The sequence below is a fragment of the Dactylosporangium vinaceum genome (assembly GCF_019904175.1).
In the GTDB taxonomy this organism is placed as follows: Bacteria; Actinomycetota; Actinomycetes; order Mycobacteriales; family Micromonosporaceae; genus Dactylosporangium; species Dactylosporangium vinaceum.
The window spans coordinates 1,032,228-1,262,913 of record NZ_CP061913.1; the positions used below are offsets into that span (position 1 = coordinate 1,032,228).

195 protein-coding genes, 2 tRNA genes and 1 pseudogene (2 of these 198 only partly in view) are annotated in these 230,686 nt (G+C 71.7%); 106 read left to right on the forward strand and 92 right to left on the reverse strand.

From position 1 onward, the window contains the following. A protein-coding gene (deoC, locus tag Dvina_RS04765) for a deoxyribose-phosphate aldolase (protein ID WP_223101140.1) crosses the window boundary here: on the reverse strand, positions 1 to 907 show its 5' portion. It extends 29 nt beyond the left edge of the window; the window shows 907 of its 936 coding nt (coding positions 1-907); the start codon lies at positions 905 to 907; its stop codon lies beyond the left edge, outside the window. 25 nt (positions 908 to 932) lie between these two features. Here deoC and upp point away from each other — a divergent pair, with 25 nt between their 5' ends. Both upp and Dvina_RS04775 read left to right on the forward strand, forming a co-directional pair. Continuing rightward, positions 933 to 1,574: a uracil phosphoribosyltransferase gene (gene upp / locus Dvina_RS04770; protein WP_223101141.1), complete on the forward strand. Its 642-nt coding sequence runs from the start codon at positions 933 to 935 to the stop codon at positions 1,572 to 1,574. Positions 1,575 to 1,706: 132 nt separating this feature from the next. Beyond that, complete coding sequence (locus tag Dvina_RS04775) at positions 1,707 to 2,807, forward strand: glycosyl hydrolase (protein WP_223101142.1); 1,101 nt, start codon at positions 1,707 to 1,709, stop codon at positions 2,805 to 2,807. A 2-nt stretch (positions 2,808 to 2,809) separates the two neighbouring features. Here Dvina_RS04775 and Dvina_RS04780 read toward each other — a convergent pair whose 3' ends face one another. Both Dvina_RS04780 and Dvina_RS04785 read right to left on the reverse strand, forming a co-directional pair. Further along, the gene (locus Dvina_RS04780) at positions 2,810 to 4,435 is read right to left on the reverse strand and encodes a phospho-sugar mutase (RefSeq protein WP_223101143.1); all 1,626 of its coding nucleotides are present in this window, start codon (positions 4,433 to 4,435) and stop codon (positions 2,810 to 2,812) included. A 19-nt stretch (positions 4,436 to 4,454) separates the two neighbouring features. Then, positions 4,455 to 6,176 (reverse strand): serine/threonine-protein kinase, encoded by a 1,722-nt coding sequence (locus Dvina_RS04785; RefSeq protein WP_246656492.1) that lies wholly within the window; start codon positions 6,174 to 6,176, stop codon positions 4,455 to 4,457. Between the two features lie 921 nt (positions 6,177 to 7,097). Here Dvina_RS04785 and Dvina_RS04790 point away from each other — a divergent pair. After that, positions 7,098 to 8,348 carry an amidohydrolase gene (locus Dvina_RS04790; protein WP_246656029.1) on the forward strand — a complete coding sequence of 417 codons (1,251 nt, stop codon included), beginning with the start codon at positions 7,098 to 7,100 and terminating at the stop codon, positions 8,346 to 8,348. Positions 8,349 to 10,545: 2,197 nt separating this feature from the next. On the opposite strand, the gene Dvina_RS55095 is transcribed toward Dvina_RS04790, so the two are convergent. Further along, positions 10,546 to 11,628 carry a DUF4349 domain-containing protein gene (locus tag Dvina_RS55095; RefSeq protein WP_223101144.1) on the reverse strand — a complete coding sequence of 361 codons (1,083 nt, stop codon included), beginning with the start codon at positions 11,626 to 11,628 and terminating at the stop codon, positions 10,546 to 10,548. A gap of 109 nt (positions 11,629 to 11,737) precedes the next feature. Here Dvina_RS55095 and Dvina_RS04800 point away from each other — a divergent pair, with 109 nt between their 5' ends. The 4 genes from Dvina_RS04800 (at position 11,738) to Dvina_RS04815 (ending at position 15,027) form a co-directional block, all read left to right on the forward strand. Beyond that, positions 11,738 to 12,370: an MBL fold metallo-hydrolase gene (locus Dvina_RS04800; protein WP_223101145.1), complete on the forward strand. Its 633-nt coding sequence runs from the start codon at positions 11,738 to 11,740 to the stop codon at positions 12,368 to 12,370. A 10-nt stretch (positions 12,371 to 12,380) separates the two neighbouring features. Beyond that, positions 12,381 to 13,232 (forward strand): hypothetical protein, encoded by an 852-nt coding sequence (locus tag Dvina_RS04805; RefSeq protein WP_223101146.1) that lies wholly within the window; start codon positions 12,381 to 12,383, stop codon positions 13,230 to 13,232. Positions 13,233 to 13,336: 104 nt separating this feature from the next. Then, positions 13,337 to 14,086 carry an SCO6745 family protein gene (locus tag Dvina_RS04810; protein ID WP_223101147.1) on the forward strand — a complete coding sequence of 250 codons (750 nt, stop codon included), beginning with the start codon at positions 13,337 to 13,339 and terminating at the stop codon, positions 14,084 to 14,086. Continuing rightward, positions 14,086 to 15,027, forward strand: coding sequence for a GNAT family N-acetyltransferase (locus Dvina_RS04815; RefSeq protein WP_223101148.1), 942 nt, complete (start codon positions 14,086 to 14,088; stop codon positions 15,025 to 15,027). The genes Dvina_RS04810 and Dvina_RS04815 overlap by 1 nt, the downstream gene beginning before the upstream one ends. On the opposite strand, the gene Dvina_RS04820 is transcribed toward Dvina_RS04815, so the two are convergent. After that, positions 15,024 to 15,479 (reverse strand): gamma-glutamylcyclotransferase family protein, encoded by a 456-nt coding sequence (locus Dvina_RS04820; RefSeq protein ID WP_223101149.1) that lies wholly within the window; start codon positions 15,477 to 15,479, stop codon positions 15,024 to 15,026. The two genes, Dvina_RS04815 and Dvina_RS04820, sit on opposite strands and share 4 nt — an antisense overlap. A 163-nt stretch (positions 15,480 to 15,642) precedes the next feature. Here Dvina_RS04820 and Dvina_RS04825 point away from each other — a divergent pair, with 163 nt between their 5' ends. Then, positions 15,643 to 17,046, forward strand: a complete 1,404-nt coding sequence (locus Dvina_RS04825) for an NAD(P)H-quinone dehydrogenase (RefSeq protein WP_223101150.1) — start codon at positions 15,643 to 15,645, stop codon at positions 17,044 to 17,046. A 77-nt stretch (positions 17,047 to 17,123) separates the two neighbouring features. On the opposite strand, the gene Dvina_RS04830 is transcribed toward Dvina_RS04825, so the two are convergent. Then, a complete protein-coding gene (locus Dvina_RS04830) occupies positions 17,124 to 17,639 on the reverse strand; it encodes a 2'-5' RNA ligase family protein (RefSeq protein ID WP_223101151.1) in 516 nt (171 codons plus the stop codon). After that, a complete protein-coding gene (locus Dvina_RS04835) occupies positions 17,639 to 18,451 on the reverse strand; it encodes an Fpg/Nei family DNA glycosylase (protein ID WP_223101152.1) in 813 nt (270 codons plus the stop codon). Before Dvina_RS04835 ends, Dvina_RS04830 begins: the two co-directional genes overlap by 1 nt. 199 nt (positions 18,452 to 18,650) lie before the next feature. Between Dvina_RS04835 and thrS the strand changes: the two genes are divergently transcribed. The 5 genes from thrS (at position 18,651) to Dvina_RS04860 (ending at position 22,689) form a co-directional block, all read left to right on the forward strand. Then, entirely contained in the window at positions 18,651 to 19,886 is a 1,236-nt protein-coding gene (gene thrS, locus Dvina_RS04840; RefSeq protein ID WP_223101153.1) for a threonine--tRNA ligase, read from the forward strand. After that, entirely contained in the window at positions 19,883 to 20,638 is a 756-nt protein-coding gene (locus Dvina_RS04845; RefSeq protein WP_246656031.1) for a DUF3152 domain-containing protein, read from the forward strand. Before thrS ends, Dvina_RS04845 begins: the two co-directional genes overlap by 4 nt. Before the next feature lie 37 nt (positions 20,639 to 20,675). Next, complete coding sequence (locus Dvina_RS04850) at positions 20,676 to 21,203, forward strand: SigE family RNA polymerase sigma factor (RefSeq protein ID WP_343217145.1); 528 nt, start codon at positions 20,676 to 20,678, stop codon at positions 21,201 to 21,203. Beyond that, on the forward strand, positions 21,200 to 22,288 hold the full coding sequence (locus Dvina_RS04855; RefSeq protein ID WP_223101154.1) for a serine/threonine-protein kinase: 1,089 nt from the start codon (positions 21,200 to 21,202) through the stop codon (positions 22,286 to 22,288). The genes Dvina_RS04850 and Dvina_RS04855 overlap by 4 nt, the downstream gene beginning before the upstream one ends. Positions 22,289 to 22,350: 62 nt before the next feature. After that, entirely contained in the window at positions 22,351 to 22,689 is a 339-nt protein-coding gene (locus Dvina_RS04860) for a YbjQ family protein (RefSeq protein ID WP_223101155.1), read from the forward strand. Positions 22,690 to 23,624: 935 nt separating this feature from the next. On the opposite strand, the gene Dvina_RS04865 is transcribed toward Dvina_RS04860, so the two are convergent. The 3 genes from Dvina_RS04865 to Dvina_RS04875 form a co-directional block, all read right to left on the reverse strand. Beyond that, positions 23,625 to 24,422 carry an ABC transporter permease gene (locus Dvina_RS04865; RefSeq protein WP_246656032.1) on the reverse strand — a complete coding sequence of 266 codons (798 nt, stop codon included), beginning with the start codon at positions 24,420 to 24,422 and terminating at the stop codon, positions 23,625 to 23,627. 3 nt (positions 24,423 to 24,425) lie between these two features. Beyond that, positions 24,426 to 25,379, reverse strand: a complete 954-nt coding sequence (locus Dvina_RS04870; protein ID WP_223101156.1) for an ATP-binding cassette domain-containing protein — start codon at positions 25,377 to 25,379, stop codon at positions 24,426 to 24,428. 78 nt (positions 25,380 to 25,457) lie between these two features. Continuing rightward, complete coding sequence (locus Dvina_RS04875) at positions 25,458 to 26,093, reverse strand: PadR family transcriptional regulator (protein ID WP_246656033.1); 636 nt, start codon at positions 26,091 to 26,093, stop codon at positions 25,458 to 25,460. A gap of 110 nt (positions 26,094 to 26,203) precedes the next feature. On the opposite strand from Dvina_RS04875, the gene Dvina_RS04880 reads away from it, so the two are divergent. Both Dvina_RS04880 and Dvina_RS04885 read left to right on the forward strand, forming a co-directional pair. Beyond that, the gene (locus Dvina_RS04880) at positions 26,204 to 27,952 is read left to right on the forward strand and encodes an acetyl/propionyl/methylcrotonyl-CoA carboxylase subunit alpha (protein ID WP_223101157.1); all 1,749 of its coding nucleotides are present in this window, start codon (positions 26,204 to 26,206) and stop codon (positions 27,950 to 27,952) included. Then, entirely contained in the window at positions 27,953 to 29,128 is a 1,176-nt protein-coding gene (locus Dvina_RS04885) for an MFS transporter (protein ID WP_246656034.1), read from the forward strand. A 103-nt stretch (positions 29,129 to 29,231) separates the two neighbouring features. On the opposite strand, the gene Dvina_RS04890 is transcribed toward Dvina_RS04885, so the two are convergent. Both Dvina_RS04890 and Dvina_RS04895 read right to left on the reverse strand, forming a co-directional pair. Further along, positions 29,232 to 29,891, reverse strand: a complete 660-nt coding sequence (locus Dvina_RS04890; protein WP_223101158.1) for an O-methyltransferase — start codon at positions 29,889 to 29,891, stop codon at positions 29,232 to 29,234. Then, entirely contained in the window at positions 29,888 to 30,514 is a 627-nt protein-coding gene (locus tag Dvina_RS04895) for a Maf family protein (RefSeq protein WP_246656035.1), read from the reverse strand. Before Dvina_RS04895 ends, Dvina_RS04890 begins: the two co-directional genes overlap by 4 nt. Before the next feature lie 28 nt (positions 30,515 to 30,542). Between Dvina_RS04895 and Dvina_RS55645 the strand changes: the two are divergent. Further along, positions 30,543 to 30,782 (forward strand): annotated as a pseudogene (locus Dvina_RS55645) (MscL family protein); the annotation flags it as partial. Positions 30,783 to 31,029: 247 nt separating this feature from the next. On the opposite strand, the gene Dvina_RS04905 reads toward Dvina_RS55645, so the two are convergent. Beyond that, positions 31,030 to 31,221 (reverse strand): acyl-CoA carboxylase subunit epsilon, encoded by a 192-nt coding sequence (locus Dvina_RS04905; RefSeq protein ID WP_380030450.1) that lies wholly within the window; start codon positions 31,219 to 31,221, stop codon positions 31,030 to 31,032. A gap of 230 nt (positions 31,222 to 31,451) precedes the next feature. Here Dvina_RS04905 and Dvina_RS04910 point away from each other — a divergent pair, with 230 nt between their 5' ends. Further along, on the forward strand, positions 31,452 to 33,518 hold the full coding sequence (locus tag Dvina_RS04910) for a prealbumin-like fold domain-containing protein (RefSeq protein WP_223101161.1): 2,067 nt from the start codon (positions 31,452 to 31,454) through the stop codon (positions 33,516 to 33,518). Positions 33,519 to 33,580: 62 nt separating this feature from the next. Continuing rightward, a complete protein-coding gene (locus tag Dvina_RS04915; RefSeq protein WP_223101162.1) occupies positions 33,581 to 35,317 on the forward strand; it encodes a serine/threonine-protein kinase in 1,737 nt (578 codons plus the stop codon). Here Dvina_RS04915 and Dvina_RS04920 read toward each other — a convergent pair whose 3' ends face one another. After that, positions 35,318 to 36,895 (reverse strand): acyl-CoA carboxylase subunit beta, encoded by a 1,578-nt coding sequence (locus tag Dvina_RS04920; protein WP_246656493.1) that lies wholly within the window; start codon positions 36,893 to 36,895, stop codon positions 35,318 to 35,320. A gap of 61 nt (positions 36,896 to 36,956) precedes the next feature. Here Dvina_RS04920 and Dvina_RS04925 point away from each other — a divergent pair, with 61 nt between their 5' ends. Together Dvina_RS04925 and Dvina_RS04930 are read left to right on the forward strand one after the other, a co-directional pair. After that, on the forward strand, positions 36,957 to 37,793 hold the full coding sequence (locus Dvina_RS04925; RefSeq protein ID WP_223105332.1) for a biotin--[acetyl-CoA-carboxylase] ligase: 837 nt from the start codon (positions 36,957 to 36,959) through the stop codon (positions 37,791 to 37,793). Between the two features lie 70 nt (positions 37,794 to 37,863). Next, a complete protein-coding gene (locus tag Dvina_RS04930) occupies positions 37,864 to 38,418 on the forward strand; it encodes a PH domain-containing protein (RefSeq protein WP_223101163.1) in 555 nt (184 codons plus the stop codon). A gap of 29 nt (positions 38,419 to 38,447) precedes the next feature. Here Dvina_RS04930 and Dvina_RS04935 read toward each other — a convergent pair whose 3' ends face one another. Continuing rightward, complete coding sequence (locus Dvina_RS04935; protein ID WP_223101164.1) at positions 38,448 to 39,086, reverse strand: GtrA family protein; 639 nt, start codon at positions 39,084 to 39,086, stop codon at positions 38,448 to 38,450. 61 nt (positions 39,087 to 39,147) lie between these two features. Next, a complete protein-coding gene (locus tag Dvina_RS04940; protein ID WP_246656036.1) occupies positions 39,148 to 39,651 on the reverse strand; it encodes a GtrA family protein in 504 nt (167 codons plus the stop codon). A 250-nt stretch (positions 39,652 to 39,901) separates the two neighbouring features. Here Dvina_RS04940 and Dvina_RS04945 point away from each other — a divergent pair, with 250 nt between their 5' ends. The 8 genes from Dvina_RS04945 (at position 39,902) to Dvina_RS04980 (ending at position 51,349) form a co-directional block, all read left to right on the forward strand. After that, positions 39,902 to 41,743 (forward strand): phosphoenolpyruvate carboxykinase (GTP), encoded by a 1,842-nt coding sequence (locus Dvina_RS04945; RefSeq protein WP_223101165.1) that lies wholly within the window; start codon positions 39,902 to 39,904, stop codon positions 41,741 to 41,743. 129 nt (positions 41,744 to 41,872) lie between these two features. Beyond that, positions 41,873 to 42,643, forward strand: a complete 771-nt coding sequence (locus Dvina_RS04950) for an isoprenyl transferase (protein WP_223101166.1) — start codon at positions 41,873 to 41,875, stop codon at positions 42,641 to 42,643. Positions 42,644 to 42,921: 278 nt separating this feature from the next. Next, complete coding sequence (gene phoH2, locus Dvina_RS04955) at positions 42,922 to 44,364, forward strand: RNA 5'-3' helicase PhoH2 (protein WP_223101167.1); 1,443 nt, start codon at positions 42,922 to 42,924, stop codon at positions 44,362 to 44,364. Between the two features lie 254 nt (positions 44,365 to 44,618). Continuing rightward, a complete protein-coding gene (locus Dvina_RS04960) occupies positions 44,619 to 45,332 on the forward strand; it encodes an aggregation-promoting factor C-terminal-like domain-containing protein (RefSeq protein ID WP_246656038.1) in 714 nt (237 codons plus the stop codon). A gap of 75 nt (positions 45,333 to 45,407) precedes the next feature. Further along, complete coding sequence (locus Dvina_RS04965) at positions 45,408 to 46,067, forward strand: rhomboid family intramembrane serine protease (protein ID WP_246656039.1); 660 nt, start codon at positions 45,408 to 45,410, stop codon at positions 46,065 to 46,067. A 9-nt stretch (positions 46,068 to 46,076) separates the two neighbouring features. Next, positions 46,077 to 47,048 (forward strand): NAD(P)/FAD-dependent oxidoreductase, encoded by a 972-nt coding sequence (locus tag Dvina_RS04970; protein ID WP_223101169.1) that lies wholly within the window; start codon positions 46,077 to 46,079, stop codon positions 47,046 to 47,048. Positions 47,049 to 47,330: 282 nt separating this feature from the next. Then, entirely contained in the window at positions 47,331 to 49,868 is a 2,538-nt protein-coding gene (locus Dvina_RS04975; protein ID WP_223101170.1) for a PAS domain S-box protein, read from the forward strand. Then, positions 49,865 to 51,349, forward strand: a complete 1,485-nt coding sequence (locus Dvina_RS04980) for an ATP-binding response regulator (protein WP_223101171.1) — start codon at positions 49,865 to 49,867, stop codon at positions 51,347 to 51,349. The genes Dvina_RS04975 and Dvina_RS04980 overlap by 4 nt, the downstream gene beginning before the upstream one ends. Here the strand turns inward: Dvina_RS04980 and Dvina_RS04985 are convergent. Then, the gene (locus Dvina_RS04985; RefSeq protein WP_223101172.1) at positions 51,339 to 51,872 is read right to left on the reverse strand and encodes a DUF4245 domain-containing protein; all 534 of its coding nucleotides are present in this window, start codon (positions 51,870 to 51,872) and stop codon (positions 51,339 to 51,341) included. The genes Dvina_RS04980 and Dvina_RS04985 overlap by 11 nt on opposite strands. 143 nt (positions 51,873 to 52,015) lie before the next feature. Between Dvina_RS04985 and glpX the strand changes: the two genes are divergently transcribed. Then, positions 52,016 to 53,002, forward strand: coding sequence for a class II fructose-bisphosphatase (gene glpX, locus Dvina_RS04990; protein ID WP_223101173.1), 987 nt, complete (start codon positions 52,016 to 52,018; stop codon positions 53,000 to 53,002). 76 nt (positions 53,003 to 53,078) lie between these two features. Here the strand turns inward: glpX and Dvina_RS04995 are convergent, their stop codons facing one another. After that, positions 53,079 to 53,969, reverse strand: coding sequence for an NAD-dependent epimerase/dehydratase family protein (locus Dvina_RS04995; protein WP_223101174.1), 891 nt, complete (start codon positions 53,967 to 53,969; stop codon positions 53,079 to 53,081). Positions 53,970 to 54,093: 124 nt separating this feature from the next. Between Dvina_RS04995 and Dvina_RS05000 the strand changes: the two genes are divergently transcribed. Further along, entirely contained in the window at positions 54,094 to 54,783 is a 690-nt protein-coding gene (locus Dvina_RS05000) for a TetR/AcrR family transcriptional regulator (RefSeq protein ID WP_223101175.1), read from the forward strand. A gap of 79 nt (positions 54,784 to 54,862) precedes the next feature. On the opposite strand, the gene Dvina_RS05005 is transcribed toward Dvina_RS05000, so the two are convergent. The 5 genes from Dvina_RS05005 to Dvina_RS05025 form a co-directional block, all read right to left on the reverse strand. Continuing rightward, a complete protein-coding gene (locus Dvina_RS05005) occupies positions 54,863 to 55,072 on the reverse strand; it encodes an exodeoxyribonuclease VII small subunit (protein WP_223101176.1) in 210 nt (69 codons plus the stop codon). A gap of 56 nt (positions 55,073 to 55,128) precedes the next feature. Continuing rightward, the gene (locus Dvina_RS05010; RefSeq protein WP_223101177.1) at positions 55,129 to 55,884 is read right to left on the reverse strand and encodes a GNAT family N-acetyltransferase; all 756 of its coding nucleotides are present in this window, start codon (positions 55,882 to 55,884) and stop codon (positions 55,129 to 55,131) included. 121 nt (positions 55,885 to 56,005) lie between these two features. Continuing rightward, complete coding sequence (xseA, locus tag Dvina_RS05015) at positions 56,006 to 57,232, reverse strand: exodeoxyribonuclease VII large subunit (protein WP_223101178.1); 1,227 nt, start codon at positions 57,230 to 57,232, stop codon at positions 56,006 to 56,008. 76 nt (positions 57,233 to 57,308) lie between these two features. Continuing rightward, positions 57,309 to 57,950, reverse strand: coding sequence for a response regulator (locus Dvina_RS05020; RefSeq protein WP_246656040.1), 642 nt, complete (start codon positions 57,948 to 57,950; stop codon positions 57,309 to 57,311). Beyond that, entirely contained in the window at positions 57,941 to 59,176 is a 1,236-nt protein-coding gene (locus Dvina_RS05025) for a sensor histidine kinase (RefSeq protein ID WP_223101179.1), read from the reverse strand. Before Dvina_RS05025 ends, Dvina_RS05020 begins: the two co-directional genes overlap by 10 nt. Positions 59,177 to 59,289: 113 nt before the next feature. Between Dvina_RS05025 and Dvina_RS05030 the strand changes: the two genes are divergently transcribed. Genes Dvina_RS05030 through Dvina_RS05040 form a run of 3 tightly spaced genes read left to right on the forward strand, consistent with a single transcriptional unit; the run spans position 59,290 to position 63,361 of the window. Then, on the forward strand, positions 59,290 to 60,045 hold the full coding sequence (locus Dvina_RS05030; RefSeq protein WP_223101180.1) for an ABC transporter ATP-binding protein: 756 nt from the start codon (positions 59,290 to 59,292) through the stop codon (positions 60,043 to 60,045). Positions 60,046 to 60,053: 8 nt separating this feature from the next. Then, entirely contained in the window at positions 60,054 to 62,372 is a 2,319-nt protein-coding gene (locus Dvina_RS05035; protein ID WP_223101181.1) for an ABC transporter permease, read from the forward strand. Then, a complete protein-coding gene (locus Dvina_RS05040; protein WP_223101182.1) occupies positions 62,369 to 63,361 on the forward strand; it encodes a 4-hydroxy-3-methylbut-2-enyl diphosphate reductase in 993 nt (330 codons plus the stop codon). The genes Dvina_RS05035 and Dvina_RS05040 overlap by 4 nt, the downstream gene beginning before the upstream one ends. A gap of 69 nt (positions 63,362 to 63,430) precedes the next feature. Here Dvina_RS05040 and Dvina_RS05045 read toward each other — a convergent pair whose 3' ends face one another. Further along, on the reverse strand, positions 63,431 to 64,180 hold the full coding sequence (locus Dvina_RS05045; RefSeq protein ID WP_380030415.1) for a hypothetical protein: 750 nt from the start codon (positions 64,178 to 64,180) through the stop codon (positions 63,431 to 63,433). 61 nt (positions 64,181 to 64,241) lie between these two features. On the opposite strand from Dvina_RS05045, the gene Dvina_RS05050 reads away from it, so the two are divergent. Beyond that, positions 64,242 to 65,429 carry a DNA recombination protein RmuC gene (locus tag Dvina_RS05050; protein WP_223101183.1) on the forward strand — a complete coding sequence of 396 codons (1,188 nt, stop codon included), beginning with the start codon at positions 64,242 to 64,244 and terminating at the stop codon, positions 65,427 to 65,429. Positions 65,430 to 65,585: 156 nt separating this feature from the next. After that, a complete protein-coding gene (locus Dvina_RS05055) occupies positions 65,586 to 65,945 on the forward strand; it encodes a hypothetical protein (RefSeq protein WP_223101184.1) in 360 nt (119 codons plus the stop codon). Between the two features lie 2 nt (positions 65,946 to 65,947). Here the strand turns inward: Dvina_RS05055 and Dvina_RS05060 are convergent, their stop codons facing one another. The 6 genes from Dvina_RS05060 to Dvina_RS05085 all read right to left on the reverse strand — a co-directional run bounded on the left by Dvina_RS05060 (position 65,948) and on the right by Dvina_RS05085 (position 74,319). Further along, positions 65,948 to 66,667: a maleylpyruvate isomerase family mycothiol-dependent enzyme gene (locus Dvina_RS05060; RefSeq protein ID WP_223101185.1), complete on the reverse strand. Its 720-nt coding sequence runs from the start codon at positions 66,665 to 66,667 to the stop codon at positions 65,948 to 65,950. Between the two features lie 42 nt (positions 66,668 to 66,709). Further along, positions 66,710 to 68,638, reverse strand: coding sequence for a tetratricopeptide repeat protein (locus Dvina_RS55100; protein WP_223101186.1), 1,929 nt, complete (start codon positions 68,636 to 68,638; stop codon positions 66,710 to 66,712). Positions 68,639 to 68,852: 214 nt separating this feature from the next. After that, on the reverse strand, positions 68,853 to 70,652 hold the full coding sequence (locus tag Dvina_RS05070) for an ABC transporter ATP-binding protein (RefSeq protein ID WP_223105337.1): 1,800 nt from the start codon (positions 70,650 to 70,652) through the stop codon (positions 68,853 to 68,855). Next, positions 70,627 to 72,387, reverse strand: a complete 1,761-nt coding sequence (locus Dvina_RS05075) for an ABC transporter ATP-binding protein (RefSeq protein ID WP_223101187.1) — start codon at positions 72,385 to 72,387, stop codon at positions 70,627 to 70,629. The genes Dvina_RS05070 and Dvina_RS05075 overlap by 26 nt, the downstream gene beginning before the upstream one ends. 43 nt (positions 72,388 to 72,430) lie before the next feature. Continuing rightward, complete coding sequence (locus Dvina_RS05080) at positions 72,431 to 72,871, reverse strand: methylated-DNA--[protein]-cysteine S-methyltransferase (protein WP_223105338.1); 441 nt, start codon at positions 72,869 to 72,871, stop codon at positions 72,431 to 72,433. A 44-nt stretch (positions 72,872 to 72,915) separates the two neighbouring features. Next, positions 72,916 to 74,319, reverse strand: a complete 1,404-nt coding sequence (locus Dvina_RS05085) for an AlkA N-terminal domain-containing protein (RefSeq protein WP_223101188.1) — start codon at positions 74,317 to 74,319, stop codon at positions 72,916 to 72,918. Between the two features lie 94 nt (positions 74,320 to 74,413). On the opposite strand from Dvina_RS05085, the gene Dvina_RS05090 reads away from it, so the two are divergent. Together Dvina_RS05090 and Dvina_RS05095 are read left to right on the forward strand one after the other, a co-directional pair. Continuing rightward, on the forward strand, positions 74,414 to 74,968 hold the full coding sequence (locus Dvina_RS05090; protein WP_223101189.1) for a hypothetical protein: 555 nt from the start codon (positions 74,414 to 74,416) through the stop codon (positions 74,966 to 74,968). Between the two features lie 104 nt (positions 74,969 to 75,072). Then, positions 75,073 to 76,032: a TrmB family transcriptional regulator gene (locus Dvina_RS05095; RefSeq protein ID WP_223101190.1), complete on the forward strand. Its 960-nt coding sequence runs from the start codon at positions 75,073 to 75,075 to the stop codon at positions 76,030 to 76,032. A 200-nt stretch (positions 76,033 to 76,232) separates the two neighbouring features. On the opposite strand, the gene Dvina_RS05100 is transcribed toward Dvina_RS05095, so the two are convergent. Further along, a complete protein-coding gene (locus Dvina_RS05100; protein ID WP_223101191.1) occupies positions 76,233 to 77,051 on the reverse strand; it encodes an AAC(3) family N-acetyltransferase in 819 nt (272 codons plus the stop codon). 34 nt (positions 77,052 to 77,085) lie between these two features. On the opposite strand from Dvina_RS05100, the gene Dvina_RS05105 reads away from it, so the two are divergent. Genes Dvina_RS05105 through Dvina_RS05115 form a run of 3 tightly spaced genes read left to right on the forward strand, consistent with a single transcriptional unit; the run spans position 77,086 to position 79,472 of the window. Beyond that, entirely contained in the window at positions 77,086 to 77,904 is an 819-nt protein-coding gene (locus Dvina_RS05105; protein WP_246656042.1) for a sugar phosphate isomerase/epimerase family protein, read from the forward strand. Positions 77,905 to 77,915: 11 nt separating this feature from the next. Then, positions 77,916 to 78,989, forward strand: coding sequence for a redox-regulated ATPase YchF (gene ychF, locus Dvina_RS05110; RefSeq protein WP_223101192.1), 1,074 nt, complete (start codon positions 77,916 to 77,918; stop codon positions 78,987 to 78,989). A gap of 9 nt (positions 78,990 to 78,998) precedes the next feature. After that, positions 78,999 to 79,472: a phage tail protein gene (locus tag Dvina_RS05115; protein WP_223101193.1), complete on the forward strand. Its 474-nt coding sequence runs from the start codon at positions 78,999 to 79,001 to the stop codon at positions 79,470 to 79,472. A 9-nt stretch (positions 79,473 to 79,481) separates the two neighbouring features. Here the strand turns inward: Dvina_RS05115 and Dvina_RS05120 are convergent, their stop codons facing one another. Together Dvina_RS05120 and Dvina_RS05125 are read right to left on the reverse strand one after the other, a co-directional pair. Next, entirely contained in the window at positions 79,482 to 80,057 is a 576-nt protein-coding gene (locus tag Dvina_RS05120) for a Uma2 family endonuclease (RefSeq protein ID WP_223101194.1), read from the reverse strand. A 21-nt stretch (positions 80,058 to 80,078) separates the two neighbouring features. Beyond that, a complete protein-coding gene (locus Dvina_RS05125; RefSeq protein WP_223101195.1) occupies positions 80,079 to 80,396 on the reverse strand; it encodes a pterin dehydratase in 318 nt (105 codons plus the stop codon). Between the two features lie 206 nt (positions 80,397 to 80,602). Here Dvina_RS05125 and Dvina_RS05130 point away from each other — a divergent pair, with 206 nt between their 5' ends. Together Dvina_RS05130 and Dvina_RS05135 are read left to right on the forward strand one after the other, a co-directional pair. After that, entirely contained in the window at positions 80,603 to 80,992 is a 390-nt protein-coding gene (locus Dvina_RS05130; protein ID WP_223105340.1) for a (deoxy)nucleoside triphosphate pyrophosphohydrolase, read from the forward strand. Beyond that, a complete protein-coding gene (locus Dvina_RS05135; RefSeq protein ID WP_223101196.1) occupies positions 80,989 to 81,474 on the forward strand; it encodes a DUF1990 domain-containing protein in 486 nt (161 codons plus the stop codon). The genes Dvina_RS05130 and Dvina_RS05135 overlap by 4 nt, the downstream gene beginning before the upstream one ends. Positions 81,475 to 81,497: 23 nt before the next feature. On the opposite strand, the gene Dvina_RS05140 is transcribed toward Dvina_RS05135, so the two are convergent. The 6 genes from Dvina_RS05140 to Dvina_RS05165 all read right to left on the reverse strand — a co-directional run bounded on the left by Dvina_RS05140 (position 81,498) and on the right by Dvina_RS05165 (position 88,802). After that, complete coding sequence (locus Dvina_RS05140; protein ID WP_223101197.1) at positions 81,498 to 82,481, reverse strand: succinate dehydrogenase/fumarate reductase iron-sulfur subunit; 984 nt, start codon at positions 82,479 to 82,481, stop codon at positions 81,498 to 81,500. Next, positions 82,481 to 84,346: a fumarate reductase/succinate dehydrogenase flavoprotein subunit gene (locus Dvina_RS05145; protein WP_223101198.1), complete on the reverse strand. Its 1,866-nt coding sequence runs from the start codon at positions 84,344 to 84,346 to the stop codon at positions 82,481 to 82,483. Before Dvina_RS05145 ends, Dvina_RS05140 begins: the two co-directional genes overlap by 1 nt. A gap of 10 nt (positions 84,347 to 84,356) precedes the next feature. After that, positions 84,357 to 85,178: a hypothetical protein gene (locus tag Dvina_RS05150; protein ID WP_223101199.1), complete on the reverse strand. Its 822-nt coding sequence runs from the start codon at positions 85,176 to 85,178 to the stop codon at positions 84,357 to 84,359. A 287-nt stretch (positions 85,179 to 85,465) separates the two neighbouring features. After that, positions 85,466 to 86,839: a TldD/PmbA family protein gene (locus tag Dvina_RS05155; RefSeq protein WP_223101200.1), complete on the reverse strand. Its 1,374-nt coding sequence runs from the start codon at positions 86,837 to 86,839 to the stop codon at positions 85,466 to 85,468. Between the two features lie 149 nt (positions 86,840 to 86,988). Continuing rightward, positions 86,989 to 88,425, reverse strand: a complete 1,437-nt coding sequence (locus Dvina_RS05160) for a TldD/PmbA family protein (protein ID WP_223101201.1) — start codon at positions 88,423 to 88,425, stop codon at positions 86,989 to 86,991. Positions 88,426 to 88,517: 92 nt separating this feature from the next. Then, a complete protein-coding gene (locus tag Dvina_RS05165) occupies positions 88,518 to 88,802 on the reverse strand; it encodes a 4a-hydroxytetrahydrobiopterin dehydratase (RefSeq protein WP_223101202.1) in 285 nt (94 codons plus the stop codon). 145 nt (positions 88,803 to 88,947) lie between these two features. Here Dvina_RS05165 and Dvina_RS05170 point away from each other — a divergent pair, with 145 nt between their 5' ends. Further along, entirely contained in the window at positions 88,948 to 89,808 is an 861-nt protein-coding gene (locus Dvina_RS05170; protein ID WP_223101203.1) for a hypothetical protein, read from the forward strand. A gap of 591 nt (positions 89,809 to 90,399) precedes the next feature. Here the strand turns inward: Dvina_RS05170 and Dvina_RS05175 are convergent. Further along, on the reverse strand, positions 90,400 to 92,511 hold the full coding sequence (locus Dvina_RS05175) for a S9 family peptidase (protein ID WP_223101204.1): 2,112 nt from the start codon (positions 92,509 to 92,511) through the stop codon (positions 90,400 to 90,402). A 192-nt stretch (positions 92,512 to 92,703) separates the two neighbouring features. Here Dvina_RS05175 and mshB point away from each other — a divergent pair, with 192 nt between their 5' ends. The 3 genes from mshB (at position 92,704) to Dvina_RS05190 (ending at position 95,232) form a co-directional block, all read left to right on the forward strand. Beyond that, positions 92,704 to 93,564, forward strand: coding sequence for an N-acetyl-1-D-myo-inositol-2-amino-2-deoxy-alpha-D-glucopyranoside deacetylase (gene mshB / locus Dvina_RS05180; RefSeq protein ID WP_246656495.1), 861 nt, complete (start codon positions 92,704 to 92,706; stop codon positions 93,562 to 93,564). Positions 93,565 to 93,733: 169 nt separating this feature from the next. Next, positions 93,734 to 94,402: a hypothetical protein gene (locus Dvina_RS05185; protein WP_223101206.1), complete on the forward strand. Its 669-nt coding sequence runs from the start codon at positions 93,734 to 93,736 to the stop codon at positions 94,400 to 94,402. A gap of 365 nt (positions 94,403 to 94,767) precedes the next feature. Further along, positions 94,768 to 95,232, forward strand: coding sequence for a hypothetical protein (locus tag Dvina_RS05190; protein ID WP_223101207.1), 465 nt, complete (start codon positions 94,768 to 94,770; stop codon positions 95,230 to 95,232). 165 nt (positions 95,233 to 95,397) lie between these two features. Here the strand turns inward: Dvina_RS05190 and Dvina_RS05195 are convergent, their stop codons facing one another. After that, positions 95,398 to 96,321: a GNAT family N-acetyltransferase gene (locus tag Dvina_RS05195; protein WP_425516523.1), complete on the reverse strand. Its 924-nt coding sequence runs from the start codon at positions 96,319 to 96,321 to the stop codon at positions 95,398 to 95,400. A 234-nt stretch (positions 96,322 to 96,555) separates the two neighbouring features. On the opposite strand from Dvina_RS05195, the gene fdxA reads away from it, so the two are divergent. Continuing rightward, a complete protein-coding gene (fdxA, locus tag Dvina_RS05200; protein WP_223101209.1) occupies positions 96,556 to 96,882 on the forward strand; it encodes a ferredoxin in 327 nt (108 codons plus the stop codon). Further along, entirely contained in the window at positions 96,879 to 97,985 is a 1,107-nt protein-coding gene (gene dapC / locus Dvina_RS05205; RefSeq protein WP_223105341.1) for a succinyldiaminopimelate transaminase, read from the forward strand. Before fdxA ends, dapC begins: the two co-directional genes overlap by 4 nt. A 69-nt stretch (positions 97,986 to 98,054) precedes the next feature. Here dapC and Dvina_RS05210 read toward each other — a convergent pair whose 3' ends face one another. Beyond that, positions 98,055 to 99,188, reverse strand: coding sequence for a DapH/DapD/GlmU-related protein (locus Dvina_RS05210; RefSeq protein ID WP_246656043.1), 1,134 nt, complete (start codon positions 99,186 to 99,188; stop codon positions 98,055 to 98,057). Between the two features lie 53 nt (positions 99,189 to 99,241). On the opposite strand from Dvina_RS05210, the gene dapE reads away from it, so the two are divergent. Continuing rightward, positions 99,242 to 100,309, forward strand: coding sequence for a succinyl-diaminopimelate desuccinylase (dapE, locus tag Dvina_RS05220; RefSeq protein ID WP_223101210.1), 1,068 nt, complete (start codon positions 99,242 to 99,244; stop codon positions 100,307 to 100,309). 256 nt (positions 100,310 to 100,565) lie between these two features. On the opposite strand, the gene Dvina_RS05225 is transcribed toward dapE, so the two are convergent. Next, on the reverse strand, positions 100,566 to 101,375 hold the full coding sequence (locus tag Dvina_RS05225) for a DUF3152 domain-containing protein (RefSeq protein ID WP_223101211.1): 810 nt from the start codon (positions 101,373 to 101,375) through the stop codon (positions 100,566 to 100,568). Between the two features lie 71 nt (positions 101,376 to 101,446). Between Dvina_RS05225 and Dvina_RS05230 the strand changes: the two genes are divergently transcribed. The 10 genes from Dvina_RS05230 (at position 101,447) to nudC (ending at position 115,208) form a co-directional block, all read left to right on the forward strand. Continuing rightward, on the forward strand, positions 101,447 to 102,223 hold the full coding sequence (locus tag Dvina_RS05230; protein WP_223101212.1) for an LOG family protein: 777 nt from the start codon (positions 101,447 to 101,449) through the stop codon (positions 102,221 to 102,223). Next, the gene (locus Dvina_RS05235) at positions 102,223 to 102,774 is read left to right on the forward strand and encodes an LOG family protein (RefSeq protein WP_223101213.1); all 552 of its coding nucleotides are present in this window, start codon (positions 102,223 to 102,225) and stop codon (positions 102,772 to 102,774) included. Before Dvina_RS05230 ends, Dvina_RS05235 begins: the two co-directional genes overlap by 1 nt. Before the next feature lie 13 nt (positions 102,775 to 102,787). Continuing rightward, complete coding sequence (locus tag Dvina_RS05240) at positions 102,788 to 105,928, forward strand: ATP-dependent helicase (RefSeq protein ID WP_223101214.1); 3,141 nt, start codon at positions 102,788 to 102,790, stop codon at positions 105,926 to 105,928. Then, positions 105,874 to 109,173, forward strand: coding sequence for an ATP-dependent helicase (locus Dvina_RS05245; protein ID WP_223105343.1), 3,300 nt, complete (start codon positions 105,874 to 105,876; stop codon positions 109,171 to 109,173). The genes Dvina_RS05240 and Dvina_RS05245 overlap by 55 nt, the downstream gene beginning before the upstream one ends. A gap of 87 nt (positions 109,174 to 109,260) precedes the next feature. Continuing rightward, positions 109,261 to 109,422, forward strand: a complete 162-nt coding sequence (locus tag Dvina_RS05250; RefSeq protein WP_223101215.1) for a hypothetical protein — start codon at positions 109,261 to 109,263, stop codon at positions 109,420 to 109,422. Positions 109,423 to 109,653: 231 nt separating this feature from the next. Further along, a complete protein-coding gene (locus Dvina_RS05255) occupies positions 109,654 to 110,472 on the forward strand; it encodes a hypothetical protein (protein ID WP_223101216.1) in 819 nt (272 codons plus the stop codon). 45 nt (positions 110,473 to 110,517) lie between these two features. After that, positions 110,518 to 111,651: a S8 family serine peptidase gene (locus Dvina_RS05260; RefSeq protein WP_223101217.1), complete on the forward strand. Its 1,134-nt coding sequence runs from the start codon at positions 110,518 to 110,520 to the stop codon at positions 111,649 to 111,651. Continuing rightward, the gene (locus Dvina_RS05265; RefSeq protein WP_223101218.1) at positions 111,638 to 112,954 is read left to right on the forward strand and encodes a M16 family metallopeptidase; all 1,317 of its coding nucleotides are present in this window, start codon (positions 111,638 to 111,640) and stop codon (positions 112,952 to 112,954) included. The genes Dvina_RS05260 and Dvina_RS05265 overlap by 14 nt, the downstream gene beginning before the upstream one ends. Before the next feature lie 2 nt (positions 112,955 to 112,956). Beyond that, positions 112,957 to 114,288 carry a M16 family metallopeptidase gene (locus tag Dvina_RS05270; RefSeq protein WP_380030454.1) on the forward strand — a complete coding sequence of 444 codons (1,332 nt, stop codon included), beginning with the start codon at positions 112,957 to 112,959 and terminating at the stop codon, positions 114,286 to 114,288. After that, positions 114,285 to 115,208, forward strand: coding sequence for an NAD(+) diphosphatase (gene nudC / locus Dvina_RS05275; RefSeq protein ID WP_223101220.1), 924 nt, complete (start codon positions 114,285 to 114,287; stop codon positions 115,206 to 115,208). Before Dvina_RS05270 ends, nudC begins: the two co-directional genes overlap by 4 nt. 135 nt (positions 115,209 to 115,343) lie before the next feature. Here nudC and Dvina_RS05280 read toward each other — a convergent pair whose 3' ends face one another. After that, on the reverse strand, positions 115,344 to 115,943 hold the full coding sequence (locus tag Dvina_RS05280; protein ID WP_223101221.1) for a hypothetical protein: 600 nt from the start codon (positions 115,941 to 115,943) through the stop codon (positions 115,344 to 115,346). Between the two features lie 64 nt (positions 115,944 to 116,007). Beyond that, entirely contained in the window at positions 116,008 to 116,250 is a 243-nt protein-coding gene (locus Dvina_RS05285) for a mycoredoxin (protein WP_223105344.1), read from the reverse strand. 82 nt (positions 116,251 to 116,332) lie between these two features. Between Dvina_RS05285 and Dvina_RS05290 the strand changes: the two genes are divergently transcribed. From Dvina_RS05290 to Dvina_RS05305, 4 genes are all read left to right on the forward strand, one after another. After that, entirely contained in the window at positions 116,333 to 118,456 is a 2,124-nt protein-coding gene (locus Dvina_RS05290) for an ATP-dependent DNA helicase UvrD2 (RefSeq protein ID WP_246656045.1), read from the forward strand. A 295-nt stretch (positions 118,457 to 118,751) separates the two neighbouring features. Beyond that, the gene (locus Dvina_RS05295; RefSeq protein ID WP_223101222.1) at positions 118,752 to 119,234 is read left to right on the forward strand and encodes a hypothetical protein; all 483 of its coding nucleotides are present in this window, start codon (positions 118,752 to 118,754) and stop codon (positions 119,232 to 119,234) included. A gap of 121 nt (positions 119,235 to 119,355) precedes the next feature. Beyond that, positions 119,356 to 119,739 carry a WhiB family transcriptional regulator gene (locus tag Dvina_RS05300; protein WP_223101223.1) on the forward strand — a complete coding sequence of 128 codons (384 nt, stop codon included), beginning with the start codon at positions 119,356 to 119,358 and terminating at the stop codon, positions 119,737 to 119,739. A gap of 538 nt (positions 119,740 to 120,277) precedes the next feature. After that, complete coding sequence (locus Dvina_RS05305) at positions 120,278 to 121,267, forward strand: radical SAM protein (RefSeq protein ID WP_223101224.1); 990 nt, start codon at positions 120,278 to 120,280, stop codon at positions 121,265 to 121,267. Positions 121,268 to 121,408: 141 nt separating this feature from the next. Here the strand turns inward: Dvina_RS05305 and Dvina_RS05310 are convergent, their stop codons facing one another. The 3 genes from Dvina_RS05310 to Dvina_RS05320 form a co-directional block, all read right to left on the reverse strand. Next, the gene (locus Dvina_RS05310; protein WP_223101225.1) at positions 121,409 to 122,752 is read right to left on the reverse strand and encodes an ABC1 kinase family protein; all 1,344 of its coding nucleotides are present in this window, start codon (positions 122,750 to 122,752) and stop codon (positions 121,409 to 121,411) included. A gap of 9 nt (positions 122,753 to 122,761) precedes the next feature. Then, a complete protein-coding gene (locus Dvina_RS05315; protein WP_223101226.1) occupies positions 122,762 to 123,832 on the reverse strand; it encodes a hypothetical protein in 1,071 nt (356 codons plus the stop codon). 302 nt (positions 123,833 to 124,134) lie between these two features. Next, positions 124,135 to 124,290: a DUF5679 domain-containing protein gene (locus tag Dvina_RS05320; RefSeq protein WP_425516560.1), complete on the reverse strand. Its 156-nt coding sequence runs from the start codon at positions 124,288 to 124,290 to the stop codon at positions 124,135 to 124,137. Between the two features lie 373 nt (positions 124,291 to 124,663). On the opposite strand from Dvina_RS05320, the gene Dvina_RS05325 reads away from it, so the two are divergent. Then, positions 124,664 to 125,188, forward strand: a complete 525-nt coding sequence (locus tag Dvina_RS05325) for a M48 metallopeptidase family protein (protein ID WP_246656046.1) — start codon at positions 124,664 to 124,666, stop codon at positions 125,186 to 125,188. Continuing rightward, the gene (locus tag Dvina_RS05330) at positions 125,185 to 125,775 is read left to right on the forward strand and encodes a hypothetical protein (RefSeq protein WP_223101228.1); all 591 of its coding nucleotides are present in this window, start codon (positions 125,185 to 125,187) and stop codon (positions 125,773 to 125,775) included. Before Dvina_RS05325 ends, Dvina_RS05330 begins: the two co-directional genes overlap by 4 nt. A 137-nt stretch (positions 125,776 to 125,912) precedes the next feature. On the opposite strand, the gene Dvina_RS05335 is transcribed toward Dvina_RS05330, so the two are convergent. Then, the gene (locus tag Dvina_RS05335) at positions 125,913 to 127,295 is read right to left on the reverse strand and encodes a zinc-dependent metalloprotease (RefSeq protein WP_223101229.1); all 1,383 of its coding nucleotides are present in this window, start codon (positions 127,293 to 127,295) and stop codon (positions 125,913 to 125,915) included. A 56-nt stretch (positions 127,296 to 127,351) separates the two neighbouring features. On the opposite strand from Dvina_RS05335, the gene Dvina_RS05340 reads away from it, so the two are divergent. From Dvina_RS05340 to Dvina_RS05350, 3 genes are all read left to right on the forward strand, one after another. Next, entirely contained in the window at positions 127,352 to 128,386 is a 1,035-nt protein-coding gene (locus tag Dvina_RS05340; RefSeq protein ID WP_223101230.1) for a YlbL family protein, read from the forward strand. A gap of 61 nt (positions 128,387 to 128,447) precedes the next feature. Further along, positions 128,448 to 131,447, forward strand: a complete 3,000-nt coding sequence (locus Dvina_RS05345) for a UPF0182 family membrane protein (RefSeq protein ID WP_380030428.1) — start codon at positions 128,448 to 128,450, stop codon at positions 131,445 to 131,447. Positions 131,448 to 131,542: 95 nt separating this feature from the next. Further along, positions 131,543 to 131,616: transfer RNA gene (locus Dvina_RS05350), tRNA-Met, on the forward strand. A gap of 477 nt (positions 131,617 to 132,093) precedes the next feature. Here Dvina_RS05350 and Dvina_RS05355 read toward each other — a convergent pair. The 3 genes from Dvina_RS05355 to Dvina_RS05365 form a co-directional block, all read right to left on the reverse strand. Further along, entirely contained in the window at positions 132,094 to 132,294 is a 201-nt protein-coding gene (locus Dvina_RS05355) for a hypothetical protein (RefSeq protein WP_223101232.1), read from the reverse strand. A gap of 160 nt (positions 132,295 to 132,454) precedes the next feature. Next, positions 132,455 to 132,646 carry a hypothetical protein gene (locus Dvina_RS05360; RefSeq protein WP_223101233.1) on the reverse strand — a complete coding sequence of 64 codons (192 nt, stop codon included), beginning with the start codon at positions 132,644 to 132,646 and terminating at the stop codon, positions 132,455 to 132,457. Between the two features lie 146 nt (positions 132,647 to 132,792). Further along, the gene (locus Dvina_RS05365) at positions 132,793 to 133,509 is read right to left on the reverse strand and encodes a PIG-L deacetylase family protein (protein WP_223101234.1); all 717 of its coding nucleotides are present in this window, start codon (positions 133,507 to 133,509) and stop codon (positions 132,793 to 132,795) included. 67 nt (positions 133,510 to 133,576) lie between these two features. Between Dvina_RS05365 and queF the strand changes: the two genes are divergently transcribed. From queF to Dvina_RS05400, 7 genes are all read left to right on the forward strand, one after another. Continuing rightward, complete coding sequence (queF, locus tag Dvina_RS05370) at positions 133,577 to 133,957, forward strand: preQ(1) synthase (protein WP_223101235.1); 381 nt, start codon at positions 133,577 to 133,579, stop codon at positions 133,955 to 133,957. 2 nt (positions 133,958 to 133,959) lie between these two features. Next, positions 133,960 to 135,099 carry a tRNA-ribosyltransferase family protein gene (locus tag Dvina_RS05375; RefSeq protein WP_223101236.1) on the forward strand — a complete coding sequence of 380 codons (1,140 nt, stop codon included), beginning with the start codon at positions 133,960 to 133,962 and terminating at the stop codon, positions 135,097 to 135,099. After that, positions 135,099 to 135,917, forward strand: a complete 819-nt coding sequence (locus Dvina_RS05380; RefSeq protein ID WP_223101237.1) for a class I SAM-dependent methyltransferase — start codon at positions 135,099 to 135,101, stop codon at positions 135,915 to 135,917. The genes Dvina_RS05375 and Dvina_RS05380 overlap by 1 nt, the downstream gene beginning before the upstream one ends. A 226-nt stretch (positions 135,918 to 136,143) precedes the next feature. After that, positions 136,144 to 137,430, forward strand: coding sequence for a cation:proton antiporter (locus Dvina_RS05385; RefSeq protein WP_223101238.1), 1,287 nt, complete (start codon positions 136,144 to 136,146; stop codon positions 137,428 to 137,430). 348 nt (positions 137,431 to 137,778) lie between these two features. Further along, positions 137,779 to 139,830: a hypothetical protein gene (locus Dvina_RS05390; RefSeq protein ID WP_223101239.1), complete on the forward strand. Its 2,052-nt coding sequence runs from the start codon at positions 137,779 to 137,781 to the stop codon at positions 139,828 to 139,830. Beyond that, positions 139,827 to 143,210, forward strand: a complete 3,384-nt coding sequence (locus Dvina_RS05395; protein ID WP_223101240.1) for an MFS transporter — start codon at positions 139,827 to 139,829, stop codon at positions 143,208 to 143,210. Before Dvina_RS05390 ends, Dvina_RS05395 begins: the two co-directional genes overlap by 4 nt. Before the next feature lie 69 nt (positions 143,211 to 143,279). Beyond that, positions 143,280 to 144,956, forward strand: a complete 1,677-nt coding sequence (locus Dvina_RS05400) for an FAD-dependent oxidoreductase (RefSeq protein WP_223101241.1) — start codon at positions 143,280 to 143,282, stop codon at positions 144,954 to 144,956. On the opposite strand, the gene Dvina_RS05405 is transcribed toward Dvina_RS05400, so the two are convergent. From Dvina_RS05405 to Dvina_RS05460, 12 genes are all read right to left on the reverse strand, one after another. Beyond that, positions 144,886 to 145,833: a hypothetical protein gene (locus Dvina_RS05405; RefSeq protein ID WP_223101242.1), complete on the reverse strand. Its 948-nt coding sequence runs from the start codon at positions 145,831 to 145,833 to the stop codon at positions 144,886 to 144,888. The genes Dvina_RS05400 and Dvina_RS05405 overlap by 71 nt on opposite strands. Continuing rightward, the gene (locus Dvina_RS05410; RefSeq protein ID WP_223101243.1) at positions 145,830 to 147,194 is read right to left on the reverse strand and encodes a hypothetical protein; all 1,365 of its coding nucleotides are present in this window, start codon (positions 147,192 to 147,194) and stop codon (positions 145,830 to 145,832) included. Before Dvina_RS05410 ends, Dvina_RS05405 begins: the two co-directional genes overlap by 4 nt. 35 nt (positions 147,195 to 147,229) lie before the next feature. Then, on the reverse strand, positions 147,230 to 148,540 hold the full coding sequence (locus Dvina_RS05415; protein WP_223101244.1) for a glycosyltransferase family 4 protein: 1,311 nt from the start codon (positions 148,538 to 148,540) through the stop codon (positions 147,230 to 147,232). Then, a complete protein-coding gene (locus Dvina_RS05420; protein WP_223101245.1) occupies positions 148,527 to 149,798 on the reverse strand; it encodes a DegT/DnrJ/EryC1/StrS family aminotransferase in 1,272 nt (423 codons plus the stop codon). The genes Dvina_RS05415 and Dvina_RS05420 overlap by 14 nt, the downstream gene beginning before the upstream one ends. After that, positions 149,795 to 150,850, reverse strand: coding sequence for a zinc-dependent alcohol dehydrogenase (locus Dvina_RS05425; RefSeq protein ID WP_223101246.1), 1,056 nt, complete (start codon positions 150,848 to 150,850; stop codon positions 149,795 to 149,797). Before Dvina_RS05425 ends, Dvina_RS05420 begins: the two co-directional genes overlap by 4 nt. Continuing rightward, positions 150,847 to 151,530, reverse strand: a complete 684-nt coding sequence (locus tag Dvina_RS05430) for a TylF/MycF/NovP-related O-methyltransferase (protein WP_223101247.1) — start codon at positions 151,528 to 151,530, stop codon at positions 150,847 to 150,849. The genes Dvina_RS05425 and Dvina_RS05430 overlap by 4 nt, the downstream gene beginning before the upstream one ends. Before the next feature lie 91 nt (positions 151,531 to 151,621). Further along, positions 151,622 to 152,758, reverse strand: coding sequence for a radical SAM protein (locus Dvina_RS05435; protein ID WP_223101248.1), 1,137 nt, complete (start codon positions 152,756 to 152,758; stop codon positions 151,622 to 151,624). Then, the gene (locus Dvina_RS05440) at positions 152,752 to 153,507 is read right to left on the reverse strand and encodes a PIG-L deacetylase family protein (protein ID WP_223101249.1); all 756 of its coding nucleotides are present in this window, start codon (positions 153,505 to 153,507) and stop codon (positions 152,752 to 152,754) included. Before Dvina_RS05440 ends, Dvina_RS05435 begins: the two co-directional genes overlap by 7 nt. Beyond that, positions 153,507 to 154,322 (reverse strand): APH(3') family aminoglycoside O-phosphotransferase, encoded by an 816-nt coding sequence (locus Dvina_RS05445; RefSeq protein WP_223101250.1) that lies wholly within the window; start codon positions 154,320 to 154,322, stop codon positions 153,507 to 153,509. Before Dvina_RS05445 ends, Dvina_RS05440 begins: the two co-directional genes overlap by 1 nt. Position 154,323: 1 nt before the next feature. Then, a complete protein-coding gene (locus Dvina_RS05450) occupies positions 154,324 to 155,679 on the reverse strand; it encodes an aminotransferase class III-fold pyridoxal phosphate-dependent enzyme (RefSeq protein ID WP_223101251.1) in 1,356 nt (451 codons plus the stop codon). Beyond that, positions 155,676 to 157,508 carry a B12-binding domain-containing radical SAM protein gene (locus tag Dvina_RS05455; RefSeq protein WP_223101252.1) on the reverse strand — a complete coding sequence of 611 codons (1,833 nt, stop codon included), beginning with the start codon at positions 157,506 to 157,508 and terminating at the stop codon, positions 155,676 to 155,678. The genes Dvina_RS05450 and Dvina_RS05455 overlap by 4 nt, the downstream gene beginning before the upstream one ends. A gap of 49 nt (positions 157,509 to 157,557) precedes the next feature. Then, a complete protein-coding gene (locus Dvina_RS05460) occupies positions 157,558 to 158,949 on the reverse strand; it encodes an NAD(P)/FAD-dependent oxidoreductase (protein ID WP_223101253.1) in 1,392 nt (463 codons plus the stop codon). Positions 158,950 to 159,802: 853 nt separating this feature from the next. Between Dvina_RS05460 and Dvina_RS05465 the strand changes: the two genes are divergently transcribed. The 4 genes from Dvina_RS05465 (at position 159,803) to Dvina_RS05480 (ending at position 163,223) form a co-directional block, all read left to right on the forward strand. Further along, positions 159,803 to 160,270, forward strand: a complete 468-nt coding sequence (locus Dvina_RS05465) for a carboxymuconolactone decarboxylase family protein (RefSeq protein ID WP_246656047.1) — start codon at positions 159,803 to 159,805, stop codon at positions 160,268 to 160,270. 160 nt (positions 160,271 to 160,430) lie between these two features. Next, positions 160,431 to 161,480: a Gfo/Idh/MocA family oxidoreductase gene (locus Dvina_RS05470; protein WP_223101254.1), complete on the forward strand. Its 1,050-nt coding sequence runs from the start codon at positions 160,431 to 160,433 to the stop codon at positions 161,478 to 161,480. Beyond that, positions 161,477 to 162,307, forward strand: a complete 831-nt coding sequence (locus tag Dvina_RS05475; protein WP_223101255.1) for a class I SAM-dependent methyltransferase — start codon at positions 161,477 to 161,479, stop codon at positions 162,305 to 162,307. Before Dvina_RS05470 ends, Dvina_RS05475 begins: the two co-directional genes overlap by 4 nt. A gap of 70 nt (positions 162,308 to 162,377) precedes the next feature. Next, on the forward strand, positions 162,378 to 163,223 hold the full coding sequence (locus Dvina_RS05480; RefSeq protein ID WP_223101256.1) for an inositol monophosphatase family protein: 846 nt from the start codon (positions 162,378 to 162,380) through the stop codon (positions 163,221 to 163,223). 96 nt (positions 163,224 to 163,319) lie between these two features. Here the strand turns inward: Dvina_RS05480 and Dvina_RS05485 are convergent, their stop codons facing one another. Further along, entirely contained in the window at positions 163,320 to 164,297 is a 978-nt protein-coding gene (locus Dvina_RS05485; protein ID WP_223101257.1) for a radical SAM protein, read from the reverse strand. 386 nt (positions 164,298 to 164,683) lie between these two features. On the opposite strand from Dvina_RS05485, the gene rsmI reads away from it, so the two are divergent. Continuing rightward, positions 164,684 to 166,231, forward strand: a complete 1,548-nt coding sequence (gene rsmI / locus Dvina_RS05490) for a 16S rRNA (cytidine(1402)-2'-O)-methyltransferase (RefSeq protein WP_223101258.1) — start codon at positions 164,684 to 164,686, stop codon at positions 166,229 to 166,231. Here rsmI and queD read toward each other — a convergent pair. Genes queD through queC form a run of 3 tightly spaced genes read right to left on the reverse strand, consistent with a single transcriptional unit; the run spans position 166,216 to position 167,936 of the window. Continuing rightward, positions 166,216 to 166,569 carry a 6-carboxytetrahydropterin synthase QueD gene (queD, locus tag Dvina_RS05495; RefSeq protein ID WP_223101259.1) on the reverse strand — a complete coding sequence of 118 codons (354 nt, stop codon included), beginning with the start codon at positions 166,567 to 166,569 and terminating at the stop codon, positions 166,216 to 166,218. The genes rsmI and queD overlap by 16 nt on opposite strands. Beyond that, positions 166,569 to 167,207 (reverse strand): 7-carboxy-7-deazaguanine synthase, encoded by a 639-nt coding sequence (gene queE, locus Dvina_RS05500; protein WP_246656048.1) that lies wholly within the window; start codon positions 167,205 to 167,207, stop codon positions 166,569 to 166,571. The genes queD and queE overlap by 1 nt, the downstream gene beginning before the upstream one ends. A 6-nt stretch (positions 167,208 to 167,213) precedes the next feature. Continuing rightward, the gene (queC, locus tag Dvina_RS05505; protein ID WP_246656049.1) at positions 167,214 to 167,936 is read right to left on the reverse strand and encodes a 7-cyano-7-deazaguanine synthase QueC; all 723 of its coding nucleotides are present in this window, start codon (positions 167,934 to 167,936) and stop codon (positions 167,214 to 167,216) included. Positions 167,937 to 168,044: 108 nt separating this feature from the next. Here queC and Dvina_RS05510 point away from each other — a divergent pair. Then, positions 168,045 to 168,118 (forward strand) — tRNA-Met (locus Dvina_RS05510). Positions 168,119 to 168,263: 145 nt separating this feature from the next. On the opposite strand, the gene Dvina_RS05515 is transcribed toward Dvina_RS05510, so the two are convergent. Further along, positions 168,264 to 169,763 (reverse strand): ArnT family glycosyltransferase, encoded by a 1,500-nt coding sequence (locus Dvina_RS05515; RefSeq protein ID WP_223101260.1) that lies wholly within the window; start codon positions 169,761 to 169,763, stop codon positions 168,264 to 168,266. A 106-nt stretch (positions 169,764 to 169,869) separates the two neighbouring features. Continuing rightward, on the reverse strand, positions 169,870 to 171,003 hold the full coding sequence (locus tag Dvina_RS05520) for a hypothetical protein (RefSeq protein WP_223101261.1): 1,134 nt from the start codon (positions 171,001 to 171,003) through the stop codon (positions 169,870 to 169,872). A gap of 211 nt (positions 171,004 to 171,214) precedes the next feature. Here Dvina_RS05520 and Dvina_RS05525 point away from each other — a divergent pair, with 211 nt between their 5' ends. From Dvina_RS05525 to Dvina_RS05555, 7 genes are all read left to right on the forward strand, one after another. Next, a complete protein-coding gene (locus Dvina_RS05525; RefSeq protein WP_223101262.1) occupies positions 171,215 to 172,414 on the forward strand; it encodes an acyltransferase family protein in 1,200 nt (399 codons plus the stop codon). A gap of 354 nt (positions 172,415 to 172,768) precedes the next feature. Beyond that, positions 172,769 to 173,773 (forward strand): YveK family protein, encoded by a 1,005-nt coding sequence (locus Dvina_RS05530; RefSeq protein ID WP_223101263.1) that lies wholly within the window; start codon positions 172,769 to 172,771, stop codon positions 173,771 to 173,773. Further along, positions 173,770 to 175,230 (forward strand): O-antigen ligase family protein, encoded by a 1,461-nt coding sequence (locus Dvina_RS05535; protein ID WP_223101264.1) that lies wholly within the window; start codon positions 173,770 to 173,772, stop codon positions 175,228 to 175,230. The genes Dvina_RS05530 and Dvina_RS05535 overlap by 4 nt, the downstream gene beginning before the upstream one ends. Then, positions 175,227 to 176,666: an oligosaccharide flippase family protein gene (locus Dvina_RS05540; protein ID WP_223101265.1), complete on the forward strand. Its 1,440-nt coding sequence runs from the start codon at positions 175,227 to 175,229 to the stop codon at positions 176,664 to 176,666. Before Dvina_RS05535 ends, Dvina_RS05540 begins: the two co-directional genes overlap by 4 nt. 14 nt (positions 176,667 to 176,680) lie before the next feature. Next, a complete protein-coding gene (locus Dvina_RS05545; protein ID WP_223101266.1) occupies positions 176,681 to 177,781 on the forward strand; it encodes a glycosyltransferase family 4 protein in 1,101 nt (366 codons plus the stop codon). Positions 177,782 to 177,791: 10 nt separating this feature from the next. Beyond that, entirely contained in the window at positions 177,792 to 178,859 is a 1,068-nt protein-coding gene (locus Dvina_RS05550; RefSeq protein WP_223101267.1) for a glycosyltransferase family 4 protein, read from the forward strand. Positions 178,860 to 178,951: 92 nt separating this feature from the next. Beyond that, positions 178,952 to 180,073: a hypothetical protein gene (locus Dvina_RS05555; RefSeq protein WP_223101268.1), complete on the forward strand. Its 1,122-nt coding sequence runs from the start codon at positions 178,952 to 178,954 to the stop codon at positions 180,071 to 180,073. A gap of 33 nt (positions 180,074 to 180,106) precedes the next feature. Here Dvina_RS05555 and Dvina_RS05560 read toward each other — a convergent pair whose 3' ends face one another. The 6 genes from Dvina_RS05560 to Dvina_RS05585 form a co-directional block, all read right to left on the reverse strand. Beyond that, on the reverse strand, positions 180,107 to 181,255 hold the full coding sequence (locus Dvina_RS05560) for an ulvan lysase-like protein (RefSeq protein ID WP_223101269.1): 1,149 nt from the start codon (positions 181,253 to 181,255) through the stop codon (positions 180,107 to 180,109). 387 nt (positions 181,256 to 181,642) lie between these two features. Further along, entirely contained in the window at positions 181,643 to 182,782 is a 1,140-nt protein-coding gene (locus tag Dvina_RS05565; RefSeq protein ID WP_223101270.1) for a glycosyltransferase, read from the reverse strand. After that, positions 182,779 to 183,900 (reverse strand): glycosyltransferase family 4 protein, encoded by a 1,122-nt coding sequence (locus Dvina_RS05570; RefSeq protein ID WP_223101271.1) that lies wholly within the window; start codon positions 183,898 to 183,900, stop codon positions 182,779 to 182,781. The genes Dvina_RS05565 and Dvina_RS05570 overlap by 4 nt, the downstream gene beginning before the upstream one ends. After that, on the reverse strand, positions 183,885 to 185,072 hold the full coding sequence (locus Dvina_RS05575) for a glycosyltransferase family 4 protein (protein WP_223101272.1): 1,188 nt from the start codon (positions 185,070 to 185,072) through the stop codon (positions 183,885 to 183,887). Before Dvina_RS05575 ends, Dvina_RS05570 begins: the two co-directional genes overlap by 16 nt. A gap of 41 nt (positions 185,073 to 185,113) precedes the next feature. Then, positions 185,114 to 186,247: a glycosyltransferase gene (locus Dvina_RS05580; RefSeq protein ID WP_223101273.1), complete on the reverse strand. Its 1,134-nt coding sequence runs from the start codon at positions 186,245 to 186,247 to the stop codon at positions 185,114 to 185,116. Beyond that, complete coding sequence (locus Dvina_RS05585) at positions 186,235 to 187,389, reverse strand: glycosyltransferase (RefSeq protein ID WP_223101274.1); 1,155 nt, start codon at positions 187,387 to 187,389, stop codon at positions 186,235 to 186,237. The genes Dvina_RS05580 and Dvina_RS05585 overlap by 13 nt, the downstream gene beginning before the upstream one ends. 597 nt (positions 187,390 to 187,986) lie before the next feature. Between Dvina_RS05585 and Dvina_RS05590 the strand changes: the two genes are divergently transcribed. Next, positions 187,987 to 189,450: a sugar transferase gene (locus Dvina_RS05590; protein ID WP_246656050.1), complete on the forward strand. Its 1,464-nt coding sequence runs from the start codon at positions 187,987 to 187,989 to the stop codon at positions 189,448 to 189,450. Positions 189,451 to 189,929: 479 nt separating this feature from the next. On the opposite strand, the gene Dvina_RS05595 is transcribed toward Dvina_RS05590, so the two are convergent. Next, on the reverse strand, positions 189,930 to 190,670 hold the full coding sequence (locus Dvina_RS05595) for a polyprenol monophosphomannose synthase (protein ID WP_223101275.1): 741 nt from the start codon (positions 190,668 to 190,670) through the stop codon (positions 189,930 to 189,932). Positions 190,671 to 190,921: 251 nt separating this feature from the next. On the opposite strand from Dvina_RS05595, the gene Dvina_RS05600 reads away from it, so the two are divergent. The 9 genes from Dvina_RS05600 (at position 190,922) to Dvina_RS05640 (ending at position 203,321) form a co-directional block, all read left to right on the forward strand. Beyond that, positions 190,922 to 192,070, forward strand: a complete 1,149-nt coding sequence (locus tag Dvina_RS05600; RefSeq protein ID WP_223101276.1) for a toll/interleukin-1 receptor domain-containing protein — start codon at positions 190,922 to 190,924, stop codon at positions 192,068 to 192,070. Next, positions 192,067 to 194,322 carry a hypothetical protein gene (locus Dvina_RS05605; protein WP_223101277.1) on the forward strand — a complete coding sequence of 752 codons (2,256 nt, stop codon included), beginning with the start codon at positions 192,067 to 192,069 and terminating at the stop codon, positions 194,320 to 194,322. Before Dvina_RS05600 ends, Dvina_RS05605 begins: the two co-directional genes overlap by 4 nt. 1 nt (position 194,323) lies before the next feature. Continuing rightward, the gene (locus Dvina_RS05610; RefSeq protein ID WP_223101278.1) at positions 194,324 to 196,078 is read left to right on the forward strand and encodes a hypothetical protein; all 1,755 of its coding nucleotides are present in this window, start codon (positions 194,324 to 194,326) and stop codon (positions 196,076 to 196,078) included. Between the two features lie 133 nt (positions 196,079 to 196,211). Continuing rightward, complete coding sequence (locus Dvina_RS05615) at positions 196,212 to 196,979, forward strand: hypothetical protein (RefSeq protein WP_223101279.1); 768 nt, start codon at positions 196,212 to 196,214, stop codon at positions 196,977 to 196,979. After that, complete coding sequence (locus Dvina_RS05620; protein ID WP_223101280.1) at positions 196,969 to 198,456, forward strand: DUF4407 domain-containing protein; 1,488 nt, start codon at positions 196,969 to 196,971, stop codon at positions 198,454 to 198,456. The genes Dvina_RS05615 and Dvina_RS05620 overlap by 11 nt, the downstream gene beginning before the upstream one ends. Further along, positions 198,456 to 199,217, forward strand: a complete 762-nt coding sequence (locus tag Dvina_RS05625; protein WP_223101281.1) for a vWA domain-containing protein — start codon at positions 198,456 to 198,458, stop codon at positions 199,215 to 199,217. The genes Dvina_RS05620 and Dvina_RS05625 overlap by 1 nt, the downstream gene beginning before the upstream one ends. Continuing rightward, positions 199,214 to 200,251 (forward strand): protein phosphatase 2C domain-containing protein, encoded by a 1,038-nt coding sequence (locus tag Dvina_RS05630; protein ID WP_223101282.1) that lies wholly within the window; start codon positions 199,214 to 199,216, stop codon positions 200,249 to 200,251. The genes Dvina_RS05625 and Dvina_RS05630 overlap by 4 nt, the downstream gene beginning before the upstream one ends. Beyond that, positions 200,239 to 201,366, forward strand: a complete 1,128-nt coding sequence (locus Dvina_RS05635) for a hypothetical protein (protein ID WP_223101283.1) — start codon at positions 200,239 to 200,241, stop codon at positions 201,364 to 201,366. The genes Dvina_RS05630 and Dvina_RS05635 overlap by 13 nt, the downstream gene beginning before the upstream one ends. Next, on the forward strand, positions 201,366 to 203,321 hold the full coding sequence (locus Dvina_RS05640) for an FHA domain-containing protein (protein WP_223101284.1): 1,956 nt from the start codon (positions 201,366 to 201,368) through the stop codon (positions 203,319 to 203,321). Before Dvina_RS05635 ends, Dvina_RS05640 begins: the two co-directional genes overlap by 1 nt. A 38-nt stretch (positions 203,322 to 203,359) precedes the next feature. Here Dvina_RS05640 and Dvina_RS05645 read toward each other — a convergent pair whose 3' ends face one another. Beyond that, positions 203,360 to 207,634, reverse strand: coding sequence for a HEAT repeat domain-containing protein (locus tag Dvina_RS05645; RefSeq protein ID WP_223101285.1), 4,275 nt, complete (start codon positions 207,632 to 207,634; stop codon positions 203,360 to 203,362). Positions 207,635 to 207,837: 203 nt separating this feature from the next. On the opposite strand from Dvina_RS05645, the gene Dvina_RS05650 reads away from it, so the two are divergent. Next, positions 207,838 to 208,806 (forward strand): SCO2521 family protein, encoded by a 969-nt coding sequence (locus Dvina_RS05650; protein WP_223101286.1) that lies wholly within the window; start codon positions 207,838 to 207,840, stop codon positions 208,804 to 208,806. Here Dvina_RS05650 and Dvina_RS05655 read toward each other — a convergent pair. The 4 genes from Dvina_RS05655 to Dvina_RS05670 form a co-directional block, all read right to left on the reverse strand. Next, complete coding sequence (locus Dvina_RS05655; RefSeq protein ID WP_223101287.1) at positions 208,785 to 209,756, reverse strand: SCO2522 family protein; 972 nt, start codon at positions 209,754 to 209,756, stop codon at positions 208,785 to 208,787. The genes Dvina_RS05650 and Dvina_RS05655 overlap by 22 nt on opposite strands. Further along, positions 209,753 to 210,676, reverse strand: a complete 924-nt coding sequence (locus Dvina_RS05660) for an SCO2523 family variant P-loop protein (RefSeq protein ID WP_223101288.1) — start codon at positions 210,674 to 210,676, stop codon at positions 209,753 to 209,755. Before Dvina_RS05660 ends, Dvina_RS05655 begins: the two co-directional genes overlap by 4 nt. A 2-nt stretch (positions 210,677 to 210,678) precedes the next feature. Then, positions 210,679 to 212,535, reverse strand: coding sequence for an SCO2524 family protein (locus Dvina_RS05665; RefSeq protein WP_223101289.1), 1,857 nt, complete (start codon positions 212,533 to 212,535; stop codon positions 210,679 to 210,681). Between the two features lie 103 nt (positions 212,536 to 212,638). Continuing rightward, the gene (locus Dvina_RS05670) at positions 212,639 to 213,592 is read right to left on the reverse strand and encodes an FAD-dependent oxidoreductase (RefSeq protein WP_223101290.1); all 954 of its coding nucleotides are present in this window, start codon (positions 213,590 to 213,592) and stop codon (positions 212,639 to 212,641) included. 129 nt (positions 213,593 to 213,721) lie between these two features. Between Dvina_RS05670 and Dvina_RS05675 the strand changes: the two genes are divergently transcribed. Beyond that, complete coding sequence (locus Dvina_RS05675; protein WP_223101291.1) at positions 213,722 to 214,465, forward strand: SCO2525 family SAM-dependent methyltransferase; 744 nt, start codon at positions 213,722 to 213,724, stop codon at positions 214,463 to 214,465. 48 nt (positions 214,466 to 214,513) lie between these two features. On the opposite strand, the gene Dvina_RS05680 is transcribed toward Dvina_RS05675, so the two are convergent. The 6 genes from Dvina_RS05680 to Dvina_RS05705 form a co-directional block, all read right to left on the reverse strand. Then, positions 214,514 to 215,698 carry a cellulose binding domain-containing protein gene (locus Dvina_RS05680; protein WP_246656051.1) on the reverse strand — a complete coding sequence of 395 codons (1,185 nt, stop codon included), beginning with the start codon at positions 215,696 to 215,698 and terminating at the stop codon, positions 214,514 to 214,516. Positions 215,699 to 215,825: 127 nt separating this feature from the next. Beyond that, positions 215,826 to 217,166: a crotonyl-CoA carboxylase/reductase gene (gene ccrA / locus Dvina_RS05685; protein ID WP_223105351.1), complete on the reverse strand. Its 1,341-nt coding sequence runs from the start codon at positions 217,164 to 217,166 to the stop codon at positions 215,826 to 215,828. Positions 217,167 to 217,179: 13 nt separating this feature from the next. Next, the gene (locus Dvina_RS05690; RefSeq protein WP_246656053.1) at positions 217,180 to 217,392 is read right to left on the reverse strand and encodes a DUF5988 family protein; all 213 of its coding nucleotides are present in this window, start codon (positions 217,390 to 217,392) and stop codon (positions 217,180 to 217,182) included. Between the two features lie 18 nt (positions 217,393 to 217,410). Beyond that, on the reverse strand, positions 217,411 to 217,710 hold the full coding sequence (locus Dvina_RS05695; RefSeq protein ID WP_223101293.1) for a hypothetical protein: 300 nt from the start codon (positions 217,708 to 217,710) through the stop codon (positions 217,411 to 217,413). Then, positions 217,707 to 217,997, reverse strand: coding sequence for a hypothetical protein (locus Dvina_RS05700; protein ID WP_223101294.1), 291 nt, complete (start codon positions 217,995 to 217,997; stop codon positions 217,707 to 217,709). Before Dvina_RS05700 ends, Dvina_RS05695 begins: the two co-directional genes overlap by 4 nt. Then, complete coding sequence (locus Dvina_RS05705) at positions 217,991 to 218,563, reverse strand: allene oxide cyclase barrel-like domain-containing protein (protein ID WP_223101295.1); 573 nt, start codon at positions 218,561 to 218,563, stop codon at positions 217,991 to 217,993. Before Dvina_RS05705 ends, Dvina_RS05700 begins: the two co-directional genes overlap by 7 nt. 224 nt (positions 218,564 to 218,787) lie before the next feature. On the opposite strand from Dvina_RS05705, the gene Dvina_RS05710 reads away from it, so the two are divergent. Further along, complete coding sequence (locus tag Dvina_RS05710) at positions 218,788 to 219,990, forward strand: IS110 family RNA-guided transposase (RefSeq protein WP_223092370.1); 1,203 nt, start codon at positions 218,788 to 218,790, stop codon at positions 219,988 to 219,990. A 1-nt stretch (position 219,991) separates the two neighbouring features. On the opposite strand, the gene Dvina_RS05715 is transcribed toward Dvina_RS05710, so the two are convergent. After that, on the reverse strand, positions 219,992 to 221,149 hold the full coding sequence (locus Dvina_RS05715; RefSeq protein ID WP_223101296.1) for a glycosyltransferase: 1,158 nt from the start codon (positions 221,147 to 221,149) through the stop codon (positions 219,992 to 219,994). A 170-nt stretch (positions 221,150 to 221,319) separates the two neighbouring features. Here Dvina_RS05715 and Dvina_RS05720 point away from each other — a divergent pair, with 170 nt between their 5' ends. The 5 genes from Dvina_RS05720 (at position 221,320) to Dvina_RS05740 (ending at position 226,229) form a co-directional block, all read left to right on the forward strand. Then, positions 221,320 to 222,354, forward strand: coding sequence for a 3-oxoacyl-ACP synthase III family protein (locus tag Dvina_RS05720; RefSeq protein ID WP_223101297.1), 1,035 nt, complete (start codon positions 221,320 to 221,322; stop codon positions 222,352 to 222,354). Then, a complete protein-coding gene (locus tag Dvina_RS05725) occupies positions 222,351 to 224,219 on the forward strand; it encodes an HAD-IIIC family phosphatase (RefSeq protein WP_223101298.1) in 1,869 nt (622 codons plus the stop codon). The genes Dvina_RS05720 and Dvina_RS05725 overlap by 4 nt, the downstream gene beginning before the upstream one ends. Continuing rightward, positions 224,216 to 224,443 carry a phosphopantetheine-binding protein gene (locus tag Dvina_RS05730; protein WP_223101299.1) on the forward strand — a complete coding sequence of 76 codons (228 nt, stop codon included), beginning with the start codon at positions 224,216 to 224,218 and terminating at the stop codon, positions 224,441 to 224,443. The genes Dvina_RS05725 and Dvina_RS05730 overlap by 4 nt, the downstream gene beginning before the upstream one ends. After that, positions 224,440 to 225,174, forward strand: coding sequence for a 2-oxo acid dehydrogenase subunit E2 (locus Dvina_RS05735; protein ID WP_246656054.1), 735 nt, complete (start codon positions 224,440 to 224,442; stop codon positions 225,172 to 225,174). The genes Dvina_RS05730 and Dvina_RS05735 overlap by 4 nt, the downstream gene beginning before the upstream one ends. 74 nt (positions 225,175 to 225,248) lie before the next feature. After that, on the forward strand, positions 225,249 to 226,229 hold the full coding sequence (locus Dvina_RS05740) for an alpha/beta hydrolase (RefSeq protein WP_223101300.1): 981 nt from the start codon (positions 225,249 to 225,251) through the stop codon (positions 226,227 to 226,229). Between the two features lie 67 nt (positions 226,230 to 226,296). Here the strand turns inward: Dvina_RS05740 and Dvina_RS05745 are convergent, their stop codons facing one another. The 3 genes in view from Dvina_RS05745 to Dvina_RS05755 are tightly spaced (each overlapping or abutting the next) and all read right to left on the reverse strand, a layout consistent with a single transcriptional unit that may run on beyond the window. Beyond that, positions 226,297 to 227,046 carry a thioesterase II family protein gene (locus tag Dvina_RS05745; RefSeq protein WP_223101301.1) on the reverse strand — a complete coding sequence of 250 codons (750 nt, stop codon included), beginning with the start codon at positions 227,044 to 227,046 and terminating at the stop codon, positions 226,297 to 226,299. Then, a complete protein-coding gene (locus Dvina_RS05750; RefSeq protein ID WP_223101302.1) occupies positions 227,043 to 228,533 on the reverse strand; it encodes an FAD-dependent monooxygenase in 1,491 nt (496 codons plus the stop codon). The genes Dvina_RS05745 and Dvina_RS05750 overlap by 4 nt, the downstream gene beginning before the upstream one ends. Then, positions 228,530 to 230,686: the 3' portion of a type I polyketide synthase gene (locus Dvina_RS05755; RefSeq protein WP_223101303.1), read on the reverse strand. 846 nt of this gene lie beyond the right edge of the window; only the last 2,157 of its 3,003 coding nucleotides appear in the window; the start codon falls outside the window, past its right edge; its stop codon occupies positions 228,530 to 228,532. Before Dvina_RS05755 ends, Dvina_RS05750 begins: the two co-directional genes overlap by 4 nt.

Genomic DNA, 230,686 nt, shown 5'->3' on the forward strand with positions numbered 1-230,686 from the left:
TGTAGCGGCCGGTGGCCATCTTGGTCCGCTGCATGAGCAGGTCGTTGAGCAGCGTCGACGCGCCGAAGCGGAACCGGTCGGGGTCGAGCCAGTCGGCTCCGGCGGTCTCGTTGACGAGCACGAGGTACTTGATCGCGTCCTTGGCCGTCCGAATGCCGCCGGCCGGCTTCACGCCGATGATCCGCCCGGTCTCGGCCCGGAAGTCGCGCACCGCCTCCAGCATCACCAGCGTGACGGGGAGCGTGGCGGCCGGCTGCACCTTGCCCGTGGAGGTCTTGATGAAGTCGGCCCCGGCCAGCATCGCCAGCCAGGAGGCGCGGCGCACGTTGTCGAGGGTGGCCAGTTCGCCGGTCTCCAGGATGACCTTGAGGTGGGCCGGGCCGCACGCCTCCTTCACCGCCGCGATCTCGTCGTGCACCTCGGCGTAGCGGCCGGCCAGGAACGCGCCCCGGGAGATCACCATGTCGATCTCGTCGGCGCCGTCGGCGACCGCGGCCCGGGTGTCGGCCAGCTTGACCGCGAGCGGGGCCTGGCCCGACGGGAACGCGGTGGCCACGCTGGCCAGGTGGACCTTCGACCCCCGCAGGGCCTCCGCGGCCACGGCGATCATCGCCGGATACACGCAGATGGCGGCGGCGCTCGGGCAGCTCGGGTCGCCCGGGTCGGGCCGCACCGCCTTGGCGCAGAGCGCACGCACCTTGCCCGGGGTGTCGGAGCCCTCCAGGGTGGTCAGGTCGACCATGCGGATCGCGAGGTCCAGCGCCTGCGCCTTGGCCGTCGTCTTGATCGACCGGGTGCCCAGCATCGCGGCGCGCTGCTCGGCGCCGACCTGGTCGACGCCCGGCAGGCCGTGCAGGAAGGTCCGCAGCGCGCCTTGTGAGCGTGCGACCTCGGCGGTGAGGGTCATGTCCCAAATACTAGGCTGTCCCCTCGTGGACGTTCTCGTGGTGGATCACCCCCTGGCCAAGTCGCGGCTGACCGCGATGCGTGACGAACGCACCGACAACGGGGCGTTTCGCGCCGCGTTGCACGAGCTCACGACGATGCTCGTGTACGAGGCGGCCCGGTCGTTCGCCGTCGAGCAGTTCCCGGTCAAGACGCCTGTCGCCACGGCTGAGGGCACCCGGCTGGCCCACCCGCCGCTGCTGGTGCCGGTCCTGCGGGCCGGCCTGGGCATGTCCGACGCCGCGCTGGCCCTGCTGCCGGAGTCGTCGATGGGGTTCGTGGGGCTCGCCCGCGACGAGGTGACGTTCGAGCCGCGGGCCTACATGGAGTCGCTGCCGCGCGACCTGTCCGGCATCCCGGTGCTCGTCCTCGACCCGATGCTGGCCACCGGCGGCTCGCTGGAGCACTGCGTGCGGCTGCTCGTCGACCGCGGCGCGACCGACATCACCGTGCTGTGCGTGCTCGCCGCCCCGGCCGGCATCGAGCGGCTGGCCGGCTCCGGGCTCCCGATGCGCCTGGTCACGGCCGCGATCGACGAGCGGCTCAACGAGCACATGTTCATCATCCCGGGCCTCGGCGACGCCGGCGACCGGCAGTTCGGCGGCATGCCCCGCTTCGGCGACTCCTGAACCGCCGCCGCTGACCCACCCGTCACCGGCCGTGCTTCTTAAAACTTGTCTTAAGCACGGTCGTCACAACGAGGGACAACCGGCCCTGTGACCTTGAAAGGGTGAACGGGGTCGGCCTTACGTTGGCCAGCGATGAGACGCCGAAAGATGACGCTTGTGGCAGCGCTGGTCCTGGCCCTGGCCGGGTCGGGCGCTATCGCGTCCGCGACGCTGCGTGAGCCTGTCGCCGGGCTCAGCGAGGCCGACGCCCGCCAGGGGCTGCAGCGCAGAACCGAGCCGACGGCGGTGGCGAAGACCGAGGCGAGGCCGAAGCGCTGCGCCGTCGATCCGAAGCTGGTGCCGACCTGCGGGCTGCTGTGGGGCGTGGCTCCGGGCGCGTTCACCGACCTTTCCTCCGGGCAGGCGCTTGCCAACTTCGAGCGCACGACCGGCCGGCCGGCCGACATCCTGCACTCCTATCACCGCGGCGACGAGGTCTTCCCGACCCGGGACGAGATCGCCGCGGTACAGCAGCAGCGCAAACGCATCCTCTTCGCCAACTGGAAGGTCGCCTGGGGCACCACCTGGGCCGATGTCGCGGCCGGCGGTGCTGACGCGCGCATCGACAGGGCCGCGGCCCGGTTCAAGGCGTTCCCGGGCACGATGTTCCTGGCGCTGCACCACGAGCCCGAGAACGACGTGCGCTCCGGCGGCGGCATGACCGCCCGCGACTACGCGGCGATGTACCGCCACACCGTGCAGCGGCTGCGCGCCGACGGGGTGCGCAACGTCGTCTTCGTGCTGGTGTACATGGCGTATCAGCCCTGGTGCGAGCAGAGCTGGTTCGAGGACCTGTATCCGGGCGACGACGTCGTCGACTGGATCGGCATGGACCCGTACCTGTTCGCCAAGCCCGGCGGATACGGCTTCGGCGACTTCGCCTACCTGGTGAACCACACGTCGAACCCGGCGAAGTGGCCCGGCTTCTATTCGTGGGCGACGAAGGAGCACGGCAGCAAACCGCTGATGGTCGCCGAATGGGGCGTGTACGAGCACGCCGCCGACCCGGCCCGGAAGGCGTGGATCTATTCGACTGTCGCCCAGCAGATCGGCCGCTTCCCGGCGATCCGTGCGCTCGTGTACTTCGACTCCCCGAACGCGCCGAAGGGCGACACCCGGCCCGACTCCTCGCAGCCGGCCCTCGGCGAGTTCAAGAAGCTGGCGGAGTCCCAGCTGTTCAACGTGACGCTGTAGGGCTACCGGCCGAGCGCGGCCGCCGTCTCCGTGCGCAGGGCGGCGAGGGAGGCGGCGGCCCGCTCCCGGGCCTGCGGGATGTCGGCGCCGTCCGCGACCGGCTCGACGACCTCGAGGTACGCCTTCAGCTTCGGCTCCGTGCCCGACGGCCGGACCACCACCCGGGTGGTGCCGGCCCGCAGGATGAGCACGTCGGCGTCCGGCTGCAGGTCCTCGACCGAGCCGACCGCGACGCCGAGCAGCTCGGCCGGCGGCCGGGCCCGGATCGTGGCCATCATCGCCGCGATGTCGCCCAGGTCGGCGACGCGGACCGAGAGCTGGTCGGTGGCGTGCAACCCGTAGCGCAGGGCGAGCTCGTCGAGCCGGTCGCCGAGCGTGCGCCCCTCGGCCTTGAGCCCGGCGGCCAGCTCGCAGACCAGCAGCGCGGCGGTGATGCCGTCCTTGTCGCGGACGGTCTGCGGCGCGACGCAGTACCCGAGGGCCTCCTCGTAGCCGTACACCAGGTCGTCGCCGGCCCGCACGATCCACTTGAAGCCGGTGAGCGTCTCGCCGTAGGGCTGGTCGCGGTCGGCGCACAGCCGCGACAGCAGGGTCGAGGAGACGATCGTGGTGGCGTAGCGGCCCTGCACGCCGCGGCGCATGAGGTGGTCGGCCAGCAGCACGCCGACCTCGTCGCCGCGCAGCTGCCGCCACCCGGCGCCCGGCTCCCCGCCGGTGCGGTAGGCGACGGCGCACCGGTCGGCGTCGGGGTCGTTGGCGATCGCGATGTCGGCGCCCTCCCGCGCGGCCAGGGCCAGCAGCAGGTCGGTGGCGCCGGGCTCCTCCGGGTTGGGGAAGGCCACTGTCGGGAAGTCGGGGTCGGGCTCGGCCTGCTCGGCGACGACGAACGGGGCCGGGTAGCCGGCCGCGAGCAGCGTCGTCACGAAGACCCGGCGGCCGACACCGTGCATCGGCGTGTAGGCCACGGCCAGGTCGCGGGGGCCGTCCCGGTCGACCACGCCGAGCGCGGCGGTGACGTAGTCGGCGGCGATCTGCTCGTCGAGGACCTCACCGGGCGGGCCGAGCGGCACGTCGGCGAGCGGCCCGACGGCGCGGATCGCGGCCTCGATCTCGGCGTCGGCCGGGGGGACGAGCTGGGCACCGTCGGCCAGGTACACCTTGTAGCCGTTGTCCTGCGGCGGGTTGTGGCTGGCGGTGACCATCACCCCGGCCGCGGCGCCGTGGCGGCGGACGGCGAAGGCGAGCACCGGTGTCGGCAGCGGGTGGGGCATGAGCAGCGCCCGGCGCCCGGCGCCGGTGGCGACCCGGGCCGTCTCCACCGCGAACGCGTGCGAGCCGTGGCGGGCGTCGTAGCCGATGACCAGCGGCCGGTCATCGGGCGCCGCGCTCTGGGCGGCGAGCCAGTGGACCAGGCCGGCCGCGGCCCCGCGGACCACCGCGAGATTCATCCCGTTCGGCCCCGCGCGCAGGGGGCCGCGCAGCCCGGCGGTACCGAAGCGGAGGGGTCCGGAAAAACGGTCCTCGAGCTCGGCTTCGTCTTCGATCACGGACCGGAGCTCGGCCTGGCTGGCGGGGTCGGGGTCGTCCGCGAGCCAGGCCTCGGCCGCAGTGCGAAGGGGCGAGGTCATCTGCCCTTCATAACATGGATCATCCGCCGGTTGGCGGCGTGAGCTTGAAGCTGCGGACCATCTCATCGAAGATCGCCTTGCTCTCGGCGAACTTCGCGTCGGGGACCGTCACGAAGAAGTGGTACGCCTTGCCGTTGACCACTACCGCGTCCCACAGCGCGTGCCGCAGGTGCTCGCCGGAGCCGCAGGTGTACTCCAGGATGGCCGAGGTCTGCCCGTCGAGCTTGCCCTCCTGCAGGTCGACCCGTGCATACGGCGGCTCGCAGCTGGCTGCCGTCGTCTTCAGCCGGTTTTCGGCCGACTCCAGGAACGCCTTGGGAGCCGCCGACGCCTTCTCGATGTTGACCCGGATGCGGCGGTTGGCGTCGGCTGGGTCGGTGAGGTCGAAGTAGGGCGCGGCCGCCGCCCCCTGCTGCTTCTTCGTCCAGCCCTTGGGCACGTTGACAGTGATGCCGCCCGGGTGCGTGAACGACTCGACCTCGAACTTCGGGGCCGCCGGTGCGCTGGAGCCCTTCGCGCTGGGCGTCTGGCCCTTGCCTTCGTCGCCGCCCGAGAACAGGCCGGCGGCGGCGCCGATGCCGAGGAACAGCACGAGCACCACGGCCGCCGCGACCGCCGCCTTGACCCAGCTCGGAGCCGCCTTGGCCCGGTCGACGAGGCTGCCGCCGGCGGCACCGTGGCTGCGGTAGGCGCCCGGCGGGGTGGCGGTCGTCGGGCCCTGCGCCCAGTCGTCCTGGGCGTATTCGGGCCCGTAGGCGTTGTAGGTGTCGGCGCCCGTGCGCTCCAGCTCGACCTCGTGCGGGCCGGGCTGGGCGGGGGCGCCGGTCTGCATGCGCCGCATCGCGCCGCTGACGGTCTCGCCGGGGGCGATCATGGCCCGGCCGCCGATCTGGCCGGTCGGCTGCGGCGGGTGGACCACCGGCGGCTGGTGGGCCGGGCGGACCACCGCGTAGGGGTCGGTCATGTGCGCCGGCGCGTTGCTGGCCAGCGGCCCCGCGAGCAGGTCGCGCAGCACGGCCCGGCCGGTCTCGACGTTCCACCGGCGGGCCGGGTCCTTCTCCAGCAGCCCGTAGAGCACCCCGGCCAGCGGCCCGGCGCGCATGGACTGCGCGGGCGGCTCCTCGACGACGGCCCGCATGGTCTCGAACGGGTCGCGCTTGTCGAACGGCGGGCGCCCCTCGACGGCCGTGTACAGCGTCACGCCGAGCGAGAACAGGTCGCTGGGCGGGCCGAACTTGGCCCCGATGGCCCGCTCCGGGGAGATGAAGTGCGGGGAGCCCAGCACCATGCCGGGCGTGGTGAGCTCGCTGTCGGTGGGCATCCGGGCCACGCCGAAGTCGGTGAGCACGCACCGCCCGTCGCCGCAGATGAGCACGTTTGCCGGCTTGACGTCGCGGTGCAGCACCCCGGCGGCGTGGGCCACCTCGAGCGCGCCGAGCAGCGCGATGCCGATCTTGGCGACGGCCCGGGCGGCGAGCGGACCGTCCTCGACGATCATCTCGGCCAGGCTGCGGGCCTGGAGCAGCTCCATGACGATCCACGGGCGGCCGGCCTCGGTCACGACGTCGTACACCTGCACGACCGACGGATGCGACAGCGCGGCGGCGGCCCGGGCCTCGCGCAGGGTCCGCTGATACATCGAGTCGCGGTCGCTGGGGGCCAGGCCGGGCGGGAGGATCACCTCCTTGACCGCCACGTCACGGCGCAGCAGCGTGTCGCTGGCGCGCCAGACCGTCCCCATGCCGCCGTGGCCGATGGCGGTCCGCAGCGCGTACCGCCCGCCGATCACGACGCCGGGGGCAGCGCGCTGCCCGGGGACCGGGGGAGCGGTCGACCCGGGTTCACGAGGTTCGCGAACTGATCCGTTGGAGGGGGAGTCGGAGCCGCGCGCAGGTTCGCGCCCGGCTCCGGCCGAGGCCAGAGCACCGGTGGGTGGCAGGGGCTCGCCATGCCACGTCGGAAGCTGAGTCACAGGCAGTTAACCGTCATGGGAGGGGGAAGGTTGACTTCTCGCCCCACTATCTTGCGTGCTCTTGGCGTTCGAAGAAAGGTGGGGTCCGGTCCTTCACCGTACCGTGACCCGGGGACAACCGACCGTGTTGATCATGTCGCACTGCGGACCCGCCCGGACGAACCGAGGATTGAATTCGTTCATCCAGGGAACCTGAACGTACGGATGAGGCGTCTAGCAGGTGACGGAAACCATTCGGGAACATCGGCGACTCGAATTTCCTGGATTCTTCGACACGCGGGCCGATAGTCGGACGGTAGCCGGACCGTAGTCGGACGCATGGTGCGTCGCCCAGCTCCTGGTTCATGCCACCCTGCGACGTCTTCCATCACTGTGCGTTGAACTTCGGCGACGCTGCTCGCACCGCCGGTGTGAAAAGTTATCGCGACACCACGTGACCGTGGCGCCGGTCACGCGTTGTAGGGAGTGAGGGAGGCGCCTGCGGTTTTGCGCCTTTATCAGGGGTTAAGTGACGCTCAGCTATATCAACATCACGAGAATGATGTTGCGCTCCGTCACCTTGACCCGGTTAGTCTGTCCATGGCACGCATGGGGCGGGCCGCTCCATTAGACCGAAATAGAGAACTCACCGTGACGAGAGCGCTGACGTTGACCGAAACCGCCGCCGCGCCGGCGCGTCCGGTCGGCAAGTTGACTTCGTCGAGGGCCGAGCGTCTGTCCGAAGGCTGGCCCGAGACACCGCCGGGAGCTGACCCGCTGCCCGGACAGCTCGACCGCTGGCTCGCGTCCCGCGGGGCCGAGCTGGTAGCGATCCGTCGTCACATCCACGCCCACCCGGAGCTGTCCGGCCACGAGTTCGAGACGGCCGCGCTCATCGCCCGGGAGCTCACCCGGGCCGGGCTCGCGCCCCGCATGCTGCCCAAGGGCAACGGCCTGATGTGCGACATCGGCCGGGGCGACCGCGTGATCGCGCTGCGGGCCGACCTCGACGCGCTGCCGCTGCCCGACACCAAGGACGTGCCCTACCGCTCGACCGTCGACAACGTGTGCCACGCGTGTGGCCACGACGTGCACACGACGATCCTGCTCGGTGTCGGCCTCGCGCTGGCCCAGCTGGCCGAGCGCGGCGAGCTGCCCGGGCGGGTGCGGCTGCTGTTCCAGCCGGCCGAGGAGACCATGCCGGGCGGCGCGCCCGAGGTCATCGCGGCCGGCGCCATGGAGGACGTCGCGGCGATCTTCGCCCTGCACTGCGCGCCCCAGCTGCCCGTCGGCCTGGTCGGCGTGCGCTCCGGGCCGTTCACCGCGGCGGCCGACAAGATCGAGGTCCGGCTCACCGGCCGCGGCGGGCACACCGCCCGCCCGCACCTGACCGCCGACCTGGTCCACGCGCTCGGCCGGATCCTGGTCGACGTGCCGTCGCTGCTCGACCGCAAGCTCGACGCGCGGGCCGGGGTCTCGATGGTGTGGGGCGCGGTGCGGGCCGGCGAGGCGGCAAACGCCATCCCGATCGAGGGCATGGCCCGCGGCACGATCCGCGTGCTCAGCCGCGAGGCGTGGCAGGAGGTGCCGGAGCTGGTGACGAAGCTCGTCCACGACGTCATCGCGCCGACCGGGGCCGACGTCGAGGTCACCTACACCCGCGGCGTCCCGCCGGTGGTCAACGACCGCATCGCCACCGCGATCATCGCCGGGGCCGCCGCGGCCGCCCTGGGCCCGGACAGCGTGACCGAGGCCGAGATCAGCATGGGCGGCGAGGACTTCGCCTTCTACCTGGAGAACACGCCCGGCTCGATGATCCGGCTCGGCACCGGCGTCCCGGGTGCGGACACGAAGTTCGACATCCACCAGTCGGCGTTCGACATCGACGAGCGGGCGATCGGCTACGGCGTGCGGATCATGGTCCACACCGCGCTGGCCGCGCTGGGCGCCGGAGCGTTCTAGACACTTTCAGACAGCGAAGATCGTCCACGTCTGGTAAACCGAATCGTGGTCACCGAGCTTCGCGTGCACGGCGTCACCGGCTCTCCCGCCGAGGACGTGCTGGACCGGCCGCTGCTGCGCCGCGTCGCCGGAGACGGCGACGCGGGCTTCTTCCGCCCGCGGGCCGAATACGGAGCCGTCACCGGGCCCGGCGGGGCGACGCTCGAGGCGTACCGCTGGGGCAACCTCACGGCCGGCGCCGCGGCCCGCGCGCTGTGGCTGCTGTTGCTGCCGTTCATGTTCGCCAACGTGGCGCTGTGGCTGCGCCCGGCCACCCGGCCGGGGCCGCGGGCGGTGATCCGGGCCCTGGTGCGCATCTATGCGCTGAGCATGACCGCGTCGTTCGTGCTGTCGTTCACGGAGGTCGCCGTCGACCTCGTCGGCTGGCAGTGTGCGGCCCTGCCCCGCTGCCTCGAAGGGCGCGGCTACCTGTCGCTGCTCGCGACCGGGTTCTTCGCCACCACCAGCCGGCGGATGGCGCTCGGCGCGCTCGGCCCGATCGCCGCGATCGCGGTCCTGTGGTTCCTGGGGCGGCGGACGTGGACGCGCTACGAGGCGTTCCCGGCCCAGACCGAGGGCGACGGCGACGGGCTGGCCCACCCCTGCTTCTGGAACGGCAAGCCGCTCGTCGGGCGGCTGCGCTCGCTGCACATCGCGTTCGCGTTCGCGACGCTTGATGCGGTACTCGTGGCGAATCTGGCTCTGCACGACCGGCACTGGCCCGGCTATGCGCTCGCCGGGTTCACCGCGCTCGTGCTGGTGCTGTGCGTCGTGGCAGTGTCGCTGCCGTCCGTCATGGACCGGGACCGGCCCGCGCCGTGGGCGCTGCCGTTCACCCGGGCGCTCAGCCGGAGCACGGTGGGCCTCACCGTGCTCGTCCTCGGCTACGCGCTGCTGCCGCGCGGCGAATACGTCGCCCGGGACCGGCTGCCGCAGCTCGGCGGCGCCATCACCGTGCTGTTCGCGGTCCAGGTCCTGCTCATGCTGATCCTCGGGGCCGTCGTGCTGGCCAGCCGCCCGCGCGGCACGTTCCTGCAGGGCCTGACCGGTCCGCTCGTCGCCAGCGCCGGCCTGGGCGTGGCTGTGGCGTTCGCGGCGGGCCTGGCCTACCGCGTGGCCGACTTCCTCGACCGCCGCTCCACCCCGTCGACGGCCGACTACGCCGTCCGGCACACGCTGCAGCCCCCGGCCGCCTACGAGTGGGCGGCCGCCGGGTTCGTGCTGCTGCTGGTGCTCACCGTCGCCGTCGCGCTGCTCGGCGGCCTGCCGCTGGTGCGCCGGCTGCGGCGATACTCCCGGGTCGTCACCGACGCCGACTTCCGCGGCGGCCGGCGGCGCGACCCGCAGCGGGCCCGGCACATCGACCACGCCGTCGCCGACGCGCTCGTCACCGACCACATCGGACGGATGCTGGTCTGGGTGTTCATCCCCGCCGCGCTGGCCGCCGTGGTCGCGACCGGGTTCGCGCTCGCCGGCCGCCGCCCGATCGCCCTGGCGCCGTCGGGGTCGACGACGGCCGAGGCGCTCTCGTTCGCGGTCAACCTGGGCACCTACCTGATCGGGTTCGCCGCGTTCGCGCTCGTCCTGATCGGCGTGCTGGCGTACCGGTACCAGCGCTTCCGCCGGATCGTCGGCGTCCTGTGGGACCTGGGCACCTTCTGGCCCCGGGCCGCGCACCCGCTCGCGCCGCCCTGCTACGCCGAGCGGGTCGTGCCCGAGCTGGCCCGGCGGGCGTCCTGGCTCGCCGCCGAGCAGGGCGGCGTCATCCTCTCCGGGCACAGCCAGGGCACCGTGCTCGCGGCGGCCACGGTGCTGCAGATGCCGCCGGAGGCGCAGGCCCGCACCGCGCTGCTGACCTACGGCTCGCCGCTGCGCCGGCTGTACGCCCGGTTCTTCCCGGCCTACATGAGCGACGCGGTGCTGGAGCAGGTGGGTGCGGTGCTGACCCGGCCCGCAGCGGAGCCGGGCCGGCACACCCCCCGTTGGGTCAACCTCTGGCGGGACACCGACCCCATCGGCGGCCCCGTGCAGTCGGCGACGGCCGTCGACAGGCGCCTCGTCGACCCGCCCGGGTTCGCCATCCCGCCCGGGGACACGGTGTACCCCAAGGTCGACGGCCACTCCGGCTACCAGCTGCGGCCGGAGTTCGGTGCGGTGGTCAGCTCGCTGATGAACGCCCTTCGCCGTCCTCAGCCTTCGTCGCCGCCGGCTGAGCCGCTGCCGGTCGCGCCGGCGCCGGACCGGCCTGTGGCGCCGGCCGGGCCTGCGGGGCCGGACCGGCCTGTGGCGACGGCTGGGCCGGTACCAGCGCCGGCGCCGGAACGGGTGCCACCGCCTGAGTAGGTGCCTGCAGCCGGGCCCGGCGCCGCCGGTTCAGCCAGATCAGCAGCGCGATCGGCAGGCCCAGGAAGACCAGCCACGGCAGCAGCCAGCCGAGGATCGTCAGCGCGACCCGCAGCGAGGCGACGAACGCGTCCCAGCCGTTGCGCAGCCCGACCAGGATTCCGGTGTCCTCTTTGGACACCGCCGGCGCGTCCGGGCCGTGCAGCATCAGCGTGATCGTGGACAGCGCGGTCAGCCCGTCCAGCTTGCGCTTGCGGGCCTGCAGCGACTCGAGGTCGGACTCCCGCCGCGACAGCTCCGACTCCAGCGACGTGATCTCGCCGATGGTCTGGGCCTTCGCCAGCAGCGCCCGGATCCGGTCGACGCTGGCCTGGGCCGTGGTGATCCGTGACTCCACGTCGACGACCTGGTCGGTGACGTCCTGCGCGGACAGCTGCCGGCTTTCCTCGTCGCCGATGCCCTTGAGCTGGTCAAGGGTCGCCTGGAACTTCGCCGCCGGCACCCGCAGGATGAGCGTGGCCGTCGAGCGCTCGCCGTTGATCTGCCGGTTGTCGCCGCCGACGAACCCGCCGGCCCCGGTGGCGAACGCGACGGCCTGGGCCGCGGCCGCGTTGACGTCCTTCACGGTGATGGTCATCGTGCCGGAGTAGATGATGGCCCGGTTCGCGGCGTCGAGGTTGTCGGGGATCTTCTGCTCGGTGCCGCTCTGGTCCTTGGCGCCGTCGCCCGGCGCGAGGGCCGGCCCGGCACCGCCGTTCGCCGGGGCCGCCGCCTCGGGTGCGGCTCTGTTGCTGCTCGCGCTCGGCGAGTCGCTGCTGTCCGCGCCGCACCCGCTCAGCACGAGCAGCACGGCGGTGGCGGCGGCCGCGAGGTACGCGGTGGTGCGCCGGACTGACATGACGCCTCCTGGGTAGGGTCCGTTTGGGGGAACGCACAGTCGGACGTGCGCTGCCGCCGGGCCGTTCCACCGGGCTGTGTCACGTTTCCGCCACGAGGAGGTCTGCTGAATGCGCATCACGAAGTACACCCACGCCTGCCTTCGCCTGGAGCACGACGGCGGGGTCCTGGTGATCGACCCCGGGGTCTTCAGCGAGGCGGAGGCCCTGGAGGGCGCGGACGCCGTGCTCATCACCCACGAGCACCCCGACCACGTCGACCTCGACAAGCTGCGGGCCGCCGCGGCCCACCAGCCGACGCTGACGATCCACACCCACCCGGACGTCGAGGCCCAGCTGACCGACCTGGACGCCGACGTGTTCGCGGTCAACCCCGGCGACACGTTCGTGGCGGCCGGCATGACGGTCCGGGCTCACGGCGGGCAGCACGCGGTGATCCACCCCGACATCCCGCGGATCGTGAACATCGCGTTCGCGATCGACGGGCCCGGCGGCCCGATCTACCACCCGGGCGACTCGTTCCACGTGCCGGACGAGGCGATCGCCACGCTGTTCGCCCCGGTCTCGGCCCCCTGGCTGAAACTTTCCGAGGCCGTCGACTTCGTGCGCGCGGTCCGCCCGGAGCGCGCCTTCGCCCTGCACGACAGCCTGTGGGTGGAGGCGGGCCAGCAGATCGTCACCGGCCACATGACGCGCCTGTCGGGGACGCGGTACGCCCGCCTGGAGCCGGGTACCGCAATCTAGGATTCACCCTATGCCCGATGCCCTGGGAGCGGCGGCGGCCCGGCTGTACTCGGCCCCGCCGGAGGACTTCATCGCCCTGCGGGCCGAGGAGGTCGCCAAGGCCCGGGCGGCCCGGGACACGGCCCTGGCCGCCGCGATCGGCAAGCTGCGCAAGCCGACGGTCGCGGCCTGGCTGGTCAACCGCCTGGCCCACGAGCGGCCCGAGCTGATCGGCGAGCTCATGACGCTCGCCGACGAGCTGCGCACCGCCCAGCGCGAGCTGCGCGGCGCCGACCTGCGCGAGCTGTCGGTCCGGCGCCGGGCCACGGTCAGCGCCCTGGCCCGCGAGGCGATCCGGCTGGCCGGGGCCGGGCGGGCGGCGACGACGAACCTGCCGGCCGCCGAGGTCGAGGCCACGCTCGCGGCCGCGCTGGCCGACGAGGAGGTCGCCGCGCTGGTGCGCACGGGGCGGCTGACGAAGGCCCTGGAGTACACCGGCTTCGGCGAGACCCCGCGCCCCAATCTCCGCCTGGTCCAGGGCACCGGCCCGGCCACCGCCGACGAGGCCGACGACGAGGACGAGCACAGCGCGCCCGCCCGGGTTTCGAAAGTGACACCCATCCGCTCGGCCCCGGACGAGACCGAGCGGGAGCGGCGGGCGGCGGCGCGACGGGCCGAGGAGGAGCGCAAGCGGGCCGAGGAGGAGCACTCCCGGCTGGTCCGCCAGGCGCGCAAGGAGCTCATGACCGCGCTGCAGCAGGTCGCCGACGCCGAGAGCGCCAAGGTCGAGGCCGAGCGGGCCGTCGCCGCGGCCGACAAGGCGATCAGGCTGGCCGAGAAGCGGGTCAAGATCGCCCAGGACGCGCTGGCCGACCTGGGCTGACGCGCCGGCCGGCCCGCGCTGAACGGCTCGTCCCGTCGCGCGCATGGTTAGTCCTCGAACGAGTGCCTTCACCGTGATCCATCCGGGAGGGCAGAATGACCCGGGTGACTCCCGAGCAGGCGGCCGCCGCGGCGAAGCAGGCGGTGCTGGTCCTGGGCGGCGCATTCAGCGACGACCCGAAGACCATGCGCCGGGCCCGTCAGATCGGCCTGACCGGCTGGGCCTTCTACGTCGCCGGGCGCGGCGGCGCGCTCGGCGACGTCCGGGCCGACACCGTGGCCGCGGCGCTGGGGTTCATCGCCCCCGAGGCCGTGCAGGACGGCTGGGACGCGGCCCGCAAGGTCGCCCCGCCCGAGCAGATCGCCGCCGACAACCTCGACGAGTGCTGCCGCTGGGGCCGCGAGCACCTGGAGAGCTTCTACGCCCTGCCCAAGCTCGTCGAGCTGGCCGAGCGCGTGGTCGTCGCGGCCGAGACGGCCGGCATGCCGCTCTTCGCCGCCTGGCGGGCCATGCCGCTGCCCGACGACTCACCCGGCGCCCGCGCCGCCGTGCTGGCCCACCTGCTGCGCGAGCACCGCGGCGCGGCCCACCTCCTCGCCATCCGGGCCAGCGGCCTGACACCGCTCGAGGCGATCATCTCCGGCCCCGACGGCGAGGCCGAGGCGACCGCGTTCGGCTGGCAGCCCCCGTTCCCGCCGTTCGAGCCGCTGGTCCGCCGCCGCAGCTGGGCCGAGGCCCTCACCGACCGCATCGCCGGCGAGGCGTTCAAGTCCCTCTCCCCGGCCGAGCGCACCGAGCTCGTCAACCTCCTGGACGCGGCGGTGCAGTCGGTGAAGGAGGTGCTTCCCGGCTGATGGACGTGCGCGAGTGCACACTGCGCGACGTGGCCACCGTCCTGGCCGTCGTCACCGCGGCCGACATCGCGGCGATCGGCGAGCCGGAGTGGACCGAGGAGGAGATCGTCGCGACCCTCACGGCCCCGAACAACGAGGCCTGGCTCGCATTCGATGCGGGGGGTACCGCGCTCGCCTGGGCCTACCTCGACAACCCGGAGCGCGCGGCCCGCGACAACGTCGAGGTCTACGCCGTGCCCGAGGCCGGCCGGACGGCGTTCGGACCACTGCTCGACCTGGCGCTGGAGCGGGTGGCCGAACGGGCCCGGGCGGCCGGGCACGCCGAGGTCACCCTGCGGGCCGGGGCCGTGGCGACGGAGACGGAGTACATCGCGGCCCTGACCGAGCGTGGCTTCGCCTTCCGCCGCCGCCACGCCCGCATGACCCGCCCGCTGAGCCCGGACCCGGCGATGCCCCCGGTCCCGGTGACGCCCTCGGACCCGCCGCAGCCCGTGATCCGGGTCGTTCGCCCGGAGGAGCTGGAGACGTTCCACCGGGTGCTGCAGACGGCGTTCGCCGACACCACCGACTTCGTGCCGATCGGGTATGCGGACTGGCTGGAGTCGGTGCGGGCGCTGCCGTCGATCGCCTGGGACGAGTGGCTGGTCGCCGAGGTCGGCGGGGAGGTGGCCGGGGTGCTCGAGTCCTCGCAGCGGGGCGTCGAGCGGGGCGAGGGCTGGGTGCGCAACCTGGCCGTGCTGCGCGAGCACCGTGGCCGGGGGATCGGGGGCGCCCTGCTGCGGGCGGCGTTCGCGATCTATGCGGCGAAGGGGCGTACGACGGCCGGGCTGGGTGTCGACCTCACCAACCCGACCGGGGCGTATCACCTCTACACATCGGTCGGCATGACCGTGGCCTTCGCGGCCGATGTGTACGAAAGGGCGGTACCGGCGAGGGGTTAGGGCGCCGCGGTCTTCGTCGGGCGGCTCTTGAGGTCTTCGAGGTAGTCGCCCGGCGCGCCGGCCTTGGTGGCGGCGTTGACGATCTCGGCCAGGTACCACGCGGTGGGCAGGCCGCCCTCGTAGCCGCTGAAGACGTAGACCCAGGCGGTCTCCTCGCCGTCGAGGGTGGCCACGCGCAGATGGAGCTTGCGGTAGGTGCCGGCCAGCGCGCCCTCGACCTCGTCGAGCTGCTTCTCGTCGTTCGGGTGCACGTCGTACAGCGCGACGAAGACCCGGTCGCCGGGGGACTCGACGATCGTGGTGACGGAGCCCTCCCAGCCGAGGACGTCCTCACCGGCGAAGGTGAGCCGCCAGCCCTCGAGCCAGCCGGTCCCGATCATCGGCGAATACGGACAGTAGGCCCGCATGCGGGCAGGGTCCAGGTTCGAGCCATACGCGGCGTAATGACGCACGGCGATGACGATAAACCCGACCGGGTACGCGAGAGAATACTGCCGAGCGTGTCGGATTCGGATCCACTCGTCGGCGCGGCATGGGCCGAGTGGGTGGGGCGCCGCGCCGCGGTTGCCCCGACGAGGGAGAATGGGGCCATCAGAGCCGAGGAAGGTGGCTGGCGTGGGCCGGATCGTGATCATCGGAGGTGGCCCGGCGGGCTACGAGGCGGCCCTGGTCGCGGCGCAGCTCGATGCCCAGGTGACAGTGGTCGAGGCCGAAGGCGCCGGTGGCGCCTGCGTGCTGCACGACTGCGTGCCCAGTAAGACGTTCATCGCGAGCTCGTCGGTGGTCACCGCGCACCTCGACACCGAGGAGTTCGGGGTGATCGGGCCCGCCGGTCCCGACGTGCGGGTGGACGGGCCCGCGGTGCACCGAAGGGTCAAAAGGCTCGCGCATGCCCAATCCGGCGACATCCACGCCAAACTGGTCAAGGCCGGTGTGGAGTTCGTCACGGGTACTGCGCGCCTCGGCGACGACACGCTCGGTCACACTCACGCCATCCAGGTGACGCCGGCCGACGGTGACGCTCCGTATGTGATTGCCGCCTCCACGGTACTGCTCGCCACCGGTGCCACTCCGCGGATCTTGAACACCGCCGTGCCCGATGGTGAGCGCATCCTGGACTGGCGTCAGGTCTATGACCTGCCCGAACTCCCCGAGAAGCTGATCGTGGTGGGCTCCGGCGTGACGGGCGCGGAATTCGCGTCGGCCTACCTCGCGATGGGCGTCGATGTGACGCTCGTCTCCAGCCGTGACCGCGTCATGCCGCACGAGGACCCCGACGCCGCGATGGCGATCGAGCGCGTCTTCCGCACCCGCGGCATGACGATCCTCAACAACTCCCGGGCCGCCGCCGCCCGCCGCACGGCCGACGGGGTCGAGGTGGAGCTGGCCGACGGCCGGGTCGTCACCGGCTCACACGTGCTGATGTGCGTCGGCTCGGTGCCGCAGACGGGGACGCTGGGCCTGCCGGAGTACGGGGTCGAGGTCGCGAAGGGCGGCTACGTCACCGTGGACCGGGTCTCGCGCACGAACGTCCCCGGCATCTACGCGGCCGGCGACTGCACCGGCCTGCTGCCCCTGGCCAGCGTCGCCGCCATGCAGGGCCGGATCGCGATGTGGCACGCCCTGGGCGAGGCGGTCGCCCCGCTCAAGCTGCGTACCGTCGCCGCGAACGTCTTCACCGACCCGGAGCTGGCATCGGTCGGCATCACCCAGTCCGACATCGACAGCGGCCGGGTCCCGGCCCGCGCGGTGATGCTGCCCCTGGCCGGCAACGCCCGCGCCAAGATGGACGGCCTGGACGACGGCTTCGTGAAGATCTTCTGCCGCCCCGCCTCCGGCCTGGTGGTCGGCGGCGTCGTGGTGGCTCCGAAGGCGAGCGAGCTCATCATGCCCATCGCGATGGCGGTGGAGAACCATCTGAGCGTCGACCAGCTGGCCCACACCATCACGATCTACCCGTCGATCTCCGGCTCGATCGCCGAGGCCGCCCGCCAGCTCATGCAGCACGACGAGGACTAGCGCCGGCCCGGTGGCCCCGATCCCCGCCGGCCCGGCGGGGTGAAAGTTCCACGCGTTGGGCGCAGCGCGTCGGCCCGTCAGGGCATCTCGCGGAAGATGTCGCGGGCGTAGTCGGCGACGGCCGCCCGGGTGACGGTGGCCTCGATGGGCAGCGACTCCAGGCAGCGCCGCAGGGCCTCGGTGAGCAGGGGCCGCGGCACCCGCATCGAGACCGTCGAGTGCGGGACCCACTCGCCCGGCGAGTACAGCGGCAGCGACGCCATCCCCGCCGCGGCCAGCAGCCCGTGGATGCGCGCCTGGTGCTCGATCAGCGCCGGCGTGGGAGCCGGGCCGAGGAACACCACGCGCCCGACGAAGACCCCCGCGAACTGGAAGTTGAGCCGCAGCGGCTCCGCGACCCGGGTGCCGGCCAGCGCCGCCGCCACCGCCTCCGGGTCGAGCCGGCGGGCGACGGCCAGCGCCACGTGCGGGCGGTGGCGGCCGTCGTGCGGGGTGCGCAGCGACTGCACGCCGAGCTCCTCCAGCTGGTCCCACAGCACGCGGATGCGGCGGGACGCGCGCTCGTCGAGGTACATCTCGACCGACGCGACCATCAGCGGGCCCGTTGGCAGCGCGGGCACCAGTAGGCGTTGCGGGCGTTGAGGACAGCGGTGCGCACCTCGGTGCCGCAGACGAGGCACGGCTGGCCGGTGCGCCGGTACACGTACACCTCGCCCCCGTGCCGGTCGACCCTCGGCGCGCGGGCCATCGCCTCCGGCGTGTGTGCACTGTGGACGGTGTCGATCCGGCCCTCGGCGACGCCGGCCCGCATCAGCACCTGCAGGTCGGTCCAGATGGTCTGCCACTTGCGGCGGGTCAGCTTCGTGCCCGGCGTGGTCGGGGCGAGCCCGGCCCGGAACAGCGACTCGGTCACGTAGATGAGCCCGGCCCCGGCCACGATCGACTGGTCCATCAGCAGCGCCATGAGCGGCCGGGTGGAGCCGTGGATGCGGGCGTAGGCGGGCGAGCCGTCGCCGGCGTCGCCGAGCGGGTCCACGCCGAGCCGGTCGTGCAGCGCCGAGACCTGCGCCGGGTCGAGCAGCTCGCAGGCGGTCGGGCCGCGCAGGTCCAGCCAGTGCTCGCCGTTGGACAGGCGCATCCGCACCTCGCCGACCGGGGGTGGTGGGGCGCCGTCGCCGTCGGTGAACTTGCCGTACAGGCCGAGGTGGACGTGCACCGTCCCCCCACCCTCATAGTGGTGAAACAGGTGCTTCCCGTGCGCCGACGTGTCCACCATCACACGACCGTCGACCGCACCGGCGTCTGCGGCGAACCGGCCCTGCGGGCTGGCGACGGCGACCGGGCGGCCCGCGAACAGCTTGCGGTGCCGCTCGGCGAGGCGGTGGATCGTATGACCTTCAGGCACCGGCCATTTATACCCGGCCCGTTTCCGCGCCCGCGCGCTACGATTGCCGCTATGAGTCGCAGCGCCCAGTCCACGACGACGCCGGGGATCCCTCGGCGGCGCTGATCGACGTTCAGCAACCAAGCCCCGGGGCGATGCGCTCCGGGGCTTTCGCATGCTCCGGCTCGGCGTCGCTCCACAACGGACAGGGAGCAATGCCATGCAGGACCACCGCAAGCTCGGCCGCGAGCTCGAGCTCTTCCACTCCGACCCGATCATCGGCGCCGGGCTGCCGCTGTGGCTGCCCAAGGGCGCCGCGGCCCGCCGCGCCGTCGAGGACTATCTGCTCGGCCTGGAGCGGCGGCACGGCTATCAGCACGTGTACTCCCCGCCCCTGGCGAAGGAGGAGATGTACCGGCGCTCGGGCCACCTCCCGCACTACGCGGACGACATGTTCCCGCCGATGGCGCTGAGCGAGTCGGACCGCCTCGTGCTGCGGCCGAGCCTGTGCCCGCACCACGCCGCCGTGTTCGCCGCCCGCGGCCGCTCCTACCGCGAGCTGCCGCTGCGCATCGGCGAGATCGGCGGGCAGTACCGGGCCGAGCGCTCCGGTGTCCTCGGCGGCCTGTCCCGGGTCCGCGCGATATCCCTCAACGACGGGCACGTCTTCTGCGCCGAGGACCAGGTCGAGGCCGAGGTCGTCGCCGCGCTGGAGGTCATGCGGGAGGCGCACGCGGCGCTCGGCTTCGAGCCGTCGGCGTGGCGGCTGTCGCTGCGCGGCGACGGGCCGAAGTACGTCGACGACCCCGGCCTGTGGGAGCGCGGGACCGCGGTGCTGCGCCAGGCCCTGGAGGCGGTCGGCCTGAAGCGGGACGTCGACTACGTCGACGGGCCGGGCGAGGCCGCCTTCTACGGGCCGAAGATCGACATCCAGCTGCTCGACAGCGCCGGCCGGGAGAGCACCCTGGCCACCGTGCAGGTCGACTACTACATGCCGGCCCGGTTCGACCTGTCCTATGTGGACGCCGGTGGCGCGCGGAAGCGGCCGGTCATGGTGCACCGCAGCGCGGCCGGCAGCATGGAGCGGCTCTTCGCGCACCTGATCGAGGTGCACGACGGTGCCTTTCCGGCCTGGTACGCGCCGGTCCAGCTGGAGGTGCTGCCCATCGGCGACGCCGACGTGCGCGACTTCGTGCAGCGCGCCCGCGCGCTCGACCTGCGGGTGGAGGAGGCTCACGCCGGGAGCCTGTCCGCCCGCATCCGCGACGCCTCCGCGCGGCGGGTGCCGTTCGTGGCGGTCATCGGGGCCAGCGAGGCGGCGGCCGGCACCGTCTCGCTGCGCTCGCGCGGAGGCGTGGTGGACGTGCTCCCGGTCGCCGGCGCGCTGGCCCGGCTGGAATCGCAGTGCGCCGTGCCTAAACGGATCACCGGTGCAACTCCGTCAATCACCATGTGAACGTCCTTCGCATCGCCGGTGCGGGGCTCGCGGTCCTCGCGCTCGCCGCCTGCTCCGCACCGGCCACCGAGTCCGCGCCCCTGGAAGCCAGCCCCGCACCGCCTCCCGCGGTCGAGAAGACCAGCCGGGGACCGGTGAACGTGGCGATACCCGAGATCGGCTACCCCAAGGAGGGCGGCGGGCAGTACGAGATCGCGGCGGCCGGCGGCCCGGTCATCGGTACCGCGGGACAGCTGCTGACGTACCGCATCGCCCTCGAACGCGACATCACGGGACTCTCCGCGGCCGGGTTCGCCGAGGCGGTCGAGGCGGTGTTCGCCGATCCGCGCAGCTGGCCCGGCACCGGCAAGTGGCGGCTGCGCCGCGCCGGCAGCGGCGAGCGCTTCGACTTCACGATCTACCTCGCCACGCCGGCGACCCGGGACAAGCTGTGCGTGAGCTCCTACGACAGGTACACCAGCTGCCGCAATGGCAACAGCGTCGTCATCAACGTCGCGCGCTGGGTGCACGGCGTGCCGGACTACGGTGCCGACCTCGTCACCTACCGGCAGTACGTGGTCAACCACGAGACCGGGCACCGGCTCTTCCACGGCCACGAGCTGTGCCCCGGCCCCGGCCGGCCGGCGCCCGTCATGGAGCAGCAGACGCTCGGCCTGCACGGCTGCGTCGCCAACGCCTGGCCGATCGTGGACGGCCGGGAGTACTCGGGGCCTTCCGGGCAGTACAACGACCCCGCTCGCAGCGACCCGTAAACGCGGCGGGCCACAGCCCACGTCTACCCCGGTGGAGGTGTCTGTGCAGGTCGAGTTCACCGAGTTCGTGACCGGGCGGTCGCATGCCCTGCTGCGCTTCGCCTACCTGCTGACGGGGGACCGGCATCTGGCCGAGGACCTGGTGCAGGAGGCGCTCGTGCGCGCGCACCGCCGCTGGACCGGCATCGTGGGGGAGGAGGGCCCCGAGCCTTACGTGCGAAAAACCATGCTGCGGGTGTACCTCTCGTGGCGGCGCCGCCGCTCATTCGCCGAGCGGCCCGTCGCGGAGATGCCCGAGCACTCGACGGCCGACGCGGCGGGGCGCATCGCCGAGGCCGATGCGATGTGGGGCCTGCTGCGAACGCTCAACCGGGCCCCGCGGGCCGTCGTCGTCCTGCGCTACTACGAGGATCTGCCGGACGCGGAGATCGCCCGTCTGCTCGGGTGCGCCGAGTCCACCGTTCGAGTGCACGCGTTTCACGCCCTGAAGAAGCTTCGGGCCGTCATCCAGGAAGTCCACGGGACCGACAGGGCGGCCGTACCCGCGCCGGGAGGCCGACGATGAACGACGAAGAGGTCGAGGACCGCCTTCGCGACGCCCTGCGCCAGTTCGCGGGCGACGCCCCGCCGGGCGCGACGATGCTGACGAGCGTGACCACCGAGTCGGCCCGGCGCGGCCGCCGGTCCCGGCTCACCACGTTCGCCTCGGGCGCGGCGGCGCTCGTCGCGATCGGGGCGGCCCTGCCGTTCGCGCTGCGCGGCGGCCCCGGCCCGGCGCTCGAGGGCGGCCCCCAGCTCCCGGCGGCCGCGCCCACCGCGTCCTGGTCCAGCCCGGCGGTGCGGCGCTCGGCCACGCCCTGGGCGTCGGCGGCCGCACCCGCACTTGTGCCGTCCACGGTGCCGGGGGCGGTCCTCTTCCCGTTCAGCGCGCCGACCGGCGACGGTTTCGGCGAGCCGATGGTGACGCTGACCGGCGGCCGGCCGACGGTGGTGCAGACCCTGCCGGGCGGTGAGCCGGTGACGATGACCCTCTACGACCGGGACCCGGGCCGCCCGACCGCGACGGCCGAGGGCCGCCCGGCCCGGGTGAACGGCCAGGCGGCGACCGCCTACGTGTGGAGCGGCGCGGACCCGGCCGGCTCGGACGGCGAGAAGCACCAGTCCCTGGTCTGGCACCCGGCCGGGCAGTCCTGGCTGCGCATCGACGCCGACCAGGGCGTCGACCCGACGCTGCTGACGAAGTACGCCGACGCGATAGTTCCGGGCGGCCTCAAGGGCGAGGCGCCGTTCACGTTCAAGCTGATGCCGTCCGGCTGGACCGTCGACAACATCGGCCCGGCGGCGGTGACGTTCGCGCCGCCCGGGGTGCAGCCGGACGCGGGGTACGTCAACAAGATCACGGTGATGCTCGACGAGGCGCCCGGGCTGGAGCCGAAGCTGGCCGGCCCGCAGACCGTCGAGATCCGCGACGGCGAGGTCACGGCCTGGCTCACGACGGCCGACGACGGGCAGTTCCTCCAGGTCCCGGTGGCCGGTGGCCGCTCGCTGCTGGTGCAGATCGGCCCGAAGGCGGCGCTGCCCCAGGAACTGCTGCTGCGCTTCGCCGAGGGGATCGGGGTGACCGCCGCCGCCCGGGTGAGCCATGGCTGAGAAGACGGATGATTTGCCCGGTTCGCCCCGAAACAGGTAGGCAACTGCCTACCATCGATCTTGTGCTGGTAGTAACGACCGAAGGCTTACCGGGTTACGAGATCACGGCCGTGCTCGGCGAGGTGCTGGGCGTGGTCGCCACGTCCCGCAACCCGTTCGCGGCCGGACTACGCTCGACGGAGGGCGGCCCGGGCCAGGACATGTCGCAGTTCCTGGTCCAGACCCGCTCCCGGGCCGTCGGCCAGATGGTCGCCGCCGCCGAGACCCGCGGCGCCAACGCCATCGTCGGCATGCGCTTCGACCACCGCGACGTGACGAACACCTGGGTCGAGCTGTGCGCCTACGGAACAGCCGTGGTAGCCATCCCACTACACGCCCGCACCGGCGCCCACGCCGCCTGACCAACACCGCCCGCCCCCGCCGTCGCCCACGCCGCCTGACCAACGCCGCCCGCCCCCGCCGTCGCCCACGCCGCCTGACCAACGCCGCCCGCCCCCGCCGTCGCCCACGCCGCCTGACCCGCGCTGCTCCATCGCCCGCGCCACCCTGAGCCGCGCCGCCGCTCGCGCTGCCTGACCGGGTCCGTTCGCGCCGCCGTCCTCAGCCGCCGCCGTCCGCGCTGTGCGAGTCGCGTCACCCGGGCCGCCGCCCTGGGCCGCCGCCGCTCGCGCTGTGTGAGCCGCGCCGCCGATGCCGCTGATGCCCGCGCGGTGTGAGCCGCGTCGGCCGCGCTGCTGCCCGGGCCGCCGATGCCCGCGCTGCGTGAGTCGCACCGTCGCCCGCGGTGCCTGAGATGCGCCGCCGCCTGCGCTGCCTGGCTGGATCCGGCAGCGCCGCCGCCTTGAACCCGGCCGGCCGCGCGTCGCCGCCCGCGCTATGCGAGTCGCCTGGGGCGGCCGTCGCTTGCGCTCTGTTAGCCGCGACGCCGACGCCGCGTGGGCCGCCGCCGTCCGCGCTGTGTGAGTCGCGTCGGCCTCGCCGCTGCCCGGGCCGCGGTACCGGCCCGCGCTGTGTGTGCCGCGTTCCCGCCCGCACCGCCGCCTATGCCGCCGGAGCCGCTGACGCCCGCGCTGTGTGAGGGCGCGCTGACGCTGCTGCGTGAGCTGGGTCCCCGGCCGCTGCGTTTGCGTGTGAGCCGCTCGCGTCCCCGCCCGTGCTGCTTTTGTTGCGCGAACCGTGCCGGCGTCCGCGCAGGTTGGGGTCGCCCCGATAAGTCGGGCGCTGGCGCGCCGCGACTTATCGGACTTATCCCCCGACCAGGTATAAATGTGATATGTCCGGATCGCGAAGCGTCCGGACATATCGTGCCAACAAGCTCACGGCGTGGTGGTGAGGGCTACCGCACGCCCTTGGCGAAGGCCCGTGCCGCCCAGGTCACCGTGACCAGGGTGAGGGCGCCGATCACGACGGCGGCCTGCCAGACCGAGTCGGCGCCGGGGTTGCCGTCGAAGAGGGCGCGTACGCCGTCGACGGCCCAGGAGAACGGGTTCCAGTCGGCGACCGTCTTGAGCCACTTCGGGGCGAACGTCAGCGGCAGCAGGATGCCGGCTGTGAGCAGCAGTGGCTGGGTGATCGTGTTGAGCAGCGGGGCGAGGGCGTCCTCGCTGCGCAGCTTCAGTGAGATGGCGTAGGAGAACGCCGAGAGCATCAGCGAGATCACCGCCATCAGCCCGAACGCGGCCAGCACGTCGAGGGCGTTGGCGCGCAGGCCGAACGCGACGGCAATGAGCACGATCAGCAGGCCCTGGAACAGCAGCGACACCACGTCGCGCAGGGAGCGGCCGACGAGCAGCGCGAACCGGCTGACCGGCGTGACCCGGCTGCGCTCGATGACGCCGGCCCGCAGTTCGGCGATGAGCCCGAACCCGGTGAACAGTGAGCCGAACATCGCCAGCAGGACCAGAAGCCCCGGGACGAAGAGTTTGTACGCCTCGGCGTTCGTCTGCACCCCGAGGGCGGGCTTGAGCAGCGGGGCGAAGAGCAGCAGGTAGAACAGGGGCTGGATGATCCCGACGATCAACCAGACCGGGTTGCGCAGCATGAGCTGCATCTGGCGCTGGAAGACCAGCCAGGTGTCGCGCAGGAACTTCAATGGCAACGACCTGGTCTGCGCAGCGGTGCCGGTGGGCTCCATTCGTCAGCTCTCCCTCAGGGAACGGCCGGTCTTGGTGAGGAACACGTCGTCGAGGCTCGGGCGGTGCAGCTCCATCTCGCCGAGCGTGACCCCGGCGTGGTCGAGCAGGCGCAGGATGTGGGGGATGGCGGTGGCGCCGTCGGTGACGTACAGGCGCAGCCGGCCCTCGACCCGGTCGATGTTGCGCACGTAGTCCTGGTGCTGCAGCAGGGCGGCCGCGGCATCGATGCTGCCGTTGACGCCGACGGTGACCACGTCGCCGGCGACCTCGCGCTTGAGGGCGTCCACAGTGCCCTCGGCGACGATCTCGCCGTTGTCCATGATCGCGATGCGGTCGCAGAGCGCGTCGGCCTCGTCGAGGTAGTGCGTGGTGATGAAGACCGTCATGCCCTCGTCGCGCAGGCGGCGCACCTCGTCCCACATGTGGGCGCGGCTCTGCGGGTCGAGCCCGGTGGTCGGCTCGTCCAGGAAGACGATCTTCGGCTCGTGGATGATGCCGAGCGCGATGTCGACGCGACGGCGCTGGCCGCCGGAGTAGGTCTTGGTCTTGCGGTCGGCGTAATCGCTCAGCTGGAACGCGTCGAGCGCCTTGGCGACCCGCCGGTGGGCGTCGGCCTTGTGGATGCCGTAGAAGCGGGCCTGCAGGACCAGCTCCTCGCGGGCGGTGCTCTCGTCCCAGGTGCTGCCGCCCTGGGCGACGTAGCCGATCCGGCGGCGCACCTCGCCCGGGTGCTTGAGCAGGTCCACCCCGGCGATGCTGGCCTCGCCCCCGTCGGGCGTGATCAACGTGGCCAGCATCCGCAGCGTCGTGGTCTTGCCCGCGCCGTTCGGCCCGAGAAATCCGAAGATCTCCCCGTCCTTGACGGAGAGGTCGACGCCTCGGACGGCCTCGACGACCTTCTTCTCGCGACCGGCGCGGGAGCGGAACGACTTCCGCAGACCCCTCGTCTCGATCATGTGGTCCCCCTGTCTGGTGTTCGCAGGGCGACCGTAACGCGATATAGTTCGGCGGGTCAAGCTTGAGTATGTCGCGTACTACTCGTCCTCGTCGTCGACCGGCTCGCCGTGCTCGGCCCGGATCGCCGCGCGCCACTGCTCGGCGTCGTCCGCACCAAGGTCCTCGCCGGTGTGCACACCCTCTCCGGCCTCGATCCGGGCGGCGACGTCATGGCACCAGCGGGCCTCCGCCTCGCAGCGCACCATCGTCAGCTCGAACTGCCAGCCGACGTGGGCCGGCTTGTGCTCGGTCCACTCCTCGGTGTTGTCGCGATAGGTCTTGACCCAGCCCTCCAGCAGCCGCGCCCGGGCCCGCAGCGCGCCGACCGCCTCCGCCCGCGGCAGGTGCGGCAGGAACGCGAACGCGGCCAGGAACGGGTCCTGCGGCTCCGCGTAGTCCCACCAGTACTTGCGCAGCATCGCCTGGTACTCCGCGGTGCCGATCGGGGTCAGCCGGTAGCGGGTGCGGGCCGGGCGGTTGCCGGCCCGCTCCGTGCCCAGCTCCTCCAGCAGCCCCTCCTCGGTCATCTTCCGCAGGGCGTGGTAGATCGAGCCCGGCTGGACGCTGGCCCAGCGGTCGACCTGCCAGCTCATCAGCTCCTTGCGGATGTCGTAGCCGTGGACGGGCTGGAGGTATGAGATCAGCCCCAGGATCAGCAGACGCGTAGTGGACACGAGACAAGCGTAATAGCAAAGTTTGACTAAAACCCTTGATGATTTCCTTCCGCGGCTGAGTGATTTTTTGGGCACCTGAAGATCGCCTCAGGCGGGCATAGACTGCGCTGGTGCGCAAGGTACTGATCGCCAACCGGGGTGAAATCGCTGTCCGGGTCATCCGCGCCTGTCGAGATGCGGGCCTGGCCAGCGTGGCCGTCTACGCGGATTCGGACCGCGATGCGCTGCACGCCCGGCTGGCCGACGAGTCCTACGCGCTCGGGGGCGACTCGGCCACCGAGACCTACCTGCGCATCGACAAGCTCGTGGACGTCGCGGCGAAGTCGGGCGCGGATGCGGTACACCCGGGATATGGCTTTCTGTCGGAGAACGCGGATTTCGCGCAAGCGGTCATCGACGCCGGGCTGACGTGGATCGGGCCGAGCCCGCAGTCCATCCGCGACCTCGGTGACAAGGTCACGGCCCGGCACATCGCCCAGCGGGCGGGGGCGCCGCTGGTCCCCGGCACGGCCGAGCCGGCGGCCGACGCCGCCGAGATCGTCGCGTTCGCCGAGGAGCACGGGCTGCCGGTGGCCATCAAGGCCGCGTTCGGCGGCGGCGGGCGCGGGCTCAAGGTGGCCCGCACCATCGAGGAGATCCCGGCGCTGTTCGAGTCGGCCGTCCGGGAGGCGGTCGCCGCGTTCGGGCGGGGGGAGTGCTTCGTCGAGCGCTACCTCGACCGCCCGCGCCACGTCGAGGCCCAGGTGCTCGCCGACCAGCACGGCAACGTGATAGTCGTCGGCACCCGCGACTGCTCCCTGCAGCGGCGCCACCAGAAGCTGGTCGAGGAGGCCCCGGCGCCGTTCCTCACCGACGAGCAGCGCGCGCAGATCCACGAGTCGGCGAAGGCGATCTGCCGCGAGGCCGGGTATCACGGGGCGGGGACCGTCGAGTATCTCGTCGGCGGCGACGGCACGATCTCGTTCCTGGAGGTCAACACCCGGCTCCAGGTCGAGCACCCGGTCAGCGAGGAGACCGCCGGCATCGACCTGGTGCGCGAGCAGTTCCGGGTGGCCGACGGCGAGAAGCTCCGCTTCGACGCCGACCCGGTCCCGCGCGGCCACGCGATCGAGTTCCGGATCAACGGCGAGGACCCCGGCCGCGGCTTCCTGCCCGCGCCCGGCACCGTCACCCGGCTCGTCCTGCCGACCGGCCCGGGCGTGCGGGTCGACACCGGCATCGAGTCGGGCAGCGTGATCGGCGGCAACTTCGACTCCCTGCTGGCCAAGGTCATCATCGTCGGCGAGACGCGGGAGCAGGCCCTGGAGCGCGCCCGCCGCGCGCTCGACGAGATGGTCGTGGACGGCATGGCGACCGCGCTGACCTTCCACCGCAAGGTCATCCGCGACGAGGCGTTCGTCTCGTCGCCGTTCAGCGTGCACACGCGCTGGATCGAGACCGAGTGGGAGAACGACGTCCCGCCGTTCGACGCCGCGGCCGGTGTGGACACGGATGTGGCCGCGCGGGACGTGGTAGTGGTCGAGGTCGGTGGCAAGCGCCTGGAGGTCTCGCTCCCCGCCGGGTTCGGCGCGCTCAAGGTGGCGGCCCCGTCCGCTCCGGCGCCGAAGAAGCGCGCGGCGGGCCGCAAGGCGGGCGCCGCGGCCGGCGGCGACGCGCTGACGAGCCCGATGCAGGGCACCATCGTGAAGATCGCCGTGGCCGAGGGGGACACGGTGGCCGAGGGTGACCTCATCGTGGTGCTGGAGGCCATGAAGATGGAGCAGCCGCTCAACGCGCACAAGGCCGGGGTGGTGACCGGGCTGCAGGCCACGGTGGGCGAGGTCGTGTCGGCCGGAGCGGTAATCGCCGAGCTCAAGTAGGTGCCGCCACGGCTGGTGCGGGACCGGCTCACCTGGGTCATGTACGTCCAGCTGTCCCTGTGGGTCTACTTCCTCTACGGCTTCGGCCCGGTCGCCCCGATCCTGCGCGACGAGCTCCGCATCAGCCGGACCCTGGCCGGCCTGCACGGCACCGCGTTCGCCGCGGGCGGGATCATCGGTGGCCTGATCCTGCCCCGGCTCACCCGCCGCCTGGGCCGGGGCCGGCTCGTCTGGACCGGCCTGGCCTGCGTCAGCACCGCCGCGGTGGGCATGTACGCCGCCCACCACCTCGCCGTGACGCTGGCGTTCACCACCCTGGCCAGCATCGGCTCGGCCTTCACCGTCAACGCGATAAACACCGGCCTGACCGACCACCACGGCACCGCCGCCCCCGCCGCGATCAGCGAGGCCAACGCGGCCGCCGCCGCCCTGGGCCTGGTGGCGCCCCTGGTCGTCGGGGCCACGTTCGCGGCCGGCTGGGGTTGGCGCCTCGGCCTGGCCGTGGTCGTGCTGCCGGTGCTGGCCGTGGCCTGGTACGCCCACCGCCACCGCATCCGCCTGCCCGAACCGGCCGGCTACGGCGCCGCCACCGCCCTCGCCCACCGCCCGCTGCCAGGGCCGTTCTGGCTCGCGCTGACGAGCCTGTTCGCCACGGGCTCGGTCGAGATCTGCCTGACCCTGTGGGGCAGCGACGTCCTGCGCTCGCACGCCCACGTCTCACCCGGTGTGGCCACGGCGGGCGTGTCCGCCCTGATCGCCGGCATGGTCGCGGGCCGCCTGGCCGGCGGCCGCCTCCTGCTGCTCTTCCGCCCGGCCCGCATGCTCCTGGCCGCGCTGGGGGTGAGCCTCGTGGGCTTCGCCGGTTTCTGGGTGGCCACCGCCCCGTGGCCGGCGATGGCGGGTCTGTTCGTCTGCGGGGTGGGGACGGGCCTGCACTATCCGCTGGGCATCGGCCTGGCGCTGGCCCACTCGGACGGGCAGCCGGACCTTGCGGCGGCGCGGGCGTCGTTCGCGGTGGGCATATCCTTCGGCGCGGCCCCGTTCGCCCTTGGCGCACTGGCCGACCGGGTGGGCCCGCACCCGGCGTTCCTGCTCGTCCCGGCGTTCGTGGCGCTGTCGGCGGTGGCCGTCCTGCGCCTGGACCGCGTCACCCTCCCGCCGCCGGCCCGGCCGTAGGAAGCCCGCTCGGCCGGCGGCGACCGCTCACCGCCGGACGGCCCCGCCGCCCGAGGTGGCGGGCGGGGCGGGCCGCTGCGGGGCCGATCGGGCGCGGTGCGGTTCAGCGCTTGCGGGCGATGGTGAGGCCGTCGGCGATCGGGAGGAGGACTGACTCGACGCGGGGGTCGTCCAGGACGTGCCGGTTGAACTCGACCATGGCGATGGTGCCCTCGTCGCCTGGCTGGGGGTCGAGGATGTGGCCGTGGCGCAGGACGTTGTCGATCAGGAGCAGGCCGCCCGGGCGGACGCGGGGGACAAGCTGCTCCCAGTAGTTCAGGTAGCCCGTCTTGTCGGCGTCGACGAAGACCAGGTCGAGGTGGGGCTCCTCCGGCAGCTGCTTTAACGTGTCGGCGGCCGGGCCGATGACGAGCTCGATGCGGTCGGTCAGGCCGGCGCGGGACCAGTAGCGGCGGGCGATGCCGGTGAACTCGTCGGAGACGTCGAAGCACGTCAGCTTGCCGCCGTCGGCGAGGCCGCGGGCGATGGCGATCGAGGACAGGCCGGTGAAGGTGCCGATCTCGACGGCCCGGCGGGCGCCGATGATGCGGGTCAGGAGGGTCATGAAGCCGGCCTGCTCGGCGGCGATCTGCATGCCCTGGTCCTCGGGCAGCACGCGGGCCGTCTCCGCGATGAGGTCGCGGACGATCTCGTCGGGGGCGCTGCCGTTGGCGACCACGTACTCCTGCAGCTGCGCCGTCAGCGCGAGGGGAATCTTCGTCATGGAGTCGACCATAGCGACACGAGTGGGACATTCAGCCGGGCCAGCATCAGCCGCAGCGTCGGGATCGACAGGCCGATGACGTTCGTGTGGTCGCCTTCCAGGCGCGTGACGAAGGCACCGCCCAGCCCGTCGATGGTGAACGAGCCGGCCACCTCCAGCGGCTCGCCGGTGGCCACGTACGCGGCGATCTCCGCGTCCGACGGCTCGGCGAAGTGGATCGTGGTGGCGACCGTCTCCTCGACGGCCTCGCCGGTCGCGCCGTCGATCAGGCAGTGGCCGGTGTACAGCACCGCCGACCGGCCGCGCATGGCCTTCCAGCGGGCGGTGGCGTCGTCCGGCGACTCGGGCTTGCCCAGGATCTCGCCAGCGAAGCCGAGGACGGAGTCGCAGCCGAGCACCAGCGCGTCGACGCCGTTGGCGGCCCGGGTGTCACCGCCGGCGCTCAGCCCGGCCAGCACGGCGCGGGCCTTCAGCCCGGCCAGGATGCCGGCCAGCGAGCCCGCGTCACCGGCCTGGACGACCGACTCGTCGACGCCGCTGACGATGGTCTGGGCGGTGATGCCGGCCTGGGCGAGCAGCTTGCGGCGGGCCGGGCTCGCCGAGGCGAGGATGAAGGTACGCACAGCCGGAAACGGTAGCGAACTACGATCTATGACCGTGCGCAGGCTCTGGGCGGAGTTCAAAGCCATCGCCATCGGGGGCACGGTCCTCGACCTGGCGCTGGGCTTCATCATCGGCACCGCGTTCGCCACGCTGATCCAGTCGTTCGTGACGAACCTGTTCCTGCAGGCGGTCGCGGCGGTGGTCGGCGAGCCGGACTTCAAGAATCTCTCGATCACGATCCATCGCACGCCGCTGCGCTACGGCGTCTTCCTCAACGACCTGCTGCAGTTCATGCTGCTCGCGGTCGGGCTGTTCATGGTCATCAAGCTGATGACGCTCATCGGTGTCGAGCGCGGGCGCTCGCTGGAGCTGCGCAACTGCCCCTACTGCCTGGACCGCATCCCGTCGGCCGCGATGACCTGCCGCTCGTGCGGCCAGCCGCTCGTGGCCGACCTGCCCGGGCCGGAGGAGGCCGAGCGGCTGCAGCTGGAGCGGGTGGCCCGCAAGTGGCCCACCCTGCCGGCGCTGCCGCCGATCACGATCCCGCGACGGCGCGCCAATGGCGGGGCCGGCCCGGACGAGCGCTCTGCGCCCACCGGGAGCGCGGACGGGCCGGAGCCGGAGCCGACGCCGAAGGCGCAAGACTGAACAGTGCGCCCACGATCGCGGCCACCTCTTCGGCGGTCGGCGTGCCGCGCACCACCCTGAACAGCGGCTCCTCGGTCACTGGGCCTCCCGCATTTTCGCCGAAACGTTGCCGTCCTGCGAGCATACGCACACTTCAGCGGCGCATACTCGACTGGAACGGCAGTCGATGGCGAATTGGGGGGCGCATTGACACACGCCCGTTTTCGCCGAGTATGTGCGGCGATATCGATAGCCGTCGCTGTCGCGCTGATCGGTGCGGTGGCGCCGGCGGGTCCGGCGTCCGCGCGCGAGGGTGAGACGCCCGCGTCCGTGTCCGCATCGCTGCACTACCAGGTCACGTTCGTGGCCCGGGCCTGCGACTCCTATCAGCACGTGATGGGCAACCGGGTGCGCGACGACACCGCCGAGAACGCCGCGCCGCTCGGGCACGACAGCGTGTACAACGACGGCAACGAGGTCGATCCTCAGGTCGAGGCGGCCAACTCGTCGAACTGCTCGCCGCTGAACGGGTGGCAGTTCTCGCTCGGCGGCGGCCGCGAGAAGAAGGGCGCGCTGTCCACCGTCACCACGCCGGCCGCCGGCTCCGGCCCGACCGCGGCGGCCACGCCGGCGCTGGAGCGCACCGGGCAGAAGACGGGCCAGGTGCTCGACGGCGCCATCACCGTCACGCTCACCGACGAGCAGGCCAAGGCGGCGGCCCGGCGCCAGCTCTGGGCGCAGGGCGGCACCCCGGGGACGCCGCAGCCCGACGGATACGGCTTCGGGTCCTTCCGCTGTGCCGTCGACGGGCACAGCGGTACCAACGCGCAATGGATCGGGTTCCCTTCCGGAGCGCGGCACGTCTTCTGCTTCGCCTACTACGTCAAGGCGGCCCAGCCGACGGGCACGCTCATCGTGCGGGCCCGCACGAGCGCCAACCCCGGCTACCCGCAGCGCTTCACGTTCAACGTGAGCTCGAGCTACGCCGCCGACAAGCGGGTCGTGGCCGACGCCAAAACCGACGCGACGCTCGTGCGCAGCGCGGGTGGGGCGGCCGGCACCGTCGTGGCGGACACCCCGGCCGGCTGGACCCTCGCCGACGTCGGCTGCACGAAGACGGGCGCCGGGCGGAGCCTGGCCACGGCCGACGTCCCGACCGGCACGGTGGCGGTGACCCTGTCGCCCGGCGAGGTCGTCACGTGCACGTTCACCTTCACGCCGCCGCCGTCGCCGGTCGGCCTGACCTTGCGGGTGTACTCCGACAGGGCCGGCGGCCCCTTCCAGCTCGCGGTGGCCGACCCGGCGGGCGGCGCGCCCCGGCACCTGACCGCGACCGCCACCGGCGACGGCTCGGCCTCCGTCGCGACCGGCGACGACCTCGGCGCGCTGCTCCCGGCGGCGTACGCGGTCACGCTCACCCCGCCCGCCGGTGACGCGGCCGCCTGGAGCCTGACCGGCGTGGGCTGCGGCGACCAGGAGCTCAAGCCCGAGGGCCTGACCGTGACGGTCAACGTGACCGCATCGGTCCCGGTGGACTGCGCGCTGCGGGTGACGCGCAAGGGCGGCTCGCTGGAGCTGCGCGGGGTCACGATCGGCGGGATGGCGGCCGCGTCATTCGCGGTCACCCCGCGCACGCAGGGCGGGCCCGGCTGGTCCGGCGTGGCCACCACCACCGGGCTGGGTGTCGCCGCGATCGCCCAGGGGGACGTGCCCGCGTCGCTGGCGTTCGGGGAGTACCTGGTCACGCCGATCGCGCCCATCTCGACGGCGGAGGGCAGCTGGCGGCTCAGCTCGTTCGCCTGCGACCCGGGCGAGACCCAGGACCTGCCCGAGGTGGGCGCCGGTGTGGTACCGCTGGCCGCCGCCGCACCCGCCGCGAAGTGCACGGCGACCTACATCTTCGACGAGGCCAGCACGCTGCAGCTGACGGTGCGCTTCGCCGGGGACGTGGCCGGGCGGGCCGGCGCCCTGATCGTCGACGTCGACTGCGAGGACGGCTCCAGCGGCCGGGCCGTGCTCGGCGGCACCGACAACGGCGACGCCTCGCTGCCCGGCCCGATCGGCTTCCTGAGCCCGACGAAGTGCACGGTCCAGGAGCCGCAGGCGCCCACGGCGAAGGATGCGAAGGTCTCGATCACCGGCACCGTCGACCCCAACGCCGGCAGTGCCCAGCTGACCGTACCCGGCGTCATCGAGATCGGGGCCGACGCCGCCAACGAGGCGCAGCAGTACACGGTCGTCGTCACCGTCACCTACGACGCCGCGCCGGCCGCCCCGACCCAGCAGAAGGTCCTCGATACCTTCCGGGTCCTGCCGGTTGCCCTCATTGGTGCCGGTCTGGTGGGAATCGGCCTGCTCATCCTGCTGATCATGGTGCTGCGATCCCGGACCGACTGACCACGATCTTCACCAGAACCGGGGTTTTTCCCAGGTGCACTGGTTGGGTACGTTTCTTGGTAATGACGCAGCCCATAGTCCTGGTCGCCGAGCGCTACCGCCTGCTGGAGCAGCTCGGTGCCGGTGGCATGGGCCGGGTCTGGCTGGCCCGCGACGAGATGCTGCGCCGGGACGTGGCCATCAAGGAGGTCGTCCCGCCCGAGGGCCTGACCCGCGAGGAGCGCGACGAACTGCGGCTGCGCACCCTGCGGGAGGCCCGCGCGGCGGCCCGGCTCAACGACGCCAACGTGGTGCGGATCTACGACGTCGTGCACACCGAGCAGGCGCCGTGGATCGTCATGGAGTACGTCCCGTCGCGCTCCCTGCACCAGGTGATCACCGAGGACGGGCCGCTGCCGCCCGAGCGGGTGGCCCGCATCGGGCTCGCCGTCCTCAACGCGCTGCGGGCCGCCCACGCCGCCGGAGTCCTCCACCGCGACGTGAAGCCGGGCAACGTGCTGCTGGCCGACACCGGCCGGGTGGTGCTCACCGACTTCGGCCTGGCCGTGTTCGAGGGCGGCGACGGGGCCGTGACCAGGCCGGGGTTGATCCTGGGCTCGCCGCAGTACATCTCGCCCGAGCGGGCCCGCGAAGGCATCTCGGGGCCCGAGTCGGACATGTGGTCGCTGGGGGCCACGCTCTACGCCGCGGTCGAGGGGCGCTCGCCGTACGCGCGCTCGACGACGTACGCCACCCTGACCGCCCTGGCCACCGAGGAGCCCGACGCCCCCACCCGGGCCGGCGTGCTGAAGCCGGCGCTGACCGCCCTGCTGCGCAAGGACCCGCGGAACCGGGCCGGGATGGCCGAGACCGAGCGGCTGCTGCTGCGGGCCGCGGCGGGGGAGGGCCGGCCCTGGTGGAGCATGCCCGCGCTGCCCCGCCCGCGCCGCTCCCGCGAGGGCCACCCCGCCTCGCCGGTCGCGGCGGCCGTCGCCCCGGTCAGCCGTGAGCCGGGCGCCCCCGCCGTCGTCTCCCCGGTGGCGATCTCCGCCTTGCGCACGGTCGAGCGGTCGGGTGGCTCCAGCGACGGGCTGCTGCCGATGGGCTCGATCGACGACGACCTGGACCGCACCGTCCCGCCGAACCGGCGGTGGGGCTGGGTCGCGGTGGGTGCGGCCGCCCTGGCCCTGGCCGTGACCGCGGTGCTGCTGCTGTCCGACACCGGCGCGGACCCCGGCCCCGACCGGCCTGCGCCGGGCGGCGCGTCGGTGGGTGCCAACGCGATCCCCGTCCGGCCCTCCGTCACGCCGTCGCCGACGGTCGTGGCCAGCATCGGGGCCGACACCATCCAGCTGCCGGACGGGTTCCAGTACCTCACCGACCCGCAGTTCGGCTTCCGGATCGGCCTGCCGGTCGGCTGGAAGCGCGTGCCGGACCCGGTGTCACCGACGATGGTGTACTACGAGTCCAACACCGTCCCGGGCATGCGGGTCGGCATCGACACCACGGCGGCGCCCCCGGCCGGCGACCCGGTGGCGGCCGCGAAAGCCCTCGAGAGCGCCCGGCTCCAGCTCGGCCTCTACGCGAACTACCACCGGCTCGGGATGGACCCGGTCAAGGACTACTGGGGCGACTGCGCCGACTGGCAGTTCACCTACGACAGCTCGCAGGGGCCCATGCGGGCGTCCAACCTGAGCTGCCGGGTCCGGCCCGACCTGGGCCAGACCATCTACTGGGAGTGCACGGCCGACATGTGGGTCCAGGCGTCGGCCCACAACATCTACAACATCATCCGCGGCACGTTCAGGCCCCGGCCGTAGCTACAGCGGGATGTTGCCGTGCTTCTTCGGCGGCAGGGTCTCCCGCTTGGTGCGCAGCAGGCGCAGGGCGCGCACGATCTCGACCCGGGTCGCCGAGGGCGCGATGACGCCGTCGACGTAGCCGCGCTCGGCCGCGACGTACGGGTTGGCCAGGGTGTCCTCGTACTGCTGGACCAGCTCGGCCCGCAGCGCGGCCGGGTCCTCGGCGTCGCGCAGCTCCTGGCGGTACAGGATGTTGACCGCGCCCTGCGCCCCCATCACCGCGATCTGCGCCGTCGGCCAGGCGAAGTTCAGGTCGGCACCGAGGTGCTTGGAGCCCATGACGTCGTACGCGCCGCCGTACGCCTTGCGGGTGATGACTGTGACCTTCGGGACCGTCGCCTCCGCGTAGGCGTAGATCAGCTTCGCGCCGCGGCGGATGATGCCGTCCCACTCCTGACTGGCGCCGGGCAGGAAGCCGGGGACGTCGACGAACGTGAGGATCGGGATGTTGAAGGCGTCGCAGGTCCGCACGAACCGGGCCGCCTTCTCCGACGCGTCGATATCGAGGCAGCCCGCGAAGTGCATCGGCTGGTTGGCCACCACGCCCACCGGGTGGCCCTCGACCCGGCCGAAGCCGACGACGATGTTCTGCGCGAACAGCGGCTGTACTTCCAGGAAGTCCTCGACGACCGACTCGACGACGGTCTTGATGTCGTAGGGCTGGTTGGCCGAGTCCGGGATCAGCGCGTCGAGGGCCAGGTCCTCGTCGGTGACCTCGAGGCTCGCCGGCGCGTCGAGCACCGGGGCGTCGTCCATGTTGTTCGAGGGCAGGTACGACAGCAGCGCCCGCACGTAGTCGATCGCGTCGTCCTCGTCGGCCGCCAGGTAGTGCGCGTTGCCCGACTTGGTGTTGTGCGTGCGCGCCCCGCCGAGATCCTCCATGCCGATGTCCTCGCCGGTGACGGTCTTGATGACGTCCGGGCCGGTGATGAACATGTGCGAGGTCCCGTCGACCATGACCGTGAAGTCGGTGACCGCGGGGGAGTACACCGCACCGCCCGCGCACGGGCCCATGATCAGCGAGATCTGCGGGATGACGCCCGAGGCGCGCACGTTGCGGAAGAAGATCTCCCCGTAGAGGCCCAGGGAGACGACACCCTCCTGGATCCGCGCGCCGCCGGAGTCGTTCATGCCGACGACCGGGCAGCCGATCTTCATCGCCAGGTCCATGACCTTGACGATCTTCTCGCCGAAGACCTCGCCGAGGCTGCCGCCGAAGACCGTGAAGTCCTGGGCGAACACGCAGATCTGGCGGCCGTCGACGGTGCCGTAGCCGGTGACCACGCCGTCGCCGTAGGGCCGGGTCTTCTCCAGCCCGAACGCGGTGGACCGGTGCCGGGCCAGCTCGTCGAGCTCGACGAACGAGCCGGGGTCGAGCAGCAGCTCGATGCGCTCGCGGGCGGTCTTCTTGCCCCGCGAGTGCTGCTTCTCCACGGCGCGGGCCGAGCCGGCGTGGACGGCCTCGTCGGTGCGCCGCTGCAGATCGCCGAGCTTGCCCGCCGTGGAGTGGACGTCGGCCGGCTGCTTCGCTGTCACACCCTGCTTGCTGGTCACCCCGTGGAGCCTAATGGCGTCGGCATAGTGTCGAGCTGTGAACATTTCCACCGGTGGCGCGTTCTCCGATCTCGACCGGCCGCCGCTGCGGCCCCTGGCGCTGCGCAAGGCGCTGCTGGTGCCGGGCGGGCTCTGGACCGAGCTGCGGATCGTCCAGGAGACCGGCTCGACGAACGCCGATGTCGCCGCGGCCGCCCGCGAAGGCGCCCCGGAGGGTCTGATCATCGTCGCGGAGAGCCAGAACGCCGGCCGCGGGCGGCTGGACCGGCGGTGGCAGTCGCCGCCGCGGGCCGGGCTGGCGCTGAGCGTGCTGCTGCGCCCGGCGGTGGCGCCGGGCCGGCTGGGCTGGCTGCCGCTGCTGGCCGGGGTGGCGCTGGCCGAGTCGGTGCGGCGGGTGGCCCGCATCGACGCGTACCTGAAGTGGCCAAACGACCTGCTGCTACAGGGCGACCGCAAGACGGCCGGCATCCTGGCCGAGGCCGCTGACGGGGCCGTGGTGGTGGGGATCGGCCTCAACGTCACGCTGCACGAGAACGAGCTGCCCCGCCCCGATGCCACGTCACTGGTCCTGGGCGGCGCGGTGTCGACCGACCGGGATCCGCTGCTGCGAGCCCTGCTGCGCGCCCTCGCCGACTGGTACAGGCGTTTCGCGGAGCACGGGGGCGACCCCGAGGCTTCCGGGCTGCGCGAGGCATACATCTTCCACTGCGGCACGATCGGCCGTCGGGTGAGCGTGGACCTGCCAAGCGGCGAGGTGCTGGAGGGCCTGGCCAGCGGCGTCGACGGCGACGGGAGACTCCAAGTCACGGACCGGTTCCAGACCGTGCGGCCGGTGGCGGCCGGCGATGTCGTGCACGCGCGCCTGGATCCGACTGTGTAGGCAGTGCCGCCGGGTGGCGGTCAGGGTCTAGCCTCACCTGCGACATTTGATGTTCGAGGAGGGGTTTCGCGTGGGGTTCCCGGAAAGCGTCCTGACGAAGGACGAGCAGGTGGTGCTGCACCTGCACCCCCACTGGAAGGCGTTGTTCCTGCCGGTGGTCTGGTTCGTGCTGGCCGTCGCGGCAGTCGTCGCGCTCGCGATCTTCGTGGACTGGGGTGCGATCGCGAACTACATCGCGGCCGGCGTGGCCCTCGTGCTGGTGATCGTCGTCACCGTGTGGCCGTGGATCAAGTGGCGCACCACGCACTACGTGTTCACCAACGAGCGGGTGATCATGCGCAACGGTGTCTTCTCGCGCAGCGGCCGGGACATCCCGATGGGCCGGATCAACGATGTGTCGTTCTCGCACTCGCTGTTCGAGCGGATGCTGGGCTGCGGCACGCTGACGATCGAGTCGGCCGGTGAGCGCGGCCAGGTCCAGCTGACCGACCTGCCCCAGGTGGAGAAGACGCAGAGCGTGCTCTACGAGCTGGTCGACGCCGACCGGCAGAAGCACACGTTCGGCGACGACGACCGCGACGCGCTGGTCCGCGAGATCAAGAACGACGCGGAGCCGGCGAGCTGAGCTTTCCCTGTTCTTCTGCGTGACCCCCGTCAGCGCTTCGCGGCGGGGGTCTCCAGCTCTTCGGCGGGCTGGCGCGGCGCCGGCGGGGCCGCGGCCGGGTCGGAGAAGGCGGCCTCCAGGGCCTCGATCTGCCTGTCGTCCGGGGCGACGACGGCGGTGTCCGAGAACGCCACCTCGAGCGCCTCGATCTCGCGCTCCTCGGTGCTGCGCTCCGGCTCGCCGGGCGTGAAGACCCAGGTGCGGTACGCCCAGAAGCGGAAGATCATCGCCAGCCCGATGCCCGCGGCGTTGGCGATGTTGAACGCCAGCCGGTCGTCGGGGTTGGACTCGCTGAAGTGCAGCCCGTACTTGGCCACCGCCAGCACGGCCTCCTGGATCAGCAGGCCGACGCCGTTGAGCGCGAAGAACAGGATGTATTCGCGGCGCATGCCGCCGCTGTCGCGGTCCTTGTAGGTCCACTGGCGGTTCATGATGTAGGAGAGCGTGGTCGCCACGACGACCGCGACGATCTTGGCCTTCAGCGGCCCGATGAACAGCAGGGCATTGACCAGGATGAAGTCGACGACGGTGTTCACGCAGCCGACCGCGCCGAACTTGAACAGCTCGGTCGCGAGCGCGTGGAACCGCTCGGGGATGAAGCGGTCACGGAGTCTGCTGGCGAAGCGCACCGGCCAACCTTACGGTAAGCGACCAAACTCCGCGCCCGCCCGAGGCTGACTGCGGGACAGGTCACCCCGAGCGTTCACGCTCCGCGACGGCGGTGGTGCCGGCCGTGTCCTCCGGCTTCTCCCGGAAGACGATCTGGCGGTACGACCAGAAGCGGAACAGGGTGCCCAGGACGAGCCCGACACCGTTCTTGGCGATGTTGTCGGCCAGCTGGCTGGTGAACCCGAGGGCGTAGTGGCTGACGGCCAGGCAGGTCAGCGCGATGAGCAGGCCGACCAGGTTGAACACGAAGTACAGCCCGTATTCGCGGCGCAGGTCCGTGCGGGCCCGGTCGCGCCAGGTCCAGAACCGGTTGCCGATGAACGCGCAGGTGGCCGCCACGGTCATCGAGATCGCGCCGGCGACGAGGGTGTTGAGCGGCCCCCACAGCAGGTTGAACACGGCCGTGTCGATGAGGAACGTGATGAGCCCGATCGTGCCGAACTTGAGGCCCTCGCGGACCAGGCCCTCGAAGCGCGTGTACAGGCGCCGCAGCAGTGATGGCGTCGGCGGATCGGTCACGGTCACGCAGCACAGGGTAAGGCACTGTCACGTTTGCGCAGTAATGCGCGCTGCACGAAAAAATCGCGCGAATTTCTGCGTGTGGGGTGGAAAGTCTCCCGTTCTTGTGCAGGTTTTCACAAGGTCTCACGCTGCTGCCCCCGGCCCGCGGGCCTAGTCTGATGAAAACCCCGTGAAAGTCGACGACGCGCTCGCACCATCGCGCGCCGCGGTTCCGTACACCTCGAGGTCAGTGTTGACCGAAGGAGTCATGCCCATGGTTGCCCCGGTTACCGTTCAAGGTCTTGATCAGGCGCCGACCCCGCACACCCGGCTGCTCGCCTGGGTTCGCGAGGTCGCCGCGCTCACCCGGCCGGAGCGCGTGGTCTGGTGCGACGGCTCCGAGCGGGAGTGGCGGGCCATGACCGACGAGCTCGTCGCGAGCGGCGCGCTGGTGCGCCTGGCCGCCCGGCCGAACTCGTTCTGGGCCCGCACCGACCCGTCGGACGTGGCGCGGGTCGAGGAGCGGACGTTCATCTGCTCGGCCGACCCGGCTGACGCGGGGCCGACCAACAACTGGATGGCGCCGGAGGAGATGAAGCGGCGCATGACGGAGCTGTACGACGGGTGCATGCGCGGGCGGACGATGTACGTCATCCCGTTCTGCATGGGGCCGCTCACCGCCGACAGTCCGATGTTCGGGGTGGAGCTGACCGACTCGCCGTACGTCGTCGCGTCAATGCGCATCATGACCCGGATGGGCACGTCGGTGCTGGAGAAGATGGGCGCCGACGCGTCGTTCGTGCCCTGTCTGCACTCCGTCGGGGCGCCCTTGGAGCCCGGGGCCGAAACCGAGGACACGGCGTGGCCGTGCAGCGAGACGAAGTACATCTCGCATTTCCCGGAGACCCGCGAGATCTGGAGCTACGGCTCGGGGTACGGCGGCAACTCCCTCCTGGGCAAGAAGTGCTATTCGCTGCGCATCGCCAGCGTCATCGGGCGCGACGAGGGCTGGCTCGCCGAGCACATGCTGATCCTCAAGCTCACCGGGCCGGAGGGGGTCGTCAAGTACATCGCGGCGGCGTTCCCGAGCGCGTGCGGCAAGACGAACCTGGCGATGCTGGAGCCCACGATCCCCGGCTGGAAGGTCGAGACGCTCGGCGACGACATCGCGTGGATGCGCTTCGGTGAGGACGGCCGCCTCTACGCGGTCAACCCGGAGTTCGGCCTGTTCGGCGTCGCCCCCGGCACCGACTGGAAGACCAACCCCAACGCGATGCGCACCCTCGCCCGCGGCAACTCGATCTTCACCAACGTGGCGCTCACCGACGACGGCGACATCTGGTGGGAGGGCATGGGTGAGCCGCCCGCGCACCTCACCGACTGGCGCGGCGCGGACTGGACCCCGCAGTCCGGCGAGCTGTCCTCACACCCCAACTCCCGCTTCTGTACCCCGATCTCGCAATGCCCGATCCTGGCCCCCGAATACGAGGACCCGCGGGGCGTGCCGATCGACGCGATCCTCTTCGGCGGCCGCCGCAAGACCACCGTGCCGCTCGTCGCCGAGGCGCGGGACTGGGCGCACGGCGTGTACCTCGGCGCGACCCTGTCCAGCGAGACGACCGCCGCGGCGGTGGGCAAGGTCGGCGTGGTGCGGCGCGACCCCATGGCGATGCTGCCCTTCATCGGGTACCACGCGGGGGACTACTTCGCCCACTGGATCGACATGGGCAAGAAGGCCGACGTCACGAAGCTGCCGCGGATCTTCTACGTGAACTGGTTCCGCCGCGCCAGTGTCGAAGGGGAAGGCGACGGCCACTTCCTGTGGCCCGGCTTCGGCGAGAACTCCCGGGTCCTCAAGTGGGTCGTGGAGCGCATCGAGGGCACCGCGGCCGCGCTCGACACCCCGATCGGCTCCGTGCCCGCCCCCGGCGCCCTGGACGTCGCCGGCCTGGATCTGAGCGCCGAGGACCTGGCCGCGGCCCTGCGCGTCGACCCGGACGAGTGGCGGGCCGAACTGCCGCAGATCCAGGCGTGGTTCGAACAGTTCGGCGAGAAGTTGCCGGGAGTTCTCTGGGCCGAGCTGGACGCCCTGCGGGCCCGGCTGGGCGTCGCCTGATCGGGTGTTTTCGCTGGTGAGCGGCTGGCCTGTCAATCGGCCGGCCGCTCGCCCGATTACTGAACCGGTACTGTCCGGTGGCTGGCTGATGGTGTTGCTTCCCGGCTCGGGGCGCTAGCCTTTGCTGCCGTGGGTGTGCGTAACGTGGTTTATTCGCTGTACGAGAAGCGTCTCGCTCGGCGGATGCTCGGCAAGCCCAAGCCGCACCACGTCGGGGTGATCGTCGACGGCAATCGCCGCTGGGCCCGCGAGATGGGCTACGTCGACCCGAATGACGGCCACCGGGTCGGCGCCGAGCGGATCAAGGAGCTGCTCCGCTGGTGCGACGGCGCCGGCGTGAAGCACGTCACCCTGTGGCTGCTCTCCACTGACAACCTCTCCCGCCCGGCGCAGGAGCTCGACCCGCTCCTGCAGATCATCGAGAGCCTGGCCGCCGACCTGGCCGATGAGCGCAACCCGTGGCAGCTGCGGATCGTGGGCGCCCTCGACCTGCTGCCCGGCTCCTCGGCCCAGACCCTGAAGGCGGCCCAGGAGAAGACCGTCGAGCGCGCCGGCGGCGCCCAGGTCTCCCTGGCCGTGGGCTACGGCGGCCGCCGCGAGATCGCCGACGCCGTCCGCTCCCTGCTCCACGAGCACGCGAAGGCCGGCACCACGATCGAGGAGCTGGCCGAGATCCTCGACGTCGACCACATCTCCGACCACCTGTACACCCGCGGCCTGCCCGACCCGGACCTGGTGATCCGGACCTCGGGGGAGCAGCGGCTGTCGGGCTTCCTGCTGTGGCAGAGCGCCCACTCGGAGTTCTACTTCTGCGACGTGCACTGGCCGAGCTTCCGCCGCACCGACTTCCTGCGCGCGCTGCGCTCCTACGCCAACCGCCAGCGCCGCTACGGCACCTGAACCCTGTCGCCCGGCGCTGCCCTCCACCGGGGAGCCGCAGGCAGCGGCGCGACACACCGGTCCGTCGGGTGTTCGTCCACTTCAGCTGGGAATCACCTGTCTGATCTAGTGGATTTTGCCGGCACCAGTTAGCGTCATTGCTGTGGCGGGGGTTTTCCCCGGCATCCGAGGCCCGGACCGAGCGAACGCATGTGAAGCCACGGGGCCAAGCACCCGACCCCGTGCGGGCGTCGGAGGACGCGAGTGCGGGCGGCGAGGTGCCCGCCCCCGGAGATAACGTGGCCGTTCGCCGTAGTCCCTCAGCCTCCTCCTCTTCCACCTCCGCGGAGCCGGCGCCAGCTGCCGCACCTGAGCAGCCCGCGCAGCCCGCCAAGGCCGTCCGGCGAGCCCGGAAGAAGGCCGAGGAGACCCCGCTCCCCGTTCCCGCCCGGCGCACCTTCGTGCTCGACACGTCAGTGCTGATCTCCGACCCTGGCGCGTTTCTCAGGTTCGGCGAGCACGACGTCGTGCTGCCGCTCGTCGTCATCTCCGAGTTGGAGGGCAAGCGGCACCATCCCGAGCTGGGTTACTTCGCGCGGCGCTCGCTGCGCTTCCTGGACGAGCTGCGGGCCAAACACGGGCGGCTGGACGAGCCGATTCCGCTGACCGACGCCGGCGGCACGCTGCGGGTCGAGCTCAACCACGCCAACCAGCAGGTGCTGCCGGCCGGGTTCCGGGCCGACACCGACGACGCGCGGATTCTCGCCGTCGCGCTGGCGCTGCAGGCGGAGGGCAAGGACGTCCTGCTCGTCACCAAGGACATGCCGCTGCGGGTCAAGGCGGCCGCGGTGGGTCTGGCCGCGGACGAGTATCAGCCGGGGCCGGCCGGGGACCACACCTGGACCGGCATGGTCGAGCTGGGCGTCTCGGAGGCCGAGGTCAAGCGGCTGTACGCCGGGGAGTCCGTCGACCTCGACGGCGCCGGAGACCTGCCGGTGCACACCGGCCTGGTGCTCACGTCGCAGAACGGGTCCGCCCTGGGCCGGGTCGGCATCGACAAGTCGGTGCGGCTGGTGCGCGGCGACCGGGAGGCGTTCGGGCTGCGCGGCCGTTCGGCGGAGCAGCGGGTGGCCCTTGACCTGCTCATGGACGACTCGGTCGGGATCGTCTCGCTCGGCGGCCGGGCCGGCACCGGCAAGTCGGCGCTGGCGCTGTGCGCGGGGCTCGACGCGGTCATGGAGCGGCGCAAGCACAAGAAGGTCGTCGTGTTCCGGCCCCTGTACGCGGTGGGCGGCCAGGAGCTCGGCTACCTGCCCGGCAGCGAGTCGGAGAAGATGTCGCCCTGGGCGCAGGCCGTCTTCGACACGCTCGGCGCGCTCGTCCACGACAACGTCATGGAGGAGGTCGCGGCCCGGGGCATGCTCGAGGTGCTCCCGCTGACGCACATCCGGGGCCGCAGTCTTCACGACGCGTACGTGATCGTCGATGAGGCCCAGTCGCTCGAGCGTGGGGTACTGCTGACGGTCCTGTCGCGCATCGGCAGCAACTCGCGGGTGGTGCTCACGCATGACGTCGCGCAGCGTGACAACCTCCGCGTCGGCCGGCACGACGGTATCGCCGCGGTGATCGAGGCGCTCAAGGGCCATCCGCTCTTCGCACACGTGACCCTCACCCGTTCGGAGCGTTCGCCGATCGCCGAAGTGGTCACGGATCTGCTGGAGGACCTGCCGTTCGAGCGGTGATCATCGGCGGTTGCCGGCCGGACTTGAGGGCAACCGCCCGAATTATGGCGTGATTAACATCACAAGTGGTGGCGTTCGGGTTCTCACTCGCGAACGGACTAGGCGATGGTGGGGTTCGAGCGCATGACGCCACGCAAGTGGGCATCAGGCGCTCACGGTGCGTAAGGGCCCGGACGGTGGGTAACACCCCGTCCGGGCTCGTCTCCGCCTTTGACGGGCGGAACCGGGCACCGTTCCCTGTCCCCGACGAATGGATGACCCCCGTGATCCGGCTGTGGCACCGGGTCGGCACCATCCGAGCCGTATTCGCCCTCGTGATCCTCGCGGGTCTCGTCGGTGGCATCGCGATCGCCGTCCTGCAGACCCAGCACGACCCGTCGTCGCCCGACACGGTCAAGGCCGCCGACGCCGCCGCGTTCCCCGTCTCGTCCTCCTCGGCGACGCCGTCGGTGACGCGCTCGCCGAACAGCCTGGCGGAGGCCGACGCGCTGGCGAAGGCCCAGGCCGCGGCCGAGGAGGCGTCCTCGCAGGCCAAGGCCGCCGACGACGAGGCCCGCAAGAAGGCGGAGGAGGAGGCGAGCCGCAGCAAGACCCGGTCGCCCTCGCCCTCGACCACGGCGCCCACGAACTCTGCGCCGAAGTACCCGGTGCCCGCCTCCTGCGACGTCTACTCGGGCAACAAGAAGATCGGCTGCGCCGTCCTGCTCGGCACCGGCTTCGGCCTCGACCAGATGCCGTGCCTGGCGAACATGTGGGACAAGGAAAGCGGCTGGAACCCCAAGGCGGCCAACCCGAGCGGGGCCTACGGCATCCCGCAGGCCAATCCGGGCAGCAAGATGTCCTCGGCCGGCGCCGACTGGAGGACCAATCCGGAGACCCAGATCCGCTGGGGGCTCAGCTACATCAAGGGTAAGTACCAGAGCCCCTGTGGCGCCTGGAGCTACTGGCAGAGCCACCACTACTACTGAGCCTGATCGATACGCCGCCCCCGCCACGGAAATCTCGTGTGGCGGGGGCGGCGTGTCTCTGTTACCACTTTGGGCGTGGCTTTCGACGGCGACCGGCAGGCCGACCCGACGCGGTTCGGCACCGAGGCGTTCTACGCGTCAATCGGGCGGGCCTTCGTGGCGATGTGCGCCGTCGTGCCGGTGCTGTTCCTCATCGAACTGCTCGACCGGCTCAGCGGCAACCGCCTCGACCAGGAGGGCGGCATCCGGCCCCACCACCTCGACGGCCTCGACGGCATCGTCTTCGCGCCGTTCCTGCACGCGAGCTTCGACCACGTCCTGGCCAACAGCGTCCCGCTGATCCTGCTGGGCACGTTCGTGCTCGCCGACGGCGGCGCCCGGTTCTGGTTCACGACCGCGTTCATCGCGATCGTCGCCGGCGTCGGCGTCTGGTTCCTGGGCGACGCCAACACGATCGTGGTCGGGGCCAGCGCCGTCATCTTCGGATACCTCGGCGTCATCCTGATGCGCGGTGTCGTGGGCCGGCGGCTCTGGTACATCGGGGTCGGCCTCCTGGTGGGCCTGCTCTACGGCTGGCAGCTCTTCGGCGTCCTGCCCGGTGACCCGGACGTGTCCTGGCAGGGCCACCTGTGCGGGTTTCTGGCCGGCCTGGTCGCGGCGGTCATCTTCCGCCGCCGCCGCCCGCGCGCCGTCGAGGACCCCGAGCCACTATCCCTGGGCCCGGAGCTGTCGTAGCGTCTGCTCATGTCCAGAGCAGTGGACCTCGCCATCGTCGGCGCGGGCCCGGCCGGCCTGTTCGCCGCCTACTACGCGGGCTTCCGCGGCCTCTCGACGGCGGTCATCGACGCGCTGCCCGAACCCGGCGGCCAGGTCACCGCGCTGTACCCGGAAAAAATGATCTTCGACGTGGCCGGCTTTCCGGCCGTCCGCGGCCGCGATCTCGTCGCCAACCTGGTCGAGCAGGCCGCGCAGTTCAATCCTCAATACCTGCTGGGTGTACGCGCTGAAGCCCTGACCTACGCCGGCGAGCGCCCGGTGCTCACGCTCTCCGACGGCGAGACCCTGCACTGCGGAGCGGTCCTCATCACCGGCGGCCTGGGCAGCTTCACGGCGCGCCCCCTGCCCGCGGCCGCCGGCTTCACCGGCGAGGGCCTGGTCTTCTTCGTGCCCCACCTGGCCGACCTGGCCGGCCACGACGTCGTCATCGTGGGCGGCGGCGACTCCGCGTTCGACTGGGCCCTGGCCCTGCAGCCCATCGCCCGCTCCGTCACCCTGGTCCACCGCCGCGACAGGTTCCGGGCGCACGCCTCGACCGTCGCCCGGGTCCAGGCCCTGCCGATCGACCTCGTCGTCAACGCCGAGGTCACCAAGCTCCACGGCGAGCGGCGTGTCGCCGGTGTGGAGGTGGCCGTCCGGGGCTGCGAACCGCGCACGCTCCCGGCCGACACGGTGGTGGCCGCGCTGGGCTTCACCGCCGACCTGGGCCCGCTGGCGAACTGGGGCCTGGAGCTGGACAAGCGCCACATCCGCGTGGACAGCACCACGGCCACGAACCGGCCGCGGGTCTTCGCGGCCGGTGACATCAGCGAGTACAGCGGCAAGGTCCGCCTGATCGCGGTCGGCTTCGGCGAGGCCGCAACCGCCGTGAACAACGCCGCCATCGCCATCGACCCGGCCGCCCACCTCTTCCCGGGCCACTCGTCCGACAACGGCTGACCCACCCCGGCCCGGCGAGCGCGGCACCGCCACCACCCGCGGCCGGCGGGCGCGGGGCAGCGCGGTCCGGTGCGAAATCGCCCGAACCGGGTCGCCGGCCGCAGCGTGTATGGCGGGCGGCGGCCGGGCGTCCGGGCTAGAGTCATATTTCGGACTTGTCGGTCGTCAGGCGCTGGATCCGATATGTCGAGCGGAGCGTGGCGCGCCGCGTCCGGCAGAGCGGCAGTGGCCGTCCGGCAACTTCTCAACCACCGAAGCGCGCCGCCGATGGGACAGGGTGTGGTGGGCGTCCGTCTGCAGGTCATCGGCGTGGTGCTCCTCGGCCTGCTGATGTCCGGCGGTGCGGGGCTGCTCATGCACCGGGTCGAGCGGGACCGGGCCGATCAGGCGCTCGATCGCCGGACCGCGGCGGCGCAGGATGCGGTGGCGGCGGGGGCGCAGCGCTACGTCGATGCGCTCCAGCTCGCGGCCGGCGGGCTCGAGGCGCTGCCCTCGCTCGACGCCGGGTCCTTCACCACCGTGACGCAGCCGCTCGGGCAGCTCTGGCTGCCGGGGGCGGCCGGGGTCGAGTACGTCGTTCCGGTCCAGGATGCGGGTATCGCTGACACGCAGGCGTCGTGGCGCGCCCGGGGCGTGCCCGATCTGCGCCTCACGCCGGCGCCGGGGGCCACCGACCACTACTTCGCCGTGCTCGGGCGGGCGCTCGACGTGCGGCAGCCCGGCGGTGAACGGGCCGGCCGGGACCTGGCGGGCGTTGCCCAGGTCGACGACGCCGTGCTGCGGGCGGAGCGGACCGGGCTGCCGGCGGCCTCGGAGCCGTACGTGGCGCTGCGGGACGGGGCGAGCGTGGCCCAGCCGCAGCCGCAGACCGTCGCTCTGGTGCAGCGGGTCGTGGAGCAGAAGACCGGGGCGCTGCGGGGGTACCTCCAGCTGACCGTCCGCGTGCAGGACTTCTTCGGCGACACGATGCTCCAGCCGGCCCGTGAGCTGCCGAACGTCGCGCTGACCGCGTACGCCGGGACCGAGCTGCGGACCATCGCCGCCCTCGCCCGCCGGGCGCCGCGCGGCTCCGACCTGCGGCGCACGGCCGAGGTGCAGGTGGCCGACAAACAGTGGCAGCTGCGGGTGGCGATCGACAGCGGCCGGCTGGTGGGAGCCGACGGGCACCTCGACGACGGGATGTTCTTCGCCGGGGCGGCGCTCACGCTGGTGACGGCGCTGCTCGTGGCCACGCTCGCCACCTCGCGGCGGCGGGCCGAGGAGCGGGCCGAGGAGGCCACCGCCGAGCGGCGGGCGGCCGAGGCCACCGCGCGCTCGCAGACGACGCTGCTCAGCGCGGTCCTGGACACGATCACCGACGGCGTGGCGGTGATCGACGGGGACGGCAACGCGGCCTGGCTGAACCCGACCGCGCGGGCGATCCTCGGGCCGGAGGCGTCGCAGCGCCCGGCGTCGGAGTGGCCGGAGCTGCTGGACATGCGCGAGGCCGACGGCGTCACCAAGTATCGCAACCACAGCGGCGGACCCCCGGGCACCGAGTCGCTCGTCGAGTGCGTGATGGCCGGCCGCCGGATCGAGATCCGCCGCCGCACGCTCCTGCCCGACCGCGAGACCCCCGGCGCCGTCGCCGTCATGCGCGACATCACCGACCGGCACGCCGCCGAGGAGCAGCTGCGCGGGTCCGAGGAGCTGCTCCAGGTGCTGCTGGACGGGGCGCGGGACTACGCGATCTACATGCTCGACCCGGAGGGGACGATCGTCAGCTGGTCGGCGAACGCCGAGCGGCTCAACGGGTACCGCGGCGACGAGACGATCGGCACGAACTATGCGCGGCTGTTCACCGCCGACGACCAGGCCGAGGGCCGGCCCGAGCGGGTGCTCGCCCAGGCCGCCGAGCGGGGCCGGGCCGAGCTCGACGGTCCGCAGGTGCGCCGGGACGGCACCCGGTTCTGGGCGCACGGCCTGGTCTCCGCGGTGCGCCATCCGGACGGCTCGGTCCGCGGCTTCGTCACCGTCAGCCAGGACGCCACCGAGCGCAAGCAGGCCGAGCAGGTCATCGAGCGGCTCAACGCCGATCTGGAGCAGCGCATCGACGAGCGCACGGCCGATCTGCGCGAGGCCAACGCGGAGCTGGAGTCGTTCTCCTACAGCGTGTCGCACGACCTGCGGGCGCCGCTGCGCGCGGTCGACGGGTTCGCCAAGATGCTCGCCCTGGACTACGAGGCGGCGCTGGACGAGCCGGGCCGGCGGTACGTGGCGCGCATCCGGGCCGGGGCGCAGCAGATGGGGGAGCTCATCGACGGGCTGCTGGCCTTCTCCCGGCTCCAGCGCCAGGAGCTGGGGACGGGCCGGGTCGGCCTGGCCGAGCTGGTGGCCGAGGCATGGGACGAGCTCGCCGTCGAGCGCGGCGACCGGGCGATCGAGCTGGTCGTCGGCGAGCTGCCCGATGCGCTCGGCGACCCGCGGCTGGTCCGGCACGTGATCGCCAATCTTCTCGGCAACGCGGTGAAGTACACCCGGGACGTGCAGCCGGCCCGAATCGAGGTCGGGCACAACGTCACCGCCGCGGGGGAAGCGACGTACTTCGTGCGCGACAACGGTGCCGGGTTCGACATGCGGCACGCCGGAAAGCTGTTCAAGGTCTTCCAGCGGCTGCACCGGGACGAGGAGTACGAGGGCACCGGCATCGGCCTGGCTCTCGCGCACCGGATCGTGCACCGCCACGGCGGCGAGATCTGGGCCGAGGCGACACCGGGTGCGGGCGCGACGTTCTACTTCACGCTGCCGGTCTTCGCGCGCGAACTGGAGGCGGTGCGGTGAGCCGGGTGCTGCTCGTCGAGGACGACGTGGCCGACGCCGAGCTGCTCACCCTCGAGCTGAGCCGGGCCGGGCTCACGCTGGAGTGCAGCCGGGTCGACACCCGTGAGGGGTTCCGGGCCGCGCTCGCCGGCGGGCCGCCCGACGTCATCCTGGCCGACTGCTCGCTGCCGCAGTTCAGCGCGCTGGAGGCCCTCGAGGAGCTGACCGCGGCGGGCCTGGACATCCCGGTCATCGTCGTGAGCGGCGCGCCGAGCGAGGAGGCGTGCGTCGGCGCGCTGCGCCAAGGGGCCGTCGACTACCTGCTCAAGGACCGGCTGGGCCGGCTGGGCCCGGCGGTCGAGCACGCCCTGGCCCAGCGCCGCCTGCTCGCCGAGCGCCATCGGGCCGAGCAGACGCTCCGGGCCGCGTTCGACTATGCGCCGGTCGGCATGGCCGTCACCGACCTGGCCGGCCGGGTGCTCCAGGTCAACCAGGCGCTGGCCGGGATGACGGGGCTGGAGCCGGCCGCGTTCCTGCCCGACATGATCTACGCCGACGACCGGCCGCTTGTCGAGGAGCGGCTCAAGCGGCTCGTCGCCGGCGAGGCCGACACGGTGACGAAGGAGCTGCGGCTGCGCCGCAGCGACGGCACGATGCTGTGGGGGCAGTACTCGGCCGGGCTGATCGGCGGCGACCCGGCCGGCGTGGTCCACCAGTTCGCCGACGTCAGCGACAGGCGCCGGGCCGAGGCGGCCCTCCAGCGCCTGGCCGAGAAGCTGGCCCGCAGCAACAGCGACCTCCAGGAGCTCGACCGGCTCAAGAGCGAGTTCGTGGCGACCGTCTCGCACGAGCTGCGCACGCCGCTGACCTCCATCCGCGGATACACCGAGATCCTGGCCGACAGCGACGCGACGGCCCTCGGCCCGGCCGAGCGCAGGATCGTCGGCATCATCGACCGCAACGGCCGCCGCCTGCTGGACCTGATCGAGGACCTGCTCACGTTCTCCCGCATCGAGTCGGGCACCCTCACCCTGGAGCTGGGCCCGGTCCGCCTGCGCCGGTTGGTCGACGCGGCCTGCGAGGCGATCCGCCCCGCGATGCAGACCGCGGGGCTGCGCCTGGCCGTCGACGTGGACGAGTACATCCCGGCCGTGCAGGGCGACGCCGAGCAGCTGGAGCGGGTGATACTCAACCTGCTCGACAACGCCGTGAAGTTCACCGACCCGGCCGGCGCCGTGACGATCACGGGCCGCGAGCGCGACGGCGAGGTCGTCCTGTGGGTCCGCGACACCGGCACCGGCATCCCCGAGGCCGAGCAAGGGATGATCTTCCAGCGCTTCTTCCGCACCGCCGATGCGCAGCGCAGGGCCATCAAGGGCAGCGGACTCGGGCTGGCCATCGCGAAGGCGGTCGTCGAGGCGCACGGAGGCTGGATCGCCCTGGAGTCGATCGAGGGCTCCGGGACGACAGTCGGGTTCGGGCTGCCGCTGCCTACGCTCTGAGGCTGCCGGCCAGCTGGTCGAGCTGGTCCTGCTTCGCGTGGCCGACGATGATCACCGTGCGGTTGCCGTCGGTCCGCACGATCGCGCGCTCACCCGGGCGGCCCTCGGACCAGCGGTGCCACTGGGCCCCGGCGATTGTCGCCGGCCCGTCGTCGTGGGGCGTCTTGCCGACGATGGCGGGGACGAGTACAGCCGCCGGGTCGGCACTTTCGACGAGCTGCAGGGCGCCGCTGTCCGGTGCCGTGATCCCGATGCGCAGGATGCCGTCGGTGTAGGTGGCCGAGGCGATCCGCCACCCGTCGGCGAGCCCCTCGGGCCGCAGCAGCTCGAACCGGCCGGCGCGCTGGACCGAGCCGTACACCTCGGTGGTGTCGACGACCGGCGGATCCTCGTGGCCGAGATACCGGTAGAACGCCACGATCAGGAACACCGGGATGATCAGGACCAGCATGGACAGCGCCATGTCCCTGGGCCGGCGGGCCTTCGGGGCGCGCGGAGCTTCCTGCTGTGTCGGGCTTCCCACGTGACCATCTTGACAGGTCGCGACGAACAGATTGCTGCCAGGATGAATGGCGGTGGACACACTCACGCAACGAGGCGCGAAGCCGCAGTCGGCCGACTGTGTCATGACCGACACGGCCTGTGCCACCTGACAGGAGTGCATGAATGAGTCGTGAGATGGACCGGAACCTGGCCCTTGACCTCGTCCGCGTGACGGAGGCGGCGGCGATGGCCGCGGGCCGCTGGGTCGGCCGGGGAGACAAGAACGGCGGCGACGGTGCGGCCGTCGACGCGATGCGCCTGCTGATCAACTCGCTGCCCATGCGCGGCACGGTGGTGATCGGCGAGGGTGAGAAGGACAACGCGCCGATGCTCTACAACGGCGAGAGCGTGGGCGACGGCACCGGCCCCGAGGTGGACGTGGCGGTCGACCCGGTCGACGGCACCACCCTCATGAGCAAGGGCATGCCGAACGCCCTGGCCGTGCTGGCGGTCGCCGAGCGGGGCGCGATGTTCGACCCGTCGGCGGTGTTCTACATGGAGAAACTGGCCGTGGGCCCCGACTGCGCCGACGTCGTGGACATCGACGCGGGCGTCGCGGAGAACCTGCGCCGGATCGCCAAGGTGAAGCGCTCCAGCGTGTCGGAGCTGACGGTCTGCATCCTGGACCGTCCGCGGCACTCGGCGCTCGTCCAGGAGGTACGCCAGGCCGGCGCCCGCATCCGCTTCATCTCCGACGGCGACATCGCGGGCGCGATAAGCGCGGCCCGGGAGAACAGCGAGACCGACGTCCTCATGGGCATCGGCGGCACCCCCGAGGGCATCGTGGCGGCGGTGGCGCTGAAGTGCATGGGCGGCGCCATCCAGGCCAAGCTGTGGCCGCGCGACGCTGCGGAGCGCGAGAAGGCCCTGGCCGCGGGCCACGACCTGGGGCGCGTCCTGCACACCGACGACCTGGTGAGCGGCGACAACATGTTCTTCTGCGCCACGGGTGTGACGAGCGGCGACCTGCTCAAGGGCGTCCGTTACCGCTCTGGCGGCGCGTACACCCAGTCCATCGTCATGCGCTCCCGCTCCGGCACCATCCGCTGGATCGACTCCTTCCACCGCCTGGAGAAGCTGCGCGCGTACTCCCTTGTCGACTTCTCGTAGCGCACCGCGCCCCGCCGGCCGCTGAGCCGGTCGGCGGGGCGCTCGGGCGAGCCGGCCGGCCCAGGCGCCGGCGCGCCTACGCGTGCTTGAGCGTCTCGCGGATGGCGTCGTCGAGCGGGGTCGCGGTCAGGCCGAACTCGCTCGTCACCCGCGACGAGTCGACCACGAACGGGCGGTCGTGCTGGTAGCGGACCTCGACGAACTCCTTGGCGAACCTGTCCCACAGGCCGGCCGCGCGCAACACCGTCTTCGGGTACACCCGCAGGGTCGGCGCGGGCAGCCCGGCCAGCTCGGCGACCCGGGTGAGGAGCCGCCGCGCGGTGGTCGCCGGCGGCGAGGGGGTGTGCCAGGCCCGACCCCAGGCGCGCGGGTCGCGGGCCAGGGCGACGAGGGTGCGCGCGGCGTCGCCGGTGTACGTGTACGAGTGCGGCACATCCACCGGCGCCGGCACCCACACCGTCTTTCCCCGGCGCATGGCGGGCAGCGCGGCGGAGATCAGCGAGAACTTCGGCCCGATCCAGTCCGACGAGCGCACCTCGACCGTCCGCACGCCCGAGGCCAGCGCGTCGAGCCACATCTGTGCGCGCACCCGCCCCTTGACGGTCTTCGCGGCCAGCGGCATGTCCTCGGTCATCGGCCGGTCCACGTGCCCGTACCCGTACAGCGGCGCCGTGATCGCGAGCACCGCCCCGTGCTCCCGGGCCGCCCGCAGCATCGCGTTGTGCATCGGCGGCCAGGCCGTGGGCCACTCGAAGTACTGCGGGTTCGCGCAGTTGTAGATCACCGCGGCCCCCTGCGCGATCCGGGCCAGCGCGTCGGCGTCCCCGGCGTCGGCCGCCACCCGCCGGACCAGCGGGTGTGCGGGGCCGCCCCCGCTGCGGGTGACGAGCGTGACGTGCTCTCCGCTCCCGGCCAGCTCCAGCGCCACCGCACCGCCGACCGAGCCCGCTCCCACGATGACGTGCATGTCTCCGCCCTCCTGGCGTGTTCACCGCTCCATAGCGAGAGCGGTGCTCTCACATTGGAGCACGGTGCGGCGCTGGCTGGCAAGAGCACTGCTCTCGGTTCGGAGCGTGTGTGATGATTGGGCCATGAAGGCGAACTCCATCCGGGCCCGCGTCCGCGCCGAGATGACGGACGAGATCAAGGAGACCGCCCGCCGCCACCTGCAGACCGAGGGCGCCAACCTGTCCCTGCGCGCCGTGGCCCGGGACCTGGGCATGGTGAGCTCGGCGATCTACCGGTACTTCCCCAGCCGCGACGACCTGCTGACCGCCCTGATCCTGGACGCCTACAACGCGCTCGGCGAAACGGCCGAGCACGCCGTCTCCCTCGTGCCGCCACAGGCCCCGGCCGACCGCTGGCTCGCCCTGGCCCACGCCGTCCGCGACTGGGCCGTGGCGCACCCGCACGAGTACGCCCTCATCTACGGCAGCCCGGTCCCCGGCTACCACGCCCCGGAGGACACCGTGGCCGCCGGCATCCGCGCGGTGACGGTCCTGGGCCGGATTCTGCAGGACGCGGCCGAGTCCGACACCCTGGACCGCATCGACGACCCGCTCCCGCCACCCGACTCGGTCGAGAACCTCAAACGGGTCTGTGCGGTCATCGCCCCGTCCGTGCGCCTGGAGACCGTCGCCCGCGCCCTGTCGGCCTGGGTCACCCTCTTCGGCCAGGTGAGCTTCGAGATCTTCGGTCAGATGCGCAACACCATCAACCACCCGGCCGAGTTCTTCGACCACCAGATGCGCGCCCAGGCCCGCTACATCGGCCTGCGGTGAGCGCACCCGGTCCGCACCCGGGCGGCCGGCGCGGCACCGCAGCGCGCCGGCGAACGGGCCGGGCGGGCCGGTGGCCGGCTCAGGACTCCGGCGGGGTGAGGCGGGCCCGGGCGGCGTCGAGCCAGCGCTGGCAGACCGCGGCCAGCTCCTCACCGCGCTCCCACAGAGCCAGTGACTCCTCGAGCGTGGACCCGCCGGACTCCAGCCGCTCGACGACGGTGGCCAGCTCGGCGCGCGCCTGCTCGTACGTCAGCGTCTCCGCCGTGGTCTTCGCCTTCGCCTCGGTCACGGGCTCCACTCAACCACACGCCGCCCGCCGCGTCCGCGACGGGAACGGCACGGGCGTCAGGCTGAGTACGACAGGAACAGCACGGAGTCGCCCCGCCGGTAGCCGACGCGGGCGTACACGCGTTCCTGGGCATCGCCCGCCGGAGTGAGGAACGTCAGCGTCGCGCCCGCGTCGAAGGCGGACCGGGTCAGGTGGTGGGTGAGGCCGGCACCGAGACCGCGGCGCTCGTACTGCGGGCGGACGGCGATGCCGGCGACCTCGCTGATGCCGTCGCGGACGGCCACGGCCACGCCCCCGCCCGCGGCGGTGCCGGTGGCGGCCTCGCGGGCCAGCAGGTGGATGTGCCCGGCGGCGGCCTTGGCCCGGGTGGAGGCCACGTGCTGCGGCGTCGGGGGCGCCTCGCCGAACGCCTCGTGCTGGGCGGCCAGCATGGCCTCGGTGTCCTCGTCGGTGACGGGGGTGATGAGCTCGAAGCCGGGCGGGTCGGCCCTGTCGATCAAGGTCTCCGGGCGGCACTCCATGATGGGCAGCCGGTCGGCCACGGTGAAGCCCGCGTCGACAAGGGCCGGCTCGACCCGCGGCGCGAGGCTCGGCAGGTACTCGAGGCGGGGCGTGCGCCCGCGGCTGGTGAACGCGGCGATCAGTGCCTCGACATCGGCGGCGGTCGGGTCGGCGTCGGCGTCCGGAACGGCGTAGTTGACGTACACGTTCGGGTCATGCCCGGTGATGGTCACCGTGAACGGCCCGGCCCGGACGACGTCGCGGCCCTTCTTCGCGCTGGCCAGCATGTAGTTCTGGAGACGTCGCGACACACGTGTCCTTCCGGCCGAAAATGCCCGGAACCGGGCCGGAACGACATTCTCTCCCATAAATGCCCGGAAGTCACCCCACTTTCGAGCGGTCCACCGGCACCACCCCGGGCGCGCTGCGGCCCTACACCGCGCCGGGCGATCGGTCGGCGGTGGCGGTGAGCTCGCCCTCGGCCAGGCGGATGCGGAGCCGCTCGTCCGGGGCGACGTCCGCGGGGGCGCGGACCACGGCGCCGTCGGCGCGCTGGACGATCGCGTAGCCGCGCTGGAGGGTGGCCGACGGTGACAGCGTGCGCAGGCGGGCCAGGGTGTGCTCGAGCTCGGTGCCGGCGCGGTCCAGGCGGTGCCGGAGGTTGCGGGTGGCCCGGGCCCGCAGGGCGGTGACCTCGGTGGCGCGGCTGTCGACAATGGTGAGCGGGCGGGCGATCGACGGGCGGGAGCGCAGGGCGTCGAGGCGGTGCTGCTCGCGGTCCAGCAGGCCCCGCAGGGAGCGGTCGAGGCGCTGCTTGGCCTGGCCGATCAGGCGCACCTCGTCGCCCAGGTCGGGCACGATGCGCTTCGCGGCGTCCGTCGGCGTCGAGGCGCGCAGATCGGCCACGAAGTCCAGCAGCGGCACGTCCGTCTCGTGCCCGATCGCCGACACGACAGGCGTGCGGCAGGCGAAGACCGCCCGGCACAGGGCCTCGTCGGAGAACGGGAGCAGGTCCTCGATCGAGCCCCCTCCGCGCGCGATGACGATGACGTCGATCGTGTCGTCGCGGTCCAGCACCGCGAGGGCGTCGACGATCTGCGGTACCGCCGAGGGGCCCTGCACGGCGACGTTGATGACCCGGAAGTCGATCGTCGGCCACCGGCGCCGGGCGTTGGTGAGGACGTCCCGCTCCGCGGCGCTGGCCCGGCCGGTGACGAGCCCGATGCGGCGGGGCAGGAAGGGCAGGCGGCGCTTGCGCTCCCGGGCGAACAGCCCCTCGGCGGCCAGCAGCTTCTTCAGCTGCTCCAGACGGGCCAGCAGCTCGCCCACGCCGACCTGGCGGATCTCGTCGGCGCGCAGGCTGAGCGATCCGCGCGCGGCGTAGAACTCGGGGCGGGCGTGCACCACAATGCGGGCGCCGTCGGTCAGGTTGGGGGCGCCGAGGTCCATCACGTCGCGGTTGGTGGTGACGGTCAGGCTGAGGTCGGCCGACGGGTCGCGCAGGGTGAGGAACACCGTGTTGGTACCCGGCCGGCGGGTCACCTGCGCGACCTGCCCGTCGACCCAGATCCAGCCCAGGCGGCCGATCCACTGCCCGATCTTCTGGCTGACGACGCGGACCGGCCAGGGCTTCTCGCTGCTCGACGCCTCGTCAGTCATTGGCCCACATTAGCCACGCGGCCGGGCGAGCTCAGGGACGGGCGGCGGGCGGCGCCGGCGGCGGGTTGCGCCCGTGCTACCCGCGGAGGTAGGCGAGGACCGCGCGGACCCGGCGGTGGACGTCGTCGTCGGGCGGCAGGTCGAGCTTCGCCAGCAGGCCGTTGATGTGCTTGGCCACGGCCGCCTCGGAGACGACGAGCGTGCGGGCGATCGCGGCGTTCGAGCGGCCCTCGGCCATCAGGGCCAGGACCTCGCGCTCGCGGGGGGTGAGGCGGGTCAGCGGGTCGCGGCGGCGGCCGAGCAACTGCCCGACGACCTCCGGGTCGACGACCGTGTGGCCGGCAGCGACCCGGTCGACGGCGTCGGCGAACTCGGTCACGTCGCCGATGCGGTCCTTGAGCAGGTAGCCGACCCCGGCGCGGCGGCCCGACTCCAGCAGCTCGGCGGCGTACGTCTGCTCGATGTACTGGCTCAGCACCAGCACCGGCAGCGCCGGGTCCTCGGCGCGCAGCCGGATCGCCGCCTGCAGGCCCTCGTCGCTGAACCCCGGTGGCATCCGCACATCGGTGACGACCAGGTCCGGCCGGTGCTCGTGCACCGCCCCGACGAGCGCGTCCGGGTCGCCGACGGCCGCGACCACCTCGTGCCCGAACCGCCGCAGCAGCCCCGCGATCCCCTCACGGATGAGGACGCCGTCTTCCGCAATCACTACACGCAAGGGAGCTCCACGTGTAATACCGTAGGCCCTCCCACCGGGCTCGCCAGCGCCACCGTCCCGCCCGCGGCGGCCACCCGGTCGGCCAGCCCGGACAGCCCGCTCCCGCGCGCCGGGTCGGCACCCCCGCGGCCGTCGTCGCGCACCTGCACCGTCAACCGGCTCCGGGAGAGCGACGCGACGACCCGGGCCCGCGAGGCGTCGCTGTGCTTGGCGACGTTGGCGAGGGCTTCGACGACGACGAAGTACGCGCACGCCTCCACGCCGCCGGGCAGGCGATCCGGCAGCGCCGCGTCGACGTCCACCGGGAGCGGAGCCCGGTCGGCGACCTCCAGGAGCGCGGCGTGCAGCCCTCGGTCGGACAGAATTTTCGGGTGTACGCCGCGGATGAGCTCCCGCAGCTCGGAAAGCGCTTCCTTGGCGAGGTCGTGGGCCCGGGCCACCGGCTCCGCGCCCGGTGCGCCGTCGGGCAGCTCCAGCCGGGCCAGCCCGAGCTGCATGGACAGCGCGAGCAGCCGCTGCTGGGCGCCGTCGTGCAGGTCGCGTTCGATGCGGCGGCGCTCGACCTCGAACGCGTCGACGAGCCGGGCCCGCGAGCGCGCGACCTCGGTCAGCTCGGCGTCCATCTCCATGCGCGGGCCCAGGACGGCCTGGGTGATTGCGGCGCGGGCGGCGGCCCAGGCGCTCATCGGATACAGCAGGATGATCCCGAGGGTCACGCCGGCGACCGTCATCATGACGATCAGCTCGACCGGGGTGCCCGCCTCGACGTAGAACGGGCCGCCGACGAGCGCGGCCACGATCCAGAACCAGAGCGTCACGACCATGCCGTCGAGCCAGCACAGGGCCGTGACCATGAGCATCGTGTAGCCGAGCTCCCGCCAGGTCGCGGGCTCGCGCAGCCGGGTGCGGACCCACTGACGCAGACCCGGCCGGTCAGGGCGGCGGTGCGGGTCGGTGAGCCGCACGTCGTCGACCATCCGCAGGCGGCGCCGCTCGATCCGGGCGACAACGATGCCGGACAGCGCCGCGGCGAGGAACCCGGCGAGCCCGATCACCACGACGGTGAGCACCGCGCCGGCGAGCAGCAGGCCGAGCAGCACCGCACCGGCGGCCAGGCCGAGCGCGCCGCCGCTGGCCAGGTACAGCAGCGATCGCCACGGCCACCACGACGTCAGGAACCGCACCGGGGGCAGCCGCAGCGCGTCCATGACCGATCCGGGCTGCATGCTGCCGACCGTACCGGCGCCGGACCCCGGCCGCGGTAGTGCTGGCGTTACGGGCCGTTCTCACCGCCACGCGACTGTGTCCGGGCCGCGCAGCGGCTTCGATCAACGGTGTGATGACGACGCTGCAGACACACCAGGCGGTCGAGCTGTGGTCGGTGACCCGCCGCTACGGCACCGGTGAGCATTCGGTCACCGCCCTCGACGACGTTTCCGTCAAGTTCGCCCCGGCCAGTTTCACCGCGGTCATGGGCCCGTCCGGCTCCGGCAAGTCGACGCTGCTGCACTGCGCGGCCGGGCTCGACCGGGCCACCGGCGGCAAGGTGCTCATCGACGGCGTCGACCTGACACCCCTGTCGGAGAAGGCGCTCACCCGGCTGCGCCGGGACCGGGTCGGCTTCGTCTTCCAGTCGTTCAACCTGGTCGCCGCGCTCAGCGCCGAGCAGAACGTCGAGCTGCCGCTGCGCCTGGCCGGCCGCCGGGCCGCACCGGGCCAGGTCGCCGCGGTGCTCGCCGAGGTCGGGCTGGCCGACCGGGCCCGGCACCGCCCCGGCGAGCTCTCGGGCGGCCAGCAGCAGCGCGTCGCGATCGCCCGCGCGCTTGTCACGGGCCCCGCGGTGCTGTTCGCCGACGAGCCGACCGGCGCCCTGGACAACGCCTCCTCCCGCGAGGTGCTGCGGCTCCTGCGCACCGCCGTCGACCGGCACGCCCAGACCGTCGTGATGGTCACCCACGACCCGCTCGCCGCCGCCCACGCCGACCGGGTCCTCTTCCTGGCCGACGGCCGCATCGTCGACGAGCTGCGCGAACCCCGCGGTGCGGAGCAGATCGCCGCCCGGATGGCCCACCTGGAGACGGGGGCAGAGCAGTGAGCCTGAGCATGATCCGGTACCGCTGGAGCCTCTTCCTCGGCACATTCGTCGCACTGTTCCTGGGCGTGGCCGTGCTGTCGGGCAGCCTCTCGGTCTGGGCGGCCGCGCAGCCGCGGGTGCCCGACGCCCTCGCGGGAGCGCCGGTGATCGTGGCCGCGCCGCGCTTCGACCCGCCCGACGGCGGGTTCCCGACCTACCGCCCGTGGTCGGCGCAGGAGCTCGACCGGCTCACGACGGCCCTGTCCCGGGTGCCGGGCGTCGCCGCGGCCGTCCCGGACCGCCCGTTCTACGTGCAGCGGCTCGTGGACGGCCGCCCGGCGGGGGACCGCCGCGACGCACTCCACAGTGGACGGCCGTGGGCGGAGGCCCGGTTCCGCTCGCCCGGGCTGACGTCCGGGGCGGCGCCGTCCGAGCCGGGCGAGGTCGTGGTGGACGCGGCGCTCGGTGTTCCCGTCGGCGGGACCGTTGCGGTCGTGACGGCGGCCGGGCCGGCGACGTGGACCGTGACCGGCACCGCTGACCGGGCCGGCTTCTACGTTGCCGACGCCACTGCGGACGCCCTGGCCGGCGGCCCCCGGTTCATCGCCCTCGGCCTCGCCCCCGGTGCGGACGCGGCCGAGGTGGCGGGGCGGCTGCCGGCGGTGCTCGGCGATCTGGGGACGGCGCTGACCGGTGACGCGCGGGGAGCGGCCGAGCCGGAGGCCGACCGCAGCACCCGCTGGATCGGCGCCCAGCTGATCATCGCCGTGGTGTTCGTCGGCACCTTCGTGGCGATCTTCGTCGTGGCCTCGACCTGTGCGTTCTCCGCCACCCAGCGGCGCCGGGAGCTGGGGCTGCTCCGGGCGGTGGGGGCCACACCGGGGCAGGTGCGGCGGATGCTGCTGGCCGAGGCGCTGCTGGTCGGGGTCGGAGCCGGGGTGCCCGGCGCGCTGGCCGGGGCCGGGCTCGCGCCGCTGCTGGCCGGACCGTTCGTGGCGACCGGGCTGGAGCCGGGCGGGTTTCGGGTCGGGTTCATCTGGTGGGCGCCGCTGGTGGCGGTCGGGGTCGGGCTCGTCGTGGCGGCGGCCGGGGTGTGGCTGTCGGCCCGGCGGGCGGCGCGGGTGCCGGCGCTCGAGGCGCTGCGGGTGGCCGCGGCCGAACCCCGTCCGATGACGCTCGCGCGGTGGCTGACCGGTGGCGGGGCGGTCCTGTCCGGCGGTGCGCTGGCGCTGCTGCTGCCGGGGGCGAGCGCTGAGCAGAAGCCCACGATCGTGCTGGGTTCGGCGATGGTGCTGCTGGTCGGGGCCGCACTGCTCGCGCCCGTCTTCGTGGTGCCGCTGGTCCGCCTGGTCACCTGGCCCGCCCGGCGCGGCGCGACAGGCCTGCTGGTGCGCGAGGGCGCACGGGTGTCGGCCCGGCGGGTGGGGTCGACGGCGGCGCCGGTGCTGGCCGCCGTGGGGTTTGCGGTGCTGCTCGTCGGCACGTTCCAGACCGCGGACGAGGCCACCGGCGTCGAGGACACGGCCAGGATCCCGGAGTCGGCGGTGGCGGCCCGGGCCGACAACGTGCCTGGTCTGTCCGAGGCGGCGGTGCGGGCCCAGCCCGGCCGGTCGGAGCTGGCCAGCACGGTGTACCTGGCCTCGGGTGAGCCCCTCGACGCCGTCGGCACCGCGTCCGCGGACGTCGTCGCCCCCGCGGGCCGGGGCTGGAAGGTGGGCGAGCCGGTTGCGCTGCGGTTCGCCGATGGTGCGGTCGAGCCGGTCACGGTGACCTCCGTCGCCGCGCAGGACTGGGTGTCGCTGCCACGGGACCTGGTCCGCCGGCACGACCCCGCCGCCCTCACCGATGTCGTGTACCTCGCGGGCGGTTTCGTGCAGTCACCGGGCGCGATCGTGATGACGGCCCGGTCGTACGTCGAGCGGGAGGCGGCCGAGGAGGGTGACCTCATCGACCTGTTCCTGCAGGTGCTGCTCGGGATCTCGGTCGGGTTCACCGGCCTGGCGGTGGCGAACACGCTGCTCATGGCCACGAACGCGCGGCGGCCGGAGTTCGTCACCCTGCACCGGGCCGGCGCGACGACCGGGCAGACGCTCCGGGTCGTGGTGAGCGAGGCGTTGCTCTCGGTGCTGATGGGGTCACTGCTCGGGCTGGCCGTGGCGGTACCGGCGCTGTTCGAGTCCCGGGCCGGCCTGCAGGATGAGATCGGTTCCCCTGTGACGCTCGTCATGCCCTGGGGGACCCTGGCCACGGTGGTGAGCGTGTGCGCCGGGCTCGCCGTGCTGGCGGCGTCGCTGCCGCTGCTTCGGCCCGGGGCGGGCGGGTCACCGGCACGTACCATGGCGGGGTGACTGCTTCGAAGCGCGTCCTGCTCGCCAAGCCCCGCGGCTACTGCGCCGGTGTGGACCGCGCGGTCCAGACGGTCGAGGAGGCGCTGAAGCTCTACGGCGCGCCGATCTACGTGCGCAAGGAGATCGTGCACAACAAGCACGTGGTCAGCACGCTGCAGGGCAAGGGCGCGATATTCGTCGAGGAGAACGAGGAAGTGCCCGAGGGCGCGATCGTGGTCTTCTCGGCCCACGGCGTGGCCCCCGAGGTGCACGACCAGGCCAAGGCCCGCGCCCTGCGCGCCATCGACGCCACCTGCCCGCTCGTCACGAAGGTCCACCAGGAGGCCCGCCGGTTCGCCGCGGACGACTACGACATCCTCCTCATCGGCCACGAGGGCCACGAGGAGGTCATCGGGACCACGGGTGAGGCGCCCGCGCACATCCAGCTCGTCGACGGGCCCGACGGCGCCGACAAGGTGACGGTCCGGGACCCGGAGAAGGTGGTGTGGCTGTCGCAGACCACGCTGTCGGTCGACGAGACGCTGGAGACTGTCGCGCGGCTCAAGCAGCGCCTGCCGCTGCTGATGTCCCCGCCGAGCGACGACATCTGCTACGCGACCTCCAACCGCCAGGACGCGGTGAAGGCGATGGCGCCCGACTGCGACATCGTGCTGGTCGTCGGCTCACAGAACTCGTCGAACTCGCAGCGGCTGCGCGAGGTCGCGGTGGACGCCGGGGCTCGGGCCGGATACCTGATCGACTACGCCTCGGAGATCCAGGAGGAGTGGCTCACCGACGCCTCCACGGTGGGCGTCACGTCGGGCGCCTCCGTGCCGGACGAGCTGGTCATGGAGGTCCTCGACTTCCTGGCGCAGCGCGGATACAACGACGTGGCCGAGATCACGACCGCGCAGGAGAAGCTGGTGTTCTCGCTGCCGCAGGAGCTCAAGCGGGACATGAAGGCCGCGGCGGCGGCCCGGGCGGCCGAGGTCGCGCAGACGCTGTCGTAGCGGGTTGCGGTACTGACGGGAAAGGCCCTGGGGGATCCCAGGGCCTTTCGTCGTGACGGGTCGCCGCTGCTAGAAATCGCCGCCGAAGTCTCCGCCGAAGTCGCCGCCGTCGCCGAAGCCCGCGTCGCCGTAGTCGCCGCCGTCGCCGTCGTAGTCCCCGCCGTCGCCGTCACCGTCGTCGTAGCCCTGGTCGTAGCCCTGGTCGAAGCCGGCGTCCTGGCCCTGGTCGAAGCCCGCGTTGTAGGCGGCGTCGTAGCCGTGGTCGCCGAAGGAGTTGTCGAAGAGGGCGTCGAACACCAGGACCGAGCCGATGCCCCAGGCGCCGGCGACCAGGGCCGTCTTCCACCAGGGCTCGGAGTACCAGCCGCCGGGGACGCCGCGGCCGGCCACGCCGCCGCCGGGGTAGTAGTAGGGGGTCGCGTTGCTGGGCTGCGGGCTCGCCCGATACGAGTGGCCCTGGACCGAGACCTCGCGCTCCTTGGTGATCTGCCCCGCGCGCGCACCGGCCAGCGGCGGCAGGTCGGGGCCGGGGTCGAGACCCATCGCGGTGCGGGCCGCGCGGATGTACGCCAGCCCCTCCAGCGCGGTCTCCCGGGCGAGGTCGTACTGCTTGAGGCTCGTCGCGCGCTCGAGCTGCCCGCCGGCCGCGTTGTAGCGCTCACTCGCGTCCACCAGGGCCTGCTTGACCGCCGTCTGGTCGCCCGAGAGGTTCATGAGCTGCCCGCCGAGGCGCTCGTACCAGCGCAGGGCCTCCTCCCGCGCATCGGCCAGCTGCTGCGCCTCTCGCTTCCTGCGCCCGAAGCCGAACACCGTCACCACTCCAACCAGGACGAGAAACTCATGCCTTCGACGGTACCGGTTTCTGTCATACCCCTACGGCATGCTGAATACCGTGGATCTGGTCCTGCTGATCGTCGGCCTTCTGCTCGGTGCCGCCCTGGGTTGGTACGTCGCCCGTTCCCGCTCGGCCGTCGACCTGGCCAAGCTCGAGGCGACGCTCCAGGCGACCCGGGACGGCGAGGCGCGGCTGGAGGCGTCGCTGCGCAGCCTGACGCTCGAGGCCCGGGGCCAGACCCAGGACGCCGTGGCCGACGCGGTGACGCCGTTGCAGGAGGCGCTGCTGCGATACGAGCGCCGGGTCAACGAGCTGGAGCGCGACCGCGTCGGGGCCTACGAGTCGCTGCGCGAGCAGGTCCGGGCCATGCACGAGGTCTCCGGCGAGCTGCGCACCGAGACGAAGCGCCTGGTCTCGGCCCTGCGCGCGCCCACCGTCCGGGGCCGCTGGGGCGAGCAGCAGCTGCGCCGCATCGTCGAGGCCGCGGGCATGCTGGAGCACTGCGACTTCGACGAGCAGGTGAGCGCGGCCACCGACAACGGCGTGGTCCGGCCCGACCTGATCATCCGGCTGCACGGTGGCCGCCAGGTCGTCGTCGACGCGAAGGCGCCGCTCGAGGCATACCTCACCGCGCTGGAGTCCCCCGACGAGCAGTCCCGCACCGCCCGCCTGACCCAGCACGCCAAGCACGTCCGGGCGCACGTCGAGGCGCTGTCCGCGAAGACCTACTGGACCGCGTTCGAGCCGACGCCGGAGTTCGTGGTCATGTTCGTGCCGGCCGACACGTTCCTGGACGCCGCCCTCCAGCACGATCCCGGCCTCCTCGACCACGCCTTCGCGCGCAACGTGATCCTGGCCACGCCTTCCACCCTTGTCGCGCTGCTGCGGACCGTCGCCTACGCGTGGCGGCAGGACTCGCTGACGACAAACGCGCTCGCCGTCCATCAGACCGGGCGGGAGTTGTACGCGCGGTTGAGCACGATGGGCGATCACCTGAGCAAGGTCGGGACGTCGCTCGCCACGGCGGTGACCTCCTACAACCGCGCCGTCGGTTCACTGGAGGCGCGGGTGCTGGTGACGGCCCGCAAGCTGGCGGAGCTGGGGGTCAGCGGCGACGAGCTGGCGGTGCCGCCGCAGGTGGAGGGCACTCCCCGCCAGTTGCAGGCGCCCGAGCTGGTGGACGACGAATACGAGGCGCTCCTCGCCGCACTGCGCGAGGAGCCGCCGTCCTAGCGGCGCACCGGCACGGCCGGCGCGGGTTGAACTGGGGCGGTGGGCGAAGGGTTCGCGGGCCGTCCGGGTGGAAAATGTCTGACCAAAGGGCGCGATCTGGGGCTCGGTGTCGGGGAGCCGACGGAACCCGGCCGGCTGGGGATCTAGCGTTCGCGCATGTTTGGACTCGGCCGGAAGCCCGGCGCCAATGCGATAGTCGCCCGGGGCGAGATCGTGCACGTCGAGCTCAAGGAGCCGATCGGATACACGGTGCGGGTGCTGGTGCTGCCCGACAGCGGCGCGTCGTTCGAGGCCGAGATCAAGGTGAGGCTGCGCGGGACCGCGGGGCCGATGATCGGCGAAGAGACCTGGGTCCGCTACGAGCCTGCGGCGCGCGGGCGGATCGAGTTCGACCGGGAGCGGATCAAGGATCGCAGCTACGACCGGGTGCGGGTCAATCCGGGGCTGCGCATCGTCGTCGACACGCTGTACCGCTACGGGGACCAGCCGGTAAGCGTGATCGCGACCGCGCGGTAGGGCTACTCGTCCGGGTCCCAGGCGATGAGCCGGTCGAACTGCCCGCCGTCGCCTTCCAGCACCAGGGCGTCCATCGGGATGCGGCAGTACAGGGCCAGGACCAGGTCACTGGCGCTGCCGCGGGCGGTGGCGTCGGCCGGGCCGGCCGGGTCGCGGGCCAGCGTCACGCCGTCCGCGGCCAGGCCGAGGCGCCAGGAGCGGCCCTCGGCGGCCCGGTAGTCGAGGGCCACCGGCCGGTGGGGCCAGCTGTACTCGCCCGCGCAGCACGTGGCCAGGAACTCGTCGACACCGTCGAGCGCCACGGCGGTCGGCAGCGGCTGTGGTGCGCCGGCCGTGAGCTGGGCGTCGTAGGTGTGGACGGCGACCTCCTGGAGCTGGTGGCGGGCCACGGCGCCGCTGGTCTGCGGTGACGCCGAGCGCTCCCACCAGGTCCAGCAGCGGCGGTCGGGGCCGGCCGCGAGCAGCGCGTCCTTGAAGAGCCGGTTCGACTCGTCGAGCCAGGCGAGCGGGTCGGCGGCGGGTGGATGCTCATCGGGGGCGGGGTCGCCGGCGACGATGGCGGCCCACTTGCGGCGGCCCTCGCCCAGGTGCCGGGCCAGATCGGCAAGCGTCCACCCCGGGCACGAGGGCACCGGCGCCGCGAGGCCGGGTGCGCTGTCGACCGCGGCGCGGAAGGCGGCCGACCGGTCGTCGATCAGGTCCAGCAGGGCGCGAAAGTCCACGACTGCTGTCTAGCACCGCGTCCGGACCGCGGACATCGAATTTCAGTAGCGGTGGCTGCCCTGGGCGCCGCGCATCGCCCGCTCGGCCAGGGCCAGGTCGGACGCGGCGGCGCGGGCGAAGGGGCTGGAGGCGCCGAGGAGTTCGGCGTAGACGGCCTGGGCGGCGCGATACTCGGTGATCGCCTCGTCCAGCCGGCCCAGGTCGTGCAGCACGCTGGCCAGGCGGTGCCGGGAGACGGCGGTGTCGAGGTGGACCGGGCCCAGCAGGCGCAGCCGGCTGCCGAGGACGGCGCGGTGCTCCGACTCGGCGTCGTTGAGGCGGCCCGCGTGGTGCAGGGCCGAGGCCAGCAGGCTGCGGCTCATCAGCGTGTCGCGGTGCTCGGGGCCGAGCAGGCGGGCCCGGGCCCGCATGACCGTCTGGTGCTCGTCGATGGCCCGGTCGAGTTCGCCCATGTCCTGGTAGACCTTGGCCAGGTTGCTGCGGCTGATGAGCGTTTCCTGGTGGTTGGCGCCCAGGACCCGGGTCCGCGACTCGAGGACCCGCTGGTGCTCGTTCTCGGCCTTGGTCAGGTCGCCGAGCTGGTGGTAGATGGTCGCCAGGTGGCTGCGGCTGGTAAGCGTGTCGGGGTGGTCCTCGCCGAGGATGCGGACCCGGGCGGTCAGGGCCTCGTCGCACTCGACGAGGGCCTCGGCCAGGCGGTCGAGGTCGCGCAGGACGGTGGCGTGCTGGTCGCGGGCGGTCAGCGTGTCCGGATGGTCCCAGCCGAGGGCGTGGGCGCGGGCGTCGACGATCTCGCGGTACGCCTCCTCGGCCTCCTGCAGCTGGCCCCGCCAGTGCAGGTCCGTGGCCCGCTGCCAGGTCGCGGAGTCGTCGTAGACGCGCGGGGCCGGAGAGGGGCGGCGGCGCGGCTCGGGCGCGGGCCACTCGACCGGGTCCGGCTCGTCGTCGCCGTGGTCGGCGGCCTGGGAGCCGTAGACGGTCGAGGACATCATGTGCGGATACACGTCGTCGTCCATCCGCTGCGGCTGCTGGTGCGGGATCGCCGGCGGCGGTGGCGGGGGCGGCGGCTGCATGACCGGCGGCGGGGCGACGGGGTGCTGCGGCGGGGCCGGCTGGTGGATGGGCGCCTGGTGAACGGGCGGCTGATGCACGGGGGGTTGGTGGATGGGCGGCTGGTGGATGACGGGGCGGCTCGGGATGCGGACGGGCTCGTACGTCTGCGGCTCGTCGTAGCGCGGCTCGAGGTCGTCGAGGATCTCCGAGGGCACGTCGATCGGGGACTCGTGGGCCCGGCGGCGCAGTTCGCGGCGCAGGGAGACGATCGCGTCGGAGATGCCGTCGGAGCGGTCGCCCAGGCGCCAGGCCACGGCCACGACGGGGCGGTCGAGGGCGGTGCTCAGCTGGCGGACCGAGTTGAGGATCGAGTCGTCCGGAGCGGCGTTGATGATGACCAGCGCGGCCTGGAACGAGGCGGTCGGGCCGACCAGCAGCGCCTGGAGGGTGGCCTGCATCCGGGCCATGGAGAACCCGGTGCCGGCGCGGACGTCCACGATGATGTGGGCCTCCGACATGGCGATGGGGCCCAGGAAGTACCCGAAAACGGGTTGGAGTTTCTGTCCTTCACGGCCGGCGGCCTCGTAGAGGGCGGCGTTGGCGCCCTCGTGATAGGCGATGGCCTGCGGGGCGTGGCCGCGGATGAGCTGGACGAAGCGGTCGTAGGCGCCCTCGGCGTCGCCCTCCTGCTGGGCCCGGCCGGCGGAGGCCAGGCGCTCCTCGCGCTCACCGGAGCGGACGTTTATCGTCCCGCCGGACAGGCCCGCGAGTCCGACCAGGACACCCGCGCCGACCAGGGCGGCGGCGCCGGCGGTGCTGCGGAACTGCACGGTCGTCAGCACGCCCAGGGCGACCAGGCACAGCCCGACGAATACGACGAGAAATCGGGTCTGGCCACTCCAGCGTCCGCCAGTCATCGGTCCTCTTCATCCGCACTGCACAAAGATGTCTAAGCCGCAACCGCCGCTGAACCCGAGACGACCCCTCCGAAGATCACTACAGGCGACAGGGTGAGATCCCCAGCGTGACGAGAATCTTCCCACGAACCGATGTATCCACGGTAGATCGACCGCGTGAACCCCGCCATTCACGCGAACCGGCGCTCGTCACTGTCATCTACCCGACAGCGATTCAGAGGAGGGAGTCCCGCCACTGTGCGTGCAGGTCGGCGTAGCGGCCGCCGCGGTCGATGAGCGCCGCGGGCGGCCCGTCCTCGACGATCCGGCCGCCGGACATGACGAGCACCCGGTCGGCGATCTCCACTGTGGACAGGCGATGGGCGATGACCAGGGCGGTCCGTGCGGCCAGGATCGTGCGCAGCGCCTGCTGGACCAGGCGCTCGCTCGGGATGTCCAGTGAGGACGTGGCCTCGTCGAGGATCAGCACTGCGGGGTCGGCCAAGAAGGCACGGGCGAACGCCACGAGTTGGCGCTGGCCGGCCGAAAGTCGTCCCCCGCGCTTGCGAACGTCGGTGTCGTAGCCGTCGGGCAGGGCGCGGATGAACGCGTCGGCGCCGATCGCGGCGGCCGCCGCCTGCACCTCGGCCCGGGTCGCGGCCGGGCGCCCGAACGCGATGTTGTCGGCGACGGTACCGCTGAACAGGTAGTTTTCCTGCGTCACCATCACGATCGCGCGGCGCAGGTCGTCCTCGGCGAGGCAGCGCAGGTCGACGCCGTCCAGGGCGAGCGTGCCCGCCGTCGGGTCGTAGAACCGGGCCACCAGCTTGGCCAGTGTGGACTTGCCGGCACCCGTCGCGCCGACCAGGGCGACCGTCTGGCCGGCCGGGATGTACAGGTCAAGCGGCGGCAGCACGGGCCGGTCGGCCTTGTAGGCGAACTCCACCGCGTCGAACGTCAGTTCGCCGCGCGCCGCGGTCAGTGGCGTGGGGACCGGGGGCTCCGCGACGGCGGGGGGCTCGGCGAGTACCGCCGCCAGCTTCTCCAGCGCGGCCGTCGCGGACTGCAGGGTGTTGTAGAACTGCGACAGCTCCTGCATCGGCTCGTAGAACCGGCGCAGGTAGAGCAGGAACGCGGCCAGGACGCCGACCTCGGTCTCGCCGTGCAGCACCCGCCAGCCGCCGTAGGTGAGCACGACAGCTATCGACACGTTGCCGATCAACTTGATCGCGGGGGAGTAGGTCGCGACCAGCCGCTGCGCGTGCAGGCTGGCCCGGCGGTAGTCGCCGTTGACGGCGGCGAAGATCTCGTCGTTGCGCCGCTCGCGCCGGAACGCCTGGACGGCCCGGATGCCGCCGAGCGACTCCACGAAGTGGATGATGACGAGCGCGATCGTCTCCCGGGTCCGCCGGTACGCCCTCGCGCTGGCCCGCTGGAACCACCGCGACAGCCACAGCAGCAGCGGGAACGACGCCAGCGTCACCAGGGCGAGCGGCAGGTCGAGCCACAGCAGGATGCCGGCCACGGAGAGCACCGACAGCGCGGCCAGCACCAGGTCGTCAAGGGCGCCGTCGGTCAGCTCGGCGATGTTGTCGACGTCGCTGGTGAGCCTGGCGATGACCCGGCCCGACGTGAAGCGCTCGTGGAAGCCGATCGACAGCCGCTGGAGGTGGTTGTAGACGCGGGTGCGCAGGTCGAACAGGACGGCGTTGCCGACCCGCCCGGACATGGCCAGGAACGCCCGGCGGGTGCCGAACTCGGCGAGCGTCGCCACCGCGAACAGGACGGTGACGAGCACCAGCGTCGGCGGGTGGCCGATGCCCCGGTCGATGCCGAGCTTGACCAGGTAGGGCCCGGTCATGCCGGTCAGGTTCTGGGTCAGCAGCAGCACGACGAGGCCGGCGATGGCCGCGCGGTGCGGGCGCAGGAGCGAGCCCAGCAGCCTGCGGCTGGCGATGCGCTGGGTGGGGTCGGGCTCGTCGGTCGCGGTGCCCCGCCACCGTTGCACGTCAAGCGCCACGCAGCACCTCGCGATAGCCGGGGCAGGTCGCCAGCAGCTGCGAGTGGGTCCCGATCGCGGCCAGCCGGCCCCCGTCGAGGAACGCGACCCGGTCGGCCAGCGCGATCGTCGAGGGCCGGTGGACCACGAGCAGCGCCGTCGTCCCCGCGAGCACCGTCGAGAGCGCCGACTCGACGAGCGCCTCGGTGTGCACGTCGAGCGCCGACAGCGGGTCGTCGAGCACGAGGATGCGCGGCCGGCCGACGACCGCGCGGGCCAGCGCGAGCCGCTGCCGCTGGCCGCCGGAGAGGGAGAGGCCCTGCTCGCCGATGCGCGTGTCGAGCCCCCACGGCAGGTCATAGGCGAACCCGGCCTGGGCGATCTCGAGGGCTTCCGCGATCTCCGCATCGGTCGCGCCGGTACGCCCGAGCGTCAGGTTCTCCCGGACGCTCATCGAGAACAGCGTGGGGTCCTCGAACGCGGTGCCCACGATGCGCCGCAGCGAGTCGAGCGTCAGGTCGCGCACGTCGTGCCCGTCGATGGTGATCGCGCCCGCGTCGACGTCGTAGAGCCGCGGCACCAGCGAGACGAGCGTCGTCTTGCCGCTGCCGGTCAGCCCGACGATCGCGACCGTCTCGCCCGGCTGCACCTCCAGGTCGATGCCGCGCAGAATCGGCCGGCCGGGCTCGTAGCCGAAGTGCACGCCGGCGAAGCGCAGCCGGCCCTCCACAGTGGACAGCGCCACGGCGCCGGGGCGGTCCACGATGGATGGGGGTGTGTCCAGCACCTCGTAGATGCGCACCGACGCGCTCATCGCCTCCTGCGCGTTGGCGATGATCCAGCCCAGGATGTCGATCGGCCAGACGAGCATCACCTGCAGCGCCACGAACGCGACGAGCGTGCCGACGGTGAGCCGGCCGTGGGCGACCTGCACGGCCCCGGCGACGAGCACGACCGCGAGCGTCACGTTGGGCACCAGGTCGAACTGCGAGAGCGTGCGGGCGACCATGCGGGTCTTGCCGACGCCCAGGTCGTGGACGTGCCGGGCGCCCCCGGCGAAGTGCTCGCTCATGTGGTCGCGCCGGCCGAACGCGCGGATCACCCGGATGCCCTGGGCGGCCTCCTCGACCCGGGTGGTCAGGTCGCCGATGGCGTCCTGGAGCTCGCGGGAGGCGGCGAAGTACCTGGCGGTGAACCGCCGCACGATCAGGAACAGCGGGATCGCGCTGAGGGTCACGAACAGGCCGAGCGGCCAGTAGAGGTGGATCAGCAGCGCGGAGACGGCGATGTAGGTGGCCAGGTTGAGCACGAAGAAGAACAGCCCGAACGACAGGAACCGCCGGATCGACGACAGGTCGGCGGTCGCCCGCGAGAGCAGCTGCCCGGACTGCCAGCGGTCGTGGAACTCGATCGGCAGCCGCTGCAGATGGGCGTAGAGGTCTTCGCGCAGCCGCGCCTCCATGCCGGCCGACGACGCCGACTGGGCCCAGCGGCGCACGAAGCTCAGCGCGCTCTCGCACACTCCCAGCAGGATCGCGAGCCCGCCGAGCAGGAACAGCCCGCCGGTGTCGCCGTGGCGCACCGGGCCGTCGATGACGTGCTGGATGAGCAGCGGGATCGCGATGCTGGCCGCGGTGGAGAGCACCGCCGCGACCATCGACCAGGCGGTGACGCCGTAGTAGGGCCGCAGGTAGACCCGCATGCGCCAGAGGGCGTTGAACTTGGAGGACGACCGCCGCGCCGGCTGAGGCGGCGCGGCGGTCGTGGTCATGTACCCAAAGTACGTGCGCCGTTACATCGGCGCCAACCGATATTTAAGCCGCCTCGAAGTCGAGCAGCCAGCGCTTGACCGGCAGGCCCCAGCGGAAGCCGCCGAGGGTGCCGTCCAGGCGCAGCACCCGGTGGCACGGCACGAACAGCGCGGCCGCGTTCGTCGCGCAGGCCATCGCGGCCGCCCGCACCGCCGCCGGCCGCCCGGCCCGGTCGGCGAACTCGGTGTAGGTCACCGGCCCGCCCGCGGGCACCTGCCGCAGCACCTCCCACGCGTGCGTGATGAACTGCCCGCCGCGCTGGCGCACCGGGACCTCGTCGATCGCGGTGAGGTCACCGTCCAAATAGGACAGCAGGGCCTTCAGCGGTACGCCCGGATCGTCGCGGTGCTCGACCGCCCCCACGACCCGGCCCAGTGTCATGAGCCCCGGCACATCGGTCGTCCAGCCGCTGGCCAGGACTGCCCCGTCGGCGTCGGTGAGCATCGTGAACGGGCCGGCCGGGGTGTCGGTGGTGGTGAAGTACGTGGTCACGGCATCCTCCAGAGTCGGATGGCGGCGTAGGACCGCCAGGGCCGCCAGCGCTCGGCGTGCGCGGCCAGGGCTTTCGGTGTGTCGGGGAGTCCGGCCGCCCGGGCGCCGCGCAGGATGCCCAGGTCGGTCGGCAGGAACGCGTCGGGGTCGCCCAGGGCGCGCATCGCGGTGTACTGCGCGGTCCAGTCCCCGATGCCGGGCAGCGCCTTGAGCTTCTCGATTGTCTCATTGCGGTCGCCGCCCCCGTCGAGGTCCAGGTCGCCGGCGGCCACCGCCTCGGCCAGCCCGCGCAGCGTCCGGCGCCGCGCCTCCGGCATCGCGAACGCCCCGTCCGGCAGCGCCAGCAGCTCCTCGGCGCTCGGGAAGTATCCCGCATCCGCGGCGATGAGCCTGCGCAGCACCGTTCGCGCGGCGGCGACCGAGATCTGCTGGCCGACGACGGCCCGCACCGCGATCTCGAAGCCGTCGGTGGCCCGCGGCACCCGCACGCCCTCCTCCTTGAGCACCATCGGCGCCAGGGCAGGGTCGGCGCCGAGCACCGCGTCGACGGCGGCCGGGTCGGCGTCGAGGTCGAACAGCCGCCGGCAGCGGGCCACGGCCGGCGCCAGGTCGCGCAGGTCGGTCAGCCGCATCGTGGCCGCGACGTGGCCCTCGCGGATGGCCAGCGTCACCCGTCCGGGGCCGTGCGGCAGGCGCAGATTCCGGTGGTAGCCGTCCGCGTCGAGCTGGTCGATGCCGTCGACGGCCCGGTCGCCGAGGAACGACAGCAGCGCCTCGGCGTGCAGCGGTGCGCGGTACGGCAGCCGGACCGTCACCACGCCCTCGTCGGTCTCGGCGAGCGTGCGCCGCTCGCGCAGCTGCGACGGCGTCCGCCCGTAGATCTCGCGGATCGTGTCGTTGAACTGCCGCACGCTGCCGAAGCCGGCCGCGAACGCGATGTCGGCCAGCCCCAGCCCGGTCGTCTCGATGAGCACGCGGGCCGTCTGGGCGCGCTGGGCCCGGGCCAGGGCGAGCGGGCCCGCCCCCACCTCGGTGCTGAGCATGCGGTGCAGGTGGCGGTCGGTGTACCCCAGCCGCCCGGCCAGCCCCGGCACCCCGTCGCGGTCGACCACGCCGTCGGCGATCAGCCGCATCGCGCGCCCGACGACGTCGCCGCGCACGTCCCAGTCCGGCGAGCCGGGTGCCGCGTCGGGCCGGCACCGCAGGCACGCCCGGAACCCCTCGCGCTGCGCGGCCGCCGCCGTCGGCAGGAACCGCACGTTCTCCCGCTTCGGCACGATCGCCGGGCAGGACGGCCGACAATAGATCTTGGTCGACTTGACAGCGGTGACGAACACGCCGTCGAAGCGCGAGTCACGGCTGGTGGCCGCCTTGCGGCAGGTTTCGAAGTCGAGTTCCACGACTTCCATCCTGCCCCCGTTCCGGTCGGGCGACTGGCGGTTTTCGGACGCCTTACTCTGATGGCCACTGGCGGCGACATTTCTGGGAGTGGCGATGACTGAGCACGCGGGCTTCGGACCGGCCGACGAAGACACCGAGGTCCACGCGGGGCTCGGTGCGGCCGCGGACGAGCCGACAATCGTGAGGGTCGAGGGCGAGCACGGCGAGACCGTCTACGCGATGGACACCGACGGCGACAACGTGGCCGACGCGGCCGCGTACGACGACGACAACGACGGTGTCATCGACCGGATCGGCGTCGACACCGACCACGACGGCACGTTCGACACCGAGCTGCGCGACTCCGACGGCGACGGCCGGATCGACGCGGTGTTCGTCGACACCGATCACGACGGCGACAAGGACGTGGCCGCCCTCGACTCCGACGGTGACGGCCGGTTCGACCGGGTGGTGGCCGACACCGACGACGACGGCATCATCGACACCGACGTGCGCGACACCAACCACGACGGCCGCGCGGACTACGTGGGCCGCGACTCCGACGGCGACGGCCGCCGCGACTACGTGGCCACCGACAGTGACCACGACGGCACGTTCGACACGGTGCACTACGACGACCCGAAGAACAACCCGCTGGCCCAGGCTTGATCAACGGCCGGGCCGGACATCGTTTCACGTAGAACAGGAAGATCTCCTTACGAAACGTGCCCGCCGCTCTCGTGCGAAGCGGCGGGCGTTCGTAGGCTGCGATCATGCCCGACGACACGGAGCTGCTGGACCCGGCCGAGCAGCGTGTGTACCGGCTCCTGGTGCGGCTGGTGGTCGCGGGCGCCGCGGACCTGGCCGACCGTGCCGAACTGCCGCTGGCCGAGGCCGCCCGGCTGCTCGAGTCGCTGCGGTCGAAGGGCCTGGCCCGCGGCGGGCCCGTCTTCGAGGCGCTGCCGCCGGACGTTGCGCTCGGCGACGTGCTGCTGCGCCGGCAGCGGTCCCTGGACTCGGCCCGGCGGGTGGTGGCGGGGCTCACGGAGGAGTATCGGGCGACCACCCGCCGCCGCGTGGCCGACCACCTCGTGGAGATCGTGGTGGGCGCCGCGGCGCTGCGCGAGCGGGTGCGCGACCTGCAGAACTCGGCGCAGGAGGAGATTCTCTGGTTCTGCCGGGTCAACCCGATCGCGATGAGCGGCCCGGAGAACACCGAGGAGGGTGCGGCGCTGGCGCGGGGGGTGCGGTACCGGGCGATCTATGAGCGGGCACTGCTCGAGATGCCGGGCGAGCTCGACGACATCGCCGCCTCCATCCGCCGCGGCGAGCACGCCCGCGTCGTCGACACCCTGCCGGTCCGCCTCGCCATCGCCGACCGCACCGTGGCCATCTGCCCCCTGGTCCCCGACCGCGAGCGCGACGTGGGCGAGCCGACCGCCGCGCTGATCCGCCGGGGCGAGCTGCTCGACGCGCTCGTCGCGCTGTTCGAGGGCTTCTGGGAGCGGGCGACACCGCTGCTGGGCGGCGACGGTGAGCCCGGCGACCCGCTGGGGGCCGACCGGCTGCTGCTGTCGCTGTTCGTGGCCGGCTTCCCGGACAAGTCCATCGCCTCCCAGCTGGGCGTCAGCAAGCGCACGGTCCAGCGCCGGCTGGAGCGCCTCATGATGATGGCCACCGTCGACACCCGGGCCGGGCTGGCCTACGAAGCCGGTCGCCGCGGGTGGCTGTAGGGCCTGTCCACATTGCGCCATGTCCGCATTGCGGCACCTGCCGGACATGTCGCGAGAAAGCTTCGGGATCCAGACTTCTCGGACGGGTGGCCCGGACGATCCCCCTCATCCTTGTCCGCCGCCGCCCCACCCCGGGCCGCGTGTCGCCGTTGAGCCCTCCACCTCAGCGACGCCGCGCGGCCCACCCTGCGGGGCCCGCGTCAGGCGCTGTTGGCGGCCCGCTGGGTCAGCCACTTCGCGGCGAAGTCGACAAGGGCGCGCTGGCGCATCAGGCGGCCCACGCCCGCGCCCACCGGGCCCGTGCGCTCGCCGCCCGTGATCTCGGCGAAGTCGCGGGCCAGCGGCTCGAACAGGGAGGTGTCGTCGTCCAGCTCGCGGTAGGTGACCCACTCCCGCCGCCCGCCGACGAGCATCGGTGAGCCCTGCCGGTGGTACGTCTTCGGGCCGCCCGCGCGGTACTCGGCCAGGTGCAGCGAGGTGTTGTTCGCGTGGCCGACGCCGAGCAGGAGCACCCAGGCGTCGGCGTCGTAGAGGCGGGCCAGCGGCGAGCCCTCACCCAGGCCGTCGTGCAGCTCGTGGCCGTCGGTGATGCCGGGCGCGAGCGGGCCGTGGGCGGCGAAGGAGACGGTGGGGTGGGCGCTTCGCAGTACCCCCGGAAATGCTCGAAAGCACTCGACTGTCGCGCCCATGGAGACCGTCGGGGTCGTGCGGGGGTCGAACGGTGGCGTCTCCGCGCGGATGATGTCCCACCACGGCTCCGGCACCGGCGGGTCGCCCCAGTCGGCGGGCTCGGTCAGGTGGCGCGAGTGGGTCGGCATGACGAGCGTGCCGGCCGGGCCGAGCGCGGCGAACAGGGCGAGCACGACCGCCTGCGCGCCGCCGGCGACCCAGCCCAGCCGCGACAGCGACGAGTGCACGACGACCGTCGCGCCCGCCGGCAGGCCCAGGTCGTGCAGCTGGGCGGTGAGGGTGCGGGTGGTGGCCGGGCGGGTCGAGCGCGCGACGGCTTCGGCTTCCATCGCCACCATCATGCTCGTCCCTAAGATGGTTGTCGTGGTCACGTGGATGCTGTCGGGGTTCGGGGACGAGATCGACCCGGATCCGGCGGTGCAGCTGCCGGTCCTGCTGGCCCTCGGAGCCCGGCACGTCGAGGTCCGCAGCGCGTGGGGCGTCAACGTGGTGGATATGCGCGACGAGGACCTCGCCCGGCTGGCCGGCCTGCTGGAGCGGCACGGGGTCGGGGTGTCGGCCATCGCGTCGCCGATCGGCAAGAGCGGGGTCCACGACGACCCGGCGACCGAGCAGGCGCGCCTGGAGCGGGTGGTCGCGGTGGCGCGGCGGCTCGCGGCGCCATACGTGCGGATCTTCTCGTTCTACGGTGCCGAAGACGCCCGGGATGTCGTACTGCGGCGGCTGCGCGCATTCGCCGACGTCGCCGAGCGCGAGTCGGTCGTGCTGGTCCACGAGAACGAGAAGGCGATCTACGGCGACACCCCCGAGCGGGTCCTGGACATCGTCGAGTCCGTGGGCTCGCCGGCGCTGCGGGTGGCCTGGGACAACGCGAACTTCGTGCAGGTCGGCGTGCGGCCGTTCACCGACGGCTACGCGGCGCTGCGACAGCATGTGGCGTATTTCCAGGTGAAGGACGCGCGCTTCGCCGACGGTGTCGAGTTGCCGGCCGGCCAGGGCGACGGGGAGCTGCGCGAGACCATCGCCGCGCTGCGGCATGACGGATTCTCCGGATTCGCGTCGCTGGAGCCGCACCTGCGCGATCCGGCGTACCCCGATGTGCTCACCGGGCCGCGCCGGTTCGGCGAGGCCGCCCGCGCGTTCGGCGGACTGGCCCGGGAGCTGGATATCGAGCTTGCGTAAGCTGATATGTCGTGGCACTCAGCATCGGCATCGTCGGCCTGCCCAACGTCGGCAAGAGCACCCTGTTCAACGCCCTCACCAAGGGGGACGCGCTCGCCGCGAACTATCCCTTCGCGACAATCGAGCCGAACGTCGGCGTCGTCGGCCTGCCCGACACGCGGCTGGGCCGGCTGGCCGAGCTGTACGACTCCCAGAAGATCATCCCGGCCCCCGTGTCGTTCGTCGACATCGCCGGGCTGGTGCGGGGCGCCTCGAAGGGCCAGGGCCGGGGCAACGCGTTCCTCGCCAACATCCGTGACGCGTCGGCGATCTGCCAGGTCGTGCGGGCCTTCTCCGACCCGAACGTGGTCCACGTCGACGGCAAGGTCTCCCCGCGCGACGACATCGAGACGATCAACACCGAGCTGATCCTGGCCGACCTGCAGACGATCGACAAGGCCCTGCCGCGCCTCGAGAAGGAGGCGAAGGTCCGCAAGGAGCGGGCCGGCGTCGCCGCCGCCGCGAAGGCCGCCGGTGCGGTGCTCAACGAGGGCAACACGCTCTACGCGGCCCGGTTCGACGTCTCGGAGCTCGGTGAACTGCACCTGCTGACCGCCAAGCCCTTCCTGTACGTCTTCAACGTCGACGAGGCCGGCCTGTCCGACGAGGCGTTCCTCGACGAACTGCGCGCCCTCGTCGCGCCGGCCGAGGCGATCTTCCTCGACGCCAAGATCGAATCGGAGCTGACCGACCTCGACGAGGAGGAGGCCCTGGAGCTCCTGGCGTCGATCGGCCAGCCCGAGCCGGGCCTGCACCAGCTGATCCGGGTGGGGTTCCGGACGCTGGGCCTGCAGACGTACCTCACCGCCGGCCCCAAGGAGGCCCGGGCCTGGACGGTCCCGATCGGCGCCACCGCCCCGGAGGCGGCCGGCGTCATCCACTCCGACTTCCAGCGCGGCTTCATCAAGGCCGAGGTGGTCTCGTTCGACGACCTGATGACGGCGGGCTCCATGAACGCCGCCAAGGCCGCGGGCAAGGTCCGCATCGAGGGCAAGGACTACATCATGCAGGACGGCGACGTGGTCGAGTTCAGGTTCAACGTCTAGGAGCGCACCGTGGCCTACGTGGTCGATTTCGAGAACGTCTCCACCATCGGGCTGGAATCCTCGCCCGTGGCCGAGGCGCTGGCCGGCCTGCGCGCCAACGAGGCCCGCTACTTCAAGAACAAGTACGACCACGTGTTCACGGTCCTCACCGTCGGCACCGAGCCGGCGGCCGCGGAGGCGGTGGCGTACGTCCACCGCATCCTCGAGGAGGAGCGGCATTTCACGATCGCCTCCGAGCCCCTGGAGGCGACGTCGTTCGAGGTCGAGGGGGTCCGGTGGACGTACGTCTTCTACGCCTCGGGCCTGGCCGTCAACGTCCTGTACACCGTCGCGGACGGCGGGAAGCGGGCCGTGGGCTTCAAGCTCTCCGACGGGATGGACGTGCCGCCGGAGCTCGCGGACCGCTTCAAGTTCGCCCGTCAGCGCTCGAAGCTGGCCGGCACCATCCGCGGCTCGTTCTTCGTCATCAAGGGCGAGTACTGAGGCAGCCCGTCAGCGGCCGGGCAGCAGCGTGTCCAGGTCGATCTTGATCGCGAACGGCACCTCCGCGCGCAGCTTACGACGGTGGATACCGGTCGCGACATACGCCCCCGTGGGCGTGTCGAGCTCGTAGACGTGCACCACCGGCAGGTCGCCTTCTTGTTCGACGCGCCAGTAGATGGGGATCCCGGCTTCCGCGTATTTGCGCAGTTTGACCGTCCGGTCGCGGTGCGCTGACTCCGGCGAGACCACCTCGACGGCCAGAAGCACTTCGGCCGGCGTGTAGAAGGTCCGGTCGGGAACGAATGGCGCTCTCGAGACGACGACATCGGGCTCGGGGCGATTGCGCTTGTCGAGCCGGATGGTCATCTGCGCGTCGATCTCAACGCCTTCCGGGGCCTGAGCCGTGAGCGTGTTCACCAGTCCGTTGATGACCCGGCCGTGCCATGCCCGCTGAGGCGACATCATGAGGACGAGCGCTCCATCGATCAGCTCGGTGTGGCGCGGCGCCTCGGGAAGCTGGTCGAGATCCTCGGCGTACCACCCCTCCTCGCGGGGCGGGTACATCCAGTCGGGCACCGCGGTCATGGCCACAACCCTAGCAAAAGTCTATGCCGCGCCCGCAATGATGGTTTTGTACAGGTCCTCGATGCGGGCGGCCAGCGTGACCTCGCCGGGGGAGAGGGCGGAGCCGGCCGATGCGGGCACCCGTAAGCGGATCTGCGTGCGCCCGTCCAGGCGGCGCACGTCCGGCCGGACACCCACGGCGTCGGCCGCCACTTTCATTCGCTCGGTGAGTGCCGCATGCTGGGAATCGTCGAGATGCAGCGTCCGGCGGATCTCGCCGCCGTCGTGAGTCCAGCCCTGTAACAGGGCCAGCGCATCGCTGAGATAGTCACGGTGATCGTCGCTCCACCGGGCCCGCATGTCGACCTACCCTCCCACGGCATCGTTGCCGGCTTGTGGCCGATTCGAAGCCTGCCCGTCATCAACGGTGTCTGCAAGTCTGACTAGCAACCGGTGGATCTGTCCACGGCCACTTTTCCCTCGTCTGGTGAACAACAGGGCATAGCCAGCCACCGGAACTTCATGTGGATCTGGCACCCTGGTTGCCCGTGCAGACCGAACGGTTGATGCCACGGATCATCGTGGGGGCGGCGATCATCGCAGACGGGCGGGTTTTGGCGTGCGAACGTGCCCTACCGCCCGAAATGGCCGGAAAGTGGGAGTTCCCGGGAGGCAAGGTCGATCCGGGGGAGACCGAGGTCCAGGCGCTCATCCGGGAGTGCCAGGAGGAGCTCGGCGTCAATGTCGCGGTCGGCGCCCGCGTGGGGGACGATATCTCCATGCTCAACGGGACCGCGGTGCTGAAGGTGTACGTCGCCACCCTCCTCAACGGCGACCAGCCGCTCCCCCTGGAGCACAGCGACCTGCGCTGGCTGGGGTCGAAAGAGCTCTACTCCGTGCCCTGGCTGCCCGCCGACGCGCCGATCGTCACGGCGCTGGAGCCGTTGCTGCCGTGAACGTGACCTATTCCGAGGTCGGCGCGACCCGTGAGGGGCCCCTGCCGGCCGGTTATACGCACGTGACGCGGCGGGTGCGGCTCACCGCCGGGTTCGCCGAGGCGGCCGAGGCGCTCGCGCACTGGCGGCCGCAGCACGGGGCCGGGCTCCGGGTGCGCACCGACGCCGAGCGGGTCGGCCTGGGGGTCGAGTTCGCCTCCGGGATCGGGGCGGGGCCGCTGCGGCTCTGGGTCCCGTGCAAGATCGTGTGGGTCGTCGACCAGCCCAGCCGCTACGGCTTCGGGTTCGGGACGCTCCCGGGACACGTGGAGACCGGCGAGGAGGCGTTCGTGCTGTCCGTCGACGAGATCGGCGACGTGTGGTTCGAGGTGCGCGCGTTCAGCCGCCCGGCCAAGTGGTGGGTGCGGCTCGGTGCGCCGTTCGCCAAGCTGGTCCAGGCCCGGGTCACGGACCGATACGCGGCGGCGATGCGGAGCCTCTGAGACCCCGCATCGCCCCAAGAGCGTCAGTGCGGGTGGTTGTACCGCACCTGGTCCGGCGGCAGCGGGAACTCCTGGTCGTCACCGAAGGGCGACGACGCGGCCGGACGGTCGAGGTAGAGCTCGGCGACCGGCAGCTTGCCGTCGGCGCCGACGGCCGGGGCCTGCGGCTGCGGGCCCTGCTGGTGCCAGTGCGAGCTCGTGTCGGCGGCCTCGGTCGAGGGGCTCGACGAGTGGGCCATGGCCGGCTCGTCCAGCTGGTCACGGCGGAAGATCTTGCGCCCAAGCCAGGTCACCGGGTCGTACCTCCGATCGACAACGCGTTCCTTCATGGGAATGATCGCATTATCCGTGATCTTGATGTGCTCCGGGCAGACTTCGGTGCAGCACTTCGTGATGTTGCAGTAGCCGAGGCCCTGCTCCGCCTGGGCCAGCTCCTTGCGGTCGGTGCGCGCGTCGAGCGGGTGCATGTCCAGCTCGGCGGCCCGGATGAAGAAGCGGGGACCGGAGAAGGCCCGCTTGTTCTCCTCGTGGTCGCGCACCACGTGGCACACGTTCTGGCACAGGTAGCACTCGATGCACTTGCGGAACTCCTGCGACCGCTCGACATCGACCTGCTGCATCCGGTACTCGCCCGGCTCCACGCCCTTCGGCGGCGCGAACGCGGGCAGCTCCCGGGCCTTCTGGTAGTTGAAGTTCACGTTCGTGACCAGGTCGCGGATCACTGGGAAGGTGCGCAGCGGGGTGACGGTCACAGTCTCGGTGTCGCTGAATGTCGACATCCGGGTCATGCAGCCCAGCCGCGGCTTGCCGTTGATCTCCATCGAGCACGACCCGCACTTGCCGGCCTTGCAGTTCCAGCGGACCGCGAGGTCGGGCGTCTGGGTCGCCTGCAGCCGGTGGATGACGTCGAGCACGACCTCACCCTCGTTGACCTCCACCTGGAAGTCCTCGAGCGAACCGCCGGTGTCGTCGCCGCGCCAGACGCGGAAATGGCGCTTGGTACCCATTACAGCTCCTCGTCGGTCATGTACTTGGCGAGCTCACTGCGGTCGAACAGGTCCTGCAGCTCCCGGCGCATCACCGGCAGCGGCTTGTGCTCCAGGCGGACGTCCTCGCCGTCCAGCGAGCAGACCAGGTTGACCTTGCGCCAGGCCGGGTCCATCTTCGGGTGGTCCTCGCGGGTGTGCCCGCCGCGCGACTCGGTCCGCTCCAGCGCCGCCTTCGCGGTGCACTCGGACACGATCAGCATGTTGCGCAGGTCCAGCGCCAGGTGCCAGCCCGGGTTGTACCGCCGGCCGCCGGTGGCGCCCACCTTCTTGACCCGCTCCTTGAGCTCGGCCAGGCGCACCAGGGAGTCGCGCAGCTCGCCCTCGCGGCGGATGATGCCCACCAGCGTGCCCATGATGTCCTGGAGCTCGGCGTGCAGCGCGTAGGGGTTCTCGCCGCCGTCGGCGCGGTGCAGCGGGGCCAGCGCCGTCTCCACGGCCGCGTCGACCGCGGCCGGCGTCGGCTTGCGCCGCCCGGTCTCGGTCGCGTACCGGGCCGCGTGCTCGCCCGCCCGCTTGCCGAAGACCAGCAGGTCGGACAGCGAGTTGCCGCCCAGCCGGTTGGAGCCGTGCATGCCGCCGGAGACCTCACCGGCCGCGAACAGCCCGGGGACGGCGGCCGCCGCGGTGTCGGCGTCGACCTCCACGCCGCCCATCACGTAGTGGCAGGTCGGGCCGACCTCCATGGGCTGCTTGGTGATGTCGACGTCGGCCAGCTCCTTGAACTGGTGGTACATCGAGGGCAGCCGCTTGGTGATCTGCTCGGCCGGCAGCCGGCTGGCGATGTCGAGCAGCACGCCGCCGGCCTGGGAGCCGCGGCCGGCCTTGACCTCGCTGTTGATCGCGCGGGCGACCTCGTCGCGGGGCAGCAGCTCCGGGGGGCGCCGGTTGTTGTCCGGGTCGGAGTACCAGCGGTCCGCCTCCTCCTCGGTCTCCGCGTACTGCTTGCGGAAGACGTCGGGGACGTAGTCGAACATGAACCGCTTGCCGTCGGTGTTGCGCAGCACGCCGCCGTCGCCGCGGACCGACTCGGTGACCAGGATGCCCTTGACGGACGGCGGCCAGACCATGCCGGTCGGGTGGAACTGCAGGAACTCCATGTTGATGAGCGTCGCGCCGCTGCGCAGCGCAAGCGCGTGACCGTCGCCGGTGTACTCCCACGAGTTGGACGTGACCTTGTAGGACTTGCCCACACCGCCGGTCGCCAGGACGATCGCCGAGGTCTCGAACAGCACGAAGTCGCCGGACTCGCGGTAGTAGCCGAACGCCCCCGCGACCGCGCCGTTCTCGATGAACAGCTCGGTGATCGTGCACTCCTGGAAGACCCGGATGCGCGCCTCGTAGTCGCCGTGCGCCGTGAAGTCCTCCTGCTGCAGCGACACGATCTTCTGCTGCAGGGTGCGGATCAGCTCCAGGCCGGTCCGGTCGCCGACGTGGGCCAGGCGCGGGTACTCGTGACCGCCGAAGTTGCGCTGGCTGATCTTGCCGTCCTTGGTGCGGTCGAACAGCGCGCCGTAGGTCTCGAGCTCCCAGATGCGCTCCGGGGCCTCCTTGGCGTGCAGCTCGGCCATCCTGAAGTTGTTCAGGAACTTGCCGCCGCGCATGGTGTCGCGGAAGTGCACCTGCCAGTTGTCGTTCGCGTTGACGTTGCCCATCGCCGCGGCGGCGCCGCCCTCGGCCATGACCGTGTGCGCCTTGCCGAACAGCGACTTCGAGATGATGGCGGTCTTCTTGCCGGCCAGCCGGGCTTCGATGGCGGCCCGCAGCCCGGCGCCGCCCGCACCGATCACCACGACGTCGTAGGTGTGTCGCTCGATGTTCGTCATCGGGGGGTTCCTAATTCCAGATTCGGAGGTCGGTGATCCAGTGTGCGGACACGGCCATGATGTAGGCGTCCGTGAGGATGACCGTGACCAGAGACGTCATGGCGAACGTGCCGTGCCGCGTGTTGAGCTTGGAGATCAGCGTCCACAGCCGGTAGCGGACCGGGTGCTTCGAGAAGTGCTTGAGCCGCCCGCCCATGACGTGCCGGCACGCGTGGCAGCTGGCGGTGTACCCGGCCAGCGCCAGCACGTTGGCCACGATGATCAGCGAGCCGAGCCCGATGCCGAACCCGCCGTCGTCGCCCTTGAACGCGTGCAACGCGTCCCAGACGTTGATGAGCAGGATGATCGACGCGGCGTAGAAGAAGTAGCGGTGCGAGTTCATGAAGACCAGCGGGAAGCGCGTCTCGCCGCTGTACTTCTTGTGCGGCTCCTGCACCGCGCACGCCTGCGGGGACAGCCACAGCGACCGGTATCCGGCCTTGCGGTAGTAGTAGCACGTCACCCGGAACCCGGCCACGAACGGGAACGCCGCGAGCCCGAGCGGAATCCACGCCGGGAATGCCCCGAACGGCGTGCCGAAGTGCGACGAGCCTTTGACGCACGAGTCGCTCAGGCAGGGCGAGTAGAGCGGCGTCAGGTATCCGTGCGCCTCGACGAAGTACCACTTCGCCATGAAGATTCGAATCGTCGAATAGACGATGAAGAACAGCAGAATCGCCGCGACCGACAGCGGGTAAGCGCGCCACCCGTCCGTCCGCAATGTCTTGGCGCCGATCGCGGCGCGGGCCCCCGCGCCGCCGGCAGACCGAGGCCGTGTAGGCGTGGTCGTCATGGTGAGTACTCCCTGGACGGGCTGGTGAAGAGTTCTCTGATGTACCGATCTATGGTCGGTGCACACGTTACGCCCGATCCCGCAGCGACGTGCGTTGGGAGTCTTGCGCGTGCCGACGAGATACGGAAAGACCTACCGGAAAGCCGGCGGCCCATTGTGGAGAACTTCACTCGGCCCACAGCGGCAACGCCACCAGGGTCGGGTCGGCGGCGACAGTGCCTCGCGGTAGAGGCACCATCGGCCGGCCACGCTTTGGTAAGCGTTCCCTAAGTTGATCTCCAGGCCGATCAGCCCGACGCGCCTCCGGTGTAGTTCCAGGAAGCGAGCCGCAGTGCGGGCGCCACAAATCCCGTCTCGGCCCACGGCCCCGGCATTTCCACAGCATGCGACCCGATGCCAAGAACCGCACCGGGCCCCAGCGCCTGCGGATACGACTGGGTGAACCGGAAATTCCGCACCGGCGTCGTGATCTCACCGTTTTCGATCAGCCACACCCCGTTACGCGTCAGCCCGGTCACGACGAGCGTCCGCGGATCGAGCACCCGCGTGTAGTGGTTGTCGGTGACGAGCAGCCCTCGCTCGACCCCGGCGACGAGCGCCAAGACGGCGGAGTCGGAGGCCGGCCCGTCCACCTCGACCGGCGCCGCCCCCTCGCCCGGCAGCAGCCGCATGCTCGACGGCATCGCCCCGAAGCTCCCGCCCCCGGCGATGGCGTGCCCGGTCGACACCGCCCCGTTGCCGGCCCGCTGCGCCGTGCGCCGGTCGTGCACCACCGCCGCGGACACCCCCCGGTCCACCAGCACGACCCGCTGCCGCGGCGTCCCCTCGGCGTCGAACGGCATCGCCGACGCATCCGGCTGCCCCGGGTCCTCGATGAGCGTCACCGAGGGGTCGAACTGCGCCTCCCCGATCTGCAGGAACGACTGCCGGTCCAGCACCATCTTGGCGTTGAACCCGTACATGGCCAGCATCTGCAGCACATCGGCCACCGCCCCCGACTCGAGCACCACCTCGTAACGCCCCGGCGGCAGCTCGACGGGGTCGGCTCCCGCCCGGGCCTTCGCCGCCGCCCGCGCCCCGAGCACTGCCCCGTCGATATCCCCGAGCCGGGCTCCGGCCAGCCGGGCCAGCCCGTCCGAGCTGGCCGTCCGGGCGATCCCGTCCATGGCCGCCCCGGTCCGGGCCGCCGCGAGATGCTGCCCGGCCGAGTTGGCGTACACCACGCGCGCCGCGGTGGTCCGGCAGTACCCAGCCGTCTCCAGCCCCTCGGCCTGCGCCACGAACGCCCGCACCCGCGCCGCCCGATCATCGGGCGAGGCGCCGAGCGTCTCCTCGTCGGCGTTGCCCGCGAACGCCAGGGGCGCGGGCGGCGCGAGCCCGGGCCAGCCCGGGTCGGCGGGGGCCACCCTCATGGACGCGACGGTCCGCCGGACAACCTCCTCGATCCCGTCGAGCGCGGTGGTCGAGGTGGACGCGGTCCGCCCATCGGCGTGCAGCCGCAGCCGCACACCGGTGACCTCATCGGCAACGTTCTGATGGATGTAGGACCCGGCGAACCGCGTGAGCGCCAGCTCCGAGCGCTCGACGCTGACCTCGGCCTCAATCCCACCAGGCACCAACGCGAGCACCCGCTGCGCGAGATCAGACTCAGCCAAACTCATCCTCGACCCCCGACATCATCAGCGGAACGCTCACAGAAGGCACTTCGCTTGCACAGCCACGACACCCCAGCCCGCAGCCGGCCCGGCTGGACGGTGAGCCTCATCGACCCACTCCCCGGCCCCGGCCCCGGCGGTGAAGGCCTGCGGTCTCACCCACGAACCCCGACCCGAACCCCGCGGAAGCGAGCCGCCGCCGCCGGATGCCCGGTGTGGCCGATCTGCCCCGGCTGCCCCTTGCCGCAGTTCGGCGTCCCCCACGACACGACCTCGGAGCTCAGCATGTCCATGGACCCCCAGAACCGCGGCCCGATCCCCGTATACGTCGGGTTGCGCAGCATCCGCCCGCGCTTCCCGTTCTTGATCTCCCACCCGATCTCGCACCCGAACTGGAAGTTGAGCCGCTTGTCGTCGATCGACCACGACCGGTTGAGGTCCATCAGCACCCCGTCGGCGGTCTCCGCGATCATCTCGTCGAGCGTGTGCGGCCCCGGCTCCAGCCCGACGTTCGTCATCCGCACCATCGGCAGCCGCGCCCACCCGTCGGCCCGCACGCTGCCCGCGTAGTCCAGACCCGCGACAGCGGCCGAGTCCCGCCCGGCGAGCGTGCCGACCCAGATGCCGTCCCGCACCGCGTATCGCCTGACCGCCGGAGTCCCCTCGTCGTCATAGCCGAACGAGCCCAGCGCCCCCGGGATCGTCGGATCGATCGTGATGTTCATCAGCTCCGACCCGTACCGCAGCTGGTTGATCTTCGCCAGGTCCAGCCACGACGTCCCCGCGAACGCCGCCTCCCAGCCGAGAATCCGGTCCAGCTCGATCGCGTGCCCGACCGACTCGTGGATCTGCAGGGCCATCTGCTCGCTGCCGAGGATGAGCGTCGTCTCGCCGGCCGGGCACTGCGGCGCCGTGAGCAGGGCCCGGGCCTCGTCGGCGATGCGGGCCGCGTGCGCCGTCAGGTCCAGCTCGTCGACGAGCTCCCAGCCGCGCGTGCCGTATTGCCCGCGATATGACGGGTAGGAGCGCCGCTGCGTCTCGCCGTCGCCGATGACCGTGGCCGAGATCCCGGCGCCCGACTCGCGGATGTGCTGGTCGATGCGGTGGCCCTGCGAGGAGACGAACCACTTGCGGGTGTCCCAGATCTGGTAGAGCCCCTCGGCGAGGTCGGCGCCGGCCCGGTGCGCCTCGGCCGTCGCCGCGGTGAGCAGGTCACCCTTCACCGACAGCGCCACGCCCAGCGGGTCGACGGCGCACGTGCTCGCCCAAGAGTCCACCCGGGCCTCGATGTCGACGAGGTCGACCGCCGGCCCGGGCAGCGTCGCCGAGGCCCGCGCGATGGCCGTCGCCCGCTCGCCCGCCCGCTTGGCCGCCGCCGGGCTCAGATCGGGCAGCGCGAAGAAGCCCCAGCTCGACCCGACCAGGGCCCGCACGCCCACGCCGGCGTCCTCGTCCTGGCTGAGCTCCTCGATCTCGCCGTTGCGGGCGCTCATCGACTCGGAGCGGCGGTGCATCACGCGAGCGTCGGCGTATCGCGCACCGGCCGCCAGAGCCGCCTCGACCGCCGCGGTCGCCACGTCGAACTGGTTCATGGGTGGGACACTACCGAGGGGGTCCGACAATTTTCGCGGACTCGACCCTACGTCGATGGGTTGGCCACCCGATCAATGCCGGCCGCCGCAAATCACCCGATCAGCTCGTTGATCTGGCGGGCCAGCGCGAGATCCTTCTCCGTCACCCCGCCCGCCGAGTGGGTCGAGAGCCGGAACGTCACGGTCCGCCAGCGGATGTCGATGTCCGGATGGTGATCGGCCTGCTCGGCCACGTGGGCAACCTCCGCCACCAGCCGAATCCCGTCCAGGAACGCGGGTGCGGTCACCGACCGCTCGATGCCCTCCGCGTCACCCGACCACCCCTGCAGATCGGCGAGGGCCGCGGTGAGCGTGTCATTGCCGAGTACGTCAGCCATGCCCCGAACCTACCGCCGCCCCCGCCGCCCGCGAATCAGCATCTGCAACACGGCGACGGCCACCATCACGAGCCCGGCCGCCGCGATCGCCGCCACCACCGCGATGCCCTGCTCCATAGCGCTCAAAGGTAGTACAAAGAACGGTATGTCGATCCGTGCGGTGACCCGCGAACTGCTCGTGCGCTGCATCGACACCTGGGCGCCGGGCAACCTGCACGCCCCGCACGGCGCGGCATTCCTCTACGCCTCCGCGCGCGCCCTGGACCACGACACGGCCGAGGCCGCCGTCCGCGCTTTCGCGGAGTTCGCCGACCGCCTGCGCCACCCGCTCACCCTGCTCTTCGTCGCGCCCGGCACCGAATCGCTGCGCAGTCGTCTGGCGGACGTGCAGCGTGAGTGGAGTACCCCCGCGGAAATGCAGGTCCACGTGGTGCCCGGCGGCAACGTGCCGGCAGTGTTGAAAGCGGCCGGCGCCGGTGGCGGGACGGTGCTGGCAATGGTCGACGACAGCATCGCCAAAACCTTCAAGGCGTCGGTCGTACTCGCGGTCGCCGAACCCGGAACATGGCGCACCCAACGCCAGGAACTGCAGGCCGCCGGCCTGGACCTCACCGCCGGAGTCGAGCTCGTCGACGGCGCCGAGGCGCAGCTGATCGGCTTCGGCACGCGCTCGGCGAAGAGTCTGGAGGCGTTCAAGGGCGAGCTGTGGTCGCTCGACGAGTACGCCGGGGTGCGCTACCGCGATCCGCGCGACCCCGAGTCCCACCTCATGGACATCTCCCTGGACCCGAACCCGGGCGCACTGCGCCGCGAACTCCTGCAGCGCCTGACCGATGGCGCTATGACGGTGACGGAGCTGAAACGGTTCGCCCTGACCGACACCGTGTACCGCGCCGCCGACGCCCAGAAGGTCATCGCCGCCCTGCTGCATGCCGGCACTGTCCACCGCACCCCGTCGGGCGGCCGGCTGGGCGGCGACGTCCTGATCAGCCTGTCGCCGGCCTGACGCTTCTGCTGCCCTCGATTGCCGCTCCTACCGCTCCTGCCTTGCTCCGGCCTCGCTCCGGCCTGGCTCACGATAAGTCGGACACTTCGTGTCTCGACTTATCGGACTTATCGCCCAGCGCCGCTTATATCCGATAAGTCGTGGCGCGGAGCGCCCGACTTATCGGGGCTTGGCTACACGTGGCGGTGCGGGAAGTGCCGCGGGTGCTGGACAGGCTGGATGCGATCGGTAACCGGCTTCGGGGGCGATCGGCAGGCGCCAACCGCGGCGGCCACGAGCGCGTCTTGGCGGCGTGGCGTTGACGGCGTGCGGCTGGGCGGCGTGTCGTTGCCGGTCACCGTCCGAGCGGCGCTTGTCCAAGGTGCTGCGACCACGGCTGGCGGCGATCGCCAGGTGCAAGCCGCCCGGCGCCGGCGATGCCCACGTGCAAGCCGCCCGGCGACGGCGGTGGCCAGGTGTAAGCCGCCCGGCGGCGGCGAGAGAGCCGACAGAGCCGACTGCGCGGTCAGGGCGCGCTGCAGCGGTCCGGCCGCGTCGGGCGGTTCGGAGGCGAGGGGAGGCGGTGTCGGGTGGTGGCTCGTGAGGAGTTGGTCAGGCCGGGGTGGGGGGCGGGAGGGAGCGGCGGATGAAGTCGAGTTCTATGCGGAGGAGCTTCTCGGCCAGGCCGCCCGCGGCCATGTGGGTGGCGCCGGTCAGCGGGATCATCGAGTGGGGGCGGCCCGTGGCCAGGAGGGCGGCGGAGAGGCGCAGCGTGTGCGCGGCTACCACATTGTCGTCGACCAGGCCGTGGACCAGGAGCATGGGGCGGGCGTCTTCGGGGCGGACCGGGGGCTCGGAGGCCAGTTCGATCAGGGAGTTGTGGGCGTACACGTCGGGGGCGTCGGCGGGGAGGCCCAGGTAGCGCTCGGTGTACGCCGTGTCGTAGAGGGACCAGTCGGTGACCGGGGCGCCGACGACCGCGCAGTGGTAGACGTCGGGGCGGCGCAGTACGCCCAGGCCGGACAGCCAGCCGCCGAACGACCAGCCGCGGATCGCGACCCGGCCCAGGTCCAGGTCGGGGTGCTTGCCGGCGAGGGCCTCGAGCGCGTCCACCTGGTCGGCCAGGATCACGTCGGAGAACCGGCGGTGGATGGCCTTGTCGTAGCTCGGCGCCACCCCGGGCGTGCCGCGGTTGTCGATCGAGACGACGGCGAAGCCCTGGTCGGCCCACCACTGCTTCTCCAGCCAGCGGGCCCGCGCGGCGATGACCTCCTGGTGGCCCGGGCCGCCGTAGATCGCCACCAGCACCGGGAGCCGGCGGCCGGCCACATGGCTGCGCGGATACACCACCCCGGCCGGGATGCGCCGGTCCGTGACCCGCTCGAGCGCCGGACGCGGGGCGAAGGGCGGCTGCGCGGCGTTCGAGGAGATCGAGCCTATCGACTCATCGTTATGGATGATGTTGTACTCCACCCCGCCCCGCTCCAGCGACTGTGACCCGATGACGATGGTCCGGCCGGCGGCCTGGGCGGTGTGCCAGCCGGGCTCGGTCGTCAGGCGGTTCGCGCGTGGACTGGACTGGGTGACCGGGATGTGGAAGATGTGCTGCTCGCTCGGCTCGCCGTCGCTCGCCTCCACGATCAGGTCGCCGTCCAGGCGGCCGGTGACTCTGCGGACGTACAGATGCGGCGGGGTGATGAGGCTGCCGTCGGCGAAGAGGCAGCGCGCGTCGTAGCCGTCGTGGGCGAGTTCGCCGCCGACGAGCACCCGGCCGTCGGCGAGGTGGGCGGGCGTGCCCGCGACGGGCTCGACCCAGCGGGGATCGGCCAGCTCGGCGTGGACCTGGGTCTCTCCGGTGCGCGGGTCGACGGCGATCACGAGGCCGTGCTGCTGGAGCCGGCGCAGGACGGCCAGGAGCGGCCCGCCCTGCTCCGACCAGCCCGCCGCGACCAGGTACGGGTACGTCTCCCGGTCCCAGTGCACGTCCACCCAGCCCCCGTCCAGGTCCAGGACGTGCAGGGTGACCTTGGCGTTGGTGGCGCCGGCGTGCGGGTAGGCGATCGTGGTCGGCGGCTGCTCCGGCTGCGAGGGGTCGTGCAGGTGCCACGCGGGGACCCGCGACTCGTCCACGCGCGCGGTGAGGATGCTGTGGCCGTCGGGCGACCACCAGTACCCCCGGAAGCGCCCGAACTCCTCGGCGCCGATGAACTCGGCCAGGCCCCAGGTCACGCCCTCCTCGCCGGCCAGGACGGCGTCGGTCCCGTCGGCGTCGATCACCCGCAGGGCGCCGCCGGTGACGTAGGCGATCCGGCGCCCGGTCGGGTCGAGGCGGGGGTCGACGACCGGTCCGACGGTGTCGATCTCGGTGACGTCACCGGTGAGCAGGTCGGCGCGGAACAGCCGGCCGCCGAGCGGGAACACGGCCAGGATGCCGGCCCCGTCGAGCGCGAACGAGCCGATCCCGCCCGCGGAGAGCCGCAGCCGCTCGCGCAGCGCCCGCTCGGCCGGTGGCAGGTCGGGCTGGTCGCGCAGCAACTGCGCCGGGTTGGCCACGCAGCGCTCGGCGCGGGTGGCGACGTCGAAGACCCACAGCGCGTCGGTGGGGTCCTCGGGCCCCGCGGAGCGCAGGAAGATCACGCGGGCCCCGTCCGGGCTCACCGTGACAGCGCGGGGTGCGCCGTAGGAGAAACGTCGGGTTCGTGCGGCCAACTCCGGATAGTCCACCCCGGAATGTTGACTCCTGCCCGCCGGATTGTCATGTGATTGGGCCGGAACCGGGCGCGACCGTCACTCTGAGTACGTTACCGCTCACGCGCCCGGCGGCGGTTGGGGAAAGTGTCGGACCCAGGCCGTAGAGTTGCGTCCGTGAGTGCTCGGAGCATCCTGTTCGTCCATGCACACCCAGACGACGAGTCCATGGGGACCGGCGCGACGATGGCCCGCTACGCGGCCGACGGCGCCCACGTCACCCTGATCACCTGCACCCTCGGTGAGGAAGGCGAGATCCACGTGCCCGCGCTGGCCGGGATCGCCGCCGCCGAGGGCGACCAGCTCGGCGGTTACCGCATCGCCGAGCTCGATGCCGCCTGTCGCCACCTGGGCGTGACCGACCACCGCTTCCTCGGCGGCGCCGGGCGCTACCGCGACTCCGGCATGATGGACACCCCGGCCAACGAGCACCCGCGCGCCTTCTGGGGTGCCGACCTCGACGCCGCCGCGGCCCAGCTGCTCGACGTGATCCGCGAGACCCGCCCGCAGGTCGCCGTCACCTATGACCCCAACGGCTTCTACGGCCACCCCGACCACATTCAGGCGCACCGCGTGCTGACCCGGGCCGTGGAGCTGGCCGATGCCGAGGGGATAGGCCCGCAGAAGGTGTACTGGACCGCTGTGCCCCGTTCCGTGCTGGAGGCCGGCATGGAGCAGTTCCGCGGCTCGTCCGACAACCCGTTCGCCGAGGTCGAGCAGGCCGAGGACCTCCCCTTCGGCACCGCCGACGCCGACATCGCGGCCCGCATCGACGCCCACGAGTGGGCCGAGGAGAAGACGGCCGCCCTCAAGGCCCACGCCACCCAGATCCCTCCGACGTCCTGGCTGTTCTCGATCGCCGGCAACTTCGGCGCCGAGTTCATGGGCGTCGAGTACTACGTGCTGGCCCGCGGCACCAAGGGCCCCGGCGTCGGGCCGTACGGCTGGGAGGAGGACCTCTTCGCCGGCCTCGATGTCGAAGCGCCGCGGCCGCGGGAGCGCCGCAAGGTCCTGGAGGCGACGCCGTGATGGCGCCGCCGCCTCGGCCGGCGCTGTCGACGCCGGAGCCGTCACCGACCGGGGCTGTGTTGTCCGGATGGCCGGGACGCAGCCCTGCGGCCGCCCGGGTCGCCGGACGGGCGTTCAGCGGCCGGTCGGATGTGGGCGCGTCGCACGAGGCGCTGGAGGCGACGCCGTGATGGCCAAGCGCATGAAGTCGCCCGCCTCACCCGCGTCGGTCTCACCCTCGACCGCACCAACCTCGACCACACCGGCCTCGGCCTCGACCAAGCCGGCCTCGACCACGCCGGCCTCGATCGGACCGGTTGACGGTGCTGCGGCCGAGTCCTCGGCGGCCGAGGCGGCGCCTGTGGTGTTGTGGCCGGAGGCGGCCGAGCGGGCACCGCGGTCGCGGTTCGCGCTGTCGCCGCGGACGGAGTCGGTGCTCGACGTGGTCATCACGGTGACCGGGCTGATCGTGGCCACACTGCTCGGGGCGGCGCTGGCGGTGGTCGAGGCGGTGTGGGCGCCGCTGCGGATCGGCGGCTTCCGCGTGCCGGCCTCGCTCGTCGTGGCCCTGGTGACCAACCCGATGCTCGGCTGGTTCGCCTACACGGTGACGAAACGCCGCCTGGCCACCCTGCTCCCGGCCGCCGCCTGGTGCGTCGTCTGGATCATGGCCGCCGGTCGCACCACCGAGGGCGACATGATCATCACCGAGGACAACTGGGTCGGCCTGCTGACGCTGTTCGCGGGCCCGCTCGCCTTCGCCGTCGGCATCTACATCTCCAACATGCGCCAACACGTCGCCCCGACCCGCGCCACCACCACCAAGCCGTCCCCCGAACCGCCTCCAGCCGGCTCCTAGTCACCGGTTCCCAGCCACCGACCCAGCCACCAGTTCCCAGCCACCGGTTCCTGGTTACCACTCGTCGTTACCGGTTCGTCGTTCCTGGTCACTGGTCTCCGGGTTTTCGCCGGCCGGTTCGCGTTGTTCGCTCGCCGTGGCTGTTTGTCGCGTTCGGCGGGGGCTCGGTTTCGTCCGGGTCAGCATTGCGACCGTCAGGGTTATCGGTGCGCTGAAATGGCGATATCCCCGCGGCGGGATTGGGGTTCAGGGAACTCCTAGGCGGTGGGGCTTGCGCGCGCACAGTGTAGGCGGGTAAACACGTTTCCGCGCCGGGCTTGCGGAAGTTCGGCGAATCGGGGAACTAGCGTGTTCGGAGGCTGGCTATGAAGGAGCGGTGGCTGCCCGTCGGGCTTGTCGCGGCGGGCCTCTTTGTGGTCAATATCGTTGCTCGGCTCGTCGTACGGTTCGCGGCCGGCAGTGATGATGACCGGCAGATCACGATCGGGCTCTGGGCGCTGTTCGCGGTCGGGGCGGTGCTGATTCCCATCGCGTTCTGGTACGGCCGGCGCGTACCCATGATTCGCGTCATCGGCGAGCTCGGGCTGGCCGTTGTGGTCGCCTGCCTGCTGTCGGTGCTCGTCGGGCCGTTCGTGTCCGGGGTCGGGCCGTTCAGCAACGGGATCGGGCTCGTGTTCCAGCAGTTCTTCTACTTCGTGGGCGTGTCCGCGATCGGCGCCGTCATCGGCCTGCTGATCCTCATGACCACCGGCCTGGACTACAAGTCGCAGTCGTGGAAGCGGTACATCGAGCGGACCAGCACCAAGCCTCGCAAGGTCGTCCGCCGCTGAGGCTGGGCCTCGAAGACTCCCGGCATAAGCGTCCAGCTCGGGTAAATACCCCGTCGGGCGAAAAATCCGATATGTCGGTCGCGCCAGCGCCTGACATATCGCGGTCGGCCCTGACATGTCGCGTTCGGCCCGGCCGTACTGGAGTCGTGGGCGGCGGGCCGGTGGTCAGTCGGTGAGGAGGCGGCGGGACGAGTAGGCGTGGTGGACGGTGAAGCCCAGCCGCTCGTACAGCGCCACGGCCCCCGCATTGCGCTGCTCCACCTGCAGGTACACGTCCTGGGCGCCCAGATCGGCGGCCCACCGGGCCAGCGCGGCGATCAGGCGCTGGGCCAGGCCGCGGCGGCGCAGGTGTTCGTCGACGCCGATCAGGGACAGGCCGAGCCAGCGGGAGTCGGGGTCGGCCACGCAGCCGCGGGCGGTCGCCAGGAGGGTGCCGGTCCGGTCGTACCACCCGGCGAATCGCACGTTCGTCACCCCGGTCAACACGTGCCGGGCCGATTCCGGCAGCGGACCCTTCCGCCCCGCGACCGCCGTCAGCCACTCCTCGGACGGCTCGGTGGCCAACTCGACCCGGCCGGACTCGATGTCCGGCGAGACCCCGCCGGAGCCGACGAGCGGCGAGACCTGGCCGGAATCCGAGGCAGCCGGCGAAACCTGACCGGAGCCGGAGGTGGCCGGGGCCAGCGCGGTCAGCAGTGACGGCAGCGCGATCGTCATGACCTGCGACACGGGGTTCGCCGTCCAGCCTCGCCGCTCCAGCTCGTCGTCGAGTCGCTTGAACAGCGGTACCGGGACGGAGAAGGCGGGCACGAGGGAGCGGGTCGAGTACCACCGCTGCACGAAATCGATCGCGTCGGACAGCGGGATGTCGGGGGAGCCGATGGCGAGCGTGGAATTTGCACGCTGGGTCCAGCCGTCGGTCGCGCGCAGGACCCAGTCGCCGAGCTGCTCCTGCTCGCGGGCCGGCCAGCCCATGGCGGCGGCCGACTCCAGGGACTCGGTGGGGGTGAAACGGCGGCGCGGTGGCACCGGCTTCGCCCGCGCGATCTCAGCGATTGGAACGCGGATCGCGCCGGTGCGAGCACGCACTGTGATATGCGTCTCGGTCGCTTCCAGCAGGTGGCCCAGAATGTCCGAAAACACGGGCCGTGCGTCACGCATCCCCACGATTCGGCGCACCACAACGCGTTGTCCGACATGTTGTGGCCCGAGCACGATCGACCTCCCGCGAACCTGGATACTAGGCTCGTACCGCCGCGGTAGGGATGCGGCGGGGCTTGCCATCCCCAGGCTGGCAGCCTCAGGCGCGAAAGAGGGCGACCCGTGACATACATCATCGCCGAACCTTGCGTGGATCTGCTCGACAAGGCCTGCATCGAGGAATGCCCTGTCGACTGCATCTACGAGGGCAACCGCATGCTCTACATCCACCCGGATGAGTGCGTGGACTGCGGCGCCTGCGAGCCGGTGTGCCCGGTCGAGGCGATCTTCTACGAGGACGACGTCCCCGAGAAGTGGAAGGACTTCACCGCCGCCAACTACGCGTTCTTCGATGAGCTGGGCTCGCCCGGCGGTGCGTCGAAGGTTGGCAAGATCGAGAAGGACGCACCGTTCGTCGCGTCCCTCCCGCCGCAGGAGCGCGAACACTGACCGGATCAGCCTTCGGGGCCCGGCGCGCACTCGCGGCCGGGCTGCCCGACTTTCCCTGGGATCGGCTGGAGCCCGCGAAGGCCACTGCGGCCCGCCACCCCGACGGCCTGGTCGACGTGTCGATCGGCACGCCGGTGGACCCGGTGCCCGCACTCGTCCGCGCGGCGCTGGCCGACGCGTCCGACGCGCCCGGATACCCGCTGACCGCCGGTACCCCGCAGCTGCGCACGGCGATCCGCGAGTGGGTGGCGCGCTGGTGCGCCCCCGGCTCCGACGCGTTCGGCGTGCTGCCCACGATCGGCTCCAAGGAGCTCGTCGCCTGGCTGCCGACACTGCTCGGGCTCGGGGCCGGCGACACGGTCGTGATTCCGCAGGTGTGCTACCCGACGTACGAGGTGGGCGTGCTGCTCGCCGGGGCCCGGGTGCGCCGCGCCGACTCGCTCACCGCCATCGGGCCGGAGCGGGTCGGCATGGTGTGGGTCAACTCGCCGTCCAACCCGACGGGCAAGGTCCTGCCCGAGGCGCACCTGCGCAAGGTGGTGGCCTGGGCCCGCGAGCGCGGCGCCATCGTGGTGAGCGACGAGTGCTACCTGCCGCTGCCGTGGGACGCGCAGCCGGTGTCGATCCTGTCCGTGTGCGACGGGGTGTTCGACAACGTGCTGGCAGTACATTCGCTGTCCAAACGCTCCAACCTGGCGGGCTACCGGGCCGGGTTCGTGGCGGGTGACCCCGCGCTGATCGACGAGGTGCTGGCGGCCCGCAAGCACGCCGGCATGATCGTCCCCGCCCCCGTGCAGGCGGCCATGGTCGCCGCTCTCGGGGACGAGGCGCACGTCGACGAGCAGCGCGAGCGGTACGCCCGCCGCCGCACGGTCCTGCGCGCCGCCCTCGAACGCGCCGGCTTCACGATCGAGCACTCCGAGGCCGGCCTGTACCTGTGGGCCACCCGCGGCGAGGACTCCTGGAAAACCGTCGACTGGCTCGCCGAGCGCGGCATCCTGGCCGCCCCGGGCGCCTTCTACGGCCCGGAGGGCGCGCACCACGTCCGCGTCGCCCTCACCGCCACGGACGAGCGCATCGCCTCAGCCGCCACCCGCCTCTGAGGAAAGTCCACCGGCGAGGACCGCCCGCGCGACCGTCCGGACGGTCGCGCGGGCGCAAGCCGGGACGCCTCAGTTGGCGTGCAGCGCGGCGTTGAGCTCGATGCCGCGGCCCTGGCGCTCGCGGACCTCCAGGCGGCCGTTCACCGAGTTGCGGATGAAGAGCAGGTTGCTCAGCCCGGACAGCTCGCGGGCCTTCACCACGCGCCCGTCGGGCAGGGTCAGCTTCGAGCCGGCGGTCACGTAGCAGCCGGCCTCGACCACGCAGTCGTCGCCCAGGGAGATGCCGATGCCCGCGTTCGCGCCGAGCAGGCAGCGCTCGCCCAGGCTGATGGTCTCCTTGCCGCCACCGGACAGGGTGCCCATGATCGACGAGCCACCGCCGACATCGGTGCCGTCGCCGACCACGACCCCGGCCGAGATGCGGCCCTCGACCATGGAGGTGCCGAGGGTTCCGGCGTTGAAGTTGACGAAACCCTCGTGCATCACGGTGGTACCGGGAGCAAGGTGCGCCCCCAGCCGGACCCGATCGGCGTCGGCGATGCGCACGCCCGGCGGCGTCACGTAGTCGACCATGCGCGGGAACTTGTCGACCCCGAACACGTTGAGCCGCCGCCCCGCCCGCCGCTCGAGCGTGCGCAGCTCGTCGACCTGCTCCGGCAGACAGGGCCCGGCCGAGGTCCAGGCGACGTTCGCGAGCAGCCCGAACTGCCCGTCCAGGTTCGCCTGGTGCGGCCGGACGATGCGGTGGGAGAGCAGGTGCAGCCGCAGGTACACGTCGGCCGTGCTCGTCGGCGCGGCCCCGAGCGACTGGATCTCGACCCGCATCACCCGGCCGCTCAGCCCGAGCCGGCTCCCCGGCGAGTCCGGCGAGTCGGCGATGTCGGAGAAGTCGACAAGCGCGCCGGTGTCCGCGCCCGCTCCGGCCCCGTGGGCGGCAACGGCGGCGGCCACCGCGGCGGCCGTGGCACCCGGGTCGAGCGTCGCGGCGGCGGCCGCAGCGGCCGCGGCGGTGGCCGGATCGAGGCCGGGGCCCGCATTGGCCGCGTCAACGGCCGGATCAGCAGCAGCGCCGGCCGAGGCGAACGGGGCGGCACCGAGACCCAGGTTGCCGGCCGGGAACCAGACGTCGAGGACCTGCCCCGAAGCGGTCACGGTAGCCAGTCCCAGCCCCCAGGCCGGAGAGTCGATGTAGGCGGTCGTCACGCAACCGAACGCTACCGCACGCCCCGCAACGGTCGTCCGACTAATGTCGACTCATGTTCACGCGTGATGTGCTCGCCGACCCGATCGCTCTGACCAGGGCACTCGTCGACATCGAGTCGGTGTCCGGCAACGAGGCGGAGATCGCCGACCGGGTCGAGGAGGCGCTGGCCGGGACGGCGCTCAAGGTGCAGCGGTTCGGGCACACCATCGTGGCGCGGACCGAGCTGCGGCGGGAGCAGCGGGTCGTGCTGGCCGGGCACCTGGACACGGTGCCGCTGCACGACAACTTTCCGTCGCGGACCGAGGGCGACATCATGTGGGGCTGCGGCACCTCGGACATGAAGTCGGGCACGGCGATCGCCCTGCACCTTGCGGCGACGCTGGCCGAGCCGCGGCACGACGTGACATACGTCTTCTACGAGGCCGAGGAGGTCGACTCGGAGCGCAACGGGCTGAAGATCCTGGCCGATCGGCGGCCCGAGCTGCTCACCGATGCGTCCTTTGCGGTGCTGCTCGAGCCCACGCACGGGCTCATCGAAGGCGGCTGCCAGGGGACGCAGCGGGTGCTGGTGCGCACCCGCGGCAAGCGCGCGCACTCGGCGCGGTCGTGGCTGGGGGAGAACGCCATTCACCAGGCGGCACCGGTTCTGCAGAGGCTGCGGGAGTACCGCGACCGCACTGTCGAGATCGACGGGTGCGAGTTTCACGAGGGGCTGAACGCGGTCCGGATCTCCGGGGGCGTCGCCGGCAACGTGATTCCGGACGAGTGCGTGGTCGAGGTCAACTTCCGCTTCGCGCCCGACCGGGACGAGGCCGCGGCCGCGGCGCACGTGCGCGAGGTGTTCGACGGGTTCGAGATCGAGTTCGTCGACTCGGCGCCGGGAGCGCTGCCCGGGCTTGACGCGCCCGCGGCGCAGGAGCTGCTCGGCGCGATCGGCAAGCCGGCCCGGGCCAAGCTGGGCTGGACCGACGTGGCCCGGTTCGCCGTGCTCGGCATCCCGGGGCTGAACTACGGCCCCGGCGACCCCAACCTCGCCCACAAGCAGGACGAGCACGTCGAGCTCGACAAGATCACCGAGGGCGCCGAGGTGATGCGCCGCTGGCTGAGCGGGCCGCGCTAGGCGCCCGCGCCCGCGCCGGCCGTGGTCGAGGTCAGGACTCCGCGGCCGGCTCCTCGGTGGCCGGGTCGAGCGTCCGCTCCAGGCGGCGGACCGTGAGCGCCTCGCGGATTCGCCGGTTCATCTGCCGTCGTTCTCGTTCGCTGCGTGTCATGCCGGTTGCACCCCCCACACCCGTGACCACCGGTATATCGAGTAGGACGCGACCGTAGGGCGGAACGTTGTCCTCTGCACCCGATTTCCTACCGGAAATGGCCGATCATCGCGGCGCGGGTGGACCTGTGACGAGATTCTTACCGTCCGGATAGGGCCAGGCGTTGGCGACGCAGCCCTCCAGGCCGAACGACTGGCGGGCCATGACCGGGGCCGGGGCGCCCTTGCGGGGGCAGACCGCGTGGCCGTTGCCCAGGAAGTGGCCGACCTCGTGGTTGACGACCATGTCGCGGTAGTCGGTGACCGTCGGGTACCAGGCGACGGCCAGCAGCCAGCGCTTCAGGTTGATGATCACGTCGCGGCCGCCGCGGCAGGAGACCTCGCCCTTCGTGCGCACGCCGCGCCGGGCGCACATCGTGTCGGTCGTGGCCGGGGTGGCCAGGTGGACGGTGAGCTCGGATGCGCTGCCGGCGGGGACGCGCTGGAAGGAGAAGTTCCCGCCGGCGATCCAGCTGCGGGAGTCGCCAAGGGTGCGCTGCACCGCCGCCGCGAATGTCTCCGGGTCGACGCCCGAACCCTGCTCGGTCGCGACCACGTAGTGCACGAGGTGCCCGGCGCCGCCGACCCGCTCGCCCCCGCTCCCGGCGAAGTCGAACCGGCCGTTGCCGCTGCCCGGCACCACCACCGGCGTCGGGGAGGCCGGGGACGGCGAAGCCGGCGACGGAGAAGCCCCGGACGGGAGCGCGGCGGACGGGGCGGGGGCCGACGGCGACTCGAGGCCGGTCGGGGACGCCGACGCCGAGGCGGCCACGAACGCGCCAGTGAGGGAGGAGGCGCTCAGGAGGTACCACACCAGGGAAGAGCCCGCGAGGAGCGCGGACGCCACCAGGAGCACCAGCCACAGCCGTCTCCCCATGGCATGTATTGGACCATGGTTGGGGAGGGCTGGTGGGCCCCGAATTCGGTGATCGACGTACGGTGACAACCATGAGCGAGCCCAAACGCAGCCGTCCGCGAGAGCGGCATCGTGGGATGGTGACGTTGCGCCGCGACGCGATCCCGCCCAGCACGGCCGACCAGCGACTGCTGGACTCTCACCTGCGCCACGAGTGGAAGACCAAGGACGCCTGGCGGGCCCTGCGCATCCTCAGCGAGTTCGTCGAGGGCTTCGACACCCTGGCCGACCTGCCGCCCGCGGTGAGCGTCTTCGGTTCGGCCCGCAGCAAGCCCGACAGCGCGGAGTACCGCCTCGGCGAGGAGCTCGGCGGCGCGCTGGCCCGGGCCGGTTACGCCGTGATCACCGGCGGCGGGCCGGGCGTCATGGAGGCCGCGAACAAGGGCGTGGCCGACGCCGGTGGGCTGTCCATCGGGCTCGGCATCGAGCTGCCGTTCGAGCAGGGCCTCAACGACTGGGTCGACATCGGGATCGACTTCCGGTACTTCTTCGCCCGCAAGACCATGTTCGTGAAGTACGCCCAGGCGTTCGTCGTGCTCCCGGGCGGGTTCGGCACGATGGACGAGCTGTTCGAGGCGGTCACGCTCGTCCAGACCCGCAAGGTCACGCGCTTCCCGGTGGTGCTGATGGGCACCGCCTACTGGCAGGGCCTGCTCGACTGGATGACCAACACGATGCTGCCGGACGGCAAGATCGGGCCGGAGGACCTCCAGCTGCTGTACCTCACCGACGACGTCGAAGCCGCGGTCCAGCACATCCGCGATGCGGCCGAGCACCTCGACGAGGACAAGCTGGGCGGCGGCAGCTGATGGCGCGGATCTGCGTGTTCTGCGCCTCCTCGCAGCGGCTCGAGTCGCGCTGGCTGGACCTCGCCCACGACCTCGGCGTCGAGATCGGCCGCCGCGGCCACGAGCTGGTCTCCGGCGGCGGCTGCGTCGGCATGATGGGCGCGGTGGCGGACGGGGCCCGGGCGGGCGGGGGGCGGACCTACGGCGTGATCCCCCAGACGCTCGTGGACCTCGAGGTGGCCGACACCAAGTCGGACGAGCTGGTGGTGACCGACGGCATGGCCTCGCGCAAGACGCTGCTCATCGAGCGCGCGGACGCCTTCATCACGCTCCCGGGTGGCCTCGGTACCCTCGACGAGCTCTTCGAGGTCTGGACGACCGCCACCCTGGACCTGCATCGCAAGCCGATCCTGCTGCTGGACGCGGACGGCTTCTACGGCGGGCTCATGGAGTGGCTGCGCGGCCTGGCCCGGCAGGAGTTCGTCCGGACCACAGCCCTGTCGATGCTGCTGACCTCGCGCGACGTCGGCGAGTCCCTGGACCTCATCGAGGCCTCGCTCTTGGCCGCGTGATTCTATTGGTCGCGTGACCGCGACCGCCTCCCCCCGTCGGGCCTACCGGCTCGTGCGGCGCGGTCCCGTCCCGGCCGCCCCGGTCTTCGCGGACCCCTGGCAGCGGCTCGTCGTGGAGCACACCCGCGGGCCGCTGCTCGTCGTCGGCGGGCCCGGCACCGGCAAGACGAGCACGCTCGTCGAGGCGGTCGCGCAGCGGGTGGCCGAGGGCGCCGACCCGGAGAAGATCCTCGTGCTCACGTTCGGCCGGCGCGGCGCGGTGCGGCTGCGCGACCGGATCGAGGGGCGGCTGGGCCGGTCGAGCGGGCTGCGCACGACGGCCGAGCCGATGGTCCGGACCTTTCACGGGTACTCCTTCGGCCTGCTCCGGCGAGCCGCTGTCGAACGGGGGGAGAGCTCCCCGCGCCTGCTGACCGGCCCCGAGCAGGACCTGGTGATCCGGGAGCTGCTGGCCGAGTCGGCCATCGCCTGGCCGGAGACCCTGCGCAGCGCCCTGACCACCCGGGCGTTCGCGACCGAACTGCGCGACCTGCTGCTGCGCGCCGTCGAGCGGGGCGTCCCGCCGGAGGGGCTGGCGCAGCTGGCGAAGGTCCACAACCGGCCGGACTGGACGGCGGCGGCCGCGTTCTTCCGCGAGTACCTCCAGGTGCTCGCCCTGCGCGACGCCACCGGCCGGGGCTCCGTCGCCTACGACTACGCGGAGCTGGTCCGGGTCGCGGCCGGGATGCTCGCGGACGATCAGGTGCTGCTCGAACGGGAGCGGCAGCGGCTGGAGTACGTCTACGTCGACGAGCTCCCCGACACCGACCCGGCCCAGGTCGAGCTGCTGGAGCTGGTCGCGGGCAACGGCAAGCACCTCGTCGCGTTCGCCGACCCCGACTCCTCGACGTTCGCCTTCCGCGGGGCCGACCCGGCCGTCGTCCAGGACTTCGAGCTGCACTTCCCCCACGCCGTCCAGGTGACGCTGCCCGTGTCGAGGCGGCTCGGCGCGGGGCTGCTGGCGCCGATCGGGCGGGTCGCGGCCCGGCTGCGGGGACCGTCCCGGCACCGTCAGCTCCAGGCCCAGCGGCCCGGCGGCAACGTGGAGACGCGCACGTTCGCGTCCGAGACCTCCGAGGCGGCGTTCATCGCCCACCGGCTGCGCGAGGCCCACCTGCTGCGCGGCGTCCCGTGGGCCAGGATGGCGGTCGTCGTGCGCTCGACCGCCCGGCAGCTCGCGCCGCTGCAGCGGGCCCTGCACACCGCCGGCGTGCCGACCGTCACCGAGGCCGAGGACCTGCCGCTGCACCTGCAGCCGGCCGTCGCGCCGCTGCTGCTGCTCCTGCGGTGCGCGCTCGACCCGGCCCGGCTCGACGAGGACGCGGCGGTCGCGCTGCTGCACTCGCCGCTGGGCGGGGCCGACCCCCTCGCGGAGCGGCGGCTGCGGCAGGGGCTGCGGGCACTCGCGCTGGCCGCGGGGGACCGGCGGCCGTCCGGCGTGCTGCTGCTCGCCGCGCTGCGCGACCCGGCCGAGCTGGCGATGGTCGAGCGGCGCTGGGCCGCCCCGGCCCGCACCGTGGCCGGGCTGCTCCAGGTGGCCCGGGACGCCGCGGCCCGGCCCGGCGCCACCGCGGAGGAGGTGCTCTGGGCCGTCTGGCAGGGCAGCGGGCTGGCCGATCGCTGGTCGGCGCTGAGCGCCCGGGGCGGGCACCGCGGCGCCGCGGCCGACCGGGACCTCGACGCGGTCGTGACGCTCTTCGACGCGGCCGCGCGCTTCACCGACCGGCTGCCGGGTGCGGGCACCGACGTCTTCCTCGACCACGTCGAGGGCCAGGACCTGCCGGCCGACAACCTCGCGCCGATGGCCGACCGCGGCGACGCGGTGCGCATCCTCACCGCGCACGCGGCCAAGGGCCTGGAGTGGGACGTCGTGGCGGTCGCCGGGGTCCAGGAGGGCGTCTGGCCCGACCTGCGCCTGCGCGGCAGCGTGCTCGGCTCGGAGCTGCTGGTCGAGGTGCTCTCCGGGCGGACCATGGAGACGATCGGCCGGCTCTCGGCGCTGCTGGACGAGGAGCGGCGGCTGTTCTACGTGGCCGTGTCCCGGGCCCGGGAGCAGGTGCTCGTCACGGCCGTCGCGTCGGGTGACGGTGAGGAGCAGCCCAGCCGGTTCCTGACCGAGCTGTCAATCGACGACGAGCAGCCCGCGTTCGAGGCGCCGCGCCCGCTGACGCTGCCGACGCTCGTGGCCGAGCTGCGGGTGGCGCTCGTCGACCCCGACGTGCCCGAGGCCCGCCGGACCGCGGCCGCCGCGCTGCTGGCCCGGCTGGCCCGGGACGGGGTGCCCGGGGCCGACCCCGAGAGCTGGTGGGGGCTGCCGGCGCTGTCCGACGAGCGGCCACTCGTCGACCCGGGCGAGCCGGTGCAGGTGACGCCGTCGACGGTGGAGAGCGTCGAGCGGTGCAGCCTGCGCTGGCTGCTCGAGCGGCACGGCGGGGCGCTTACCCCGTCGCCGGAGCAGTCCATCGGCAACCTCGTGCACGCCGCGGCGATGCTGGCCGCCGACGCCTCCGCGGACCGGGCGCAGCTGGTGGCCTACGTCGCCGACCGCTTCGACGCGATCGAGCTCTCGGCCCGCTGGCTGGCCGGGCGGGAGCGGGAGCGGGCCGAGACCATGCTCGACAAGCTCATCGGCTGGCTGGCCGGCAACCCGCGCCGGCTCGTCGCGATCGAGCAGGACTTCCTGGTCGAGCTGGCCGACCCCGAGGCGCCCGTGGAGATCAAGGGGCGGGTCGACCGGCTGGAGCTCGACGAGCACGGGCGGCTCGTCGTCATCGACCTCAAGACCGGCAAGTCGATCCCGGCCAACGCCAACCTGGCCGAGCACCCGCAGCTGGCCGCGTATCAGGCGGCGATCGAGCTCGGCGCGTTCGACGAGTCCTCGGTGGCCGGCGGGGCGGCGCTGGTCCAGCTCGGCGGCGAGACCAACTCGGCCCGGGAGCAGGTGCAGCCGCCGCTGAGCGAGGCCGACGACCCGAACTGGGCCCAGGCCCTGGTCCGGCGCACGGCCCAGACGATGGCCGCGTCCACGTTCAGCGCGGTCGTGAACCAGAAGTGCCGGGTCTGCCCGGTGAAGACGTCGTGCCCCGTCTCGGGCAAGGGCCGCCAGGTCTCGTGACGACCTACGCGCCGATCGAGCTGGCGAAGCTGCTGCGGCTGCCGGCGCCGACCCAGCAGCAGGCCGACGTGATCGCCGCGCCGGTCGGGCCGCTGCTCGTGGTGGCCGGGGCGGGCTCGGGCAAGACCGAGACGATGGCCTCCCGGGTCGTCTGGCTCGTCGCGAACGGGCACGTGCGCCCGGAGCAGGTGCTCGGCCTGACCTTCACCCGCAAGGCCGCGGGGGAGCTGGCCCACCGCATCCGCCAGCGCCTCGGACAGCTGGCGCAGCGCCTTCCGAGGGAGCAGCGGACCGCGGCCGACCTCGGCGCCGGCGAGCCCACCGTCGCCACCTACCACTCCTACGCGGCCCGGGTGGTGCGCGAGCACGGCGTGCGGGCCGGGTTCGAGCCGTCGACCCGGCTGCTGACCGAGGCCGCCTGCTGGCAGCTCGCCGACGCCGTGGTCCGCGCCTACGACGGGGACATGACGGCCGTCTCGGCCGCGCCGTCGACAGTCGTCGACGCGGTCCTGCACCTGGCCGGCGACCTGGCCGAGCACCTGCGGGAGCCGGCGGACGTGGCCGCCTGGACCGGCCGGTTCTTCGCCGAGGTCGGCTCGAAGACCGGGAAGATGGCCAAGCCGGTGCGCGACGTGCTCTCCCGGCAGCAGGCGCGGCTGCAGCTGCTGCCCCTGATCCGGCAGTACTCCGAGAAGAAGGCGCTGCTGGAGGCGATGGACTTCGGCGACCAGCTGTCGCGCGCGGCCACCGTCGCGACCGCGCACCCGGAGGTCGGCCAGGTCGAGCGGGACCGGTTCCGCATCGTGCTGCTCGACGAATACCAGGACACCTCACACGCCCAGGTCGTGCTGCTGCGCGCGCTGTTCGGTGGCGGGCACCCGGTCACCGCCGTCGGCGACCCGTGTCAGTCGATCTACGGGTGGCGCGGGGCCTCGGCGGGTACCCTCGACCGCTTTCCCTCGGAGTTTGCGCAGCGCAGCGGCGAGCCGGCGGCGCTGCTGTCGCTGACCACCAGCTGGCGCAACCGGCCCGAGATCCTCGACGTCGCCAACACGCTGTCGGCGCCGCTGCGCTCGTACGGCGCGCGCGTGCAGGAGCTCGCCCCGGCCGACGTGCTCGCCGAGCCGGCCTCGACGGCGACCGTGCACTGCGCGCTGCTCGACACGTACACCGAGGAGGCGGCCTGGCTGGCCGACCGGGTGCTCGCCTCGTGGCGGCTCGCGGCGAAGGTCGAGCCGGACACGTTCCCGTACGACATCCCGGTCGAGGACCGGCCCTCGACGGCGGTCCTGGTCCGGACCCGGGCCCAGATCCCGGCGCTGGAGAACGCGCTGCGCTCCCGCGGCCTGCCGGTCGAGGTGGTCGGCCTGGGCGGCCTGCTGGACACGCCCGAGGTCCGCGACGTCGTGAGCACCATGCGGGTGCTGGCCGACCCGGCCGAGGGCGCGGCGCTCCTGCGCATCCTGACCGGCCCGCGCTGGCGGATCGGCCCCCGCGACCTGGTCGCCCTCTACCGGCGGGCCCGCAGCCTCGCCGCCGCCCGCCGCACCGGCGACAGCGCGGCCGAGCCGGAGCTCGCGGACCGGCTGGACGAGGCGGTCCTCGTCGAGGCGCTCGACGACCTCGGCGACCCCGAGCGGTACTCGCAGGAGGGCCACCGCCGGTTCGCCCGCCTCGGCGCCGAGCTGCGCGACCTGCGCCGGCGCCTCGACCAGCCGCTGCCCGACCTGATCGCCGACCTGGAGCGGGTCACCGGCCTGGACGTCGAGGTGGCGGCCCGGCCGGGCGACGCCGGCCTGGCCCGCGGCCACCTCGACGCGTTCAGCAACATCGCGGCCCGCTTCGCCGGCGAGTCGGAGGGGGCGACGCTCAGTGCGTTCCTGGCGTTCCTGGCCGCGGCCGAGAACGAGGAGCGCGGCCTGGCCCCGGGTGAGGTCGAGGTGGTCGGCGGGGCGGTGCAGATCCTCACCGCGCACGCGGCCAAGGGCCTGGAGTGGGACGTCGTCGCCGTCGCCGGCCTGTGCGCCGACGTGTTCCCCGGGCCGAGCAACGCCGGCGACCACTGGCTGCGCGGCCTGGGCGTGCTGCCGTTCCCGCTGCGCGGCGACCACGCCGGGCTGCCCGCGCTCGACCTCGACGCGGCGAGCGACGTCAAGGGCGTGGTCACGGCGCTGGAGGCGTTCACCCGGGACTGGCGCGACCACGACATCCGGGAGGAGCGGCGCCTGGCGTACGTCGCCGTGACCCGGCCCCGCCGGCTGCTGCTGGCCAGCGGGTACTGGTGGGGCGAGGGCGTCAAGCGGGCCCGTGGCCCCTCCGTGTTCCTGGACGAGATCCGCGAGCGCTGCCGGGCCGGGGCCGGGGTCGTCGACGTGTGGGCGGCGAAGCCGGAGGCCGACGCGCAGAACCCGACGGCCGCCGACGTGCCGAGCGCGAGCTGGCCGGCCGACCCGCTCGGGCACCGCCGCCCGCTGCTGGAGGCGGCGGCCGCGCTCGTCCGCTCGGCCCCTGCGGACGACCGGCCGGGGACGGGCGACCCCCTCGTCGCCCGGTGGGTCTCCGAGACCGAGCTGCTGCTGGCCGAGCGGGCCCGGCTGGTGCCCCGCTCGACGGTGGAGGTCACGCTGCCCGGGCACCTGTCGGTGTCGCAGCTGGTGTCGCTGCGCCGTGACCCGCAGCGGCTGGCCCGCTCCCTGCGCCGCCCGCTGCCGGCCCGGCCCGACCCGTACGCCCGCCGCGGCACCGCCTTCCACCACTGGCTGGAGCAGCGCTTCCGGGCCGAGCGGCTGATCGACCTGGACGAGCTGCCGGGCGCGGCCGACGAGGACGCCGCCCCCGACTCGGCCCTGGCCGACCTGCAGGCCCGGTTCCTGGCCAGCGAGTGGGCCGACATGGTGCCGCTCGACGTGGAGGTGCCGTTCGCCTCGGTGATCGCCGGGGTGGTGGTCCGCGGCCGCATGGACGCCGTGTACCGCTACCCCGACGGGCGCTACGACGTCGTTGACTGGAAGACCGGCGGGCGCCCGGGCGGGGCCGACGCGACGGCCGCCGCGGTCCAGCTGGCCGCCTACCGGCTGGCCTGGGCCGAGCTGCGCGGGGTGCCGCTGGACCGGGTCGGCGCCGCCTTCTTCTACGTGCGCAGCGGCGAGACGGTCCGCCCGGCCGACCTGCTCGACGAGGAGGGGCTGCTCGCCTTGATCACCGCGCTGCCCGCCACGGGTCAGGTCACAGCAGTGTCTCAATGATTTGGCAAGGTTCCGACACGCGGCTGTCGGCGGAACCGGCTCCTGCTCGAAGCTGTCTGAGAGGGCATGCGAGGGGGAGTGCTCAGAATGCAGGCACCACACGTACGCGAGGTCGCGCTTGTCGTCGGCGTGGCCACCGCTGGGGTCGTCACCGTCGCGCTGCTCGTCATCGGACCTGTCGCGTCCGCCGACACGCACCGGTATCCGCAGGTCACGCAGCTGCATCCACCGCCGCAGCCGCAACCGTAAGCAAGTTCCCAGGGGTGGCTGGTGGGCGTTCTCGCGTCCGGCTGAGACACTGGTCCTGACATGGCCGAGCAGTCCAACCCGTGGGCGACGCCCGACACACAGACCGTTATCGAGCCGGTTCTTGTGCCCGCGTCGCCATCAGCCGTATCCGCGTCCGCCGCGCCGGCGTCCCCGGTCAGGGTCGCGAAGGGCTACGCGTCCGGGCGCGTCGGGCGGTCGGGGACGCCTCCCGTGGTACCCCCGCCGGATCTTCCCGACTTCGACCGCGGCGACGACGACGATCCCGTCAAGCGCAACCAGCGGATCATGAAGTGGCTCGGCGGCGGCGCGATTCTGGTCGTGGCGATCGGGTTGATCGTGATCCTGGTCTCCGTCATCACGAACAACGCCACCACGCCCGGCGGCCTGTTCAACCGGCAGGCCGAGGCGCCCAGCGACACCCGCCCGGAGCTGGCCCGGCGCTGCCCGCCGCCGAGCATCCCGCCGGACAATCCCAACCCGGGCGGCGAAGAGGTGCCGCCGGGCCCGCGGACCACCGACAGCGAGTCCGGGATCAGCTACAAGCAGTACGGCGACCCGTGGCACTCGCTCACCTCACCCTGGCGTGACCAGGGTGAACTCAAGATCACGTACAACATCGGGCAGGACTTCATCACCGAGCCGGACTACGACGGCTCGGGCGCGGACTACCACGCGACGATCCTCTCCGGCCACGTGCCGGCCGCGGTGAACGACGGCATGGTGCTCGACCTGCACTGCGTCGGCGACCAGATCGCGGCGGACGTGCGGGTCAGCTTCTACCCCAAGGGCAACCAGCTCGAGCAGCTGGAGGCCAGGGACCTCACGCTCGGCGGGCGCCCGGCCCGGCTGCTCAAGTTCCGGCTGCACTTCAGCACGCCGGGGCTGCGGGCCAAGAGCGAGCTGGTCTCGATCGCCCTCGTCGACCTGGGCAAGCCCGAGGCGGCGATCCTGTACGTCTCCATCCCCGACACGCACAAGCAGTTCGACATCGTCGCCGACGAGGCGCCGGAGAGCATCCGCCCCGTCTGACCGGCCGGTTGGCGTCGCTTGCGTCGATCAGGCACGCTGTCGCGCATGAGGCAGCGGCTGGCGGCAGTGGCGCTCGGACTCGTGGCGGCCCTGGCGCCCGGCGGCGTCGCCCGGGCCGATGTCATTCGCGACAATGAGTGGCATTTGCGGTACCTCGGGGTGGCCGAGGCCAACCGGGAGACCCGCGGCGAGGGCGTGACGGTCGCGGTGATCGACCGCGGCGTCGACCGGACCCACGCCGACCTCACGGGCGCGTTGCTCGACCCCGTCGGTGTCGTCGACGAGGACGCGCCGGCCGACCCCGACGGGCACGGCACCGCCCTCGCGGGGCTCATCGCCGGCCAGGGCCACGGCCGCGACCGCGCCGACGGCGTGATCGGCATCGCGCCCGGCGCCAAGGTGCTCCCGGTGGTGATCGACGAGCCCACGCCTGACGCCATCGCGGCCGGGATCGAGACGGCGGTCGAGCACCGGGCGGCGGTGATCGTGGTCGGATACTCGGTGGCCGGCAGCGAGCGCCTGCTCAAGGCCGTGCGGGCGGCCGAGGAGGCGGACACGATGATCGTGGCGGCCGACGGCGACCAGCCGGGCCGCGCGTTCGAGCCCTACCCGGCCGGCTACGACGGCGTGCTCGCCGCGATCCCGCTCACCCGGGAGGGTGACGTGCGGGTGCCGTCCTCCAGCGGCCGGCGGCTCGGCCTCGGCGTGCCCGGGTTCCAGATCATGACCACGAACACCGGCAACGCCTACCGGATCGACGACGGCAGCGCCTCGCCGGGCATCCTGGGCGGGGCGGTGGCGTTGCTGCGGTCGCGGTACCCACAGGCCAAGGCCGCGGAGATTGTCCGCCGGCTCACGCTCACCGCTGTCGACACAGGCCCGGCCGGCGCCGACCCGGAGAACGGCCTGGGCCGCCTCGAGCTCGTCCAGGCGCTCACCCGCCGGCTGCCGGCCCCCTCGCCCTCACCCTCGGTGGGCGCGCCGTCTCCGGGCGTGTTGCCCTCCGCCACGCCGGTGGCCGCACCTGCGGTCCCGCGCTCCCGGGGGCCCTACGGCTGGCTGATGGCCCTGCCGCTGCTCGCCGTCCTCGCCGGATTGGGCGCCTACGCCGGGCTCGCGGAACGCCGAATCAGGAGAACGGCCCGGGACGAAGTAGATTCGGTGGGTGTCCAGTCGTAGTCCCGCCGTGCGGATCCCGGCTTCCAAGTACCCCGTCGAGCGCTTCACCCTGCCCAACGGCCTGCGGGTGGTGCTGACCCCAGACCGCGCGGCGCCGGTCGTCGGCGTTGCCGTGGTGTACGACGTCGGCATCAGATCCGAGCCGCAGGGCCGGACCGGCTTCGCCCACCTGTTCGAGCACCTGATGTTCCAGGGCTCGGAGAACCTCGAGAAGCTCGCCCACTTCCGCCACGTGCAGGGCTCCGGCGGAACTTTCAACGGCTCGACGCATTTCGACTACACCGACTACTTCGAGACGCTGCCCTCCAACGCACTGGAGCGGGCGCTGTTCCTCGAGGCGGACCGGATGCGCGCGCCCCGGCTCACCGAGGAGAACCTCCGCAACCAGATCGACGTGGTCAAGGAGGAGATTCGGGTCAACGTGCTCAACCGGCCCTACGGCGGCTTCCCCTGGCTGCGGCTGCCGCCGGTCATGTTCGACACGTTCGCCAACGCCCACGACGGCTACGGCTCGTTCGAGGATCTCGAGTCGGCGACCGTGGCCGACGCGGCCGACTTCTTCGACAGGTACTACGCCTGCGGTAACGCGGTCCTCGCGGTCTCCGGCGACTTCGACGTGGTCACCGCGACCGAGCTGGTCGAGCGGCACTTCGGCGACGTCCCGGCCCGGCCCGCGCCGGTGCGGCCGGACTTCACCGAGCCCGATCTGACGAGCGAGCGCCGCGCCTCCTACGAGGACCGGCTGGCCCCGCTGCCCGCCATCGCGGCGGCCTGGCGGGTGCCGGACCCGATAAGCGACCTGGAGGGCTACCTGCCCTACGTCGTGCTGGCCGAGGTGCTGACCGACGGCGACGCCTCCCGCCTGGTCGAGCGGCTCGTGCTGCGCGACCGGTCGGTGACGAGCGTCGGGGGGTACATCGGGTTCATGGGCGAGCCGTTCGCGGTCCGCGACCCCACCGCCCTGGTGCTCCAGGCCCACCTCCCTCCCGGCGGCGACGTGGACAAGGTCCTGCGCACCGTCGAGGAGGAGTGCGCCCGGATCGCCGCCGACGGGCTGGCCCCCGACGAGCTCAGCCGGACCCAGGCCCGCATGGCCACCCACCTGCTGCGCGACACCGACGCGGTGCTCGGCCGGGCCCTGCAGATGGCCGTGCTGGAGCAGCAGCGGGGCGAGCCGGAGCTGCTCAACTCGCTGCACACGCTGATCGGTGAGGTCACCGAGGAGCAGATCGTCGCGGCCGCGGGGCAGCTCGTGCCGTCCCGCCGGGCCGCGGTCGAGGTCATCGCCGGAGGAGCCAAGTGACTGTGACAACCCCCTCGACCGCGCTGCGCGCCCTGCCGGTGCTGGGGCCCAACCGGGCCCTGAAGGTGCCGTCGACCGTCGAGCACAAGCTGGACAACGGCCTGACCGTGATCGCGCTGCGCCGCTCGTCGGTGCCGCTCGTCGAGATCCGGCTGCGGGTGCCCTTCGCCCAGGCCGACCTGGCCCGGGCCGCCCTGCTCACCCAGACCGTGCTCTCCGGCACCTCGACGATGTCGACCGTCGACATCGCGGCCGAGCTGCAGAAGGTCGGCGGCGGCCTGTCCGCGGGCGCCGACCCCGACCGGCTGCTGATCTCCGGCAACGCCCTCGTCGACGGCCTCGACCGGCTGCTGGACATCCTGGCCGGCGTCCTGACCGCCGCGTCGTACCCGGGCGAGGAGGTCGACACCGAGCGCGCACGGCTCGTCGACCGCATCCGCGTCGCGCAGAGCCAGCCGAGCCACCTGGCCCGGGTCGCGCTGCTCAAGCGGATGTACGGCGCCCACCCCTACGCGATCCAGACCCCGGCCCCGGAGCAGGTCGCCGCGGTCGTCCCCGACGAGCTGCGGGCCCTGCACGGCGAGCGGCTGCACCCGGCCGGCGCCACGCTCGTGATCGTCGGCGATCTGGAGCCGGAGCAGGCCATCGCCTCCGCCGAGCGGATGCTGGCCAAGTGGAACGGCGGCGGGAGCCCCGCCGAGCTGCCCCCGGTCCCGGCGCTGGAGCCGGGCCCGCTGACGCTCGTCGACCGGCCCGACTCCGTGCAGTCGTCGCTGCGCCTGGCCCTGCCGGCGGTGTCGCGCAAGCACCCCGACCACGCGGCGCTGCAGCTGGCCAACCTGGTCTTCGGCGGCTACTTCTCGTCCCGGTGGGTCGAGAACATCCGCGAGGACAAGGGCTACACCTACGGCCCCCACTCGCTCATCGAGCACGCCGTCGCCGGCTCCGCGCTCGTCGTCTCGGCCGAGGTCGCGACCGAGGTGACGGGTCCGGCGCTGCTGGAGACCCTCTACGAGCTGGGCCGGATCGCCAGCCTGCCGCCGAAGGACGACGAACTGGAGCAGGCCCGGCAGTACGCGCTGGGCACCCTCCAGCTCGGGATGTCCACGCAGGCCGGGCTGGCCGGGCTGGTCTCCACCTACGCGGGCTTCGGGCTGCGGCTGGACTACCTGGCCGAGCACGCCGCCCGGCTGGCCAAGGCCGGCAAGGACGAGGTGGCGGCGGTCGCGGCGCAGTACCTGGCCCCGGCCCGGGCGGCCGCTGTCGTGCTCGGCGACGCCGCGAAGGTCGAGTCCGGCTTGGCGGCGCTCACCGCCGTGCAGCGGTCTTCATGACCGCGATCGTCCCCGACGCTCCGGTGTTCTCGCGCGGCCCGCTCGACCGGGCCGCGCACCGCCGCACGGACGAGGCGTGGCTGGCCGCGGCCTGGGAACGCGCCCGGGTCGTCGTGGTCGACGACGGCCACGTCCTGGTCCACCCGGGCGAGCCGCCGGAGCTGGTCCTGATCGACCCGTCGGCCGCGCCGGCGGGGGAGCGCTTCTTCCTGGGCGAGGAGCCCGACGGCACGGTGTACTTCGCCGTGGCCGCCGACGTCACCGAGTCCCCCGGCGCCGAGGGCACCCGCCGGGTCAACCTGCGCCAGGTCGGGGCCGCCCTGACCGACCTGCCCGCGGGCCTGTTCGTCACGGCGGTCGCCCTGGCCAACTGGCACGCCCGGCACCCGTACAGCCCGCTCAGCGGCAAGCTGACCCGGGCCGGGCAGGGCGGCTGGGTCCGCACCACGGAGGACGGCGCGGAGACCCTGTGGCCGCGCACTGACCCGGCCGTCATCATGCTCGTCCACGACGGCGTCGAGGGCCCGGACGGCCGCTGCCTGCTCGGCTTCAACGCCCAGTGGAAAGTGCTCGGCGCCACCGTGCCGCGCTTCTCGACCCTGGCCGGCTTCGTGGAGCCGGGCGAGTCGGCCGAGATGGCGGTGGCCCGGGAGGTGCTGGAGGAGGTCGGGGTCGCCGTCTCGTCGGTGACGTACCTGGCCAGCCAGCCGTGGCCCTTCCCGGGCTCGCTGATGCTGGGCTTCCACGCGCTGGCGGCCTCGGGGGCGGCGATCACCGTCGACGAGGACGAGATCGCGGAGGCCCGCTGGTTGTCGCGGCGGGAGATCGCGTCGGTGCTCGACGGCTCGTCCGAGGAGTTCGGGCTGCCGTTCGCGGCTTCGATCGCGCACTTTCTGATCACGTCGTGGCTCTACGGCTGAGCTCGCTCGTCGCCGATATGTCGGGCGCTTCGCGCCGCGCTCCGCTCGACATGTTGGGCTCATACCCCGACGGGCGATACGCGGGAATCCGGCGCAATGAGGGGCGCGGCGCGAAGCGGCCGCGGCCAGGCTCGTTCAGCGCCTCGAGGCGGTGCGGTTCAGCGCCTCCTGGTGCCAGGTCGCGCACCAGCGGTCCAGGACGGCCGCGGCCTGCGGCGGAGTGACCTCGCGCAGCTCGTCGTCGATGCGCTGGCTCATGAAGGCGTTCGTCGGATGCCAGGCCAGGTCGCGCCAGACGGCCTCCTCGGTCACGCCGCCCGCGGCGGTGACCGTGCGGCGCAGGAGAGACAGGGGACGCTCGACAGTCGTGTCCGAGCTGACCCGCACGAAGTACGTGATCAGCTGCCGGGGTTCGGCCGGCGGCCCGGCGCGCCAGGCGCGCATGACCTCGTCGTTGAGGGCGTCGCCCGGCGCCGGGGCGGCCGGGCGGTAGGCGTGGGCGTGCATGCGGGCCAGCAGGTCGGGCTCGGGCGCGAGGCCCTCGTCGAGGACCTCGGCCACGAAGCGCTCCGGCCACAGCCACTGCCCGTCGGTGTGCAGCACCGCGGGGCCGTGGTCACGGCCGATTGTCGTGCCGCCCGTCAGGTATTCGGCGATCCGGCGTCGTCGCTCGGGATCGGCCACCCGTGGGCGCTCCGGCGCATTGCGCACGGCGTACAGACGGGCAACCCGCATAGTGGCCGGCCTCCCCAGGCATCCCGGCGTCTAGCGCTTGCCACCGTAACGGATTTGCCCCCGTTCAGCTACCGACGGTTTCCAAATGCTTCTTGACCTGCACGATGCTGGGGTTGGTCATCGCCGTGCCGTCGTCGAAGCGCAGGGTCGGCACCGTCTGGTTGCCGCCGTTGACGGTCTCGACGAACTTCGCCGCCTCCGGGTTCTGCTCGATGTCGACCACCTGGTACTGGATGCCCTCCCGGTCCATCTGGGTCTTGAGCCGGTGGCAGTAGCCGCACCAGGTGGTGGAGTACATGGTCAGCATCGGGTTTTCCTCCAGGAACATCGGCCGGGTCACACAAGGCGTTACCGCATAACGTCATACCCCCCTGGAATGATGTCCAGCTGTGGCGGACTCCTCAGAGATTCTCGCGGGACTGGACCGGGACCAGTCCATCGCGGTGACCGCCCCGGCGGGGCCCCTGTGCATCCTCGCCGGTGCGGGGACGGGCAAGACCAGGGCGATCACGCACCGGATCGCCCATCGGGTGCGCTCCGGGCAGGTCCGGGGCCAGCACGTCCTCGCCGTCACGTTCACCGCGCGGGCCGCCGCCGAGATGCGGGAGCGGCTGGGGAAGCTGGGGGCCGAGGGGGTGCAGGCGCGGACCTTCCATGCGGCGGCGCTGCGGCAGGTGCGGTACTTCGCGCCCCGGCTCTTCTCCGGCCGGCCCATGCCCGAGCTCCTCGACAGCAAGGCCCGCCTGGTCGGCCTGGCCGCGACGAAGGCCGGGCTCAAGACCGACCGGGAGGTCTCGCGAGACCTGGCCAGTGAGATCGAGTGGGCCAAGGCGTCGCTCATCGAGCCGGACGACTACGCGGCGGCCGCGGCCAAGGCGCTGCGCGAGCCGCCGTTCGACGCGGCCCTGGTCGCGAAGGTGTACGCGCACTACGAGCGGGCCAAGCGGGCCCAGGGCGTGATCGACTTCGAGGACATGATCCGGGCCGCGATCTGGGCCGTCGAGGAGCACCCCGACGTCGCGGAGCAGGTGCGCGCGCAGTACCGGCACTTCGTCGTGGACGAGTACCAGGACGTCAACCCGATGCAGCAGCGCCTGCTCGAGGCGTGGCTCGGCGGCCGCGAGGACGTGACGGTCGTCGGCGACGCCAGCCAGACGATCTACTCGTTCACCGGGGCGAGCGCGTCGTACCTCGTCGACTTCCAGCGCCGCCACCCGCGCGCCACCGTCGTGCGGCTGACCCGTGACTACCGCTCCACCCCGCAGGTCGTCGGCCTGGCCAACGCGGTGATCTCCCGGGCCCGCGGCGAGCTGTCGCGGCTGCGGCTGGAACTGGTCGGCCAGCGCCCGCCCGGGCCCGAGCCAACGGTGCGCACGTTCGCCGACGAGCCCGAGGAGGCGGCGGCGGTCGCGGCCCGCTGCGCGGAGCTCATCGCGGCCGGGACGCCGGCCCGGGAGATCGCCGTGCTGTTCCGGGTCAACGCGCAGTCCGAGGTGTACCAGGAAGCGCTGGCCGAGGCCGGCGTGCCCTATGTGGTGCACGGGACGGAGCGCTTCTTCGAGCGCACCGAGGTGCGGGAGGCGATGATCGCCCTGCGCTCGTACCGCGGCGAGGACGAGGGCGGCCTGGTCCCGACCGTCCACGCGGCGCTCGCCCGCACCGGCTGGATGCCCGACTCCGCACCCGCCGGCGGTGCCCAGCGCGAGCGGTGGGAGGCGGTCAGCGCGCTCGTCAGCCTGGCCGAAGGCATGGCGGGCGGCGGCGCGGCCTCGCTCGACGAGTTCAACACCGAACTGCAGCGGCGGGCGGCCGTCCAGCACGTGCCGACGGTCGAGGGCGTGACGCTCTCGTCGCTGCACTCGGCGAAGGGGCTGGAGTGGGACGCGGTGTTCCTGGTCGGCCTGACCGAGGGCACGCTGCCGGTGATCCACGCCCGCACCCCGGACGCGGTCGAGGAGGAGCGCCGGCTCCTGTACGTCGGGGTGACCCGCGCCCGCCACACGCTCTGGCTGTCGCACGCCGCCGCCCGCACGCCCGGCGGCCGGCCGCGCCGTCAGAGCCGCTTCGTGCCGTCGTCGACGCCCCCGAGCGGCGCCGGTCAGAGCGGCAACGGGGGGCCCGGCTACCCGCGGCGGCCGCTCGACAAGGCCGCCATCGCCGGCAAGGCCCGCCGCGTCATGGCCGTCTCCTGCCGGGTGTGCGGGACGGGCCTGGTCAACGGGGCCGACCGCAAGCTCGGGCGGTGCTCGACGTGCCCGTCGGACCTCGACGAGGACCTGCTGGCCCGGCTGCAGGACTGGCGGGCCCGGCTGGCCGCGATCCAGAAGGTGCCGGCGTTCGTCATCTTCACCGACGTGACACTGGCGGCGATCGCCGAGCGGCGCCCGGGGCGGCGCGAGGAGCTGGCCGCGATTGCGGGGATCGGCCCGCGGAAACTGATGCTCTACGGCGACGACGTCGTCGCCCTGGTCGGCGGCACGAGCGTCGACGCCCTGGCCCGCGACAGCGACTGAGACCCGAACCGCCGACCGGCCGCAAGAGCCGGCGGCCGAGGACTCCGGGCCCGCAGCGGGCCCGTGCGGGTGACCGGGACATCGATGAAGTTCTGTGCTGTCGGGGCACCATGAGCTGCTTCGACGTGGCACACTGAGGTCAGGCGCGATCGGTTGCCCGGGGGCTGGAAACCGACAAAAAACTTCCCCCGATAAATCGTTTGCCCTACCGTTGAGGCACGGCATAGCCTGCGAACACGACGCCGGAAGACCGGCGGCCGCCGCACGACGAGTTGCAGAGAGAAGGTGGGTCCACGTGAAGCTCTATCTGACTTTGGAGCGGCACGCGCAGCACCCGGCTGCCCTCTGCCCGTCTGTCGTGCCGGCCCGCGGGCTCTCGCCGATCGTCGCCCTGCAATGGCAGGAGTCTGTCCCGGCCTCCGTCGCCGTTTCCCCGGCGCCGGCTGTCGATGTCCCCGCTGATGTCCCGGCCGCTGATGTCCTGGCCGCCGCTCTGGTTCCGGCCGCGCTCGTCGCGGACGCTACCGAGTCGGTCCGGGGCGACCTGACAGTTCGGCACCTCGAACTGGCGGGCGGCAAAGCCGAGGTCCGGACCGACGCCTCCAGCAGGACCACTGTCACCACCATCGATGAGATCCACGTCGCCTCGGCGGCTCTGCTCGACCAGCGCGGAATCCGGGTTCAGGGGACCACTGGGTTCAGCGCGAAGCACAGCATGACGGCTCCGAAGCCCAATGGCGGAGTCCGCGGCATACCACCTCGAGGCAGGCCGGTCTAAAACAGACCGACTCTTCCGGCTCACCTCGAGGCCGCGGAATCCCTACACCGGGATCCGCGGCCTTCTTCATTTGCACAAACGATCACACCAAACGATCGACAAACAGAAAGGGGTGACCGGGATGAGCCTGGCCTTGGCATCGATCGACGTGCGCGTCGACTCGGCCGCGGACGAGCGTCTCCGTGTTGCTGCTCGGGGTGTGAAGTCCGACCTGCCGTGCCGCACCTTCGACCCGGACCTGTGGTTCGCCGACTCGCCGGCGGAGCTCGAGCTCGCGAAGTCCCTCTGCGTGGAGTGCCCGCTCCGCGCCGAGTGCCTGGCGGGCGCCATCGAGCGCGCCGAGCCCTGGGGTGTCTGGGGTGGCGAGATCTTCGAGCGCGGCGCCGTCGTGCCGCGCAAGCGTCCGCGGGGCCGCCCGCGCAAGGAGGACGTCGCCCGCGACGCCGTCCTGCGCGGCGAGGTTGCCGCCCGTACGGCGGCTGTCGTCGCCACTGCGGCGGCCTGAAATGAGCGCACATCGAAAGCCGGCCAGCCGAGGTCTGCGACACACGCAGCCGACCCGGCTCAGCACCACCGAACTCGTCACCACCCGACCCAGGAGCACCGCGATGACGTTGCAACTTATCCATGAAGCCCTGTCGAGGGCCCGAATGCGTCGGCCTCAGACTGCGAACCACTCTGAGGCCTACCGATCCGCCCGCCAGGTTGCCATGCGCGCACGCCACGAACAGGAACGCGCTCTGACCCGGCACTGACACCGACAGCGAAACGGGCCCCTCACCGCGAGGGGCCCGTTTCCACGTTCGAGTGCGCCTCCGCAGCGCCTTTCCGGCCCGGCCCGGGCGGCGATCATAGGGGTAGCCCCGTCTATGTCTGTCGGGTAGCGTCGGCGGCACCACACCGCCCAGTTGCAATGATTCCCGCGCGGTTCCCACGGGGTGGACCAGCGCCGGCCACGAATGCACTTCGGCATGCGCGGTGGCGGCGGGTGGTCGAGTGTTCCCGGCGGCCGGCGCGGCGACGAGCGCCGAGGAGTCCAGGCCATGCAGGAGCTCTACCCGCAGACCGGCGTCTGCTTCGACCACGGCAACCAGGCCAAGCTGTACATGGTGTACACGCTCGGCTGCAACGCCGCATGTGACCACTGCCTCGTCGAGTCCAGCCCGCGGCGGCGCGAGAAGCTCGACCTGGACGTCGCCAAGGAGCTGTTACGCGTCGGCGCGCAGTTCGGCAAGAACTTCCTCGACCTCGGCGGCGGGGAGATCATGCTGTTCCCGGACGAGGTGTACGAGCTCGCGCGGACGGCGGCGGACCTCGGGTACTACGTCAGCATCAACACTAACGGGTTCTGGGGGCGCACGCCGGAGCGGGCCCGGGCGGTCGTCGAGGAGTTGCAGCAGGCCGGGGTCGGGGCGATCTTTCCCAGCGCGAGCGCGTACCACCTCGCCTACGTGTCGATCGACCGGCTCAAGCACATCCGGCAGGCGTGCCGGGATCTCGGCATGGTGTACGAGCTCAACTGGGTGCGCTCGCACCGGCCGGAGACCGACGCGTTCATCCAGACCGAGATGGAGCTCGACAGCGAGACGATCTTCCCGAACAGCCTCACCACCGCCGGCAACGACGCGGGGACCATCGAGGCGCTCAAGCTGGTGTACGGCTCCAGCGTCCCCGACGACATCGCCGACTGCGGCAGCCTGCAGCTCGGCGTGAACCCGCACGGCCACGTCATCGGCACCTGCAGCATGACGAACCGCAACGAGAAGTTCGCCGGTACGCCGCTGTTCATCGGCAACTTCCACGACACGCCGTTCGACGAGCTGCTGCGGGCCGAGCGCGACTCGGCGGTGCTGCAGTTCATCTACCGCAACCCGCACCCGGCGCTGCACAAGCGGCTGCTCGAGGACCCGTCCCTCGGCCGGTACTACCAGGACACGTTCGGCGCCCGCCGCTACTACTCCGTCGTCGACTACTACATCGACGTGTTCCGCGACGAGCGGGTGATGGCCGGGCTCGACGAGGCGCTGCGCTGATCGGGTGCACCTGCGGATCGGCCCGGCCCACGCGAGCGGCGCCGGGCCGAGACCGGCCGGCGGCCCGGGCCGTGGGGCGCCCGGGCCCGGCCGGCGCGCCGGCGGCGATCGGGAACGGCGGCGGCTGGAGTTGCGGGCGGGTCAGGACTTCTTGCGGCGGGGCTTCTTGGCGGCCGGCTCGGCGAAGCCCGGGAGCCAGTCGATCAGGATCTGCCGGTAGCCGGCCCGCGCCTCCAGCTGACACAGCACGCCGATCGAGCCCAGCGTGACCCGGTGCACCAGCATGTAGGACGGCGGGAGGTTGAGCTGGCGGCTCAGGGCGTATGCGGGGCTCTTCGGGTTGGCCAGGCGGGTGGCCTCCGAGCGCAGCCAGGCCCGGGTGAACTGGAACTCGTCCTCGGCCAGCGGGTCGAGCATCGGGCGGATGTAGCCGAGCACCGCCGCCGCGTCCACCTTCGCGTCGCCCTTGATGAAGCCCTCCTGCCGCAGGCCGGCCAGCACCTCGTCGGCGTCGCCGGCCAGGGCGAAGCGGGTCAGGCGGCCGATGATGTCCGGGTGGCCGCCGGGGAGGCGGGCGACGGCGCCGAAGTCGAGCACGCCCAGGCGGCCGTCGGGCAGGAGGCGGTAGTTGCCCGGGTGGGGGTCGGCGTGCAGGAGCTCGGCGCGGGCCGGGGCGGAGAAGTGCAGGAGCGCCATCAGGTATCCGGCGCGGTTGCGGTCCTCCTCGCTGCCCTCGGCGATGATTGTCGACAGGGGCGTGCCGTCGACCCATTCGGTGACGAGGACCCGCGGCGATGATGCGAGCACGGGCGGCACGAAGATGTCGGGGTCATCGGCGAACGCCGCGGCGAACGCCGTCTGGGAACGGGCCTCGAGCTCGTAGTCGAGCTCCTCGGTGACGCGGTCGCGGATCTCGGCCACGAGGGGCTTCACGTCCAGGCCGGGCTGGATGGCCTTGAACAGGCCGGCGAAGCGGGCCAGCTGGTTGAGGTCGGAGCGCAGGGCCTCGCCGGCGCCCGGGTACTGCACCTTGACCGCCACCGCCCGCCCGTCGGACCAGACGGCCCGGTGGACCTGGCCGATGGAGGCCGCGGCGGCCGGCTTGTCGTCGAACTCCTTGAACATTTCGCGCCAGTCGACGCCCAGAGACTCGCTGAGGACCTTGTGGACGCTGGCGGCCGGCAGTGGCGGGGCGGCTTCCTGCAGCTTGGTGAGCGCCGCGCGGTAGGGCCCGGCCAGCTCCTCGGGCAGCGCCGCCTCGAACACCGACAGCGCCTGGCCCATCTTCATCGCACCGCCCTTGAGCTGGCCGAGGACGCTGAAGAGGTGCTCGGCGGTGCGCCGCTGGACGTCGGCGGAGACGACGTCGGCGGCCATGCCCGTCACGCGCTTGCCAAGCCCGAGCGCGGCCCGGCCGGCCAGCCCGAGGGGGAGTGACGCCAGCCTTGCGGTGCGGGCGACTGCGCCCCTGGGGATCTCGGTCACAAACCATTCTTACCCGCTCGAGCCACTCCGACGACGGCGACGGCAGTCACAGCGCGGATGTGTGCCCCAAACCCGGCGCCGAAATTCCCCGGGCCGGGGTATCTCGACGATCGCCGCCTCGGTGCGCAGGGGGCCGCCGTCGAGGTACGTGAGCACCTCGTCCGCGGCGAACGCGGCCCCGGCCATCGCCGTCGTCAGGCTGCACGGTTCGCTCAGCCCCGGCGGCGCGGTGGCGAGCTGGGCGGCCAGCGCGGGCCACAGCGGGTCGCGGTCCTGGCGGTGCAGGTCCAGGCAGCCGCGGCACGGCGAGCGGCTCGGGCGGACCAGAGGGCCCACGAGGACCGTGCCGAGGCGGACGAGTACCTCCAGGCGTGGCACTCGCTCCAACCGCACCCCGCGGCGGGCCAGCGCGTCGAGTCGCCGTTCGCCGACGCGGACCACGAAGTCGACGGCGTCCGCGCGCCCGGCGGCCTGCCGCACCCAGGGCGCGTGCCGGGCGACGGCCGCGGTGGTGGCCAGGACCCGGGAGTCGCGTACGTCACCGGGGCCGATGCCGCCGACGGCCACATCGGCGTGGGTGGCCATGCCCTCGACGAGCGGCTCGACGTGCCCGACCCCGGCCCCGGCCAGCGCGGCGGCCAGCGGTGCAAGCAGGGGGCCGTCGCCGGCCACGAGCACGTGGGCACCGGTGCGCCGCAGCAGGATGCCGGCCGCCGTGCGCCGTACCGCCGGTCGCGCCGCCCGCAGCCGCAGTGTGATGGCGGCCGCCTCCGTGGTGAGCCCGGCGCCGACCTGAGGGGCCAGGCCGGCCGGCAGCAGGGACGCGGCCGCGACGACCAGGCCGCTGACGCGCAGCTGCTCCACCAGGTCGGCCACGTCCGCGCCGTCCAGCCCGAGCAGCCGGGCCTCGGCGAGCAGGCCCGGGAGCGTCCGCGAGCCGTCGAGCAGATCGAGCACCCGAGCCAGCTCCGGGCGCCGCAGCTCCAGCACGACGGCGGTGGCCGGGTCGGTGCCCAGCTGGATCGTCCGCCGGTCGCGCCAGAGCCGCCGGAGGCCCGGCAGCAGCGTCGGTCGTCGCATGGCGACCACGCTGCCACGCCCCGGACGCCGGCCGGCGGGGTTGTCCACAGGACAGTCCACCGCCGGCCAACGTTATCCACAGCCGGCGGGCTAGTTATCCACAGGCATAGGGGCCGAGCGCGGGGTTCGCGCCGGGCGAGGCATGCTCCTGGCGTATCCGAAATTCCGGATTTGTCCGCCTTGTGGGGACGGACATAGCCAGGCCGAATGCCGGGCGGGGAGGGCATTCGGCGCGGTGTGGCGCCGCAAGCCGGGCTGGGTTACAGAACGTGCGTGATAGACCGGGCAGCGAGCTATGGGCCTCAGGCCTTGCCGAGGATCCGGTTGACCGTGGTGCCGCAGACCGGGCAGGCGCCCTTGGCCATCTTCATGCCGGTCTTCGAGATGGCGATCTCGCCCTCGAAGTCCCGCTTCTCCTTGCACTTGACGCAGTAGCCGTTGTAGGTCTCGGCCACGATGCCCTCCTCATCTCGGTCCGGCACGTTCCGCGCACCGGTGCTGACCAGCTAGGCCAACGTGGTGAGTGTGCCTTGTCGGACACTCGGGGAAAGTGCGGTTAGACGGGACACGCCGAGCGTAATCGGAAGATCTTCCTCCAACCGCACCGTACACACTATGCACAGCCTGGGGATAACCGTGTGGGCAACGGTGTGGGTTGCTGTGGATGAAATTGCCCCACGACCCGGAGCAGGCCGGACTTCCGGTGGAATCTTTCCGGCGAGTCCCCACGAATGGGTGACTACCGGACCGGCTCGCCAAGATTGGGCCTTGCGAAGGGATGGCTGCCAACGGCTAGCGTTCCAACGTGAGGCGGGACCCAGGGGGGCCGGCGTGACACGCAAGCCGGTGATCGAGGTGCGGCGCAGCAAGCGCCGCCGACGTACGGTGTCGGCCTACCGTGACGGAGAGCGCGTGGTGGTGCTGATACCCGCCCAGTTCTCCCGGGCCGAGGAGCGCGAGTGGGTCGACCGCATGCTCGAGCGCCTGGAGGTGCGGGAGCAGCGGGCCCGGCGCACGGACGCCGAGCTGACCGGACGCGCCCAGCGCCTGGCCGCCCGCTACCTGCCCGACCATCCGGCCGCCGGGCGTCCGGCGAGCGTACGGTGGGTGCAGAACCAGAACGGCCGTTGGGGATCTTGCACGCCGGACGACGGTACCATCCGGATTTCGCACCGCGTGCAGGAGATGCCCGACTGGGTCATCGACTACGTCCTGCTGCACGAGCTGTCACACCTGGTCATCCCCAGCCACAGCAGCGCGTTCTGGGCCCTCGTCGCCCGCTACCCGAAGGCCGAGCGGGCCCGCGGGTATCTTGAGGGGGTGTCAGCGGCCGCCGGTCTTGGGATCACCGAATGACAGACGCTGCCGTCGTGGCGCTGCTCGCCCCGGTCGCCTGGGCGCCGCCCGGCACCGACCCGGCCGTGTGGCGCGCCGCGATGGCCGAGGACGTCGTCGACCTGCTGACCCCGCTGCCGCGCATCCAGGCCGCCATCGCCGCCGTGGCCGCGGACCTGCCGCTGGCCCGCCGGATCGCCTGGCCCTCGACCCGCATCTACGAAATTCCGGCCGCGACGATCCGCGCCGCGCTCACGGCGGCGGCCAACGACGGACACGACAAGGCGGCGGTGGTACTCGCCGACGCCCCCGACCTGCCGGCAATGCTGATCGGCAAGCTCCTGAGGCCCCTGTCGACCCGGCACCTGGCGGTCGCCCCGGCCCACAACGGCGGCCTGCTCGCCGCGTCCGCCCGGCTCCCGGTCCCGGACTGGCTCCCCGACCTCGACGCCGAGACCGGCGACGTGGCCGCCGCCCGCCGCCCGGCCCCGGAGCCGACGATGGTCGCCTCCGCGCCCGGCTGGCACCGCCTCCGCACCGCCGATGACCTCCAGCGCCTGGACCTGTCCCTGGACGGCTGGGAGGCCACCCGGGCGATCCTGACCTGAGCGGCGCCGCCCGGCCCCCTTCGGCCGGCCGGACCGCAGCCGGGCACCCCGCCGCGCGGCGTAGGCGGTGGAACGAGACTGCGGGCATCCGAGAGCCGGGGTGGCCGTCGGAGTGCCCGCAGTACAACCGAGGGAAATCAGTCCTCGTCGGGCTTCTTCTCGTCGTCCTTCGCCGCTTCCTCGGTGAGCTTGTCGAACTCCTCGCTGAAGCCCAGGTCGCCCAGGTCCAGCTGGGTGCGGGCGAACATCTCGGGGTCGGCGAACGCCTCCTCGTCCGGGAGCAGGTCGGGGTGGCCCCAGAGGGCGTCGCGGCCGCTGATCCCGCGGTGGTCGGCCAGGGCGTTCCAGAGGGCGGTGGCCTCGCGCAGGCGGCGGGGGCGCAGCTCCAGGCCGACCAGGGCGGCGAAGGTCTGCTCCGCGGGGCCGCCGGCGGCGCGGCGGCGGCGGAAGGCCTCGGAGAGCTTGACGACGTCGGGGAGGCGGTCGCCGGCGGCGCGGTCGACGACGTGGCAGACCCAGCCCTCGACAAGTGCGAGCACCGTCTCCAGCCGGGCCAGGGCGGCCCGCTGCTGGGGCGTGTCCTCGGGCGTGAAGATGCCCTCGAGGACCAGCTCCTGCGGGTCGTTGCCGAGCGTCGACGGGTCGATGCGGCTCATCGCCTCCTCGATCGCCTCGCGGTCGACGTGGATGCCTGCCGCGTACGCCTCGACGGCGGCGAAGACGTGCCCGCGCAGCCACGGGACGTGGCCGAAGAGGCGCTGGTGAGCGGCCTCGCGCAGGGCGACGTAGAGGCGGACCTGGTCGTCGGGGACCTCCAGGCCCTTGCCGTATTCGGCGATGTTCGCCGGCACCATCGCCGCCGCCCCGGCCGGGCCGAGGGGCAGGCCGATGTCGCCGGCCGAGAGCACCTCGGCGGCCAGGGAGCCCAGTGCGGTGCCGAGCTGGCCGCCGAGCAGCGCCCCGCCGAGCGAGGCGACCATGGAGGTCATCGGGCCCATCTGGGCGCGCATCTCCTCGGGGACGAGCTCGGTCATCGCCGACACCATGCGGTCGGCCACCGGGTCGCACAGCTTGCGCCAGACCGGCAGGGTCTGGTTGAGCCACTCGCCGCGGCTCCAGGCGGCGGTCGAGCGGACCCCGGAGGGGAGCGACGACTCCGGTTCGAGCCAGAGGTCGGCCAGGCGCAGGGCCTCGATGACCGCGGACCGCTCGACGGCGGTCACCGACGGGTCGCCGACCGGCTTGGCCGCGTCGGGGTCGGACGGCTCGGCCGTCGGCAGGGGAGTGCCGGGCATCTGGAAGCCGACCGGGAACTGCGACATGCCGCCGGCCGCGGGCCCGGCGCCGGTGAGGTGGGCCTGCGCCAGCTGGCGGGCCAGATCCCAGTTGACCGGACCGCCCCCGGGCGTGGCGAAGAGCTGCTGCAGCTGGCTCAGGAATTGCTGCATCTGGCGCGGATCATTGGGATCCGGCACGTCGCCGCCGGACGGTCCGAATCCGAACGGGATGTCTGCTGGCATAACACAACCGTACTCGCTTACCAGCACCGTGGGCCGGGAGCGCTAGGCTCGCCGCCATGAGACGTCGTGGGCTGACCGTGCTGTTCGGCGCGCTGCTGCTGTTGGTGCTGGCCTGGCAGGCGACAGTGGTCCGGGTGCCGTACGTCGAGATGGGCCCCGGCCCGACCTATGACACGCTCGGCACGGACACCGGCAAGCCCGGCGGCAAGCCGATCATCAGCGTCGACGGTGCCACGGCGACGAAGTCCAAGGGCCAGCTGCGGATGACGACCGTGTCGGTGCAGCCGAACATGACGCTGCTCGACGCCATGATCGGTTGGTGGCAGAAGGACCGGGCGGTGGTACCGCGCGAGCTCATCTACCCGCCCGACCGCACGCAGCAGCAGGTCGACGAGGACAACGCCCGCGATTTCCAGCAGTCGCAGACCTCGGCCGAGACCGTTGCACTGCGCGAGCTGGGCTACCCGGTCGCGGTCACGGTTGCCGAGGTCACGGCGGGCTACCCGGCCGAGGGCAAGCTGCAGAAGGACGACGTCATCAAGTCCGTGGACGGCACGGCGGTCGACACCCCCGACAAGCTCACCGAGCTCGTGCGGTCGAAGCCAGCCGGGTCGACCCATCGGTTCGAGATCCTGCGGGCCGGGCAGGCGCAGACCGTCGAGGTCGCCACCAAGGCCGGCGACGACGGCAACCCGCGGATCGGCATCCAGGCCGGGACCAGCCAGCCGCACCCCTTCAAGCTCACGATCCAGCTCGACCGCATCGGCGGGCCCTCGGCCGGCCTGATGTTCACGCTGGGGATCATCGACACGATCAAGCCCGAGGACCTGACCGGCGGCATGATCATCGCCGGGACCGGGACGATCGACGACTCCGGCAACGTGGGGCCGATCGGTGGAATCCCGCAGAAGCTGGTCGCCGCGAAGGCGGCCGGGGCCAAAGTGTTCCTTACGCCCGCAGCGAACTGCGCCGAGGCGATGGACAACCCGCAGGCCGGGCTGCCGCTGGTGAAAGTGAACAATGTGCACGACGCGCTGACCGCTCTTGACACGCTGCGGGCCGGTCGGACGCCGACGCTGTGTAGTAGATGACTACGCTTGACGAGTTTCCATACGCGAACGGGCGGAGCCGACCGTGGTAATGCGTAATCCGATGACGAGGGTGAGCCGGCGGGGACGGGTCACGATCGCCGTCCTAGTGGTCGTCTTCCTGCTGTTCACGCTGTTCGACCGCGTGGTCGGGGCCTGGGCCGACTACCTGTGGTTCTCCGAGGTCAAGTACACCCAGGTCTTCACCGGTGTGCTCACGACCCGGATCTGGATGTTCCTGATCTTCGGTGTGACGGTCGGGCTCGTCATCGCCGGCAACCTGTACCTCGCCTACCGCACCCGCCCGCTGCTGCGGCCGCACTCGGCCGAGCAGCATGCGCTTGACCGATACCGGCTGTTCCTGCTGCCCCACATGACGGGCTGGATCATCCTGGTGGCCGGCCTGATCGGGCTGTTCTCCGGGCTCTCGGCCCAGGGGCACTGGCAGGAGTGGATGCTGTTCTCCAACAGCACCCCCTTCAACCAGACCGACCCGCAGTTCCACGTCGACCTGTCGTTCTACGTCTTCGAGTACCCGTTCTGGCGGTACATCCTGGGCGTGGCCTTCACCGCCGTGGTCTTCTCGCTGATCGGCGCGCTCGCGCTGCACTACCTCTTCGGCGGGGTGCGCCTGCAGGGTGCCGGCGAGCGGATGACCGCCGCCGCGCGGGCCCACCTCTCCACCCTTGTCGCGGTGTTCGTGCTGCTCAAGGCGGCCGCGTACTTCCTCGACCGGCGCGGGCTGCTGCTCGACAAGTTCCCGACCCAGGACCTCTACGGCGCCGGGTACACCAACATCAACGCCCTGCTGCCGGCCAAGGAGATCCTGGCCTGGATTTCGATCGTGGTCGCGATCGCCATCCTTGTGTTCTCCAACGCCTTCATGCGCAACCTGGTCTGGCCCGGACTGGCGCTCGGCCTGCTGGCGCTGTCCGCGGTGGCGGTCGGCGGCATCTACCCGGCCGCGGTGCAGTCGTTCACCGTCAAGCCGAGCCAGCTGCAGAAGGAGTCGCCGTACTTCCAGTACTCCATCAACGCGACGCGCGAAGCGTACGGGTTGAAGGACGTGCAGACGGTGCCCTACGCGGCGGACAACACGAATCCACCCGCGTCGCTGACCAACGGCACCGACCCGACGGTCAACAACATCCGGCTGCTCGACCCCGCGGTCGTCGGCGACACCTACACCCAGCAGCAGCAGGTCCGCGGCTTCTACGAGTTCAACCCGAAGCTGGACATCGACCGCTACACGCTCAAGGGCAAGGACGGCAAGGACCGGACGCAGGACTACATCGTCGGCGCCCGGGAGATCCGCTACGACCAGCTGCAGCAGAACAACTGGCAGAACCGGCACAGCGTGTACACGCACGGCTACGGCTTCGTCGCCGCCCCGGCCGCCCAGGTGGTCTGCGGCGGCCAGCCGTTCTACGTATCGGGCTTCCTGAGCGACAACACGAAGCCGGACAGCCAGGCCGGCGAGCAGTGCGCCTCGCCGACCGACCTGATCCCCGTCACCCATCCGCAGATCTACTACGGCGAGCAGATGGGCGACGTCTACGCGGTCACCGGCAAGTCGAAGGCCTCCGACCGCGACGCCGAGTTCGACCGGCCGACCGGCGGGGCCGGCAACCAGGACCAGTACTCGACCTACGACGGCAGCGGCGGCGTCGCCGTCGACAACTTCTGGCGCCGGCTGCTGTTCTCGGCCTACTTCCGCGAGACCAACTTCCTGCTCTCCGGGGTGCTCAACGACAAGTCCAAGGTGCTCTACGTGCGTGACCCGGAGACCCGGGTGCGCAACATCGCGCCGTTCCTGACCCTGGACAGCGATCCGTACCCGGCGGTCGTGGACGGCAAGATCCTGTGGATCATCGACGGCTACACGACGGCGGCGACCTACCCGTACTCGCAGAAGCTGGACTGGAACACCGCGATCCAGGACTCCTCCACCGGGGGCCGGGTCTTCCCCGAGCCGCGCCAGGACGTGAACTACCTGCGCAACTCGGTGAAGGCGACGGTGGACGCGTACACCGGCGAAGTGAAGCTCTACGCCTTCGACGAGGCCGACCCGGTGCTCAAGACGTGGAACAAGGCGTTCGGCGGCAAGCTGGTCCAGCCGCGCTCGGCGATCTCCGAGAGCCTGATGAACCACCTGCGCTACCCGGAGGACCAGTTCAAGGTCCAGCGTGACCTGCTGAGCCGCTTCCACGTCACAAGCCCCGAGGGCTTCTTCTCCGGCCAGGACTTCTGGGAGGTCCCGAAGGACCCGGCGAACTCGACGGCCGACCAGCCGCCGTACTACCTCGTCGCCCAACTGCCCGGCCAGAACGACTCGCGCTTCCAGCTCACCGCCGCGATGGCCCCGCGCAAGCGCGGCAACCTGGCCGCGCTGATGTCGGCGTCCTACGTCAACGGCCAGCCGAAGTTCGAGGTGCTGGAGCTGCCGGCCAACACGGCGATCCAGGGCCCGAACCAGACCCACAGCTCGATGACGTCGATCGCCGACGCCAGACGCGAGCTGACCCAGTTCAGCTCGCAGAACTCGGACGTGTTCTACGGCAACCTGCTGTCCCTGCCGGTGGCCAACGGCATGCTGTACGTCGAGCCGATCTACCTGAAGGCGAAGAACGAGACGGCCTTCCCGCGCCTGCAGAAGGTCCTCGTCGCCTACGGCCCGAAGTACATGGCCTACGCGGACACGCTCGAGGCCGGCCTGGAGCAGCTCGTCAAACAGGTCACCGGCCAGGCGCCGGTGCCCCAGACCGAGAATCCGGGCACCGACCAGAACCAGGGCGGCGCCACCACCGGGACCGGCGGGGGCACGCCACAGGTCCAGGACGCGGTCGCCGCCATCAACAAGGCGCTCGCGGACCTGAAGGCGGCTCAGGTCTCCGGCGACCCGGAGGCGTACGGCAAGGCGCTCAAGGCCTTGCAGGACGCCGTCGCCCGCTACCAGGACGCGGTGAAGGCGGCCACCCCGGCGCCGAGCGGCTCGCCGTCGCCGGGTGCCTCCGGATCGCCGAGCGTCTCCGGATCGCCTTCGGCCCAGCCGTCGTCGGGCTGACGTAGGAATCGGGTGTCACCCTCAGCGCTGGGGGTGACACCCGGGACCCACGATTTGGAGCCCCAGACACACATGCGCTAATCTGTACAAGCCGACGCGGGGTGGAGCAGCTCGGTAGCTCGCTGGGCTCATAACCCAGAGGTCGCAGGTTCAAATCCTGTCCCCGCTACGACGAATGAGAGGCCCCTGCCTCGCGGCGGGGGCCTCTTGCCGTTTGTCGTCTCCGCCCCTTCGCGCACGCTTCGCGTGCTCCCCATTGGGGGAGCTTTGCTCCACCCACGCCCCCTCACAGCGCGCTGCTTCGCGCTGCGCTGCTCGCGCTGCGCTGCCTCGCGCTGCTTCGCGCCGCTCACGCTTGCCTCGCGCCGCTCGCGCCGCGCCGCTTCGCGCCACTCACGCTGCGCCGCTCACTCCGCGCCGCGCCGCTTCGCGCCACTCACGCTGCGCCGCTCACTCCGCGCCGCGCCGCTTCGCGCCACTCACGCTGCGCCGCTCACTCCGCGCCGCGCCGCTTCGCGCCACTCACGCTGCGCCGCTCACTCCGCGCCGCGCCGCTTCGCGCCACTCACGCCACGCTGCTTCGCGCCGCTCACGCTGCGCCGCTCACTCCGCGCCGCGCTGCTTCGCGCCGCTCACGCTGCGCCGCTCACGCCGCGCCGCGCTGCTTCGCGCCGCCCGCGCCGCGCTGTCTCGCGCCGCCCGCGCCGCGCTGTCTCGCGCCGCCCGCGCCGCGCTGTCTCGCGCCGCCCGCGCCGCGCTGTCTCGCGCCGCCCGCGCCGCGCTGCTTCGCGCCGCCCGCGCCGCGCTGCTTCGCGCCGCCCGCGCCGCGCTGCTTCGCGCCGCCCACGCCGCGCTGCCTCGCGCCGCCCACGCCGCGCTGCCTCGCGCCGCCCACGCCGCGCTGCCTCGCGCCGCCCACGCCGCGCTGCCTCGCGCTGCGCTGCGCTGCTTCGCGCCGCTCACGCCGCGCTGCTTCGCGCCGCCCGCGCCGCGCTGCTTCGCGCCGCTCACGCCGCGCTGCCTCGCGCCGCCCGCGCCGCGCTGCTTCGCGCCGCCCACGCCGCGCTGCCTCGCGCCGCCCACGCCGCGCTGCCTCGCGCTGCGCTGCGCTGCTTCGCGCCACTCACGCCGCGCTGCTTCGCGCCGCTCACGCCGCGCTGCTTCGCGCCGCTCACGCCGCGCTGCTTCGCGCCGCTCACGCCGCGCTGCCTCGCGCCGCCCACGCCGCGCTGCCTCGAGCTGCGATGCGCTGCTTCGCGCCGCTCACGCTGCTCGCGAGCGCTGCTTCGCGCTGGTCGCGTTAGGTGGGTGGGTGGGGGTGACTGGTTGGGGTGGGCGGTTGGGGTTAGTGGCTGGGGGGTTTGGTCCAGTAGACCTCGCGGCGTAGGGGGCCTAGGGGGTCCAGGAGGTCGGGGAAGGCTGGGAGTAGGCCGCGCATTTGTGAGGCGTGGCTGGCTACCATTTCGAGTTTTAGTCGCAATTGCTCGTCGGTCAGGAAGACCTCGTGCATTCGCAGGGGGCCCAGGCGGTCCAGGTGGGGCTGCCAGCGGTGGTTTTCGGCCCGGTCGGCGTCGCGGGCGTACCAGCCGAAGGCGCACGCGTCGGGGCAGTCGGCGTAGAAGCGCAGGCGGTCGGCTACGCCGGGGAGGGTGAGCACGGCCTCGCGGGTGCCGATGTGGTCGGGGTGGTTGCCGATGCCGAGCGGGATCCACAGTGGACCCTCCAGCAGCATGGCGCGCGCGATGTCCAGGGCGACGGCCCGTACCGGGAACGTGTCCCGGTACGGCGCGTTCGTCAGGCCCAGGTGCACGGAGGCGGCGCCGCTGATGCTGTTGGCCTTCAGGTCTTCGCCGGCCCGGTCGGCCGCCGCGGCGACGCCGTCGGTGTAGCCGCACGCCAGGTCCCACTCCGACACCACGCCGGGCGCGGGCGCGCCGCCGCACACCGTCACGATCGTGGCGCGGGTCCGCAGCAGGACCTGGGCGACCGAGAGAACGGCGTCGTCGAAGTGCGGGGCGACCACCGTGGCAACTTCCACCGACCAATCTTCGTCGCCGCGCATGTCGAAAACAACAAGGGCGGTCCGTCCGGCCCGGGGAGCGTGCGGGGGGACCGGATATGCTCGACGGGTGTCTGAAGATGTGTCCGGTCTGACCTTGCTCGGGTCGTCGGTGCGCGGTCCGGTCGACCATGTCGAGTCGTTCCCGGCGCCGGCGCACTGCACGAAGGTGCGGTTCACCACCGATGAGGTCGCCTCGATGTGCCCGGTGACGGGCCAGCCCGACCTGTCCAGCGTCGAGATCGTCTACGTGCCGCGCGAGCGCTGCGTCGAGTCGAAGTCGCTGAAGCTGTACCTCTGGTCCTTCCGCGACCGCAAGGTCTTCGCCGAGGCCCTCGCCGTGGAGATCGCGACCGAGATCAAGCGCGCGGTCGAGCCCGAGTCCGTGCGCGTCGTTGTCACGCAGCACGCCCGCGGCGGCATCGTGCTCGAGACCACGTCCGAGCTGTAGGCGTGGCCCGCGCCCGCACCGCTCCCGCCGCTGCGGCGCCGGTCGAGGTCGAGCTGCCGGAGGGCGCGCCGACCAGCCTGTCGACGCGGCGGGGTGAGCTGACCCTGCCCGTGTTCGTGCCCGATGCGACGCGGGCGGTCGTGCGGGGAGTACCGACGGACAGGCTTGCCGACAGTGGTGTGAGGGCGCTGCTGGTGAGCACCGCGCACCTGGCCCTGCAGCCGGGAGCGTCGGTCATCGGGGCGCTCGGGGGCGCCCACCGGTTCATGGGCTGGCCCGGGCCGATGATCTCCGACTCCGGCGGATTCCAGGCGTTCTCGCTGCTGGCCAGCGGCAACGGCCTGGCCGAGGTGAACGACGCCGGGCTGAACTACCGGTTCTCGCCGAAGCAGAAGTTTCGCCAGCTGACCCCGCGCAGCTGCATCGAGACGCAGCTGCGCGTCGGCGCCGACATCGTGTACTGCCTCGACTACTGCACCTCGCCGAGCGCTCCCGCGGCCGAGCAGGAGCGCAGCGTCGAGCTGACGCTGCGCTGGGCCGCCGAGTGCCGGGAGGTGTTCGACCGGATGGTCGCCGACCGGCCCGCCGAGCAGCGGCCGCTGCTGTTCGCGGTCGTGCAGGGCGGCCGGGACGAGCAGCGCCGGGCCCGGTGCGCGGACGCTCTGGTCGACATCGGCTTCGACGGGTACGGCTTCGGTGGCTACCCCATCGTCGACGGCAAGCTCGTCGACGAGGTCCGGCTGGTCGCGGAGCTGCTGCCGGCCGGCACACCGCTGCACGGGCTCGGCATCGGCACGCCCGAGAACCTCGTCGAGTCGTGGCAGGCCGGCTACGGCATCTTCGACTGCACGCTGCCGACCCGCAATGCCCGCCGGGGTGTGCTCTATACGGCCCTGGACGTGGACGCGATCGGGCGCGGACGCCCGTACAAGATCGCCCGGCTGACCGATGAGCGCTGGGTCCGCGAGAAGGGCCCGATCGATCCCGGCTGCGACTGCCCGATGTGCACCACGCTGCCCGGCGGCGCGGTCGCCCACATGTTCCGTATCGAAGACACCCTGGCCGGCACCCTCGCCTCGATGCACAACCTGCGCTTCTACACCCGTTTGACAGAAGCCCTGCATCGGTTGGGTACTGCCTGATGCCCTCGTTGGGACTCGAGCCGATGGTGCGCCGGCTGAGTGCCGCACCGAAGTACAGCGGCATCCACCCGGACACGATCGCGCACGTGGTGCACCAGGAGGCCGCGCACGCCGCCAACGACGCCGACCTGGAGCGGCTGGCCCGCCTGCGGCTGCACAAGGTCGTCGCCGACTACCTGCTCACGGCCCGGCCCGGCCGGCTCCTGCGCGGGCTCGACGCGGCCGTCGCCGACGGGCCCGACGCGGTGCGGGCCTGGTGCCGGACCACGCTCGCCGGGCACTTCTCCACCGCCGAGCGGCTGCCCGACCTCGACGAGTTCTACCCGGCCATGTTCGAGCTCACCGGCCCGCCCGCGGACATCGCCGACCTGGCCTGCGCGCTGAACCCGTTCTCGCTGCCGTGGCTGCGCGCGGCCACCGACGCCCCCTACGCCGGCTACGACTTCAACAGCGCCCTCGTGGCCGCGACCGGCGCGTTCGCCGCCCAGACCGACCCGGCGGCGCAGGTCCGGCAGTGCGACGTGCTGGTGACGCCGATCGAGGCCGACGTGGCCATCCTGCTCAAGACGTACCACTGCATCGAGGACCGGCTCGCCGGCGCCGGGCTGCGGCTGGTCGCCGAGGTCGCGGCCCGCCGGGTGGTCGTGTCGTTCCCGCTGAAGGCGATGCACGGCCGGGCCGCCGTCTTCACCCGCCCGCATATCGACGCGCTGCTGCGCCTGGGCGACGAGCGCGGCTGGGCGGTGCGCCGCGGCCGGCTCAGTACCGAGGAGTTCGTGGTCCTGGACAAGGAGTCCTCCGGCGGCCCGCAGCGCTGAGCCGAGGGCGACCGGACGGCCGCGGTGTCCCGGCCGGTCCTGGGGCTTTGTTGGGTTTTGAGTTTTGCCTTATCGATGCCTATGGCTTCCGGGGTACAGTGCGCGGACCTGTACGGAGTGTTGCGGTCCGGAGGGCTGCGACCGCACGGAAGTGGGTGATGGTTCATGGCTACGGTTCGTGGCCGCTGGGGCCCGCCGCAATGGTCAGCGTGGTGGGGCCGCTGACGTGGAGGCGATCGTGGTGCGGGTGGTGCTCGCCGTTGCGGTGATCACGGCCCTCAGTTACCTGCTCGGGGTTATCGCGCGGCGGATCGGGCAGCCGGCTGTCGTGGGGCAGCTGTTCGCCGGGATCCTGCTCGGGCCGAGTGTGCTGGGGCGGCTTCCGGGCAATCCCGGGACGGCGCTCATTCCCCTTGTCATCCGGCCCTATCTGACAGTGGTGGCGCAGCTGGCGCTCGTGCTCTTCCTGTTCTTCGTCGGCTACGAGCTCAACCGGAAGCTGCTGCGGCGGCGGATGCACGCGGTGCCGCTCATCGCCGTCTCGGCGTTCGTGGTGCCGATGCTGCTCGGGGCCGGGTCGACTGTCGTGTTCGCGGACTGGTTCGCGGCGACCGGGGCGCCCGCGGTGGAGCACCAGGCATTCGTGCTGTTCGTGGCCGTGGCGCTGTCCATCACGGCGGTGCCGGTGCTGGCCGGCATCATCGCGGAGCGCGGGCTCGGCGGGACCGTGGTCGGCGTTGTCGCGATGACGTCGGCCGGCATCATCGACGCGCTCGGGTGGCTGGCGCTGACCGGGGCGATGCTGAAGGCGGACGCCGGCGGCGGGCAGCGGCCCTGGGCGGTCACGCTGCTGCTGCTCGTGGTCTACGTCCTGGTGATGGTGTTCGTCGCCCGCCCGTTGCTCGGCCGGCTGCGCCGCGGCGCGCTCGCGGCGGGGCGGTCGGCGGCCTCGCTGCTGCCGGTGGCGGCGACGTTCGCGATGGCGTCGGCCTGGGTGACCGGGGCGCTGGGGCTGCACGTCATCCTCGGGGCCTTCATCGCCGGGCTCGTGATGCCCCGCGACGAGGACGGGCAGCCCGACCCGGCGCTGCTCACCGCGGTGGAGAAGGCGGGCGGCGTCCTGCTGCCGGTGTTCTTCGTCGTGTCCGGCCTCGCGACCGACGTGGGCGCCCTGCGCGCCGCCGACCTCGGCCTGCTCGGGGTCATCTGCGTCGCCGCCACCGTCGGCAAGCTCGGCGCCGGGCTGCTCGCCGCCCGGCTCTCGGGGCTGTCGTGGCGGGACGCGACGAGCGTCGGGATCATGCTCAACACCCGCGGGCTTACCGAGCTCGCGGTGCTCAACGTCGGCCTGCAGGCCGGGTTCATCAGCGGCCGGCTGTACACGGTGTTCGTGCTCATGGCGCTGCTGACGACCGCGGCGACCGGGCCGCTGCTCGGGCTGCTGGGCCGGCGGCGGGCCGTGGTCGCCGAGCCGGAGCCGGTGGCCGTGGGCGGAGGTGGTGATCCCGCGTGATGTCAATCGACCGAACGTGCCGGAGGGGGTGTCGAGCAGCCATTCTCGGATTCAGCAAGAATTCGTCAAGAATCAATTAAGTCATCGGTCGTGGTCATGCCACTGAATAGCATTTACGCAGCTCAGCGCGGCTTGAGCGCGGGTATGACGGCTCGTCGGAATCGTCGGACGAGACAACAAACGGGTGGCTTTGTTGCGCCACGATGCTAGAGTGTTGATCTGCAACTCGTGAATGAGCGGACCGGCTTGGCGGCTTCACGCTCCGCGCCCTTACCGATGGTGGTCTGGTGGCGGCTGCACGCTCCGCGCTCTTCACAACCTTTTCGGTTGTGTTTTTTGGAGGAGCGCATGACTCTCGACTTCCTGCGTGTCCGGAGCCAGCGCGTGCGCCAGCAGTGGGCCACGCTCGACAGCACCCGTGACGACGCAGCTCCGGAAGAGAACCTCGACGGGGTCAAGGACCCCGACTTCCTCGCCCTCGGCCTGGGCGCGACGAACATGATGGCGATGCTCTGGTCGCTCGCCCTCGGCCGCCGGGTGGTGGGCGTGGAGATGCGCGGCGACCCGTCGCTCGGTGTGCACTGGAACATCCGCGAGGACCTGTTCCACCACTGGGGCCTCATCGACAAGCTGATGCTGGAGCGCTACGGCGAGGAGAACCTCCCGCACCGCGGCGACGGCCGGCTGTTCCGCCTCGCGGAGTGCTTCTACGACCCGGCCACCGCGGCCGGCGCGGTCACCGCCGACGAGGTGCTGACCGGCTTCCTCGACACGCTCATCGGCGAGCCGTCGCACATCGGCGGCCGCATCTTCTACACCGAGTTCATCGACGACCGCTGGAAGGACGGCCAGCCCAACCGGGTCGTCACGATCCTCGAGCCGCCGGAGCCGCCGAGCGAGCCCGACCTGTCGAAGGTCGGCCGCACCGCCCTGGAGGCGCTCGAGGGCCCCTCGACGTTCCAGTGCGCCGCATCCGAGGTCATGGTGCTCATGCGCCGCTACCTGGAGATGGTCGAGCAGATCGACCTCCAGCGCGGCGTCACCCCGCGGGTACGCCTGTTCACCTCGCACCGCGTGGTCTCCACCGGCACCGACGAGGACGCCGGCTACCTCAGCTGGCTGCGCCGCGAGGAGGGCTTCGTCGACCGCCCCGACGGGCGTAAGGGCGTGCGCATCGAGGCCGTGCGCGAGCTGGACTACAACGGCAAGTTCCGCCGCGTGCGGGTGCCGGGCAGCAAGGTGATCGACCTCGGCGTGCCGAAGCTGTTCATGATCGCCCAGGGCTTCAACAGCACCGATGCGGAGCGCCTCGGCTTCAAGCAGGAGGACGTCAAGGTCGACCACCACGACGGGCGCGGCCCGGTCGTGGCCCAGGCCGACTACCTCGCGGGCCTGCTGGAGATCCTGGTCGACGGCCGCCTGCGCCGGCGCATCGCCTCCGACTTCGACAAGGAGGGCAACGAGTACTGGATCCGCCAGATCGCCGTCGGTCACCAGGACGACGCCGAGGTGGGCTGGATTCTCGTGCAGGTGCCCGACTACAAGACCTTCGACCCGATCCTGGCCGGGCTCGTGCCGTCGGGCACCCACCGCAAGTCCAAGGAGTACCGCGCCGGGGTCCAGCACCTCATGCGCGAGTACTACCTCGAGCAGACCTCCCTCATCACGGACATGCCGCTCGCCGAGCTCGAGAAGGTCCAGATGCCCTACGGGCCGAAGCTGTTCAGCCTCGTCGAGCGGGCCGGTGTCGACGCGCGCGTGGCCGCCAACGGCGTCGTCGGCGGCGACACGTTCGGCAACGGGCACTTCCTCACCAGCGGCGGGGCGATCACCGGCATGGTCGGCCACGCGTACCGCGTGCTGAACTACTGGCAGGCGATCGACGCCGGAACCGACCACGAGACGGCCATCCGCCAGCTCGCCGACGGCATCAAGCAGGACACCGACTGGTGGTTCCACGTCAGTGCCCAGGAGTTCAGCTCGGCCGTCCCGATCAACTTCGGGGCCGAGCGCATCGCCAAGATCGAAGCGGCGACGGGCCGCGACTCCTCGGCCCGCGCGACGACCATCGACGCGACCCGCCGGCACCGCCACTCGCTCGTGCCGCTCGACCCGTCCGACTGGCGGCGGCTGCTCGTGCGCAGCGGCCGCATGCACGCCCTGGCCCTGCCGCCGATCCAGGAGACCCACCCGGACCTGCGCGGCGCGGACATGATGCCGATGGCTTCTCCCGCCGGTGGCATGGACATGGCGGCCGGTGGCATGGAGACCACCGACGGCATGGCGATGGGTGAGGACGGCACCGCCATGGCCATGGCCGAGGAGGACATGAGCATGGCGGGCGGCGGCCTGCCCGCCGGTGGCGCGACGGCCGCCGCGGTGGAGGTCACGAGCCGATGAAGCTCGGGCAACCGAAGGGCGACTCGTTCGGCAGCCTCGCCGAGACGGTCCAGCCCCGCCGGCTCATCGTCGGCCGCTACCGCACCCTGCGGGAACGGCAGCTCGCGCTGCTCGTCGTCTGCGCGGGTGCGCTCGCCATCGTCATCGACACCTCCGTGGTCAACGTCGCCCTGCCGTTCCTCGGCAGCGACCTGAAGTTCTCCGCCTCCGAGCTGTCGTGGGTGGTCAACGCCTACGTCATCCCGTTCGGCGGCCTGCAGCTGTTCGCCGGCCGGCTCGGCGACCTCATCGGGACCAAGCGGCTGTTCATCGGCGGCATCGCGCTGTTCACCGCGGCCTCGCTGGCCTGCGGGCTGGCCCAGAGCCGCGAGATGCTCATCGCCGCGCGGTTCGTGCAGGGCGTCGGCGGTGCGCTGGCGGCCGCGGTCGTGCTGAGCATCGTCGTGGCGATGTTCCCCAAGCCGGGGGAGCAGGCCAAGGCGATCGGCATGTACTCGCTCGTCTCCTCGGCCGGCGCGGCGCTCGGCCTCATCGGCGGGGCCGCCATCACCGAGGCGGTCAACTGGCACTGGGTGTTCTTCGTCAACCTGCCGATCGGCGCGCTGGCGATCCTGCTCGGCGCCCGGCTGCTCGACGACGAGCGGGAGGCCGGCGAGCGGGGCATCGACGCCATCGGCGCGGTGCTCATCACCGCCTGCCTCATGCTCGCCGTCTACACCATCGTGCAGACCTCCGGCTCCGGCGGCGCCGCGCGCACCTGGGCGCTGACCGGCGTGTCGGTGCTGCTGCTCGCGGCGTTCCTGGTCCGCCAGCGCACGGCCCGCAACCCGCTGGTCCCGCTGTCGATCTTCCGGGCCCGCAACGTCTCCGCGGCCAACCTCGTCCAGGCGCTCATGGTCGCCGGCATGAGCGGCATGTTCTTCCTCGGCGCGCTGTACCTGCAGCAGGTGCTGCGGCTCAGCGTGCTCGAGGTCGGCTTCGCGTTCGTGCCGACGGCGACCGCTGTCGCGATCTGCTCGATCAAGCTGGCGCCGAAGCTGATGAAGAAGGTCGACGCGCGCACCGTGCTGATCCCCGGCCTGCTGTGCATCGTCGCCGGCCTGCTGCTGCTGAGCCGGGCCCCGGCCGGCGGCAACTACTTCGCCGACGTGCTGCCGGCGATGGTGCTGCTCGGCATCGGGGCCGGCATCGGCTACCCCGCGGCGCTGACCATCGTGCTCGTCGACGCCACCACCAGCGACCGGGGCCTGCGCTCCGGCCTGGTCAACACCACCCAGCAGATCGGCCCGGCGGTCGGCCTGGCCATCCTGGCCACCGTGGCCGCCGACCGCACCGACACGCTGCTCGGGCGCGGGCAGCCGGCTCCCGAGGCGCTGACCGCCGGCTACCACCTGGCGTTCCTGGTCGGCGCGGGCTTCGCGGCCGCCGGCATCCTGCTGACCCTGCTCGTGGTGAAGCCGGCCGTGCCGCGCACCGTGCCGAACGTGCTCGACGCCACGCGGTCCCGGCAGGAGAGCGAGCACGAGTACGCGGGCACGACCGACCCCGACTTCCTCACGCTCGGCATGAGCGGCACCGGCATGATGTCGATGCTGTGGTCCGTGGCGATGGGCCGGCGGGCGGTCGGTGTCGAGCTGCGCGGCTCGCCGTACGTGTCGGTCATGCGCTGGACGATGTGCGAGGACATCTACCACCACCTCGCGCTCATCGACCGCATGATGCTGGAGCGCTACGGCGAGGACGGCGTCCCGCGCCGCGGTGACGGGGTGCTGTTCAAGCTGGCCGACTGCTTCTACACGCCCTACACCGACCCGGGCTCCGTCCGCGGAGACGAGGTCGTCACCGGCTTCGCCAGCGACTCGCACATCGGTGGCGTCGCCCGCCACCACGAGCACATCGACGACCGGTGGCGCGACGGGCGGGCACACCGCGAGGTGACGCTGCCCGGGGCGATCGACCCACCGGCGCAGGTCGACCCGGCAATGCAGGGCCGGCCCGTGCGCGACATCCTCGACAGCCCGTCGACGTTCCAGGTGGGCGCCGAGGAGCTGCTGGTGGTGCTGCGCCGCTACCTCGAGGGCATCGAGGCAATGGACATGGCCCGCGGCGGCCTGCCGCGGGTGCGGATCCTGCCCTACCACCGGGCGGTCGCCCCGCCGGACGACGACGAGGCCATCGGCTGGCGCCGGCTCCTGCCGCGCCGAAAGGCCGAGACCGAGGACGGCTTCGTCGTCGGCCCGGACGGCCGGATCGGCATCCGGATCGAGGCGGTGCGCGAGCTGGACTACAAGGGCAGCTTCCGCCGGGTGCGTGTGCCGAACAGCCGGGTCGTCGACCTCGGCACCCCGCGGCTGTTCATGATCGCGCAGGGCCTCGACAGCCGCGACGCCCGCAGCCTGGGCTTCCGGCAGCGGCCGGTGCTCATCGACCACGGCGACGGGCGCGGGCCGGTCCCGGCCGAGGCGGACTTCCTGGCCGGCAACGTCGACGTGTACCTCGGCGACCGCATCCGGCACCGGGTCGCCTCCGAGTTCGACGCGGCGGGCAACGAGTACTGGGTGCGGCAGGTCGTCATCGGCCACGAGGGCGACGCCCAGATCGGCTGGGTGCTCGCCGAGGTGCCCGAGTACAAGACCTTCGACCCGATCCTGGCCGGCCTCGTGCCGGCGGGCACGCCCAAGGGCTCGCGGCGCTTCTTCGCCGGGCACCAGTTCCTGCTGCGGCAGTACTTCCTGGATCAGATCTCGCTCATCACCGAGATCCCCCGCGACGAGATGGAGCGCAACCAGCTGTCCTACGGGCCGAAGCTCTTCACCATCACCGAGCGGATCGGCGAGGACGCCCTCGTCGCGCCCAACGGGGTGGTCGCGGGCGACTCGTTCGGCAACGGGCACTTCCTGCAGAGCGGCGGCGTGCTGACCGGCATGACCGGCCACGCCTGGCGGGTGCTGGAGTTCTGGCAGGCGCTTGACGCCGGCACCGACGAGCGCGCGGCCGTGCGGCGGCTGGCCGACGCGATCAAGACCGACACCGAGGCGTGGCTGGAGCACAGCGCGCCGCTGTTCGCCCGGCCGGCGCCGCGGGCGACAGTTGCCGACCCGCGCGAGCAGGAGCGGCAGCGGACCATGGCCGCGGCGACCCGCTACCGGCGCTCGATCGTGCCGCAGCGCTACCCGGACGAGTGGAGCCGGATCCAGCTGCGCACGGGCCGGATCTATGCGTTCCGGCTGCCGCCGATCGACCCCGTCCCGCCCGCGCTGCGCCGCCGGCCCGGGCAGCCCGCCGGCCTGGCACCCGGCGGCCCGGCGGGCGCGATGCCCGACGGGACGGACGAGCGCAGGCCGGCCACGGACGGCATGGCCGACGCGGCCCGGATGTGATCTCGACGCCGGCGGCGGGCCCAGTGCCCGCCGCCGGCTCTCATTCGCACGAGCATGGGGGAGGACGGCGTGACGACGAGCACCGACGCGAGGTACGGCCCGGAGCCGACCGAGGAGGACGTGCGCACCGAATACGACGTGTGCGTCGTCGGCAGCGGCGCGGCCGGGGCGACTGTCGCGTGGCTGCTGGCCCGGTCCGGGCTCAGCGTCGCCGTCGTCGAGCAGGGCGGTCACGTCACCGCCGACACCAGCTACGACGACATCCTGGCCGCCGCCGAGTCGGCCTGGGTGCGCCAGTCCAACGGCACCTGGGGCAAGGTCGGCTCGCCCTGGACGACCTGCAACGTCGGCGGCGGCACCGTGTTCTACGGCGGCGTGCTGTTCCGCCACCGCCCCGTCGACTTCGACCCCGAGCGCGTGCTGGGCCGGGCCGACCTGCCGCTGCGGTGGCCGTGGGGCTTCGCCGAGCTGGAGCCGTACTACACCGCCGTCGAGGACATCATCGGCGTCGCCGGGCTCGCCGGGGCCGACCCGAGCATCCCGGCCCGCTCCGCGCCCTACCCGCTCGTGCCGGTGCCTGTCTCGCCCGAGGGCGCCGCGATCGCCGGGGCCGCCAAGACGCTCGGCTGGCAGCCGTTCCCCACGCCGCTCGGCGTGCTCACCGACCGGTACCGCGGCCATCAGGGCTGTGTCGCCGACGCGCCGTGCATCTCGCGGACCTGCCCGGTCGGGGCCAAGGGCGACGCCGTGAACCGCTTCCTCACGCCCGCGCTGCACGCCGGAGCCCGCCTGTTCGCCGGGCTCAAGGCGGTCGCGCTGGTGGGCGACGAGCGCCGCGACGCCCGCGCGCTGCGCTGCGTGCGGATCGACACCGGCCGCTGGTTCGAGTTCCGCGCCCGCCAGTTCGTCGTGGCCGGCAATGCGGTGCAGAGCGCCGCGCTGCTGCTGCGCTCGACCACGCCGCGGCACCCGCGCGGGCTGGGCAACTCCCACGACCTCGTCGGGCGGGGCCTGTGCTTCAAGCTCAGCGAGTACCTCGTCGGCTACGGCTACCGCGCCGCCGACGGGCCGCCGCGCAGCGAGGTGATGGGCCTCGGGCCCGTGTCCACCGCGGCCGTCACCGACCTCTACGAGGACCCCGCGGCGCCGGGCGGGCTCGGCGGCGTCCTCTACGAGGTGCGGCCCGAGCGGACCTACCGGGTGCGCACCAACGAGCAGCTGCTGCGGATCGAGGCGCTGGTGCCCGACGAGCCGCAGCCCACCAACCGGGTGCGGCTGGGCCCCGGCACCGACGCGCACGGCGTGACCGACATCGTCATGGACTACCAGGCCCACCCGCGGGACCTGGCCCGGCTGGAGTACATGCTCGGCCGCGGCGAGGAGCTGCTGCGCGCGGCCGGGTGCACAGTCGTGGTCCGCGAGCCCTCCGGCTGGGAGCTCGGCAGCGGCCACCTGCACGGCACCTGCCGCATGGGCACCGACCCGGCCACCAGCGTCACCGACCCGGACGGGCGGCTGCACGACGCCGACAACGTCTACGTCGCCGACGGCGCGCTGCTGCCGTTCCCGGGCGCGGTCAACCCGACGCTCACCATCCAGGCCGTCGCCCTGCGGGTGGCGCACCGGCTGCTCGAGGACCGCTTCGGCGCCCCGGCCGCGCCGATCGCCGCGCTCGTCAGTCCGCGGGGGACCGTGGTGCCGGAACAGCGCTCCAGCGCTCGCCCAGCAGTGCTGCCACTCGGCTGAACGCCGCGGTGCGGTAGGTGTGGCAGCGACCGCCGGTGTGCACGTGCCGCACACCGGCGTCGAGCCGCTCCGGCAGCTGGCGGTACACCCGGTGCACCAGGTGGCCGTGCGCGTCCTCCTGCGGCTCGAGGTCGAACGAGAGCAGGCCGAGCGTGTGCAGCCGCGGCTCCGTGGCGGCCCAGGCGGCCACCGCGCCGAGGAGCACGTCGATCCAGTACCGCTGGAACGTCCGCCGCAGCACCGGCACGTACCGCCCGAACCGGGCCACCAGATCCGCCGTCGGCCGGTATCCGACCTCGTCGCCCACCCGCACGTCGGTGCCCTCGCCGCGGCCCTGGAACAGGTAGCTGTACCGGGCGGCCAGGTCGCTCTGCAGGCCGGCGAGGTAGAGCGTGTCGCCCTCGCGCACGCCGTAGGCGTACCCCACGAACCCGGGTCGTCCGGCGTCCATGAAGTTCCAGTCCGCGGCCTCGTACATCGCCTGCGGCAACAGGTCCGGCTCGGTCAGGTAACAGCGCAGCACGACCGGTGCGCCGAAGCGGGGGAACCGCTCGCCGACGATGTCGTCGCAGACGCCGGCCATGGCCGTGACCGAGAACCGGGCGCCGCGGTAGGTGAACGGCACAGGCGTGCCGATGGGGGCCGTGTCGTTGAACGAGCGCAGCAGCGCGCCCAGCGGCCACCCGAGCGCCGCGGCGATCTCCTCGCGGTCCGTGGGGTCGTCCAGCCACCGGGCCAGCAGCTCGCGGCGCTCGCCGAGCAGCGGGTTGCCGGCCACCCAGCGGTGGAAGAAGTCCTCCGGGGCGGGCACGAGGGCGTCGCTGTCCGGGTGCGTGGCGCAGCGTGTGCCGGTCGGCGCCGGCGCGGTGCCCGTCACCGTGACCCTCCGTCCAGGGCGGCCTCGTCCAGCGGCGCCGGGTGGGCCGGCGCCGGCCGGCCGGCGGCGAGGGCGGCGAAGTGCTCGCGGTGGGCGCGGGCGTAGGCCAGCTCGGCGAAGCAGCCGGCGTTGAAGTGCCACTGCGGTGGCTCGGCGAAGTCGGCGGCGCTCGCGTCGATCCACTCGGCGGTGTCGGCGGCCACCTCGCGCTCCAGCGCGGCGGCGGCCTCCCGGGGGCCGGCCCCGACGGCCCGCCGCCGCCAGTAGTCACGCACCCGGAGCCCGTGCCGGAACGGTCCGGTGACCGCGCGCAGCGGGTGCAGCGGGTGTCCGCCGCCCGCCGCGTCACCCACGCGAACCGCCGCGACCGGACCGGTGAGCGCGGAGTGCGCCGGCCGCCACGCCGTGGCCGACAGCAGCCGGGGCCGGTCGGCTCCGCCGCGGACCGCCGCGTCGAGCTCCGCCTCCGGCCGCCCCAGCAGCTCGGCCGCGGCCGCCACGAACAGCCGCCGGACCGGCACGTCGACAGCGGCGGCGGAGCGGGGGGAGCCCGGCGCCGCGGCCGGCCCCGGGTCGAAGACGTGGTATTCGGGCACCTGCACCGCGAGCCAGGCCGGTGCGCCGGTGGGGCCGCCGCCGATGACGACCTGGCGCACCCGGTACTCGTCGTGGTCCTCGTCGAACGCGGGCGCGACGCGGCGCCGGGCCAGTGGCCCCACCGGGACGTCAAGCACCCCGGCGATGAGGTGCGTGCGGGCCGCGGTGGGGCCGCGGCCGTCGCCGTGGTCGAGGACGAGCGGCTCGACGACGACCGGCGCGTCGTCGAGCAGCGCCAGCTCGGCGCCGAGTCCGTCGGCCGCGGCCGGCCGGTCGACCCGGACCCGCGGCGGCCGCCCGGCCCGGCGGTCGAGCGCCTCGACCGCGGCCAGGTAGGCCCACAGGCCCTCGAGCAGCTCGGCCGCGGGCACCCGCAGGACCGTGGGCCAGGTGCCGGTGACCGTCACCCGGGCCGCGCCGTCCACCCACTCCTCGCCGGTCTCGACCGCCGCGCCGGTCCGCGCCGGGTCGGCCGGGTCCAGCGCGTCGGCCAGCCGCCACGGTGAGCCGTCGGCGCGCACCGGGACCCCGCCGGGGCCGTACCGCCGGCGCAGGAGACGGTCGAGCAGCGCCAGCTGCCGGTGGGCGCCGAGCGGCAGGCACCACATCGCGCCCGGGCCGAGGACGGGATCGCCGGGCGGGGCGGCGCCCGGCCCACCGGCCGCGCGCCGGCCCGCCGCGAGCGTCCACAGCATCGCCATCGCGCCCGCGCCGCCGGCCCCGAGCACCAGCAGGTCCGGCCGCTCCGGCATCGACTCCTCCACCCGCAGAACCCCTTCCCGCCCGTGCCCGTGATGTGTCAGGCGGCGCTCACGCCGGCCGCCGGCCGCGCGGGCTGCGCCGGTGCGGCGGCGTCCGTGACCGCGGTGTAGACGTCCAGCAGCCGCCGGGTGACGGCCTCCAGGTCGTATCCGGCCGCCCGCTGCGCACCGGCCTCGCCCAGCCGGGCCGCCAGCTCCGGCGCGCCCAGGACCTCCCGGATCGCGGCGGCCAGCGCGGGCGGGTCGCACGGCGGCACGATGAGGCCGGCGGCGCCGTGCCCGACGACCGTCGGCAGGCCGCCCACGTCGGTGACGACCACCGGCCGGGCCGCGGTGAGCGCCTCCAGCACCGTGCCGCCCATCTCCTCGTGCCGGGACGGGATCACGACCACCGTGGCCCGCCGCATGGTCCGGGCGATGTCGGGCCGGTCGAGGTGCCCGAGCAGGTCGACCCGGTCCTCGATGCCGAGCTGGCGCAGCTGGGTCCGGCAGCGGCTGAGCTCGTTGCCGTCGCCGCACATGACGAACCGGCCGGTGAAGCCCGCGCCGATCAGGATGCCCGCGGCGTCGACGTAGTCGGCCCAGCCCTTCTCCGGCGCGAACCGGCCGCAGTACAGCACCGTCGGCTCGGCCGCCGGGTCGGGCGCCTCGTCCGGGCCAGGTCGAAAGTCGGCCAACCGCACGCCGTCCGGGACCACGTGGACCCGTCCGGCGTCGGTCAGGCCCAGCCCGAGGTAGGCGTCGCGGACCCGCTGGGTCAGCACCACCACGGCCTCCGCCCGGCGCACCGCGACCCGCTCGAAGAACCGGGCCGGCCCGATGAGCAGCCGGCCGGCCAGGGTCTCCGGGTGGAACGTCACAAGCGCGCTGCAGTGGACCGTCAGCGCGAGCGGCCGGCGCAGCACCCAGCGGGCCAGCACCGCGAACAGGAACGTCCACGGCAGTTCGCTGCAGTGCATGTGGATCACCGAGTACTGCCGGTGCCGGCCCCGCAGCCGCTGCCCGACGCACCAGGCGACGAGGGCGAGGCCCCACGAGACCAGCAGCCCGACGTACCCCTTGGAGCGCGTGGGGATCGGGGCCACCGGCGGCGACAGCAGCTCGAAGCGCGTGCGCTCGTCGAGCTGGACCGCGCTCGGCATGCCGGGCCGGCGGGGGAACACCACCGTCTGGCGGACGCCGAGCTCGGACAGCTGCTCGGTGGTCTGCATGATCTGGACCTGCATGCCGCCGATCGGCTCGTACTGCAGCTCCCGATGGGTCAGCTCGCGCCCGGCGAGGTAGTAGTAGGGCGTCAGCCGCAGCACGTGCAGGCCGGCCCGCGGGCTGCCGGCGTCAGAGCTCGGCATGGCGCGTGCGGACCTTGTCCAGCGCCCGCACGATGTCGTCGACGTCGGCGGAGTCACCCAGCAGCAGCGAGTGGTGAAAGAGCAGTGTCGTGTCGCAGTACTGCTCCGAGCCGCTGAAGTCGCGCCCGAGCGCTCGCTCGCGGCCGTGGTCGTCCCACATGGCGGCGAACCGGCGCTTGGTCTGCGGGCGCAGCATGATGCTGCGGTGCAGCGGGGCGTCGGCCGGATACCACGTCATCCCGAGCTCCGCGGTGAGCGCCTCGGCCACCCGGCTCAGCGGGGCCGCGCCGAACGTGCCCGGCTCGACCTGGATGCCGTACTCGTAGATCGAGCGCGCGTCCGCCTGCTCCGGCAGCGGGACGGGCGCGAAGCCGCCCAGCTCGGCCAGGCGCCGCTCCAGCTCACCGGCGATCTTCTCGCGGTGCTGGTGCTGCCCGTCGAGCCGGGGCAGCTGGTCGAGCAGGACGGCCGCGGACAGCTCGGACATGCAGTAGTTGGTGCCCATGATCTCGCCGGCCTCGATGAGCTCCATCTGGCCGGCGACCGGGCCGCCCTCCGGGTAGCAGCGGGAGTCGGCCCGCAGCTGCTGGGCCCGTCGGTAGATCTGCTCGTCGGCCGTGATGACCGCGCCGCCCTCGCCGCCGGTGAGCACCTTGCCGTTCTGGAAGCTGAAGACGCCGACGGCGCCGTGGGTGCCCACGGCCCGCCCGCGCCACCGGGCGCCGTGCGCCTGGGCGCAGTCCTCGATCAGCGGGATGCCGGCCTCTTGCGTGAGCGCGGTCAGCCCGTCGAGATCCGCGACGGTGCACGCGAGGTGGACCACGATGACGGCGCGGGTGCGCTCGCTCATCCCGGCGCGGACCGTCTCGGGCGTGATGCAGCCGGACTTCGGATCGCTGTCGACGAGCACCGGCAGCGCGCCGACGCGCAGGACCGCGGTGACCGGCGCGACCCACGTCATGGCCGGCACGATGACCTCGTCGCCGGGGCCGATGTTCAGGGCCTCCAGCGCGACAAGCAGTGCGCTGGAGCCGTGGTCGACGCTGACGCAGTAGGGCGCGCCGTTGTAGCGCGCGAACTCCTCGGCGAAGCGCCGCTCCCGCGCGTGCGTGCCGTCGCTGGGCCAGCTGATCGCCCACCGGCGGGAGCGCAGTGCGTCGATCAGCTCCTGCTCGGTCGCCTGGTCGAACTGGGGCCAGGCCGGCCACGCCCGGCCCTGGCGCACCGGGGTCCCTCCGGAGACGGCGAGTGTGCTCATGAGTGCCCACCTTCCTGAACGGTCGCATCGGCATCGATCTCGGGGGCGTCGGTCCCGGAACCCATCTCGAAGAACCGGCGCAGCGGAGCCGCCTCGCCGGTGTCCTCCAGGACCGCGCGGTAGCGGCTCAGCGGCAGCGGTGCGCTCACGAGCGGCTCCAGCCGGACCGCTCCCGACGTGGCCACCTCCAGCGCGCGGCGCAGCTGGCCCTGGCCGGACAGCACGCCGTACACCGTCAGCTCCCGCAGCATCACCGTGCTGGGCTCGAAGCGGACCGCTTCCTCGCCGGAGTAGCCGACCAGGACGTAGGCGCCGCCGGGGCGGGTGGCCCGCAGCCCGTCCGGGAAGACGTCGGCCACGCCGGTGCTGTCGAAGACGACCTCGGGCTGCTCGTCGTCCCACTCGCTCAGCGCGACCCGGGCGTCCAGCCCGAGCTCGGTGGCGAGTGCGCGGCGGGCCGTGACCGGGTCGACGACGCTCACCCGCTGCGCCCCGGCCGCCGCGGCGAGCTGGGCGACGAGCAGGCCGATGGTGCCGCCGCCGATGACGCCGACCAGCCGGCCCCGCACGTCCGGTCCCCGCTCGCAGGCGTGCAGGGCCACACCCAGCGGCTCCAGCAGGCAGGCCGCGGCCCCGGACAGCTGCTCGGGCAGCGGCTCCAGCTGCTGCGCCGGGATCGTGACGAGCTCGGCGAACGCGCCGGGGCGGGTGAAGCCGAGCTCGTCACAGGCCGTGCAGAGATTGAACCGGCCGGCCGCGCACTGCGGGCACTCCCGGCACGGCAGGATGTTGTCGGCCACCACCGCCCGGCCGACCAGCTCCGGCCGGGTCGGTGCGGAGACCACCCGGCCGGCCCACTCGTGCCCGGGGATGACCGGGTACTCCGCGTCGTGCAGCGTGCCCCGCAGCAGTCGCAGGTCGGTGCCGCACATGGCCACGTGGGTGATCGCCACCAGCGCCTCCCCGGGCCCGGGGACCGGCCGGGGCACGCGCTCGACCGCGTGCTCCTTGGGTCCCCGCACCACGAGGGCGAGCATGTCGGCGGCCGTCATGCCGCGCCGCCGTCCAGGCCGGGCCCGGCGTCCGGGTTGGGACTGTCGCCGAGCCGGTGCACGAAGAACGCACGGCCGTGCCAGCCGTAGTTCAGGAAGTGGCTGTACTCGTAGAAGCCGTCGGTGCGCTCGAAGCACTCGACGAGCGCCCGGCGCATGCCGAAGCGCGGGTTGGCGCGGTTGCAGTTGTAGTCGTCGAGCAGGATGACCGCGCCGTCCGGGAACAACCGGTTGCCCAGCAGGTGGTCGAGCACCTCCACGGTCGAGGAGTACAGGTCACAGTCGAGGTTGGCGATGGCCACCTCCCGCTGCAGCGGGTCGGAGACCAGCGACTGCTCGAACATGCCCCGCACGACGGTCCAGCCGTCCTCGCCGAAGCGGCGGGTGAACTCGCTGCGCAGCATCTCCTCGGTGCCGGGCGGGGACGCGTCCTCGCCGCCGCGCCAGTAGCCGGTGTCGACCACCTCGTAGGAGATGGCGTCGACGTTGTTCGTGCTCTTCGGGAAACCGGCGAAGGAGTCGTACACGTACATGTGCCGCGGGTAGAGGGTCGTGTAGAACTCGGTCAGGGCGTCGAACTCGACGATGAGGTCGGCCAGCAGCAGGGAGCTGAACCCCTCGAAGCAGCCGAACTCGGCGACGGCACCCGGAATGTGGCTGCCGTAGACGTACTCGAACACGGTGCGGAACGCCTCGCCATAGATCCTTCTGGCCCGCTGCTGGTCGAGATACGTGGCGTTGGTGATTTGCTCGGCGGTACGAATCGCGAATTCACCCCTTCGCAGTGACGGTGTCGTAGAGGGCAGGGTCGACGTCGATGTCCATGTTCAGCTCGCAGCAGCGGTAACAGATCGGCTGCAGGCCCTCGCGGATCATCTGACGCATGCGGGTGTAGGTGTCGCTGTGGAAGACCTCGCTCAGCGTCTGCTCGCCCAGCGAACCCATGACCGTGTCGGCGAACGTGGTGCAGCTGATGACCTGGCCGTTGGGCAGCACGGTGGTCTGCGCCCACAGCTTCACGCAGGTCGTCTCGCGCACGATCCGGCTCCAGTCCTTGGCGAAGAACCGGCTCTTCTCGCGGTTGGAGTAGCGGGTCGGCGCGACGAGCACCCGCACGCCGGTGATCCGGTCGGCCTCGTCGAGCTGCTCCTCCAGGATCTTCGGGTCGAGTTCGGCGTGCTGGTGCTCGTTGCAGTAGCCGGCCCAGGACGTGAAGGGCCGGCCGGTGACCGCCTCGAACGCGGGCCGGGAGCCCTTGCCCTCCTCGCGCGTGAAGAAGCTCGACAGCCCGATCGTGATCTCCTCCACGCCGAGCTGCTCGGTCAGTCGCACCATGTCGACGAGGTGCGTGTAGTTCATGCCGGTGACCACGAAGTTCAGGGCGATGTTGGGGCCGTGGCCGGCCCGCGCCTTCGCCTCCTGCAGCGACTTCAGCCCGGTGACGGCCCGCTCGAACGCGTCGCGGCCGCGGATCGGGTCGTTGACCTCCGACGACGGGCCGTCGATGGAGATGTACACGTCGTCGATGCCCGAGTCCACGATGGCGTCGGCGAAGCGCGGCAGCAGCGTCGCGTTGGTGCTCATGTCGAGGTTGCAGTCCGGCATGCGGGTCTTGGCGATACGCATGAGCCCGACGGCGTCGCGGTGCATGAGCGGCTCGCCGCCCATCATGGTCAGGTAGACCTTCTCGCGGTTGCCCTCGGCGAGCTCGTCGACAAGGGCCGTCCACATCTCGACGCTCATCTGGTCGCGTTTGACCTCGGCGAGCCATGTGCTCTCCGCGGCCGAGTCGCCGTACATCCAGCACTCCCGGCAGGTCAGGTTGCACGCCCAGTTCACGAACGCCGTGACGTGGCGCGGTACCGCCGGGATGGTCAGCGGGATGAGCGGTATTGGCTGCGTCACCATGCGTGGGTCTCCATTCTGGGCAGCGGCGCATCTGTGTTCGGCATCGCCGGAACACCGGCGAGGAGCTGGGAGAAGCAGTGCGCGCCGGAGCCGGTGGCGGCCCACAGCCGCTCGCCGCCGGCCGTGGCGCTGTGCGCGGAGATGACCGGCAGGATGAGGTGCGGCTCCTGCGAGGGGTAGCAGCGCACGCCGGCCTCGCGCTCGGCGTGGTGGGCCGCGACGCCGACGACGACCGGGTGATCGGTGTGCGACACGTGCACCCCCGCCGCGTAGGGCAGGTCCTCGTAGTAGACGAGCGCGCAGCCCGGCGCCTCGACGGGCGCGACGGCCTCGGCGGCCGCGCGGGCGGCCACGTGGTCGACGTGCCCGCGGATGGCCAGCGGCACCAGCAGCAGATCGGGGCGGGTCGCGCGCAACGCACCGGCCAGCCGCTCGGCCGCCTGGGCCACGATCGCCGGCTCGGCCCGGGCGCCCATCTCGGTGTCGTCGTCGTAGCCGCGCAGGCTCGCGTCGGGCAGGTCGGCGCGGTACAGCCGGACGCCCGTCAGGGACGACCAGGCGGCGTCCTCGAGCGCGCGGACGCCGCCGGCGGCGGTCGTGCCGTGGGCCGGTGAGGCGGGCGCGTAGGTGGTCCGGCCGAACAGCGTCAGCGCGGACAGCGCCGTGCCGGTGCCGGCGAGCCGCGCGACAGTGCCGCCGATCGACCAGGCGATGTCGTCGGGGTGTGGGGAGAGCAGCAGTACGTTCATCAGACGAACTCGTCCAGGAGGCAGTAGAAGCGGTCCTTGGCGGCGTCGTGGCGGGCGCCGTACCGGCCCAGGAAGTGCGTGCTCGCGACCTGCCCGACGCCGGGGAACTGCTCGGTCACGTCGCGCCGGGCGATGGCCAGGTCCTTCCAGCGGTCGGCGACGCCGAGCCGGCCGACGTCGAGGATGCCGGCGAGCGTGAGCGCCTCCGGCTCGATGAGGAAGTTGTCCAGGCACGGGTCGCCGTGGCACACGACCAGATCCTCGGGCGCGGGCGACGGCGTGGCGGCCAGCTCGTCGAGCAGCTGCCGCACCGACCGCCCGCGCCGCTGCGGATCCAGGTCGTCGAGGTCGATCCAGCCCATCTCGGCCGCCAGCCGGGCCAGCGGCAGGGTCACCGCCAGGGTCCGGTCGAACGGGCAGTCGGCCACCGGCAGGTCGTGCAGGTCGCGCAGCACGTCCGCGACCAGGTCGAGCACCGCGGGCCACTCCCCGGGCGCCCACGGCCCGGCCGCCGAGCGGCCCGCGAGCGCCGTCGTGACGAGCCACATCAGCTCGTCGTCGCCGCCGACGTCGACCACCTCGGCCACCGGGAAACCCTGAGCCGCGAGCCACTGCAGGCGCTCGGCCTCGTTGCCCGGGTGGAACCGCAGGTCGTCATCGCGCCGCGGCGGCGTCGTCTTCACGTAGAACGCGTGGCGGCGCCCGTCGACACGGTGGATGACCGTGCCGTACGAGCGGCTCGCCACGTGCGTCCACGCGCCGTCGAGCCGCAGTCGGGCGGCGAGGGCGGCCGGTGGCCCGGCTGGCTGGGACATGTCAGCCGCAGGACGGGTCGAGGATCCGGGCCAGCGACAGGTCGCGGGTGGCGATGGTGTGCACCGTCTCGTCGATGCGGCGCAGGACCGCCTCGTCGTCGTGCAGCGCCCCGCCGAACGCCTCGGCGGCGAACTGGTGCATCCGCGCGTCCGGCAGCGCGTCGAAGTCGAACTGCGTCGTCTTGGCGATCTCGCGGGCGCCCTTCTCGAACGCCTCCAGCGCGTGGTCGACCTCGGCCTGCCCGAACGCGGCGGTCACCATGTGGGTGCCGCTGTCCTCGAAGTAGGCGCCGTGGTCGTACGCGGCCCGGTAGATGTCCCACGACAGCTGCTCGGACGGCACGACGACGTCGAACATCATCGGCGGCCCGTTGATGAAGGCGGGGATGCCGACGGCGGCCAGGATGTCGCGCATCCCGTCGCGCAGGGCGGCGCCCATCCGCTGGGTGTGCTCGTGCACCGAGCCGTCCTCGGTGACGTCGAGCACCGCGAGGGCGGCGGCCATCGGCGGCACCTCGCGGGTGTAGGTGCCGGCCACGCCCGCCTTGTCGTAGGCGTCGAGGATCTCGCGGCGCCCGACGACGGCGGAGATGGAGTGCCCGTTGCCCAGGCCCTTGCTCATCGTGATCGCGTCGGCCGGCACCTGGCCGGTGCCGTTGAGCCCGCGGTGGCCCCAGCGGAAGGCGGTGATGACCTCGTCGATGATGAAGTACACGCCGTGCTCCGCGCACAGCTGCGACACCCGGCGGTAGTAGGCCTCGTCGAACCAGGCCGGCTCGGGCGTGACGATGACGGCGGCGATCTCGCCGGCGAACTCGTGCAGCAGCCGCCGCAGCGCGGTCTCGTTGTACCCGTAGCACGCGATGCGGGTCGCCGGGTTGAACCCGATGCTGAGGTAGTTCAGGTGCCAGTCGTGCCAGCCGTGGTAGCCCGACGTCACGATGATGTCGCGGCCGCTGGCGGCCCGGGCCATGCGGATGGCGGCCGTTGTCGCCTCCGAGCCGCTCTTGCTGAACACGGCCTTCTCGCCGGCCGGGTACCGCTCGCACAGCCGCTCGGCCAGCTCGATGCGGGGCAGGGAGATGGTGCTGGCGAACACCGTGCCGTGCTCGGCGATGTACCGCGTGATGGCGTCGACCACCGCCGGATGGCGGTTGCCCAGCAGCAGCGCGCCGCTGGCGGCGGTGACGTCGAGGATGCGCCGCCCCTCCACGTCCTCCATCCACGAGCCCTGCGCCTTGACGAACACCGACGGGAACCGGGTGCCGATGTCGTACTGCTCGGCCGCGGTCACCCGGCGGGCCCGCTCGATGGTCTCCAGGTTGTTCAGCGTTTTCGGCCGGGTCTGGCTGGTCATGAAATCTCCGTCTCGGTCGTCGTCATGGCGGCGTCCAGCTCGTCGAGGACGGTCTTGTGCACGCCGTCGAAGACGCTGTCCACGTGGGCGTTGTCCAGGGCGAAGGCGCACCCGTCGCCGAGGCTGCGGGGCAGCTGCTCGGAGCGGTACGCCACGCCGGTGTAAAGGCTGACGGCGGCGGCGAAGACGTCGCCGGTGAACGTGCACACCCGGCCGGGCAGCCGCTGCGGGTCGATGCGCTGGGCGGCGTGGAAGCAGCCGTCCGGGTGGGCGTGCACGACGCTGCCCGCGATCGTCGCCGGCACCGCGGGCACCTCCAGCTCGCCGTTGGGCCCGAACAGCTCGGTGCTGTGTTCGAGCAGCCGGCGCAGCCCCTCGTCGAGCGGGATCGTCCCGCGCTCCCGCCGGACCCGGGCACCCTCCATCACGTACTGCGGCCAGTGCGCCATCGCCTGCGTGATGACGACCGACCAGTACAGCTCGGCCGGGGACAGGTGGTCGGAGCCGATGGCGAAGTTGAACTGGTCGTAGAGGGCGAGCTCGGTGTCGTGCGAGATGAGCCCGCTGGACAGGCACTGCTGGAAGTCCGGCGAGCCGGGGATCGGGTAGAACGGGTTGGTCCAGAACCGGATGCCGGCGAGCATCAGGTTTATCGAGTCCCGGGCGACCTCGGCCGGGGTCTGGCCGAGCAGCCCGACGATGAGCGACGCGCCGACGGTGATGCCGTGCTCGTTGAACAGCCCGGCGCCCGCGTTGACCTTCTCCAGTGAGGTGAAGCCCTTGCGGATCTGGCGCAGCCGCTTGACGTCGGTCGTCTCCAGCCCGAGGAACAGGCTGGAGAAGCCGGCCGCGGCCATGTCGTCGACGAGCGGGCCGTCCAGCTTGACCACCGTCATGCCGTTCGGCAGGTGCAGTTCGACGTCGAGGCCGCGGCGGATGATCGCCCGGCAGATCTCGTGCACCCGCGGGATGTCGAAGGTGAAGTTGTCGTCCTCGATGAAGAACCGGCGGATGCCGTGCTCGTTCACGTAGTGCTCGATCTCGTCGACGACGTTCTCCGGCGCCCGGGCCCGGAACTTCTTGCCGACGGTGGCGTGCACGGTGCAGAACGAGCACGAGAACGGGCAGCCGCGGCTGGTGATGAGCGTCGCTGTCGAGTCGTAGCTGGCCATGTCGAGCAGGTCGACGGCCGGCAGGGCGAGCCCGTCCAGGTCCTGGAGGAAATTCGAACGCGGCTGCAGGTGTACTCCCGCCGGCCGCTCGCAGTCGCAGAGTCCGGTGCCGCAGCGGAAGGCCAGGCCCGGCAGGCCGCGCAGGCTCCGGCCGGCGGCCAGCGCCTCGATCACCTCCACGACGTTGGCCTCGGCCTCGCCGAGCACCAGCGCGTCGAACGCCTCCTCGGTCATCGCGTGGGGGTGCGCCACCGTCGGGTGCTGCCCGCCGAGGATGACCTTCGCCTCGGGCAGGAGCCGCTTGGCCAGCCGGCCCAGCTCGTAGGCCGGCTCGTAGTACGGCGTGAACATGCACGACACGCCGACCACGTCGTAGCCCTGCGCCAGCACCTGCTCGATGCGCTGCCAGTCGGCGCCCCAGTGCACCAGGTGGTCCCAGCGCGGATGGGCCGCGATCTTGGCCCGGTCGGCGTCGGTGTACCGCTCCGGCGGCACCACATGGTTGTCGTCGCTGTACGCCAGGGAGTCGAAGATGTCGACCTCCATGCCGGCGTTGCGCAGTTGCGCGGCGAGGTAGGCGAGCCCGATCGGCATGTGCCGGCCGATCTCGATCATGCAGGCGCGAATGGGCGGCTTGATCAGCAGCACCCGGGTCACGCCGGTATCCGTCCTGGTCGACACATCTGAACCCCTTCCGACATCGGCTTCACCGTCCGGACGCGCCCCGGTGCGCCTCGTAGTACGTGCGAAGCGCCGCGTGGATGTAGTCGTCGGCGAAGATGAACATCTCCGGCGGCGGGACGAACTCCGGATCGACCTGCTCCAGGGACCGGCCGAACGCGCTCCGGAAGTGCTTCTCGATCATCGGCGGCCAGTCGTCCGGCAGCCGCCACTCGTGCTCGTAACCGCTGCCGAGCGTGTGCCGCACGGCCATCTCCAGGCACTCGTCCCGGGTCATCGCCTCGATCGGCGGGCGCACGGGCGTGAACACGTCAAGCTCCGCGTCGGCCTGTTCGCCGAGGATCCGGGCGGCCATCTCGGCGGCCAGCAGGGGCGACTGGTGCAGGCCGTCGCGGTAGGTGCCGGTCATCAGCCACAGGCCGTCGACGCCGGCCCGGCCCAGCAGCGGGAAGCCGTCGAGCGGCACCGGGCGGTTGCCGACCAGAATCCGTTCGACCCAGCCGTTGACCAGGTCGTCGTGCATCTGGCTGGCTCCGCTGAGCAGCAGGTTGAGCTCGCCGATGGCGGCCGTGGTGCCGACCTGCGACTCGACCTCGTTCGTGGCGCCGAGGTAGATGACGCCGTCCTGGCGCGGCACGACGTGCAGGCCGCAGGCGAACGCGCGGTTGGGCGTGCGGATGACGCTCGGCGGCATGGTGCCGGCGGCGGTGCGCACCATCAGCGCGACGCCGCGGCCGGCCACGACCGCCGGAATCTTGTTGCGCAGCTCCTCCGGCAGGCAGCTCAGCAGCTTCGTGGTGGCCGCGCCGGTGGCCAGCACCACGTGCCCCGCGGACAGGACCTCGCCCGAGGTGAGCCGCACGCCGGTGGCCCGGTCGCCGTCGAGCAGCACCTCGGCGACGAGGTCGTCCACGATCGTGCCCCCGTTGCGCACCAGCGCCGCGGACAGCGCCCGCAGCAGCGCCGGTGCGTCGACGGCGTGCTCGCCGGGGATGAACATCGCCTGCAGCGGCCGGTGCGTCGGGGCCGGGTGGATCCACGGCACGTCGGCCGGGTCGATGTCCTCGTACGGCTCCTTGTACTCGTCGAGCGCCGTGCGGATGGCCTTGAAACCCTCGGTGTCGATCTCGGGCACGCCGACGGTGTTGAGGATGACGACTGTGCCCTTGGCGGTGCGGAGCGCGACCTCGTCCGACTCCTGCAGCAGGCCCTCCTCCCACCCGTCCCACAGGGCGGTGGCCCGGAAGTCCATGGCCAGCTTGAGCCGGCCGTGCTCGCTGCGCAGCAGGTGCGGGGTGACCTCGCCGAAGCAGCCGTTCATGGCGCCGGCGGCGGCCGAGGCGGCGTGGGGCCGGTCGGCCCGCCCGACGACGGCCACCCGCAGTCCGCGCCGGGCCAGGGTCAGCCCCAGTGACATTCCGAGAGCGCCGTTTCCGGCGACTACGAGATCATAATTTTGAGCAGCATCAACCACGTCAAATACCATCTCGGTCGAAGGATTCGCGGCCGCGTCCAGCGAGGCCGCACTCTTTTCCTTGGGGACCGTATTGAACCCCGTGCGTGGCAAAACCGGCGAATGACGCCGGTTCGAACAGCGGCGAATGTCGCCGGCTCCTGGCCCAGGATGCTACATGAGCGCCTCGGCCGTAACCACCCTCAAATTACGGGAAGATAACGTGTCGCATTTGCCGGAGATTGACGCGAGTGCACACCGACAACCATCCAATCGGTGATTCGGTGTAACTCGTGACGGACGAACGGTGGACGTCGCGCTGTCGGTAGGGTGAGATCCACTGGCCGTTCGGCTGATCAGCAAACTACTAGGATCGCCGGGTCGTCCATCGATCACCCGGCTCGTCGGTACCCATATATGAGCAGTTCAGAGGCGATTGCCGGAGATCTTCGCGGCGCGGGCCGGGCGGGCCGGCCACCGGTCGAAGTCGATCTGGTGCCCCCACGAACGGGCGCCTCGGTGGTAGCGTCGGCTCCGCGGTGACGGCGGCGCGCATGCGGCGCCTAAGCGCGGTAGTTGACCGGTGGAAAACTGTTAACAACAGTCACTGATAACTGTCTGGATGCTTACATCGCAAGACCGGCCCATTGCGCTCAGCGGTAGCGGGCCGCTAGGAAGAATGCAACGTACGAACGGGGGTACGGGGCGATTCGCCAGTATGGCTCGGCGCGCGCTTAATGCGGCGCCTCGATTGCCGCATGCGCACGAACGTATTCGCAGGATCGGTGCGCCGATTGGCGCGCAGACAGGAGCGACCATGACCGCTGCCAATTCTTCCGCCATTTCCAAGTTCAAGCTCCCGGCCGACCGGCTCGCGCCGCACATCATGCAGGCGATGGAAGCCCTGGACGAGGCCGCCGACAAGGTGAGCCTGGATCAGCGGCTCCTCGAGCTCGTGCGCACGCGGGCGTCGCAGGTCAACGGCTGCGCGTTCTGCGTCAACGCGCACACCCAGGCCGCCGTCGAGGCGGGCGCGACCGCGCAGCAGCTCGCGACGCTGACGACCTGGCGTGAGGCGCCGTTCTACTCCGACCGCGAGCGCGCCGCGCTGCTGCTGACCGAGGCCGTCACGCTCATGAGCCAGGCCCCGGTCACCGACGAGCTGTGGGCCGAGGTCGGCGCGCACTTCAGCCAGACCGAGCTGGCGGAGCTGCTGTGGGCCATCTCCGTCATCAACGTGTGGAACCGCATCGCCGGCACGGCGCACCCCTGGCCCGTTGGGTGAGCGGGGCCGCGCCGGGCGCGGCCCAGAGCGACATTGCCGGAGCCGCGACGAGGCGCGCCCCGGGAGCTGGTAGCCCCGGCCCGATGGGTGCCGGATGGCTCGTCACCGGCGCCGAGGCGGTGCCGCGATGGAGTGCGGACTCAAACGGGGGTGGTCTGACATGCGGATCGGTCTGATCGGTGCGGGGCGGATCGGTGCGGTACACGCCCGGTCCCTTGCCGGTGACCCGCGAGTGCACCGCGTCGACGTGGTCGACGCCGACGCCGAGCGTGGCCGGCAGGTCGCCGCGGCGGTCGGCGGTCACGTCGTCGACGGGCTTGACGCACTGCTGGACAGCGCGCCCGACGCCGTGGTCATCGCCGCGCCGACCCACACGCACGCCGAGCTGGTCGTGCAGTGTGCCGGGCGAGGCGTGCCGGTGCTGTGCGAGAAGCCGGTCTTCGCCGACCTCGACACCGCCCGCCGGGTGGCGGCGCAGGTGCGCGAGACCGGCACGCTGGTGCAGGTCGGCTTCCAGCGCCGCTACGACCCCGGCTACCGGCGCGGCTTCGAGGCGGTGCGCTCCGGCGCGCTGGGACAGCTGCGGCGCATGCACATGGTGACCGCCGACCCCGAGCCCCCGCCGGCGGCGTACGTCGCGGTCTCCGGCGGCATCCACCGCGACTGCCAGATCCACGACTTCGACGTGCTGCGGTGGATCAGCGGGCGCGAGGTCGTCGAGGTCTACGCGACCGGCGCCAACCGCGGGGCCGGCTATATCGGTGCGGCCGGGGACGCCGACGAGGCCGTCGCCGTGCTGACCCTCGACGACGGCACGCTCGCCACGATGCAGGCCTCGCGGTACAACGGCGCCGGCTACGACGTGCGGATGGAGCTGGCCGGCAGCGGCGCGACGCTTGCGGTCGGGCTCGACACCCGGGTCCCGCTGCGCTCGCTGGAGCCCAACGCGCCGGCGCTGGCCGAGTCGGCCTGGTCCGGGTTCATGGACCGGTTCGCCCCGGCCTACCGCGCGGAGGTGACCGCGTTCCTCGACCTGGTCGTCGCCGCGGCCGGGGCGGGGGTCGCGCCGGAGGGACACTGCACCGTCGACGACGCGCTGCAGGCGCTGCTGATCGCCGAGGCGGCGGCCGTGTCCCGCCGGGAGCGGCGGCCGGTGGGGCTGGCCGAGCTCGGCAGCGGTGCGGTTCTTGCCGGGACGGCGGCCGGATGACCGCGGCGGCCGAGACGACGCAGGCGGGCGTCGCGGGGGACGAGGGACTCGCGCTCAGCGAGGACGCGGTCTTCGCCGACTTCGCCGCCCGGGTCCAGCTGGCGGACGCCCGCGTCGTGGAGATCGGCGGGTCGCTGTCGGAGGCGTTCGCCGAGCGGCACGGCGTCGCGCGATGGACGTCGATCGACCCGAACCGGCCCGCCGCGACCGGGCCGTCCGGGCGCACCGAGGTGGTCTCCGCCCGGGCCGAGGACATGCCGCTGCCCGACGGCTGCGCCGATGCGGTGTTCTCCAGCAACGCCTTCCAGTTCATCGACGTCGCCGCGACCCTGGCCCAGGTGCGGCGGGTCCTGCGCCCCGGTGGCGTGCTCTACGCCCACTTCGGCCCGATCTGGAGCGCCGTCGACGGCCACCAGCTCGAGTACGTCTCGTACGAAGGCCGCGACCTGGTCTTCTGGCGCGACACGCTGCTGCCGCCGTGGGCCCACCTGGCCTACGACCGGGCCGAGCTGCGGGAGCTGCTCGGCACGGCGCTGCCCGCCGAGCTGGCCGACCTGCTCGTGTGGCACGTGTTCGACAGCGACACCGTGAACCGGCTCTTCTTCGAGGACTACGTCGAGGCGGCCCTGAACAGCGGTCTCGACCTGATGGAGGTGCGGGCCTCGCACCACCTCGACTACGAGCTGCGGCTGCCCGCGTTCGACCCGGCCCGGCTGCGGCAGGCCGACCCGGCCGGGCTCGCGGCCGACTGGACGGCCCGGCGGGGCCGCCCGACCCGGGTCGGGGCCCGTGACGTCCTGCTGGTGCTCCGCCGGCCGATCGACTAGACGCCCCGGTCGCCGAGCACAGCGGCCGCCACGGGTCCGGCAAACCGCCGGGCCACCGACAGGAGGCGCGGTGACCAACGAAGATCTGCTGCTGCGGCAGCCCCCGGTCCGGCAACTGGACGGATACCTGGACGCGGCCGTCCGGGCCGCCCGCGCGGCCGGCCGGGTCGTGCGCCACGCGTTCTACGAGGGCCGCGCCGTGGTGGAGGACAAGGGCCCGCGCGACTACGTGACCGAGGTCGACCGGGCCGCCGAGGACCTCATCCGGGAGTCCCTGCTGCGCTACGCCCCGGCGCCGGTGCCCTTCGTCGGCGAGGAGTCCGGCGGTGTCGTCGGCTCGCTGAGCTGGGTGGTCGATCCGCTCGACGGCACCACGAACTTCCTGCGCGGGTACCCGTCGGTCGGGGTGTCGATCGCCCTCGTCCACGAGGGCCGGCCGGTCGTCGGGGTGGTCCACGCGCCGATGTGGGACGAGACGTTCACGGCCGTGGCCGGGGCCGGGGCGCTGCGCAACGGCCGGCCGATCGCCGTCGGGACCCGGCCCGCGGCGCGGGCCGTCTGCTCCACCGGTCTGCCGGTCAAGCGACCGGAGGCGATGAGTGCCTACCTGGACCTGCTCGGCCGCCTGCTGCCGGCGGTGGAGGATCTGCGCCGGCCCGCCGGGGCGAGCCTCGACCTGGCCTGGGTCGCGTGCGGGGTGTTCGACGCGTTCTTCGAGCTCGACCTGGGCTCGTGGGACGTGGCCGCGGGGGCGCTGCTGGTGCGTGAGGCCGGCGGCGTGGTGACCGACTGGTCGGGCGACCCGGACTGCTGGCTGGACACCGGGCACATCGTGGCCGCCTCGCCCGGCGTGCACGCCACAGTGCTCCAGCACACCCGGGCGACGGTGCTGCCGGTGCTGCGGCGAGGCCGCTGACGATGCCCGGTCGGCGTGGGGGCCGGGCGCACCGCGGAACCGGCGCGGCGCCCGGGCCGGCGGCGCGGCGCTCGGCCGCACCGCCGCCCGTCCCGGTCACGACGCCGGGGCCGGCGCCCGGTCGAGCCGCTCCTGCAGCGCGGCCACCCGGGCCGGGTCGCCGAGGGCCTGCATGCAGAAGGTGCAGATGTTGGAGAAGCGCTCCTCGTCCAGGTGCTGGAAGAGCGGGTGCTCCCGGACCATCGTGCGGAAGTAGATCGGTGAGGCCGGGTCGTAGAACGCCCGCACCAGCCGCTCGCGCCGGTCGCGGTCCGCCGCGCCGGACTCGGCCGAGCGGATGGAGCCCAGGAACACCGGGGTGCGCTTCATCTGGTCGACGCCGATGTCGAGCTGGCAGCAGGCGTAGACGTCGCCGGTGGCGTGAACGGTCGTGGTGAGGTCGTCGCACTCGGACAGCTCCTCGACCCGGTGGCCGGTCCAGACCTGCAGCATCTCCCGGGCCCGCCCGCGGTCCAGCAGCTCCAGCACGACGTAGGGCTCCCCGGCCCCGGCCAGCGCGGCGATGATCTCCTCATCGCGCTCCCGGAAGTGCGACCGGCAGAACTGGATCTCGGTCGCCAGGCCGAACGAGCGCGCGGTGCGGGCCGCGGTGATCGGCCGGTCCACCGGGAAGTACTTCATGTGGTAAATGTCGGCGCTCAGTGCCAGACCCGAGATGCCGGCCTCCACGAATGGCGCGAGCTTCTGTCTCGCCAATTCGTCCGACCGTGCCCAGAATGCATTCGACTCGACATCCACGACGAATCCGAGCTGCCGTGCGAAGGCGATGACCTCGCACATTTCACCGGGGTACAGGAATACCTCGCCGCCGCTGAACGTCACGTGCCGGCGGCCGTTTTCCCATGCCTGCGAAAGGGCGGCCCGGACCTCGTCGGTGCTGAGCCGCTCGCGCCGCTGCGGGCTCGACTCCACGATGCAGTGGTCACAGGCGATGTTGCAGGTCAGCGTGAAGTTGATGCACAGGCGCTGGTGGCTGGGGAACCGGTCCCAGATTGGCACGCCCTCGGCGGTCACAGCGGTCTCCTTTGCCGGAATTTCACAGTGTTGGCGAGCCGTTTCGGGTCCGCTCCGCCGGTAGCGAGAACCTCGCACCCCCGGCGCATTCCCGGGCTCGCCCCGAATTGCCCACGTCGATCAGCGGGTTCCTTCCATCGTCTCCCGGAACACCGCCCGATGTCCACGCCCGGCCGCATCTATGGCCTCAATTTTTGATGACGGCGACCGATTGAATGTCCGGACCCGCCGGTGCGTTCGGCTGCCTTGCTATCCTCGAAGCGGGCCTGCGAATGGTCAGCCGCTGCCGGGCCCGCCCGCGGCGGCGCCATCGCCGGCTGCAGGGGTTGGCTCGGGGTCACGGCGTCCGGGCACGGAAGAGTTCGTCGTGGTGGACAAGGAGCCGAGTGGCACGCAGCACTGGGTCCCCGGCCGAGCGTGCCGCCGAGGTGGCCCGCCAGGTGCTGGCGGCGCCGAAGTACCGCAGCCTCGACGAGGCGCTCGTGAGTCGCTTGGCCCAGGAGGCCGCGGAGCGGTTCAAGGACCGGGGCGAGGCCGTCAAATGGGCCAAACGCAAACTGCACCAGGCTTTCGGGGCCTTTGTCAGCGGTAGTCCGGCCCAGGCCGTCAGCGCCTGCGTCGCGAAGATCGCCGCCGGGGCCGACCCGAAGGAGGCCGCCCGGGAGGCGATGCGCGCCCATGCGTCGTCGGCCGAGCGGGTCGACTGGCTCGACCCGTTCTACGCGACGATCGAGCAGTGGTGCGGCCCGGCCTCGTCAGTGGTCGACCTGGCCTGCGGCCTCAACGCGCTGGCGCTGCCGTGGATGGCGCTCGCTCCCGACGCCACCTACACCGGCCTGGACGTCGACCGCACGCTCGCCGAGGCGCTCGGCACGCTCGACACCGTCTTCCCGGTCCGCGTGACAGCGGCCACGGCCGACCTGGTGGCCGACCCGCCGCGGCTCGAGGCCGACGTCGCCCTCGTGCTGAAGACCCTCACCACCGTGGAGCAGCAGCGCAGCGGGGCGGCCCAGCGGCTCATCGCGGCCCTGGACTGCCGCCACGTCGTGGTCACCCTGCCCCGGCGCAGCCTGTCGGGCAAGCGCGGCTACGCCGACGACGCCGACGCGATCGTGGGCAACGCGATCCAGGGGACCGGCTACGGGATCGCCGACACGGCGGCCTTCGGCGACGAGGCGATGTACCACCTCGTGCGGGTTGCGGCCGCGGAGGCCGGCGTCGCGGAGGCGGCCGACCCGGCCTCCGAAGGCGGCGCCCTCACCCTCGTCGGCACCCCGATCGGCAACCTCGGCGACCTCAGCGACGGGGCGCTCGCCGCGCTGCGGGCGGCGGACGTCGTCTGCGCCGAGGACACCCGGCGGACCCGCAAGCTGCTCAGCGCCTACGACCTGCACCCGGCTCAGCTGGTGTCGGTGCGGGAGCACAACGAGGAGCGCTCGGCCGCCCGGGTGCTCGACCAGCTCCGCGCCGGGCGGCGGGTGGCCCTGGTCAGCGACGCCGGCATGCCGATGCTCTCCGACCCCGGGCAGCGGGTCGCCCGGCACGTCCTCGACGGCGGCGGCGAGCTGCGGGTCGCGCCCGGCCCGGACGCGGCGAGCACCGCGCTGCTCCTGTCCGGCCTGCCGGCGCAGCGCTGGTGCTTCGAGGGGTTCCTGCCGGCCAAGGGCGCCGAGCGGGCCCAGCGCGTGGCCGCGGTGACCGGTGAGCCGCGGACGGTGGTGCTGTACGAGGCCCCACACCGGCTGCTGCGCACGCTTGACGACCTGGTGACGGCGGCGGGCGCCGCCCGGCCGGTCGCGGTGCTCAACGACCTCACCAAGTTCTACGAGCGGGCCTGGCGCGGTGCCCTGGGCCAGGTGCGCGACGAGCTCGCCGCGGGCCCCGAGCCGCGCGGCGAGTTCGTCATCGTGCTGGGCGGTCAGTCACCGCGATAGGTGCAGCCCGACGTGCACGTCTCGTGGACCGTGATCGCGGCCAGCGGGAGCGTAGCGCGCAGGCGATCCCAGATCCAGCGGGCCAGGACCTCGCTCGTAGGGTTGTCGAGGCCGTCGATGTCGTTGAGGTAGTAGTGGTCGAGCTGCTCGTGCAGCGGCTGGAAGGCCTTCTTGACGTCGCCGAAGTCCATCACCCAGCCGGTGACCGGGTCGACGTCGCCCTGGACGTGGACGGCCACGCGGTAGGAGTGGCCGTGGAGCCGGGCGCACTTGTGGCCCTCCGGGACGTTCGGGAGCCGGTGGGCGGCCTCGAACGTGAACTCGCGGAAGATCTCCATCAGGCGATCCCGAGGTACTTGTGCGTCTGCAGGCTCAGCCGCCACTGCGGGTGGCGCAGGCAGAACTCGACAGCCGCGCGGGTGTTCGCCTCGCGGTCGGCGCTGTCCATCGGCTGGATCAGGAAATGCTCGAAGTCCAGCCGCTCGAAGCGCTCCGGCGGGGCGTCGGCCTGCGGGTACACCAGCTTCAGCTCGTTGCCCTTCGTCAGCACCACCTCGGCGGTGGCCTTCGGGCTCACGCAGATCCAGTCGATGCCGGCGGGGGCCGGGCGCGTGCCGTTGGTCTCGACGGCGACCTCGAAGCCCTCGGCGTGCAGGGCGTCGACGGCCTCCTCGTCGAGCTGCAGGAGCGGCTCGCCACCGGTGCAGACGACATACGGCCGGCTGCGCGGGTCGGCGGCGCCGCGCCAGGCCTTGGCCACCGCCGCGGCGAGCTCGGCCGCGGTGCGGAACCGGCCGCCGCCGGGCCCGTCGGTGCCGACGAAGTCGGTGTCGCAGAACTTGCAGATCGCGCGGTGCCGGTCCTGCTCCCGCCCGGTCCAGAGGTTGCAGCTGGTGAACCGGCAGAACACCGCGGCTCGACCGGCCTGCATCCCTTCGCCCTGCAGGGTGTAGAAGATCTCCTTGACGCGATACACCGTGGCTTAGCCGACCTTCGCGGACAGGGCCGGATCGGTCATCCCCAGCGCGGCGAAGCCCCGGTTGCGCAGCAGGCAGGAGTCGCAGGTGCCGCACGGCCGCCCGTCGACCGGGTCGTAGCAGCTGTGGCTGAGCGAGTAGTCGACGCCCAGCTCCAGCCCGCGCTTGATGGTCTCGGCCTTGCTGAGCGAGATCAGCGGCGTGTGGATCTTCAGGCGCTGCTTCCCCTCGACCCCGGCCTTGGTGGCGAGGTTGGCCATGTTCTCGTACGCCTCGATGTACTCGGGCCGGCAGTCCGGGTAGCCGCTGTAGTCCACGGCGCTCACGCCGAGGAACACGTCCTGCGCGCCGAGCGTCTCCGCCCAGGCCAGCGCGAAGGACAGGAAGATCGTGTTGCGAGCCGGCACATACGTGACGGGGATCTCGTCGCCGAGCTCGGCCGACGCATCGTGATGCGGCACACCGATGGCGTCGTCGGTGAGCGCCGACCCGCCGAAGATCCGCAGGTCGATGTCGGCCACCACGTGCTGCTTCGCCCCGAGCGAGCGCGCCACCGCGCGGGCCGCGTCCAGCTCGACACTGTGCCGCTGGCCGTACCGGAAACTCAGCGCGTAGGGCTCGTAGCCGTCAGCGGCCGCGATGGCGAGCACCGTGGCGGAGTCCAGGCCGCCGCTGAGCAGGATTACCGCTTTCGGCTTGGCGTTCTCCGGGCTGGAGGGCAAATTCACCGCTCAACTCTACATCCAACCGCGACCCCGGCCTCCGCGCGTGATCAAGGCGACGCTCTAACCCATTTGGGTCCGAAGGCTCTCTCGCGCTAGTGTTGTCCTTACCGACGCGGGGTGGAGCAGCTCGGTAGCTCGCTGGGCTCATAACCCAGAGGTCGCAGGTTCAAATCCTGTCCCCGCTACGACGAGTGAACGGCCCCTGTCTTCGCGGCGGGGCCGTTTATCGTCTCCGCGTGCTTCGCGCGTGCGAGCGCGCTCCCCGGCGGTGGACTTCGCCACCCCCGCGGGCCTCCTTCCGGTGGCTGAGTCCTGGTGGGCGCTTGTCGTTCACCGGCCGGGTCTCACCGTATGCGTCTCAGATCCCTCGTATGAGCCCGTGGCGTCACCGCACACATGGCAAACCCTCAACACGAGCACATCGGCCGCCGGGCGGCCGACCACCACGCCCGCGGCCACCGCACGTTGCGCCTGGACCGCCTGGGTGAGGCCGACCTGTCGCCGCAGCCGGGGCGACAGCACCACGACGTCGACATGCTGCCAGCCCCCGGGCCAACGCGCACTGGCGGTCCGATCGAAGTCCAGCTTCTCCACGAGAATCACCTCGCGCCAAGGATCGCGTCCGTCCGCGTACAACTGGGCGAATAGCTCGTCATCGACGAGGACACCGGAGCTGCGTGGAACGTTGGCCTCGACCCACCGGGCGATCGCCAGACCGCGGGCCGTACCGTCGCCCTGGCCCGTTGCCGCCACCCGCACCGAGCATCCGGCGACCACAAGCGTCGCAACCGCGACCGCCGCGACTCGGACCCAGGCTCTCCGTGATACCCGCTGCCACAACAGCCAGCCGCCGAGCGCCGCGGCCAGCGCGAGGAACGGCACCAGGACAGCGGCGAACATGCCCGGGAGGTAACCACCCGGCTTGACCACGATCATTGTCGGCACGAGCACCGCCAGACCCAGCCAGCGCCGATCCTTGGTCATCGCCAGCGCTATCCCGGCGGCGAGTCCCAACGTGACAAGCAACGGGTCCGCGGTCGTCCACGATGCAACCGCGGTAAACCGGCCGCTGTGCGTGTCCCACAGCACCCCGGAGCCCTGTCGGCCGATGAGCTGCCAGCCGGCCGTACGAACGAACACGAAGAGTTCACCACGAAGGGCGGCAAACAGCGGATACAGCACGAGCACGCCGGTCAGCCCGCCGGCCAGGTGCATGATCGCTCGGCGTCGTAGGAGCTGCGGGCATGACGCAGCGACCAGGGCAACGAGTGCGGGGACGAACAGCAATGCCGACTCTTTACTGAGGGCGGCGACTCCGAGCAGCATCCCGGCCGCAATCGCTCGCCATCCGGGCCGCGCGCCGATCCCCGCCAAGAAAGCGGCGAGGATCCACGGGACGGCGAAAGCTTCGAGGTAGACATGGTGCAGCAGGCTGGTGGTGAGCGGGCTGCAGGCAAACCACACGCCCGCGATCGCGGCCGGCCAGGGTGGCAGGCTCAGTCTTCGGCACAGGGCGTACACGAGGACGGCGTCGGCGAACACGGCCATTGCCACGATGATCCGGACGGCGGCAATCGCCGATCCTGGAAGGTGTAGAAGGTGCTGCAGCGCGACGGCGGGGGCCGCTTGAAGCCATCCGAGTGGAGGATGGTCATAGAAGTATGTATACGGGGCGAGCCTGCCGCGTAGGACGGCGGTCGCCTGGGCCGTGTAGGTGCCCTCGTCCACCGTAACCGGGGCGGCATTCGCACGGGCACACGTGACCGCGGCAACGACGGCGGCCGTTGCGGCGATCGTGCTGGATCTACCCGTTCCGATCTTGATGGTCATGACGCTCCAGCATCAGGAGAAGCACGCAGCGGCTTGCGGATCGGTGAGTGGGGGCCATGAGGCTTCGTCCGGACGGAGAGCCGACCGCGCTGACCTGGCAGCGCCGCTACGGAGAGTGTGTCCACCCGGTCAGCAGGAACACGCCGTATCCAACCGAGCCGGCCGCCATCACGGCGATGACCGCCACCTGCACCCGTTGCGGCCGGGACGCCAGCCAGACCACCGCGGGGACCAGGGCGGTGAACGCGATCAGCAGGAATCGGGCCTTCGCGAGGTAGGTGCCCGCACTCCCGATCGCCAGCACGACCGTGAAGAACGTGTAGGCCCGGACGGCCGGTTGCAGCGGGATCCGGAAAGACACGACCGCCAGCGCCGCGAACGCGGCAGTGACAATGGCGACCATCGCCAGAGGCAAGGTCGGATGCCGCGGTAATTGCCACAGCACACCCCAGGCCGCCTCCCGACCGAAGTCGAACCGGGAGTTCCACCCCGCCCGCTGGATGTGCCACCAGGCGGCCGGATGGCCGACCCGGACAGCGACGTAGATCCACCAGGCGCACACGCCGACGGGCGCGCCGACGACAGCGACCCAGCTTCGCCTACCCTGACGGGCGACTAGGGCCACCCACCAGACGGTCGCGACGAGCGCCACCGCGGAGGGCCTCGCCAGACCGGCCGCCGCGCACCAGGCGGCGGCGCTCACGAGCCGGCCCCGCAGCAGCGCCAGGACGGACGCGGCGGCCAGCGCAACGAACAAGCCTTCGGTATAGGCCATCGTTTCCACGACCGCGTGTGGGAGGGCAGCCCAGCCGGCCGCGAGCAGTATGCCGCACCGCCGGCCGCCGAGATGCCGGCCGAGAAGGGACAACAGGACGGCGGCGACCAGCCCGCAGGCGCCGGCGACAACGATTGCCGCCCAATCCGGGTGTAGCCCGAATGCCATGACGGCACGGATCAGGACAGGCAGCAGCGGCGAGAACGCTAGATTCGACTTGACCCCACCATGGCCGTCGTCATGGAGGCCGTGATCGTAGCCGCTTACCGCAATCTCGACGTACCAGTCGCCGTCGTAACTGGTCAAGAGGTCCGTCAGCGGCCGGGTGCCGCCCGCAATCAACAGGGCGACGACACCGGCCGCGCGAATCGCCAGCCAGGTCCCAGCGGCAACGATCCAGATCGGCAGCCGCCCCAGCCGGACAGCGGCAACTGCGTCCGGCCTCAATGTCAACGAAGGCTGCACCGGCTGAAGATAAAGTCATCCATCGTCCGCGGCATCGCCCGACGGAGGGATGGGCGGCTGTTCCGGCATCGCTTCGACGTCATCGTCGCAGCGATGGACGGCCGAACGATCTAACTCGTTCGAGGGTTTCCGAACCATATCGAGAAAAATCGCCCTGCCGCGTGGTGCGACGGTTGCTGATCGGATGCAGCATGGGTTCCTGTCCGCTGGGATGGCGTTCGCCGAGCCCTCCGTCGATGAAAGATTAGGGGCCAAGGGATTGCTGTCCGGGCAATATCGAGGCACGACCGCCTCGGCGACACCTGCCAAGATGCCGCTCTACCCATTGCTGGACAGTGTTCGAGCGGTCGCCGCACTGGGAGTATTTGCCTATCATGCAAATCAATCCTGGCTGTTCCCTCAGGCGCTCAGGCCGCTCGCGAGTCACGGAAACTTCGGAGTGCCGGTTTTCTTCGCCCTGAGCGGCTTCTTGGTCTATCGGCCGTTTGTGCTGGGTCTCCAGCGTCAAGAACGATTTGCCGTGAAGAAGTTTTATCGACGCCGAGCCAGGCGAATCGTTCCGGCATATTGGTTTGCGCTGATCATGCTGGCCATGTTTCCCGGCCTTTCACGCTTCCATGATCGCTGGTGGCAATTGTTTCTGTTCGGCCAGGGATTTGACCCCGGCACGGTTTTCGGCGGCGGCATCGGTGCGGCGTGGAGCCTGTGTATCGAGGTAAGTTTCTACCTCCTTTTGCCTGGCTACGCCATCTTCATTCGCTGGTTGATGGCGGCAGGGCGGGCGAGGTGGTGGCATGAACTCTGTGTGCTGTCCGCCATGGCGGGATCTACGCTCCTGGCGCATGCCCTCATTGGCCGGTCGGAGCGCTGGGCGCTCCTGGGGTTCACGCTGCCGGGGACCCTCTATCTATTCACTTCGGGCATGGCGCTGGCTGTGGTTTCGGTGCGCACGAGATGGCTGGAGAGCCGGGTTGTGACGAGCTTCCCCGAGGCATTCTGGATCCTCGCCATCGGCCTGTATGTTGTAACTTCATATGCGCTGCCGGCTGACGATCTGGGATCTGTCCATCCGCTTTACGGTGCGATCGCTGCGCTGGTGATTCTGCCGGCAATTGTCCATCCCGGTCCGCGTTTCATGTCCTTTGTGGGCTGGTGGCCGCTGCGGCAGATGGGATTGATATCCTACGCGTTCTATCTATGGCACCATGCGCTGCTCAATGTGGCGGGAAGGTTTCTTGGCTACTCCGTGGAGGCGGTATCAACCGCTTTCGTGGTCACCTGCCTGATTTCGATTTTCAGCTACGTGGTCATCGAGAAGCCATTCATGCGAAGATCGCCGCGGCCCACGAGGAGGCCGGTCCCGGATCACCCTCGGCGCTGGCTCTTCAATGCCGGTGGCGCCGAAGAATGACTGGACAGGCGGCGGAAAGCGATCGCTTGCTACTCGTAAGGAGGGAACGCGGCGATGTGCGGGGCCACGGTGTCGATCCGGGATGCCGGGTCCACTGCCGTCGCTCATCGGCTATGTGTTGAAGGGTCAACGGTCAGGCCCTGCTGCCCGAACGGATGACTTCGAACGGGCGTAGCAGTGCAGCCGCCGAAGCAATATCCTCGACCTCGCACGAATGATTACCGGAAGACGAATCCGATCGGCCGCATCGTTGCGAATTCCGGAATACATCCTCCGGTGTCGGACGCACTCACCGGAATATGACGACTGACAGAGGAACCGTCCATTATGCCTTCGTCCGATCATGATCGGCGATTGAGTCCCGTAACCGATAAGGCAACACTGCTGAGCAGCCCCGAGCCAGGATGGGCGTATCTCAGGAATTCCGATCTCCTGCTGCCGGGAGAGCCGCGATTGTCATTGATCTGGCGGGCGAAGTCGTTCATCGCGGCCTTCGCTGTGGTTGCCGGCGTCGCCGCGGCCCTGATTGCCGCCGTTCCGGCCACCACCTACACCGCGCAGTCGACGATCCGCGTCTCGCTGCTGTCGGTGAAGGGCGTCCCGCGCGAGGCCGTCCTTGCTCAAAACGACCTTGCCGCGCAGTACGCCCTACTGGCAACGACCGCGCCCGTGCTTGATCACGCCGCGCAGTCCCTGGGCCAGAGTATCGGCAAGATCGAGGCAACCCCGCTCAATGGCTACAACATCGTCGGCATCACGGCGACCGCGGGTAGCGCACGGCTCGCGGCCCAGCGAGCCGAAGCTGTCGCCCGTGCGCTCATCTTCTTCGTGCGCAACTCCGAAACCGAGGCCTACACCTACGCCAACAACGCAGTCGCACCACAGCTGAAGCAGCTCGACGAGCAGATCGGTGCCGCGCAGGACACGGTCGAGAAGCTACAGAGCCGTCTCAACAGCACCGATCCAGAGAAGAGCGGTGGACTCCAGGCGCAGCTCAGTAGCCAGATGGCGTTGCTCGGCACGCTTGTGTCGAACAGGACGAACTACTTCACCGCAGCCACCCGAGATGCGGCCGCGGCCTCCCCTCAGCTCACCCTGCTCAACGTCCCGCAGCAGGGCACCGCCAAGCCTAAGAATGCCCTGCTCTACGGGCTTGTGGCGGCGCTGGTCGCGGCGCTGGGTGCAGCCGAGATCGCCGTTCTTTCGTTCCGCCTCCGCACGCTGCAGGTCGCGCCGCGCAAGCACAGGAAAGTGCGCGGTGCGGGCCCGGCGGATTACGACGAGGAGGAGCAGAGCCGACCCAGTCTCGACAGCGATGCACTGCTGCCGGGTGAGGCGACGGACCAGATGCCTCGATGACGACGCTGCCCTTGGCCACGGTCGACGCCCTGCGGCGGACACGGACCGCACAACTCGTACTCTTGTGCGCTGTCCTCGCGTTCGCTCTCGCGAGCGCGGCGGGGCTTACCCAGCGCCTGCTGTTCGACTCGCCCAGCCCGTTGAAGTACGCCGTGACGGTGGCGTTCTCGATCTATCTGCTGATCGTGGTGTCGGCCTCGAAGCCGCTGCTGGTCATGACGGTCACGACGGCATTCGTCGCTCCCTTCGCCGCCGGCGCCACCTTCGGCGGCCTGGTCATCACGCTGGGACTGCTGGCCTTGAGCATCGGCGTGGTATCCCTGCTGGTCAGCAGATCCAGCGATGACCACGACGGGGGCACCCGACGTAGCTTCCTCGCTGTCGCGGGCCCGATCGCGGTCGCCGGTTTGGCGGCGCCGTTGATGCACTCCCGGCACTTCGTCAAGGTCATCGTGGTTGTGCTGGCCATCACTTGCGTGGCGTGGTTGGTCGCGCGCGTCGCGCGCCAGGACGGGAACAGGCGGTGGGTCATCGGTGGGTTATGCGCCGGCGCCACGCTGCAGGCGGGTTTCGGTTGCTATGAATTCTTCACCGGCCGGCCGCTCAACCTCTACGGGGGCTCGGCCGGCTACGGCACCTCCTATTTTTTCATCTACGCGTCGGGCCAGTCATCGTTGGTTTTCCGTCCATCGGCGGGGCTGCCTGATCCGATCTCCCTCGGCAACCTCCTCGCGGTGGCCCTGCCACTGCTGGTCGCCCTGGCCTTTTCCACAACAGCCCGCTGGCAGCGATTTGCCGTTTCCGCCGCGGCCGTTGTCACGCTGGCCGGGCTGGCTGTCACGCTGTCACGGATGAGCTGGTTCGGCGCCGCCGGCGGGTTGATCGTCGCTATCGCGCTGCTTCCGCCGAGGAAGCTGGTCCTCGCCGTCGCCGTGCTGGTCATGGCGGCCGTGCCGGTCGTATTCCTCACGGAGTCGGGTCTGGCTGGTGACGCCGTTACAGATCGCGTGTCTTCGGCCTTCGACCCCACCGGGACCAGCACGGCAACCCGCGAAGAGGACCTGACCCGGGTCGAGATCTGGCACGCGGCCGTGGACGTCGCCGTCAACAACCCTCTGGCCGGCGTCGGGCTGGACAACCTGCCGCCTTACCTCGTGGCCGCGGTGCCACTGGCTTCCGAGGCGACCCACGCCCACTCGACCTATCTCAACGTTCTGGCGGAAGCCGGAGCCATCGGCATTATCGGGCTGCTGTACCTGGTTTTCTCCGCCGTGCGTGACGCGATACGGGGCCTACGGCTCGATCGCTGCCTCTTCGCCGGCATCGTCGGCGCCTTGGTCACCATGCTGATTGTCTGGACCACCGACTACACCGTCCGGACCCCGGCCATGGCCATCGTATTTGGCCTGATCATCGGCTTGGCCGCCACCGGAAGCAGGCCGGTGATCCGGCCATGACCACCGCCCAGCTGACCCGTGATGTCGCTGCGTCGAGCATGGCCCTGCTGGTCAGACGAGTATCGGTACTCGCGACGACTGCGGTCTCGACAGCGGTCATCGCACGGGCAGTGACGGCCGCCGACTACGGCACGCTCCAGTCGAGTCTGGCGGCGTGGACCGTTGCGCTGTCAATCTGCGAATTCGGTTTCGGTGCGGTCCTCAGCCGCGAGATCGCCCGCCGTTCGCAGGACCACTCCTCGCTCTTGCGTATGGGGCTGGAGCTGCAAGGAGTGCTCGGGGTGGCCGTCGCCGGGGTCTTCGCGGCCGTCGCTGTCGTCGTCGGCTCGAGCAGCGCCCAGGGCTTGATGCTGCTTGTACTCGCTCCCAGCCTCGCCGTCGCCGGCTTCAGCGGCGGCCGGTCATACTTCCTCGCGACCTTCCAGACCCGCCGCCTCGTTCGAATCGACGTGATCGTTGCTGCCGCCCAGCTGGCCGCGGTCATTGCCGTGGCGCTGAGCACTCACAGCGCGATAGCGATCGCCGCTGTGAGTAGCGCTGCAGTCGTGCTCAACACTGTGTGGGTCGGCCTCGCCGCGCGACGCGCGGCCGGCCGGTCCGCCCGGTACGTCGCCGGTTGGCCGACGTTTCTGCGTCAGGTCGTACCGCTGGGGATCAGCAGTGTGATCTCCAGGGTCTACGTCAGCGCCGATCTGATCATCCTGGCGGCGATTGCCACGGAGTCCGAGGTCGCCTGGTACGCGGGCGCCACGAAGATCTACGCCTTCCTGAACACCATGACCGCGCTGGTGGTAGCGGCGGCACTGCCCGGTCTGGCATCACTTATCGACGACCGGGAAGCGGTGATGCGACTCACGCGCCGCATTTTCTCCTGGATCGCCACCACGGTGCTGCCGGCATTCGTGCTGTGCGCTGTGTTCGCCCCGACCGCCTGCGAAGTGGTGCTCGGACCAAACTTCCGGCAGGCATCAGGGTTGTTGGTCATTCTGTCGGCGACCGGGATCGTCTCCACGTTCGGCCAGATCTTCGGTACCTTGCTGACCGCCTCCGGCGTCGTCCGACCGATGCTTTATCAAAATATCGCCGGGGCTGTGCTCAACATCGGGGCCAACGTAGTACTCGTCCCACACTACGGCGCCCGCGCGTGCGCCGTCGTCACGCTCCTCACCGAGGTTCTTGTCTGTGCCGGCTCGTTCTGGACGCTGAAGCGCCGGTTGAGTATCACCCGCCAATTGCGTGTCGTGGTCCGGCCGGCCGCGGTCACCGCCGTAGCGGCCGTGGCGGCCTTGCTGCTCGCCGAGATCCCTTGGCTGGGCGTCCCGGTCGCGTCACTGACGCTTCTCCTCGGCTTTCGTCTGTTCGCCTGCTGGCCCGAGGAGTTCCCGCTCCAGCGCCTCTTCCGCCGACGTGCGCAGATGTCGACAACCGGTCCCTAGGAGCCTGTCCGTTCATGTGTTCCCCGTTTCCGGCCGAGCCGATCGGCCGCATCGTGCTCGCCACTACCGCAGCCGAACGCGGCGGTCTCTGGAAGAACGTGACCGACCTCGCGACCGCGTTCACCGTCGCCGGTCACGATGTATACCTCGCCTTCCCCGAGGGGGCCGTCGATCTGGTACGGGATGCCCGACGCCTCGGGTTGCCCTTCGCCGACCTCGCTCGATCGCCCCAGCTCAACGGTGCGGTGTTCCATCTGCACCTGCCGAAGCCGTTCGATCGCCGGACGTTGCCGCTCATGGCCTCAGCGCGACTGCGCGGTCATCGTGTCTTCGTCACCGAGCATCTCGCACGGCACCCGTCGTCCGACGCCAGCGTTCCGTGGGGACCTGGTCATACACCGGGGCTGCGCAAGCCCGGCGCGAGGTATGCCAAAACCTTGCTCAAGCGGACGGAGGCCCTGCTGGCCCATCAGGTGATCGCGGTCAGCGAGAATTCCAAGCAGTTCATCATGCGCCGGTTCGCCTTGACCGACCGCAAATGCACGGTGGTTCTCAATGGCATCGCACCCGCGGAGCCAGTGCCTCTGCCCCCGGTCCAGGGGGGCCTGCGCGTTGCCGTCGTGGGCGCCGTAACGTACAAGAAGGGTCATGACGTCCTCGTCGACGCGGCCCAACGATCACGCGGCACCTGGACTGCCGACGTGTACGGAAGCGGAGACCTGATCGATCAGCTCCGCCGGCGCGCCGGCAACCGCGTCAGGTTCCACGGCTGGGTCGACGACGTGGCAGAGCGGGTGGACCAGCATCATCTGCTCTGCATGCCATCCCGCTACGAACAACTGCCGTATGCCGTCACCGAGGCGATGATGCGAGGCCGGCCGGTCGTCGCGACAAACGTCGACGGCCTGCCCGAAGCCGTGGAGGACGGCATCAATGGGCGGTTGATACCACCGGACGACCCCGACGCGCTAGCGGCCGCGCTCGATCATGCTGAACAGCATCCGGACACGGTCCGCCAGTGGGCGCTGGCGGCGCACGCCGTCGCCGTCGACAAGTTCGCGTTGGCGGCAATGACCGATCGGATCCTCGCCCTCTACACGAGAACCGTCGCGTGATGGGAGCACATTGAGAGTCGTCCACGTCAGCCCGGTCAACTTCGGCTCCTCCGGCACCTTCGGTGGTGGTGAACGCTACCCTCGTGAACTCGCCAAAGCGATGGCCGCCCAAGTGCCGACCACCCTCATCACCTTCGCCGACTCGGACGCCGAGTTCACCGACGGTGACCTTCGAGTCCAGGTGTTGCGCAGGCAAGGGAGGTACCGCAGCGCGCTCAACCCCCTGTCGACCGCGTACCTGCCGGCCCTCCGAGGCGCGGACATCGTGCATACCCATCACCTGGAAACGCTGACGACCGACCTGACCCTCCTGAGCAGCCGGACGTCGCGGAGGGTGTTCACCACCGACCACGGTGGCAAGGCACCACGGATGCCGGGCTACCGCCTCATCCAGCGACGTATGACCGGCCTGCTCGCGGTCAGCCGCTTCTCGGCGCAGTTCTACCCGCATCTGCACGACAGGACATCGATCATTTACGGTGGCGTCGATACCAACCGGTTCCGCCCCTCCGATCAGCCACGGACCGGGAACGTGGTGTTCGTCGGGCGCCTCCTGCCTCACAAGGGCATCGACATCCTGATCCGGGCGCTGCCCGAGGGATGCCAACTCGACATCTACGGGCGGCGCTACTCGGACACCTACCGCGCAGTCCTCACCAAACTCGCCGACGGCAAAAAGGTGACCTTCCACGAGGATGCCGACGACGACGAGATCCGCCGGGCCTACCAAACCGCCGGCGTTGCGGTCCTGCCCTCGGTCTACCAGTCCGCCTACGGCCCCGGCAGTCCGCGTTCCGAACTTCTCGGCCTGACCCTGCTCGAGGCCATGGCGTGCGGTACCCCGGTCATCGCGACCGCAGTCGGTGGCATGCCGGAGATCGTGTCCGATGGACGAACCGGTCTGATCGTCCCGCCGTCCGACATCGGGGCGCTGCAGGCCGCCCTCACTCGAATTCAGACCGATCGGGCCCTGTGGGCCCAGATGTCGAGGGAAGCGGCGGCCCGTGTAGCCCGCGAGTTCAGCTGGGCCGCCGTGTCGCAGCGGTGCCTCGACGCCTATCGGCAGTACCCGTTGTGAGCAGGCCAACCGGCCGCAACCTTCGATATCGGTTGCCGCGGAGCGGGCGTGCGAAAGTCCTCACCGCGGCAGCCGGGGCTCTGCTGTCCGCGGTGACCTTCGCTGTTGTCCGTTTCGCCGCGCCGCCCGCCGGCCTGTACGGCACACCGCCCACTGCCGCGCCTTCACGAAGTGCCGGGTCGGCGGTCGACGTGCGCATGGTCACGCTGATCGACGACATCGTCGGCGAGTTGGAGGCGTCCGCCCCGATCGGTGCTCCTCCCGGCACCTGGCAGGACTCGACCGGCTGCTTCCGTTGTGACGCCGGACCAGCCCTGGCGCTCGCGGGGGCGGCCGCAGTCACCGGAGACCCCGCTCGTCGAAACCGGGCCGAGGACATCTTCGACGAGATGATCTGGGCCCATCAACGGCCGTCCGGCGCGTTCGGCCCGGACGAGAGGACTGCGGGCATCGACACGATGTTCTTCGCCGCCGAGCTCGGTATCGCCACCGTCGTGCTCGGCGCGGACCTGGACGAACTGCACCGGGCGGCATGGGCGAAGTCCGTCGCGTCGGCGGCGGACTTCCTCATCCAGGGCGGACACCTGGCATGGTATGCAAACGGCAACATCGCCATCGGAAACACCCTCGTCATGGCCCTGGCGGCACGGTTGACACACGATGCCCGCTATGACGGCCGGTATGAGCAGGCCCTTGAGTTTGCGATTCACCCCCCGCAAGGGCGCTGGCCGAAGGCCGGGCTGACGGTCACCCGCGAGCCCACCCGAAAGGACGGTTCCGACGGCAAGGCGTTCTTCTCCGAGGCCGGGGAAGCGAACCAGCCCGGCTACGACCCGGAATATACGATGCTGCAGCTCGACCAGCTGACGAGGATATTTCTCGTCAATGGCGATCCTCGCATCCTTCGCGCAATGAACATGCTGACGAATCAGCTCATGGATCGCCTTGACGCCACGAAGTGGCGGCTCGACACGAGCGGCGGGACCCGAATGAGCCAGACGCCGCGAAGTGTCCCGTTCGACAGCGCCGGACCGCTGGTACTCGTCGAGGCCGGTGGCCGCCCCGACCTCGAGCGCTATCAAGACAGTCTGCTGACCGCGATCGAGCGGAACTTTCTCCGGAGTGCCACTGCCTTCGGCGACCGTATGAAGTACGCGCTGGGAATGACGTGCGCCTCCATCATCATGAGCCAGCCGTCCTGGCGTCGTCCTTGACCTGAAAGCATCCGCATTGCCGCCGTGCCGAGGTCAGCGCAGTCTGGCATTCTCCGGCAAGCTGGCGAGGATGGATGAGGTGATCATGCCGAGCGCGTACTTGGCTCGGTCTCCCAGACCCGGGACATCGCTTCGGAACTCCCTGTCGATTGCCGCGAGCTGGGTGGCAAGGTATGGGCTGATGTCGGTGCGGCCGCCGAGAAGGGCGAGGGTGTGCAGCGCGGCCGTATCGAAGTAGACGAAGCGTCGCGCCTCGGTGTGCCGGGTGCCCTTGCTGGCGTTCAGCATCCAGGTCGTCCGGTCAACCCTGGTCATGAGCTGGTTGAACAGGAGGTTCATGTAGGTGAGGACCCGGTTGTCGCGGTTTGCCAGGTAGATTTTGGTCAGTAGGTCGAGTTGCAGGACGGTGTACTCGGGGTCGAACCCGAGACCGCCGGCTCCGGCTTCAGCGAAGTACGCCTGGCCGTCGGATCCGTCCGCCCGGGCCGGCTGCTTGGTGTAGCGCAGCCCGTATCCGGCCCAGCGCGACTGCGGCGGGTTGACGGCAAAGGCGAGCGCCGTTTCGTAATATCCCCTGAATCGCTCGTCGCTGGTCAGACGGTACGCGAGGGCCATGACGTAGGCATTGCCAATGTTGATGTTTCCGTTGGTGTACCACTTCAGATTGCCGTTGGCGACCAGAAACTCGCCGGCTTTGCGGATCGCGGCGGTCCAGCTGTCATAGCGGGCTGGGTCAAGGTATGGGCGCAGCGCGATCGCCGATGAGCCGAGTTCGACGGCGAAGAACATTGTGTCGACGTCGGCGCTCCCGTTGGGGCCGACGAATGACCCGTTGGGCTTCTGGTAGGTGGCGATGCTGTGGTCGAAGATCGCGACGGCCTGATCGCGTTGAGCGGTGTTGCCGGTCAGCGCGGCGGTGCTGGCGAGAGCCCAGGCCGGGCCGGCGTCGCAACGCCAGCAGGCGACGGGCAGCTTCCAGACGCCCGCGGCGGCATCCTTGGGGGCTGTTCGTTGCATTGCGGCAACCATGTCGCTGACCAGCGTGACAATGGTGGTCCCCGGGCCAGGCAGTGGAACCCGGACGTCAGGTGCTGTTCCCGGCCTGGCCGGCGACTGGGGCGCGGCGGTTGCCTGGCCCGAAACCGACATGGAGAGTGTCGCGCTGATCAGGACCGCGATCACAGCTCTGCCTGCCTTGGAGTAACGAAGCCGCACCTGTTCCGCCCATCTTCCGTCTCGGTTGCGCCTACCTTTCGGCTTTCGGGCGTCGGACTTGAGTGCGAGGCGGCTTCCGGCGGAGTGCGGTGCGAGTGCTGAGCGGCGGCGTCCGCCCGCTCGCTTCGGGCTGGACGCCGCGGGATCCGCGGCTGGTGCCGCAGGCTTGCCGGCCGGCCGGCGGCCCGCGCGATGTTTTCGCGAATACTGTCGAATGAATCGTTTCAATACGCCCGGCAGTGGCGGCGTAGCCAGCAGCGAGGTGATCGGCGATGGAGGTGCGGCGAGCCTCGGCCGTTTTCTCAGGCGCCTGCGCCCGGCGGTCGACGCCGGCCCGTATGTCCGCCGGCCGGATCACCGGCCGATATCGTGCAGCACCATGCGGTAGGCATCGTTGATCGATCGCGCAGTGCCGGGTTCGGTGAAGCGCTCCTCGACGCGGCGGCGGGCCGCATCGCCCTCAGCCGCGAGCAGATCCCGGTGGCGGAAGCGGGTCAGAACCGCGCCGGCCAGCGCGTCGACGTCATCCGGCGGGATCAGTGCCCCACCGGCCGATAGGTTCGCGGCCGGGCCGAGCAGAGCCTCGCGGCTGCCGGCCACCTCGGTTGCGACAGTGGCGCGGGCGCACGCCATCCCCTCCAGCAGCGCCAGCGAGAGACCCTCCCAACGCGACGGTGACAGCACAAGGTCAGCCGCCACGAACACCTGACGTACGTCCCGGCGCGGGCCGAGGGCCAGGACGCCGGCATCCGGGTCGTGCAGCGGGTCGACATCGGAGCCGGCAAGCAGCAACAGCGCGTCCGGGAAGTGCCGCCGGACCCGCGGCCAGGCCGCGATCGCCACGTCTTGGCCCTTCTGGCGACAGCCTCGGCCAACGACCACAGCGACCGGGGCGCGGTCGTCGAGACCAAAGGCGGCGCGGGCGGCGGCGCGCTCGTGTTCGGTCGGAGCTGGAAACGAGGCGAGGTCCACGCCGTTGAGCACCACGCGGCCCGGACCCGCGACACCCGCCCGCTGCCCGTCGGCCTGTTCGGCTCGGCTGCAGTACAGCGTCAGGTCGCTCCAACGGACGGCCAGCCGCTCCCAGCCGCTGGCCATGACGCTGAGCGGGCCGCCGACAGCCGCGAATGACCAGGCATGCGGTTGGAAGACGGTCGGCAGTTGGCGCCGCAGGCAGAGGCGTCCGATCAGCCCGGCTTTGCTCGAATGGAGGTGGACCAGGTCCGGTCGGCACGCCGCGACGATACGGCGCAGCGCGCGGATCTCGCCGAGCAGTGATGAGCCGGGCTGGCGCGTGCTGTCCCAACGCATCCATGATCCGCCGCCGGCCGAGACCAGGTCGGCGAGTTCTCCAGGCGGACACGCGACGACAACCGGCCAGCCGGCTGACATTTGCGTCCGGACCAGGCTGATCACGACGCGCGCGACACCGCCCGTTGTCGGTTGGGCCACGTGCAGCACGTTGAGTCCGGGTGAGGCCGCGGCGACGTTCATGCGGCTCTTGTGTGCCGAGCCGCGGCCGCTTGCAGCGCAGCCTGGACGTCGGCGGAGACCCGGCTCCAATCGAACTTCCGGCTCCAGTCCGGTCCGGCCGTCGCCATCCGGCCGCGCAGTTCGTCGCGCTCGAGCAATGTGATCAACGCCCCGGCCACCGCGGCCGGGTCCGTCGGATCGACCAGGAGACCTGTCACTCCGTCATCGACGGCGTCGGTCGCGCCTCCGCAGCGACCGGCGACAACCGGCAGTCCGGCCGCCGCCGCCTCGACATACACGATGCCGAAGCCTTCACCGCTTCGGCCGTGGTCCGCAACCCGGCTGGGAAGCGCGAATATGTGTGCCTCGGCGAGCAGGGCATTGCGGGTCGACTCGTCGACGGCCCCGCGCAGCTCGACGTGGCGGCTCAGGCCTCGGGCCACGACCTCCGTACGCAGCCAGTCAAGCCGCTCGCCTCCGCCGACGACGACCCAGCGGACGTCCGGCAGTCGTTGGATGACGGCGGGCAGAGCGGCAAGCATCACATCGTGTCCCTTGTACGCGTCGGCCAGGCGCGAAACGGTCAAGATCGTGGGGCGCCGGGCTCGCGCACCCGGTAGCGGCGGGCTCAGCCGCACCCCGGGCGGAATGACGGTCAGGGGCGCGGTGGGCACGCCGACCGCCTCGACCAGGCCGCGCGTATAGCGGCTGACCGCGATGCCGAGGTCAGCACCCCGCACACACCAGCGGGCGCTGCGGGGCCAGGTGGGGACCTCTTTCGCGTGGTAATACTGCGCCCACGCCGCCCCGGTGACCGACCGGATCAGGGCTGCCGCATACCCGCAGCGCACGTGCATGCTCAGCACGATGTCGGGCCGGAACGCTCGGGCAACGTGCAGGCTATGCACGGTCAGGCGCGCGATCGACCGGCGGCCGCCGCGCGGCTGGTTGCGCACGCGATGGACGGTATAGGGCCGCTCGGCGTCCCAATCTGCCGCCTGCGGCTCGGCCAGCGTCACAACCTCCACCGGACCGGTCCAGCGTGTGACGATGCCCTCGGTGAGCGTCTCGATGCCGCCGAGGGCGGGCGGGTAGACAGGGCTGAGAACCTGCAACCGGAGATTCACGAGCGGCTCCACGCCTGCCGTGCGTAAAGCTCGATGTAGTGGCCGGCCACGACCGGCCACGACCAGCTCTGCACACGCGGGCCCGGAAGCGCGCGGCGCGCGGCGGCGAGCACGGCCCGGTTGTCCAGCAGCCGGATCATCGCGTCGGCGAGGTCGGCCGGGTCGCCGGACCTGGCGACGAAGCGAGGGTCGAGGTCACCGACGAGCTCCGGGTTGGCCCCCACCGGTGTGACGAGCACCGGTGTGCCGCATGCCAGGGACTCGGCGGTCGTCAGTCCGAAGCCTTCCAGCTCGGCTGTCGGCATGACGGTGAGCGTCGCGCTCCGGTATCCCTCGCGTAGCCGCGCCTCGCTGACCCGGCCCAGCAGGTCCACCCGCCCTTCCAGGCCCAGAGAGGAGATCTGCCGTTCAATCGTGGTTCGCAGGTGCCCGTCGCCGGCGACGACGAGCCGGGCACCGGGGTGGCGTGCGAGGACGGCCGGCATTGCTGCGATGCATTCGACGACGCCGGTTCGGGGAGTCAGCCGACGCGCGGTGAAGATGAGCGGCTCGGTATCGGGCTGCGGCTGCCGCGGGGGAGAAAACCAGTCGGTGTCGACGCCGCCCGGGATGAGCCGGGCGGCGTCAGCCGCCTGCGGTGCCAACTGCGCCAACTGCTCGCGCATGTATTCGCTCAGCACGGTCACGGCGGTCGCGCCGCCCACAACTGCCGCCTCGGCCCGGCGCAACAGCTCGACGGCGGGGCGCTGTAAGGGGCGGGGCAGCAGGTAAGTGCCCTGGCGTTCCGTCAGCAGTTCCTGATGCACCGGGGCATGAAAGGTATAGAGGTAGGGTCGACGGGAGCGGCCTGGGCCTAGCATCGCCAGCATCGGCACCGGAAAGTGCCCGTGGATTACCGTGCCGGGGCGGCGATCGATGGCCGTACGCACACCCGAGCGGGTGCGATACGGGTACTGCACCGCGAAGAGCGGGCTGCGTTTGGCGGGGACCGCGTGGCGAACCACGGTGACGCCGTCGTCTCCCGTCTCGATGGGAGGAAGGTCCGGCGACAGCCGTTTGGCGACGATCGTCGTTGGCACGTCACAGCGCACCAGCGCGGCAGCGAGTTCACGGACGTATCGTTCGAGACCACCTAGCTTGTCCGGCGCGGTAGCGTTCGTGACCAGTACGACGGGCGGATGCATGCATTCTCCGAATCGGGTGGTGCGGCATTGACCGGCTGCGGTTAGGCGGGAGCGCTGTCGAATACGGCGGCGGACCACGCGGGCCATCGGTTCGGCCAGGTCCGCTCGCGAGCCCAGGCAACAGCCGGAGTCGCGTGCTGAGTCGTCGAGTATGCGGCGACGACAGCAGCCGCGAAGTCACCGGCGGTGCCGGCGGTCCAGGTCCCGGGTGGAGCGTCGGCATCGGATGCGGCATCCCCGGTCGTGCGCACGATCGGGCGCCCACGGGCGGCATAGTCCGCCAGCTTCATCGAGGACTGGCCGTGGGTATAGGCAATGCGGTGCGGTACAACGGCGACATCGGCGGCGTCCAGCGCCGGGCCGAGCTCGGACCTGCTCACCACGCCGTGCCAGCGAACCTGGGCGGAGTAGCGGCTCAGCAGGTTCACCAGCTCGGGCGCCGGCTCGGTACGGTAACCGGGATACCGGCACTCGCCGTACAGGTCCAGCTGCCAGCCGGGCAGGAGAGTCAGCACCGCGCCCATGAGTTCGGCATCGAAGCGATGCGTCAACGTGCCGGCGTAAACCAGCCGCCGACCGAACGGACGTGGGTGCGGCGTGTGCTGAACCAGGTCAGCCGGAGTGCCGTTGGGGACAAGGACGGTGTCGCGGCCGTCGAACAGCGCCTCCAGCGCTGGGTTGGCGATGATGACGACGTCAGCCTCCGCGGCAACGCGTCGATAGAGCGTGCGAACATGCGACCGCTCCTCACCGAGCAGTGCGTTCCAGTCATCGGCTGCGTCGAAGATGCGCCGGGCCGGCAGACCGGCAACCGCCGGCCACTGCCAGGGCAGGTTGACAACCACCGCCGTTTGACCGTCTTCCTGGGTGATCAGCCGGCGCAGCTGTCGACCCAGCAGCGCGTTGTCGGCCGCAGCGGCCAAGGGGTGACGGTGACCGGGCACGAACGTGGAGCGTTCGACGACGACCGGCCCGGTGGAGGCTGACCTATGCCGGCTGATGCCCAGCCTCCGGAGCCAGGCCGGTGCGGTGGCTGGGCGAAGGGCGCGTACGTCGTTCGGTGCCTCGACGAAGGTTACGGCGACGTCGTGTCCGATCGCCTCGTCGGCCAGAGCGTGCTCGCGCCGGATCGACGGTAGCCACGGACTCTTCGCAACCATGATCAATTGGCGCATGCGCCGTGCTTCGCCGTGCTGGTGGCGATGAGATCCGCGAGCGTCTCACGCAGCGCGAGGGCGCATATGGACCAGCGCACCGTGGCGCCGTGACGCGCTGCGGCCTCGGCCATACATGTCCGCCGCTCGCCCTCGGCCAGCTTGACGAGCGCCTCAGCCGCCGCCGCTGGGTCGCGGGCCACGGCAAAGCCGGTCACACGCGGACGTATGGTTTCGGGCAGTCCGCCTTCCGCCGCCACGACCACCGGGCTGCCGCAGGCCTGTGCCTCGAGACTGGCCAGCCCGAGCGGCTCGGCCGCGGCCAGGTACAGGGTTGCGTAGGCATCCTGGTACAGCATCACCAGTTCCTTGTCGCTGATTCCGATGCGGATTTCCAGCTGGACGCCAGAGGCCGCAGCCAGCGCCCGGAGCCGCCGCTCCTCGGCGGCGTTCCCCCGGTGCGCGACGATGACCAACGGCAGTGGCAACTGGCTGCGCGCGGCGGCCTGGACGACGAGGTCGTGGCCCTTGGTCGGGATGAGCGCTCCGACCGAGAGCAGGTGGCGCGGCTGCGCTCCCGGCTGCGGGACCATGAATGCTGGTACACCGCACGGCACCACGACCGCGCCGCGTCCATAGGCCGCCTGGATCCGTTCAGCGGTGTATTGCGAGTTGGTCGCCAGCGCGTCGGCGGCGGCGACGGCCGCCCGGTCAAGGCGTCTTTCCCAAGCCCGGAGGGGGGCATACAGCTCGCGAGTGCCTCGACGCAGTGTGGCTCGCAAGTGTGGCTCGTAGTCGATGCGGCGAGGCTCGTCGCAGTAGCGCAGAACCGGCACGGGCAGCGGCCCGCACGGCAATGCACCGCGAAGCGCCGAGTCAGGGTTCGCGTACACGACATCGGCGCCGCAGCGGCGGGTGAGCTCGCCGATCTTCGTCCACGCGGCCGCAAGACGCTGTAAATCCAGATGGCGGAACGCGGGCCGGGTGAGCGCCGGCCGATGCTGCGCCCTCGGCTCGAACGGGATCACGTATGGCCGCGCGGTCACGGGCTCGGCGAAGCTCGTCGTCACTTCCACGACGTCCGCGTCGAGGGCGGCGACCTGCTGGGCCAGTCGGCGATGCGCCCCGCCACCGATCAGATTGTGGATGACGGCAACTCTCACGCCGGCGCCTCCCCGTGTCCCGGAATTCGGCGCCGTCCCGCCGTGTGGTCCGCCGAATGGCGGCAGTGCCGATACGGCGCCGCCGAGTTGTGTTGGCGACCAGATTTCATATCAGCGCGGAGGCGGTGGCTGGTCGCGGGGCCGCCGCCCATCGTGACATCACACCAAAATGTCACGGCGACGACAATCGAATGGGATTGTCGGTCAAGTCAGAGTCCTGGTGATCCAACGGAAGCTCGGTTTCCTGCTTGTTCTGAAGTGAGTCTTAATTCGACCGAAGGGAATGGATCGGGCGACGTTGTCACGTCGCGGAGCCCCATCGACATCAAAGCCTGCCCAACCGGCGCCCGGATGTCATCGGTCGTTTAGGCGACCCCCATTCGGGTCGACTCTACGTACCTACCTGCGGTAAAGCTCGCGTAAAGAACTCGAAACAATTGATCGCGCCCAGCGTGGAGCTCCCAGGAAACTGTGAAAAGCGTCTCTTTTCAGACGTGAATGCCTTTCGTGCTAATCCTATCGGGCGCTCAGCCGATGCGCTTTGCCGGTGTATTTCCGCCGAGCTTGAGCAGTAGTGTTCGCACATCGCAGTGCGCAATGAAAGGCATCGCCATGAAGCCGGCTAGCGAATCGACATTTATCGATCAAAGACCTGATATTCGACAGTCGGCGGCGATCCTGCAGCGCGCCCCTCGCCTGACTGCCGCGCCTGCGAAACTCGCACCAAGCCGGCTCGCGTGGGCTCGTGCGTGGATGCTCATCCTACCGATCGACCTGGTTGCCCTTACAGGTCCGATGCTGTCCGATCTCATGTATGTACGAGCGCTCGCTGTCATGGCGACGCTCACCGTAGCGCTGCTGGCCAGTGGCGGGTTCTACCGTCCGCGGCTGCATCTGTCGCTGCTCGACGAGCTGCCGGGGTTGGCGGCGCGGCCGCTGGTCGCGGCCGGCCTGGTCGCGTGCGTCGTGGCGATGCGGCATGAGCACCGCAGCGTCGACGGGTTCATGCGCGTCGCGGCCGTGACGGCGGTTGCGCTGATAGCCGGGCGGGCCTGCAGCACCTGGGCCCTGAGTCAGGGGCGCCGGCGCAGCCTGGTCGTGCACCCGTCCATCCTGATCGGTGGCGGTCCACTCGCGGCCGAACTGTCGGCAATCCTCGATCGACGCTCCAGCTACGGGCTGAAGCTGGCTGGATATGTCGATGCTTCTGAACGGCCGGAGGCGCGGCGGGCCGGGCTCGTTCGCCTCGGGACGCCCGACGAGCTGATGGCGGTCTTGCGCGAAGGTGGCATCGAGGTGGTGATCATCGCCGATCCCGACACCACCGAGGACCGCGTCGCAGCCCTGCTGCGCGAGGTCATGCTGGACACCTACGACATCCTCATCGTGCCGAAGATGCCGCAGTTCCAAACCCTGGTCTCCGCTCCTGACCACATCGGTGCGATACCCGTCATGCGGATCCAGCCGCCCCGAGTCGCGGGCTGGCGCTGGAAGCTCAAGCGGATTGTGGACGTTGTGGTCAGCGCTACGGCGCTGGTGTTGCTCAGCCCGGTGCTCGCCGCCTGCGCCGTGGCCGTCGCTGTCGATGGGCCCGGCGGCATCCTTTTTCGTCAGCAACGAGTCGGCCGGGAAGGGAGGCTGTTCGACGTGTTGAAATTTCGCAGCATGCGGCCGGCTGACGAGACCGAGTCGAGGACCCAGTGGTCGATCGCGGCCGACCCGCGAGTCTCTCGGATCGGACGATTTCTGCGCCGTACATCGTTGGACGAGCTGCCGCAGCTGTGGAACATTCTGCGTGGCGACATGACGCTTGTCGGCCCCCGGCCGGAGCGCCCGCACTTCGTCGAGCAGTTCTCGGCCGAGCACGATCTTTACGCCTGGCGCCACCGTGTGCCGGCCGGTTTGACCGGACTGGCTCAGGTCAGTGGCCTGCGTGGTGACACGTCCATCGCGGACCGGGCGCGATTCGACAACTACTACATCGAGAACTGGTCGCTGTGGCTCGACCTGAAGGTTGTGCTCCGCACCCTGCGGGAGGTCATCTCGGCCGCCGGCCGATGATGCGCCACTGATGCTCGAAATGTGATCATGCGGCAAGCGTCGTTCGGGACACCACGCCCCGCGGTATGCCTCCGGTCCGCCCGACGGGCCGGGCACGGGGATATGTGAGCAGGCTCACCATGACTCAGTCCGTCGGCTGCGGGCAACGAGGGAGCCACTGGTCGCGTGATGGTCGACCGAACGGTGCCGGGCGTGATGGGATGCCTGACCGGGCCGGATCCGGGTGAACACGGTGAACCCGGCTCGAGGAGCCACGCACTGTGCGACCGGCGTGGCGCCGCTACGAGTGCGGCTCTCCGCGTGAATCATTCGGGCTCGCGTTTGCGGTTGTTCGCACGGCTGGCGCCCCCGGTGGGAGTGCTCAGTTGCCACCCCGCGGTCCCTGAAGGTTGGCGGGCGCCATGGGGTGGCTCGCTCGCGGCTCCACTGCTCGCCCCACAGTCCCTACTCCGGGCCGTAGAGTTTGCGCGGGTTTGGCATTACTTGCCGGATTTGCCGCTGAAGAGCAGGCGCCACGGCATCAGGGCCGACTCGACCTGGACCTTGAGGCTCATCTTGGACGTGCCGGCGCTGCGCTCGTCGAAGCGGATCGGGACCTCGACGATGCGCATCCCGCGCGCGACCGTCCGGTAATTCATCTCGACCTGGAACGAGTAGCCGTTGCTGCGGATCGACTGCGCGTCGATGCGGCGCAGGGTCTCGGCCCGCCACGCTTTGAAGCCGGCCGTGACGTCCTTCACGTGCAGGCGCAGGATCGTGTTGACGTAGAAGTTGGCCCACGCCGACAGCGCCCGCCGGTGCCACGGCCACTCGCCGGCCACGGAGCCGCCCTCGACGTAGCGGGAGCCCAGGACGACTGCCGCGTCGGTGTTGCGCAGCGCGTCGAGCATCGCGGGGATGGCCGAGGCCGGGTGGGACAGGTCCGCGTCCATCTGGATGACGACGTCGGCGCCCTCGTCGAGCGCCTGGGTGATCCCGGCGATGTAGGCCCGGCCGAGGCCGTCCTTCGCGGTCCGATGCAGCACGCCGATCGTCTCGGGCGACTCGGCCGCCGCCTTGTCGGCCACGTCCCCGGTGCCGTCGGGCGAGTTGTCGTCGACGACGAGCACGTGGAGGTACGGCAGGTTGAGCTCGGCCAGCGTGCCGAGCAGCTTCGGCAGGTTCTCCCGCTCGTTGTAGGTCGGAACGACGACTGTGACCTTCGACAGTTCGCTACCCACTGGTCGATCTCCTTATGCGCAGCGTTGATGCGCGATCCGATGGTGGTCTCCGGCCGGGCCACACCTTATCGGACGCCGAGCGGTCTATCGGCAACGCTACAGGTGACGTATCGATCGGACAAAAGCAACAGCGACCACGCCGCTCGGCGACCGGATTTGCACCCCGCATTTCATCGCTTTCCGGCGTTTGTCGTCACGTTGAGTGACGCCGTTTGGGGCGCGTGTCCGGTTTGCTGTCCGTCAGAGCTGCTGTGGGACGGGCAGTCCGTCGCCCGTCCGGCCGCAGGGAGGGCCGAGCCTCGATGACCAGGGTTTTTATCAGCTACCGCGCCGACGACGACAGCTTCGCGACAGTACACCTCGATCAACGCCTGGCCGCCCGGTTCGGCGCCGGCAATGTCTTCCGGGATAGCCGCCACCTGCGGCCGGGCGCGGACTTCGAGCCCAAGCTGTGGCGCAACCTCGCCGGTTCATCTGTAGTCGTCGCCGTGATCGGTCCGCGCTGGCTCACCGGCGGCGGCACTGACAACCGGCTGCTGCGCCCGGCCGACTTCGTCCGGCGGGAGCTGGAGTTCGCGCTCGAGCTCCGGCTGCCGATCGTGCCGCTTCTGCTCGGCGACGTCGCCATGCCGGCCGCGCGGGACCTGCCGGAGTCACTGCGCAACCTGGTCAACCACCAGTTCCGGCGGCTGCATCCGCGCAACGCCGAAGCCACCGTCCAACAGTTCGTTGATGAGCTTGACGACGCGTACGGCGACCAGCCGCCGACCCGTCCCGGCACGGTCGCCGTCGTGCTGGCGAGCGCCCCTCCTCCGGCCGGCCTTTCGAACCTCGTGCGGAAAGCCACGGCGGACTCCGGGCTCGCGGCGGCTCTGGTCGAGCAGACGGCGGTCGGAGTCCACGTCATCCAGCCGGACGGGGCGAAAGCGGCGGCCATGGCGGGCGACTTCGTGCGCGTGCTCACCGACGCGCTGCACGGCCAGCCGGACCTGGGCCGCCTTCGCGTGGCCCTGCATTTCGGCGACGTCGCGCCGACCCCGGACGACACTGTGCTCGCCGCCCGCCACCTCGCGAATGAGCCGCTGCTCGACGACGTCCTACGGGCGACGCCGGGCGCGCGGATCGCCCTTATCGCGAGCGATGACTTCTACCAGACCGCCGTGCGTCCAGGGCGGCACGGCGTGGACCGGTCGGCATTCGCCCGCGTCCACATCGCCGGGCGGGACGCCTGGGTGCAGGCGCCGGGCTTTCCCCATCCGCGCGGCCTGCACGCCGCGTCGGAGCCGTCGGCCCCGCCGGTGGCAACCGGTGTCACCAACAACGTGGAAACCGTCCACGGTGACCTCGTCATGGGCGACAAGATCGGCCATGACAAGAACGTGTACAGGAGTGGCCGGTGACCGCGCCGGCCACGACCACGACCGTGTCGGCTGCCACGCCCGGCAGTGCCGGGACCGGGAGTGCGGCGACGTCGACCACACCGGGTGACTCGGGCGTGCCGGCCGCCCCGGGCGGCGACGGTGCAGCCGGTGGTTCGTGGGACCAGGCCGGCCGGGCCGTGTCCGACCGAGGCGCCGGCACCGCCCGTAACGAGCACTGGAAGAGCGCGGCCAGGATTCACGGAGTGCAGGGCGATCAGGTCCATGGCGACAAGGTCGGCCGCGACAAGATCGTCCTGAACCTGGCCGATAAGACAGTCGACGTGTTCGAGTTGCCGATTGAGCTGCTGGAGCCGGTGCGCAATGCGTTTGTCAACCCAGACCGCTGGATCGAGCTGTCAGGGCGGTTCGCCGACAAGCGCACAGCGATCGTGCGCGGCCGGACCGGCCGGGGCAAGGACGCGGCCGCGATCCGGTTGCTCATCGCCGAGGTCGAGACGATCTATCTTCTCGATCCGGCCACTGACATCACGCATCTGGCCGGCTCGATCACCCGCCGCACGGAAGAGCACGGCCGGGCCGACCGCGGCATCGGATTCCTGCTCTGCCAGCCGAAGGGTGCGGCCCACCTCGGGGGTTGGTCGTTCCACGCGCTGGAAAACGCGCTGAGTGCGGCCAACGCGCGGCTGGTTGTCACTCTTTCCCCTGACATCGTGCTGGCCGACGACGGACTCGAACCATATGTCCTGGATCTGGGCGACAACCCGGTGCCGCACCGCAAGATCGTCTTGAGCCATCTCCGCTGGCAGTGCAGCGACCAGGAGACCTTCGAGCGCCTCTCCTCGGACGCGGTCGTCGACGAGCTGATCGTGGAGCTGGAGCACGGGGCGCAGAGCTGTCAAGCCGCGGCGGACCTGGCCCGGCTGATCATCGACGAGCACGACGAGGGTGCGGTCAACGCCGCGCGAGTGCATGAGCGCCGCCGCAGGCATCAGGACCACGCGTTCGATCAGTGGTTCGACCGGCTGCGCGCGGCCGACGAGCGCAGTTTCGCCATCGCGTTGGCCGTGCTCGACGGGCTGCCGTACGAGGACGTCGCGGCGGCCGCCCGCATGCTGCGCACCCGGCTCGAGGTGAGCCAGCAGGTGGTGTTGACCGGTGGGGACAAACCCGAGCTACGGGTCGTGCGGCGCGAGCTGATGCCGAACCCCGTCGGTCGGCTGCTCGACACACTACGGGCCGCCGAGCGGGACGAGGTCGCCCGCTACGAGTACGGCACGGTACCGGTGCACGTGGTGGCATACCGCGACGGCTCGTATCCGCTCAAGGTCATCGAACGGGTGTGGCGGGGGTATCAGATCCAGCCGACGCTGCTCGGCTGGCTGCACGACCTCATCCGCGGCCGGTCCGACCGGGTGCGGTTCTACGCAGCGAGCACGCTCGGCGTTCTCTGCCGCTATTCGTTCGACTACGTCTGGACCAACTGGCTCGCTGGATGGGCCGACCACGAAGACCATCGGATACGGGAGGCGGTCGCCTATGCGCTGCGCGAGCCCGCCGCCGACGCGAAGCTGGTGCCGAGCGTGAACATGGTGGTCGGCGCCTGTTATGGCGACGTGAGCTCGCCGCTGAGCCAGGCCACCGCCGCGCGGGCATTCGGGGTATGCGTGGGCCAGCCCGATGCGACGGCCGCGATCGACCGGCTGGGGCGGCTGGCCACCATCGACGACTACGACATCGCTGTCGCCATCGGTGACGGGCTGGCCGACCTGATCCTCTCGGACGCCGACCGGATGGCGCCCACTGTGTGCGCGGCGCTTGTCGAGTGGTTCGGCGACAAAAGCCGCACTCGCTCGGCTGAGCTCGCCTTCCTCATGCTGGCCAGCACGCTTGTCAGCTGGGACCGTGACGAGTCGGATGGGCCCGAGGTGCAGTGGCCGCTGCTGCTGCGCCTGGCCGACACGCTCCAGGACCTGCAGGGCCCGCTACGCGCGCTCTGGCGGCACCTGATCAGCAACAGCGTCCTGCACGACGAGGCGAACGCCGTGCTCACCGGATGGGCCGCGCTCGCCGAGAACAACCGGCCGCAGCTGCTGGCGCTGCTCCGGCTGATCCGGTCGGTCGTCCGGGAGCCGGCTCCGGATCCGCGCAGCCGCCGGAACCTGGCCCGGCTGGTCAAGACATGGACCGAACCACGCAACCTCAACCCACTGCCGAACGCCCAGCGGGCCATGACGGCGCTGCTCGACAAGCTCGAACGGGAAGGATCCTGAGATGACGCAGCCGATTCCGCTGATCAAGCACTCTGAGCCGGTCAAGCGCATCGCGGTGACGGCCGGCAAGAGCCGCGAGCCGTTCATCGCGGTGGTCTATGCGACCCGGGACGGCGACCTTGAGGTGCTCGAGGGCGGCAAGCCGATGCGCTGGGGCGACCAGATGCTCACCAAGTACCGCACCCGGTATGAGGTCGACATCAGCGACCACCACCTGACGTTCGAGTTCAAGGACGATCTGCCCCTGCCGACCCAGGCCGACGTATATCACTTCCACGCGTCGGTAAGCGTCAGCTTTCGGGTGGCCGATCCGGCCGAGGTCATCCGGCGCAATGTGCAGGACGCGGTGCCGCTGGTCCGGGGCCACCTGCTCGGTGTGTGCCGACCGATCACCCGGATGTTCGCCATCGAGGAGGCCGAGGCGGCGGAGGCGGCGATCCGGGCCCGGTTCCGGCGCGACACGGTGATCCAGGGTGGTGTCTCGCTGTACGCGGTGGAGGTGCGGCTGTCGCTCGACGAGGCGGGCCGCAAGTACCTACAGGAGATCGAGCAGGCCGCGCGCGACGACAAGATGCATGCGGCCCGGCACGTGACCGACGTCAACGATCTCGAGCGCGAGGGCCGCCTCGACCTGCTCAAGCAGTCGCGCGACCACATGCTGCAGGAGCGCGAGCGGCTGATGCTCAATGGTCAGCCGCTGGATGCCATCTCGATGGTGCGGCTGCACCTGCAGCGCAATCCGCACGACACCGAGGGCGCCATGAAGATGATGGCCGCGCTGGAGCAGGCCCGCTTCGAGCACGAACAGACACAGACCGACCGGATGCAGCAGCTGCTCGGTGCGTTCGCCAAGGACGGACTGGTGAATCCGGCCGAGGTCTCGACGCTGGTGGAGGCGGTCGTCAAGCACATGGAGGGCTCCGCCGGCGCGATCCGGGCGAGCGCGACCGTCGGCACTCCCGCCACTGCGACGCCGTCGGCACCGCAGGCCCTCGGCTGGAACGAGTCCCTCGACGACATCCTCGGGCCCACACCAGCACCAACACCCATGGCCACACCCACTGCCACGGCCACGGTTCCGCCTCCTGCCGCGGCGGCCGAGCAGGGGCGGCCCGCCAACATCTCGCCCGTATACCTCCTGGTGGACGAGTCGCCCGGCGCCCACGCGCTGCCGGAGGGCCTGGACCGCGTCGTGGCCGATCTGATTGCCGACCTCGCAGCCCGGCCCCAGGTCGCCGCGGCTGTCCGGCTCGGCGTGCTGGGCTTCGCCGAGACCGTCGAGACCCGGATTCCACTCGGGCCCATCCCGCCCGGATCGGCCGATCCTGGCTTCACCACCCGCGAACCGGCCGATCACGCGGCACTCTTCGCGTATCTGCGCGACCACATTCCCGCGGACCTGGACGTGCTACGCGCGCAGCACCCGTCGGTGCGGCCGCCGGTGTTCGTCATGCTCTGTGCCGCCGATCCGCGCGATGATGCCTGGGAGGGCTGGCATCGGCGGCTCCTGGGCCAGGTCCGGCGGGCCGACATCGTCGTATTCGGGGTGGGCGCCGCTACCGCGGTGATCGCGGGGTTCGCGTCCTATCCGGAACTGGCCTTCCTCGCGCCCGGTGCGGACCCCGATCGCGCGACGGGGCTGTTTGCCGCGTTCCTGCACGACTACATCGTCGCGGTGGGCCAGTCGGCTCTGGACGGGACCGAGCCGCCGGTACCTGACGCCAAAGGCTTCCAGCCGGTGTCCGCTTCGCTCTGACGACGTCGGCCAATCGGCCGGAAGAGTGACTTCGCCTGTCTTGTTGGTCGCTTGTGTCCGATTCGGGGCCGGCGTCTGTCCGTCAGCCTCAGGACGTCAGCGAATCGAGCTCTCGCGGAGATGAGGAAATGCCGTGGCGGACCTGGAGCGAACCTCCGGCTTCGATGTCGTCCGCGTTGAGAAGACACGATTCCCGGTGGTCGAGTCGACAGCGCTGGAGCCGCTGCGGAGCCGGCTGTTCCGGCGCCCCAAGCGCAGCCTGGAGGACCTGCCGCAGCTCACCGAAGGCTCGGTCTTCGTGTTCCACACGAGCGACGGCTACGCCTCCGCGCCCGAGGGACCGAAGATGCTCGGCTCGGATGTCGTGGTGAGAGCCACGATGGTCTCCGTCGTGTCGATGCGGCAGCAGGAGGTGCAGGTCGTCGCCGCGCTGTCGCCGAGCACCTGGGGCACGCGGCTGGCGATGCGGGCGAGCTTCAACTGCCGGGTGATCGATCCGCTGCGCGTGCTGGAGGACGGGTGCTGGGACATCCGGCCCAGCCTGCGGGCGTACCTCCTCGAAGACCCGAAGCTGCTGATGCTGGGCGCGCGCGGCGATGTCGATCAGAACGACGACGTGGTGCGGCGGATCCTGGCTCGCACCTTCGCACGCAAGAAGCTCGAGCCGCCGCTCATTCCCGGCATGACCGTGCAGTTGATCGACGTCGATCTGAGCCTGCAGAGCGATGGCACCGTGCCGGGCCCACGCCGCTCGGCCGAGAGCAGCCATAACGGCTACGGCCACGGCAGCTACAGCGGTGGCGGCTACGGCAGCAACGATCAGGACTTCGGTGACAGCGGCCGGGACCGTTTCGACAGCGACCCGGGCCACGGACATCGGCGCGACCGGTATGACGACTGAGCTGGAGGAAGGAAAACCGACCATGGAACAGGGCGATTCGACGCCGCTGCGCCCGTCCGCGCCGGAGAGAGCCCGCTGGGGGCTCGGCCGGGTGCTGCGGCTGGCGACCGGCGTCCGCGAGGACGTTCTCGCCCTCGTGCCGAGCGAACGCGCGCGCTATACCTCGATGGGCGGAGTCGTCGCCGGCACAGCGATCATGGCCATGCTGTCCATGTCGGCCGCGCTCTACTTCATGTTCGGCGGGTTCGAGTGGTTCATCGTGGCCGCCGTGCCGGTGTGGGGCATGTTCATCATCAGCCTCGACCGCTGGCTGATGTCCTCGACGGCGATGGGCGACGGCGGCCGGGCCTGGCGAAAGCTTCTGCCACGGCTCGGGCTGTCGATCGCGCTCGGCGTGATCCTGGCCGAGCCACTGCTGCTGGGCATCTACAACACTGCGATCACCGAACGGGTGGGCAACGATCGGCAGCAGGCCATCGTGGCTCGCGGCAGCATGCTGCACAACTGCAACCCCGTGCCGGGCGCGCCCGAGCCGGGCGACTTCACGCCCGACGACCCGCGATGCAACGACTACCACCTCACCGTGCCCGGCGACTCGCCGACCGCCCTGCAGGGCAAGCTGGCCGATCTGGTCAAGCAGCGTGACGCGCTCAAAACGATCGCCGACGCTGACGCCGCGAAATACGCCGAGCTCAACGAGCTGGCCCGGCGCGAATGTAACGGCACCTCCGGCGCGGGCCTGACCGGCAAGGTCGGCGAGGGCCCGAACTGCAAGCGGCTGCGCGGCGAGGCGGACCAGTACCACCGCGATCATCAGATCGACGAGAACCAGGCCAAGCTGGCCGACCTCAACAAACAGATCACCGATGCCGGCGGCAGTCTCGGCGATGCCCGCAACGGTTACGCGTCAGTGCGGGACAAGGCGATCGAGACCGACCTGGCCGCGTTCAAGAGCCGGCAAGGCAACGTCGGCCTGCTGGAGCGGTTCCGGACGCTCGACGAGCTCGTGTCGGACAACAGCTATGTGAGCATCACGCAGTGGGCCATCCGGATCTTCTTCATCATCGTGGATGCGCTGCCGGTCATCCTCAAAGCGCTCAGCGGCACCACCGCCTACGACCGGCTCCTCGGCGAGCGGGTGCGTGAGCAGGAGCGAATCCAGAAGATGCGCTCCGACGAGGCGGTCGACCGCAGCTCCCGGTGGAGCGACGTCGTGCGCCACGACCAGGACCTGCAGCGTCGTCTGGAGCTCGAGCGACGCAGCCAGCAGGACCGCATCGAACGCGCCCAGATCGACGAGGACCGGGGGGAGCTGGTCGACGCGCTGGAAGCGCATCTGCTGCAGATGTCGATCGGTCCAGCCGGCCAGGGCCGTGGGCAGTCGTCCCAGGACTCGAACGTCTATGACACGACCGATTTCTCCGAGCAACCCACCGTCGTCCTCGACGACCGCCGACTGTACGGAGGGCAGCAGTAGTGTCGACGAACTACGCGCCCGACGGCGCCCGCATGTCCCGGGTCCGCACCTACTTGATCTACCTGGTGCTGGACACGTCGGAGTCAATGCGGCGGCCGTCGCGGGAGGCGCCACAGCACGGCAACGCGCAGGAGCACTTCCAGCGCCTGATTCCACAGATGATCAAGCAGCTCTCGCAACACCCGGTGATCCACAGTCAGGCCGCGGTCAGCGTGGTGGCGTTCAACGACGAGCCGGATGTCCTGCGGCCGATGACCGCGCTCAACCGGTCGGCCTCCATCTCGGTGCCGAGACTGGGCTACGGCACCGACTACGCGGCAGTGCTGCGGTTTCTCGGCACCCAGCACGCCAGCGATGCCCGGAAGGTCAAGCTCGATCGGGTGCAGGAGAACTACGCGGTCGAGGTGGCGGCGCCCTGGATCTTCTTCATCACCGACGGGAGGCCCGGCAACTCCGAGCGCTACCAGGAGCTGTCGGAGTGGATCGGCTATCGCGACGCCCTGGTGAACGAGCCGACCGGCGCGCGGATCGTCGCGATCGGCCTGCCCGGCGCCGACGGTGACACGCTCTACCGGCTCGCGACCGGCCAGCCCACAGGCGCTCGCAACGCGTTCATCGCCGAGCGCGGCAGCAACCTGCGGGAGCTGTCGCAGAGTGTGGTCCGCGCGATTGAGGCCAGTATCTCGACGTCGACAGGCACCGGTCTGCTGACCATCAACACGCCGGCCGGCATGCGTCGCATCGACGGGCTGACGTCGTGAGCCCGACGGGGGGTGTGATCCTGGCGTTTGCCGTCATGCTTGCGGCCGCGGTCGGATTCCTGGCGATGCGCCACATCCGGCGGCCGGAGAAGGTAACGGTCAAAGCCGGAGAGGGCGTGATCTCGACCCGCGGTGGCCGGCGGGTCCAGAGCGCTCCTCGACCGGACGCTCCGCCGCGGTTCGAGGGGCAGCCCGAGCCGCCGCGGCGGGAGCCGCGATTCAAGGGCCGCCAGGAAAAGGCACAGCCCGCGCCGCCCGCGGTGGCCGATCCCCAGCTCACCGGGCCGGTGGTTCTCGAGGCCGCCTGGTCGCAATCGGTGTTCCACGGAGCCCGGGACGATGGCGCCGGTTTCAAGGTCGCCGTGCGGGTGGCGACGGCCCGCGGACGCAGTCACGCCTACAACGGCGAGCCCGGGCAGGACGCGGCCGGCGTCGTCTGGTGTGAGCATCGTCGTTCAATCTTTCTGGTGGTGGCCGACGGTCTCGGCTCGAAGCCCGATTCGGGCCTGGTAGCCCACGGCCTGGTCGAAGAGGTGATTGGCCGCGCCGCCGAGCTGCAGGTATCCGAGAGTCCGACGGGCATGCTGGCGTCGGTCGTGACCGCCACGGAGCACTGGGTCCGTCAGAAGAGGCTTGACGGCGCCAGCACGCTCGCTGTAGCCGAGGTCCGCCTCGGCCGCGACGGGCACGAGGTGCTCACCTGGGGTATCGGTGACTCTGAGGCGTGGGTGCTCGCCGACGGCGCCTGGGAGCCGCTGCACCACGAGCGGCGAGCCGACGCAGAAAACATCACCCGGCATCTGCCCGGGCACCACGACATGCACCGATCGCGCCGACAGCTCCGCCGCAACAGCGTGATCACGGTGGCCAGCGACGGGTTCGCCAGTGCACTGGCCAAGGACTCCCCGCTGGCCCGAGAACTGGCCGACCAGTGGCGCAAACCCCCGGCCGCGCTGGACTTCCTGAGCCGGGTGAACTTCGAGGACCCCTACTTCAACGACGACAGGGCGGCAGTGGCGGTGTGGATTCGCTAACCAGATACTGGGTCGAGCTCGGCGAACTGGGCGAGCGGCGCCGGCTCCCGTGGGGCAACGCGGGAAATTCCACGATGTGGCAGTGCACGTTCGCCGGCTCGCGGTTCGTATTCAAGGAATACTCCGACGAGTTCCGCGCCTCGGCCGACCAGAACGCCCTCGGGCGGTTGATCGGCTGGCGTGACTCCCTGCCTGACCAGGATCGGGCGCACTTGGACCGGGTGGCCGCATGGCCGCGGTACCGGGTCCGGCACAACGGGACGCTGCTCGGCGTGCTCATGCCGTTCGCGCCGGCGAGGTTCTTCCGCGAGATGGCGCCGGACGGCGCGGTCCAGCCGAACGTCATCGCGAACCTGGTTCGGCGCACGATGGACGGCAACGTCATCCCCGGCGCGGTCGTCTTCGTCAAGACCAGCGCCATCGGGCACGCGGCCGACGTGCTGCTGTGGTTCCACAGGCAGAAGGTGCTCGTCAACGACGTGCGGGAGCTGAACATCCTGTGCGCCAAGGACGGCTCGGCCGTGCACTACGTCGACTGCGACGTGATGATCGGACCGTGGGGCCGCGTTGGGTCCCCGGCGGCGCCCGAATATCTTCAGGAGCTACTCCCGTCCGGTGAGCCGCCGTCCCCACGGATCGAGTTCGCCAAGCTCGCGTGGGTCGCAGTATGGATTCTGCTCGACGACTTCAGCCTGCGCGGCCCGCAGCAGGCGCAGCTCACCAGGATCATCGACGCCAAGGACGCCGAACTCATCTCGCAGACCGGCCTGATGGGTCCGATCGACATGGAGAACTGGCGGCGGATGGCCGGCCGCTGGATCCGCTGGACGGCGTCGGCGAAGGTCGGGCCGCCTCCGGGTGAACGGACCGTCATCACACCTACGCCGTATCTGAAGCCGACCAGGAAGATGCCCGACCCGCGGCCGGCGGACCGGAGCCGCTGGGTGCCGGAGCGGTTCAAGCAGCCTATGCCGGCCGTCACGATGCCGGCGGTTCCAGTGCCGGACGCGCCGCGCCGGAGCCACGGCGTGACCGTCCTCCTCGTCGCCGCGGCCGCGGTCGTGATGCTTGTCGGCCTGGCCGCACTCAACGTCCTGCTGCAGGGAGGTCGGTAATGAGCTCACTGGTGCTGATCGTCGAAGACGGCGACGAGCGCCGGCTGCCCGAGCAGGACCCGCACTACATGTGGATCGACCGCGGCGAGCTCAGGGTGTCGACCAACCCGCCCAGTCACAGCACCTGCATCGGCAACTTCGTGTCGGAGTTCGGTGTCTGGCGCTTCCACACCGGACCGGCGGAGTGCCCGCCGGAGCTGCGTATCAACGGCCGGCCGGTCGACGAGGACATCGAGCTTCCCGGCGACCGGGCCGAGGTGGCGCTCAGCGCCGACCCCTATAGCGAACCGCCGCCGGCCACCCCGCGGCCCCGCCGGCCGGCCAACGTCGAGACGGTGTCCGGCCGGCAGTATCTGATCGGCCCGCTCGGGTCGAACGCGCAGCTTGCGCTGGACGACCCCGCGGTGGTCGAAGATCATGCCCGCGTCGAGATCGACGACACGGGCGCCTGGTGGATCACCGCTCTCAACGGCGAGGTCTTCGTCGATGACGAGCCGGTCGCGTCGGCCAAGCTGGCGCCGGGAGCGCAGTATCGTATCGGGCAGCGGATGCTCACCGTGCCCAGTCCGCGCCGGCGTGGCCGCGGCCTGCCGGTCACCTGCGACGAGCTGAGCGCCAGGCACGGCCCGAACGTCTTCCTCGACAACGTCTCCCTGACCATTGCCGCCGGGGACTTCGCCGTCGTCCACGCCCGGGAGCCGCTCGGCGCGACGATGCTGCTCGGCCTCATCGCGGGGGTGTACCGGCCCGACCACGGTACCGTCCGGATCGGTGACTCGAGCCGGCGCGGCGGCCCGGGCGTCCGGTGGGTCCCGGCCAACGACGACCTGTACGACCTGCTGACCGTCGACGAGACGCTGGGCGGCGTAGGCGCCGACCGCCGTGCGGAGATCCTTTCCTGGGTCGGGCTCTCCCGTGACGGTGGCCGCCAGGTCCGTGCGCTCGATCCCGGCGAGCGCAAGCGGCTGGCCATTGCCCGCGAACTCGCCGAGCGGCCGGCGTTGCTGGTTGTCTTCGAGACGCCCGACTCGGCGCACTATGCGATAGGCGAGGACCGGGAGCTGATGTCGCGACTGGCGACGATCAGCGAGGACATCGGCTGCACGGTGCTGATGGCCGCACGCAGCCGGAACAACCTCGACCAGGCCCGCAAGGTCATCATCCTCGACCGGCGCGGCGGCCTGCGCTACGCCGGCCCGGCGGGCCGGCGAGCCGATCACCTGGCCGCCCTGGACGTCTTCGGGGAGGAGTCCGGCCCCGGCCGCAGCGACAGCGTGATCCAGCTGCCTGCGATGCGCCCGCGCGTCGGCACACCGGGCTACCTCGACGGCCTCGCGGGTGTCCTGCGGCAGCAGGCACTGCTCTATCGGTCGCGCGGCAACGGTCTGCACGCCCTCCTCGGCGCCCTTGCCGTCGCCGGTGCGGCCCTGGTGTTCGTCAGCTTCGGGCTGGCACGGCTCGAGATGGCTGTCGTCGCGGTCGCCATCGCGCTTGTCGCCGGCGGGACCGACCTCGTCACCGCCCGTCCCGTCCTGGCTCGTGAACGGCGGTCGGGAGTGAGTGCGGGCACGATCGTCACCGGCCGTTTGATTGTCCACGGCGGCGTCCTGTCCGCGGCGGCCGTGTTCCCGGCCACGGCGGCGGCGTGGGCCGACGCCGCCCTGCCCGCCGTGCCCGGTCTCTCGGCGTGGCTCTCGTGCTACCTGGCTTTGCTGCTGGCGATGCTACTGGCCCTGGCGGCCACGATGCTGGCGGCCGCGGCGTCGCCGCGGGAGCGGCTCGACTTCGCGGTCCTCGCCGGGGCCGCCGTGACTGCGGTGGCCACCGTGTTGCTCGCCTGGGTGCTGCTGGCCGCGAGCTGGCCGGTCAGCCTTCCGCTGCTGCTCGTGCTGTTCGTGTCGGCTGCCGTGGCGACGGCCGCGATGCTGGAGAACCGGCTGACCAGTCCCGGGTGAGCCGCCCGACGCGCTGAAGCCGGCCTGACCTGCCCTGGTCAGGCGTCTGGCAGGTCGGCCGGGTCGGCCTGGGGCAGCCAGGTGAGGGCCTGGGCCAGGAGGTGGCGGGTGTCGGCGTCGCCGGCCGTGCGGGCCCGCTGGATGAACAATGCCCGCACGTCCTCGTCGGCGCCGTGGTAGCGGCCCAGCGCGTGGACCGCCGTGCGGCGCACGGACCAGTCGGGGTCGTCGACCAGGTCGATCAGCAGCGCGCGGGCCTCGGGCCGGCGGGCGCCGCCCTCGTCGAGCGCGGCCACGGCGGCCCGGCGGACCTCGACCTCCTCGTCGTCGCGGGCCCGCTGGACCAGCAGGGCCCGGGCCGCCGGGTCGGCCCCGAAGCGGCGCCCGAGCAGTTCGCACGCCTCGCGCCGGATGGCCGGTTCGGCCGGCGGCCCGGCCCGGTGGCGAAGCAGCGCGGCCAGCGCACCCGTGGCGTCCGGACCCGCCGCGAGGGTTTCCGCGGCGGTGCGGAACACCGCCGGATCGGGATCGTGCTCGGCCCGGTCCCACAGCAGGTCGGCGATCTCGCTGAACGGCTGCCGGGACACAAGCGTCTCGATGGCGGCCAGGCGCACGCCCGCGTAGTCGTCCTCCTGGGCCCGCGCGGCCAGCCGGTCGCAGACCCGCCCGGCATAGTCCCGCCAGTCGGCCAGGGCCTCGGCCGCCTCGCGCACGATCTGTGGCTCGCCGTCCTTTTCAACCCGCAGAAAGAGCTGCGTCTGTACTGCCGGATCAGCGACCGACCGGATGAGCGCCCGGACCGCGGCCAGCCGCACCACGGTGTCGGTCTCGCCGGCGGCCTGGCGGATGATGAGGTCGCGGCTCTGCACGGTGCCGGTGAAGTGCTCGGCGAGCAGCCGGGTCGCGGCCAGCCGGGGGCGGGCCGCCTCGTCGGCCTCGGCCCGGGTGGCGAGGAGCCGGGCGGTATCCGGATCGGGGAACTGCTCGGCCAGCCGGGCCAGTGCGTATTCGCGCACTCCGGCGTCGGTGTCCTCGGTTGCGGCGCGGGCGAGCCGGTCGCGCTCCGGCCCGAACCGCTCGTCCAGGGCCCGCAGCGCGGTCAGCCGGATGCCACCGTCGCTGTCGGCGACGGCCCGGTCGGCCAGCAGCTCCCGCAGGCCGGCGCCCTCCGGCTCGAGCCGCAGCAGCTCGGCCAGCGCCACGCCGCGGGCCCCGGCATCGCGGTCGCCGTCCTTGGCCAGCGCGGCGCGCAGCAGCTCGCGGGCGGTCGCCGGGTCACAGCAGCGGGTCAGCAGGCGCAGCACCCCGCGGCGCACGCCGTCCTCCATGGCCGACCGCGGGGGCGCCGACATCGCCGGCTCGGCGTCGAGCCGGGCCAGCAGCAGGCGGCGGACCTCGGCGGTGGCGCCGAAGCCCGCGATGAGGGCACCGGCGGCGGCCTCCATCACCCCGGCGTCGCTGTCGGCCCGGACCCGATCGATCAGCAGGTCCGTGAGCTCCGGCCGGCCGGCAAAGCGCCGGCCGAGCACCTCCACGGCCGCGCGGCGCACGCGCTCCTGCGGGTCGTGCTTCGCCCGCCCGACCAGCAGCTGGAACACGGCCTCGCGCTCGGGCCGGTCGCCGAGTGTCCGCACCGCCATCAGCCGCAGCTCCGGGAACGGGTCCTCGGCCACCGCGGCGGCCAGCCGGGCCAGCGTCCGGGGCTCGTCGCCGAAGCCGGCGACGAGCGCCTCCAGTGCGGCCAGGCGGACCGCACCGTGCTGGTCGTTCTCGGCCCGGGCGGCCAGCAGCGCGCCGCAGTGGGCCCGCCGGTTGGCCTCCGCCGGGCGGTCGGCCGCCGCCGGTATCGCGGCCACCTCGGCCAGGCCGGCCACGAGCGCGTGCCGGGCCCGGCGGTCGGTGATGGTGCCGAGCTCGGCGTCGAGCAGCCCCTCCAGCCCCTCGTGCGGGGAGGCGAGCAGCGCGGCCAGCCGGGTGGCGAAGGCCGAGCCGCTCCAGCTGACCCGGATGCCGCGCCGGCGGTACCAGTGCGCGAACTCCTCCCGGCCCGGCCAGCGCTCGCCGAGCACGCGGACCGGCGGCAGGATCTCCGCCTCGACGAGGTCGACCGCGGCCCGGTCCTCGACCGTCACGCCGTGCTCGATCAGCAGGATCACCTCGCGCAGCACCGCGCGGGCGGCCGAGGCGATCAGGCGCGGATGGGGTACCTCGGCCACGCACTGCGCGGCGAGCACGAGGTTCCACGGCGGCTGCCGGAACGCACCGGCGGGCCATGGCCGGTTGAGCTCCACGGCGAGCATCTGGATCAGGTTTCCGGCCTGGCTCGCGGGCAGCCGGCCGACGATCAGGCGCAGCACCTCCCGCCACGAGGGATCGGCCCAGCGGTCCCGGAACAGCTGCTGCAGCTTCGGGTACCGGTACGGCTCGTCGCCCCGCTCGAACCGCTCGACGATCGCCTGCGCGCAGAAGAACTCGAGGAACGCCCGGTGCTCGAACCCGTAGGCGGACGGCCCGTACCGGCTCAGGATGAACGTGCGCTCGCGCAGCTGGTCGATGATCGTGCCGGCCATCGCGCTGGCCTGTCCGCGCGGATGCTCGTACTGTTCGACCAGGAAGTCCTCGACAAGCGTCAGCAGCTCGGCCCGGGCGATGTAGTTCCCGCCCAGCCCGACCGGCCCGGACTGCATGAACAGCGCCACCCGTTGCAACAGCGCTTTGGTGTTGTACTCGTCGAGCACCTCGGCCCCGGTGTGGTGCTCGCGCAGGCGCCGCCCCACGTCCCAGTGCCGGATCAGCACATTGGCGGCGTGGTCGTAGAGCGTCCACCGTTCCCGCGGGAGCTCCTGGGTGCGGGCCGTGACCGAGAGGATCGTGAGCAGCAGCGGATTGCCCGCCAGCTCCCGCAGCGCGGCCGAGCCCGCGATCGCCTCGCGCAGCTGGGCCCGGCGCTGCTCGGCCGTCGGCGCCGCCGGATCGCCGACCGGGCCGGACACCGGACCGTGCCAGGCCCGCAGGAAGGCGTCGATCTGCCCGTCGTCGAGGTCGTCCAGCGTGAAGTGCTCGAACCCGCCCCGGGCCAGCGCGCCGCGCGGGTAGCCGGCGAGCCGGGAGGTCACCAGCACCCGGACCCGGGGGTAGCGGGTGGCGAACGTGGCGATCCGCTCGGCGACATCGCCGCGCCACTGCGGGTCGAGGATCTCGTCGAGCCCGTCGAGCAGGAACAGCACCGGCCGCCCGGCCTGCAGGTGCGCGAGCAGTGCTTCGCGCGGCAGCCCGAGCGAGCCTGCGGCCGCGCGCTGGTCGAGGTAGTCCAGGAAGCCGGTGCCGCCGTCGCGGGTGTAGGCGAGGTAGGAGCGCAGCTCGATCGGCACGGGGAGGTACCCGTGCAGACCGGCCAGCCGGCCTTCGGGGTCGGCTCCGGCCAGCGCCAGCGCCACGAACCTGGTCAGCGCGGTCTTGCCCGATCCGGGGTCACCGAGCACGACGATCAGCCGCCGGGCCGGGTCCTGCACGACGTCGAAGAGGCGGTGGCGGACCTTCGACTCGAACGACTCGCGCAGCAGCACGGCCTGCTGCCGGTCCGGCGGCTCGAACTCGCCGCCGGGCCCGTCCTCGGCCTGCAGCCGCCGGCGCCAGGCCCGCGGCAGTTCCGGGGCGGCGTCCTCGCGGACCGAGGGCTCCACGAACACCGACGTGAGCCCGGCGCCGGGCTGCTCCACCGGCGGCCCCAGGCTCAGCGCATCGAGGTCGAGCCCCTCATACTGCCGGCGCAGCTGCCGCAGGTACGTGTCGCGATCCGTGTCGGAGAGCGCCCCGCCGCCCGGCCCCGGCTCCGCGGTGCGCTGCCCCGAACGGAAGTTGGCCAGCGCCGCCGTGACCTGGCTGTCGAGCTGCTGCGGGCTGTTGAAGTAGCTGCACACGTGGCTCCGGGCCAGGTCGGTGCGCAGTGCCTCGATCCGCTCGCGGTCCTCGCCCTGGTCGACGTGCTTGACCGGCCACGCCGCGTCCTCGGCGAGCAGGAAGATGTAGCAGGGCTTGTTGTGCGCCCGGGCCTCCCGATACTCCAGCTCGGTGATCGACTGGTCGGATCCGTCGGGCCGGAACCCGTAGCGCCATGCGAAGAGCCCGATGTAGACATCGCACCGCCGCACGTCGGCCAGGCACTTCTCGAGTGGCGGCCGGCCGTCCGCGACGTACGACTCCATCGCCACGTCCTCGATCGACAACCGGCGTAGGGCGTCGTGAACCTGGGCGCGGTACTCCAGAAGATCCTTCTGTGTGGCCGAGATGTAAGCCTTGTACGACTGCTGCATTGCCGCACGCTCCCGGAGTTGGGCGAGACTCCGCACCTAACGGTAACAACGACCGGCTCGGACGAACCGGCACACACACGCGCAGATGTCGATCAATTGATCCGGCGGCACGGCGTTGTGCGCATTCGGACCCTCGAACAACCCTCGATCCGGCCGCCGATGGCGCGGGCCATGAGGCACCATTGATCGATGGGGGTGACTACATGTTGATCGGGGAGATCCACACGGGCTTGGTGCAGCATTCCACGGCGCTGAGCCTGCCGGAGATGGTGCAGCTGCTGCAGCTCCGGGAGGGGGCACACGTCGCGACCTCGGTCCGGCCGACGTCGTATGCGGCCTCGGCCGAGATTCCGGACGGCGTCGACTGCATGCTGCCCAGCGCGGCGCACCGGCGGGTCCGGGCCGTCGGCACCATGCTGTCGCGGGCGTCGATCATCGGCGGGCGGGTGATCCAGGCGTCGGCCGCGGCATCGGTGGAGACCAGCGCGGCCGGTCGGCGCCTGGCCTGGCCGCACTACATCGCCCGGGCCGGGCGGCTCGAGGTGATCGGCAAGTGGGACCCGGCCGACATGGTCGACGGCTTCCTGCGGCCGCGGCCGGGCGCGGCGGCGGAGGAGGAGCGGCTGGAGCCGGGCGGTATCGCGACGCGGCTCATCGACCGGGTCCAGATGGCCGAGGCCCTGGACCGGTCGCCTCCGCTGCGCGCGGCCCGCACGCATCTGCGCTGGGCCGTTCATATCGACGAGGCCCGGGCCGACGACGGTCTGCTGACATTCACAGTGGACGCTGACGGACAGCGCAGCCTCGAGATGGTCCTGGGGTCGCAGGACGCCGCGGAGGCCGAGGGGCTGTGCCGCGACCTGGCCCTGCACGACTGGCTGCTGACGACGGTGAACGCGGCCCTCGACGCGGCCCACACGGCCCCGCCCGGCGCGGTGCCGCGGGCCGCGCGGCTCGGGCCGGTGGTGGAGCACCTGTCGCGCCTGTGGACGCCCGGCGCACGGGTGGCGCCGGCCATGCTGACGGCCTGGGAGCAGCTCGAGCGGCGCCCCGGATTCACCCGGCAGTGGCAGTCGTCAATAGCCGCGGCCCGGGACCTGCTCGCCGTGGCGACGTTCGAGCTGCTGCATACTGCTCGGCCGGCCGGTGCTCAGTCGTTGACGAAGACGTAGCCCATGCGCTTGATCAGCTGCTCGGGGACCGGCACGCCCTCGTGCCGGCTGCGCGCCGCGAGCTCGTCGAGGACGGCCGGGTCGGGCGAGACCTGACTCAGGATCGTGCGGACCGCGGCCACCTCGACGGAGAGGAAGTGCTCGCGCAGGACGGTGTTGGTGCGGTACGCCGCGAAGGGCCACGCCCGCTCGTTGAGCTGGAGCACCCCGGGCAGGTGCTCCCACTCCTCGGGCCAGTCCTCGTCGCGGTCCTGGCCGCGCGGCCGGACCGCCGGCTCGCCGTTGTGGCGCAGCAGGCCCAGGCGCAGCAGCTGCCAGACCGAGGCCAGGAAGGCGCAGGAGTAGACCTTCGACCCGTGCTGGTCGCGGGACCACAGCTCCACGTCCACGAAGATCGAGTGCCCGGTCGGATTGTTTTCGCGGGGTGCCTCCCAGGAGGATGGCTCGTGCATGGCCGGTGCGACGCTCCCCGGCGTGCGCTGGCCGTTGCACAGCCACCCGGCCTCCACCACCGGCGGCCGGCCGCCCGTCGTGGCCGGTGGGGGATCGGACACCAGGTAGGACAGCACGAGCTCGGCCAGCGGGATTCCGTCGGCCACCGCGCAGTTCGACTCGCGGGCCAGGTAGTCGATCGTCAGGCCGTTGTCAGCGGCGGCCTTCTGCAGCCGCTCGATCGTCTCGCGCGGGCCGGGCATGCCGGGCAGGTGGTCGTTGATGAGGAAGCAGGTGCTGATCCGGGGCCGGACCCCCTTGGGCAGCCGGGCCTCGCACGCCGCCCGGGCCTGGTGGACCCAGGGGGCCACCTGCGCGAGGTGCTCCTCGACCCGGTTGCCGCGGCCCCGGAAGTCCTCCGCGTAGAGATGCCCGACCTCGATCGAGACATGGGACAGCGGCAGCGATACGGTCCGCGGCCGGCGGTCCGGTTCGCGGTACTCCACGTTCGTGATCATCGGAGCACCTCCCAGGCGTCGTCGTCGATCACATCCCGGGCCAGCTTCTCGAATGCCTCGACGGTCGCCTGATTCGCGATCTTGCGTTCGTAGAGGTCGTTGTCGGAGATCAGCTGCTCGCGCCATTGCAGCAGCGGGTCCAGCGGGATCTGGGCCAGGACGGTGGTCCGGCCGATCCGCAGCGAACTGGCCAGCTCGATGAGCTTGGCATTGCTGTCACGCAGGAATGCGATCTGGGACGGCCGCAGGATGGAGATGTCCTCGGCGAACGGGTCGATGACCGCCGTGCGGACGAACCGCAGCCGGTTCTGCAGGTCATCGCGGTCGTGCCCGCAGCGGGCGCCCAGCTCGAGGATGCCACCGGGGTTGTTGACGAGGCCGGCCGCCGCGTTGACGTGCTGGTTGGTCCATCGGTGGAAGACCAGCCAGCGGGACAGGATCTTGCGCATGCTGGGCAGCGCGGTCGCCTTGAGCGCCAGCTCGGTGGCGTAGGAGCGCCCGGCGCTCAGATCGACGATGACCACGTCGAACTGCTCCTCCAGCCGCAGGAACAGCTCGGCGCACAGCTTCACCATCTCCGCGGTGGTCGGGAACTCCGAGCCGCTGGCATCGCCGGGGAACAGCGCGAGCTGACCGGCGCCGGCCGGCCGCAGCCGCAGGCTCGAACGCTCCGAGGCGCCCCACACGTCCAGCCGCTCCGGGTTGGCGACCCGGCCCTGCAGGTAGCTGTGCAGGCCACCGCCGCTGCGTGTGCCGTTGAAGACCCCCTCGATACCAAAGATCGCCCCGGCGGTCGGCGAGCCGAAGTCGAAGTCGAGGTAGCACACCTCGCGGTTGGCCAGGGCGCTGCGGAACGCCACGTTGCAGCTGGTGACCGAGCGGCCGGTACCACCCTTGTCGGAGGCGGCGAAGAGCAGCATCGTCAGATCCCCTCACTGTCGCTGCGCCCCGCGGCGAGGTCGTTGAGGATGTTGAGCACGTTGGCGGCCAGCACGGCCGCCGTGCCCGGCCGCTCACGGACCACCTCGCGGGCGCGCCGGAGGCTGGCTCGCACGTTCTTCGTCTCCATCGCCAGCGGCCGGACGTTGCCGCGCAGCAGCTCGCGGTCGAAGAGCTGCTCGGCCTCGTTGAGCAGCTCGACCGCGTGGGCCGAGAGAATGTCGCTGTGCAGGGGCGGCCGGTCGAGCACGGCGGTGGTCTGCACGAGGGCCGCGACCACCCGCTCGGTGATCAGCCAGGACGGCTCACCTGATGCCTCCAGGGCCAGCTGCGGGAACGCGCCGCTCGGGTCGTCCCAGAGATTGCGGCCGAATCCGCCCTGCAGCCGGCGCAGCCCCAGGTGCTCCCACACCTCGTCGGCTAAGGCCAGGTACGCGTAGCGCTCACGGATGTCGATCAGCAGCCCGGCCACGGCGACGATCCGGTAGAGCAGCAGCGGCGTGAACTCGGGCACGAACCACGCTAGCCGGGGCACCTTCTCGCCCTTCGTCCCGACGGTGTCGCTGCCGAGCAGCCCCAGCCGGACACCCGGGTGGTGCAGCTGCAGCGCCGAGTCGTCGGTGTAGGGTCGCCGGATCGTGCGGCCCCGGTTGGCCAGTTCGATGAGCACGTTGCCGATCCGCTGCAGCTGGGCCTCGTTGCTGCGGTTCTGCAGCAGCCCCATGACGGCCAGGGACGTCACCTGCAGCGTGAAGTAGTCGCTCTCCAGACCGTCGATGGTCCGCCAGGGCACGTCCTCGATCGGCCACCGCCCGGCCTGGCCGTAGGTGGCGACCGTGGCCCAGTAGGAGCGGGTCAGGTCGAAGCGCAGCTGCAGCGCCCGGGCCAGCCGCTCCTGCTCCTGGTTGAGCAGGCCCATGGCGCGGGTGCGCTCGGAGAACAGGTCCTCGATCGCGTGGAGCGCGATGACGGTGAAGTAGAGGTAAGGCGCGTCCTCGGCCACCCCCGCGCGCTGCTCGCCGATCTGCTCGGAATCGTCGAGGACGACAAGTGGGGCCTTCTCCACGATGCTCCAGGACCAGCCGCATTCGAAGAGCTGGCTCGGGCTGTCGATGTCGGTCATGCCGCCCGAGCCGATCAGCACCTCACGGAAGCTGGCAGTGGTCTGGGCCAGCGACCGGCGCAGACCCGCGACCACCTCGCGGGTGGGCTGCTGACCCTGGTTGACCATCCGGATCAGCTGTACGCCGTATTCGGAGTCGGCGTCGAAGACGTTGACACTGAAGCTGCGCAGCAGGCCGACCATCGCCGCCGTCAAGCGGCTCGACGCCAGCCGGCTCAGCTCGTCGATCTGCTCCCACACGGCCGGGCGCCGGGTGGTCTGCCGGAAGAACTTCGCGAAGCCGATCGTGGCCAGGGACAGGGTGACGGCCATCGCATAGGCGTCGACGATGTCGAGGCCGCGCTGCTCCTCGGTCGGCTCCGGGTCGTCGTCCTGCTCGGCGGCGAAGTAGCTGCCGCCCGCGAAGGTCGGGGTGCCCGCCTCGTCGATGTAGGTCCGGTAGTACTCGAGCAGGACCCCGATCATCTTGCGCGGAATCTCCGACGCGCCACCCAGGGCCTTCAGTGCCTCGATCATTTCCTGGCCGGTGCGGTCCGGGTTGTCGATCGCGAAGGCCTGCACCTTGAACGTCGGCAGCAGGATGCACAGCAGCTGCTCGGCGTCGCTGATGCAGTTGCGCCCGTGCCGGCCGCCCCAGTGCCATTGCTCGCGCCGCCACGAGTAACGGATGGTGGCGCGCCAGATATCCAGCAACTCTTGGCGGGGTTGCATCCTCATGCGATTACCACCGGATCATCGCGGCCGATCAACGATGATCGACATTGGCGGGCATACATCTACCAGATCGTATCCGCCGCATCGACGCTCTGCCGCGTCAATGTCATGTCAGCAGGCGGCCGACTTTCTGGGCGCAGCCCCACGAGAGGCTGAGCCCGGCGGCGCCGTGACCGTAATTGTGGATCACTGATCCGTCATGCGCGTCGAACTCCACCCGGGGCTTTGGTCGCCGGGCCGGTCGCAGCCCGATCCGGTAACCGGTCTGCGTCGCCTCGCGGAGCTTCGGCTCCACCTCCACGCAGCGCTTGAGAATGGCCGCCGCAACTTTGCGCCGGGGCTCCTCGGATTCACAGAGCTCGGCGAAGTGGCCGCCGAGCAGGACGTGATCCTTGTGCGGGAAGATGTAGGTCAGGTCGGTCCCGGGTGCGTCTTCCTGGAAGAACTCCTCGATGCCCGGATTCTTGACCTCGATGAGCAGGCCCTTGATGGCGTACATGTCGGGATCGGGCACCAGGTCGCGGGCGCCGAGCCCGGTGCAGTTGACCACGAACTCGGCCATCCCGCGCACCTCGTCGAGGGACCTGAGCCGGGGATGGTGCAGATCCAGCTTCACCCCTGCGTTCTCGTTGCGCTTGAGGAGGTAGTCGAGGTAGATCGGCATGTCGACAAGCGGGACCGTGTAGCGCCAGGCCGAGCGGTACTTCGAGGGAAATCGCCGGAGCTCCTCGGGGCACGGCCGAAAGTTTCGAGTGGGCCTCGCCCAGTCCGGCGGATCGGCCTTGACGGAGAGCTCGAGTCCCGCGGCCATGCGCACGCCGCTGGTTTTGTCCTCCTCGGCGATGCGCTCCAGCTCGGGTCGGGTCGCCTCGGCCCAGCTCAGGCACTCGTCGTCGCCGACGAGATAGGGTCCCCAAATGGCACCGGCCACGGCCGACGTGGTCTGTCTCGGTTCCCGATCGGCGATGAGGTGGACTGAATGTCCACGCTCCGCCAAGTGCGCAGCGGTCGTCAGGCCGGAAACGCCTGCGCCGATTATGAGGATGTCCGGCCACGCCATCAGACGAGATTAGCAATTTCTCGGGATCGGTGATGCGTCCGAGTCACTCATTCGAATGAAAACGTGTGGCTAGTCCTTGATTCCCAGGTGGTTCTATTGCGATCGATGCTGAGGGGGCGAGGGAAAACTTTGTACAACGCCGATGCTGAGTGGGACAGATTTCGGCCGAACTGGTACCAGCGCCGGCACTATAGGTCGGTTCGCGACGATGATCGGCGGATATTGACCCATACGCGTGACCATTTCGCTGCTCACGCCCCTGGGGAGGGCGCTGTCGGGCTGGACGTCGGGCCCGGGCCGAATCTCTACCCGGCGCTGGCGATGCTGCCGTTCTGCTCCCGGGTCGACCTGATCGAGTACTCGTCGACGAATGTTCAGTGGCTGCAGCGCCGGGCGGCCGGGCTCGAAGCGGATGACGGGGAGGACTGGGCACCGTTCTGGGCGGTGCTCGCCGAGAACGCGGCCTACGCCGAGCGGGGCGGGGACCAGCCGCTGCGGCAGGTTGCCGACAAGGTCGTCGTCACGCCCGGCAGTGTGTTCGATCTTCCCGAGGCGCAATGGGACGTCGGGACGATGTTCTTCGTTGCCTGCTCCATCTCGAGTGAGGTCGACGAGTTCTACGAGGCCGTCCGGTGCTTCCTGCACGCGCTGCGGCCCGGCGCCCCGTTCGCCGCGGCGTTCATGATCGGTTCCGACGGCTACCAGGTGGACGGTGTGGAGTTTCCGGCGGTCCGGGTGGGCCAGACGATGATCGAGGAGGCGATCCGGGACATGGCCGGCGACGCCAAGGTCATCCCGATTCCCAGCGGCGGTGGCGATCCGCTGCGTGACGGGGTGGAGATGGCGCTGGCGCTCGGGCTGCGGGCCGGGTGAGCTGATGCAGGAGGGTCGCCTCCCCGGCGAGGAAGCGACCCTGATACCTCAGGACAGGGTGCAGGTCACGGCGGGGAGGGCGTTGGTGGTGTTGTTCCAGCTCGCCAGGAAGCCCAGCGCGGCGGAGCCGTTGGGGGCCAGGGAGCCGTTGTAGGTGGCGTTGCGGGCGGTCACCGTGGCGCCCGACTGGGTCAGGGTGGTGTTCCAGGACTGCTGGACCTGCTGGCCGTTGGCGAAGGTGAAGGTGGCGGTCCAGGCGGTGGCGGGGGTGGGTGCGGTGTTGGTGACCGTCACCTCGGCCTGGAAGGAGCCGCCCCACTGGGAGATGATCTTGTAGCTGGCGGTGCAGGCGCCGGTGCTGGAGGAGCGTGACGGGGACGCCGACGCGGATGCCGACCTCGACGGGGAGGTCGAGGCCGACGGAGAGGTCGAGCGGGACGGTGAGGCCGAGCCTGACGGGGACGTCGAGCGGGACGGGGAGGGCGAGGCGGAGCCCGACGGGGTGACGCCGCCGAGGACCTTGGTGATCGCCGGGTACCAGGCGTCGGACATCTTCTGGAAGCCCGTGTCGTTCGGGTGCACGCCGTCGCCGGTGTCGGCCACGGCGTCGAAACCCGTCCACAGGTCGGCCAGCGTGATGGGGGACTGGGCGGTGGTCAGGCCGGCGGCCCAGGATGGCAGGGCCTGGTCGAAGGCCTGGACGTCGGCCGGGCAGGTGGCGCAGGCGGCGGCGCTCATCGGGATGATCTGGGCGACGATGATCTTCACGTTGGGGTTCTGGGCGCGCATCTGGCCGATCAGCTTCGTGAACGCGGTGAGCTTGGTGGCCAGGGGGATGTAGCCGCCCCACATGTCGTTGGTGCCCAGGTGGACCAGGATGACGTCCGGGTTGGCGGCGGCCAGCCACGGGGGGAGCTGGTTGTTGTCGGCGATCCCGGTGGCGGAGTAGCCGCCGTGGCCCTCGTGGTCGAAGTCGTAGGCGTAGCCGGGGTTGCAGCCGCCGCCGTCGGAGACGCCGCCCACGAAGTCGATGTTCGAGTAGCCGGTCGTCACCAGGCGGTGCCAGAGCTTGGCCCGCCAGCAGCCGGGGCCGGCGGTGATGGAGTCGCCGAGCGGCATGATGCGCACGGGGGTGGTGGCCGACATGGCGGGGCCGGCCGGCTGGAGGACGACCAGCCCGAGGGCGGCCAGCACGACCGCCAGGAGGGCAGGAAGGAACGACTTGCGGAGCATGGGGGCAGGACCTCTCGTAGAAAGAGGGACGAGGTGCAGGTCAGCCGGCTCCCACGGGCATCGCGCGAGGTCGATGCTACAAACACGATGGAGGGCGGCGCGACCCCTCGGGCCGCGCCGCCGGTCCTCAGACGGCCACCGGCAGGCGCAGGGGGTTGAGCCGCGCCTCGCCCAGGGCCTCCCGGCGGGCCGGGTCGGTCACGCCCAGGCCGGGTGACGGGGCCATGCACAGCACGCCGAGCTTGCCGAGGTGGCCGTTGTTCTGCACGAGGCGGGCCGCCTCCGGGGCCTCGTCGAGCGTGTAAGTCTCAGAGATCGTCGGGTGCAGCCGGCCCAGCTCGACCAGGCGCATGCACTCGGAGAGCTCCTGGAGGTTGGCGGCGTGACTGCCGACGATCCGCTTCAGCTTCATCCACAGATAGCGGTTGTCGTACCGGTGGTCGTAGCCGGTGCTGGAGCCGCACGTGACGACCGTGCCGCCGCGGCGGGCCACGTACAGCGAGATCGGGAACGTCGCCTTGCCCACGTAGTCGAAGACGATGTGCGGGTCCTCGCCGAACCGGGCCCGGATCGCGGCGCCCAGCCGGCGGCCGCTGTCGATCGCCGCCGCCGGATCGTCGCCGGCGTGCGGGGACAGGCCGATCTCGTCGCGCTGGAGGACCAGGTCGCAGCCGAGCTCGCGCAGGGCCCGGGCCTTCGCCGCGGAGCCGACGACGCCGACCGCGATCCCGCCGCCGTTGCGGACCAGCTGGACCGCGTAGGAGCCGAGGCCGCCGGTGGCGCCCCAGATCAGCACGATGTCGCCCTGCTTGAAGCGGGCGCCGCGGTCGCTGACCAGCATCCGGTACGCGGTCCCCGCACACAGCGGGATCGAGGCCGACTCCTCCCAGGTCAGGTGGGCCGGCTTGCGTACCAGCTGCGAGGCCCGGACGACCGCGTAGTGGGCCAGGCCCCCGAAGTTCGTCTCGAAGCCCCACACCCGCTGCTCGGCACCCAGCATGCCGTCGGCGTGCGTGGCCGGCTCCTGGTCGTCGGCGTAGACGCAGCTGACGACCACGTGGTCGCCGGTCTTCCACCGGCGCACGCCGTCGCCGACGCGCACGATGACGCCCGCGCCGTCGGAGCCGAGCACGTGGTACGGCAGGTCGTGCCGGGCCTCCCAACGCCCCTGGCGGGCGAAGCGGCGCAGGAACCCGAACGTCGGGACCGGCTGGAACAGCGCCGACCAGATGGTGTTGTAGTTGATGGAGCTGGCCATCACCGCCACCAGCACCTCGTCCGGCGCCAGCTCGGGCATGGCGACCCGGCCCAGCCGCAGGGACGAGCGCACGTCGGGCGCCGCGACCCCGCGGAACATGTCCTGGTCGGCGGCGTCGAGGTACAGCGCCGGGTAGTCGCGCGGCACCGGCGCGGTGGCCAGTACCTCGGGCGACGCGTTGTTCAGCACCGCCTCGGTGAGTGCATCCAGCACGACGATCTCCCTACTCGGCGACCTTGGTCCGCATGGTCCAGCGATAGACGGCCGGCCCGGCACTGACCGGCCCCGGCAACATCGCCGGTGCGCGCTCGAAGTGCTCGTGCCCACCGTAGTGGTTCACCTTGATCTTGTCGGTTCCGTCGGTGACGAACTGGTTGCGCAGCTCGGTGGGCAGGTCGGCCGGGCCGCCCTCGAGCACCGCTTGGATCTCCAACACGAGCGCCTCCAAAGTGGGTCAAGCACAGCGGGCGCCGCCGAAGGAGCGGCTGCCGAAGGTCCCCATGTGCAGCTCGCCCGCCATCCGGTCACCCGAGACGGTCGCGCGGCCGGTGCAGCGCAGGACGTCCTCGCGCGGCAGGTGCGAGGTCCAGGTGAGGCTGTCGCCGTCGATGCGACCGTCCTCCACCGCGACCACGCCCTCGGTGATGGTCAGGGTGCCGGTGAACGTCGCCCCGGCGGAGCTGAGCGACAGCATCCACTCCAGATCGCCCCGGGGCGTGTGGGCGAGCAGCCGCCACCGGCCGTCGATGGTCATCTGGTGCCTCCCGTGCCGGCGAACCAGCGCCGCCAGCGCGGCGTGTCCCGGCGGTAGAAGTCGGCCCACAGCTCCAGCTCCACCGGCGTCGGCGGGGCGTAGCTGCGGCGGTCGGGCGCCGCGGGCAGCGGCGCCGGCTTGTGTCCGCGCTCGAGCACGGCCGTCTCGGGCGCGCTCGGTGTCGGCGGCGGCATCAGCCACACGAAGCAGAAGGCCGCGTAGGGCGCACCCCGCTCCAGCAGGTCGAGCACGAACCGGACGGCCCGCGCCAGATATCCGATCAGCACAGCACGAAGGCCGTCTCATAGTGCGGCGGGCGCTGGTTGGGGTCCTTGAGGGCGAGTGTCACGTAGCCGCTGCGGCCCGCGTAACGCCCGCCGGTCCCGCGGACCTGCAGCACGGCGGTCATCCGCCGCAGCATCGCGGTGCAGTCGATGACGCCTGTGGTCTCGAAGGTACCGTCGGTCAGCTCGGTGGTACTGCGGTGGAACTGCCACATGTGCGGCGCCATCGACAGCACCACCGCGGTGCCTGTCGCGGCCCCGAGCCGGTTGCCGTCGGCGTCGTAGTAGCCGTCGACGTACTCGACGAGCGAGCCCGTGCCGTCGGTGTCCTTGGCGTCGTGCACCACCAGCCGCTCGACCTTCTCGGTGAGGCCGGCGAGGACGATGCACTTGGCCACGGCGTCGGCCGGGGAGTCGGCGGCGGGGTCGTGCACACCGGCCGCGGTGGCGGCGGCGACGGCGAGGGCCTCCACGCCGACCGGGCCGGGGTCCACAATGGACTCCTGCAGCGCGGCCGCGCCCGTGTTCAGCGCCCGCTCGTCGATCTGCTCATCGGCAATTGTCGTCATGCTGCCCTACCTTTCATAGCGAGCCCAGGTTTGATATTGATCTGGGTTGACGCGGGCGAGGCAGGTATGGCTTTCATGCTGGCTGCCGTCGATGGTTCAGGACGCATGGCCGCCTGCCTCGTCTGCTCTTGCTGACTGCTGATTGGGCTCTGCGATCCATCGCTGTGTAGGGCGTTGACGGCGGCAAGAGCGCGCGGTGACAGGCCATGGGAGAAGGGAGTCAGATGGCTGTCGCGGTCGGAGTCGATGTGGCCAAGGAACTGCACTGGGCCGCCATCGTGCACACCGAGACCGGGAAACTGCTGGCCAGCTGCAAGGTAGCCAACGAACCGGCGGCGATCCATGAGTTGATCGACCAGATCCACGCGGCCGAGGGCGATCACGGCCCGGCGACGGTCGCGATCGACGTACTCGGCGGGATCGCCGGGCTGTTGCAGGTCATGCTCAGCGACGCCGGCTTGGACCTGGTCCACGTATCCGGGCTGGCAGTCAACCGGGCCCGGCGGGCCACCCGCGGTGGCGAGCACAAGTCGGATCCGCGCGATGCCAAGGTGATCGCCGATCAGATCCGGCTGCGCCGCGAGGAACTGCGCCCGGTCACCACCGACACCGACGCCGATGCCGAACTGCGGCTGCTGGCCGGACGCCGCCGGGAGCTCGTGGTCGATCAGACCCGCCGCATCGCACGGCTGCGGGACCTGCTCGCCTCGATCCATCCCGGCCTCGAACGCGTGCTCGACCCGACCAACAAAGCCGATGCCGCACTGCTGGCCCGCTATGTCACCCCGGCCGAAATCCGCCGCGCCGGCCGCAACCGGATCATCACCTACCTGCGCACCACCGGCCGGCACAACACCGCCGTCATCACGGCCTTGGCCGACAAAGCCCTGACCGCCGCAACCGGGCAGCACCTCACGGTGCCCGGCGAGGCAGTCGCTGCCGACATCGTGCGTGACCTCGCCCGCGAGGTGCTCGCCGGCCGCGACAAACTCGCCGCGATCGACGCCCGGCTCGCCGAGGCGCTCACCCGCCACCCTGACGCGGCCCTCGTCCAGTCCCTGCCCGGGATGGGGGCCACCCTGACCGCCGAGTTCCTCGCCGTGGCAGGCGGCATCAGCCGATTCGCCAGCGGCAACCAGCTCGCCTCCGCAGCCGGACTCGCCCCCGTGCTGCAACAATCCGGCAAGATGCACTACCTGCGCCGCGCCAACGCCGGCGACAAAACCCTCAAACGCATCTTCTACCAATCGGCGTTCTGCGCCCTGCAACGAGACCCGGCCAGCCGCGCCTTCTACGACCGCAAACGAGCCGAAGGAAAGCGGCACCACCAAGCCCTCATCGCCCTGGCCCGCCGACGCATCAACGTCCTGCACGCCATCCTGCGCACCCGGCAGCCCTACCAAGCAAACTTTGCTCTCGCCTCTTGACTCAGACATTAGGCTGCGTTCCCTCCTTCGGGGCAGTACACATGCCGCGTATCTGCCGTGAAACTGCGGCCGGCCCGGGCAGTGCGCGCACCCGGGCGGCGAGATCGGCGGCCCGGCGGGCGCTGCGCGGGTCGGCGAGCATCCGCGCGGCGGCCTCGCCGATGGTGGCCGCAGTGGCGGCCGGGCCGGTGAAGGTGACCGCGCAGCCGTGCCGGTCCAGGCACTCGGCGGTGGTGAACTGGTCGGTGGACTGCGGCACGATCAGCTGCGGCACGCCGGACACGGCCGCGGTCATCGACGTGCCCGACCCGCCGTGGTGCACCACCAGGTCGCACTCGGGCAGCGTGAGGTTCAGCGGCGCCCACCCGGTGTGCACGACCTCCGGCGGCAGCGGCGCGAACTCGCGGACCAGCTCGGCGTCGAGGCCGACGACCAGCTCCACGCCGAGGCCGGCCAGCTCGTCGAGGAGCTTGCGGAAGAACTCGGCGGTGGTCGTCGAGCCGTGCCGGACCAGCAGGCTGCCGAACGTGACGAGGGCCCGGCGCCGCCCGGGGGCCCGCGGCGGGAGCGCGGTGCGGACCGAGTCGCCGTTGTACGGCACGTAGCGCATCGCCATCCCGCGCGGAGGCGTCGCATCGGGCCAGAGGGCCGGCGGCGACGGGTGCAGCCGGGCGATAGGGGGTGCTAGGGGGGTCCCGGTGCGCTCCCGCACCAGGGCGTCGGCGGCCGCCGTGAACTGCGGCGGGGCGGGCAGGCCCCAGCTGTGCTCCAGCCACGGCAGGCCCCGCTCGGCGGCGACGATCCGCCCCGCCGTCTCCGCGGGCTCACTGACGATCAGATCCGGTGTGTACTGCGAGACGAGCGCCCGCAGCGCGGGAAGCGAGCGCAGCGCCAGATCGGCCCACCCGCGCCCGCTCAGCGCGAAGCCGGACTCGAGCGGCGCCGCGGCGTCGTCGACGACGCTCACCCGCGCGTAGTCGCGCAGCGTGGCGTCGCCGATGACCGCGACCGGCAGGCCGGTGCGGCTGACCCGATCGGTGAACCCGGGCGCGGGGGTGGTCACGAGGACCTCGTCGCCGGCGCAGCGCATCGCCCAGGCGAGCGGCACCATCGGGAACAGGTGACCCACCTGCGGCACCGAGGTGAACAACACACGCATGGCCGTCAGCCTTCCGTCGCTGTGGGTGCCGCGCTTGCGAACCACCCGAAACCAGACCATGCCGAGATCACCTAAGCGCCCGCTAAACCATCGCTGGGGGCAGCCGGCGCGGAAGCAGGGCTTTAGCCGACCACCGCACGATGCGCTCACCGACAAGGGAAAGGCTCGAAGTGGACGCTGCTGACATCCACATCCGCGCGGTCGCGACCGCCCTGCCCGGCCCCGGGATCGACAACGCCACCCTCGCCAAGCGCTTCGGTATGCCGGCCGCCTTCGAACAGTGGATCGACGTGTTCGTCGGGACCCGGATCCGGCACTTCGCCGTGGACCTCGACACCGGCGAGGTGCGCAGCTCCCTGGCCGACCTGGCCGCCGAGGCGGGCGCCCGCGCGCTGGCCGCGGCCGGGCTCGAACCGTCCGATGTGGACCTCATCGTGATGGCCACCTCCTCACCCGACGCGCTGATGCCCGCCACGGTCAACGTGGTCGCCGACCGGCTCGGGATCGACCGGATCTCGACGTACCAGCTGCAGTCCGGCTGCACGGGCGCCGTCCAGGCCCTCGACGTCGCCGCGCAGCTGCTGCGCGGCGGCCGGCACTCGGTGGCCCTGGTCATCGGCGGCGACACGTGCGCGAAGCACCTCGACGTGACGGTCGACGGCGCGGCGCTGCCGCCGGCCGAGCAGATCAACGGCGTGCTGTTCGGCGACGGCGCCGGCGCCGCGGTCCTCACCACCCGGCCCTCACCCGGTGCGCCGGTGCTGCGCCACGCGTTCGTCGAGCTCGCCGGGCTCGGGCGCGCGCCCGGGCAGATCGTCAACTGGACCGGCCGGGCCGCCCGCGACACCGGCGAGCCGATCGTCAGCGAGGACTACAAGGCGATCGAGGAGTCGGTGCCGGTGCTGGCCGCCGAGGCCCTCGACCGGCTGCTCGACGAGCTGGACTGGAAGGAGACGGAGGTCGACTACCTCCTGCCGCCGCAGCTGTCGGGCCGGATGACCGAGAAGATCACCGCGCGTCTCGACGCGCCGCACGCGCGCGAGGTGTCATGCGTCGCCGACATCGGCAACACCGGCAACGCGCTGCCGTTCTTCCAGCTGGAGCTGGCCCTGCCCCGGATGGCGGCGGGCGACCGCGCGGCCGGCGTGGCGATCGAGTCCAGCAAGTGGATCAAGGCGGCGTACGCGGTGGAGCGACAGCTATGACGAGCGTCCTGGAGCTGCACCGGGCCGGGGAGCTCGCGGCCCGCTACCCGGAGGTCCGCGCGCTGCTGGCCGAGCCCGGCGCCGAGCCGGCCATCGCGGGCCGGCTGCTGAGCCGCCTCGACGCCGACGAGGTGCACCGGCGCCACCCCGAGTATCCGGTCGTGTCGGTGGCGATCACCGGGCACGGCACCGTCGCCCAGGTCGTCGCGCCGCTCACCGCGCAGCTGGCCCGGCACGGCCTGCTGGCCCGCTGCACCGTCGCCGACTTCGACTCCTACGTGCGCGACCTGGGCGCGCCGGACAGCGACCTCTACGCCGCCGGGGCCGACCTGGTCCTGTGCCTGCTCGACGCCAACGTCGTCCTCGACGAGCTGCCGGTGCCGTGGGCCCCCGCGGACGCGTCAGGCGTCCTCGCCGCGAAGCTGGCGCTCCTGCGCGGCCTGGCCGCCACCTTCCAGCACACCGGGGCGGGCACGCTCGTCCTCAACACGCTGCCGCTGCCGCACCGCGCGGTCGCGCAGCTGATCGATCACCGCTCCCGCGCCCGGTTCTGTGCGGCGTGGCACGAGTACAACGCCGGCGTCCTGCGCCTGGCCGAGGACTTCCCGGCGCTGGTGGTCATCGACCTGGCGCCGCTGATCGCCGAGGGCATCGCCGCCGAGGACCCGCGCATGAGCTGCTACGCCGGCGCGCACCTCTCGGCCGAGCTGCTGGCCCGCTACGCCCGCGAGGCCGGGCACCTGGCCCGCAACCTGACCGGGCGGACCAGCAAGGTGCTCGCCCTCGACCTGGACGGCACCGTCTGGGGCGGCATCCTCGCCGAGGACGGCCCCGACGGGCTGGAGATCTCCGAGGGGCACACCGGGTCGGCGTTCGCGGCGTTCCAGCGGGTGGCCAAGCAGCTCGCCGCCCAGGGCATCCTGGTGGCCGCGGTGAGCAAGAACGACGCCGACGCCGTGCGGGCGGTCTTCCGCCACCGCGCCGACCTCACCCTGGCCGAGGACGACTTCGTGCGGGTCGTGGCCAACTGGCGGCCCAAGCACGAGAACCTCACCGAGCTCGCCGCCGCGCTCAACGTCGGCGTCGAGAGCATCGTGTTCGTCGACGACAGCACGTACGAATGCGGCCTGGTCCGTCACGAGCTTCCCGGCGTGGCCGTCGTGCCCGTCACCGACGAGCCGGCGCTGCACGTCGAGGCGCTGCTGCGCGACGGCTGGTTCACGACCCGGGACCTGACCGCCGAGGACACCGCGCGGGTCACCCGCTACCGTGAGGAGCTGGTCCGGCAGGACTTCATGGACTCGTTCGACTCCATGGAGGCATACCAGGCCCAGCTCGGCGTCGTCGTGCGGATCGAGCCCGCAACCCCGGCCGACGTGCCGCGGGTGTCGCAGCTGACCCTGCGCACCAACCAGTTCAACCTGACCGTCGAGCGGCTCCAGCCGCCGGCGGTCCAGGCGCTGCTCGAGGACCCGGCGCACCGGGTCCTGACGATCCGCAGCGCCGACCGCTTCGGCGACAACGGGCTCGTCGGCGCGCTGCTGACCCACACCGACGGCGACGTCGTCACCATCGACAACTTCCTGCTCAGCTGCCGCGTGTTCGGCCGCGGCATCGAGGCCGCCGCGCTGTCGGCGGTCCTGCTCGACGCGCGACGCCGCGGCTGCACCGCCGTCGTGGCCGCCCACCGGGCCGGGGCCAAGAACAGCAAGGTCCTGCAGCTGTACCCCCGGCACGGATTCGTCCGCGCGGAGCCCGGCGAGGCCGGGGCCGGGGTCACGTGGTTTCGCCACGACCTGCGCGACATCGCCGATCCGCCGAAACACATCGACCTGGCCGACGGTACCGAAGGGGGACGGCCGTGAACACCATCGAGGACTTCCGGAGCCTGCTCAACGACGAGCTGGGCCTGACCATCACCGCGGACGATGTCCGGGCCCGCCTCGACGAGGTGTCCGGCTGGGATTCCGTGTACCTCCTGTCGCTGCTCACGCTCCTGGAGCGGCGCACCGGCCGGGTCCTGCCGCTGCGCGACGTGCTCAGCGCCGGCAGCCTGCACGACATCTACCTCATTGCGGCCGGCACGTGAACGCGATCGCCATGCCGCGGCAGCGCCGGCACACGCTGTTCTTCCTCGACGAGGTCCGCGCGGTCCGGCCGGTGTTCCTGGACACCGAGGTCGACCTGAGCGCCGTGCTGGCCGACCGCGCCGGGTCGAGCGCCTCGACGCTGTGTTACGTCCTGCACGTCGCAGCTCGGGTGCTCGAGCGGCACCCCGAGGCCAACTCCGCGGTCCGCGGCGGCCGGGTCGCCCGGTACCGATCGGTCAACGGCAAGGTCACGCTGGACAAGCGGGTCGGCGGGGAGCGCGTCGTCGTCTCCACCGTCCTGCCGGAGCTGCAGACCGCCTCCCTGGCCACGATCCAGTCGCAGCTCGAGCGCTTCCGCGCGGGCGACCCGGGCACCATGCCCGAGTTCGCCGGGATGCGGGCCCTGCACCGGCTGCCGCGCCCGCTCGGGCGGCTCGCGTTCCGGCTCGGCGTGCGCGACCTCGCCCGCCGCCCGGGGACCATGGGGACCTTCGCCGTCACGTCGCTGGCCCACCGGCCCGTCGACGGCTTCTACTCCGTCGGCGGGACCACCGTCACGCTCGGCCTCGGCCGGACCGTGGAGCGCCCCGTCGTGCGCGCGGGCGAGGTGACCGTCGCACCGGTCATGCGGCTGTCGCTCACCTTCGACCACCGCGTCATCGACGGTGCGGAGGCCGCCGATGTGCTCGCCGAGATTCGCGCGGGCCTGGAACACTGGGGGACGGCGTGAACGATCTCGGGGAACTGAAGGAATACGTCCGGGTCCACGCGAAGGGGCAGCGGATCCCGCAGTACCAACACATCTTGGATCGCATTGTCACCGACGAGGGCAGCGGGCCCGGCTCCTGGGTCGGCGAATGGTGCGCGGCCGGAGCCGACAGGCAGCGGCAGGGGCGGCACGTGGACGCGGTGCGGCGCTTCGCGCTGGCCCGCTTCCCGTTCGTCGACGGGCCGGCCCGTGCGGACGCGGCCGCGCGCTGCGTCGCCGCCGTCGAGCGGTGGAGCGCCGACGTCACGGGCGTCGAGCCCCTCACGGTGGAGCTCAAGGACGGCACCGTGCGGTGCTGGACCTACGGGCTCTCGTCCGGCGAGAAACGGCCGCTGTTCCTGGTCATGGGCGGGATCGTCAGCGTCAAGGAGCAGTGGGCGCCGATGCTGGCCCAGGCCCGGCGCCTCGGCCTGGCCGTCGTCGTCACCGAGATGCCCTCCGTCGGCGAGAACACGGTCCCCTACGGCCCCGACGCCTGGCAGATGATCCCCGGCCTGCTCGACGAGCTGGCCGACCGGGCCGACGTGCGCCAGACCTACGCGACCGCGCTGAGCTTCAGCGGCCACCTGGCCCTGCGGGCAGCCGTCGACGACCCGCGCATCCGCGCCGTCATCACCGTCGGCGCGCCCGTCGGCCGGTTCTTCACCGACGTCGAGTGGCAGGAGGGGCTCCCAGCCGTCACCCTCGACACGCTCGGGCACCTCATCGGCGTCACCGCCGCGGCGATCCCGGGCCGCCTGGCCGAGCGGGCCATCGCCGTGGAGCAGCTGCAGGCGCTGGAGATCCCGGTGTACTACGTGGCCAGCCGGCGCGACGAGATCGTCCCCTACGCCGAGACCGCACTGCTGCGCGACGGCGTGCGCCGCCTCGAGCTGCTCGAGCACGACGACGTCCACGCCTCACCCGGGCACGTCGTGCGGACCCAGCTCTGGACCACCCGCGCCCTGCTGCAGGCCCGCGGCGTGCGCAACGCCCAGACCGGCCTGCTGAACGTGCTGCTGCGCCTCGCGCGCTGACCTCACCTGTACCGTCACACCGAGGCCCGGCCCGCTGGATGCGGGCCGGGCCTTCGCGGTGCCCCGCTCAGAAGATGGCGGCCGGGGCCAGGGCGGTGAGGATCTCCGTCGCGACCTCCTCCGGCCAGGCGTTGAGGTAGAAGTGGCCGCCGGGAAACACCCGCAGGTTGAGCCCGCCGGTCGTGTGCCAGACCCACGCCTGCGCGTCGTCGACGCTCGTCTGCGGGTCGAGCTCACCCACCAGCGCCGTGATCGGGCAGGTAAGCGGGGTCGGATCGGTGCTGCGGTACGTCTCCACGGCCCGGTAGTCGTTGCGGACGATCGGCAGGATGCCGGCCCGCAGCTCCGGGTCGGCCAGGAACCGCGGATCGGTGCCGCCGACCTTCATCAGCTCGTTGACCAGACCCTCGTCGTCGCGCATGTGCACGGCGCCGGGCCGGTACCGCGACGGAGCCCGCCGGCCCGACACGATGAGCCGCACCGGCTCCGTCTTCAGGCGCCGCGCCACCTCGAACGCGACGACCGCGCCCATGCTGTGACCGAAGAACGCGTACGGCTCCTCGTCCCCGTCGGCCTCCAGCGCGGCGCAGATCCGGTCGGCCAGCACGCCGATGTCGTCGACGAGCGGCTCGCGGTAGCGGGAGTGGCGGCCCGGGTACTGGACCGCGCTCACCGCCAGCCGCGGAGCGAGGTGCTGGGCGAGCGGGAAGTAGAACGCCGCCGCCCCGCCCGCGTGCGGGAAGCACAGCAGGCGCGGCCGGCCCGGCTCGCTGCCGGGGAACCGCTGGAACCACGTGTCCGGGCTTTCAAAGCTCATGCTGCCACCCCAACCATCATCGATTTGCCGAACCATTGCCCGGCCGCCTCGGCCAGTCCGTTGCCCGCGAGCCCTCCGGCCGTTGCCGGGGAAGCCCACGCCACCCGCCCATCGGGGCGCAGCAGCACGGCCGTAGCCGGAATCTCGTCGCTGGGCTCGGCGGTGACCGCGTCGATGCGGTCGTCGAACCCGTCCGGCAGCGTGACGCCGGCGCCGAGGTCGAGCAGCACGCCCAGGCCGGACGTCAGCAGCTTCGCCACCGACGTCGCGCCGGCGCCGGTGGTCAGCGGCACGTCGGCCAGCCGCCGGCCCACCAGCTCGCCGCCGCTCTCCGCCGGGTAGCGCACGTCCAGCCCGCCGACCATGTTCACCAGGTAGGCGTTGACGTCCGGGAACGCGGTCAGCTCGGCGAAGATCTCGCGCAGCGGCGCGACCCGCGACATCGGGTGCATGAGCGCGGTCTGGGCGCTCGTGGTCCGGCACGCGCGGGCGCCGACCGGGTGCCGCTCCCCGTGGTACGTGTCCAGCAGGCCGGGCGGGGCCCACCCGCCATGCGCGGCGGCCAGCTTCCAGCCCAGGTTCACCGCGTCCTCGAGGCCGGTGCTCAGCGCCTGCCCGCCCAGCGGGAAGTGCACGTGCGCGGCGTCGCCGGCCAGGAACACACGGCCGGTCCGGTACTGATCGGCCAGGCGGGTCGCCGTCGTCCAGTAGGACAGGCGGACCGGGTGGCCCGTGAGTGCAGTACCCGTGATGCGGGCATATGCGGCGGCGAAGTCCTCCGGCGGCACCGGGGCCGACTCGACACCCGGCTCGGTGTCGAACTCGCCGGTCATCACCCGTAGCGCCTGCGGCCCGATCGGCGCGACAGTGCAGATGCCGTTCTGATACTGGTTGACGCCGATCTGCGCGAACATCGGGTCGCCGGGCTCGACGCGCACGTCGGCCAGGATGCCCAGGAACGGCACGTCGGCCCCGGAGAACCCGATCCCGGCCAGCGCGCGGACGCGGCTGCCGGCCCCGTCGCAGCCGACCAGGTAGGCCCCGCGGACCGTGGCCCGCGCCCCGTCCGCGCCGACGACGTCGGCCTCGACACCGTCCGCGTCCTGCCGCACGCCGACGACCTCGGCATCGCGGCGGACCTGGGCTCCGAGCTTGACTGCCCGCTCCTCCAGTACCCGCTGGAGCAGCGCGTGCGGCACCGCGAAGTTGAACGGGTGCCGCTGCCCCACGGTTGTCGGGTCGAGCCAGATGTGGCCGAAGTGCGCCCGTGGGAAGGACATGCCGAACGGACGGATCGCCTCCATGAGGCCGCGCTGCTCCAGCAGTTCGACGACGGCGCCGTTGACGGCCATGCCGCGGGACTGCTCCGGAGCGGGAGGCGTCGCGGCCCGCTCCAGCACGACGGCCGGCACCCCGGCGAGACCGAGCTCGTAGGCGAGCATCAGTCCCACCGGGCCGGCGCCGGCGATGAGAACTGGTTGGGTCATAGTTCGCTCCTTACTAGGGACAGTGCGCTGTGCAGGTGCGCCGCCAGTGCGGCCGGTGTGGGGTGGTCGAACACCTCCGTGGGCGCGATGGTCAGGCCCGCCGCCCGCAGCCGGGTGACGAGTTCGAGGGTGATGAAGGACGTGAAGCCCAGACTTGGGAAGTCGGCGTCGAGGTCGACCTCGTCGAGCCGGTCGAGGCCGAGCGCACCGGCGGTCTGGCGCCGCACCAGCTCGACGATCGCCTGCCGCCGCTCGTCCTCGTCCTCCGGCAGCTCGACGGTCGCCCGGCCCGGCGCGGGCCGGTGTTCGGCGCGCACCACCGGGTCGGCGTCGATCCAGTACCGGCGGCGCTGGAAGGCGTAGGTGGGCAGGTCGACGCGGCCCGTCTGCGGGATCAGGTGGTGCCAGGTCACCTCGTGGCCGTTGGCGTGGGCCGTGGCCAGGGCGTTGAGGAGCGTGACGGCCTCCGGGCGGCGGCTGTCGAGCATCGCCGAAGCGGTGGCTTTCAGGTGGGTCGCAAGGGTGGCTGCGCCCAGCTCGATACAGGTGTCTGCACCCTGGATCTGTGCCGCGGAGTGGGCAAAATTGACGGTGTTGCGAGCGTGGTGGGCCCAGCCGCTCGTGGTGCCGATGACCGGAATTTTCGGGGGGTGGTGGGTGATGGTGGCTTCGAGTGCTTGGAGTTGGTCGAGGATCGGGTTCATGTGGTGGCTGTGGAAGGCGTGGCTGGTGGTGAGCAGTTTCGCCTTGTGCCCGGCGTGTTTCAGGTCGGTGATGAGGGCTTCGACGGCGGCTTTGTCTCCGGCTACGACGATGTCGGTGGGGGAGTTGACCGCGGCGATCGTGGTAGCGGCCGGGGCAGTGAAGCCGGCTGGCGGGCGGATGGCGGCCATGGCTCCGGCGCCGGCGGGGAGGTCCTGCATGAGCCGGGCGCGGGTGCTGACGAGCCGGGCGGCGTCTTGGAGGGTGAGGATGCCGGCGCAGTGGGCGGCGGTGATCTCGCCGAGGGAGTGCCCGGTGAGGATGTCGGGCTGGAGGCCGTGGTGGACGAGGGTCCGGAACAGTGCCGTCTGGAGGGCGAAGAGGGTGGTCTGGGTGTAGAAGGTCTCGTTGATGCGGGCGTCGTCCGGGCTGAGGAGGATCTCCTGCACCGCCGGGTCCAGGTGGGCGCAGACGTCGTCCAGGGCGGCGGCGAACTCGGGGTGGGTCTTGTAGAGCTCGCGGCCCGCCCCCGGGCGCTGACTGCCCTGGCCGGGGAGCAGGAAGACCAGCCGGCCGCCGGTCGCCGTGGTGGTCGTCATGTTCGTGGTGGGCTGACCCGCGGCCAGGTCCCGCAGGCGGGTGGTCAGCTCGGCGGCGGTCTCGGCGACGATCACCGCGCGGTGCGCGTGGTGCGTACGGCGGCGGGCCAGGGCGTGCGCGACGCCCGGGAGGCCGGGCTCGGTCGCCAGGTGGGCGTGGAGGCGCTCGGCCTGGGCCTTGAGAGCCTCCCGGGAGCGGGCCGACAGCAGGAACGGCAGCGGGCGGGGCTCGGCCGCGGCGGGATCGAGCGAGGGCAGCGGGTGCCCCGCGATCGCGCCGGGATCGAGGGAGGGGGAGGGGGGTGGGTCCCCCGGCGCCTGCTCGATGATCACGTGGGCGTTGGTGCCCGAGATACCGAACGACGAGATCGCGGCGCGCTTCGGGTGGTCCGTCTGCGGCCAGGCGGTCGCGTGTTCGAGGAGCCGCACCGCGCCGGCGGTCCAGTCGACGTGAGGGGTGGGCTCGTCGACGTGGAGGGTGGGAGGGAGGAGGCCGTGAGCGATGGACTGGACCATTTTGATGATGCCGGCCACTCCGGCGGCCGCCTGGGCGTGGCCGATGTTCGACTTGATGGAGCCCAGGTGGAGGGGGGTGCCGGGGTCGCGGTCGCGGCCGTAGGTGGCCAGCAGAGCCTGGGCCTCGATCGGGTCGCCGAGCGTCGTGCCGGTGCCGTGGGCCTCCACTGCGTCGACGTCCTGCGGGCGCAGGCCCGCGTTGGTCAGCGCGGCTCGGATCACGCGCTGCTGGGCCGGGCCGTTCGGCGCGGTCAGGCCGTTGCTGGCGCCGTCCTGGTTGACCGCGGAGCCGCGGATCACGGCCAGGACGCGGTGGCCGTTGCGTTCGGCGTCGCT

Bases quoted from the DNA above. Each gene is read 5' to 3' on its own strand.
- Dvina_RS05155 (WP_223101200.1), bottom strand. From the start codon at position 86,839: ATGAGTTTGGCTGAGTCTGATCTCGCGCAGCGGGTGCTCGCGTTGGTG.
- Dvina_RS05380 (WP_223101237.1), top strand. From the start codon at position 135,099: ATGCCCTCGTTGGGACTCGAGCCGATGGTGCGCCGGCTGAGTGCCGCA.
- Dvina_RS05715 (WP_223101296.1), bottom strand. From the start codon at position 221,149: ATGCGTGTGTTGTTCACCTCGGTGCCGCAGGTGGGTCACCTGTTCCCG.
- Dvina_RS05125 (WP_223101195.1), bottom strand. From the start codon at position 80,396: ATGCGGGCCCGGTGGAGCGACGATCACCGTGACTATCTCAGCGATGCG.
- Dvina_RS05330 (WP_223101228.1), top strand. From the start codon at position 125,185: ATGACAGACGCTGCCGTCGTGGCGCTGCTCGCCCCGGTCGCCTGGGCG.
- Dvina_RS05725 (WP_223101298.1), top strand. From the start codon at position 222,351: ATGACGAGCGTCCTGGAGCTGCACCGGGCCGGGGAGCTCGCGGCCCGC.
- Dvina_RS05030 (WP_223101180.1), top strand. From the start codon at position 59,290: ATGACGACGCTGCAGACACACCAGGCGGTCGAGCTGTGGTCGGTGACC.
- Dvina_RS05235 (WP_223101213.1), top strand. From the start codon at position 102,223: ATGGCGCGGATCTGCGTGTTCTGCGCCTCCTCGCAGCGGCTCGAGTCG.
- Dvina_RS05285 (WP_223105344.1), bottom strand. From the start codon at position 116,250: ATGCTGACCATGTACTCCACCACCTGGTGCGGCTACTGCCACCGGCTC.
- Dvina_RS05650 (WP_223101286.1), top strand. From the start codon at position 207,838: ATGTTGATCGGGGAGATCCACACGGGCTTGGTGCAGCATTCCACGGCG.
- Dvina_RS04780 (WP_223101143.1), bottom strand. From the start codon at position 4,435: ATGACCTCGCCCCTTCGCACTGCGGCCGAGGCCTGGCTCGCGGACGAC.
- Dvina_RS05710 (WP_223092370.1), top strand. From the start codon at position 218,788: ATGGCTGTCGCGGTCGGAGTCGATGTGGCCAAGGAACTGCACTGGGCC.
- Dvina_RS04815 (WP_223101148.1), top strand. From the start codon at position 14,086: ATGGACGTGCGCGAGTGCACACTGCGCGACGTGGCCACCGTCCTGGCC.
- Dvina_RS05055 (WP_223101184.1), top strand. From the start codon at position 65,586: ATGTTTGGACTCGGCCGGAAGCCCGGCGCCAATGCGATAGTCGCCCGG.
- Dvina_RS04805 (WP_223101146.1), top strand. From the start codon at position 12,381: ATGCCCGATGCCCTGGGAGCGGCGGCGGCCCGGCTGTACTCGGCCCCG.
- Dvina_RS04995 (WP_223101174.1), bottom strand. From the start codon at position 53,969: ATGCACGTCATCGTGGGAGCGGGCTCGGTCGGCGGTGCGGTGGCGCTG.
- Dvina_RS05680 (WP_246656051.1), bottom strand. From the start codon at position 215,698: ATGCTCCGCAAGTCGTTCCTTCCTGCCCTCCTGGCGGTCGTGCTGGCC.
- Dvina_RS04870 (WP_223101156.1), bottom strand. From the start codon at position 25,379: ATGATCGAGACGAGGGGTCTGCGGAAGTCGTTCCGCTCCCGCGCCGGT.
- Dvina_RS05365 (WP_223101234.1), bottom strand. From the start codon at position 133,509: ATGCGCGGCGACGAAGATTGGTCGGTGGAAGTTGCCACGGTGGTCGCC.
- Dvina_RS05390 (WP_223101239.1), top strand. From the start codon at position 137,779: ATGACTCTCGACTTCCTGCGTGTCCGGAGCCAGCGCGTGCGCCAGCAG.
- Dvina_RS05160 (WP_223101201.1), bottom strand. From the start codon at position 88,425: ATGAACCAGTTCGACGTGGCGACCGCGGCGGTCGAGGCGGCTCTGGCG.
- Dvina_RS05140 (WP_223101197.1), bottom strand. From the start codon at position 82,481: ATGGGTACCAAGCGCCATTTCCGCGTCTGGCGCGGCGACGACACCGGC.
- Dvina_RS05670 (WP_223101290.1), bottom strand. From the start codon at position 213,592: ATGGCGTGGCCGGACATCCTCATAATCGGCGCAGGCGTTTCCGGCCTG.
- Dvina_RS05745 (WP_223101301.1), bottom strand. From the start codon at position 227,046: ATGAGCTTTGAAAGCCCGGACACGTGGTTCCAGCGGTTCCCCGGCAGC.
- Dvina_RS05080 (WP_223105338.1), bottom strand. From the start codon at position 72,871: ATGCTCACCGACGCCGACGGGGCAGTCCTGGCCAGCGGCTGGACGACC.
- Dvina_RS05095 (WP_223101190.1), top strand. From the start codon at position 75,073: ATGCCCGACGACACGGAGCTGCTGGACCCGGCCGAGCAGCGTGTGTAC.
- Dvina_RS05280 (WP_223101221.1), bottom strand. From the start codon at position 115,943: ATGCGGGTTGCCCGTCTGTACGCCGTGCGCAATGCGCCGGAGCGCCCA.
- Dvina_RS05610 (WP_223101278.1), top strand. From the start codon at position 194,324: ATGACGCAGCCGATTCCGCTGATCAAGCACTCTGAGCCGGTCAAGCGC.
- Dvina_RS05580 (WP_223101273.1), bottom strand. From the start codon at position 186,247: ATGCGCCAATTGATCATGGTTGCGAAGAGTCCGTGGCTACCGTCGATC.
- mshB (WP_246656495.1), top strand. From the start codon at position 92,704: ATGGGGACCGGCGCGACGATGGCCCGCTACGCGGCCGACGGCGCCCAC.
- xseA (WP_223101178.1), bottom strand. From the start codon at position 57,232: ATGACTGACGAGGCGTCGAGCAGCGAGAAGCCCTGGCCGGTCCGCGTC.
- Dvina_RS05165 (WP_223101202.1), bottom strand. From the start codon at position 88,802: ATGGCTGACGTACTCGGCAATGACACGCTCACCGCGGCCCTCGCCGAT.
- Dvina_RS05025 (WP_223101179.1), bottom strand. From the start codon at position 59,176: ATGCAGCCCGGATCGGTCATGGACGCGCTGCGGCTGCCCCCGGTGCGG.
- Dvina_RS04915 (WP_223101162.1), top strand. From the start codon at position 33,581: ATGACGCAGCCCATAGTCCTGGTCGCCGAGCGCTACCGCCTGCTGGAG.
- Dvina_RS05475 (WP_223101255.1), top strand. From the start codon at position 161,477: ATGACCGCGGCGGCCGAGACGACGCAGGCGGGCGTCGCGGGGGACGAG.
- Dvina_RS05620 (WP_223101280.1), top strand. From the start codon at position 196,969: ATGACGACTGAGCTGGAGGAAGGAAAACCGACCATGGAACAGGGCGAT.
- Dvina_RS05450 (WP_223101251.1), bottom strand. From the start codon at position 155,679: ATGACCAGCCAGACCCGGCCGAAAACGCTGAACAACCTGGAGACCATC.
- Dvina_RS05150 (WP_223101199.1), bottom strand. From the start codon at position 85,178: ATGACGACCACGCCTACACGGCCTCGGTCTGCCGGCGGCGCGGGGGCC.
- Dvina_RS05050 (WP_223101183.1), top strand. From the start codon at position 64,242: ATGCTGAATACCGTGGATCTGGTCCTGCTGATCGTCGGCCTTCTGCTC.
- Dvina_RS05425 (WP_223101246.1), bottom strand. From the start codon at position 150,850: ATGACGGCCGCCGACATGCTCGCCCTCGTGGTGCGGGGACCCAAGGAG.
- Dvina_RS05130 (WP_223105340.1), top strand. From the start codon at position 80,603: ATGCCACGGATCATCGTGGGGGCGGCGATCATCGCAGACGGGCGGGTT.
- Dvina_RS05250 (WP_223101215.1), top strand. From the start codon at position 109,261: ATGCAGGCACCACACGTACGCGAGGTCGCGCTTGTCGTCGGCGTGGCC.
- Dvina_RS05145 (WP_223101198.1), bottom strand. From the start codon at position 84,346: ATGACGAACATCGAGCGACACACCTACGACGTCGTGGTGATCGGTGCG.
- Dvina_RS05655 (WP_223101287.1), bottom strand. From the start codon at position 209,756: ATGATCACGAACGTGGAGTACCGCGAACCGGACCGCCGGCCGCGGACC.
- Dvina_RS05695 (WP_223101293.1), bottom strand. From the start codon at position 217,710: ATGACCATCGACGGCCGGTGGCGGCTGCTCGCCCACACGCCCCGGGGC.
- thrS (WP_223101153.1), top strand. From the start codon at position 18,651: ATGCAGGACCACCGCAAGCTCGGCCGCGAGCTCGAGCTCTTCCACTCC.
- Dvina_RS05335 (WP_223101229.1), bottom strand. From the start codon at position 127,295: ATGCCAGCAGACATCCCGTTCGGATTCGGACCGTCCGGCGGCGACGTG.
- Dvina_RS05000 (WP_223101175.1), top strand. From the start codon at position 54,094: ATGAAGGCGAACTCCATCCGGGCCCGCGTCCGCGCCGAGATGACGGAC.
- Dvina_RS05305 (WP_223101224.1), top strand. From the start codon at position 120,278: ATGCAGGAGCTCTACCCGCAGACCGGCGTCTGCTTCGACCACGGCAAC.
- Dvina_RS05185 (WP_223101206.1), top strand. From the start codon at position 93,734: ATGGCCAAGCGCATGAAGTCGCCCGCCTCACCCGCGTCGGTCTCACCC.
- Dvina_RS05415 (WP_223101244.1), bottom strand. From the start codon at position 148,540: ATGCCGAGCTCTGACGCCGGCAGCCCGCGGGCCGGCCTGCACGTGCTG.
- Dvina_RS55100 (WP_223101186.1), bottom strand. From the start codon at position 68,638: ATGACTGGCGGACGCTGGAGTGGCCAGACCCGATTTCTCGTCGTATTC.
- Dvina_RS05535 (WP_223101264.1), top strand. From the start codon at position 173,770: ATGACGACGCTGCCCTTGGCCACGGTCGACGCCCTGCGGCGGACACGG.
- Dvina_RS05035 (WP_223101181.1), top strand. From the start codon at position 60,054: ATGATCCGGTACCGCTGGAGCCTCTTCCTCGGCACATTCGTCGCACTG.
- Dvina_RS05565 (WP_223101270.1), bottom strand. From the start codon at position 182,782: ATGAACGTCGCCGCGGCCTCACCCGGACTCAACGTGCTGCACGTGGCC.
- Dvina_RS05445 (WP_223101250.1), bottom strand. From the start codon at position 154,322: ATGTCCCAGCCAGCCGGGCCACCGGCCGCCCTCGCCGCCCGACTGCGG.
- glpX (WP_223101173.1), top strand. From the start codon at position 52,016: ATGAGTCGTGAGATGGACCGGAACCTGGCCCTTGACCTCGTCCGCGTG.
- Dvina_RS05340 (WP_223101230.1), top strand. From the start codon at position 127,352: ATGAGACGTCGTGGGCTGACCGTGCTGTTCGGCGCGCTGCTGCTGTTG.
- Dvina_RS05665 (WP_223101289.1), bottom strand. From the start codon at position 212,535: ATGAGGATGCAACCCCGCCAAGAGTTGCTGGATATCTGGCGCGCCACC.
- Dvina_RS04775 (WP_223101142.1), top strand. From the start codon at position 1,707: ATGAGACGCCGAAAGATGACGCTTGTGGCAGCGCTGGTCCTGGCCCTG.
- Dvina_RS05345 (WP_380030428.1), top strand. From the start codon at position 128,448: ATGACGAGGGTGAGCCGGCGGGGACGGGTCACGATCGCCGTCCTAGTG.
- Dvina_RS05075 (WP_223101187.1), bottom strand. From the start codon at position 72,387: ATGACCACGACCGCCGCGCCGCCTCAGCCGGCGCGGCGGTCGTCCTCC.
- Dvina_RS05750 (WP_223101302.1), bottom strand. From the start codon at position 228,533: ATGACCCAACCAGTTCTCATCGCCGGCGCCGGCCCGGTGGGACTGATG.
- Dvina_RS04945 (WP_223101165.1), top strand. From the start codon at position 39,902: ATGGTTGCCCCGGTTACCGTTCAAGGTCTTGATCAGGCGCCGACCCCG.
- Dvina_RS05645 (WP_223101285.1), bottom strand. From the start codon at position 207,634: ATGCAGCAGTCGTACAAGGCTTACATCTCGGCCACACAGAAGGATCTT.
- Dvina_RS04800 (WP_223101145.1), top strand. From the start codon at position 11,738: ATGCGCATCACGAAGTACACCCACGCCTGCCTTCGCCTGGAGCACGAC.
- Dvina_RS05525 (WP_223101262.1), top strand. From the start codon at position 171,215: ATGGCGTTCGCCGAGCCCTCCGTCGATGAAAGATTAGGGGCCAAGGGA.
- Dvina_RS05435 (WP_223101248.1), bottom strand. From the start codon at position 152,758: ATGGTGACGCAGCCAATACCGCTCATCCCGCTGACCATCCCGGCGGTA.
- Dvina_RS04785 (WP_246656492.1), bottom strand. From the start codon at position 6,176: ATGGGGACGGTCTGGCGCGCCAGCGACACGCTGCTGCGCCGTGACGTG.
- Dvina_RS05300 (WP_223101223.1), top strand. From the start codon at position 119,356: ATGAGCCTGGCCTTGGCATCGATCGACGTGCGCGTCGACTCGGCCGCG.
- Dvina_RS05090 (WP_223101189.1), top strand. From the start codon at position 74,414: ATGACTGAGCACGCGGGCTTCGGACCGGCCGACGAAGACACCGAGGTC.
- Dvina_RS04855 (WP_223101154.1), top strand. From the start codon at position 21,200: ATGAACGACGAAGAGGTCGAGGACCGCCTTCGCGACGCCCTGCGCCAG.
- Dvina_RS04865 (WP_246656032.1), bottom strand. From the start codon at position 24,422: ATGGAGCCCACCGGCACCGCTGCGCAGACCAGGTCGTTGCCATTGAAG.
- Dvina_RS04830 (WP_223101151.1), bottom strand. From the start codon at position 17,639: ATGGTCGCGTCGGTCGAGATGTACCTCGACGAGCGCGCGTCCCGCCGC.
- Dvina_RS05705 (WP_223101295.1), bottom strand. From the start codon at position 218,563: ATGACGACAATTGCCGATGAGCAGATCGACGAGCGGGCGCTGAACACG.
- Dvina_RS05100 (WP_223101191.1), bottom strand. From the start codon at position 77,051: ATGGAAGCCGAAGCCGTCGCGCGCTCGACCCGCCCGGCCACCACCCGC.
- Dvina_RS04890 (WP_223101158.1), bottom strand. From the start codon at position 29,891: ATGACGAAGATTCCCCTCGCGCTGACGGCGCAGCTGCAGGAGTACGTG.
- Dvina_RS05460 (WP_223101253.1), bottom strand. From the start codon at position 158,949: ATGTCACTGGGGCTGACCCTGGCCCGGCGCGGACTGCGGGTGGCCGTC.
- Dvina_RS05660 (WP_223101288.1), bottom strand. From the start codon at position 210,676: ATGCTGCTCTTCGCCGCCTCCGACAAGGGTGGTACCGGCCGCTCGGTC.
- Dvina_RS05590 (WP_246656050.1), top strand. From the start codon at position 187,987: ATGAAAGGCATCGCCATGAAGCCGGCTAGCGAATCGACATTTATCGAT.
- Dvina_RS05640 (WP_223101284.1), top strand. From the start codon at position 201,366: ATGAGCTCACTGGTGCTGATCGTCGAAGACGGCGACGAGCGCCGGCTG.
- queD (WP_223101259.1), bottom strand. From the start codon at position 166,569: ATGGAGATCTTCCGCGAGTTCACGTTCGAGGCCGCCCACCGGCTCCCG.
- Dvina_RS05540 (WP_223101265.1), top strand. From the start codon at position 175,227: ATGACCACCGCCCAGCTGACCCGTGATGTCGCTGCGTCGAGCATGGCC.
- Dvina_RS04960 (WP_246656038.1), top strand. From the start codon at position 44,619: ATGACCCCCGTGATCCGGCTGTGGCACCGGGTCGGCACCATCCGAGCC.
- Dvina_RS05515 (WP_223101260.1), bottom strand. From the start codon at position 169,763: ATGACCATCAAGATCGGAACGGGTAGATCCAGCACGATCGCCGCAACG.
- Dvina_RS04970 (WP_223101169.1), top strand. From the start codon at position 46,077: ATGTCCAGAGCAGTGGACCTCGCCATCGTCGGCGCGGGCCCGGCCGGC.
- Dvina_RS05230 (WP_223101212.1), top strand. From the start codon at position 101,447: ATGAGCGAGCCCAAACGCAGCCGTCCGCGAGAGCGGCATCGTGGGATG.
- Dvina_RS05470 (WP_223101254.1), top strand. From the start codon at position 160,431: ATGCGGATCGGTCTGATCGGTGCGGGGCGGATCGGTGCGGTACACGCC.
- Dvina_RS05315 (WP_223101226.1), bottom strand. From the start codon at position 123,832: ATGCGACGACCGACGCTGCTGCCGGGCCTCCGGCGGCTCTGGCGCGAC.
- Dvina_RS55095 (WP_223101144.1), bottom strand. From the start codon at position 11,628: ATGTCAGTCCGGCGCACCACCGCGTACCTCGCGGCCGCCGCCACCGCC.
- Dvina_RS05395 (WP_223101240.1), top strand. From the start codon at position 139,827: ATGAAGCTCGGGCAACCGAAGGGCGACTCGTTCGGCAGCCTCGCCGAG.
- Dvina_RS05420 (WP_223101245.1), bottom strand. From the start codon at position 149,798: ATGAGCACACTCGCCGTCTCCGGAGGGACCCCGGTGCGCCAGGGCCGG.
- Dvina_RS05575 (WP_223101272.1), bottom strand. From the start codon at position 185,072: ATGCATCCGCCCGTCGTACTGGTCACGAACGCTACCGCGCCGGACAAG.
- Dvina_RS05170 (WP_223101203.1), top strand. From the start codon at position 88,948: ATGTCGATCCGTGCGGTGACCCGCGAACTGCTCGTGCGCTGCATCGAC.
- Dvina_RS05190 (WP_223101207.1), top strand. From the start codon at position 94,768: ATGAAGGAGCGGTGGCTGCCCGTCGGGCTTGTCGCGGCGGGCCTCTTT.
- Dvina_RS05545 (WP_223101266.1), top strand. From the start codon at position 176,681: ATGTGTTCCCCGTTTCCGGCCGAGCCGATCGGCCGCATCGTGCTCGCC.
- nudC (WP_223101220.1), top strand. From the start codon at position 114,285: ATGACCGCGATCGTCCCCGACGCTCCGGTGTTCTCGCGCGGCCCGCTC.
- Dvina_RS05260 (WP_223101217.1), top strand. From the start codon at position 110,518: ATGAGGCAGCGGCTGGCGGCAGTGGCGCTCGGACTCGTGGCGGCCCTG.
- Dvina_RS05120 (WP_223101194.1), bottom strand. From the start codon at position 80,057: ATGACCGCGGTGCCCGACTGGATGTACCCGCCCCGCGAGGAGGGGTGG.
- Dvina_RS05440 (WP_223101249.1), bottom strand. From the start codon at position 153,507: ATGAACGTACTGCTGCTCTCCCCACACCCCGACGACATCGCCTGGTCG.
- Dvina_RS05225 (WP_223101211.1), bottom strand. From the start codon at position 101,375: ATGGGGAGACGGCTGTGGCTGGTGCTCCTGGTGGCGTCCGCGCTCCTC.
- Dvina_RS05465 (WP_246656047.1), top strand. From the start codon at position 159,803: ATGACCGCTGCCAATTCTTCCGCCATTTCCAAGTTCAAGCTCCCGGCC.
- dapE (WP_223101210.1), top strand. From the start codon at position 99,242: ATGTTCACGCGTGATGTGCTCGCCGACCCGATCGCTCTGACCAGGGCA.